Origin of the sequence: Streptomyces olivaceus (assembly GCF_000721235.1) — a bacterium.
GTDB classification, from domain to species: Bacteria; Actinomycetota; Actinomycetes; order Streptomycetales; family Streptomycetaceae; genus Streptomyces; species Streptomyces olivaceus.
Window position 1 is genome coordinate 170,926 of sequence record NZ_JOFH01000014.1, and the last position, 219,568, is coordinate 390,493.

Genomic DNA, 219,568 nt, shown 5'->3' on the forward strand with positions numbered 1-219,568 from the left:
GCACCGAGACCGTCAACACCCTCGCCACCCTGCTGATGCTGCTGTGCTGCGGTGCCGTCGCCGCCCTGGTGCTGACCGCCCCCAGGCGGCCGCGCTTCGCTCAGCTGGCCTTCCTGATCGTGGCCGCGTTCATCCTCACCAACAAGGTCTACTCGCCGCAGTACGTGCTGTGGCTGGTGCCGCTGGCCGCGCTGGCCCGGCCGAAGTGGCGGGACTTCCTGATCTGGCAGGCCTGCGAGGTGGCCTACTTCCTCGGAATCTGGATGTATCTCGCCTACACGACCAGCGGGGACGCCCACAAGGGACTGCCCACGGACGGCTACCACTGGGCCATCGCCCTGCATCTGCTGGGAACGCTGTATCTGTGCGTCATGGTCGTGCGGGACATCCTGATGCCGGACCGGGACCCGGTTCGGCGCACCGGCGACGACGACCCGTCGGGTGGCGTGCTCGACGGTGCGGATGACGTTTTCGTCCTCGGACCCGCGGGCCGGACCGAGCAGCCGGCCGCCCACTTCGAGGAGGGGGCCCAGGTGAAGTGGGGCACACGGAGCCAGGCGGACGGTTCACTCTGAGCGAACCCCCGCGCGGCGCCATGTGGTGCCGTCGATGCAATCGGTGTGATCACGACGAGGAGGCCGTGCACGATGCTTCGTGCACGGCCTCCTCACCGGTGTGCGTCTTCGGCGCGGCCCGCCGCTAGCGATCGAGGATGCGGTCGAACTGCGTCGTGGTGTGCCGCAGATGGGCCACCAGCTCGTCACCCACCGAGGGCTCCGCCGCGTCGGAGGGCACGAACAGGATCGACACCTGCATGTGAGGCGGCTCTGCGAACCAGCGCTGCTTGCCGCTCCACACGAAAGGCGAGAGGTTGCGGTTGACCGTGGCCAGGCCGGCCCGGGCGACGCCCTTGGCACGCGGCATGACGCCGTGCAGCGCCTTGGGAGCCTCCAGGCCCACGCCGTGCGACGTACCGCCCGCCACGACCACCAGGAAGCCGTCGGAGGCCGCCTTCTGCTGCCGGTAGCCGAAGCGCTCGCCCTTGGCCACCCGGGTGACGTCCAGGACGGCGCCGCGGTACTCGGTCGCGTCGTGGTCCCCCAGCCACAGCCGGGTCCCGATGCGGGCGCGGAAGCGGGTCTGCGGGAACTGCTGCTGGAGCCGGGCCAGTTCGTCGGCCTTCAAGTGGCTGACGAACATGGTGTGCAGCGGCAGCCGGGCCGCGCGCAGCCGGTCCATCCACCCGATGACCTCCTCGACGGCGTCCGAGCCGTCCGTGCGGTCCAGCGGCAGGTGGATGGCGAAGCCTTCCAGCCGCACGTTCTCTATGGCGGCGTGCAGCTGGGGCAGGTCCTGCTCGGCGATTCCGTGCCGCTTCATCGAGGACATCACCTCGATGACCACGCGCGCCCCGACCAGGCCGTACACACCGTCGATGGACGACACCGACCGCACGACCCGGTCGGGCAGCGGAACGGGTTCCTCGCCGCGCCGGTACGGCGTCAGGACCAGCAGGTCACCGCCGAAGAAGTCCTTGATCCGGGCGGCCTCGTAGGTGGTGCCGACGGCCAGCACGTCCGAGCCCAGCCGCGTCGCCTCCTCCGCCAGCCGCTCGTGCCCGAAGCCGTAGCCGTTGCCCTTGCAGACCGGGACCAGCCCGGGAAACTGCTCCTGCACGTGCTTGTGGTGCGCCCGCCAGCGCGCGGTGTCGACGTAGAGCGTGAGCGCCATGGCCGGACCTGGAACCTTTCTGGTGGCTGTCAGAGGTACTGATCGGTCGGAGGTACTGATCGAAGGGGGGTGGATCGGGGCGGGGAGAGGAGCGGGGTCAGCGGCGCGACATGTAGATGTCGAGGGCCTTGTGGAGCAGCTTGTTCAGCGGGAAGTCCCACTCGCCGAGATACTCGGCCGCCTGACCGCCCGTACCCACCTTGAACTGGATCAGGCCGAAGAGGTGGTCGCTCTCGTCCAGGGAGTCGGAGATGCCGCGCAGGTCGTAGACGGTGGCGCCCAGGGCGTAGGAGTCGCGGAGCATGGCCCACTGCATGGCGTTCGAGGGCCGGACCTCGCGGCCGATGTTGTCGGAGGCCCCGTAGGAGTACCAGACGTGTCCGCCGACGACCAGCATCGTCGCCGCGGACAGGTTCACCCCGTTGTGCCGCGCGAAGTAGAGCCGCATGCGGTTGGGGTCCTCGCTGTTGAGCGCGGCCCACATGCGCTGGAAGTACGACAGCGGGCGCGGCCTGAAGTGGTCGCGCACGGCCGTGATCTCGTACAGGCGCTGCCACTCCTCAAGGTCCTGGTAACCGCCCTGGACGACCTCGACGCCGGCCTTCTCGGCCTTCTTGATGTTGCGGCGCCACAGCTGGTTGAAGTTCTTGTGGACCTCTTCCAGGGACCGGTTGGCCAGCGGCACCTGGAAGACGTAGCGCGGCTGCACGTCGCCGAAGCCGGCGCCGCCGTCCTCGCCCTGCTGCCAGCCCATGCGGCGGAGCTTGTCGGCCACCTCGAAGGCGCGCGGCTCGATGTGGTCCGCCTCTATGTCCCGCAGGCGCTTGACGTCCGGGTCCTGGATGCCCTTCTTGATGGACGCGGCGTCCCAGCGCCGGATGATGACCGGCGGCCCCATCTTGACCGAGAAGGCACCCTGCTGCTTGAGGTGGGCCAGCATCGGCTCCATCCAGTCCTGCAGGTTCGGCGAGTACCAGTTGATGACCGGGCCCTCGGGGAGGTACGCGAGGTAGCGCTTGATCTTGGGCAGCTGCCGGTACAGGACGAGACCCGCGCCCACCAGCTCGCCGGTCCGGTCGTCGAACCAGCCCAGGTTCTCCGAGCGCCATTCCGCCTTGACGTCAGCCCATGCCGGGACCTGCATGTGGCTCGCCGCCGGCAGACTCTGGATGTACGCCAGATGCTGTTCGCGGCTGATGGTCCTCAGGGTCAGGCTCATTCGGGGCGCTCCTCGGGCTGGGGTGTCCCCATGGGTACAGGGGCTCCGGCTCTCGCGCGAAGCCTACTGCGCCCTGTGAGCGCCCCGTCCGGCGTACGGCCGGAAGGGCTTGCCTCCCGGTGGTTCCCGGTGGCTACCGGTCTCTCCCGGCGGGGGGACGGCCGGGCTCAGCCGAAGAGCCCGCCGTGGTAGATGCCGAAGAACAGACCGAGAGCGGAAGCGCCGAGCCCCAGCACGAGGCCGAAGCGCTTACGCGTCGTCGCGGAGACGTACTGCCCGTATCCGCCGGTCAGGACGCCCAGCAGCCCGGCCCACGAGGTAAGGATGTGCAGCCCTCGGAAACTCGCGGTGGCCAGGGCGAGGGCTCCGAGCACCAGGGCCACGGCCAGCAGCGCGTCCTGGAGGGGGTGCGGTCTGCCGTCGGTGGCCAGCAAGCCGGTCCGGGGCTTGGCGGGTCGCATGATCTGTGCCATGGAGAACCTCCTGCCGAAGGCAGTGTGTCTTCGCCCTCACATCCCTGACTATCGATTGTGTCCCCCGGGAGCCGGATTTCAACCGCAGGCCGACAGCCGGGTACGCTGTACCTTCCGCACCGGTGTCTGTTGCCGGCCACGTCCGGGTCCCCTCTCCGCAGGAGGCCCGATTGTCAGTGGGCCCTGGTTAACTCATTGATGCCGGTGCGAACGCATCGCAACCCTCCTGCCACGGAACGACCGTGGCCGCTGAGTCCAAAGGAGGTGGGTTCCACATGCGTCACTACGAGGTGATGGTCATCCTCGACCCCGATCTCGAGGAGCGCTCTGTCTCCCCGCTGATCGAGAACTTCCTCTCCGTCGTCCGTGACGGCGGCGGAAAGGTCGAGAAGGTCGACACCTGGGGCCGTCGTCGGCTCTCGTACGAGATCAAGAAGAAGCCCGAGGGCATCTACTCGGTCATCGACCTGCAGGCCGAGCCTGCGGTCGTCAAGGAGCTCGACCGCCAGATGAACCTGAACGAGTCGGTCCTCCGGACCAAGGTCCTCCGTCCCGAGACCCACTGAGCTTTCCGCTCAGCTGATCCCGGGATCCGAGTAGCAGCAACCAAGCAGCCAGAGCAGCAAACCCGCCGAGAGGTTCCCCATGGCAGGCGAGACCGTCATCACGGTCGTCGGCAATCTTGTCGACGACCCCGAGCTGCGCTTCACCCCGTCCGGTGCGGCCGTCGCGAAGTTCCGTGTCGCGTCGACTCCCCGCACCTTCGACCGCCAGACGAACGAGTGGAAGGACGGCGAGAGCCTCTTCCTGACCTGCTCGGTCTGGCGCCAGGCGGCGGAGAACGTCGCCGAGTCGCTCCAGCGAGGCATGCGCGTCATCGTGCAGGGCCGGCTGAAGCAGCGGTCCTACGAGGACCGTGAGGGCGTCAAGCGCACGGTCTACGAGCTGGACGTCGACGAGGTCGGCGCGAGCCTTCGCAGCGCCACGGCCAAGGTCACCAAGACCTCGGGCCGCGGTGGCCAGGGCGGTTACGGCGGCGGTGGCGGCGGCCAGGGTGGCGGCGGCTGGGGCGGCGGCCCCGGCGGCGGTCAGCAGGGCGGCGGCGCTCCGGCCGACGACCCCTGGGCGACCGGCGGTGCTCCCGCCGGCGGTCAGCAGGGTGGCGGCGGCCAGGGCGGCGGCGGCTGGGGCGGTGGCTCCGGCGGCGGTGGCGGCTACTCGGACGAGCCCCCCTTCTAAGCGGGCGGGCTCTACCCACACTTCTTGATCACACAGGAGAAACATCATGGCTAAGCCGCCTGTGCGCAAGCCGAAGAAGAAGGTCTGCGCGTTCTGCAAGGACAAGGTCACGTACGTGGACTACAAGGACACGAACATGCTGCGGAAGTTCATTTCCGACCGCGGCAAGATCCGTGCCCGTCGCGTGACCGGCAACTGCACCCAGCACCAGCGCGATGTCGCCACGGCCGTGAAGAACAGCCGTGAGATGGCGCTGCTGCCCTACACCTCCACCGCGCGATAAGGGAAGGGTGACCGAATCATGAAGATCATCCTCACCCACGAGGTCTCCGGCCTCGGTGCCGCGGGCGACGTCGTCGACGTCAAGGACGGTTACGCTCGCAACTACCTGATCCCGCGGAAGTTCGCTATCCGCTGGACCAAGGGTGGCGAGAAGGACGTCGAGCAGATTCGTCGTGCTCGCAAGATCCACGAGATCCAGACCATCGAGCAGGCCAACCAGGTGAAGGCCCAGCTCGAGGGTGTGAAGGTCCGTCTGGCCGTCCGCTCCGGCGACGCCGGTCGTCTCTTCGGCTCCGTCACCCCGGCCGATGTCGCTTCGGCGATCAAGGCTGCCGGTGGCCCCGAGGTCGACAAGCGCCGCATCGAGCTGGGCTCGCCGATCAAGACCCTGGGCGCTCACGAGACGTCCGTGCGTCTGCACCCCGAGGTTGACGCCAAGGTCAGCGTCGAGGTCGTCGCCGGCTGAGCCCTGTGCTCACTCAAGCGATGAGAGGGGCCGCATCACCCAGCCAGGGTGATGCGGCCCCTCTGTCGTGTTTCACGTGAAACACAACGTTCCTCGGGGAGTGCGTCGTTTCACGTGGAACCGTCAGCGCGTGGCGCCGGTGACGATCCAACGCCCCGACCGTGTACGCCACCACAGAGTCACCAGCCGCATCGCCATCATCAGCGTCATGGCGGCCCACAGCGCGGTGAGCCCACCGCCGAGGGCCGGGACGGCAAGTGCCGCAGGCGTGAAGACAGCCAGCGTCAACAGCATGGCCCAGGCCAGGTAAGGACCGTCCCCGGCGCCCATGAGGACGCCGTCCAAGACGTAGACCACGCCGCAGACCGGCTGTGCCAGAGCCACGATCACCAGCGCGGGCAGTGCGGCGTCCCTGACCGCGGAGTCGCCGGTGAACAAAGGCAGGAACGCCGGCCGCGACAGCACCACGAGCAGCCCGAGCACCACCCCGACCGCGACGCCCCACTCCACCATCCTGCGGCAGGCGGCACGTGCCCCTTGTTCGTCGCCGGCTCCCAGATAGCGTCCGATGATGGCCTGCCCGGCGATGGCGATGGCGTCCAGGGCGAAGGCGAGCAGGCTCCACAGGGACAGGACGATCTGATGGGCCGCGATGTCCGCGTCGCCGAGGCGGGCTGCCATGGCAGTGGTGATCATGAGAATGGCCCGCAGGGACAAGGTGCGTACCAGCAGCGGCGCCCCGGCCTGTGCGGAAGCCCGGATACCGGCGGCGTCGGGGCGCAGGGAGGCACCGTGTCGTCGTGCTCCGCGGATCACCACCCAGAGGTACACCGCGGCCATGCCGCACTGAGCGATGACGGTGCCCCAGGCAGAGCCGGCGATTCCGAGACCGGCGCCGTAGACGAGTACGACGTTGAGGACGGCATTGGCGACGAAGCCCGCGATCGCCACATAGAGCGGCGTCCGGGTGTTCTGGAGCCCCCGCAGGACACCGGTCGCCGCCAGTACGACGAGCATGGCGGGTATTCCGAGGGCCGAGACGCGGAGATACGTGATGGCGTGCGGGGCCGCCGTGTCGGATGCGCCGAAGAGTTCGACGAGGAAGGGAGCGGTGGGCAGTACTACGGCTATGACGGCGGCGCCGAGCAGCAGCGCCAGCCAGATGCCGTCCATGCCCTGTCGGATGGCGGCCTGCAGGTCGCCTGCGCCCACGCGCCGCGACACGGCCGCGGTGGTGGCGTACGCGAGGAAGACGAAGATGCTGACGGCCGTGGTGAGCAGGGCCGAGGCGATACCGAGACCGGCGAGCTGGGCAGTGCCGAGATGGCCGACGATGGCACTGTCGGCGATGACGAACAGGGGCTCGGCGACGAGCGCGCCGAAGGCCGGGACGGCCAGTGCGACGATCTCTCGGTCGTGCCGGCGGCGGACAGTCCGGGAACGCTCGGGGGCCTGTGTCATGAGCACCAATCTAATCGTCCACAGGTAAGAGATGCAAAGCTACTGCAACCCTTACTGTCCGTCTCGCCATGTGTACTTCCGAGCACGGTTCGAAGCGATCTTGATCCGCGTGGGAAAGTTTTTCTTCTGCACAGGCCGTGGATGACGAAGAAGCAGCTCAGAGCCCCTTTGCCGCGCACGTCCCAAGCTTGTTCACAGGCCTGTCCACCGGGTCGTGCACAGGTTTGACGGAGTTCTCCACAGGTTCTGGCCCGTGGTCCACATGGCCTGTGGATAACCAGATTGGCTGACGGTGCCGACCGGCCTACCGTGGTCCGGCGCCCGCTCCGTCCGTCGGCCGGTGAATCGTCACAAAACCGACGCGCCAGAACCGGAGTTGGGCGTCCTATTTGTCAGTGCCGTGCCGTAGAAATGAGGGGCACGGCGAGGTCCGCTCGGCGGACGGGAGGAGGTGGCTCGGTGAGTATTTCCGAGCCCTTGGACGACCCGTGGGCCGACAGTGGCCCCAGCGATCGTCTGCCCGCTTCCCGCCGTCGCGGCGAAGGCGGCCGGAGCCGCGACGAGCAGCACGAGCGCGGCTCGGACAACGGTGCCTGGGACGGTGGCGGTCCCTCGTTCGAGCGGGTGCCGCCGCAGGATCTGGACGCCGAGCAGTCCGTCCTCGGCGGCATGCTCCTGTCCAAGGACGCCATCGCCGACGTCGTCGAGATCCTCAAGGGCCACGATTTCTACAAGCCGGCGCACGAGATGGTCTACCAGGCCGTCCTCGACGTCTACGCCAAGGGAGAGCCGGCCGACCCCATCACCATCGCTGCCGAGCTCACCAAGCGTGGGGAGATCAACAAGGTCGGCGGCGCCTCGTATCTGCACGCTCTTGTCCAGACGGTGCCGACCGCCGCCAACGCCGCGTACTACGCGGAGATCGTGCACGAGCGGGCTGTCCTGCGACGTCTGGTGGAGGCCGGTACCCGCATCACTCAGATGGGTTACGCGGCCGATGACGACGTCGACGAGATCGTCAACCGCGCCCAGGCCGAGATCTACGCCGTCACCGAGCAGCGCACCAGCGAGGACTACCTGCCGCTCGGCGACATCATGGAGGGTGCGCTCGACGAGATCGAGGCGATCGGGTCGCGCAGCGGCGAGATGACCGGCGTGCCCACGGGCTTCACGGACTTCGACTCGCTGACCAACGGCCTTCACCCCGGCCAGATGGTCGTCATCGCAGCCCGTCCCGCCATGGGCAAGTCGACGCTCGCGCTGGACTTCGCGCGCGCCGCCTCGATCAAGAACAATCTGCCGAGCGTCGTCTTCTCGCTGGAGATGGGACGCAACGAGATCGCGATGCGTCTGCTCTCCGCCGAAGCCCGGGTCGCCCTGCACCACATGCGGTCCGGCACGATGACCGACGACGACTGGACCCGTCTGGCCCGCCGGATGCCCGACGTGTCGGCCGCGCCGCTCTACATCGACGACTCGCCGAACCTGTCGATGATGGAGATCCGCGCCAAGTGCCGTCGCCTCAAGCAGCGCAACGACCTCAAACTGGTCGTCATCGACTACCTGCAGCTGATGCAGTCCGGTGGATCCAAGCGTGCCGAGAGCCGCCAGCAGGAGGTCTCGGACATGTCCCGCAACCTCAAGCTCCTGGCGAAGGAGCTGGAGCTCCCCGTCATCGCGCTCTCCCAGCTGAACCGTGGTCCCGAACAGCGCACGGACAAGAAGCCGATGGTCTCCGACCTGCGTGAGTCCGGTTCGATCGAGCAGGACGCCGACATGGTCATCCTGCTGCACCGTGAGGACGCCTACGAGAAGGAGTCGCCGCGTGCGGGCGAGGCCGACCTGATCGTGGCCAAGCACCGCAACGGCCCGACGGCGACGATCACGGTCGCCTTCCAGGGCCACTACTCACGCTTCGTGGACATGGCACAGACCTGAGTCCCGGCGATCTTCGGCCCGCTCCGTGCCGCCCGGATCCGGTCCATGTCCGGCCGGGCGTCAGCCCCCGGGGAGGAAGGCCGACCGGACGCCCGCCGCTCCCCGCTTGCGCCGCCTGCGCAGCAGTACGACGACGAGCACGAAGACCTGGAGCGCAGGCTCCAGGCCCGGCAGGTCGGCGGTCGCCTCGGAGCGGATGTGCCCGGTGCGGCGGATGGTGCCGACGGGCTCACCGTCGCCGCCGAGCATGGTGTACTCCCGGTCTGCCGCCGCGGTCCGCCGGAACGTGACGACCCGCCCGGAGCACGTCATGCTCCAGCTTCGGCGCACCCGGTCCGTGGTCGCGACGGCGGTCCCGCCGGCGTCGAGCAGTTCGTAGACGCCACTGAAGCGGTGCGAGCGGACGAGGTGGTCCACCCCGTGCAGAGTGAACCGCGTGCCGGTGCCGCCCCTGCCCAACGAGAACGTCGTCAGCGCCCGGCCGTCCTCGGTGAGTTCGTACTTCTGGCTCGGCGGATTGCTCCTCTTCGCGTGCAGCATGACCTCACCCCACCACCGGCCGGCCCGCCGGACCCATGCCATCTGTCATGCGTGACCGGGGGACAATCCGCACCCGGACGCCGGTCACGGGCGGGCGACGCTTGTCCGCATGATCCGCGACACCGTTCCCCGGGCCCTCGCTCGCACTTCCCGCGTGGGCGGGTCGTAGCATGACCGACGTGGGCCCCGCACGCGATCCGGACGAGTTCTCCGCCGACCAGTGGCCGGACTGGAGTTTCTGGAAGGACCGGTCGCACAGTCCCAGGAGCCGGAGCCGCGTGGCCGTCACCACGGCCATGGCAACGGCCTCCCTCGCCCTGATCGCACGGGCCGAGGACATCACGCACGGTACTGGACCGGTCCTGCTCACCTCGTTCGCGATCGGGCTGGTCGCCTGCTACGGCATCGGCTGCGTACTGGCCCCCTGGTACGGGCCGACGGCGCTGCGCCGGGGGCGCATCGCCATCGTGGCCGTGATGTTCCTGCTCGGGGCGGCACCGGCCGTGCTTCTCGCGTCGCCGTCCTACCTGACCGATCTGACCTATGCGCTCGCGATCGGGCTCATGCTGCTGCCGCTGCGCCATGCTCTGCTGCTCGGCCTCGGCACGGTGCTGGGGCAGACCGTCTGGATGAGTCTCGCCCAGGGCGAGGTGGCCTGGGTGCAGGTGGCCGTGCTCGTCGGCGTGACCGCGGCACTGGGCACCGTCTTCGCGCTCAGTTTCACGGTCGGTCATCTGCGGGCCGCGCGCGAGGAGGTCAAGAGGCTGGCCGTGAACCAGGAACGGGAGCGGGTCGCCCGGGACATGCACGACGTCCTCGGCCACACCCTCTCCACGATGACCGTCAAACTGGGTCTGACGCGGCGCATCCTGGAGTCGTCCGGGGACGTGACCCTCGCCGTCGGCCAGGTGACCGAGCTGGAGAACATGGCGCGCACAGCGCTGACCGACGTGCGGGCCACCATCTCGGACTACCGCACCCTGTCGCTGGACAGCGAACTCGCCGGCGCCCGCATGGCCCTGCGTGCCGCCGGAGTGCGGGCCGACCTGCCCGCCGCGACCGACGTCGTACGCCCCGAGCTGCGCGAGGTGTTCGGCTACGTCGTGCGGGAGGCGATCACCAACGTGCTGCGCCACTCCGACGCCGAACTGTGCACCGTCCGCGTCGGACCCGACCGGATCGAGGTCACCGACAACAGCAGCTTCAGCGGCGGGGCGTGCGCCGGGAACGGCCTCACCGGTCTCACCGAACGGCTGGCCGCCGTCTCGGGCACCCTCGAACACGGGCCTGCCCCCGGCAACGGGTTCCGGGTCCTCGCCCGCGGACCGTCCCCGGCCATCCGCCCCGCACCCTCGCGCGAAGTCGACGCGACATGATCCGGCTCCTGCTGGCCGACGACCAGGCACTCGTACTCGGCGCTCTCGCGGCCGTGCTCCGGCTCGAACCCGACATGGACGTGGTCGCCGAGGTCGGCACCGGCAGCGAGGTGCTGGCGGCCGCGCAGCGGACTTCGCCCGACATCGCGCTGCTCGACGTACAGATGCCCGGTCGGGACGGGCTGACCGTCGCCGCCGATCTCCAGCGGGCGCTGCCCGGCTGCCGCACCATCATCTGTACGACCTTCAGCCGGCCGGGCTACCTCTCGCGGGCGATGTCCGCGGGTGCGGCCGGGTACGTCGTGAAGGACTCCCCGCCGGAACAGCTGGTCGACGCGATCCGCCGCGTCCATGCCGGCCTGCGCTTCGTGGACCCGGCCCTCGCTGCGGAAGCCCTGGCGGGCGGTGCCAGCCCGTTGACCGGGCGCGAGGCCGACGCGCTGCGTGCCGCCGCCGAGGGCGGCACCGTGGCCGACATCGCCAGGGCGCTCCGGCTGTCCCAGGGCACGGTGCGCAACCACCTGTCGTCGGCGATCGGCAAGACACAGGCCCGCACCCGCGCCGAGGCGGCCCGGATCGCGGAAGCCAACGGCTGGCTGTGACCGCGACGCCGTCCGTCAGGCCCTGGCCGGCGGGACGTGCTTCCGTCGCATCGCGGACCTGCGCCGGCACGGGGAAATCGCCTCGACGTGAGGTCTCCGGCCCGATGGACTGGGTCCATGACGACATCTCAGGAAGAGCTGCTCCCTGGCACCCGGCGGGCGCTGCTGCACCGGATCGCCGTGGCCCAGGCGGAAGGGCGCGCACCGTCGCTCGTCGCAGCGGTCGTCCGGGACGGGCGGACCGTGTGGCACGGCGCACGGACCTCGGTCGACGGACACGGTCCGGACGGGCAGGTGCAGTACCGGATCGGCTCGATCACGAAGACCTTCACCGCTGTCCTCGTCCTGCGACTGCGTGACGAGGGTGTGCTGGATCTCGGGGACCCGCTGGAGCGGCATCTGCCCGGCACCGGAGGGGGGGACGGCCACGATCGCCGAGCTGCTGGCGCACTCGGGCGGACTGGCCGCCGAGTCGCCCGCTCCGTGGTGGGAGCGGACGCCTGGGTCGCTGCGGCCCGAGCTGGCGGATGTTCTGGGCCGGCAGCCGCTCCTGCACCCCGTAGGCCGCCGGCACCACTACTCCAACCCCGGCTACACCCTGCTCGGAGCGCTGGTCGAGAAGGTGCGCGGCGCCCCGTGGGAGGACGTGCTGCGGCGGGAGGTGCTGGAACCGCTGGAGCTGGAGCGTACGAGCAGCCGGCCGAGTGCCCCGCACGCCGGTGGCTGGGCGGTGCATCCGTGGGCCGACGTGATGCTGGCCGAGCCCGCCGAGGACCTCGGGTTGATGGCCCCGGCAGGTCAGCTCTGGTCCAGCACCGGGGACCTGGCCCGGTTCGCCGTCTTCCTGGCGGAGGGGGACGACAGGGTCCTCGGCGCCGAGAGCGTGCGGGAGATGAGGGCGCCCGCCGCGCCCTCCGAGGCCGCGGACGTCGCGGACGGTGCCGCGTACGGCCTGGGGCTGCAGATCCAGCACCGGGACGGGCGGCTGCTGGTCGGGCACTCGGGCTCGCTGCCGGGCTTTCTGGCCAACCTCACCCTCTCCGTGGAGGACGACGTCGCCGCGGTGGTACTGGCCAACTGCACCTCCGGGCCGTTGCTCGCCGGGGTCGGCGCCGATCTCGTGCGCATCGTCGCGGAGACGGAGCCCCGGATCCCCGAACCATGGCGTCCGATGCCGGAGGCCGATGCCTCCGTCCTGGAGCTGGCGGGGCAGTGGTACTGGGGGACGCATGCCTTCGCGCTGCGGCTGACAGCTGACGGGGGCGTCTCGCTGGGGCCGCTGTCGGGGCAGGGGCGCCGCTCGCGCTTCCGGGCGAACGGCGACGGGAGCTGGACGGGGCTGGAGGGTTACTACGCCGGGGAACTGCTGAAGGCGGTGCGGCGCCCGGACGGAACGGTGAGTCACCTGGACCTCGGGTCGTTCGTCTTCACTCGCAGTCCGTACGACGAAGAGGCCGACGTGCCGGGTGGCGTGGACCCGGAGGGGTGGCGGGGGATCGGATAACCGCCGCCCGGCCCGGTGAGGGGCGGTCCTGTTTCACGTGAAACAGGACCGCCCCTCACCGCGGGGGAAGGCACCTGATGGAGGTGCTTTGTCAGAGCTGGAGCTTGAACCCCGTGTGCGAGGCGGAGAATCCGAGACGTTCGTAGAAGCGGTGGGCGTCGGTACGGGTGTTGTCGGAGGTGAGCTGCACCAGATGGCACCCTTGCCGCCGGGACTCGTCGACCGCCCACTCGATGAGTTGCGTGCCCAGGCCGCTGCCGCGTTCCCCGGCGTGGATGCGCACGCCCTCGATGATCGACCGGGTGGCGCCGCGCCGGGACAGGCCCGGGACGACCGTCAACTGAAGGGTGCCGACGACCCGTTCGTCGCGGACAGCGACGACCACATGCTGGTTCGGATCGCTGCTGAGGCGTTCGAGCGCGGCCAGGTAGGGGGCCAGGTCGTCCGGCGACTCGCGCTGAGCACCCAGAGGGTCGTCGGCGAGCATCGCGACGACCGCGGGGATGTCGGCGGCGGTGGCGGGGCGTATTTCAAGATCTCCCATAGCCGCACTCTAAGACCGAGGTGCCGACGGGTGCGTCCTAGGCGGGCACGGGTGTCTTGAGGGTCTCCACGGCCTTGACGAGAGGAGCCAGGTCGGGGTCGGCTGCCGCCTCGTCGAGGGCTTCACGCAGGGCTGCGTCATTCGTGGGCCGCGCGTCGCTCAGCAGCTTCAGACCGGCCGCCGTGACATTGGTGTAGATGCCGCGCCGGTCGGTGGGACACAGATAGCGCTCGAGCAGGCCGCGGTCCTCCAGCCGGGTGACCAGGCGGGTGGTCGCGCTCTGGCTGAGGACGACGGCGTCCGCGACCTGCTTCATCTGCAGATGCCCGCCGTCGCCGTCGTGCTGCCGGCTGAGCACGTCGAGCAGGGAGTACTCGCGGACGCTCAGGTCGTGCCCGGACTGCAGGGCACGTTCGATACGCGCCTCGATCCTTCCGTGCAGCAGAGAGAGCGCGCACCAGCCCTGGGAGAGGGCGGTGAGGGCGGGATCCGTCGCTGTCATGTGTTCCTCCGTCCCGGAGCGGCTGAGACCAGGGTAGACCAGCGTCGCGGTAGTCGGCGTTTGCATATAGCCCGCGTATGCAATTATTGTGAGCACACGCTAAGCGCCCTTGCAATCTTCTGGAAGGTGTACTCCCGCCATGCCTCTCGCGCTTCTGGCCCTCGCGATCGGGGCCTTCGGGATCGGGACGACCGAGTTCGTGATCATGGGTTTGCTGCCCGAGGTCGCGAGCGACTACGGCGTCTCCATCCCCACCGCCGGCTACCTGGTGACCGGATACGCGCTCGGCGTGATGTTCGGCGCCCCGCTGATGACCGTGCTCGGCACCAGGGTCCCGCGCAAGCGGATGCTGATGCTGCTGATGGGCCTGTTCATCGTCGGCAACCTGCTCTCCGCACTCGCTCCGGCCTTCGCCGTCATGCTGATCGGCCGTGTCGTCGCCTCCCTCGCCCACGGCGCCTTCTTCGGCATCGGTTCGGTCGTCGCGGCCGACCTGGTCGCCCCGCACAAGAAGGCCGGCGCGATCGCGATGATGTTCACCGGACTGACCGTCGCCAACGTCGTCGGTGTACCGCTGGGCACGCTCGTCGGGCAGGCCGCAGGCTGGCGGGTCACCTTCGCCGCCGTCGCCGCGCTCGGCGTCGTCGGCCTGCTGGGGGTCGCCAGGCTGGTCCCCGACGTGCCCCGGGCGGAGGGAGTGCGGCTGCGGCACGAACTGGCCGCGTTCAAGAACGTCCAGGTCCTGCTCGCGATGGCCATGACCGTTCTCGGCTTCGGCGGTGTCTTCGCGGCCATCACGTACATCGCGCCGATGATGACCCGTGTCGCGGGATTCGCGGACGGCTCGGTGACCTGGCTGCTGGTCCTCTTCGGCCTCGGCATGGTCGGAGGCAATCTCGTCGGCGGCAGGTTCGCCGACCGCGCTCTGATGCCCATGCTGTACATCTCGTTGGGCGCCCTGTCCGTCGTGCTCGCCCTCTTCACCCTCACCGCGCACGACAAGGTCGCCTCGGCCGTGACCCTCTTCCTGATCGGCGCACTCGGCTTCGCCACGGTCCCGCCCCTGCAGAAGCGCGTCCTCGACCACGCGCACGGCGCCCCGACACTGGCCTCGGCCGTGAACATCGGCGCCTTCAACCTCGGCAACGCGCTCTCCGCCTGGCTCGGGGGCGTCGTCATCGCGGCCGGCCTCGGCTACACGGCCCCGAACTGGGTCGGCGCCGTTCTCGCCGCCGCGGCCCTCGTCCTCGCCGTTGTCTCGGCCACTCTCGAACGGCGCGGCAGCGCGTCCCGCGGAGTGGTCGCCGGATCGGTGCCCGCGGAGCAGCGGTCAGCCGCCGTCCACCACTGACCCGTCGCGGCAGCGGACCGCGGAGCCGGGTACGTCCCCCCTGCGGCCCTCGCGCCTCGACGACCACCACAGCACACCCACCATTCGACACCACGCCAGGAGAAGTTCCATGACCACCACCGCCGTCGCCCCGCTGACCGTCCAGGACGCCGAAACCCTCGTCACCGCCGCCCATCGCGCCGCCGAGGACGCCGGGGTCACCGTCAGCGTCACGGTCCTCGACGCGGGAGGCCATCTGCTCGCCTTCCGGCGCGACGACCGCGCCGTGCTGATCTCCGGTGAGACCAGCACCCGCAAGGCCTACACGGCCCTCCAGTTGAACGCCCCCACCGCCGATCTCGTCGACGCCGTCCAGCCCGGAGGCCTCTTCCACACCCTGCCCACGGCGCTCGACCGGCCCCTGCTGTTCATCGCGGGCGGTGTGCCCGTGCACCGTGGGGGCCGGCTGATCGGCGCGATCGGGGTGGGCGGCGGCGCACCCGGGCAGGACCACGGTTTCGCCTCGTCGGCCGTGCGGGCCCTCGCCTGACGGCGTGAACCCCGTACGGCGTCAGCCCGCCGCCACCGTCAGCGGGGCGAACCTCCGGTTCCAGTCACCGGGCAGCTCGGTGATGCCGTACGTCATGACGGCGTTCGGGGCCACCGGGGTCAGGCCACGTTCCTTCAGCCAGGCCAGCAACCCCTCGTGCCGCGCGTCGACGTCCGTGCGCAGCGGTCGGTCGGTGCGTGCGGCCAGGGAGCCGAACAGTGCCTTCGCCGTTTCGGTGTCGCGCGCGATGAGCGGTCCCACGACGTGGGTGTCCATGTTCGGCCAGGCCGCCGCGTACCCGGTGATCCGGCCGTTCTCCTCGGCCACGCGCAGCTGGTCCGCGAAGGCGGGCAGCCGCGCGAGGACGTGCGTGCGGTCGGCGCCGAACACGTCCTCGTCGAGCCGGACGATCGTGCTGAGGTCCTCGGCCGTGGCCGCCCGAGTGGCGACGCCGGGCACGGAAGCGGCCGGGGTGAAACGTCCGCGCATCATCTCCGCGCGGCCGGTGACCTTGAAGCCGAGCTCCTCGTAGAGCGGGCGGCCGTAGGGCGTCGCATGCAGGGTCAGGGGGGTGGTGCCCAGCAGGGAGACGACGTGGCGCATCAACCGGCGCCCGATGCCCCGACGGGCGTGCCGCTCGGCGACCAGCACCATCCCGATGCCGGCGAGCGACGGGCGCCCGTGCGGTCCGTACTCGGTGACGGTGCAGGCGGCGACGAGGCCGCCGCCCGGGTCGTCGATGCCGTACCCCTGCCCGGCCGTGAGGAGGAACCCCCACTTGTGCTCCTCGCGCGGCCACCCCCGGTCCTCGGACAGGTCTGCGCAGGCAGGGAGATCGCGGAGCGTCAGACGGCGGATCGGCGCGGAAGCGGCGGAAGGTGTCGGCACGCAGGTCAGGCTGGCCGACAGCGGCCGTCCGCGTCCACCTCTTTCCGGTGGGACACGTGAGCTTTTGGCCATGTCGTGGCCGGCCGCACAGCGGGCCGACACCTGCCGGACGCCCGGTCGGCCGGACAGCCGCCGCCCCTGTCAGCCGAGGTCGGAGGCGTGCAGGGCCAGTACGCCCTCGATGTTGCCGTCCAGATAGTGCCGCAGCGACAGTGGTACCAGGTGGACGGAGGCGATCCCGACCCTGGTGAACGGGACGCGGACGATCTCGTACTCACCCGCGGGCTCATCGACCTCGGGGCCGTGCCGGAGCGCCGGATCCATGGACTCCAGGTGGCAGACGAAGAAGTGCTGCACCTTCACCCCGGTCGCGCCGCCGTCGTCGCCGATGTGCTCCACCGTGTCCACGAAGCAGGGCACCACATCGCTGATCTTGGCACCCAGTTCCTCGTGCACCTCGCGATGCAGGGCGTCCACGACGGTGGTGTCGTCCGGCTCGACCCCGCCCCCGGGAGTGACCCAGTACGGGTCGACGCCGGGCTTGGTGCGCTTGATCAGGATCAGGTGGCCGCCGTCCAGGAGAACGGCGCGGGCGGTGCGCTTGACCACGGGTCGGACGGTCATGGGAGAAATGTGGCCCGGCTGGTTCCACGTGAAACATCGCGGCGGCCCCGCAGTGGGCGGGGACACAGGCTCAGTTCCAGTCGGCGGCCGCGTGCAGCAACCACTCGTGGGCCCGGGCGATGTGCGGCATCGCCAGTGTGCCGGTGCGCACCACCAGGAAGTACGTCCGCAGCGGCGGGACTGCCGGTTCGTGCAGGGCGACGACGTCGCCGCGCTCCAGCGCCGGCGCGCACAGGTAGCGGGGCAGGACGGCGAGCCCGGCGCCGGCGGTCGCGCAGGCGAGGACCGCACGCAGGTCGGGGGCGACGACCGTGCCCGGGGCGGTCGGGGAGGCGTCGAAGACGGATGCCCAGTAGCGGGCGACGAAGGGCAGCGATTCGTGCACCTCGACCACGGGGACGCCTTCCAGCGCGTGGGCGTCGGCACTGCCGGGTTTTTCGGTGTCTGCCCGGTCCGCCCAGTGGGGTGCGGCGACCAGGACGTGCTCTTCGTCGCAGAGCGGTGTCGCCGTGAGCAGCGCGCCGCGGGGGCGGGCGGTGGCGATGGCCAGATCATGGTGGCCGGCGGCCAGACCCTCCAGCGTCTCCTCGGCGTTGCCGAACGAGGCACGCAGGGCGAACGCCTGCCCGTCCTCGCCGTTGATCCCGGTGAGCGCGGGCAGGGCACGCTCGGCGGTGAACTCCGGTGGCCCGGCGAGGTGCAGCGTCCGCAGGGAGGAGTCGTCCCCGAGCCCGGTCTCGGTGATCTCCACCAGAGCGTCGAGATGCGGGGCGGCCTTGTGCGCCAACTCGTCCCCGATGGTCGTCGGGGCCACGCCCCGCGCCTGCCGCAGGAACAGCGGGCGGCCGATCTGGCGCTCCAGGGTGCGGATCTGTGAGGTGACCGCGGGCTGGGAGAGGCCGAGCAGGGCTGCCGCGCGGGTGAAAGAACCGGCCCGGTGCACGGTGACGAAGGTACGCAGCAAGGCCAGGTCCACGGAAGCCGGTCCCCTCTCCTGTTCTTCGCCCCCGCCGGGCCCAACTATAAATATGTCGATAGGTCGCTGTCGCTACTGTGATTGGACATTGACACACAGTCAACTAGCCTTGTGCGCACGGTTCTTCGCGCGCGGAACCGGAGGACGGTCCGAACCACGAGGGGGGAGGTTCGGACCGTCCGCCGCCCCGGGCTCAGTGCCCCGGCTCGTCGGCCGACTCGTCCAGTGCGCGCAGTAGATCGGCCACCAGGTCCTCGGGATCCTCCGCACCGACCGACAGCCGGACGAAGCCCTCCGGCACCGCGTCGCCGCCCCAGCGTCCGCGCCGCTCGGCGGTGGAGCGGAGCCCGCCGAAGCTCGTCGCACCCTCGACCAGCCGCAGCGCGTCGAGAAAACGGTCGGCACGCGCGCGCGTGGGCAGCGTGAAGGAGACGACGCACCCATAGCGCAGCATCTGCCGCGCGGCGACCTCGTGCGAAGGGTCGTCGGGCAGTCCCGGGTAGCGCAGCCCGGTGACCTCGCGCCGGCCTCGCAGTGCCTCGGCGACCTGGAGTGCGGTGGCGTCCTGCCGGTCGACACGCAGCTGGAGGGTGGCGATCGAGCGGTGCGCGAGCCAGGCCTCCATGGGGCCGGGGATCGCACCGACGATCTTCCGCCAGCGCCGCACGGCGGCCATCGCACCGGCGTCGCGACCGGCCACGTAGCCCAGCAGGACGTCGCCGTGGCCGGTGAGCTGCTTGGTGCCGCTGGCCACCGAGAAGTCGGCGCCGAGCTCCAGCGGCCGCTGGCCGAGCGGTGTGGCGAGCGTGTTGTCGACCGCGACCAGGGCACCGCGCGTGTGCGCCGCCTCGACGAGCCGTCGCACGTCGCACACGTCGAGCCCCGGGTTCGACGGGGTCTCGATCCACAGCAGCCGCGCCCCGTCGAGCACGTCGAGCTGGGCGTCGCCGCCGGTCGGCGCGGTGCGCACCTCGATGCCGTACGCCTCCAGCTGCGCGCGGACCAGCGGCAGCGCCTGGTAGCCGTCGTCGGGCAGTACGGCCACGTCCCCGGCCCCCAGCTGCGAGAAGAGCACCGAGGAGATGGCGGCCATGCCCGAGGCGAACACGAGCGTCTCGACGTCGGTTTCCCCCGGCGCCTCCAACTCGCCGATGGCGCGTTCGAGGTGCGTCCAGGTCGGGTTCTCGTCACGGCCGTAGGTGTACGGTCCGGTCGGCTCGCCCGGCAGATGGAAGTGGGCGGCGAAGACGGGGCCGGGCAGGGTCGGCTCGTGCTTGACCGGCTCGGGCAGCCCGGCCCGCACCGCTCGGGTGCCGTCACCGCCGCCGGGGGAGACCGTCCGTGCCCGTGCACCGGCCCCGTTGCTGGTGGCGGAATCGCTCATGCCGCCCGTCCTTCCACTTGTTCGCGCACCGCGGAGAGCAGTCCGCCGCTCGCCGCCTCCACCATCTCAAGGCACTCCTCGAAGCCGTCGGCACCCCCGTAGTAGGGATCCGGTACGTCGAGGTCACCGGTGTCGGCTGCGGGGTCGTACGACCGCAGCAGCCGCACCTTGGCCGCGTCCCGCTCGGTGGGCGCGAGGCGGCGCAGGGCCCGCAGATGACCGGCGTCGAGGGCGATCACGAGGTCGAGGCGGGCGAACCAGGACTGCTGGAACCGGCGGGCCGTGTGATCGAGGGCGTAGCCGTTCTCCGCGAGGACGGCCACGGTGCGCGGGTCGGCGCCCTCGCCCTCGTGCCAGCCGTCGGTACCGGCGCTGTCGGCCGCGACCAGTCCGCCGAGCCCGGCGTCTTCCACGCGCGCGTGGAAGACGGCCTCGGCCATCGGGGAGCGGCAGATGTTGCCCGTGCACACGAAGCAGACGCGGTAGGTCATCGGGTCAGTCCCCGTCGGGCAGGAACGCGTTCAGGGCCCAGGAGACGATCGAGACGATCAGTCCGCCCAGGACGGCGGTCCAGAAGCCGTCGACGTGGAAACTCAGGTCGAGCTTGTCGGCCAGCCACGAGGTGAGCAGCAGCATGAGGGCGTTGACCACCAGCGTGAACAGCCCGAGTGTCAGGATGAAGAGCGGGAAGGTCAGCACCTGCACGACGGGCTTCACCAGCATGTTCACCAGGCCGAACACGAGGGCGACCACGATCAGGGTGAGGGTCTTCTCGCCGGTGCTGCCCCCACTCAGAGTGATCTTGTCGAGCAGCCACACGGCGACTGCGAGGGCACCCGCGTTGGCGATCGTCTTGACTAGGAAATTCTTCATGTGTCTGATCGTGGCAGACGCGGTCGGCAACGAACGGTGAGGCAGGGGCGGACGAGGCGATGAAGGCATTCCGGCTGGACGAACTGGAGGCGGAACGCGCCGCCAACGACGGTGCCTACCTGCAGTTCCTGCGTGAGCGGAACATGTCGGTCGGTCTGTACGCCCTGGACGCGGGGACGGCCGATCCGCAGCAACCGCACACACAGGACGAGGTGTACTTCGTGGTGAGCGGACGGGCGGCGATCACCGTGGGCATGGAGACCACCCAGGTCGCCCGGGGCAGCGTGGTCTACGTGCCGGCCGGGGTCGCCCACAAGTTCCATCACATCAGCGAGGACCTGCGGGTCCTGGTGGTGTTCTCTCCGCCCGAGAGCTGAGCCGGGCCCCGGGGTTCCCTAGGGGATCGGTCAGGGGGAGACAAGGGATGCGGGAGCCCCGCCGGGGCCCCCACGCCTCTAGCATCGAGTGCAGGACATCAGAGGATTCCCGGACGGTGCCGGGCCGTCGAAGGACCAGGCACCCGAGGGACGGAAGGGTAAGGACAAGGGCGATGCGAGAGATCTTCACGGGACTGCCGTGGTGGGTGAAGTGGATCGCGGTGCCGATCATCGCCCTGGTCGTGTTCGGCGGACTGATCGCCAGCGTGGTCGGCTTCGTGATCGGACTGCTGTTCAAGGTGCTGGTCTTCGTCGCGCTCGTCGGCGGGCTGATCTACGTCGTACGCAAGTTCATGTCGAGTTCCTCCTCACGCAGCGACTGGTGAGAGCCGTGGGGCACCGGTGGCGGTAACAGGAAGCGCCGGTTCCCTCGGGCGGGGGAAGTTTCCCGGACGGGACGTCGGTGAGCGGTGACCGGCGGTTAGAGTCCGAACCTCCACGCGGGGGCGACCTCGCGAACGGCGTACACCCCCACCCGTGTCCCCCGCACGGGCTGCCACCTCCGCGTTCCGGGAGTGACCCTTGGCCACGGCTGACACCGCATGCGCTCCGCCGCACACCCTCCCCGTGCAGCCCTGCCCGGCACCGCGGACGCCTCCGGCGCCTCCCTCCACCGAGCAGCCGCCCTCGGCGACGCTCATCGGATCCGTACAGCGGGCGATGCGTCTCCTGGAGTGCGTCGCCGGTCATGAGTGCGGGGCCCCGGCCAAGCAGTTGGCCCGCGAGACCCGGCTGGCGCTGCCCACGGCCTACCATCTGCTGCGCACGCTGGTGCACGAGGGATATCTGCGCCGGGAGAGGGGGCTCTTCTTCCTCGGCGACGCGGCCGAGCGGCTGAGCAGCAACGGGGCCGAGCAGAAACGTCGCAGCACGGTGATCGACGCGCTGGCACGCTGCCGGGACGCGATCGGAGCGCCCGTGTACTACGCCATGTACCGCGACGGCGAGATCGAGATCATGTGCGTCTCCGACACTCCGGGCGCCCCCGCCATCGAGGAGTGGGCGGACTTCCGCGAGACGGGGCACGCGCACGCCGTCGGCCAGTGTCTGCTGTCGCAGCTCGACGAGGAGGCCCGCCGGGACCACCTCGCCCGCTACCCGGTGCGGCCGGTCACGCCGTACACGGTGCGTGACGGCCACAGTCTGCTGAGACGACTGGAACGCGCGCGCCGGATGGCACCGGTGTTCGAGCGCCAGGAGTACGCCCTGGGCGCGGTCTGCGCGGCCGTCCCGATCACCGTCGGCACCACGGCCGCGACCGTGGCCATCTCCCTCCCCCTCCAGCAGGCCGACCGGCTGCTGTCCGCGGCGCGGCAGTTGCAGCACGAGGTGGGCCGGCATCTGGGATCGGTTGCGCTTTCTATCAGTATCTGAAAACTCACTCCTTGTGATCTGGTGTGTACGTTGAGCAAGATGCCACCAGTGTTAGAGGTTTGATTCCCGGCCAGTCGACGGCGAATGACGGGGTATGGCGATGGGCGAGTCCGTGCAGGCAGAGGTCATGATGAGCTTTCTCGTGTCCGAGGAGCTCTCGTTCCGCATCCCGGTGGAGCTGCGCTACGAGACCTCTGATCCCTATGCCGTGCGCCTGACCTTCCATCTGCCCGGAGACGCGCCGGTGACCTGGGCCTTCGGCCGGGAGCTGCTGGTCGACGGCGTGGTCCGGCCCTGTGGTGACGGAGACGTGCGGATCGCACCGGTCGATCCGGAGCCGCTGGCCGAGGTGATGATCCGCCTTCAGGTCGGTTCCGACCAGGCACTGTTCCGTTCCTCGGCGGCCCCGCTGGTGGCGTTCCTCGACCGCACCGACAAGCTGGTGCCGCTGGGGCAGGAGGGCGCGCTCGCCGGCTTCGGCACCCATCTCGACGAGGCTCTGGACCGGATCCTGGCGGAGGAGCAGAGCGCGGGCTGAACCGTTACGTCAGCCCGCCGGCACGGGCACAGGCGTCACGCCTCCCCGGCTGCACCTAGCCTCCCCGGCCGCACCGGGCCTCCCCTGCTACCGGGCGCGTCAGCGCTTGCGGCGGCGGCCCCGCCCGCCCCGTGCGGGCGCTGTCGCACCCGTACCGGCGGCCGGCGCTCCGGCAGTCTCCGCCGCCGGCCGCTCGGCGGGCCGGTCCGCCGACACCACCAGAGCGGCGAGGGCCGTGGTGACCGGCACGGACGCCACCAGGCCGATCGAGCCGACCAGCGTGCGCACGATCTCCTCCGCGACCAGCTCGCTGTTGGCCACGGTGCCCACCCCGCTCTGCGCGATCGAGAACAGGAGCAGCAGCGGCAGCGCCGCGCCCGCGTAGGCGAGGACGAGTGTGTTGACGACCGAGGCGATGTGGTCGCGCCCGATGCGGATGCCCGCGCGGTACAGCCCGCGCCAGCCCATCGTCGGGTTGGCCTCGTGCAGTTCCCACACCGCCGAGGTCTGGGTGACCGTCACGTCGTCGAGGACGCCGAGCGAACCGATGATGACTCCGGCGAGCAGCAGACCGCTCATGTCGATCGACGGATACAGGCCGTGGATGAGGCCGGTGTTGTCGTCGGTGTTGCCGGTGAGCGCGGCCCAGCCGATGAACAGCGACCCGAGCACTCCGATCAGCAACAACGAGATCAGCGTGCCGAGTACGGCCACGGAGGTACGGGCCGACAGCCCGTGGCACAGATACAACGCGATCAGCATGATGGCGCTGGACCCGATGACCGCCACGAGCAGCGGGTTCGAACCCTGCAGGATGGCCGGCAGGATGAAGAAGTTCAGCAGCAGGAAGCTGATGGCCAGGGAGACCAGGGCCATCAGCCCCCGCAGCCGCCCGACGACGACCACGGCGAGCGCGAAGATGCCCGCGAGCAGGGCGAGGGGGAGCCGACGGTTGATGTCGGTCACCGAGTACTGCAGGTCTTTCGGCGCCGAGGGCTCGTAGGCGACCACGACCTTCTGGCCCTCGTGCAACTGCCGTGACTGGTCCGGCTGCACGATCTCCTCGAACGTCCGGCCCTTGTCGTCGCCGGTGTCGACGCGGATCGTCGCGCGCTTGCAGTCGCCGTTCGCCTGTTGCACCGCGGAGGAGCCCTCGGCGGTGGAGGTGTCGCCGGTCGGGGGGACGCCCGAGGCGTTGACGGACTGACAGCTCAGCTCGACCACCTTGGTGACGGTGGCTTGCTGCGTCTGGCGGTCGAAGCCGACGCCGGTGCGCTCGTGCGGCGGTGCGCCCCCCGGCCACAGCACCGCGAGCCCGACCACCACCGCCGCGGCGAACGGGACCAGGACGGCGGCGATGACCTTGCGCAGATGCCGGGACACCGGTGCTGCCGGCCCGTGGCTGTGCGAATGCCCGTGCCCGGGTCCGTCGCCGTGACCGTTGTGGCCGCCGGAGCCGGAGCCGGAGCCGGAGCCGGAGCCCGCACCGTGCCCGTGGCCTGCGTCGTGTCTGCCGTCGTGCGCGCCGTGCGCGTCGACGGGACCGGGGCCGGCTGCACGGCTTTCGCCCGCTTCGGCGTTCGGTCCGTGGCGGGGATCGTGCGGCGGAAAGGGGGGATGCTGCGGTGTGGTCACCGACCGATCATCGCAAGAACGACGGGGGCCCTCTGTTCACCGCGCCCGAAGGGGCGCTAGCGTGGAGGCACGTTTGTACACGCGGGAGCTCGGAGCACCGGGCTGAGAGGGCGCTGACCTCCGTCCCAGCGATGTTTCACGTGGAACATCACCGAAGCCGAGTGATGTATCCCACGGAGCGTCGTCCGACGGAATCCGCTGCGTCGACCGCCGAACCTGTTACCGGGTAATGCCGGCGTAGGGAGTAGGTCTCATGACCAACAAGGACGCACGCACGCCTGCCTCCGCCCAGGAGGGGCCCGCGGAGGCCGGGACGTCCGTCGGCTGGCACAAGGCGTACGTCGAGGGCTCGCGCCCCGATCTGCGGGTGCCGGTCCGTCAGGTGCACCTGACCAACGGGCAGTCGGTCGGGCTGTACGACACTTCGGGCCCGTACACCGATCCGCTCGTCGACACCGACGTCCGCAGGGGGCTGGCCCCGTTGCGGGAGAACTGGATCGTCGCCCGCGGCGACACCGAGGAGTACGCGGGCCGTCCCGTCCGCCCCGAGGACGACGGCATCAAGCACACCGCGCCGCGCGGCGGTCTGCGCAACCTCGACGCCGTCTTCCCCGGCCGGCCGCGTCAGCCGCGCCGGGGCCGGGACGGCCGGGCCGTGACGCAGCTCGCCTACGCCCGCCGGGGCGAGGTCACGCCGGAGATGGAGTACGTGGCCGTACGGGAGAACGTCTCGCCGGAGGTGGTCCGCGAGGAGATCGCGGCCGGCCGTGCGGTCCTGCCCGCCAACGTCAACCATCCCGAGATCGAGCCGATGATCATCGGCAAGCGGTTCCTCGTGAAGGTGAACGCCAACATCGGCAACTCGGCGGTGACGTCGTCCATCGAGGAGGAGGTCGAGAAGATGACCTGGGCGACCCGGTGGGGCGCCGACACGGTCATGGACCTCTCCACCGGCCGCAACATCCACACCACCCGCGAGTGGGTCCTGCGCAACTCCCCCGTTCCCATCGGCACCGTGCCGCTCTACCAGGCACTGGAGAAGGTCGACGGCCGGGCCGAGGAGCTGACCTGGGAGATCTACAAGGACACGGTCGTCGAGCAGGCCGAGCAGGGGGTGGACTACATGACGGTCCACGCGGGCGTGCGGCTGGCCTATGTACCGCTGACCGCGAACCGCAAGACCGGCATCGTCTCCCGCGGCGGCTCGATCATGGCGGCCTGGTGCCTGGCCCACCACCGGGAGTCGTTCCTCTACGAGAACTTCGAGGAACTCTGCGAAATCCTCGCCGCGTACGACGTCACGTACTCCCTCGGCGACGGCCTGCGGCCCGGCTCGATCGCGGACGCCAACGACGAGGCGCAGTTCGCCGAGTTGCGCACTCTTGGGGAACTCAACCGGATCGCGAAGCACCGCAACGTACAGACCATGATCGAGGGCCCGGGACACGTCCCCATGCACAAGATCAAGGAGAACATCGACCTCCAGCAGGAGATCTGCGACGAAGCCCCGTTCTATACGCTCGGCCCGCTGACGACGGACGTGGCGCCGGCGTACGACCACATCACCTCCGGCATCGGTGCCGCGATGATCGCCTGGTGGGGTACGGCCATGCTCTGCTACGTCACGCCCAAGGAGCATCTGGGCCTGCCCAACCGGGACGACGTCAAGACCGGCGTCATCACCTACAAGATCGCCGCTCATGCCGCCGACCTCGCCAAGGGGCACCCAGGTGCGCAGGAGTGGGACGACGCGCTGTCGGACGCCCGCTTCGAGTTCCGGTGGGAGGACCAGTTCAACCTGGCCCTCGACCCGGACACGGCGCGCGAGTTCCACGACGAGACCCTGCCGGCCGAGCCCGCCAAGACGGCCCACTTCTGCTCCATGTGCGGGCCGAAGTTCTGCTCCATGAAGATTTCGCAGGACATCCGCCGGGAGCACGGGGGGAGCAAGGCCGAAATCGAGGAGGGCATGGCCCAGAAGTCGGCCGAGTTCGCCGCCGCCGGCAACCGGGTGTACCTGCCCCTCGCGGACTGAGGTCCCGTCGGGGCACCGCGGTGCGGAGGGAGCGGGTCTCGGGTCCGCTCCCTCCCCGCCCCGGGCTCGTGTCGGCAGACTGGGCGCATGACTGCCACCTCACTGAGCAAGGGCGCCAACCTCGTCGTCGGCGCCGCCGCGGTGCGTGCCGAACTCGTCTGGTCCGCCGGGCCGGGCGTCCCCGGGGTCGACGTGTCCGCGCTGCTGCTCGCCTCGGACGGACGGGTACGGGACGACGGCGACTTCGTCTTCTACAACCAGCCCCGTCACGCGTCCGGCGCCGTGGGGCACCTGGGCAAGCGGGTTGCTCCCGGCGCGGTCCCGGCACACACGACCGACGCCGTCGAGGTGGACCTGCGTTCGGTGGAGCCGGCCGTCGAGCGCATCGTGCTGTGCGCCTCGGCGGACGGCGGGACGTTCGGCCGGGTCCCGGGGCTCTCGTTGCGGTTGCTGGATGCCGGATCCGGCGCCGAGCTGGCGCGGTTCGACATGACGGCCGGGACCGAGGCCGCGCTCGTCGGCGGTGAGCTGTACCGGCGGCAGGGGGCGTGGAAGTTCCGCGCGGTCGGGCAGGGGTACGCGTCCGGGCTCGCGGGGCTCGCCACCGACTTCGGCATCACCGTGGACGACGCTCCCCCGACGCCGACGCCGACGCCGACGCCGACGCCGACGCCGACGCCGACGCCGACGCCGACGCACGCGCCGCCGGCCCCTCCCGTGCCGCCGGCGGCGCCGAGGGTGGCTGCGCCCGAAGGCACTGCCGGGCCGCGGCTGACCAAGGGCGAGGAACGTCTGCCCGTGGACATGCGCAAGCGGCTGTCCCTGCGCAAGGAGCAGGTCGCGGTCAGTCTGAGCAAGCACGGCGCGGCCGGCGTCACCGCGCGCGTCGTCCTCGTACTGGACGCTTCCGGGTCCATGTCCGCCCTCTACGCCAAGGGCGTGGTCGCGGACGTGGTCGAGCGGACGGCGGCCGTGGCGGCGCAGTTGGACGACGACGGCGAGATGCAGGCGTGGGCCTTCGCCTCCAACCCGGCCCGCCTGCCCGACCTGCGCCTGGGCGATCTGCCCGAGTGGCTGCGGCTGCACGTACGCGTGGGGGAGATCAGCCTCTTCCGACGCGGCCGGAAGAAGGGGCTGCACCCCGAGCAGGTGGACATGCGGGCGGTCGGCGTCCAGAACGAGGAGCAGAAGGTGATCGCCGAGGTACGGGCCTACGTCCGGGGCAACCCGGCGCCGGTGCCGACTCTGGTGCTGTTCTTCTCCGACGGCGGCGTGTACCGCAACGCGGAGATCGAGCGGGAGCTGCGGGAGGCGGTCGAGGAGCCGGTCTTCTGGCAGTTCGTCGGGCTCGGGCGCGCGAGCTACGGCGTGCTGGAGCGCTTCGACACCCTGCCCGGCCGCCGCGTGGACAACGTCGGCTTCTTCTCGGTGGACGACATCGGCGCCCTCCCCGACACCGAGTTGTACGACCGCCTGCTGTCCGAGTTCCCGTCCTGGATCACCGCCGCCGGCCGGGCGGGCATCCTGTGATGCGCCGCCCGCCCCGGCCGGTGGCTACTCGGACCGGTGCTCCGGCCCGCCGAAGTCCGGGCTGCTGTAGTCCGGGCTCGAGTAGCGCGGGCGATGGCCCGTCTCGGCGCCCCCGTCGGGGCTGCTGAAGCCCGGACGGCCGTAGCCGAGGTGCGGCATGCGGCTTGCCCGGCCCACGGGCCCCGTCGGGTGCATCGCCGCCGTGTCCGGGTCGCTGAGCGCTTCCCGGAGGAAGGGCAGTATGCCGCGCTCCAGCAGGGCATCCTGCCAGGCCTGCCTCGCCCTGGTCACTTCTTCGTCGAGTGCGCCGTAGAAGCCGGACTCGGCGGAGGGGCGGTTGCGCAGCGCGGTCAGGAGCAGCCCCGTCGCGGCGACGAGGATCGCCACCGCGGTCACGGCGCCGAACACCCATCCCGTGGTGAGCATGGTCTGGGCGAAGGCCTGTCCCGGGTCGAGCATCTTCAGGAGGTACCCGACGAGCAGGAAGATCGCCGCGGCGGTGCCGGCCAGGACGGGGGCCAGGACGGCGACGACGGCGGTGGCGCCCGCGCCGGTCGCCTCGGCCACCTCGCCCACGGTGGCGGCGAGTCCGGCCGCGCCCGTCCCCTGCTCCTCGGAGGCGGATTCGCGGGTGGTGGGCGGGGAGGAGGCGGACGGCGCCGGGTGGCGCAGCTCCTCGCGGACCTTCACGTAGTGCTGGTACTCGGTCGTGGCCGCCGCCGTGATCAGGGCGGTGGCGTTGAGCGCCATGGCGCGTAGTTGTGCGGAGTTGAGCCGCTGACCGACCGCGGCCAGTTCCGGGCGGTGTGGTGCGGAGCGCAGCGCCTCGTCGAGGATCCGCTCGTACTCCTGGCGGTCCTCGTTGGACAGGTGCTGCGGAACGCTGTTCATGTGCATCCCCCGATGCTCCGTAGGGCTTGGGGCTCGCATGCCAACGAGCCGTCGGGCAGAAACGGAGGGGAGCCTGCTACGGATAAGCCGATGGTAGAGCGGTGACGGTGGGTGGTGACAGGGGGTTTCCAGAAATTGGGTGCCCTTCCGTACGGACGCCGCCGCCGAAACACTCATCCGCGAACGGTCAAACCTCCAGCGGAAGTTGCTGAACCAGTAGCTTTCCGGCCATGGTCACGCCGCCGTCCATCGCGATGGCCAGGCCGTCCGCGTAGACGTGGGGTCCTTCGACGGCGGTGCGGGTGTCGTCCTCGCCGTCCTCGGAACCGACTTCGCCCAGCAGGTAGGGGATGGGGCTGTGCCCGTGGACGATCCGGGTGCCGCCGTACGTGTCCAGCAGCGAGCGCACGGCGTCGGCGCCGCCCTCGTCGCGGAAGGAGAACCTCTTGGTGAACTTGCGGAACAGGTCCCACACCTCTTCCGCGTCGTTGCGCGTGATCGTCTCGCGGACGGTGTCGTTGACCTCTTCGATGGACCGGCCGTAGTCGAGGTAGGTGGTGGCGTCCGAGTGGACCAGGAGGTGGTCGTCGACCTCCTCCATGGCGTCGAGGCGGGCCATCCACTGCAGGTGGTGGTCCTGCAGCCGGTCCATGTCGGTCTTCTGGCCGCCGTTCAGCAGCCAGGCCGCCTGGAAGGTGGCCGTGCCCGCACCGGAGTTGACGGGCGTGTCGCCGAACCGCTTGGCGCCGAGCAGCAGCAGTTCGTGGTTGCCCATCAGCGCCTTGCAGTAGCCGCCCGCCGCGGCGGCCTCGGCGGACAGCCGCATCACCAGGTCGATGACGCCGATGCCGTCCGGGCCCCGGTCGGTGAAGTCGCCGAGGAACCACAGGCGGGAGGTGCCCGCGCACCACGCGCCGGCCTCGTCGACGAGGTCCTTCTCCCGCAGAGCGGCGAGCAGTTCGTCGAGGTAGCCGTGCACGTCGCCGACGACGAACAGGGGCCCCTGGCCGGTGGCGGCCTGCTGTGTCCGGGCCGGCTCGGGGTCGACGGGGACCTGGACCGTGTCACCCCGACGGATGATGGGCAGATCCCGCTGGGTGGGCGTGTAGCCCTCGGGAAGGGCCTCCTCGGCCCCCTCCTCGGCGGGAGGCGCGGTCTCGCCCTCCTGCGTGCCGGAGCCGGCGTACGGAGCGGCCTCGTGGACGTACGCGGGCACCCGGAAGTCGCGCACTGTCGCCGTCCGTTCCACCTCGGGTCCCTGACCGGCCCCCTGAGTCATCGACCCCTCCACCATCCGCCGCATCTGCACCGCTTCGGACTGCCTGGTCGCAGCGGCCCGCGGTGTGTGGGCCCATCATAGGAATGCGGATCGCGCCGTGTGACGACCCAGGGGTGGTGAATCGGAACAGGACCCCCGTTCACCGCGGCTTTCGCCCCGATTGGGCCCGGCTTCGCCGGTCCGCGATTCTTCCCCGGCCGTACTCCGCGACCTCTTCCCGACCGTACTCCGCGCGCTCGGGCCGGCCGTGCTCGGCACGTCCCGGGTCTCCACCGCGCCGCGTTTCGGCCGTGCCGGTGCCGCTTTCGCGGCCCCGGTGGTCCCCGTCGCTCCGGCCGGCCGGTGTCCGCAGCGGCGGGCCGGGGCGTGTCCGGCGGATCACGCCGCGGCCGTTCACTGCGGAGCCCCGGGTCCCGGCTGCCGGTGCGCCGTCCCTCCGGATCGCCCTCCGCGCGGTGACTCCCCCGGCCGGGCCGGGGGCTCCCTAGTCGCTCTCCGGTGACCGCGGCGGACTGACCGTGGTCCGGGGCGAACGCCGTTGCGACGACGTGCGCACGATCAGTTCGGTCGGTATCACCTGCTCGACCGGCCGGTCCGAGTGCAACCCCTCGATCGCGTCGATGAGGACGTGGACCACCGCCGTGCCGATGCGGCGGGGTTTCAGCGAGAGGGTGGTGACGGGCGGCTCGGTGCTGGCGTACACCGTGGACTCGCTGCAGCAGACCAGCAGGAGATCCTCGGGGACGCGCAGACCGTAGCGGCGGGCGGCGGCGAGCAGGTCCGTGCCGTTCGGGTCGAACAGTCCGTACACGGCGTCAGGCCGGTCGGGGCGGGCGAGCAGCCGGTCGGCGGCGACCGCGCCCGCGCACGGGTCGTGGGCCGGGTAGGCCTCGTAGACGGGGTCCTGGCCGACGCGCTCGCACCAGCGCAGGTAGGCGGTGGTCGACAGATGGGTGTACGTGTCGGTCGTGGTGCCGGTGAGCAGGCCGATCCTGCGTGCGCCCGCGTCGGCGAGGTGGTCGAGGATGCCCAGTACGGCGGCCTCGTGGTCGTTGTCGACCCAGGCGGTGACGGGCAGCGAGCCGGCCGGGCGGCCATCGGAGACGACCGGTAATCCCTGGCGGACCAGTTCGCTGACCACCGGGTCGTGGTCCGAGGGGTCGATGACGACCGTCCCGTCGAGCGCGACGTTGGACCACACGTCGTGGCGGGAGGTCGCCGGGAGGATGACGAGCGCGTAGCCGCGGGCGAGCGCGGCGGACGTGGCGGCGCGCGCCATCTCGGCGAAGTACGCGAACTCGGTGAAGGTGAAAGGTTCATCCCCGTACGTCGTCACGGTCAGGCCGATGAGTCCGGACTTGCCGGTGCGGAGTGTGCGGGCGGCGGCCGAGGGCCGGTAGCCCAGGCGGTCGGCGACCTCGCGCACATGGCGCCGGGTTGCGTCCGGGAGTCTGCCCTTGCCGTTGAGGGCGTCGGAGACGGTAGTGATGGATACTCCGGCGGCGGCGGCCACGTCCCTGATGCCCGCCCGACCCGGCCGGCTGCCTCGACGTGAGGTTTCCGCGCGGCTCACCTGGTGCTTCCCTGCTGCTGTCATGGCGAGCCGATAGTAGGGCTCATGGGGTGGGGTAGGGCGGACGCATATGCACGCGTTGACAGTCACGTTTCTGCATGATCATTAACGTCTAACGTACTTGAAAAACAAGGAGGTTGGGGCCACAGACCCCGATACCTGACGTGTCGACCGGGGAAGGCCTGCCGCGTGGCGGATGTTGCGAAGAGGTCTCAACTCACCTGCACGAGGGATGCGCGCCACGGCGCAAGCCACCGGCGCGTAGATATATGTGCGGCGCGCCCCCCGAATCGTGCGCCTTCGTACCTTGATGCACCTGATGCCAGTGTGGCAAAGCAGGGTCCGGCTTCGGTCGGGCCGGTGGCCGGGACTCGGCCGGACTGGTGACCGGGACTCGGTCCGACCGGTGGCCGGACTCCGCGGGACCGGTGGCAAGCGGCACGGCAGGGCCCCGGCCGGAAGGAGGCCGGCCTCACCTGTACGCAGCAGCGGTGAATCCTCATAAGGTGAGAAGTATTCGATGCCGGTGGTGGTCACGAGGAGGACTGCGGTGAGTGAGACGAGCCCCAAGCTGCGCGCCGAGCTGGAGGGGATCCCCACCTACAAGCCGGGCAAGCCCGCCGCGGCCGACGGTCCGGTGGCCTACAAGCTGTCCTCCAACGAGAATCCCTATCCGCCCCTGCCCGGTGTCATGGAGACGGTGACGGCCGCCGCGGCCTCCTTCAACCGGTACCCGGACCTGGCCTGTACGTCCTTGACGAGCGAGCTGTCGGACCGCTTCGGCGTCCCCCTCTCCCACCTGGCCACCGGCACCGGGTCGGTCGGTGTGGCCCAGCAGCTGGTCCAGGCGACCTCCGGGCCCGGCGACGAGGTGATCTACGCCTGGCGGTCCTTCGAGGCGTACCCGATCGTCACCCGGATCAGCGGCGCGACCCCGGTGCAGGTGCCGCTGACGCCGGGTGACGTGCACGACCTGGACGCGATGGCGGACGCGATCACCGACCGGACCCGGTTGATCTTCGTCTGCAATCCCAACAACCCGACCGGCACGGTGGTCCGGCGGGCCGAGCTGGAACGTTTCCTTGACCGGGTGCCGAGCGACGTTCTGGTGGTCCTGGACGAGGCCTACCGCGAGTTCATCCGCGACCCCGAGGTGCCGGACGGCTGCGAGCTGTACCGAGAGCGACCCAACGTCTGCGTCCTGCGCACCTTCTCCAAGGCCTACGGCCTGGCCGGCCTGCGGGTCGGGTTCGCGATCGCCCACGAGCCCGTGGCGGCCGCGCTGCGCAAGACGGCGGTGCCCTTCGGGGTCAGCCAGATCGCGCAGGAGGCGGCCGTCGCGTCGTTGCGGGCCGAGGACGAGCTGATCGGCCGGGTCGGCTCGCTGGTGTGCGAGCGCACGCGCGTGGTCGACGCGCTCCGCTCCCAGGGCTGGACGGTTCCGGAGACCCAGGCCAACTTCGTCTGGCTGCGGCTGGGGGAGAGCACGGTCGCCTTCGCGGACGCCTGCGAGCGGGCCGGTGCGGTCGTCCGGCCGTTCCCGGGCGAGGGGGTGCGGGTCACGGTCGGGGAGAGCGAGGCGAACGACATCTTCCTGAGGGCGGCGAAGGAGTTCCGCAAGGAGCTGTAGCGGAGCCGAAGGCAGCCCCGGGACCGGGTTCACACGCCCTGCGGCGCGGGGTTCTCACGCCCGGGGACCGGGTTCACAGCGCGGGACGGCACGTGCCGTCCCGCGCTGTCGCATGTCTGTGGGGCGGGACCGCCGCGAAGGGGGTTGACATCACAGGGGACCCCCCTTCCGGTGTCGAAAAGCAGTAGGTCATAATTGCTTGTGAATGTGAACGCGTTCACAAGCGTGTCCCGATTGCGCCTGTGTTGGGTGTGACGAACACGCGCAAACTGCCGCCGGGTGCGGCGGTGTGGTGAAGTGAGGAGAGTGACGACGTGGACATGGCTCTGGCGCCGGAGACGCTGGCGCGCTGGCAGTTCGGCATCACGACCGTCTACCACTTCCTGTTCGTCCCGCTGACGATCTCGCTGGCCGCCCTCACGGCCGGACTGCAGACCGCCTGGGTCCGCACGGAGAAGGAGAAGTACCTCAGGGCGACCAAGTTCTGGGGCAAGCTCTTCCTGATCAACATCGCGATGGGCGTCGTCACCGGCATCGTGCAGGAGTTCCAGTTCGGCATGAACTGGTCCGACTACTCCCGCTTCGTCGGCGACGTCTTCGGTGCTCCGCTCGCCTTCGAGGCGCTGATCGCCTTCTTCTTCGAGTCCACCTTCATCGGCCTGTGGATCTTCGGCTGGGACAAGCTGCCCAAGAAGATCCACCTGGCCTGCATCTGGATGGTCTCGCTCGGCACTCTGCTGTCGGCCTACTTCATCCTGGCGGCCAACTCCTGGATGCAGCATCCCGTCGGCTACCGGATCAACGAGGAGAAGGGCCGCGCCGAACTCACCGACTTCTGGCAGGTCCTCACCCAGAACACCACCCTCAACCAGGTCTTCCACAGCTTCTCGGCGGCCTTCCTCACGGGTGGCGCCTTCATGGTCGGCATCGCCGCCTTCCACCTGATGCGCAAGAAGCACATCCCGGTGATGCGGACCTCGCTGAGGCTCGGCCTCGTCACCCTGGCGGTCGGCGGCCTGCTCACGGCGGTCAGCGGCGACACCCTCGGCAAGGTCATGTACGAACAGCAGCCGATGAAGATGGCCGCCGCCGAGGCCCTCTGGGACGGCGAGGAGCCGGCGCCCTTCTCCGTCTTCGCCTACGGCGACGTCGACAAGGGGCACAACGATGTCGCCCTGGAGATCCCCGGCCTGCTGTCCTTCCTGGCGCACAGCGACTTCGAGTCCTACGTCCCGGGCATCCACGACACCAACAAGGCACTCCAGGAGCAGTTCGGGCCCGGTGACTACAAGCCCATCGTCCCCGTCGCCTACTGGGGCTTCCGCTGGATGATCGGCTTCGGCATGGCGTCCTTCTCCCTCGGACTCCTCGGCCTGTGGCTGACGCGGAAGCGGTTCCTGCTGCCGCCCGCCCAGCGCACCGGGGAGGACGAGGTCCCGCACCTGGTGCTGCTGAAGAGGCCGCTCGGGGCGAGGCTCTCCCGGATGTACTGGCTGCTGGCGCTGTGGACCATGGCGTTCCCGCTGATCGCCAACGCCTGGGGCTGGATCTTCACCGAGATGGGCCGGCAGCCCTGGGTGGTCTACGGCGTGATGCAGACACGGGACGCGGTCTCCCCCGGCGTCTCCACGGCCGAGGTCATCACCTCGATGTCCGTGTTCACCCTGCTGTACGCCGTGCTGGCCGTCATCGAGGTCAGGCTGCTCGCCAAGTACGTCAAGGCGGGCCCGCCCGAGCTGACGGAGGACGACCTCAACCCGCCCACGAAGATCGGCGGCGACCTCCGTGACGCCGACAAGCCGATGGCCTTCTCGTACTAGGCCGAGGGGAGCTGCACAGTCATGGAACTGCACGACGTCTGGTTCGTTCTGATCGCCGTCCTGTGGACCGGCTACTTCTTCCTGGAGGGCTTCGACTTCGGAGTCGGTGTGCTCACCAAGCTGCTCGCCCGGGACCGGGCCGAGAAGCGGGTGCTGATCAACACCATCGGCCCCGTGTGGGACGGCAACGAGGTCTGGCTGCTCACGGCGGGCGGCGCGACCTTCGCCGCCTTCCCCGAGTGGTACGCCACGCTCTTCTCCGGGTTCTACCTGCCGCTGCTGGTCATCCTCGTCTGCCTGATCGTCCGGGGGGTCGCCTTCGAGTACCGGGTGAAGCGGCCCGAGGACCGGTGGCAGCGCAACTGGGAGACCGCGATCTTCTGGACCTCGCTGATCCCCGCGTTCCTCTGGGGCGTGGCGTTCGGCAACATCGTCCACGGCGTGAAGATCGACCGGGACCTGGAGTACGTCGGGTCCGTCCTGGACCTGCTCAACCCGTACGCGCTGCTCGGCGGCCTGGTCACGCTGACGCTGTTCACGTTCCACGGGACGGTGTTCACCGCGCTCAAGACCGTCGGTGAGATCCGTGAACGGGCGCGGACCCTGGCACTGCGGGTCGGTCTGGTCACGGCCGTGCTGGCCCTCGTCTTCCTGCTCTGGACGCAGGTCGACAACGGGGACGCCAAGAGCCTGGTCGCCCTGGTGGTGGCCGTCGCCGCGCTGGGCGCCGCGCTGACGGCGAACCGGGCCGGGCGTGAGGGCTGGTCGTTCGCCCTGTCCGGCGTCACCATCGTGGCCGCCGTGGCGATGCTCTTCCTGACGCTCTTCCCGAACGTCATGCCGTCCACGCTGGACCCGGGCTGGAGCCTCACCGTCACCAACGCCTCGTCCAGTCCCTACACGCTGAAGATCATGACCTGGCTGGCCGTGATCGCCACGCCGGTCGTCCTGCTCTACCAGGGCTGGACGTACTGGGTGTTCCGCAAGCGCATCGGCACCCAGCACCTCGCCGAAGCCGCGCACTGAGTCCTGGGCGGCGTTCCGGCGTTTCACGTGAAACGCCGGAACGCGCCTCATCGGACAGGGAGGCATGTTTCACGTGAAACCCATCGATCCACGTCTTCTGCGGTACGCCCGTGCCACCCGGCTCTTCCTGGCGGCCGTCGTCGCTCTGGGCGCCGCCGGGGCCGGACTGCTCGTAGCCCAGGCGATGCTCGTCGCCGAGGTGGTGGTGGGCGCCTTCCAGCAGGACATGACGGCGGCCGGACTGCGCACTCCCCTGCTGCTGTTGGTGGCCGTGGCCTGCGGCCGGGCACTGGTCGGCTGGCTCACCGAGCTGGCCGCGCACCGGGCGAGCGCGGCGGTGAAGTCGGAGCTGCGGGGCCGGCTGCTGGAGCGGGCCACCGCGCTCGGTCCCGGCGGGCGGGCGGGCCTGCCGACCGGCTCGCTGGTCGCCCTGGCCACCCGGGGCGTCGACGCCCTCGACGACTACTTCTCGCGCTACCTGCCTCAGCTGGGCCTCGCGGTGGTCGTTCCGGTGGCGGTGCTCGCCCGCGTCGTCACCGAGGACTGGGTGTCGGCGGCGATCATCGTCGGGACGCTGCCGCTCATCCCGGTCTTCATGGTGCTGATCGGCTGGGCCACCCAGTCCCGGATGGACCGGCAGTGGCGGCTGCTCTCCCGGCTGTCCGGGCACTTCCTGGACGTGGTCGCGGGACTGCCGACGCTGAAGGTGTTCGGCCGGGCCAAGGCGCAGGCGGAGTCGATCAAGCGCATCACGGGCGCATACCGGCAGGCGACCATGCGGACCCTGCGGATCGCCTTCCTGTCCTCGTTCGCCCTCGAACTGCTCGCCACGCTGTCCGTGGCGCTCGTCGCCGTCACCATAGGCATGCGGCTCGTGCACGGGGACATGGCCCTGTACGACGGCCTGGTCGTGCTGATCCTCGCCCCCGAGGCCTATCTGCCCCTGCGCCAGGTGGGTGCCCAGTACCACGCGGCGGCCGAGGGGCTCGCCGCCGCCGAGGAGATCTTCTCGGTACTGGAGCGGCCCGTCCCGGCGTCGGGCACCGGCCCGGTTCCGGCGGACGGCTCCCTGTCCTTCGAGGGTGTCACCGTCCGATATCCCGGGCGTACGGCGGACGCCGTCACCGGGGCGAGCTTCACCGTCGAGCCCGGAGAGACGGTGGCGCTCGTCGGACCGAGCGGGGCGGGCAAGTCCACGCTGCTCGGCGCCCTCCTGGGCTTCGTGGCCCCGTCCGGGGGACGCGTCCGGGTCGGCGGCGCCGATCTCTCCTCGCTCGACTTGGCCCAGTGGCACGCCCGGGTCGCCTGGGTGCCGCAGCACCCTCACCTCTACGCCGGCACCATCGACGAGAACGTGCGGCTGGCCCGGCCCGACGCCGACGGCCCCGCCGTACGCCGGGCGCTGCGGGACGCGGGCGCGCTGGAGTTCGTGGACGCGCTGCCCGAGGGCGCGGCGACCGTGCTCGGGGAGGACGGCGCCGGGCTCTCCGCCGGGCAGCGGCAACGGCTCGCGCTGGCCCGGGCCTTCCTCGCGGACCGTCCGGTGCTGTTGCTCGACGAGCCGACGGCGGCCCTGGACGGTGCCACCGAGGCCGAGGTGGTGGCCGCGGTGCGCAGGCTGGCGGAGGGGCGGACGGTGCTGCTCGTGGTGCACCGCCCGGCGCTGCTCGAGGTGGCCGACCGGGTGGTGCGGCTGCCGGAGCAGGCCGCGGCGACGCCCTCCGGCGGCGCCGGGCCGGCCACCGCCGGGCAGGCCCCCGCGGTCTCCGCGCCGGTTCCCCTCGCCGATGCGGACCCCTCGGCGGGGCCGGCGGACTCGACGGGGGCGGTGCGGGCCCGGGGTGGCGTCCTCACCAGGGTGCGTGCCATGTCCGCGGTCCGGCGCGGGCGGCTCGGTCTGGGGCTGCTGCTCAGCAGTCTGGCTCTGGGCAGCGCCGTGGGCCTGATGGCCACTTCCGGGTACCTCATCTCGCGGGCCTCCGAGCAGCCGCCGGTGCTGTACCTGATGGTTGCCGTGACCGCGACGCGCGCCTTCGGCATCGGGCGGGCGGTGTTCCGTTACGCCGAGCGGCTCGTGTCGCACGACGCCGTGCTGCGGATGCTGGCCGACACCCGGGTCGCCGTGTACCGGCGGCTGGAGCGGGTGGCACCCGCGGGGCTGCACCGCAGCCGCCGGGGCGACCTGTTGTCCCGCCTCGTCGCGGACGTGGACGCGTTGCAGGACTACTGGCTTCGCTGGCTGCTGCCCGCGGGCGCCGCGGTGCTCGTCTCGGCCGCGTCGGTCGGATTCACTGCCTGGCTGCTGCCGGCGGCCGGTGCGGTGCTCGCCGCCGGCCTGCTGGCCGCCGGGGCGGGAGTCCCGCTGGTCACGGGGGCCGTGGCGCGACGGGCCGAGCGCAGGCTGGCGCCCGCTCGGGGCGTGCTCGCCACCCGGGTGACCGACCTGCTCACCGGAACCGCCGAGCTGACCGTGGCCGGTGCCCTGCCCGAGCGGACCGCCGGGGCACGCCGGGCCGACGGCGTCCTCACCCGGATCGCCGCACGAGCCGCCGCGGCCACCGCGCTCGGCGACGGACTCACCGCGCTGGTCTCGGGTTTGACGGTGGCGGGCGCCTCCCTGGTCGGCGTCCAGGCGGTCGCGGACGGCCGGCTCGCCGGCGTCGCCCTGGCCGTCGTCGTACTGACCCCACTGGCCGCCTTCGAGGCCGTACTCGGGCTGCCGCTCGCCGTGCAGTACCGGCAGCGCGTGCGCAGGAGCGCCGAGCGCGTGTACGAGGTGCTCGACGCGAGTGCGGAGGTCCGGGAGCCGGAAACGCCCCGGCAGGCGCCCGCCTCGCCGTTCCCCGTGGTCCTCCGGGGACTCGCCGCACGGCATCCGGGGCAGGCCCGGGACGCCCTGGCAGGAGTGGACCTGACGCTGACGCGAGGACGCCGCGTCGCCGTCGTCGGACCCTCCGGCTCCGGCAAGACGACGCTGGCCCAGGTGCTGCTGCGTTTCCTCGATCCGGATGCGGGCTCCTGCACCCTGGCCGGTGTGGACGCCCGCGCCCTGGCCGGTGACGACGTGCGGCGGCTCGTCGGGCTGTGCGCCCAGGACGCCCACCTCTTCGACAGCTCGGTGCGTGAGAATCTGCTGCTGGCCAGGAAGGACGCCACGGAGGGCGAGGTGCGCGACGTGCTCGCGCGGGCCCGGCTCCTCGACTGGGCCGACAGCCTGCCCGACGGCCTGGACACCCTGGTCGGCGAGCACGGGGCCCGGCTGTCCGGCGGTCAGCGCCAACGCCTTGCCCTGGCCAGGGCCCTGCTCGCCGACTTCCCCGTGCTCGTGCTCGACGAGCCCGCCGAGCATCTCGACCTGCCGACCGCCGACGCGCTCACGGCCGATCTGCTGGCCGCCACCGAGGGCCGCACGACCCTGCTGATCACGCACCGGCTGGCGGGTCTGCGGGCCGTGGACGAGGTGGTCGTGCTGGACCGGGGCCGAGTCGTACAGCGAGGTCCGTACGCGGAGCTGGCGGCCGTACCGGGGCCGCTGAGGGACATGGCCGAGCGGGAGGCGGCGGCGGAGACGCCGGCGGGCGTCGGCTGACCGGCCGCAGCCCGCCCTGCTTCACGAGATGCTCCTGAATCCGACTTTCCCTATCAAAAGGTGCTCATTAGGCTCTGGGTATGGCCCCGGTCCCGCCTCCCGGTCCGCCGTCGCTCCCCGAGGGGGCCTCGGCCGAGTTCCTGGCGCGGGTGCCGAAACTGCTGGACGCGATGCGCTCCGTCGGTGGCGGACGGGAGCTGCGCTCCACGCTGAGCCGGATCTGCGAGACGGCCGCCGACCTCACCGGAGCCCGCTGCGCGGCGCTCGGCGTACTCGACGAGGACGGCGACGGGCTGGCCGACTTCGTCCACCACGGGCTCGACGAGGCGACCGCTCGGCGCGCCGGCCACCTGCCCGGCGGACGCAAGGGCCTGCTCGGGGCCCTCGTCACCGACCCGGAGCCGGTCCGGTCCACCGGCCCGCCGGGGAACCCGGGCGCGGGCGGCTCCCCCGAGCACCGGCCTCCGACGCGGAGCTTCCTCGGCGTGCCCGTCAAGGCGCGGGGGCAGACGTTTGGCCATCTCTACCTGACCGGCAAGCACGCGGCAGAGCCGTTCAACGACTACGACCTCGCCATGGTCCGGGTCCTGGCCACGGAGGCGGGCCTCGCCATCGGCAACGTGCGCCTGCACGAGGCCGCCCAGCAGCGGGAACGCTGGATCGACGGGTCGGTCGCCGTCACCACCGCGCTGCTGGCCGGCGGCGACACCGACGACGCCCTCCAGGAGGTCGCCGAGCAGGCACGCCGGCTCTCCGGAGCGGCCGCCGGGATCGTGCTGCTGCCGGCGGACGGGGGCGGCCTGGAGATCGCGGCCGTCGCCGCACCCCACCGTACGAACTCCCTCGGCGTGGTCATTCCGCCGGAGAACGGCATCGTGGCCGAACTCCTCTCCGGGCGCCCGCTGTTCGTGGACGACGCGGCCACCGACCCGCGGCTGGAGGCCGGTCCGGTGCGCGCCTACGGGCCGATCATGCTGCTGCCGCTGTGCCGGGACGGGCGGGTCCTCGGCGGCCTCGTCATGCCCCGGGCGCGGGGAGAACGGCCGTTCACGCGCACGGAGCGCGCGCTCGGTCACCAGTTCGCCTCGCAGGCCGCGCTGGCGCTGACCATGGCCGACGCCCAGCGCGACCGCGAACGGCTGGCCGTGTTCGAGGACCGGGACCGGATCGCCAGGGACCTGCACGACCTCGTCATCCAGCGGCTGTTCGCCACGGGGATGATGCTGGGGAGCGCTCAGCGCAGGGCGGCCGTGCCCGAGGTGCGCGACGGAGTCGGCGACGCCGTGGACGAGCTCGACGTCACCATCCAGGAGATCCGCTCGGCGATCTTCGCGCTCCAGCAGCCCGCCGAGGCGCCGGCCGGTCTGCGCACCCGCGTGCTGCGGGAGATCAGCATGGCCGCCGTGCCGCTGGGCTTCACACCCTCGCACCGTTTCACCGGCCCGGTCGACACCGCGGTCGGGGACCTGACCGGCAAGAACCTGATCGCCGCGCTGCGCGAGACCCTGTCCAACGCCTTCCGGCACGCCCACGCCACCAGGATCGAGGTGGCCGTGGACGCGACGGCGGTGCTGCCGGACGGTCGGCGGGGTGTCCGGCTGACCGTCTCGGACGACGGTGTCGGCGTTCCCGAGGGTGGCCGGCGCAGCGGTCTGCACAATCTGCGGCGCCGTGCCGAGAGCGTGGGAGGGGCCAGCCGTCTCGGTCCCGGCATCGCGGCGGACGGCGGCGGCACGACGGTGCAGTGGGAGGCACCCTACTGAGCGGTGGCAGCGTCCGTTGCCCCGTGTGCAGCAGCCGGGCTGCCCCGTGTGCAGCAACAGGTCACCCATACGCACGACGTGGACGAGACCGTGTGCCCTCTCTGGGTCCACGATCACTGACATGCGCTCAACCCGCCGCCACCCGCTGCTCGTTCCGGCACTGCTGTGCGCACTCGCCGTCCTGGCGGCCCGTCCCGCCGACGGGGACGGCGGGCCAGGTGCGACTCCCGGACCGCAGGTGGCGCGGCTGTACGAGGAAGCGGCCGACACGACCCGGCAGTACGAACAGGGCCGGCGCGAGGCCGAGGCGCAGCGGTCGAAGGCGTTGGAGTACGAGAAGCGGCTGGACCGGGAGCGACGGAAGATCGACGCCATGCACGAGGACCTGGGCCGGATCGCCCGTGCCCAGTACCGCGGTACCGAAGGGCTGCCCCTCACCGCGCGGGTGCTCCTCTCCGACAGCCCGGAAGAACTGCTGCGCGGCCAGCGGGTCGTCTCCCGGGCCAACCTGGCCGTGAACCGGGCCATCGGCAGGAGCCTGCGGGCGCAGGACCGGCTCGCCGCCGACGAGGCCCGGGCACAGGCGGCCTGGCAGGGGCTGGAGAAGCGCAACGCCGAGCTGGCGAAGCTCAAGAAGAAGATCGAGGGCAAGCTGGCGGCGGCGCGTGCGCGCCTGCAGGGAGCGGCGGACGCCTCCGTCACGGCCGGCTCGTGCCCCGGCGCGGTCCGCCTCGACCAGCCGGACGGGCCCGCCGGCGGGCCCTGGGTGGCACCGGTGGAGACGTACGAGTTGTCGGCGTCCTTCGGCAGCGGTGGTTCGCGGTGGGCGCACCGGCACACCGGCCAGGACTTCGCGGTGCCGGTGGGTACACCCGTGCGGTCGGTCGGCACGGGCCGGGTGGCGCGGGTGTCCTGCGGTGGTGCCTTCGGCATCCAGGTGGTCGTCCAGCACGCGGGCGGCTACTACACGCAGTACGCCCATCTCTCGGCGGTCGCCGTCGACCAGGGCGACCGGGTGGAAGCCGGTCGGTGGATCGGCCAGTCGGGCAGCACCGGCAACTCCACCGGACCCCACCTGCACTTCGAGGTCCGGGTCACGCCCGACACGGGTTCGGCGCTGGATCCGGTGCCGTGGCTGTCGCAGCGCGGGGTGCCGCTCTGACGTTCCTCGCCGACGGCTGCGGAGGGCGGGCTCAGGGCAGCTGCGCCAGCATCTGCTCGATCACGACGGCGACGCCGTCGTCGTTGTTGGCGACCGTCTGCCCCGAAGCGGCGGCGACCACGTCCGGGTGCGCGTTGCCCATCGCGTACGACCGGCCCGCCCAGGTGAGCATCTCCACGTCGTTCGGCATGTCGCCGAACGCGACGACCTCGTCGTGGGAGATGCCGCGCTCGGCGCAGCAGAGGGCGAGCGTACTGGCCTTGGAGACGTCCGGGCCGCTGATCTCCAGCAGGGCGCCGGGGCTGGAGCGGGTGACGTTGGCGCGGTCGCCGACGGCGAGGCGGGCCAGCGTCAGGAAGCCGTCCGGGTCCAGCTCGGGGTGGAAGGCGAGGATCTTCAGGACCGGCTCGGTGGTCCCTCGGCCGTCCGGCGCCAGGAGCTCCTCGGCGGGCAGGAGGTCGTCGGGGACCTCCAGGTGCATCTTCGGGTAGGCGGGCTCCTGGTGGAAGCCGTAGGTCTGCTCGACCGCGTAGACCGTGCCGGGTGCCGCCTCGCGCAGCAGCCGTACGGCGTCCAGCGCGTTCTCCCTCGGCAGTTCGCGGACCTTCACGAACCGGTGCGCGTCCGGGCCGCCGTGCAGGTCGACGACGGCTGCGCCGTTGCCGCAGATGGCGAGGCCGTGCCCGTGGACATGGGCGCTGACGACGTCCATCCAGCGGGCGGGACGGCCCGTGACGAAGAAGACCTCGATGCCCGCCTGCTCCGCGGCGGCCAGCGCGGCGACCGTACGCGGGGAGACCGACTTGTCGTCGCGCAGCAGCGTGCCGTCGAGGTCGGTGGCGATCAGCCGCGGGCGAGTGGCGGCGGCCGGGGGCTCGGGCTGTCGGGTCGCTGAGGTCACCCGGTCATTGTCACGCATATGCGTGCACGACCGTGCACCGGTCCGCACATATGTGAGCTACGGCTCTCACATCCCCAACTGGGCGGGAGCCTCCATGGCGATCCGCTCGAAGATCTTCTCGTCCGCCGTGAAGTCCGAGTCGGCGATCGGCCAGTGCACCGCCAACTCGGTGAACCCCAGTTCCCGGTGCCGGCCGGCGAAGTCCACGAACGCGTCCACGGACTCCAGCGGACGACCGCGGTCCGGGGTGAAGCCGGTGAGCAGAACCCGGTCCAGTTCGCCCACGTCGCGGCCGATGGCGGCGCAGGCGTCGGCCAGCCGGTCGCCCTGGTCCCGCAGCGCCCGGTCCGACTGCTCGGGGGTGCCGCTCTCGTACAGCTTCGGGTCACCGGTGGTCACCCATGCCTGTCCGTACCGTGCGGCGAGCCGCAGCCCGCGCGGGCCGGTCGCGGCCACCGCGAACGGCAGCCGGGGCCGCTGCACGCACCCCGGGATGTTGCGTGCCTCGTGCGCCGAGTAGAAGTCGCCCTCGTACGAGACGGCGTCCTCCGTCAGCAGACGGTCGAGCAGGGGCAGGAACTCGGCGAACCGGTCGGCACGCTCCCGCGGAGTCCAGGGCTCCTGGCCGAGCGCGGTGGCGTCGAAGCCCGTGCCGCCCGCGCCTATGCCGAGGGTGACGCGGCCGCCGGAGATGTCGTCGAGGGAGATGAGCTCCTTGGCGAGCGTCACCGGGTGGCGGAAATTGGGGGAGGTCACCAGAGTGCCGAGCCGCAGCCGCTCGGTGACGGCCGCCGCGGCGGTGAGCGTCGGCACGGCGCCGAACCACGGGCCGTCGCGGAAACTCCGCCAGGACAGGTGGTCGTAGGTGTACGCGGTGTGGAAACCGAGCTGCTCGGCTCGCGCCCAGGGCGTACGGCCGCCCTCGTGCCAGCGGCGGTACGGGAGGATCACGGTGCTCAGACGCAGACTCATGCTCTTGACCCTAAGCGGCGCCGGCCACGGTTTCACGTGAAACAGCCGGTGGTGTCACCGCGGGCGGCGCCTCGCGCCGGCTCTCGTGACGGCGTTCGTTCTCGACGTCGACTCCGTGGCACCGGTCGTGTGACGTCAGTGCCCGGAGGGGAAGCGGAGGTAGCGCGGTGGCACGGCCGCCGTCAGCCAGACCCCGTTCGCGCTGACGCGGAAGACGAGGCCGTCGCGGTGCATGGTGGCGGCGTCCACCGGCAGCACGACCGGTCGGCCGCGGCGCGCGCCGACCCGGGTCGCAGTCTCGCGGTCCGGGGAGAGGTGCACGTCGTGCCGGTTCATCGGCCGCAGCCCCTCGGCCCGGATCGCGTCCAGGTGCCGGGACACGGTCCCGTGGTAGAGGTACGGCGGCGGCGCGGCCGCGGGCAGCGCGAGGTCCACCTCGATGCTGTGGCCCTGGTTGGCACGGATGCGGCTGCCCCGGATCGCGAAGCGCCGTTTGTCGTTGGTGGCGACCACGTGGTCGAGTTCGGCCCGGGTGAAACGGAAGCCGTGTGCGGCCGCCGCGGCGATGAGCGTGTCGATCTCGACCCAGCCGGCCGCGTCCGGCGTCAGGCCGATGAGGTCCGGTCGATGGCGCAGGTGCTTCGACAGGTACTTGGACACCTTCACAGCGCGTCTGTCGCCCGTGCCATGGCCCGTGTCGCCCGTGCGATCCGTGTCGTCCACTTGGTGCTGGTGCATGGGCATCAGCCTGCCGAAAGAGACACGCGTCACGCGAACGATTTCACCGGCCAGGTTTGATCCACAGTCAAGTCGGGTTATCCACAGGCTGGTTGGGTGTTCCTGTGGAAACTAGAGCGGCGGCTTCACCCGGGCGAGCCGCCTCAACACCCCCGGAGCGAGCCGGGACATGAGACGTGCCCCGCGTGCCTCGGGCGTCACCGGGACCACCGCCCTGTTGCGCACGACGGCCTCCAGGACGGCGTCGGCCACCTTCTCCGGCGGGTAGTTGCGCATCCCGTACAGGCGCGCGGTGCGCCGCCGCAGCCGCTTCTCCTCGTCGGGGTCGACGCCCGTGAAGTGCGCGGTCGTGGTGATGCGGGTGTTGACGAGGCCGGGGCAGATCGCGGTGACCCCGATGCCCTGTCCGGCCAGCTCGGCGCGCAGGCACTCGCTCAGCATCAGCACGGCCGCCTTGGAGGTGCCGTAGGCGGGCAGCGCCCGGGAGGGCTGGAAGGCCGCCGCGGAGGCCGTGTTGACGATGTGGCCGCCCTGCCCGCGCTCCGCCATCTGCCTGCCGAAGAGGCGGCAGCCGTGGATCACGCCCCACAGATTGACGTCGAGGACCTTTCTCCAGTCCTCGGGGGTGGTGTCGAAGAAGGAGCCCGACAGGCCGATCCCGGCGTTGTTCACCAGCACGTCGACCACGCCGTACTCGGCGGCCACCCTGGCCGCCAGCGCCTCCATGGCCGTCTCGTCGGAGACGTCGACGGTCTCCGCCCAGGCCGCCGACGCGCCGATCAGCCGGGACAGCTCCGCGGTGCGAGCGGCGGCCTCGGCGTCCCGGTCGACGGCCACCACGCGCGCGCCCGCCTCGGCGAACGCGAGCGCCGTGGACCGGCCGATGCCGTTGCCGGCGCCGGTGACCAGCACCAGCTGCCCGCCGAAGCGGTCGGCGTACTTCCCGCTCGCCGCGGCTGCGGGGCTTCCGTTCTCGACGGCGGTGACGAACTCCGTGATCCAGCCGGCCAGCCGGTCCGGCCGGGTGCGGGGCACCCAGTGCCCGGCGGGCAGCGTGCGCCGGGTCAGCCGCGGCGCCCACGCCTCGAGTCCGTCGTAGAGCCGCTCGGAGAGATAGGGGTCGCCGAGGGGCGTGATGAGCTGCACGGGGGCGTGCGCGTACGCGTCCGCGCGCGGGTGGCGCAGCCGGGCCCGCACGTTGTCCCGGTACAGCCACGCCCCGTGCGCCGCGTCCGTCGGCAGGGACGCGGTCGGGTAGTCGCCGCGGGGCACCCGCTCGACGCGTTCCAGGATGCGCGGCCAGTGCCTGCCGAGCGGGCCGCGCCAGGCCAGCTCGGGGAGTACGGGCGTGTGCAGCAGGTAGACGTACCAGGACTTGGCGCCCTGGCCGAGGAACTGTCCGACCCGGCGCGGGGTGGGACGCCGCAGACGTTCGTTGATCCAGTGCCCGAAGTGGTCGAGGGAAGGGCCGGACATCGAGGTGAAGGAGGCGATGCGGCCCTCGGTACGCCCGACCGTGACGAACTCCCACGACTGCACCGAGCCCCAGTCGTGGCCGACCAGGTGCACCGGGCGGCCGGGACTGACCGCGTCCGCCACGGCGAGGAAGTCGTCCGTCAGCTTCCGCAGCGTGAACCCGCCGCGCAGCGGGCTCGGCGCGGTGGACCGGCCGTGGCCCCGCACGTCGTAGAGGACGACATGGAAGCGCTCCGCGAGACGGACGGCCACCTCGGACCAGACCTCCTTGCTGTCCGGATAGCCGTGCACGAGCACGACGGTGGGCTGTCGCGGGTCGCCCAGCTCGGCCACGCACAGTTCGACCCCGCCCGTGCGCACCCGGCGCTCGCGCGCCCCGTCCAGCGCCGTCATGCCGCCCCCGTTCCACCGTCCCGGCCGGTCCGCGCCGTCCGGGCCACTCGCTCGTCACATGTCGCCGCCGAATCTCCCAGCTGTTAGACCCGACGTCAACAGTGCCGGGAGGGCGGTACCGCGGCCCCTTCCGTGGCTCTCAGGTACGGCATCCCCTACGGGCCCGTACTACTCCAGACTGACCCGAAGACGGCTCTGCGGTCTGACGACCACAGTGGCGCCCGTCACTACTGTCGTGAAGGTGACTGTGATCGCGACCGAAAGCCTGAGCAAGCGGTTCCCCCGGGTGACCGCGCTCGACCGGCTCTCCGTGGACATCGGACCCGGTGTGACCGGACTCGTCGGTGCCAATGGCGCCGGCAAGTCCACTCTGATCAAGATCCTGCTGGGTCTGTCTCCCGCCACCGAGGGGCGAGCCGAAGTGCTCGGTCTCGATGTCGCCTCCAAGGGCGCCGACATCCGCGAGCGGGTCGGCTACATGCCGGAGCACGACTGCCTGCCACCCGACGTCTCGGCCACCGAGTTCGTCGTCCACATGGCACGCATGTCCGGCCTGCCGCCCACCGCGGCCCGCGAGCGCACGGCCGACACCCTGCGCCACGTCGGCCTGTACGAGGAGCGCTACCGGCCGATCGGGGGCTACTCGACCGGCATGAAGCAGCGCGTGAAGCTCGCGCAGGCCCTGGTCCACGACCCCCAGCTGGTCTTCCTCGACGAGCCGACCAACGGCCTCGACCCCGTCGGCCGCGACGAGATGCTCGGCCTCATCCGCCGCATCCACACCGACTTCGGGATCTCCGTCCTGGTCACCTCCCACCTGCTGGGCGAGTTGGAACGCACCTGCGACCACGTCGTGGTCGTCGACGGCGGCAAGCTGCTGCGCTCCAGCTCCACCACGGACTTCACCCAGTCCACGACCACCCTCGCGATCGAGGTCACCGACACCGACGAGCACCCCGACGGCACCCGCGCGGTGCGCGACGCGCTCGACGCGCGCGGGGTGGCCGTCCAGGACGGCAGCGGCCTGCCCGGCGCCGGGCACGTCCTGCTGCTCACCTCGGCGGGCGAGGAGACCTACGACCTGGTCCGCGACGTCATAGCCGACCTCGGCCTCGGCCTGGTCCGCATGGAGCAGCGCCGGCACCACATCTCGGAGGTCTTCACGGACAGCGACGCACAACGGAAGGAGGCGGTCGGCCATGGCAGCTGAACAGCCCACAGCCACGGTCCCGGGTGACCAGACCCGCATCCACAACATCGGCTACCGCAATTACGACGGCCCCCGCCTCGGCCGCGCCTATGCCCGCCGCTCGCTGTACTCGCAGTCGTTGCGCGGCTCCTACGGCCTGGGCCGCTCGGCCAAGTCCAAGGTGCTGCCGATGCTGCTGTTCGTGGTGATGTGCCTGCCGGCGGCCATCATGGTCGCCGTCGCCGTCGCCACGAAGGCCAACGACCTGCCTCTGGACTACACGCGCTACGCGATCGTCATGCAGGCCGTCATCAGCCTCTACGTCGCTTCCCAGGCCCCCCAGTCCGTCTCGCGCGACCTGCGTTTCAAGACCGTGCCGCTGTACTTCTCACGGCCGATCGAGACCGGCGACTACGTCCGCGCCAAGTACGCGTCGCTGGCCTCGGCCCTCTTCATCCTCACCGCCGCCCCCCTGCTGGTGCTCTACGTGGGCGCGCTGCTAGCCAAGCTCGACTTCGCGGACCAGACCAAGGGGTTCGCTCAGGGACTGGTCTCCGTGGCACTGCTCTCGCTGCTCTTCGCCGGTCTCGGCCTCGTCATCGCCTCGGTCACCCCGCGCCGCGGCTTCGGCATCGCGGCCGTCATCGCCGTCCTGACCATCAGCTACGGCGCTGTCTCCACGCTCCAGGCCATCGCGGAGGTCCAGTCCGGCTCCGGAGCCGTCTCCTGGATCGGCCTGTTCTCGCCGATCACCCTCATCGACGGAGTGGCGGCGGCCTTCCTGGGCGCCACCTCCGCCTTCCCCGGCGGGGTGGGCCCGGGCAACGGGGAGGGCGCGGTCTACGTCCTCGTCACCCTCGGCCTGATCGCCGGCGCCTACGGCCTGCTGATGCGCCGCTACCAGAAGGTGGGACTGTGACCACGCTGAACATCGACCACGTCTCCCGCTGGTTCGGCAACGTGGTCGCAGTCAACGACATCACCATGACGATCGGTCCCGGCGTCACCGGCCTGCTCGGCCCGAACGGCGCGGGAAAGTCCACCCTCATCAACATGATGGGCGGCTTCCTCGCCCCCTCCACCGGCAGTGTCACCCTCGACGGACAAGCGGTCTGGCGCAACGAGTCCATCTACCGGCACATCGGCATCGTCCCCGAGCGCGAGGCGATGTACGACTTCCTCACCGGCCGCGAGTTCGTCCTCGCCAACGCGGAACTGCACGGCCTGGGCGCCAGGGCGGCCGACGAGGCGCTCGCCACGGTCGAGATGGCCCACGCCCAGGACCGCAAGATCGCCACGTACTCCAAGGGCATGCGCCAGCGCGTGAAGATGGCCTCCGCCCTGGTCCACCAGCCCTCGCTGCTGCTGCTCGACGAACCGTTCAACGGCATGGACCCGCGCCAGCGCATGCAGCTGATGGATCTGCTGCGGCGCATGGGCGACGAGGGGCGCACGGTGCTGTTCTCCTCGCACATCCTCGAAGAGGTCGAACAGCTGGCCTGGCACATCGAGGTCATCGTCGCCGGACGCCACGCGGCCAGCGGCGACTTCCGCAAGATCCGCCGCCTGATGACCGACCGGCCGCACCGCTACCTGGTGCGTTCCAGCGACGACCGGGCCCTCGCCGCGGCGCTGATCGCCGACCCGTCGACGTCCGGCATCGAGGTCGATCTCGCCGAGGGAGCCCTGCGCATCCAGGCCGTCGACTTCGGCCGTTTCACGGCCCTGCTGCCGAAGGTCGCCCGCGACCACGGCATCCGGCTGCTCACGGTCTCGCCGTCCGACGAGTCCCTCGAGTCCGTCTTCTCGTATCTCGTCGCGGCGTAGGAGGCCGAAGAATGTACGACCCCACAGTCGCCCGGCTCACCTACCGGGCCCTGCTCGGCCGCCGCCGGGCCCTCATCCTGGGCGCGCTCCCCCTGCTGCTGCTCGTCATCGCCGTGGCGGTGCGCGTCCTCGCCGGAGCCGACGACCAGACCACCGCCGACGTGCTGGGCGGGTTCGCCCTCGCCACCATGGTGCCGATCATCGGCGTCATCGCCGGCACCGGCGCCATCGGCCCCGAGATCGACGACGGCTCGGTGGTGTATCTGCTGTCCAAGCCGATCAAGCGTCCGACGATCATCTTCACCAAGCTGATCGTCGCCATAGCCGTGACGATGGTCTTCTCCGCCGTGCCGACGCTGCTCGCCGGCCTGATCCTCAACGGCAACGGCCAGCAGGTCGCCGTCGCCTACACGATCGCCGCGCTGGTCGCCTCCATCGCCTACGCCGCGCTGTTCCTGCTCCTCGGCACGGTCTCCCGGCACGCGGTGGTCTTCGGGCTCGTCTACGCGCTGGTCTGGGAGGCGCTGTTCGGCTCCCTGGTGCCGGGCGCCCGCACGCTCAGCGTCCAGCAGTGGTCGCTCGCGGTGGCCCAGAAGGTCGCCGACGGCAACCTGGTGACCTCCGACGTCGGCCTGCCGACCGCGACGGTGCTGCTCGCCGGGGTGACCGTGTTGGCGACCTGGTACGCCGGCCAGAAGCTGCGGTCGCTGACGCTCGCCGGGGAGGAGTGAGGCGGACCCCGGTCGACGTCCGCCGCGTGGGGAGCGGGTCCCGGCACTGACGGGGCCTTCACCCGCGCTCCGGCACACTGGGAACGACGACCCACGCGTACGCACACACCACCGACAAGCACGTACGGAGACCACGAGGACGCGAGGCTGGGAGGAACCTGATGACGGGCCACACACCCCGGCAGGACCGGCAGGGACAGCCGGAGGACCGCACCACGGAACCCACGGACGCCGCCCGGGACGCCTCCTGGGACGACCTCGTCCTGGACGAGGAGTTCGTGCGCGAGGCGGGGACCTCCGAGCCGTCGGCCCGCGCCCGGATGCTCGCCGCCCGGTGGCGCCGCGAGCGGCCCGAGCCGCAGCCTTGGCGCTCGGACGAGCCGCCCGCGGGCTGGTTCTTCAGCAAGGGCCGCCGACGGCGCAGGTGGCGTCGGGGCTGACGCGGCGTACGTCCGCTTTTATTCAGTGGCGCCCGACCTGTGACGGCGGCACTGTGGTGGATGCACGAGGCCGGACGGCGCCGGCGCGACGGGCGGCCGCTTCGAGCACGCGGGACGCCTCGCGTGGGCCGACCGACGGGGACGTCGGCGCCGTCCGGACCGTGCACCCGACCGGGACGGGGCCCGGAGCACCGGAAGCACCGGCCCGCGTCGCGGAGCCGGCCGGCGTCAGGCCGCCAGCCGCTCCAGCACCACCGCGATGCCGTCCTCGTCGTTGGAGGACGTCACCTCGTCGGCCACCGCCTTCAGCTCCTCGTGGGCATTGGCCATCGCCACGCCCCTGGCGGCCCAGCCGAACATCGGGACGTCGTTGGGCATGTCGCCGAAGGCGATCGTGTCCGCGGACTTCAGACCGAGCCGGCGTGCCGCCAGTGAGAGGCCGGTCGCCTTGGACAGACCGAGGGGGAGCAGCTCGACCACACCCGCGCCGGCCATGGTCACCGTGACGAAGCCGCCCGCGGTGCGCCGGGCCGCTTCGGCCAGGGCGTCGTCCGACAGGGTCGGATGCTGGATGTAGATCTTGTTCAGCGGAGCCGACCACAGGTCCGAGGCATCGGTGAAGGGTACGGCGGGGAGATCGCCCCCGACCTCGTAGCCCGGGCCGACGAGCACGTCGCCGTCCAGACCGTCGCGGCTCGCGGCCAGGTACAGCGGGCCGGTCTCCGCCTCGATCTTGGCCAGCGCCACCCCGGCCAGCTGCCGGTCCAGCGTGACCGAGGTCAGCAGCCGGTGTTCGCCGGCGTGGTAGACCTGCGCGCCCTGACCGCAGACGGCCAGCCCGTCGTAACCGAGGTCGTCGAGGATGTACCGGGTCCACGGCACCGCGCGGCCGGTGACCACGATGTGGGCCGCGCCCGCCGCGGTGGCGGCGGCGAGCGCGTCCCGGGTGCGCTGCGAGACCGTGTCGTCGCCGCGCAGCAGCGTGCCGTCGAGGTCCGTCGCGATCAGCCGGTACGGGAAGGAGCCGGCCCGGGCGGCGTCGGAGGCGGAGCCGGTCACTTGGCCACCGGCTCCAGGACCTCCCGGCCCCCCAGGAACGGGCGCAGCGCCTCCGGCACGCGGACCGACCCGTCGGCCTGCTGGTGGTTCTCCAGGATCGCCACGATCGTGCGCGGAACGGCGCACAGCGTGCCGTTGAGCGTGGCCAGCGGACGCACCTTCTTGTCCTCGCGGACCCGGATCGACAGCCTCCGGGACTGGAACTCGGTGCAGTCCGAGGTGGAGGTCAGCTCGCGGTACTTGCCCTGGGTCGGGATCCACGCCTCGCAGTCGAACTTGCGCGCGGCCGAGGAGCCCAGGTCGGCGGAGGCCACGTCGATCACCCGGAACGGCAGCTCCAGCGAGGTCAGCCACTGCTTCTCCCACTCCAGCAGGCGCTGGTGCTCGGCCTGCGCGTCCTCGGGCAGGACGTAGGAGAACATCTCGACCTTGTCGAACTGGTGCACACGGAAGATGCCCCGGGTGTCCTTGCCGTGCGAGCCCGCCTCGCGGCGGAAGCACGGCGAGAAACCGGCGTAGCGCAGCGGCAGCCGGTCGGCGTCGAGGATCTCGTCCATGTGGTACGCGGCCAGCGGCACCTCGGACGTTCCGACCAGGTAGAGGTCGTCCTTGTCGAGGTGGTAGACGTCCTGGGCGGCCTGGCCGAGGAAGCCGGTGCCCGCCATCGACTGCGGACGCACCAGCGCCGGCGTCAGTATCGGGGTGAAGCCGGCCGCCGTGGCCTGTGCGATCGCCGCGTTGACGAGGGCCAGTTCCAGGAGCGCGCCGACGCCGGTGAGGAAGTAGAAGCGCGAGCCGGAGACCTTGGCGCCGCGCTCCACGTCGATGGCGCCGAGCAGCTGGCCCAGCTCCAGGTGGTCGCGGGGCTCGAAGCCCTCGGCCGCGAAGTCGCGGTGCGTGCCGTGCGTCTCCAGCGTGACGAAGTCCTCCTCGCCGCCGACGGGGACCTCGGGGTGGACGAGGTTCCCGAGCCGCTGGAGCAGCTCCTGGGTCTCGGTGTCGGCGGCGTCGCGCTCGGCGTCGGCGGCCTTGACGTCGGTCTTCAGCTGTTCGGCCCGCTTGAGCAGCTCGGCCTTCTCGTCGCCGGCGGCCCTGCCGATCAGCTTGCCGAGGCCCTTCTGCTCGGCGCGCAGCTCGTCGAAGCGGACGCCGGACGACCTGCGCCGTTCGTCGGCTGACAGGAGGGAGTCGACGAGCGCGACATCCTCTCCACGGGCACGCTGCGAGGCGCGCACACGGTCGGGGTCCTCACGGAGCAGGCGAAGGTCAATCACACGGCCAAGGCTACCGGGGCGCGGTGACGTGTCTCGACCCACTATTGCCGCACGGGGAATGGTGTTCCGTTATGTGTGCATTGCCCCATGCGTTCCTCATGGCCCTGTGCGTCAAGGAAAGCGGGTCGAATCCCTGGAACGAGGCAGAATGCGGACGAGGAGTTGACCGTATCGCCTTGCGGAGAACGGGACTTGACGGTGCGTTGTCCACAGGAATCCACAGCTCGGGAAAGTTATCCACAGGCTGTGTGAAAGATCTGTGGATCGATGGAAGTGATCATTCCTGATTCCGGGAGTCCGCTCGACCAAACCCTTCACGACCCCACTTTCGAGTGGAAACGGGGCGTCCGGTGTCACTCCGGAGTATGGAGGGCGAGAAACAGGTGGACGAAGGGTGACCTGCGGGTCTGTGGAGGACGTAGGGGCTTGTAGGGGGATTTATCGACTGAATGCCCCTTGGCTGTCGACTTGTCCCCAGGTCGAGAAGCAGACCTGTGGATAACTTCTGTGGACAAAGAAAATCAGCAGGTACGACCAGCGTGACGTGCCGAAGGGAGCCGCCCCTCAGAGCGGCTCCGCCGGGGCGACCCGTCAGAAGCGTCCGTCCTGGCAGCGTGCCACCCAGTCCGCGGCCGCCACGAAGTCCGCGTCGGAGGTGCCCGGCCGCTGGGGACCCGGAACCGCAGGCCCGGCCTCGGCCCGCGGGTACGACCCGAGGTAGCGCACCTGGAGGCAGGACCGCTTCAGCCCCATCAGCGTGTCGGCCACCCGGCGGTCGGTGATGTGTCCCTCGGCGTCGATGCAGAAGCAGTAGTTGCCGATCCCGGCGCCGGTGGGACGGGACTGCAGCAGCGTCAGGTTGACGCCCCGGGTGGCGAACTCGCCCAGCAGGTCGCGCAGGCCGCCGGGGTGGTCGTCGCGCTGCCAGAGCACGACGGACGTCTTGTCCGCCCCGGTCGGTGCCGCGGGCCGGGCCGGGCGGCCCACCAGCACGAACCGCGTCTGGGCGTTCTCCGCGTCGTGGATGTCGGCCTCCAGCACCTCCAGGCCGTAGCGTTCCGCGGCGAACTCGCCGGCGAAGGCCGCGTCGTACCGGCCCTCCTGCACCAGGCGGGCGCCGTCCGCGTTCGACGCGGCCGACTCCCAGGCCGCGTCCGGTAGGTGTGCCTTGAGCCAGTTCCGGACCTGGGGCTGGGCGGCCGGGTGGGCGGTGACCGTCTTGATGTCCGACAGCTTGGTGCCCGGCCGGACGAGCAGCGCGAAGGTGATGGACAGCAGCACCTCGCGGTAGATCATGAGCGGCTGGCCGGCGACCAGCTCGTCGAGGGTGGTGGTGATGCCGCCCTCGACGGAGTTCTCGATCGGCACGAAGGCGGCCTCGGCCTCTCCGGTGCGCACCGCGTCGAGTGCGGACTGGACGGAGACGTAGGGGACCAGCTCCCGGGTCGCCGTCTCCGGAAGCGTGCGCAGGGCGACTTCGGTGAAGGTGCCTTCAGGGCCGAGATACGCGTAGCTGGCTGGCATGTCCTCACCCTAATGGGCCCGGAGGGACGCGGCCGACGTGTCTCGTACGCGGCCCTCCCCGGGGTGGTCTCCCGCCGGTTTCACCCCTCCAGGAGGCGCTGCCCCACGTACTCTCCCTCGGCCGCCCCGCCCGGCACCGCGTACAGGCCGCTCGCCTCGTGCCGGATGAACTGCGACAGCGCGTCGCCCCGGTCCAGTTTGCGCTGCACGGGCACGAAGCCCCGCAGCGGATCTGCCTGCCAGCAGATGAAGAGCAGGCCCGCGTCCGGGACGCCGTCGGCGTCGAAGCCGTCGTGGTACGAGAAGGGGCGGCGGACCATGGCCGCGCCCCCGTTCTGGTCGGGGCGGGTGATGCGGGCGTGGGCGTTGATGGGGACGACGAGGCTCCCGGACCCGTCCGTCTTCTCCAGGTCCATCTCGCTGGTCTCGGTGCCTCCGGACAGCGGCGCCCCGTCGGACTTGCGGCGGCCGATGACAGCCTCCTGCGCCTTGAGGGAGAGCTGCTCCCAGTCGTCGAGGAGCATGCGGATGCGGCGTACGACGACGTAGGAGCCGTTCGCCATCCAGGCCGGGGTGTTCGGCCCCGGCTGCCCGGGGACGAAGATCCGGCGGTCGAAGTCGTCCTCGGCGGGCTTGGGGTTGCGCGTGCCGTCGACCTGGCCCATGAGGTTGCGGGCGGTCATGGGGTGGGCGGTGGCTCCCGGCGAGCGGTTGAAGCCGTTCATCTGCCAGCGGACGCGGGCGGCCGACCCGGCGTCCTGCTGGATGGCGCGCAGGGCGTGGAAGGCCACCAGGGCGTCGTCGGCGCCGATCTGCACCCACAGGTCGCCGTCGCTGCGGCTCTTGTCGAGGTGGTCGGAGGAGAAGTCCGGGAGCGGGTCGAGGGCGGCCGGGCGCTGTGCCTCCAGTCCGGTCCGGCCGAAGAAGCTGTGCCCGAATCCGAAGGTCACGGTGAGCGAGGAGGGTCCGGCGTCCCGCGCCACGTCCGTGTCACGGCTTCCGGCCGGCTCGCCCGCCATCAGCCGCCGGGCCGTCTCGGACCACCGGCGCAGCAGCGCGGCGGCCTCCTTGCGCCCGGCTCCCGCGGCGAGGTCGAAGGCGACGAGATGGCCGCGGGCCTGCAGGGACGTGGTGATGCCGGGCTGGTGTTTCACGTGAAACAGTGCCCGCTCGCTGCCGAGCGAGGTGAGGGGCGTGGCCGCCGAGGAGGGCGCGGCGGCATAGCCCGCGGCGGCGCCCGCCGCCCCGAACACGAGTCCGGTGGCACCGGCGGTGCCGAGCAGCCGCCGGCGTGAGAGGCCCCGGCGGTCGTCGTTGTCTCCGGAGTCGTGCGGCCCGGGCCCGCCGGAGGGCGTACGGGAGGCCTCGGAGGGCCGGGCCTGCGGGACGGACTGGTCTGTCATGGTGCGGTTCAGCCGATCTGCGTGTTCTTGGAGACGGTCACCTGGTCGATGTCGGAGGTCCGCACGGTCACGGCGACCTCCCAGTCGCCGGCCACCGGGATCTGCACCCCGCTCGCCGACCAGTGACCGGTGGTGATGTGGTCGGGGGCGACCGGCAGGGGGCCGATGTCCTTCGCCTCCTGGGTCAGTGCGACCTTGACCTCGGGGACGTCTACGGCGGTTCCGTCCGGGCCCTCGACGTAGAGGTGCAGGTCGTTGGCGCCGACCCGGGCGGGGTCCAGCTCGACCCGTACGAGGCCCTTGCCGTCCTGGCCACCGGTGTCGAAGGGCATGTCCAGTGTCACCGCTCCGGTGGAGGGCGTGGACGGGGCGGTGGAGGACGCGCCGGCGGCCGTGGCCTCCTCCTGCGTCCGGCCGGGTTCGGTCTGGGTCAGGACGGTGGTGACGGCGAGCAGGACGACGGCGACTCCCGCCTCGGCGAGCACGGAGCGGCGCAGTGCGAAGCGGTGGGGGTCGGCGTCCCGTTGCCGCTTCTGCCGTGCGGCGTCCACGGCCGCGCGCTGCCTGGCGAGCTGGGCGGCGCGCTGGGACCCCCCGGAGCCCTTCGCGTTCCCGGCCCCCTTCGAGCCCCCGGACGCCTTCGCCCCGGCCTTTTCCCGCTCACCCCCGGCTTTCCCCCGTTGACGTACGACGACGGCCGCCGTGTCCGCGAGCCGGGCCGTCCAGCGCCGCGAGAAGTAGGCGATGCCGACGAGCACCGCCACGAGCGCGATCTTGGCCAGGAGCAGCTGTCCGTACCGGGTGTCGGTGAAGGCGGTCCAGGAACCTAGCTGGCGCCAGGACTGGTAGGTGCCGGTCACCACCAGCGCGACCACGCTGCCGAAGGCGACGGCCGAGAACCGGCGTACGGCGTCGGTGGGGACCGGCGTGTCCGCGGGGCCCCGGTACAGGGCGACCAGCAGTGCGGCGAGTCCGCCGAACCAGGTGGCCACGGCTATCAGGTGCACGACGTCGACCGGCATGGCGAGGCCCGCCTGGAGGCCGACGGAGGCGTGCTCGGACATGGCCCAGGTCGCCGCGAGACCCGCCGCGACGACGGTGCCGCCGACGGCGAGGCCGAAGGTGAGGTCTCGTCTCTCCTCGTCCTCGCGCTTGTCGTAGGCGCCGAAGAGTACGGCCACGAACAGGGCCGCCGCCGCGAGCAGCAGCAGCCGGGAGACCAGCGCGGCGCCCGTCTTGGTCTGCAGCACCTCGCCGAGCAGGCCCAGGTCGAAGACGTCGGCGACCTTCCCGGACCCGGTGTAGGAGCCGCGCAGCAGGAGGAGCAGGAGCGTGGCGGCGGTCAGCGCGAGCCAGCCGGAGACGACGAACCGCTGCACGACCCGGACACCGGAACCGCGGGGCCAGCAGGCGAGGACGAAGGCGGCGCCGCCCACCAGGACGGCGAACCCGGTGTACGACACGTACCGTCCGACGCCGTACAGCCCGCCGATGAACCCGCCGCCCGCCGCCTGCGCGGTGGCGGAGACCGAGGTCTCGGACGGGGCGCCGACGGAGAAGGTGTAGGCGCCGGCCACGGGATGGCTGTCGGCGGAGACGACCTGGTAGGTCACCGTGTACGTGCCGTCGGGCAGTCCGGCGTGCAGCTTCACGGCGTACGTCGTGCCGCCGGTGCCGGTCGGCCCGCCGTCGTCGACCCGCTTGCCCTTGGGGTCAAGGACGCGCACCGAGTCGTCGTCCATGGAGACCGACTCGGAGAAGGTGAGCGACACCTGGGCCGGAGCCCGGTCGACCACCGCCCCCTGCCGGGGGTCGCTGCCGGTGAGCGCGGCGTGCGCGGAGGCGGGTCCGGCACCGGCCAGCAGCGCGCAGGCCGCGGCCAGGAGCAGCAGCACCAGGGTCCGGACGCGCGGGGCGGTGGTCTGCGTCAAGGTGGTCCTCCTTCAGTGTCCGGTGTGTTCGGAGTGCGCGGAGTGCCCGTCGGCGGGCCGGTAGGTGGCCGCCTTCACGGGCAGTTCGACCGTGACGGGGTCGGAGTGGGCGAAGTGCAGCTCGACGGCGACCGACTGCCCCTGCTCCGGCTGCTGCCGCAGCTTCTCGAACATGAGGTGGTTGCCGCCGCTCCTGAACACGAGCTGCCCGTGGGCGGGGACCTCCAGGCGGTCGGCCTCCTTCATGGTCCCGTCCACGGTTTCGTGCAGGGTGACCTCGCCGGCCTCGCTCGTGACGGAGGTCAGTTCGTCCGCCTTGCCGCCCTCGTTGGAGATGGTGAGGAACCCCGCCGCCATCGAGTCGGAGACCGGCTGCGGCATGTAGGCGGCCTCGACCGAGAGTTCGGCGGCGGAGGAAGAGGCGGAGCCGGCTCCGGAGTCCGAGCCCGCGCAGCCCGCGGCGGCCAGCGCGCCGATCGCCGCGAGGACGGCGAGGGCGGGCCGGCGCGTCACGGGTTCTGCCCCTTGATGAGCTTCGGCAGGTCCTTGGTGTAGTCGTCGACGGTGGCGTCCTCGCCGTAGAGGACGTAGCCCGCGTCGGACTTCGGGGAGAAGGCGACGACCTGGGTGCCGTGGGTGGAGACGATCTTGCCGTTCTTGTCCTTGGACGGCGGGTCGATCGAGATGCCGAGGGTGCGGGCGCCGGCCTGGATGGTGTCGAAGTCTCCGGTCAGGCCGACGATCTGCGAGTCGATGCCCTTGAGCCACTTGCCGAGCGCGGCCGGGGTGTCCCGCTCCGGGTCGGTGCTGACGAACACGACCTGCAGCTTGTCCTGCTCGGCCTGGGGCAGCTGCTTCTTGGCCACGGCGATGTTGTTCATGGTCAGCGGGCAGACGTCGGGGCAGTGGGTGTAGCCGAAGTAGACGAGGGTGGGCTTGCCGGCGGTCCGCTCGCGGAGGTCGTACTCCTTGCCCGTGGCGTCGGTGAGCACCAGGTCGGGCTTCTCGAAGGGCTTGTCGAGGACGGTGGCGGCCTGCTGGCTGCTGTCCTCGGAGACCACGGTGACGGGCTTGTCGCTGTCGCCCTCGCCGCCGCAGGCGGACAGGGTGAGGGTGGCGGCGGCGAGCAGGGCGGCCGCGGCGAAGGTCTTGTTGCGCATAGAGGAATGTCCCAGATGTGAAGTGCTCCGGTGCGCGCCGGGCCCGTCGGTACGACGGGGCAGCCCGGCGCGCACCGGACGTGAGGATGCGTCGGCGGGGCCGCGCCGACGCACCGGTGCGGGCGTGGTTACGCCGTCGCACCGGAGTCGCGCCGACGGCCGGCCAGCACGCCGTAGGCGACGCCCGCCGCACCGACGACGATGCCGACGATGCCGAGGACCCGGGCGGTGGTGTCGCTGCCGTCGCCCGAACCGGAGTCGGCGGCGGTGTTCTGGGCGGCGGCCTCGGTGTCGTCCCCGGACTCCGCGCCCGACGCGCCGTGGGCGTCGCCCTCGGCGGCCGCCAGCTCCAGCACGGGTGCCGGGGTCTCGGGCTCCTCCTGACCCTCCTGCTGCACCTCGATCCAGCGCACGACCTCCTTGTTGGAGTACGTCTGGACGGCCTTGAAGACCAGCTGGTCGGCGTCTTCGGGCAGCGCGCCGAGGGAGACCGGGAACTTCTGGAAGTAGCCGGGCTCGATGCCCTTGCCGTCGGCGGTCCAGGTCACTTTGGAGACGGCCTCGGTGATCTTCTGGCCGTGCGACTCCAGCGGCTTGTCCAGCTTGGACTTGGTGACCTCGGCCTTCCAGCCCGGGACCGGCTCGGGCATCACGGACGACAGCGGGTGGTCGGTGGGGAAGTTGACCTCCAGCTTGGTGGTGGAGGCGTTGTCGCGTTCGTTGGGGACCTTGAAGTCGACGACCGCGTAGCCGCCCTTGGCGGCCGTTCCCTCCGGCTGCACGCTGACGTGCGCGAACGCGGGGGCGGACAGGGCGAGGACGGCGATGCCGGAGACGGCGCCGGCGGCGGCGATACGGGAAGCCTTCATGGATGGGCACTCCGCTTCGGGTGGGCGTCGCACCGGTACGGGCCCGGTGACGACGACGGTGGAGGTGACAGGAGGGGCAGCGCGCGCACGCGCGCGTGCCGCACGACGGCGGGTCCCGCAGCCTCCGCATCCGGTCGGGGCCGGCCGGCACTCTGGAACGAGGTCGGGCCGGCGGTCCGGAACGGGGTGGTGGTCGCGTCGTGTCAGGCGGCGAGGGCGAACGCGTCGCTCGGCGGGCCGCGCCTGATCACCGTGTGCTGGAGTGCCGCGGTGCACGGTACGCGCGGCGCCGGGCGGGCGGCCCGCGGCGGGCGCGGACCCGTGCCGGGGGCGCCGGCGAGCCCGGCGTGCAGGGCGCGCACCAGGGAGAGCGCCGCGCGCAGAGCCCGTACGAAGGCCGCCTCGGCCATCGTGTGGGCCGAGTGCGCCGACAGTTCCACGAGCCGGGCCAGGGCCAGGTCCCCGCGCCGCAGCAGCCATCCGGCGGCGAGGGCCGCGAGGACGTGGCCGAGCAGCATCGGCAGGGACGGCAGCAGCGGAACCGAGGCGCCGAGGGCGTCGGCGGGATGGTGCGCGGCACCGGAGGAGGCGTCCGGCGCGATCCGCGCGTCGTCGAGGATCCGCTGGGCCTGGGCCGGGCTGATCGCCGCCGCGGTGGTCCCGCAGACCAGCCGGGCGGCCTGCTGGACGAGCGAGGCGTCGGACAGGGTGCCCGCACCGCCGGTGGACGCCGCGGCCGAACCGGACGCCGCGGCCGCGGTGGTGCCGTGCTGGCCGAGACCGAACAGGGCGTGCAGCGCGGTCTGCCCGGCGGTGAGCAGCAGCGCGATGCCGGGCAGGGAGCGCCGGCGCCCGGCGAGGGGTGCGGCGACCACGACTGCCGCGACGAAGCCCGCGCCCAGCGACCACAGCGGAACGGTGGCGCAGGAGGCGAGTGTGTGCCCCGCCGCGGCCAGCACGACGCAGACCGCGGCGAACACCGCGGCCCGCAGGATCCGGAGGTCGTTCCCGGAGCGCGCCGTTGGCGGGTGGGGGGCAGTCATGGCGGCCTCATCATCGCACTGACGTCCCCCACGCCGTACGGCAGGTCCGCAAGATGCCGTACGTCCGCAAGCAGGCGCCTGCGACCGCAAGAGACCCCGTACATCCGAGAAGCAGGCGGAAGATCACGCTCTGATACGAAGCATCCCCCGCAGCCGCGAGGCGTCGGTACACCCGTGAGGCGTCCGCACACGCGTGGGACGGCTCCGCATACACCGGTCGGCGGCAGGGGGACATCCGCCAGATGAGCGGCGTCACCGGCCGAGTGGGCTTACGCCCCGGTGTGAGGGGCAATACGTATCGGTATGTCGAGCCGCGGCCGGGAGGCTGGAGCATGAGCATCTGGTGGTCACTCCATTTGCGGCGCGAGGCTGCGAGCGTGCCCCTGGCCCGCCGCCTGCTGATCGGCACCATGGAGACCGCGGGCGTCGACCCAGACGTCTCCTTCGACCTCTCCGTCGCCCTCAGCGAGGCCTGCGCCAACGCCGTCGAGCACGGCGGGGACGATGCTCCGGGCGGCTCCGCGCAGGCCTACCGCGTCACGGCCTACCTCGACGGCGAACGGTGCCGTATCGAGGTCGCCGACTCGGGGCCCGGCTTCTCCTCCGGACCGGCGGGCGCGGGCGTACGGATTCCCGCGGCACCGGCCGACGCGGAGAGCGGACGCGGCCTGTGCATCATCCGCGAACTCGCCGACCACGTCCACATCGGGAGCGCCCCGGGCCGCTCCGGGTCCGTGGTCAGCTTCGACAAGCTCCTCAAGTGGCGTGAGGGCACACCGCTGATGGCGGTGTAGCGGTCCGGCGGCACGACGACGGCCGGGCACCTGTGAAGGTGCCCGGCCGCCGTGTTCCCGTCGGTGTTCGGTCCGTCAGCCCTTCAGCGCGGCCATCCACTCCTCGACCTCGTCCGACCGGCGCGGCAGCCCGGCGGACAGGTTCCGGTTGCCGTCGGCGGTGACGAGGATGTCGTCCTCGATGCGCACGCCGACGCCCCGGTACTCCTCGGGCACCGTCAGGTCGTCGGCCTGGAAGTACAGGCCCGGCTCGACGGTCAGCACCATGCCGGGCTCCAGCGTGCCGTCCACGTACGACTCCACGCGGGCGGAGGCGCAGTCGTGGACGTCCAGGCCGAGCATGTGACCGGTGCCGTGCAGCGTCCAGCGGCGCTGCAGGCCCAGCTCGAGGACCCGCTCGACCGGGCCCTCGACCAGGCCCCACTCGACGAGTCGCTCGGCCAGCACCCGCTGCGCCGCGTCGTGGAAGTCGCGGTACTTGCCGCCCGGCTTGACCGCCGCGATGCCGGCCTCCTGGGCGTCGTACACCGCGTCGTAGATCTTCTTCTGCAGTGCGGTGTACGTGCCGTTGACCGGCAGCGTGCGCGTGACGTCCGCCGTGTAGTACGTGTGCGTCTCCACGCCCGCGTCGAGGAGCAGCAGGTCGCCGGAGCGGACGGGGCCGTCGTTGCGGACCCAGTGCAGGGTGCAGGCGTGCGGTCCGGCGGCGCAGATGGAGCCGTAGCCGACGTCGTTGCCCTCCACGCGCGCGCGGAGGAAGAAGGTGCCCTCGATGTAGCGCTCGCTGGTCGCCTCCGCCTTGTCGAGGACCTTCACGACGTCCTCGAAGCCGCGCACGGTGGAGTCGACGGCCTTTTGCAGCTCGCCGATCTCGAACTCGTCCTTGACCAGGCGGGCCTCGGACAGGAAGACGCGCAGCTCGTCGTCGCGCTCGGCGGTGACCTTGTCGGTCAGGGCCGCCTCGATGCCGGCGTCGTAGCTGCGCACGACGCGCACCGGGCCGGTGGCCTCGCGCAGGGAGCCGGCCAGCTCGCGGACGTCGGAGGCGGGGATGCCGTAGAGCTTTCCTGCCTCGGTGAGGGAGTGGCGGCGGCCGACCCACAGCTCGCCCTGGCCGTTCAGCCAGAACTCGCCGTTCTCGCGGTCCGAGCGCGGCAGGAGGTAGATCGTCGCGGTGTGGCCGTCGCCCTTGGGCTCCAGGACCAGGACGCCGTCCTCGGTCTGGTTGCCGGTCAGGTACGTGTACTCCACCGAGGCGCGGAAGGGGTACTCCGTGTCGTTGGAGCGGGTCTTGAGGTTGCCCGCGGGGATCACCAGGCGCTCGCCCGGGAAGCGGGCGGACAGCGCGGCGCGGCGCGCGGCGGTCTCGGCGGCCTGGGCGATCGGCTCCAGGTCGTACAGCTCCGTGTCGGCCCAGCCGGACTTCATGCTCTCGGCCAGCTCGTCGGACACGCCCGGGTACAGGCCGTTCTTGCGCTGCTTGCCCGGCTCCTCGGCCTCGGTCTCCGGGTTCTCCGGGTTCTCCGGGGTGAGCTCCTCCGCCACGGTCATCCTCCTCGATACGGCACTGGACCACCCCCCATCGTACGGACGTGCGGAAGGGGGCCCAGGGGCGAAGGGCCTGTTACACAGGGGTGCCACCGTCCGCTGTCCGGGGTGTACGGCGTGTCAGTGTCCGCTATGCGAACCTGACCGCCAGCAGCGCCACGTCCTCCGCGGAGTCCGCGTCGGCCTTCCCGCCCGGCAGCACCGTGCGCAGGACGTGCTCGGCGACGGCGTCCGGATCATGGCGGGCGGCCCGGGGGACACCGGCCGCCGCCGCGTGCAGCCGCGCGAAGGCGCGGTCGGCCGGATCGCCGGTGCGGTGCAGCAGCCCGTCGGTGTAGAGCAGAACCGTCTCTCCGGGCTCGGCCTGCAGCTCCACGCTGGGCGCCTCCCAGCAGGCCAGCATGCCGAGCGGTGCGGAGACGGAGGTCTCGACGAACTCCGTGCGCCGCTCTCCGACCAGCAGCGGCGGGCTGTGCCCGGCACCGGCCAGGGTGATCCGGCGCAGCGCGGGCTCGCAGTAGCCGAACAGGGCGGTGGCCGAACGGGCGGGCTCGGTGAGGCGCAGCAGCAGTTCGAGGTCGGACAGGACGGCGACCGGGTCCTCGCCCTCCATCACGGCGTACGCCCGCAGTGAGGCGCGCAGCCGGCCCATCGCGGCGACGGCACTGGGGCCCGACCCGGTGACGGACCCGACGGCGAGACCGAGCGCGGCGTCCGGGAGCGGCAGCGCGTCGTACCAGTCGCCGCCGCCGAGCGGCCCGGTGCGGTGCCGGGCGGCGAGCTGGACGCCGGGCACCCGGGGCAGACGGAGGGGCAGCAGTTCCCCGGCCATCGTCGCCATGGCGGTGCGGGTGCGCTCCACTTCCAGGAGGCGGGCCAGGTGCTGCGCAGCATACCGGGTGTAGAGGCCGGCGAGGTGGCGCGGCCGGGCGCCCGGTTCGGCGGGTTCGTCGTAGAACCAGACGGCGGCGCCGAGCCGTCGGGGGCCTGCCGCGGACACTCCCGCGCCCCCGGCGGACGCTGCGGTGCCCGTGATGGACGGCCCGGTGCCCGCGGTGGAGGCCGCGGTGCCTTCGACGGAAAGGGGGAGCGCGTAGCTGGCGGCGTAGCCGAGGCGGGCGGCGACCTCGCGGTGGCGGGGGTCGAGGCTCTTGTCGGCGAGCAGGTCGGGCTCGGCGACGCCGTCCTCGCCGACCGGCAGCCCGTCCAGGATCCGGCCGTGGGACAGGCAGCCGCGGGGCACGGTCTCCAGGTGGCCGAGATCGGCGCGGCCCAGTCCGAGGCCGACGGTGGTGTCGGGACCCATTCCGTCGGCCGGTTCCAGGACGACGAGACCGCGCCGGGCGCCCACCAGGGCGGCTCCGGCGCGCAGTACTTCGTCGAGGCCTTCGGACAGGGTGTCCGTACGGACCAGGCGCTCGGTCAGTTCGTGCAGGGTCGTGAGGTCCGAGACCCATCCGGCCAGCCGGTCCTGGAGCAGGGCGCCGGGGGCGTCCGGGCCGACTGCGGCGGACGGGGCGGCCGCGCCGGTGACCGGGGAGGCGTCCGGGGCGGCGGACGCGACAGTGTGTGCGGGAGACGGAACCGTTGAATCGATTCCAGCCACTTTCGCGGGGTGCGGGGCGTTCATGGCATCCGGCTTTCCGACCGGCGCTTACTGCTCAAAAGCATCGCAAACCCCCATGTCATTCTGCGCCGCTGGCAGTGTCTCCACATGTACACGCACTCGTAAGGAGATGTCCAGCATTGTCCTGCCGGGTTTCCTGGTGTCTGCGGGGAGTGAGTGGACTCCTTCCCGCCCTCTTGCCGAAAAGCGAAATTGGCTTGAAACTTCCCCAGAGGACGCCCTGTTGCGGTCGACTGGGGGTGCTTCACGGAGCGTCACAGCGGTCGTGATGGGTACGTACCCGGAGAAGGCCAGGGGTGGTTGGGGGCCACCTGGAACCTGGCGAAGGACCCGGGCGTCCTATCCACCGACGACCGTGCCCCATCCTCCCGTGGCGGAGGCCGACAGAAATACGCGGGACGGCAAACGCCAGACTTCGCCACCCCCGCGCCACGCCCATGCTTTTGACAGACGCAGCGTGGACGGAACCGTCACGGACGCAGTCAGTGCTCGACCCACAGGGGCCCATGGGCTCATGGGGGCCCACAGTGGTTCCCCGCCCTCGGCGGAGGCGTTCCTCGCAGGAACGTGTTCCGGCGGACCCCCGTGGCAGGGATGTGATGCGCCACCAGCTACGCACAGCGAATGCTCGACACATGGTGTGAGTGACCACGGTGTTGCCAGGCGTGCAACGGAAAGGAACGAGCGCTCATGCGCGAGATCCTCGGAAGGCGACGCAGGCTCTTGTCCCAGCACGACGACGGGCGGCCTGAGCTGATCGGCGCGGCCCTGACCTACGCGACGCAATGGCAGTGGCCCCTTCTCCCGGGTGCGGCGCCGGACCCGGAGGCACGGTCGGGCTGCGGCTGCCCCGACCCCGAGTGCACGGTGGCGGGGGCGCACCCCTTCGACCCCGGTCTCCTCGCGGCCACCACCGACGCCCGCATGGTGCGCTGGTGGTGGACCAACCGGCCCGCCGCGCCGATCGTCCTGGCCACCGGCGGCAGCGCCCCGTGCGCCGTCTCGCTGCCCGCCCTCCCGGCCGCCCATGCCCTGGCCGCGCTCGACCGGGCCGGCCTCCGCCTCGGTCCGGTGGTCGCCTCGCCAACCCGCTGGTCGCTGCTCGTGCGGCCGTACTCCATGGAGCAGCTCGGCGAACTGCTCTACGCCAAGGACTTCGTCCCCGGCTCCCTGCGCTTCCACGGCGAGGGCGGCTACCTGGCACTGCCCCCCTCCGAGACCGGTGCCGGCGCCGTCCGCTGGGAACGGGCGCCGCTGCCCGGCTCCGCCTCGCCCTGGGTGCCCGATGTGGAGGCCGTCGTGGACGCGGTGGTCGACGCGCTCACTCGTACGGGTGTGAGCGCGCCCGAGTTCTAGGGGCGTCCGGCGCGCGGGGGAGTCCGTGCCCGTTCGTCGTCGTTATCGTCCGCCCCATGCCGCTTCATGCAGGGGAGCACCGTGCCGTCGGGCTGCACCGCGCCGGGCCGGACCGTCGGCGGATGCGCCTGTGCGGGCTCGTCGGCGTGGTGGTGTGCGCAGTCGTACTGCCGTTCGCGGTGGCATCGGCGGGGCCTCCGGGTGACGGCGGGCAGGACGTCCCCGCCGATGCCGCCCCGCTCCTCGCGCAGGACGGCGACGGCAAGGCGCCCGGAGAAGCAGCCCGCACCCCGGCCGGGGTGCTGCCGCCCGCCCGCTCCCCGCTGCCGCCCGGACCGGCCACGGCTGTGCGCTGCGGTCCCGAACTGACCTCGCCCGGGGGCGTCGAGGCGCAGACCTGCGTCCTGGTCCAGGGCACGCAGACCTGGGCGCGGACCTATTACCGCAACGCCACCGGAGCCCCGCTCGCATCCGTGCTGAGCCTCATCGGCTCCGACGGGCACAGTCTGCGGACGCGCTGTGCGGTGAGCGCCGAGGACGCGCCGGGCACCTGCGAGACACCGCGGGAGCGCGCCCGGGGTGGGTTCGCCGGGTACACGGCGGTCGCGGAGTTCGCGAGGCGGGCCGGGTACGGACCGCTGCTCCTGCGAGCCGGCAGCAACGGGACCACGGGGTCGGCCGGTGCCGCCGGGGACACCGAAGACGCCGGAGGCAGCGGTGACGCCGGCAGGAACGGCGGAGGCGGCAGTGACACCGACGGCAACTCATCCGCGCAAGGGGCGAGTTGACCGGCGACTACGGTGCGTGTGCGGCCGTACGCATGGAAAGACCCGGTTGCTGGCGACGGGGGATGCACCAGCAACCGGGCTACTCGAACGGTAACAAGAGATCGGCGGTTAGCAAATTCGATCTCTTCGTTTCCGGTCACCGACTGGCTTGTCCGCGCCGGGAGTTGTGACCGGTGTCACCGGTCCCTATCCGGACCCCCGGGCGGCGGACGAACCGCCCGGGGAATCGGCCGGGGCGGCGCGTCAGCTGAGGGTGACCTGCCGGTTGGTCAGGCCACCGCGTGCACGGCGCTCGTCGTGGGTGAGCGGTGCGTCCGTGGACAGGGCCTCGGCGAGGCGCTCGGCGAACTCGGCGGCCGGCTTCTCGACGTCCTGCGCGGTCGTCTCGCTCGGCAGGTCCCACACCGGCACCGTGAGCCCGTGAGCGCGGAAGGAACCGACCAGGCGGGTGCCCTCGCCGAGGGAGGAACCGCCCGCGGCGTGCAGCCGGGCAAGGGCGTCCAGAAGCCGCTCCTCCTCGTGCGGCATGACCCAGCGCAGGTGGTTCTTCTCCGGCGTCTCGCACCAGTACGCGGCGTCCACGCTGCTCAGCCGGACGGTCGGGATGGCCGCGGCGTTGGCCCGCTCCAGGGAGGCGGTCACGTCCGGCGTGGCGTTCTCCGGGTCCGGCACCCAGAACTCGAAGCCCGGGTGCACCTCTGGCTCGAAAGCTGCGCCGGGAGCGAGCAGGTCCTGCAGCCGCGGCCCCCCGGCCGGGGCACGGCGCCCCTGGACTGGCGTGCCCGGCTCGGCGGTCAGCGCCCGCTGAAGGGTGTCGGCGAGGTCGCGGCTGATGTCGCCCGACGCCGTGTCGTTCTGCAGGCCGAGGAGGACCGAGCCGTCGTCGCGGCGCAGCGCCGGCCACGCCATCGGCAGCACCGTGGCCAGCGTGACGGAGGGGACGCCCTCGGGCAGCCCGTCGCGCAGCGTCAGCTCGGCCGTGGCCGCCGGCACGAGCTCCCGCAGCGCCACCCAGTCGCACTCGCCGGCCAGCTCCTCGAAGGGGCGGTGCACCAGCTCGGTCGTGGCCTGCGCGGCGGCCCGGCCGTGGCAGGCCTTGTACCGGCGGCCGCTGCCGCAGGGGCAGGGCTCGCGGGCACCGACGACCGGGACCTCGGCATCGTCGAGCTGAGGCCGCTTGGCCTTGGTCTGGGGTCGCTTCTTGGCCATCGTGGGTGTCTCCCGGTTACGGCTCTACTCGTACGGCGCGAGCCTAGTCGTTCCGGCACCTGCCGACGGGGCCCTGTGGACAACGGGCTTCGGGAGCGGGGCCGCCTGTGGAGAACGGGCCGGGACGCTCGGGCAGACCGGCGGGCCCCGCAGACCGGCGGGCCCCGCAGACCGGCGGGCCCCGCAGACCGGCGGGCCCCTCCCCCTCCGGAGACTCAGCCCAACTCGTCGAAGGCGTCCGCGAAGTCCAGGCCGGGAATCTCCGACACCGCCGGTGCCGAGATCCTGGTGGCGAAGTCGTCGCGCCGGTGCCCGGCGTCCGGATCGTGCACGTCGTCGTGGACGACGACCCAGACCGTGACCTCGCCGCGTGCGTCGTCCCGTACGCCCCAGTCGTCGGCGAGCGCCGTGATGATGTTCAGCCCGCGGCCGCCGTGCGCGGTGACCGAGGGCTTCGCCGGAGCCGGGCGGGTCGGGCCGCCACCGTCCGTGACCTCCACCACCAGCCGGCCGCCCGCCTCCACCTGCCACGCGGCGCGCACGTCGCCGTCGCCGGCGAGCGCGTCACCGAGTGGTCGGCCGTGCTTGCAGGCATTGCTCAAAAGTTCGGAAAGGACCAGAACAGCGTCGTCGATGACCGATTCCGCTACACCGCCTCTGCGCAACTGATCACGCATGCGGTGTCTTGCTTTCCCCACGCCCGCAGGGCCATGGGGAACGGCCATGCTTGACGACGCGGGCGCTTCCTGTGCCACCACCAACGCCACCCCCGAGACCTCCTTCGCCCCACGCCACGGTGTGGATGCCCTCCCGGCCTGAGCCGGAAACCGGCCCGTCCCCGCCCAGTGACGCATTCGACACGACCGATCACGCAACGAACGCGCCGGAGCACTCCCCGTAATCACATGGCTGGATCACGTCGGTGTGACCGGTGCCGGAGAAGGTGGTGAACGGCCGCCGGGCCGAGGTCGGGAACGCGTCAGCGGCCCAGGTGGTCCAAGTGATCCAGGACCGAGCGCGGCCGGTTGGTGATGATGGCGTCGACGCCCAGGCCGGCGCAGAGCTCCACGTCGGCGGTCTCGTTCACCGTCCATACGTGCACCTGGCGGCCGGACCGCTTCAGGCGTTCCACGTAGGCGGGGTGGTTGCGCACGATCCGGATGGAGGGGCCCGCGATCCCGACACCGGCGGGCAGCCGGCCGTCGCGCAGCCTGGGGGAGGCGAACTGCATCAGATAGACGGTCGGCAGCGTCGGTGACGCGGCGCGCACCCGGTGCAGGGACCGGGCCGAGAAGCTCATCACCCGGACCGGGGAATCCTCGGCCGAGGCCGGGGCGTCCAGCCCGAACCGCTTCAGGAGCAGCAGCAACCGCTCCTCGACCTGCCCGGCCCAGCGCGTCGGATGCTTGGTCTCGATGGCCAGCTCGACCCGTCGTCCCGCGTCGGACACGAGCTGGAGCAGTCGCTCCAGGGTCAGGACGGAGGTCTCCTCCCGGTCCTCGGGCCGGTGCTCCCAGTCGGGTTGCTCGTCGCGCGTGCGCCAGAACTCGCGGGTCCGGCGGGTGCCGAAGTCGAGTGCGGCCAGGTCGGCGAGCTCCAGGGCGGACACCGCGCCCCGGCCGTTCGACGTACGGTTGACGCGCCAGTCGTGCACGCAGACCAGGTGCCCGTCGGCGGTCAGGCGCACGTCGCACTCGAGGGCGTCCGCTCCGTCCTCGATCGCTTTCCGGTACGCGGCCAGTGTGTGCTCGGGTGCCTCCTCGGAGGCTCCGCGGTGGGCGACGACCTGAATACGGGGCTGTCGTGCGTGGGTCACCGCGTCATGGTGCCACCGCCGGTGGGTAGACGTGCCATCGGCGGAATCGGCAGTGCGTCCGTTTAGTCTGGGATAACCCATATAAAGGACGGTCGGAGACCCACAGCAACCGCTTATGGTGCTCTGACGGCTCGTGGGAAAAGCTGAAGGCATACAAGAACACCGGCACGTCCGCATCGCGCCGGACCGTGGAGCGGCGCGCGAGTGCCGCTGAGCGCGACCGGAGTGACCGAAAACAGCCGTGGAACGAGGAGAGAAGCTGTGAGCACCGAGAACGAGGGCACCGCGGTACCCCCGGCCCCGTCCGCACCCCCCGTGCCGGTGGATGCTCCCGCTTCCTCCGCCCCGCACCAGGCACCCGCGGCCCCGACGGCTCCGCCCGCCGAGGCCCCGACCGCGCAACTGCCCCCCACGCCGCACCAGGCGAGCACCTCCTCACAGGGCCACCAGCCGCCTGACCCCTCCTGGCCCCCGCCCCCGCCGCCGGCCGGCACCCCTTCCTACGGCGGCGGCGACGGCATGGGCGGCGGCTTCGGCGAGGGCCCGGGAGGCGGCTCCGGGGACGGCTGGGGAGCCGCCTACCAGCCGCCCGCTCCGAAGTCGGGCCGCGGCCGGGGCGGTCTGGTCGCCGGAATCCTGATCGCCGCGCTCGTCGCGGGCGGTCTGGGCGGCGGGCTCGGTTACACCCTGGCCAAGAACAACGACGACTCCGGTTCCACGACGGTCTCGGCCTCCGACAGCGGCGGCTCCCTCAAGCGCGACGCGGGCACCGTGGCCGGGGTGGCCCAGAAGGCACTGCCCAGCACGGTCACCATCCAGGCGGAGGGGAGCAACGGCGAGGGCGGCACGGGCACCGGCTTCGTCTTCGACAAGCAGGGCCACATCGTCACCAACAACCACGTGGTGGCCGAGGCGGTCGACGGCGGCAAGCTCAGCGCTACCTTCCCCGACGGCAAGAAGTACGACGCGAAGGTGGTCGGCCACGCCCAGGGGTACGACGTGGCGGTCATCAAGCTGGAGAACGCCCCCTCGGACCTGAACCCCCTCCCGCTCGGCGACTCCGACAAGGTCGCCGTGGGCGACTCGACGATCGCCATCGGCGCTCCCTTCGGCCTGTCCGACACGGTGACCACCGGCATCATCAGCGCCAAGAACCGCCCCGTGGCCTCCAGCGACGGCAGCGCGGACAGCAAGGCGTCGTACATGAGCGCCCTGCAGACCGACGCGTCGATCAACCCGGGCAACTCCGGCGGCCCGCTCCTCGACGCGCAGGGCAACGTCATCGGGATCAACTCCGCGATCCAGTCCTCGAGCAACGGCAGCTTCGGCACCGGCCAGGCCGGCTCCATCGGCCTGGGCTTCGCCATCCCGGTCAACCAGGCCGAGTTCGTCGCCAAGCAGCTGATCAAGACGGGCAAGCCGGTCTACGCGAAGATCGGCGCCTCCGTCTCCCTGGAGGAGACGACGAACGGCGCCAAGCTCACCGAACAGGGCGTGGGCGGCTCCGAGCCCGTCGAACCGGGCGGCCCCGCCGCCGACGCGGGCCTCAAGCCCGGCGACGTCATCACCAAGCTGGACGACCGGGTCATCGACAGCGGCCCGACCCTGATCGGCGAGATCTGGACGCACGCGCCCGGTGACAAGGTCACGATCACCTACGAGCGCAGCGGCAAGCAGCACACCGCCGAACTCACCCTCGGCTCCAAGCTCGGCGACGACTGACCCCGCACTCGCATCACCCCTCCGCCGTGGCTTATGCGCAATGGCCGGGGTTAAGCTGCTTCGGCAAGCGTTCCCCCTTCGGCCGATGCACCGAACTGAGGTTACGGCGTTGCGTATTGGCCCGGCGCCCGTACGTGTGCGTGACGACTCTTGAACGTGGTCGGGCCGTCACGGTGAGGCCAGGAAGTGTCATATGCATGCATTATCCGGACGTGGTGAGAACTGGGGCGACATTCGGGGGACGGCGTCCAGCCGCTCCCGAGGCGGGCCCCGATCCGGTCGGAATCCGGTGCCGTCGGACATGGCTGCGGTCCTGTCGATGCAGAATCTCGCCGGAAACGTCGCGACGACAGAAGCCGTCACGGTACAGCGCGCGTCTGGAAGCGACCGCAGAAGTCGTCGACACGACGACTCGCACCTCGCCTACGGTTCCTCATCGAGTAGTGCCGCGTCTTCCTCGAGGCGAGGGGAACGCAGGAGAGACAGCTCGGACTCGGACCTGGCGTACGGCTCCGACCACGGAACTCCCCCACCCGCCAATGCCCCGTTCCGCGGCTCGGTGGGCGGAGTGAGTTTCGCGAGTGAGAGCAATGGTGCCGCGATGCGCGAGGTATTCGATTTCGTAGCCGCTGCGGCTCCTCATTTCGGGCAGGAACTCGCCGCTGCCGGATCGATTACGGTGCAGTTCGGGCGTACGCAGGGTGGAACTCCGGGCGAGTGGCGGGCCAACAGCCGTTCCATCACTTTGGATCCTCGCAGGGCGAGTATGGCTCATCTTGCCGGGACCGCCGTGTTCGAGATTCTCAATGCCGCGTCGGCACGTCGCGTGGCCGCCCTGGAGGGCGAGGCACGCAGCGGCAGGCTGGCCGTCCAGGCCGAGCAGGCGCAATGGCCGGCCGATCAGTACTTCGCGATGGAGGTGGAACGCATCGAGTGGGAGAACGGTGTGAGGCACCGAGAGATCGTGACCAGTGCGGGAGGAGCGGGGTCGGGTGCCGACCTCTTCTCCGCCGAGGGAGATTTCAACGCCTACTACGAGCGACAGGTGCGTTCCGGCCACACCCACAGTTACGAGTTCCGCTACAACTTGCTGCGGGAAGAGGCGGCCTCCGAGGAACGCCGCCGGCAGGCGGAAGAAGGCGGTTCGTCACGGGGCAACCGCGGGCACGGTTCCTCATCGGACAGCTCCCGTCGGCGTCATCGGTCCCGCCGGTAGCAGACTGACCGAGCCTGCGTGTCGGCGCGGTGGTTCTGGCGCTCGGCGACGAGCCGGTGGACCCCGCGCGGACCACGAACCCCGCGCAACGCCCCGGGCCGGTACGCTGTACCCGCTCCGTCCCTGGGGGACGGTACCCAGGTGGGTTGCCCGAGCGGCCTAAGGGAACGGTCTTGAAAACCGTCGTGGCGCAAGTCACCGTGGGTTCAAATCCCACACCCACCGCACTGATTGACGGCCCCTGACCAGGAGTTATGGTCGGGGGCCGTTGGTGTGGGGCGGGTGGGGTTCGTGGTCGTGGGGCAGGGGCGGCAGTCGAGGGTGTGTAGGGGGTGTCAGGGGTGGTGGCCTGTCAGGCGGGCTGCTGAGGCGATGGTGGTGCGGGCCTCCTGGGGGGTCAGGCCGGTGGTTTGGGCGGCCTCCAGGAGGGGGTTCAGGAGGGCCGGGCCGAGGCCGTTCTCGTAGGCGCGGCAGGCGGCCCAGAAGAGGCGGGTGTTGCGCTGGCCCTCGTGGGCGGCGAGGACGAACCGGACCAGGCCGCGGCCGTGCGCGTCCGGTGTGTCGGGGACGGGGCGGTGGTGGGTGCGGAGCGGGGGGAGAAGGAGGCGAAGGAGGGTGGGTGGGCAGGGGGCGGGTGCGAGGTGGGCGGTGCCGGGGGCCGTGGTGTAGATGCCGTGGCGGGTGCGGGAACCGGGGCCCACCAGGTAGCCGCCGGCGCCCCGGATGTCGATCCCGGGGGCGAGGCGGCCGGCGGAGTTGGGGACGACGGCGTCGGGCGGGCCGGTGAGCCAGAGGTGGCGGCCTCCGCCGGGAGTGAGGACGACGACCGTGGGCGGGATCGTGAAGAGGTGGCGCAGGGCCAGTTCGCGCAGGGCGGCCGGGGAGTCCGTGTCCGACTTGGTGTCCAGGTCGACGCCGATGAGGTGGTGCGGGGGCAGCCCGCAGGCGATGCCGTAACCCGTGGCCCAGGGAGCGGCGGCGAACAGGGCGCGGATGCGGGAGGGGTCGGTGGAGGCGTCGTGGACGCCGTGGCCGAAGAGGCCGCACTCGCCGTGGCAGAAGGGCGGGGTGGGGTCGTCGCGGTGCGGGGAGCGCAGGGCCGGGAGCTTCGTACGGGACAGCGGGATGACGGCCAGTCCGCGTTCCGCGGCTGACAGGGCGTGTGCGAGGGCCAGCGTCGTGGCCTGCCGGTCGGGGGTGGCCATGCGGTTAGTTTCGTACGCGTGTTCGAAAAAGGGAAGGGGGAGTGGGGCGACGCGCCGTGTGAGTCGGGGAGTTGCGGAAAGTGACGGAACGCTTCGCCTCTTGTGGGGCTTGGGGTGTAGGTGTCTGTGCTGTGCCGGGATGCGCGTGAAGGGGAGCAAAGGGGTTTATCGACTTGTCCTCACGCTTGAGGGCGAATCAGGGCTTCCGGGGTGGTTCGACGGGGATGCGGTGGGCAACTCTGATCTCGCGACGTCGTGCAAAGCGTCGAGGCGGTCGGCCAACTGCCTTGGCGGGAGTCCTGGTTCACGAATTTCTCGCGTTGTCGGCTCTAGCCGGTGCGCGCATGTTCTGGAGGAGAAACATGGCAAGCATCCGTACCGCCCGTGTCGTCGCCGCTCTCGTCGCCCTGCCCCTCGCCGCCGCCCTCATGGGCGGGGTGGCGACGGCGGACAACGGTGCCGCCGCGGACGACGGATCGAGCGCGACCGCCGCCAGTGCGAACGCCGGCATCCTCGGCAGCGGTGTCGGCGACGACAACAACGGCAACTCGTCCACCACGCAGCAGCAGGCGGTCGGCTCGGGGGCCACGAACCAGAGCAACACCGCGCAGGTCGACGGCTCCGCGTTCACGTCGATCAACCAGGGCAACGAAAACGTGTCCGTCAACTTCACCCCGCTCTGGTGGTGAGCTGAGGGGGTGGCGCGGTCGCGCTGCCGGGCCGCCCCCTCTGTTGCTTTGCGGGTGTGCTTCTTGGGGTCGTAGTGCGTCCGGGCGGCGGTGCTTCGGTATCGCCGCCCCGGCGTTTTCCATGCGGGCGGGGGCGGGGGTCGGGAGCTGGTGGCCGGGCCCAGGGAGGTTCGGGTGCGGGGTCTGGGGAGTCCGGGGGTAGTTCCCGTGGTGTGGGTGCGGGTGCGGAGGGGGTAGCCGGACCCGGGGTGGGGCTCAGGGGGTGACCCGTAGTACCCCTCCTCTCCTCGTCCACCCAGAGGAGGTGGGGGTGGCGTCACCCCTACAACCTGAGGCGGACTCTCCTTCGGGACCTGCGGCCGATCCGCCGGGCACGCTCCCGCTCATAGCGTTGAGCCATGACCACACCCGTCTGCACCAGCGCTTCGAACGCCGCCACCGCCCTGGCATCGGCCTCGGCCGCGGCGGGGACGCAGACCTTCCCGTACCCGTCGTTCTCGTCGTACGTGAAGGCCCGCCAGCCGGTGCTGCTGCGCACCGCCCGGTCGCTCACCGCGAACCCGAGCGACGCGGAGGACCTGCTGCAGACCGCACTCACCAAGACCTACGTGGCCTGGGAACGGATCGAGGACCACCGCGCCCTGGACGGCTATGTGCGCCGCGCGCTGCTGAACACCCGGACGTCGCAGTGGCGCAAGCGCAAGGTCGACGAGTTCGCCTGCGACGAGCTGCCCGAGCCGGAGCCCGTGGCCGCCGGTGACGACCCCGCCGAGCGGCAGGCCCTGCACGATGCCATGTGGCGGGCGATCACGAAGCTGCCCGCCCGGCAGCGCGCGATGGTCGTTCTCAGGTACTACGAGGACCTCAGTGAGGCCCAGACGGCCGAAGTGCTCGGAGTTTCCGTGGGCACGGTGAAGTCGGCGGTCTCGCGGGCGCTCGGCAAGCTCCGCGAGGACCCTGAGCTGGGAATTGTCCGGTGATGCGGGGATCTGTGTACCTGGGGTGGGCTTGCCTGGTCGGCCCCGCCCGCTGATCGATCACCCGGGAGTAGTGACATACCGCGTGGTATGTGCGCAGAATCGGCGCAACCCTTACCGCCGCGTAGGCAATGTCGCCCCGGGAGGACACCGTGCTGAGCACGATGCAGGACGTACCGCTGCTGATATCCAGGATCCTGACCCACGGGTCGACCGTCCACGGCAGCTCGCAGGTGACCACCTGGACCGGTGAGGACGAACCGCACCGCCGCTCCTTCGCCGAGATCGGCACCCGCGCCGCCCAGCTGGCGCACGCCCTGCGCGAGGACCTCGGGGTCCGGGGCGACGAACGGGTGGCGACGCTCGCCTGGAACAACGCCGAGCACGTCGAGGCCTACTTCGCGATCCCCTCCATGGGCGCGATCCTGCACACCCTCAACCTCCGTCTCCCGCCCGAGCAGCTGGCCTGGATCGTCAACCACGCCGCCGACCGGGTCGTGATCGCGAACGGTTCGCTGCTGCCGCTGCTCGCTCCGCTGCTGCCGCACCTCAAGACGGTCGAGCACGTCGTCGTCACCGGGCCCGGCGACCGCTCCGTGCTGGACGGGACCGACGCCCGGGTGCACGAGTACGAGGATCTGATCGCCGGGAAGCCGACCACGTATGACTGGCCCGAGCTGGACGAGCGGGCCGCCGCCGCCATGTGCTACACCTCCGGCACCACCGGCGACCCCAAGGGCGTCGTCTACAGCCACCGCTCCATCTACCTGCACTCCATGCAGGTCAACATGGCCCAGTCGATGGGGCTGACCGACGAGGACACCTCGCTGGTCGTGGTCCCGCAGTTCCACGTCAACGCGTGGGGGCTGCCGCACGCCACCTTCATGACCGGCGTCAACATGCTGATGCCGGACCGCTTCCTGCAGCCCGCGCCCCTCGCCGCGATGATCGAGGGCGAGCGGCCGACGCACGCCGCCGCGGTCCCCACCATCTGGCAGGGCCTGCTCGCGGAGCTGACGGCCACGCCCCGCGACGTCTCCTCCCTCACCCAGGTCACGATCGGCGGCTCCGCCTGTCCCCCGTCGCTGATGGAGGCGTTCGACGCGCTCGGCATGCGGGTCTGCCACGCCTGGGGCATGACGGAGACCTCCCCGCTCGGCACGGTCGCCCGGCCGCCGGCCCACGCGATCGGCACGGAGCAGGAGTTCGGGTACCGCCTCACGCAGGGCCGTTTCCCGGCCGGTGTCGAGGCCCGCCTCACCGGTCCCGGCGGCGAGCGCCTGCCCTGGGACGGCGAGTCCGCCGGTGAGCTGGAGGTGCGCGGCAACTGGATCGCCGGCGCCTACTACAACGGCCCGGGCGCCGAGCCGCTGCGCCCCGCCGACAAGTTCAGCGAGGACGGCTGGCTGAAGACCGGCGACGTCGGCACCATCTCCGCCGACGGCTTCCTCACCCTCACGGACCGCGCCAAGGACGTCATCAAGTCCGGCGGCGAGTGGATCTCCTCGGTGGACCTGGAGAACGCGCTGATGGCGCACCCGGACGTCGCCGAGGCGGCCGTGGTCGCCGTTCCCGACGACAAGTGGGGCGAGCGGCCGCTGGCCACCGTCGTCCTCAGGGAGGGCGCGAGCGTCGGCTTCGAGGAGCTGCGCACCTTCCTCGCCGAGGGCGGCCGGATCGCCAAGTGGCAGCTCCCGGAGCGCTGGACGGTGATCGCGTCGGTGCCGAAGACCAGCGTCGGCAAGTTCGACAAGAAGGTGCTGCGCAGGCAGTACGCCGACGGCGGGCTGGACGTCACCCGGCTCTGACCGGCGCCGGCGCCCTCCGGCGGAGACGGACGACCGCCGGAGGGCGCGGGCGCACGACCGCAGCCCTGCCGCGCCCGGTTTGCGACCGCAGCCTCGCCGCGCCCGGCGCGCGACCGCAGCCTCAGCCCGCCCCGCGCGCGACCGCAGCCTCAGCCCGTCCGGCGTACGGCTGTCGCCGTCCAGCCCAGGAGCAGCCACGCCCCCGCCACCGCGCACACGCCGCCCCAGCCCCAGTGGGCGTACGCGGGCCCCGCGAGGGCCGAGGCCAGCGCGCCGCCCGCGAAGCCGGAGACGACGTAGGCGGTGTTGGCGGTGGCCGGCGCCGGTGTGGTGGTCAGGGCGAGGGTCTGGTTGGCGATGTGCGAGGCGACCAGGGCGGCGTGCACCAGCACCGCCGCCGCGCACAGCGCCGCCATCGCCTGCCCGCCCCACCAGAACAGGGGCACCGACACCGCGGCGAGCAGGTACGCGGACCGTACGACCCGGGCGGCGCCGAACCGGTCCACCAGCCCGCCCGCGACGGGCGCGACCACGGTCGCCGCCAGCCCGAACAGGCCGAACAGCCCGGCCGCGGCGGTGGTCATGCCGTATCCGTCGGCGTCGGCGAGGAGCAGCGCGAGCGACGTCCACAGGGCGCTCCAGGCGCCGTACATCCCCGCCTGGCGCACGCAGGCGCGCCACAGGTCGGGCGAGCGGCGCATCACGCCCGGTATCGCGAGGAGCCCCGCGAACAGCGGTCCCTGCCGCTGCCGCCGTTCCACCGGCAGGATGTACGCGGTCGCCAGCCCCAGTACGGCTGTCAGGACGGCGGCGCCCACGAACACCGCGCGCCAGCCGAAGGCCTGCCCGGCGAGCCCGCCGAGCACCCGGGCCGCGACGACGCCGGTGAACAGGCCCGCGATGACGGCCGCGACATGCCGGGCCCGGCGGTCGGCGGGAGCGCGTGCGGCGACCAGCGGGACGAGGAGCTGCGGTACGACGGTGGCGGCCGAGGCGACCAGGACGGCGACCGCGAGCGCGCCGGTCCCGGCGGACGCGGCGGCGGCGAGCAGGGCCGCCGTGGCGACCAGCGCGAGGACGGCGACCAGGCGGCGCCGGTTCACGCTGTCCCCGAGCGGGGCGAAGAAGAGCAGGCCGGACGCGTATCCCAGCTGCGCGACCGAGGCGAGCCAGGCGACCGCCGACGGGGTGGAGCCCATGTCGCGGGCGATGAGGGGGAGCAGGGGCGCCGCGAGGTAGATGTTGGCGGCCGTCACGGCGGTGCAGAGGGCGATCAGGGGGAGAAAGAGCCGGGCGGCGGCGCCGGGCGGCCCGTCGCCGGACCCGGCGTGCCGGGTCGACGGTCGTACGGGGCCGGGGCGGGGGCCGGTGCCGGTCCGCGCGGAGGCGGACGCCGACGCGGACGCGGAGGCGGGCGGGGACGATGGCATGGGCGGAGCGACTCCTTCGAGCGTGCGCCAACTAACAACTAACTGGTTGGTTGGAAGTAACCGCAGGAGTCTGGCCCGCATTCCCGACCCTGTCAACCAAATGGTTGGTTGCCTGTCCGGCCCCGCTACCCTTGCCCCATGGCAGCAAGGGACCCCGAGGCCACCAAGGCCCGGATCTTCGAGGCGGCGGTGGTGGAGTTCGCCCGCCACGGCATCGCGGGCGCGCGCATCGACCGCATCGCGGCCGAGGCCAAGGCCAACAAGCAGCTCATCTACGCCTACTACGGCAACAAGAACGAGCTGTTCGCGTCCGTCCTCGAGAAGAAGATGCTCGACCTCGCGATCTCGGTGCCCGTCGACCCGGACGACATCGAGGGCTGGATCGACGGCCTGCTCGACTACCACGCGGCCCATCCCGAGCTGCTGCGCCTCCTCTTCTGGGAGGGCATGGAGTACGGCACCGCCGAACTCCCCCACGAGGCCGAGCGCCAGGCCCACTACGCCCGCAAGGTCGCCGCCGTACGGGACGGCCAGGAGCGCGGCGTGGTCAGCGCCGCCATCCCCGCGCCCGACCTGCTCTTCCTGCTGGTCGCGATGGCCAACTGGGCGGTCGTCGTACCGCAGATGAAGCGCATCCTGGTCGGCGGCGGGGACACGGACGCCGACCGGCTGCGCGACTCGATCAAACGGGCCGCGCGCAGGATCGTCGAGGAGTAGGGCCGCGGCGGTCGGCCCGCACCGATCCGGTCAGTCCGTTCGCTCCGCGTTCCGATCCGGTCAGTTCGTTCCGATCCGCGAGAGCAGTTCGACGATCCGGGCCTGCACCTCACCGCTGGTCGAACGCTCCGCCAGGAACAGCACCGTCTCGCCCGAGGCCAGCCGCGGCAGGTCGGCCTGGTCGACGGCGGCGGTGTAGACGACGAGCGGGGTGCGGTTGAGCTGCCCGTTCGCGCGCAGCCAGCCGACGATCCCGGCGGAACCGTCCTGGCGCCGCTGCACCTGCATCAGGTCCATCACGACCAGGTTGGGCCGGAACTGCCCCGCCAGCGTCACCGCGTCGGCGTCGCTCGCCGCCCGCGCGACCTGCATCCCGCGCCGCTCCAGGGTCGCGGTCAGCGCCAGGGCGATCTCCGCGTGCTCCTCGATCAGCAGCACGCGGGGCGGGTGCTGCTCGGTGTCCCGGGGCGCGAGCGCCTTCAGCAGTACGGCGGGGTCGGCACCGTAGGCGGCGTCCCGCGAGGCCTGTCCGAGTCCCGCCGTGACCAGGACCGGTACCTCGGCCGCGACCGCCGCCTGCCGCAGCGACTGGAGCGCCGTGCGCGTGATCGGACCGGTCAGCGGATCGACGAACAGCGCGGCGGGGAACGCGGCGATCTGCGCGTCGACCTCCTCGCGCGAGTGCACGATCACCGGGCGGTAGCCGCGGTCGCTGAGCGCCTGCTGCGTGGACACGTCCGGCGCGGGCCAGACCAGCAGCCGCCGCGGGTTGTCCAACGGCTCGGGCGGCAGCTCGTCGTCCATCGGCTGCGGACGCGGCGGGTCCGCCACCTCCACGGCACCGCCGGGGCCGTCCAGCGGTTCGGGACCCTCGGCGGCGTTCTTGTCCGGCGCGCCTATGGCGTACGACCGTCCGGCGCCCTCGGTGACCGGCGCGAGCCGCGGCTGGCCCCCGCCCAGGGACGGCTGGTCCTGCCCTTGCGCTTGCCCTTGCCCCTGCGGCTGGGACTGCGGCTGTGCCTGTCCGGGCCCCTGCCTCTTCGGCGGCGCGGCGGTGGGCGGCTGCTCGGCCGGCGGATGCGGGCGGGCCGACTGGTCCGGGCGGGCGGCGGCGGGGTCGGGCGGCGTGCCCAGCTTGCGGCGCCGGCCCGAGGCACCCGGCTGGTGCGGGGCCGGTGTGGCCGACGGCTGCTGCACCTGGACCGCCTGCCGGTTGAACGGCACACCCTGGCCCAGGGTCCGCACGCTGATCGCGCGCCCCTGGGTGGAGTTCGGGTCGACGGGCGCGGCCGCCTCGGCGGGCAGGGGCTGCGCCGCGCGCGGGGCGGGCGCGGGGGCGTTCTCGGGCGGCAGCGGAGTGCCCCGGCTCGGCGTGGTGGCGGGGATGCCCTGCCGGGGCGCCGGGGTGCCGGGTGCGGCGGGCGGCGCCGCGGAGGTCCCGGTGGCCGTCCCGGGGACATCGGCTGCGGCGGGCCAGGGCTGCGGGGCGGGTCCACCGGCGGCCGGGGCAGCCGGGGCAGCCGGGGCGGAGGGCGCGGCCTCGGGGTGCTGCGCGGTCGCGGAGGGGCCCTCGGCGTGGGCGGCGGGCGCGTCCGCGAGGGGCACGCCCTGACCGGCGGTGTGCTGCGCGGGCACGGGGGCGCCTTGTGCGGGCGGGGCCACTGCCGCAGGCGGCGCGCCCGGCACCGGGCCGCTCTCCGACGGGCCGGCCTGCGCGGGTGCCGTCTCCTCACCGGCGCGGGCGGCACCGGCGCGGCGGCGGCGTCCCGTGGGGGCCTCGGCCGGGTGCGGCTGCGGCGGCGTGTGGTCCTCGTCCTGGGCGTGCGGTACGGCGTCGTGCCGGCCCTCGTCGAGGAGGGCGTCACCGGAAGCGGCCGGGCCGGGCACCTGGACCCGGGCCTCCTGGCCCGGCGCCGTTCCCGGGGGCGCGGCGACCGGCGCCCCGTAGGTACCGCCCTCCGACCGGTCCGCGTCGGCGGGCGGCAGGGCGAAGACCTGACGCGGAGCCGCCTCCTGCGCGGCGGCGCGCTCGTTCGCGGAGGCCAGAGCACGGCGTCGGCGCCCGGTCGGCCGTTCCGCGTCGGCCGGGTCCGCCTCGCCGGCCTGCGCGGGCAGCGCCGGCGGGAGCGCCTGCTGCTCACCGCCGTCCCGCCCGGCCCGCTGCCCGGCGGGCGCGGGTACACCCTGAGGCGGTACGGTCCCGCCCAGTCCGGTGTTGGAGGCCGCGGCCCCGCCGCCGTGTTCGCCGGCCATGACGACGGCACCCTCGGAGACGTCGCCCTGCGCTCCGTGCGGGAGGTGGGGCGCCTGGGGGGCCTGGAGAGGCTGGGGCGCCTGCGGAACCTGGGGCGCCTGAGCGCCACCCGCGGCCGCACCTTCCGCCGACCGCCCGCGCCGACGCCCGGTGCCGCCGGCCCCGGCCCCTTCACCCGGCCCCGCCTGCGCGGGCACCGGCAACGGGGCGGACACGGGCCCGGGCTGTCCCGGCCCGGGCTGCCCCGGCGCGGGTAGCTCCTGCCGTACCGCCCCTGCCGCCTGCGCCTGCGCCTGTACCTGCCCTTCTGCTGTTCCTTCTGCCTGATCCTGCTCGTGGCCCTGGCCCTGGCCCTGGCCCTGGCCCTGTTCCTGGGCCGCGCGTCGCCTGCGGCGCCCCGTCGGCGCGGCGGGGTTCCCGCCCTCGGGTACGGCGGCGCCCGGTCCCTCCGTGCCCGCGACCTCGCTCTCCAGGAACGCGTCGACCGACGCCCGCCGCGCCCGCCGCCGCCCTCCCCCGGGGGCCGGCTCACGGACGGCCACGGCGTTGTCCGCGCCGGGAACGCCGGGCGCACCCGAGGGGGCGGCCGCCGGGGACTGGTCCTGCACCGCGGGGACGGCCGGGACGCCCGGGACGGCAGCCGGGTTCGGAGCCTGGGCCGCGACGGCCCCCGCCCCGCCCCCGATGGGCACCTCCAGCACGTACGCGCTGCCGCTCATGCCCGGCACTTCGTGGGTCTGCAGCACGCCGCCGTGCGCCCGCACGATCCCGCGCACGATCGGCTCGTGCACCGGGTCTCCCCCGGTGTACGGCCCGCGCACCTCGATGCGGACGACCTCGCCGCGCTGCGCCGCCGCGACCACGACGGTGTTGTCCAGGTAGCCGCCCGTCGCCGACACGGGCGAGTTGCCGGTGGCGTCGACCCCCGCGACGTCCGCGACGAGATGCGCGAGCGCGGTGGCCAGCAGCCGGGCGTCCACCTCGGCCTCGATGGGCGGCGCGTGCACGGCGAACTGCACCCGGCCGGGCCCGATCAGCTCCACGGCGCCGTCGACACCGGCCGCGACGACGGCGTCGAGCATGACCTTCGTACGGGCGACGTGCTCGTTGCCGACGTCGAGGCGCTGGTAGCCGAGGACGTTGTCGATGAGGGTGGTGATGCGGGCGTAGCCGGCCGAGAGGTGGTGCAGCACCTGGTTGGCCTCGGGCCACAGCTGACCGGCGTCGTCCGACGCCAGGGCGGCCAGTTCCTGGCGCAGCTCGTCCAGGGGCCCCCGCAGGGAGCCGCCGAGGAGGGTGAGCAGCTGTTCGTGCCGGGCGGCGATGGCCTCGTAGCGGTCGTTCTCCCGCTCGCCGAGGGCGGCGTAGCGGTCGGCGCCCGCGGCCAGTTCCTCCGCGTGCTGTTCCCGCAGCTCCTCCAGCTCACGCACGTGCTGCTGGCGCAGGGCGGTCAGTTCGGAGGCGTGTTCCTCGGTGAGCCGCTCCAGCTCCCCGGCGTGCCGCTCCTCGGCCTCCTCGTGCTCCTTGACCAGCGCGTCGTAGGGGCGCCGGTCGGTGAAGGTCATCACGGCGCCGACGAGTTGGTCGCCGTCGCGCACCGGCGCGGTCGTCAGGTCGACGGGCAGTTGGTCGCCGCTCTTGGCGAACACCACCTGGCCGCGCACCCGGTGCTTGCGTCCGGAACGCAGGGTGTCGGCGAGCGGGGACTCGTCGTACGGGAAGGGGGAGCCGTCGCCGCGCGAGTGCAGGACGAGGGTGTGCAGCTCCCGGCCGCCCAGTTCACCGGCCCGGTAGCCCAGGATCTGGGCGGCGGCCGGGTTGACGAGGACGATCCGCCCGTCGGTGTCGGTGCCCACGACGCCCTCGGACGCGGCCCGCAGGATCATCTCGGTCTGCCGCTGCGAACGGGCCAGCTCGGCCTCGGTGTCCACGGTGCCGGAGAGGTCGCGGACGACGAGCATCAGCAGTTCGTCGCCGGTGTAGCCGTAGTTGTCGTAGGCCTGCTGGCCGGTCTCCAGGTTGGCGCTGGTGACCTCGACGGGGAACTCGGAGCCGTCGGTGCGCCGGGCGACCATGCGTGTGGGCTTGGTCCGGGCCCGCGGGTCGACGTGTTCGGGTCGCCGCATGGAGCCGGGGATGAGCCGCGAGTCGAACTGCGGCAGCAGATCCAGCAGTCCGCGCCCGACGAGCGCGGTGCCCGGGGTCTCGAAGGCCTCCAGGGCGATGGTGTTCGCGTTGACGACGGTGCCGTTCGCGTTGACCAGCACCAACGCGTCGGGCAGGGCGTCCAGTATGGCTGCGAGGCGAGCAGTGCCTCGGGATGGCCTGCTGCTCACGAGACGCTTCCCTCCTGTTACCGCACTTGCCGACCGCCTGGGCCATCTTGCCAACCGGGCCCCCAGGGTGTCACGCGAGGGAGTCTAAGGGTTGGGGCCCGGCGGACGGCGTGGGATGCGACGGAGGTCGCACGAGGAAGTGACGTAGAACGTGTGACCGGTAGCCGTCGGCCGCGCCCCCTCCCGCGGCCGTGCGCACCCCTGCGGCTACGACCGCCCCGGCGCCGCCCCCAGGTCGGGCAGCAGCGGCACCATGCGGTCCCAGCGGGAGATCTCGCAGCCGTTCCGGCGGTCGTACGTCACGTCGACGGGCCGGCCGGCCCAGGTCCCGGTGACGTGTGCGGTGGCCGGGCCGCCGTACTGCATGGTGCAGGCGCTGCCTTCTGGTACGGGCGCGAAGGTGTCGCCGCCCCACCGGGTGCCGCGGTCGAGGAGGCCGCAGGCGCCCTCCGGATCGGGGTGGTCGCCGCCGCCGGGGTGGCAGTACAGCTCGTAGGTCCCGTCCGCCTCCGTGCCGGCGTCCTGGACGGTGACCGTGAGGCGGTCGGCGGCGACGCGGCCGGGTCGGTGGTCGGAACCCGGACCGGAAGGGCCTGGCCCCGCGGTCGCGGCCGCCGCGGCGTTCGCGGCGCAGAGGGAGACGAGCGTGGCGACGGACAGGGCGGCGGCGCCGAGGAGGCGGGCGGCGGGAGCGCGGGAGACCTGGAACATGAACTGACCAACGCGCCGGCGCACCGGAGGTTGCGCGGCCTGGCGTAGGAACCAGGCGTGGGAACCAGGTGCGGAGACCGGGCGCGGGCGGGCCACAAGGGCTTTGCCCTGCGGCCCGCCCGCCTAGTACCGTGGGAGCCGATTGGTGACAGCGCGCTCAACTGTGTCATCATCGGCACGCGCCACTCGCGCTCGCACGCGAGAGTTCACGAGAGTGGTGATGTTGTCTGGAGGCGTCGCCTAGTCCGGTCTATGGCGCCGCACTGCTAATGCGGTTTGGGTCTTAAAGCCCATCGAGGGTTCAAATCCCTCCGCCTCCGCACCGATCACCGAAGCCCCGGCCACACGGCCGGGGCTTCGGTGTTGTGGGGGCGTTTGCGCAGGTCGCAAGGGGTGCGGCCAATGGATTTCACATGGCGGCGGCAGTCATGTAATGTTCTTCCTGTCGCCGCGAGCGGGCCGAAAGCCCCGGGAGCGGCGGGAAAAATGAAGAAGTAACACGCACTCGTAGCTTAACGGATAGAGCATCTGACTACGGATCAGAAGGTTGCAGGTTCGAATCCTGCCGAGTGCACATTGTCTCGAAGGCCCCGCCGGTTCTCCCGGCGGGGCCTTCGGCGTGCGTGGGGTCCTCTCGCAGGTTGAGGCGTTGCCGTTGTGGCATTTGGTGACGAAATGACGCCGTCCAACACGAAGTGGCACGGGTCGCCCTTGCGCGAGCGTGTCACTTAGTGACACTGTCATTAAGTGACAGTGGTGCTCGGCGGTCGCTCCCCGGACGGCCGTGCGGCACCGGACCGCCCATCGAAAGGCCCGACATGGCACTGCCCGACCTCATCCCCGTCGAGGACTTCTTCGCCCCGCCCGCCCGGGCGGCCGTCAGCCTCTCCCCGGACGGGACGCAGATCGCGTACCTGGCGCCCTGGGAGGGCCGGCAGAACGTCTGGGTCGAGAGCGTCGACACTCCCGAGGACGTCCGGTGCGTCACCCGCGACCCCCAGGGAGTGCACCGCTACCACTGGACGAGCGATCCGCGGTGGCTGCTCTACACCCGCGACCAGGACGGCGACGAGCACTGGCACCTCTACCGCGTCGACCAGCACGCCCCGCACGCCGGCGCCGTCGACCTCACGCCGGGCGCCCGGACCCGGGTGATGGGCGTCGACCTGCCGCACGGGCGGCCGGGCAAGGCGATCGTCCAGGTCAACCTGCGGGACCCGGACGTGTACGACCTGATGGAGCTGGACGTCGCCACCGGCGAACTCGTCACCGTCGTGACCGGGTCCGGCGGCCCCGGGTGGCTGTACGGACCGGACGGCGAGGTCTTCCGGATCGCCACGACCGCCGGCGGAGACCTGGAGCTGTCGCGCCGGGACACGGCGGCGGGCGGGGAGCGGTCCGTCGCCGTGTTCGACGGTGCGGACTACCCCCTGGGCGTCTACCCGATGGACATGACGCCGGACGGCACGGGCGTGTGGGTGGGCTCGAACCGGGACACGGACCGGACCCGCCTGGTGCGGATCGACCTGCACACCGGCGAGGAGACCGAGGTCGACTCCCACCCCGTCCACGACCTCGACACCCGGGCGCTGGTCTTCCCCCGGCTGCCCTCACCGCTCATCCGCCGCCGGCGCACCGGCGAACTGATCGGCGCCCGCTACCTGGGCGAACGACAGGTGATCCACGCCCTGGACCCGCACTTCGCCGAGGTGCTCGCGAACCTGGAGAAGCTCCACGACGGCGACATCGGCGCACTCGACTCCGACCTCGGTGAGCGGTACTGGGTCGTCACCTTCACCCACGACCGGGAACCGGTCACGTACCTCTACGACCACGACACCGGCGAGAGCCGCCCGCTCTTCCGGGGCAGGCCCAGCCTCGACCGCGCGGAGCTGGCCGAGATGCGCCCGGTGACCGTCACCGCCCGCGACGGGCTGCCGCTGCCGTCGTACCTGACCCTGCCGAACGGCGTCGCGCCCGAGCGGCTGCCCCTGCTGCTGTTCGTGCACGGCGGGCCCTGGAGCCGGGACAGCTGGAGCTTCAACCCCGTCGCCCAGCTGTTCGCCAACCGCGGCTACGCGGTGCTCCAGGTCAACTTCCGGGGGTCCGCCGGCTACGGCAAGGCCTTCACCAAGGCCGCCATCGGGCAGTTCGCAGGCAAGATGCACGACGACCTCGTCGACGGGGTGCGGTGGGCCGTCGGGCAGGGGTACGCGGACCCGGACCGGGTGGCGATCCTGGGTGGCTCCTACGGTGGATACGCGGCCCTCGTCGGGGTCACCTTCACCCCGGACGTGTTCGCCGCGGCGGTCGACATCGTCGGGGTCTCCTCCCTCGCCGCCTTCATGGAGAGCCAGCCCGAGTTCCTGAAACCCGACCTGGCGTACAACTGGCACCTCTACGTGGGCGACCCGGCGGATCCGGAGCAGCGGGCCGACATGCTCGCCCGCTCCCCGATCAGCCGGGTGGACCGGGTGCGCACGCCGCTGATGGTGGTCCAGGGGGCCCAGGACGCCCGCGTGCCGCAGGCCGAGTCCGACCGGTTCGTCGAGGCGCTGCGCGAACGGGGGACGCCCGTCGAGTACCTCCTCGTCGAGGACGAGGGGCACGCCTTCGACAACCCGGCCAACGCGACCGACCTCTACCGCGCCGCTGAACGCTTCCTCGCCGAGCACCTGGGCGTGCCGGCACGGGGTTGAGCGCCGCGGGTTCCGCCGGCAGCCTGCGGACCGGCTGCCGGGGCGGGCCCGCCCAACGCCCGGGACCGCCCAACGCCCGGTCCCGCAACGCTCAGTTCCGCAGCGCTCAGGCCCGCGACGCTCAGTCCCGGTCCGGTGTGCCGCCGTCCGGCCGGGCCGGGTCCGGGGCCACCGGGTCGCCCACGGCGCCACCGGTGGCCCGGCGGACGGCGTCCGCGATGAAGAGCAAGTTCGGGTCGCCGAGCGTCTGCGGGTCGGCGCCGTCCAGGAGGCCGGAGCCGACGTACTCGTTGACGACCCGCAGGGCCGCCGAGGTCGCCGCCGCGTGCAGCCGGACATCGAGGTCGTCGGGCTTGAGCCCGAGGCGGTTCGCGAGGATACCGGTCAGTTCCTGCTCGACCTGGTCGCACGCCATCAGCCAGGCCGTACGCAGGGCCGGCTCCGTCTCGCCCAGCCTGATCATCTTGATGCCCAGCCCCACGTCGGCCTGTTCCTGCGGACCGATCTCGCGGTTGAACCGGTGCGCCTCCTCGGCCAGGTGGTCCTCCAGGGACCGGTGCGGCTGCCAACTGCGCAGGCTGGCGAGCTCCCACTCCACGCTCTCCATCACGATCGGCTCCGCGCAGCTCTCCTTGCTGCGGAAGTGCCGCCAGATGGTGCGCGTCGACAGCCCCACCGCCGCCGCGATCTGGTCACCGCTGGTGGCGTCCAGACCCTGCGCCCAGAACAGCCGGGCCGCCTCGCGCGAGATCTCCAGGCGCACACGGTGGCGCCGCTGCTCGCTCATCCCGCCACGGCTGCGCTCGGTCGATGCCACGTCGGCCACCTTCTGCCCCTTTGCTCGCCTTGATCGCGTTTGCTCACGTGCTGCCCGCGTTCGCCCACGGGTGGGTCATGCATGCGCTCTGACCCTCACTCTGTGCCATATTGGCATTAAGTGACGCGGTGTGCCAGCGTGAGCGGCAGACCCCCTCCACTCCGCCCCGGGAACGGAGCGGGGCGGGCCCGGATCCCCGGCAATTCCGCGCCGACGTGATCGCCCTGCGCGACTGTGTCTAGGGTGTGGCCATGTTGCGAGGACCCGTCTACATATCCGACCGGTACATATCCGACCGGCCGAGCCTCGACGGAGGCCGCCGGTGAACAAGCCGCTGAGGGCCGTGGCGATCTTCTGCGGGCTGCTGGTGCTCGGCCTGCTGATCCGGGCGAACTACCTGCAGTACGTGCGGGCCCCGGAGCTGGCCTCCGACACCGACAACAGGCGGGTGCAGATCGAGCAGTTCGCCACCCCGCGCGGTGACATCGTCGTCGGCGGCCGTGCCGTCACCGGCTCCGCCGAGACCGAGAGCACCGACCTCAAGTACAAGCGCACCTACGCCGACGGGCCCATGTACGCGCCGGTGACGGGCTACGCGTCGCAGGCCCAGGGCATGACGCTGCTGGAGAAGACCTACGACTCGATCCTGACCGGGAAGGACGACCGGCTGGCCTTCCAGCGGTTCGCCGACGTCGTCAGCGGTGAGGGCCGGCGGGCCGGTTCGGTGGTCACCACCATCGACCCCAAGGCGCAGAAGGCCGCCTGGAAGGGGCTGACCGACCTGAAGGGCGCCCGGGGAGCCGTGGTTGCGCTCGACCCGGCCACCGGCAAGGTGCTCTCCCTGGTCTCGGCGCCGTCCTACGATCCGTCCCAGTTCGCGGGCGGCACCTTCAAGGAGTCCGACCGCTTCGTCGCACTGGGCAAGGAGAAGAGCAAGCCGCTGGCCAACCGCGCGCTGCGCGAGACCTACCCGCCGGGCTCCACCTTCAAGATCCTCACCGCGGCCGCCGCCCTGGAGCACGAGGTCGTCACCGACGTCGACGCCCGCACGGACGCCGTCTCCCCCTATCCGCTGCCGCAGTCCACCAACAAGATCGGCAGTGAGGCGGGCGACGGGGTGTGCAGCAAGGCCTCGATGAAGACCGCCATGCAGTACTCCTGCAACAACGTCTTCCTCGACGCCGCCTCCAAGCTGGGCCAGGACAAGATGCGCGAGACGGCCGAGAAGTTCGGCTTCAACGAGGACGTCTACTCCGAGGACTTCGGCGACCTGCTCGCCAGCAAGAGCCTCTACCCCGAAGACCTCGACAAGCCGGGCACCGCGCTCACCGGCATGGGCCAGGGCAGCCTCACCAGTACGCCGATGCAGATGGCCATGGTCACCGCCGCGCTGGCCAACGACGGCAAGCTGATGCAGCCGTACATCGTCGACGAGGTCAAGGGACCGGACCTCGGCACGCTGGAGAAGACGGAGCCCGCGGTGATGAGCGAGGCCGTCTCCGCCGAGACCGCGCAGAAGGTCCAGGAGATGATGGAGTTCACCGCCAAGGAGGGCAGCGCCCGCAAGGCCCAGATCGACGGCATCACGGTCGGCGGCAAGACCGGTACCGCGCAGCGCGGCGTCGACGTGAACGACGAGGTGCCGTACGGCTGGTTCGTCTCCTACGGCAAGAAGCAGGACGGGGGATCCGTCGCCGTGGCCGTCTTCATCGACCCGACCGACATGGACATCTCCCGTTCGGACATCTCCGGTGGCGGACTCGGCGCGCCCATCGCCAAGAGCGTGATGGAGGCCGTGCTGAAGCAGTGACGCGGCAGGCCGCGGGCGCCGGGCCGCGGGCGGTTTCGCATCCCGGGCGGTATCGGATCCCGGGCGGCACCGGGTCCCGGGCGGCGGCACCGCTTCTCCGGTGCCGCCGCCCGCGCACCGGGCCGCCGCGAGTCAGGGGCGCGTCGCGTCGTACGCCTCGCGGGCCCGCTCGACGGCAGCCATCCGCCGCTCCGTCCAGCGGGCGAGGCCCCGGACCTGTTCGGCGGCCTCGTGGCCGAGGACGGTGAGGGAGTAGTCCACGCGGGGCGGGATCACGGGCTTGGCGTCCCGGTGCACCAGCCCGTCCCGCTCCAGGGTCCGCAGGGTCTGGGCGAGCATCTTCTCGCTGACCACGCCGATCTCCCGGCGCAGCTCGCTGAAGCGGTGGGCGCGGTCCAGCAAGGCGATCAGGACCAGGGTGCCCCAGCGGCTGGTGACGTGCTCCATGAGCAGCCGCTCGGGGCACATCGCGTCTATTCCTGCCATGTTCACACGGTACTTCCCTGCGGTACGCACGGGCGGGCGCCGGCCATCCGTCGGTGCCCGCCCGGCCGTTGTCCCGGCGGCGATGTCAGTGGCGCCGTCTACGCTCGGCGGAGATGGGACAGGCGTGGAAGTGCTCGGGGCTGCGGTGGGCGGCGGACGGTCCCGTGCTGACGTGGGTCGGGGGACGGCGCAGTGCGCTGGTCCGGGGGAAGCGGGTGGCCTTCGGGGTCGCGGAGGGGGGCGTGCGGACATGCGTGGGAGCACGGGGGCACCCGTGTCCGGTGCGGGCAGGGGTGTCGGGGCGGAGCACGGGGGCGCGGTGCGAGGAGTGCGCGCGGCTGGACCGGGCGCACTCCGTGGCCGCCGACACGATCGCCGACGACCCGCAGCCGTACCGGGTGTACCTGGCGTGGTTCGGCCCAGGTCTCGTCAAGGTCGGGATCACGGCGTACGCGCGAGGCTCCGCCCGCCTCCTCGAACAGGGCGCCGTCTGCTTCAGCTGGCTGGGCCACGGGCCCCTGATGGCCGCGCGGCGCACCGAGGAGCTGCTGCGGGCCGCGCTGCGGGTGCCGGACCGGATCCCGTACGCCCACAAGCGGGCGGTGCGGGCCGGGTTGCCGGGGTCGCCCGGGGAGCGGGCGGCGGAGATCACGGAGCTGCACGCGCGGGCGGTGGCGCTCGGCGGCTGGCCGGAGTCGCTGACGCCGGAGCCGTTCCGGGGCGTCGACCACGCGGCCGTCTTCGGTATCGAGGGGGCGGAGCGCGGGCCGGCCGCCGTGGGGGAGGTGGCCGAGCTGGTGGCGGGCGGGTCGATCGGGGGCGAGCTGGTGGCGGCCGCCGGGCCGGACCTGCACCTGGCGACGGAGCGCGGGGTCGCGGTGCTCGACACCCGGCTGATGACGGGGTGGGAGCTGCTGTCCGCCGAGGGCGAGCCGTGCGCCGTTCCGGTGCGGGAGTTCAAGCGGGTGGCGGGGGTCCAGGACGGGCTGTTCTGACCCGGTCGGGGCCCCTCGTCATCCCGGCCTCTGCCCTTCCCGTAGTCATCCCGGTCCTTCTCCTTCTCGTCCCCCTGCCCTTGTCCGTCCGGCGGGCGGGAGCGATCGTGACCCCATGAGTGATCACGAGGACGAGGCCGGGCAGGTCCGGCGGTTCTGGCAGGAGCTCGGGCTGCCCGGGCTGGTCGACGTGCACACGCACTTCATGCCCGAGCGCGTGCTGCGCAAGGTGTGGGCCTACTTCGACGCCCTGGGCCCGCTGACCGGCGGGGTCGAGTGGCCGATCACCTACCGGCAGCAGGAGGACGAGCGGGCGGCGCTGCTGCGGGAGTTCGGGGTGGGGGCCTTCACGGCCATGCTGTACCCGCACAAGGCCGGTATGGCCGAGTGGCTGAACGACTGGGCGGTGGACTTCGCCCGCCGGACGCCCGACTGCCTGCACACCTCCACCCTCTTCCCGGAGCCGGGCGTCGAGACGTACGTCCGCCGGGCCGTCGAGTCGGGGGCACGGGTCTTCAAGGCGCACGTACAGGTGGGGGCGTACGACCCGGCCGACCCACTTCTCGACCCGGCGTGGGGCGTGCTCGCCGAGGCGGGGGTCCCGGTCGTCGTCCACTGCGGATCGGGCCCGGCGCCCGGCAAGCACACCGGGCCGGAGCCGGTGGCCCGGGTGCTGGCCAGGCATCCCCGGCTGCGCCTTGTGGTGGCCCACCTCGGGATGCCCGAGTACGAGGACTTCCTGGACCTCGCCGAGCGGTACGACGAGGTGCGGCTGGATACGACGATGGCGTTCACCGACTTCAGTGAGCGGCTCGCGCCGTTCCCGCGCCGGGCGCTGCCGCGCCTCGCGGATCTCGGCGACCGCGTCCTGCTCGGCTCCGACTACCCCAACATCCCCTACCCGTACCTGGAGCAGCTGCGCGCGCTGGAGCGGCTGGAGCTGGGCGACGCCTGGCTGCGCGCGGTCTGCCACGACAACGCGGCCCGGCTGTTCGGACTGCCGGTTCGCTGACGCGCGGGCCTGCCCCTCCCGGGCTCGCCCCGAGAGGGCTTGGCGGCGGGCCGCGCCTGAAGGTCCCGTGGGACAGTGCCGCCGGTCGGCCCGGACCCCGGAGTGCTCGGGGCCGGTCGGGCAGGAGGCATGAGGCCCGCCGGGGACCGGCCAGGCAGCCGACGGCCCCGTTCAGAGCGGCGCGACGAAGACGTGCGCTGCGGTGCGCGTGGGCAGTTCGGCGGTGCGGCCGCCGCGGCCGACCGTCACACCACCGGCCGACGACATGACGCTCACGACCGCGCCGGGCCGTACTCCCACCCGCCGCAGGGCGGACAGCAGCCGGTGATCGCTCTGCACCGGCTCCCCGATGCGCCGCAGGACGGCGCTCGTGCCGGCCGGCCCGGGCACCATGGCACCGAGGCTGACCGTGGTCCCGGCGGGGGACGGGCGCGGGGCCGCGTCACCGGCTCCGCCCAGTTCCTCCAGGCCCGGGATCGGGTTCCCGTACGGCGACTCGGTCGGGTGGCGCAGCAGCTCAAGGAGGCGGCGCTCGACGTCCTCGCTCATCACGTGCTCCCAGCGGCACGCCTCGGCGTGCACCCGTTCCCACTCCAGGCCGATCACATCCACGAGCAGGCACTCCGCGAGCCGGTGCTTGCGCATCACGCGCGTCGCCAGCCGCCTGCCCCCGCCGGTCAGTTCCAGCCGCCGGTCGGCGGCGACCCGCAGCAGCCCGTCGCGTTCCATGCGGGCGACGGTCTGGCTGACGGTGGGACCGCTCTGGTCCAGGCTCTCGGCGATCCGGGCGCGCATCGGGACCACGCCCTCCTCCTCCAGCTCCAGGACGGTGCGGAGGTACATCTCCGTCGTGTCGATGAGCCTCGCCACGGGACGGTCAGGCGGGGGTCTCGGCGGTGGCCGTCAGGACCGCGCGGCCGAGGATGTGTCCGGCCATGGTGAAGCCGAGCACGGCCGGGGTGGCGTCGGCCGGGACGCCGATGGACTCGACGTCGAGGGCGTGCACCACGACGAAGTAGCGGTGCGGGCCGTGTCCGGCCGGCGGCGCGGCACCGATGTAGCGGGCGGTGCGGGCGTCGTTGGGGAGCTGGTAGGCGCCCTCGGGCAGGCCCGGGCCGGTGTCGTCGCCCGCACCCTCGGGGAGTTCGGTGACGGCGGCGGGGATGTCGGCGACCGCCCAGTGCCAGAACCCGGACCCGGTGGGGGCGTCGGGGTCGTACACGGTGACGGCGTAGCTCCTGGTGCCCTCCGGTGCGCCGCTCCACGCCAGCTGCGGGGAGACGTCCGCGCCGCCGGGGACGCCGGACGCCCACTGGGCGGGCGACCAGGGGCTGCCGTCGTGGACGGAGGTGCTGGTGACGGTGAAGGAGGCCGCCTCCGGGAGGCGGGCGAAGGGGTCGTTGGCGCTCATCGCGTTGTTCCTTTCGGGTGGGGCGGCAGCCCTTGCGGGGCCGCTTAGTAATCGACGATAACACCAATAATCGATTATTCAAGGGATCGTCTATCCGTCCGGGCTATGCTGAGGCCATGACTGAGACCGGCTCCCCCTCGTCCCCGCCCGGGAAGCGGATGCTCTCCGACCAGGTCCACGCACATCTGCGGGACGCGATCCTGCGCGGCGACCATGCCCCCGGTGCCCCCCTCAAGCCGCAGGACCTCGCCAAGGAGCAGGGCGTGAGCCTGGCCGTGGTGCGCGAGGCCCTCGTGCGGGTGGTCGGAGACGGTCTCGCCGACCGGCTGCCCAACCGCGGCTTCGCCGTACCGGCCTTCTCCGACCGCCGCTGGCAGGAGATCGCCGAGGCCCGCCGGACCGTCGAGCCGGTCATGCTGCGGATGTCCGTCGAGCGCGGCGACGTCGACTGGGAGGCCCGGGTGCGGGCGGCCCACCACCGCCTGGCCCGCACGCCCGCGTACGCGCCGGGGGAGGGCGCGTACTACAGCGGCGAGTGGTCCGAGGCGCACCGGGTCTTCCACCGCACCCTGATGGAGGGCTGCGGCAACCCCGTGCTGCTGGAGACCTTCGACCGGCTGTGGACGGCCGGTGAACTCGCCCGCCGCTGGTCCGCGCACCGCTCCCCCGACCGCGACGGCGCCGAGGAGCACCGCAGCCTGGAGGCGGCCGTGCTGGCCCGCGACGGCGACACCGCGGCAGCGATCCTCACCCGGCACCTCACCCTGACGGCGGCGGCGCTGACGGACGCCGGGGCGGACGGCACGCCGGGCGGCGTGGCGGACGACACGCCGGACGGTGGCTGAGAACTCCCTGCGGGTTCCTCCCTGAGAACTCCCTGTGGGTTTCTCAGGGAAATCACAGCTTGGGGAAAGGGCCCTCTCAGAGCGCTCCGACATCGTGTCCGGCATGACCACGACCTCGCCCCAGGGGCGCACCGAACTGCTGAGGCCGGACGGGAGCCCCGTCCGGGTGCTTGTAGTGGACGACGAGTTGTCCATCACCGAACTGCTCTCCATGGCCCTGCGCTACGAGGGCTGGCAGATCCGCAGCGCGGGCGACGGCCACGGGGCGGTGCAGGCGGCCCGCGAGTTCCGGCCGGACGCCGTCGTGCTGGACATGATGCTGCCCGACATGGACGGCCTGAGCGTCCTGGGGCGGCTGCGCCGGGACCTGCCGGACGTGCCGGTGCTGTTCCTCACCGCGAAGGACGCCGTGGAGGACCGTATCGCCGGGCTGACCGCGGGCGGGGACGACTACGTCACCAAGCCGTTCAGCCTGGAGGAGGTCGTCGCCCGGCTGCGCGGACTGATCCGGCGCTCCGGCGCCGCCGACCGGCGCTCCGACTCCGTCCTGGTCGTCGGCGACCTCACCCTCGACGAGGACAGCCACGAGGTCACCCGCGGCGGTGACGGCATCCACCTCACCGCCACCGAGTTCGAGCTGCTGCGCTTCCTGATGCGCAACCCGCGCCGGGTGCTGAGCAAGGCGCAGATCCTGGACCGGGTGTGGTCCTACGACTTCGGCGGGCAGGCCAACGTCGTCGAGCTGTACATCTCCTACCTGCGGCGGAAGATCGACGCCGGGCGCGAGCCGATGATCCACACCCGGCGCGGCGCCGGTTACCTGATCAAGCCCGCGGTCTCGTGAGCAGGCGGCGACGACCGCGGCCGCGGACCCTGCGGACGCGCCTCGTCGTCGCGTCCGTGGCACTGATCGCGGTGGTGTGCGCGGTGATCGGGACGGTGACGACCCTCGCCCTGCGCTCGCACCTGTACGACCAGCTGGACGGGCAGGTGCAGGAGGTCGCGGCGCGGGTGTCCGGCTTCGGACCGCCCGGCGACCCCAAGGCCGGCGGCGGTGGCGGCGGCCCGCAGCGGATGGACCTCGACGAGTTCGTCACGCACGGGGGCCCGCAGCCGCGCGACACCATCGTCGCGGAGATCGACGACGGGGTCGTCGTGGATGCCAAGTACGGCCAGAAGGACGAGGCGAGCACGGACGTCAGCAGGACGACGCCGGTCTCCCTCGACGAGACCCAGCGTGCCGCGCTGGCCACCGTCCCCCAGGACGGCAACGCGCACACCGTAGAGGTCCCCGGCCTCGGCGACTACCGCGTCGAGTACCACAACGGCTACTACGCCGCCCTCCCCACCACCGGCGTCGACAGCACCGTCAACACGCTGATCATCGTCGAGGCCAGCGTCACCGCCGCAGGACTCATCGCCGCCTCCCTCGCCGGGACCGTCATCGTCGGCGTCGCCACCCGCCCCCTGCGCAAGGTCGCCGCCACCGCCGGCCGCGTCTCCGAACTCCCTCTGCACGCGGGCGAGGTCAACCTCGACGAGCGCGTCCCCGACTCCGAGTGCGACCCGCACACCGAGGTCGGCCGGGTCGGCTCCGCGCTCAACCGGATGCTGGACCACGTGCACGGCGCCCTGCACGCCCGCCAGGAGAGCGAGACGCGGGTACGGCAGTTCGTCGCCGACGCCAGCCACGAACTGCGCACCCCCCTCTCCTCCATCCGCGGGTACGCCGAACTCACCCGCCGGGGGCGCGAGGAGGTCGGCCCCGACACCCGGCACGCGCTGGGCCGCATCGAGTCCGAGGCGGGCCGCATGACGCTGCTGGTCGAGGACCTGCTGCTGCTCGCGCGCCTGGACGCCGGGCGGCCGCTGGAGTTCGAGCGGACCGACCTCGTACCGCTGGTCGTGGACACCGTCAGCGACGCCCGCGCGGCCGGGCTCGACCACAACTGGCGGCTCGACCTGCCCGACGCACCGGCGCCGGTGTCGGCGGACGCCGCCCGCCTCCAGCAGGTGCTGGTCAACCTCCTCGGCAACGCCCGCAACCACACGCCGCCGGGCACGACCGTCACCGCGCGCGTGCGCACGAGCGGCGCGTGGCTGTGCGTGGACGTCGAGGACAACGGCCCGGGCGTGCCGGCGGAGTTGCTGCCGCACGTCTTCGAGCGGTTCGCGCGCGGCGACTCCGCGCGGTCCCGGGCGACCGGTTCGACGGGGCTCGGGCTCGCCATCGTGCAGGCCGTGACGACCGCGCACGGCGGCGGCGTGACGGTCGCCAGCGTGCCCGGGCGGACGGTCTTCACCGTGCATCTGCCCGCAGTTCAGGAACGACGGGACGCGTGGGCGCACTCACAGGCACAGCACAGCCTCACCACACGGGTGCGACAGGGGACTTGAGAAGAGTCGGTCCCATGCGAACCGACTCTTCTCCCGGCTCCCTGCCGGCGCGGGAGCACCTCCCGGCCGCGGCAGCCGGCCCGCCCGTCCTCGACGTGGTGATCCCCGTCTACAACGAGGAGAAGGACCTGAGGCGGTGCGTCCTGAGGCTGCACGAGCACCTCACCCGGACGTTCCCCTACGCCTTCCGCGTCACCGTCGCCGACAACGCCTCCGCCGACGCCACCCCCCACGTCGCGGCCCGGCTGGCGGCGGAACTCCCCGAGGTCAGGTCCGTCCGCCTGGAGCAGAAGGGCCGCGGCAGGGCCCTCAGGACCGTCTGGTCCGCCTCCGACGCCCCGGTCCTCGCCTACATGGACGTGGACCTGTCCACCGACCTGAACGCGCTGCTCCCGCTGGTGGCGCCGCTCATCTCCGGCCACTCGGACCTCGCGATCGGCTCCCGGCTCGCCCGCAGCTCGCGGGTGGTGCGCGGCGCCAAGCGGGAGTTCATCTCCCGCACCTACAACCTCATCCTGCGCGGCTCCCTCCAGGCCCGCTTCTCCGACGCCCAGTGCGGCTTCAAGGCGATCCGCCGGGACGTGGCCCAGGTGCTGCTGCCGCTGGTGGAGGACACCGGCTGGTTCTTCGACACCGAGATGCTGGTGCTCGCCGAGCGGGCCGGCTGCCGCATCCACGAGGTGCCGGTCGACTGGGTCGACGACCCCGACTCGACCGTGCACATCGTGAAGACGGCGACCGAGGACCTCAAGGGCGTGTGGCGGGTCGGCAAGGCCCTGGCCACCGGCTCGCTGCCGCTGGACCGGCTGGCCCGCCCCTTCGGCGACGACCCCCGCGACCGCGACCTGACGGACGTGCCGCAGGGGCTGGCCCGGCAGCTCGTCGGCTTCTGCGTCGTGGGCGCCCTCTCCACGCTCTTCTACCTCCTCCTCTACAGCGGCTTCCGCCTCTTCACCGGCTCCCAGGTCGCCAACGCGCTCGCCCTGCTGGTCTCCGCCGTCGCCAACACCGCCGCCAACCGGCGGCTGACCTTCGGGGTGCGCGGCCGGGGCGGTGCCGTGCGGCACCAGGCGCAGGGGCTGGTCGTCTTCGGTATCGGCCTCGCGCTGACCAGCGGTTCGCTCGCCGCCCTGAACGCGGCGAGCGCCGACCCGGACCACTCCACCGAGCTGGCCGTGCTGATCGCCGCCAACCTCGCGGCGACGGTGCTGCGCTTCCTGCTCTTCCGCGCCTGGGTCTTCCCGGACGCGCCGCCCGCGGCCCCCGCGCCGGGCCCCGGGCCCACCGGTGCCGGTTCGGCGGGCGCCGGGTTCCCGGACCCGTACCGCGCCTGGAGCGACGCCACCGTGCGGCTCCAGCCGGTGCGCTCCGCCGGCCCCGACGCGACCGGCCCGGCGACCGAGCCCGCGACCGACCCGAGGAGCGCCCGATGACGACGCACTACGACCCGGCCGCGCCCGCCGAGGAGACACGCGCACCCGGCGGCGGGAACGGGGGACCGCCCCCGGCGGCACCGCCCGCCGACCACCACCACCATCACCACCACGGGCAGCACGGGCAGTCCGGCGGATCGCGGCTCGGCCGGCTGTGGCGCGGCCGTCCCGAGGACCCGGGCTGGGTACGCCCCGCCTTCCTCGGCCTCCTGCTGGCCACCGCCGTCCTCTACCTCTACAACCTGAGCGCCTCCGGCTACGCCAACTCCTTCTACTCCGCGGCCGTACAGGCGGGCAGCCAGTCCTGGAAGGCCCTGTTCTTCGGCTCCCTCGACGCCGGCAACGCGATCACCGTGGACAAGCCCCCGGCCGCCCTGTGGCCGATGGCCCTGGCGGTGCGGATCTTCGGGCTCTCGTCCTGGTCGGTCCTCGTCCCCGAGGTGCTGATGGGGGTGGGCACGGTCGCCGTCGTGTACGCGGCGGTGCGCCGCCGGTTCAGCCCCGCGGCCGGACTGATCGCGGGTGCCGTGCTGGCGCTGACGCCCGTGGCCGCGCTGATGTTCCGGTTCAACAACCCGGACGCGCTGCTCGCGCTGCTGATGTCCGTCACCTGCTACTTCGTCGTACGGGCGCTGGAGGACGGCCGGACCAAGTGGCTGGTGTGGGCCGGCGTCGCGGTCGGCTTCGCCTTCCTGGCCAAGACCCTCCAGGCCTTCCTGATCCTGCCCCCGCTCGCCCTCGTGTACGGCGTCTGCGCACCGGTGCGGCTGCGCAGGCGCCTCGGCCAACTCGCGCTCGCCACCCTCGCGATCGTCGTCTCCGGCGGCTGGTGGGTCGCGGTCGTGGAGCTGTGGCCCGCGTCGTCCCGCCCGTACATCGGCGGCTCGCAGAACAACAGCTTCCTGGAACTGACCTTCGGCTACAACGGTCTCGGCCGGCTCAACGGCGAGGAGACCGGCAGCGTCGGTGGCGGTGGCGGTGGCGGCATGGGCGGGGGCAGCCAGTGGGGCGAGACCGGCTGGGACCGGATGTTCAACTCCGAGATCGGCGGCCAGATCTCCTGGCTGCTCCCGGCCGCCCTGATCCTGCTCGTCGCGGGCCTGGTCGCCACGCGCCGGGCCGGACGTACGGACGCCGCGCGCGCGTCCTTCCTGGTCTGGGGCGGCTCGCTGGTGACGACCGCGGCCGTCTTCAGCTACATGGCGGGCATCTTCCACCAGTACTACACGGTGGCCCTCGCCCCCTACCTGGCGGCTGTCGTCGGCATGGGCGCCGCGGCCCTGTGGGAACGGCGCGAGCGGCTCTGGGCGTCCCTCGCCCTGGCCGCCGCCGTGACGGCGACCGCGGCCTGGGGGTACGTCCTGCTGAACCGCACGCCCGCGTACCTGCCCTGGCTGAAGTGGCTGGTGCTGGTCGGCGGCCTGGCCGCCGCGCTGGGCCTGGTCTTCGCCGGACGGCTGGACCGGCGGGCCCTCCTCGCGGCGGCGGGCCTCGGCCTCGTGGCGTCGCTGGCCGCGCCGACGGCGTACACGCTGAGCACGGTCTCCGAGGGGCACAGCGGCTCCATCGTCACGGCAGGTCCGTCCGGCGCGAGCATGATGGGCGGTCCGGGCGGTGGCGGAGGCCGGGGCGGCTTCCCGGGCGGCGGCTTCCCCGGCGGCGGGAACGCGGCACCCGGGCAGGGCCAAGGGCAGGGACAGACGCAGGGCCAGGGCCAGAGCGGTCCGGGCGGCGGCGGTGGCGGGGGCTTCCCCGGCGGCGGCACCGCCCCGGGCCAGAACGGCCAGAACGGCCAGGCCCCCAACAGCCAGGCCCCCAACAGCCAGGCCCCCAACGGCCGGAGCAACCAGAACGGCGCGGCAGGCGAAGGCGGGGGCATGGCCGGCGGCATGGGCGGGGGCGGCGGCATGGGCGGTCTGCTCAACGGCGCCGAGGTCGGCTCCGAGGCGAAGAAGCTGCTGGAGACCGACGCCGGTTCCTACACCTGGGCGGCCGCCGCGATCGGTTCGCAGAACGCCGCGAGCTACCAGCTCAGCACCGGCGACCCGGTGATGGCGATCGGCGGCTTCAACGGCACCGACCCGTCACCGACCCTGGCGCAGTTCAAGGAGTACGTGGCGGAGGGCGAGATCCACTACTTCATCGGCGGCGGTACGGGCGGCGGCATGGGCGGTGACGACTCCGGCACCGCGTCGCAGATCACCTCGTGGGTCGAGGCCCACTTCAAGGAGGTCACGGCCGGTTCGGCCACCTTCTACGACCTCACGCAGCCGACGGACTGACCGGCCGGCCATCGCCGGTAGCGAACGACCGGCGATGCGGTGTCCCGCGCTCATACAGTCCGTCCGCATGAGTGTTCTCACGAGACCCCGCATCGCCGTGGTCGGGAGCGGCCCCGCCGGTCTCACCTTCGCCCGGGTCCTGCACCGCCACGGCCACCCCGTCACCGTCCTCGAACGCGACCCCGCCCCCGACGCCCGCCCTCCGGGCGGCACGCTGGACCTGCACGAGGGGCTGGGCCAACTCGCCCTGGACAAGGCGGGGCTGCTGGACCGGTTCCGGGCGCTGGCCCGTCCCGAGGGGCAGGCCATGCGCATCCTGGACGTCGACGGCACCGTCCTGCGCGACTGGCGGCCCGGCCCGGACGAGCGGGCCAACCCCGAGATCGACCGCGGGCAACTCCGCGACCTGCTGCTCGGCCCGCTCGACGTCCGGTGGGCACGGCACGTGACGCGGGTGGAGCCGGGGGCCGGGGACGGCGTGCGGGTCCACTTCGCGGACGGGCGGCAGGAGACGTACGACCTCGTGGTCGGCGCGGACGGCGCCTGGTCCCGGACCCGCCCGGCACTCTCGCCGGTGACGCCGCGCTACACCGGCGTGACCCTGGTCGAGACCTCACTGGACGACGTCGACACCCGCCACCCCGACCTCGCCCGGCTGGTGGGCGACGGCTCCGTGGCCGTGTACGGCGTGAACCGGGCGATCGTCGCCCAGCGCGGCAGCGGCGGCCACGTCAAGGTGTACGCCCAGTTCCGCGCACCGCTGGACCGGCACCCGGAGCCGGACCCCGACCCGTTCCCGACGGACACCGGCACAGACGTCGGCCCGGACATCGACACCGTACGGACGGCCCTGCTGTCGATGTTCGACGGCTGGGCCGTGCCCGTCCTCGAACTCCTCCGCCGCGGCGCCGTCTTCGTCCGCCGCCCCCTGTACGTCCTGCCCGTCGGCCACACCTGGACCCACGTCCGCGGGGTGACGCTCCTGGGCGACGCCGCCCATCTGATGCCGCCGCTGGGGGCGGGCGCGAACCTCGCGATGCTGGAGGGCGCCGAGCTGGCCGAGGCCCTCGCCACCGGCTCCGGGGAACCGGACGACACCGTCCGCGCCTTCGAGGAGCGGATGTGGGCCCGGGCCGCCCGGTGGGCCGGGATCACGGCCGCCGGTCTGGAACGCCTCGTGAGCCCCGACCCCGCCGCGGCCCTCGCCGTCTTCGACGAGGTGCAGCCCTCCTGACCGCTCGACCCGGCCGTACGAGACGCGGCAGCCGAAGCCGTTGTACAGTGTATAAGTCAGCTATACGCTGTACAGCGTGACGACATCCTCGCAGGACCCCCGGGATCCCGCCAAGGAGCGGAAGACCGCGTCCCCGGTTGCCCGGGGCCACCCGCGGCGCTGGCTGATCCTCGGTGTCATCAGCCTCGCCCAGCTGACGGTGGTCCTGGACAACACCGTGCTGAACGTGGCCGTCCCCTCGCTCACCCACGAACTCGGCGCCTCCACGTCGGACATCCAGTGGATGATCAACGCCTACTCGCTCGTCCAGTCCGGCCTGCTGCTCACCGCGGGCAGCGCGGCCGACCGGTACGGCCGCAAGAAGATGCTGGCCGCCGGTCTCGCCCTGTTCGGGCTCGGCTCGCTGAGTGCCGGACTCGCCTCCACGACCGGTCAGTTGATCGCGGCCCGGGCCGGTATGGGCATCGGCGGCGCCCTGCTGCTGACCACCACGCTGGCCGTGGTGATGCAGATCTTCGCGCCCGACGAGCACGCGAAGGCGATCGGCATCTGGAGCGCGGTCAGCGCGCTCGGGTTCGCCGGCGGGCCGCTGCTCGGCGGCTTCGTCCTCGACCACTTCCGGTGGGGCGCGATCTTCCTGATCAACCTGCCGGTCGTGGCCCTCGGCCTGGTCGCGGTCGTCGCCCTGGTCCCCGAGTCGAAGGATCGGCGGGGCGACCGCCCCGACCTGCTCGGCGCCGTCCTCTCCACGATCGGCATGGCCGCGCTGGTCTACGCGATCATCTCCGGCCCCGGATACGGCTGGACGTCGGGACGGGTGTCGGCCACGGCCGCCGTCGCCGCGGTGGTCCTCGCGCTCTTCGCCCGCTGGGAGAGCAGGGTCGCCCACCCCATGCTCGACCTCAGCTTCTTCCGCGACCAGCGGTTCACCGGCGCGGTCGCGGGTCTGGTGCTGATCAGCTTCGGCATGGGCGGCGCGCTGTTCCTGCTCACCCAGCACCTCCAGTTCGTCCTCGGGTACGGCCCGCTGGAGGCCGGCCTGCGGACCGCGCCGCTCGCCCTGACGGTGGTGGTGCTCAACTTCTCCGGGGTGGCGGCGAAGTGGCTGGCCCGCCTCGGCACCCCGGCGGCGGTGCTGCTGAGCATGGCGCTGATGTCGGCGGGCCTGGTGGCCGTCGCCACGCTGACCGGGCAGGGCTACGCCGGGACGCTGCTGGGTCTGCTGCTGATCGGCACGGGGTGCGCGCTCGGCAACCCGGCGATGGCGCACGCGCTGATGAGCGCGATCCCACCGGCCAGGGCCGGGGTCGGCGCCGGGGTCAACGGCACGCTGGCGGAGTTCGGCAACGGGCTGGGCGTGGCCGTGCTGGGGGCGGTGCTGAACTCCCGGTTCGCGGCGCTGGTGCCGGCCACGGCGACGTCGTTGCCCGCCGCGCTCGCCTCGGCGCGGGACGAGAGCGAGCGGGGACGGGTGCTCGACGCGTTCGCCTCCGGAGTGGAGAGCAGCCAGCTGGTGGGGGCGGTGGCCGTACTGCTGGGCGGGGTGGCGGCGGCGGCGCTGCTGCGCAGGGCGCGACGGGAGGGTGCCTGACGCTCGAAGCGCGGGGCGGCCCGCGACCGCCGGCCCGTTGCGGCCGGTCGTGCCCGCGCCGCTGAGCCCGCCCGGCCCTCGCCCCGGCGCTCGCCCCGGCCCTCCGTCAGCGGCCTAGCATGACCGGTGACGGCGAGAGCGAGGTAGTACGCATGGCGAAGGCAGGGCGCCAGGGGCCCCGGACCAGTGTGTGGCTGACCGGGGAAGGCCGGCGGAGCGGGCGCCGCGGGGGGCAGCCGTCCGGGCTCGACCGGGACCGGATCACCGAGGCCACCGTCCGGCTGCTGGACGCCGAGGGCCTGACCGGGTTCTCCATGCGCCGCCTGGCCGCCGAGCTGAACGTCACCGCGATGTCCGTGTACTGGTACGTCGACACCAAGGACGAGCTGCTCGAACTCGCCCTGGACACCGTCTTCGGCGAGCTGCGCCGTCCGGACCACGGCCCGGACTCCGGCGAGGACTGGCGCGAGCAGTTGCGCACGCTGGCCCGGGAGAACCGCGCGCTGCTGGTGCGCCACCCCTGGCTGGCCCGGCTGCTGGGCACGTACCTCAACATCGGGCCCCACTCGCTGGCCTTCTCCCGGTCGGTGCAGGCCGTCGTGGGCCGCAGCGGACTGCCCGCGCACCGCGTGACCGGCGCCATCGCCGCCGTCTTCCAGTTCGTCAACGGCTACGGCACGATCGAGGGCCGCTTCCTCGCACGGGTGGCGGACACCGGGCTGAGCGCCGACGAGTACTTCCAGGACTCGATGAACGCGGCGACCGGCTTGCCGGACACCGCGGGCGTCATCGAGGACGCGCAGGAGATCATGGCGGCCCGCGGTGGCGACACCGTCGCGGAGATGCTGGACCGGGACTTCGAGTTCGCCCTCGACGTGCTGGTCGCGGGCATCGAGGCGATGGTCGCCCGCGGCTGACCCGACGCCCCCGGGCCCGGCAGTTCTCCTCGCCCCCTCGCTCCCTCGCCCGCCCGGGCGTCAGTCGTCCGTCGTCAGCCGTGCCGGGAAGCCGCCCGTCGCGACCGGCCCCCACTTCCGGGGCGTCACCCGGACGATGGACTTGCCCTGCTTGACCATGGCCTGCCGGTACTCGTCCCAGTCGGGGTGCTCGCCGGAGATGTTGCGGAAGTACTCCACGAGCGGCTCCACGGAGTCGGGCGCGTCGAGGACCTCCGCGTCGCCGTCGATCTGGACCCAGGGCCCGTTCCACTCGTCGCTGAGCACGATCAGGCTGACCCGCGGGTCGCGGCGCGCGTTGCGGGTCTTGGCCCGTTCGGGGTACGTGGAGACGACGATGCGCCCCGCGTCGTCGACCCCGCAGGTCAGCGGCGACCCCTGCGGGCTGCCGTCGGCCCGCCGGGTCAGCAGGATCGCCCGGTGCCGGGGCCGCACGAAGTCCAGCAGCTCGTCCAGGGAGACACGGGTGTTCGTCGCGATGTTCGGTGCCATGCCGCCAGCCTAGGGGGGCCGGCCCCACCGGCACGCACTCAGGCCGCGGTCTCCGTCCCCGCCCGCAGGGCCTCCGTCAGGTTGTCGTACACCGGCACGTCGCGGCGCAGGCCGGAGAGTTCCAGGACGCGGCTCGCCACGCCCTTCGGGGCGGCCACCACGTGCAGCCGGACGCGGGCGGGCAGGCGGCGGCGTACGGCGTCGAGGAGACGGACGCCCTGGGAGTCCATGAAACGGGTCGGGCCCAGGTCCAGGACGAGCAGGCGCAGTCCGTCGGAACGCTGTTGAACGGCGGCCATGACCAGGGGCAGCAGCCCCGAGGCGTTGCAGAAGTCGATCTCACTGGGCATCGCGAGCACCGCGCAGCCGGGTGGCTCACACGGCTCGCGCGGTTCACAGGGCTGGATGGGGAGGGTCACAGCACTCACCTGACAGACGCCGGGCACCGGCCGGGCCGCTTCCTGACCCGTACCCATTCCACCACGCGGCGCGGAGGTACGGAAGGCGCTCGCCCGGTCCGTCGGCCGGGCGTCACCGGCACGCAACCAAGCAGCTAAAGTGCTGTTCGTCCTGTGCTCGCAGTCGGGAATGTGCTGCGGAGCTCTCCTGCGCACGGCCGTGAGGCCGCGCATGCCGAAGAGGTTCGTGGTGGCTGCGTCCGAATTTACTGATTTGCCGCGTTTTCCGGTGGGTTTCGAGCTGGCCGAAGCCCTGACGGCGGCGGCTCGCGACCTCCACGGGACCGGCACTCCCGACGAGACCATGAACACCGCCGTGGAACTGGCGGTGCGCCTGCTCCCCGACGCCGAGTACGCGGGCATCGCGGAGGTCCAGCGCGGCGGCCGGCTGCGCACCCTCTCCTGGACCGACGAGACCGTGCGCTTCGCCGCCGAACCCCGGCAGGGCGGCCACACCCCGCACCCGGACTGGGAGCAGCTGTGGACCACGCCCGTGGTGCGGACGGCCGACAGCGAGGCCGACGGCGGCGACAACGTGCTGTCCGGCCTCGGCCTGCGCTCGGCGCTCTCCCTGCGGCTGCGCGCCGACCGGCGCCGGCTGACCGTGCTGACCGCCTACGCCCGCAAGCCCCAGGCCTTCGACGAGGACGCCACCCGCATCGGCCGGCTCTTCACCGCGCACGTCTCCCTCGCCCTGGAGTCGGCCACGGTGCGCGAGCAGCTCACGGAGGCCATGCGCACCCGTGACCTGATCGGCCAGGCCACCGGCATCCTGATGGAGCGGCTGGACATCGACGCGGCCGGCGCCTTCGACTCCCTGGTCAGGGCGTCCCAGCGGGAGAACGTGAAACTCCGCGACCTCGCCCGCCGCATCGTCGACGCGAACACGGGTAAGGGCAACCGAGGCGTGGGCGAGCGGTGACGGGATATCCGTACGGTCATGACCTCGCAGACCCCTGACACGCTCGACCGTGCCATAGCGCGCAGCCAGGGCCTCGACACCCTGCTGCGGGACCTCACCGACCGGGCGGTCGGACAGGTGCCCGGCGCCGTCGCCTGTTCGGTGACGGTGCGCCGGGCGGACCGGCTGATGACCCTGGCGGGCAGCACGGGCCTGCCCGGCGGCCTGGACCTGCGCCAGTACGAGAACGGCTCGGGCCCCTGCGTGGACGCCGCGGAGACGGGCAGCGCCCAGTACTCCGCCGACCTGGCCACCGAGACCCGCTGGCCCGCGTACACCCGGTACGCGCTCGCCACCGGCGTGCGCTGCGTGCTGGCACTGCCGCTGGCCGTCGAGGGCGAGACGGGCGCCGCCCTCAACCTCTACGCCACGGAACCGGACGCGCTGGCCGGGGGGATCGAGGCGGCCACCGCCTTCGCGGAGGGCGCCGCGCACGCGGTGAACGAGGCCCTGCGCCTGGAGCGGCAGCAGGCGTCGGCGGCCGACGTGCGCACCGCCCTGCTCTCCCGCAGCGTCATCGACCAGGCGGTCGGCATGCTCATGGCCCGGGAGCGGATCGACGCCCACCGGGCCCTGGAACGGCTGCGCCGGGCCTCGCAGGACCGGAACGTCAAGCTCCGGGACCTGTGCGGGGAGTTGGTGGCCCGGGCGTCCGGCGGTGCCTCAGGCGGCCGGCAGTGACTCCCCCTGGACCGCCTGGATGTCCAGCTCGACCCTGAGCGTCGTACCGATGGCGGCGATGCCGGCCTGGACGACCTGGTTGTAGTTCATGGCGAAGTCCTCGCGGTGCAGCTCCGCCGTGGCCCGGAAGGCCGCCCGGGTGCCGCCCCAGGGGTCGGCGCCGGTGCCGAGGTAGGCCAGGTCGAGGTCGACCGGGCGGACGACGCCGTGCAGACCCAGCTCGCCCCGGACGGTCCACCGGTCCGGGCCCGCCTCCGAGACGCCGGTGGACCGGTAGGTGATCTCCGGGTAGCGCTCGACGTCCAGGAAGTCCGGCGAGCGCAGGTGGGTGTCGCGCATGCCGTTGCCGGTGTCGATGGAGGCCGCCCGGATCACCGCCTCCACGCGGGACTTGGTGACGTCGTCCGGCGCGATCTCGACCGTGGCGGCGAAGTCGGTGAAGCGGCCGCGCACGCTGGAGATGCCCAGGTGCTGCGCGGCGGCGGCCACGCTGGAGTGGGCCGGGTCGACGGTCCACGGACCCGGCGGCGGCAGTTCGGTGCCGCCCTGGCGGGCCAGGGTCACGGTGCCGACCTCGGCCCGGCCGCTCGCGGTGACGATCGCGCTGGACGCGGCCGGCGCGTAGCCCACCGCGGTGACGATCACGGTGTACGCCCCCGGCGCCAGCGCGGTGGTGTCCCGCACGGCGCCCTCGGTGTCCGCCTCGACGCGCAGCACCTGCGCGCCGGTCATGTCGGTCACCGTGACGACCGCGTGCGACACGGCCCATCCGTCCCGCGTTCGAATCCTCGCGGTCAGTCCCATCCCGTCTTCTCCCTGCAAACGATCGATACGAAGCGTCGTCGGCGAACGATGCGAACCATTGCGAACGACGCGAACGATCGATAAATGATCAGATAGTGGCCGTAAAGAGACCGGCCCGTGGTGGGCGGGCGCACCTCCGCTCAGAGCGCGCACGCCACCACGGGCCGGGGCGGTGCTACTCGCCGGGGTGGGCGAGCTGGATGTCGTGGCCGTCGGCACCGGGGCCGGCGACCGTCAGGGACGTCGCCACCGGCGGGTAGCCGGTCGCGATGACGGTGTACTCACCGGTGTCCAGGTCGGTGAAGGCGTACGCGCCGTCCGTGCCGGTGGTGGCCGTGCCGACCACGTTGCCGGCCGCGTCGACCAGGGTGACGCGGGCGTCGGCCAGCGGACCGTGCGGTGCCCGCACGACGCCCTGGACCTGGGCCCCGGACTGGAGGTCGACCTCGACCCGGGTGACGCCGGCGCCGCCGACCTCCACGGGCAGGGCGCGCGGCCGGTGGCCGACGGCGTTGACCGCGACGGTCACCGTGCCGGGCACCAGCTCGGCGAAGGAGAACTCGCCCTGCTCGCCGGTGACGGCGGTGGCCAGCAGGTCACCGCGCACATCGGTCACGATCACCATGGCGTCCTTGACCGGCAGCCCGCTCTCCAGGGCCCGGACCAGGCCGGTGAGCCCGCTGGTGCCGCTGAGCAGGATGTCGTAGGCGAGCGGCTCGTCGTTCACGACGATCGTCGAGGCCTGCGGCTGGAAGCCGTCGGCCGAGGCGATCAGGACGTACGAGCCCGCGCTCGGCGCGTCCAGCGTGTAGGAGCCGTCGGCCTGGGCGACCGAGCGGCCCAGCTGCCGGCCCGCCAGCGAGATCAGCGTGACGGCGGCCTGCGGGACCGGGGCGGACTCGGCGCCGCGGACGAAGCCGCGGACCGCGATGCCGCCGGACACGGGGGCCTGCGGCTCACCGGAGCCGGTCGCCGTGGCGACGGCGGCGAGCCGCTGCGTGGCGGCGGGTTCGGCCGCCGGGGCCTCGGAGACGGCCGACGTGCCCGAGGGCGCCGGGGCGGCGGCTATCGCCGCGGCCGGAACCGGCTCGTCGGCGGGCCGGAAGGCCTCCGCCGGGGTCCCCGCGACGGGCGGGCCGGACTCGGCCGAGGCCTCGGCGGCGGCCTGGGCGAGGGCGCCCGTGGTGCGCAGCGGGACCTCCTTGATGAACAGGGTCACCAGGAAGCCGAGCAGGGCGACCGGCGCGACGTAGAGGAAGATGTCGGCGATGCCGTGCCCGTAGGCGCTCTCCAGCCACTCGCGGATGCCCGGGGGCAGCAGGTCCATGTCGGGGATGCCGCCGCCACCGGTGGTCTTGGCGGCCGCCGCCTGCTCCTGCGGGCTGAGCTGCCCGATGGTGTCCGCGGCGTAGTGGCTGATCCGGGTCGACATGACGGAGCCGAGGACGGAGACGCCGACCGCACCGCCGAGGGACCGGAAGAAGGTGACCACGGAGGACGCGGCGCCCAGGTCGCCCGGGGCCACCTGGTTCTGCGTGCAGAGCACCAGGTTCTGCATCATCATGCCGACACCGAGACCCATCAGCGCCATGAAGATCGCGATGTGCCAGTACGGGGTGTCGTAGCGCATGGTGCTCAGCAGGCCCAGGCCCGCCGTCAGCAGCACGCCGCCGGCCAGCAGCCAGCGCTTCCACTTGCCGGTCTTGGTGATGATGATGCCGGAGGCCGTGGAGGATATGAACAGGCCGCCGATCATCGGGATCGTCATGAGTCCCGACATCGTCGGGGACTTGTCCCGGGCCAGCTGGAAGTACTGGCTGAAGTAGACGGTGCCCGCGAACATCGCGATACCGACGAACAGCGAGGCCAGCGAGGCCAGGGTGATGGTGCGGTTCTTGAACAGGCGCAGCGGGATGATCGGCTCGCTGGCCTTCGACTCGACGAAGAGGAAGAGCAGCGTCAGCAGGATCGAGCCGCCGACCATGGCGCCCGTCTGCCAGGACATCCAGGAGTACTTGTCGTCGGCGAAGGTGACCCAGACGAGCAGCAGGCAGACGGCCGCGGTGATGAAGAAGGCGCCGGTCCAGTCGACCTTGACCTTCCGCTTGTTCACCGGCAGGTGCAGCGTCTTCTGCAGCACGACCAGCGCGATGATCGCGAAGGGCACGCCGACGTAGAGGCACCAGCGCCAGCCGAGCCAGCTGGTGTCGGTGATGACGCCGCCGAGCAGCGGGCCGCCGACGGTGGCGACGGCGAAGGTGGCGCCGAGGTAGCCGGAGTAGCGCCCGCGCTCACGCGGGGCGATCATCGCGGCCATGATGATCTGTGCCAGGGCGGAGAGACCGCCGCCGCCGAGGCCCTGGATGGCGCGGGCGGTGATCAGCATCGCCGGGTTCTGCGCCAGGCCGGCTATGACGGAGCCTATGACGAAGACGACGAGGGCCGTCTGGACCAGGGCCTTCTTGCTGATCTGGTCGGCGAGCTTGCCCCACAGGGGGGTGGAGGCGGTCATCGTCAGCAGCGAGGCGGTGACGACCCAGGTGTAGGCGCTCTGACCGCCGCCGAGGTCTCCGATGATCTCGGGGAGCGCGTTGGTGACGATGGTGGAGGACAGGATGGCGCAGAACATGCCGAGCAGCAGCCCGGACAGCGCTTCCATGATCTGCCGGTGCGTCATCGGAGCGTCTCCGGTGGAGCCTCCCCCGTGCTTGGCATGAGCCCGCACACCGGCTGGTGTGGTCGTTGCCATGGACTTCCTTTACTTGATGGTGATCGCGGGTGTACGGGTGGACTGTTCGTCCCCGGACAGTGCGGGAGGCCGGGCCGCGGGGACCCGGCAGTCGTCGAAGCTGGCCCTGAGGCGGGCCATGAGGCGGGAGAGCTGACCGACCTCGTCGTCGGACCAGTCGCTCAACCGCTGGGCGAGCAGCTGGGTGGACCACTCGGCGATGTCGTCGAGCTGGGTCTGCCCCTCGGGCGTCAGACTCAGGATGCGCGAACGTTTGTCGGCCGGGTCGGGGAGGCGTTCGATCCAGCCCCGGTCCGCGACGTGGGCGACGTGGCGGCTGGTCACCGACATGTCCACCGCGAGCAGCTCCGCGAGCTTGCTCATGCGCATGTCCCCGTGCCGGCCGAGCAGTGTCATGACCCCGAAGGCCCCGCCGGGACAGTCGGACGGCAGCAGCCGGGCCATCTCCCGCTTCACGGCGCCGAAGGCGCTGAACTGGCGGATCAGCTCCTCGTACTGCGCCCTCTCGGCCATGCACACCTCCCGATTCGTTGCTTAGGGCAACGATACGTACGGTTGGTTGCTACAGGCAAATAAAGACGGTAAGAGCAGCCCAAAAAGTTGGCAAAGGCAAGTATTGCGATAGTAAATGCGCAGGTGACGGGAGGTGATCGCGTCCAAGAACCGGAGAGGGCCCCGCACTTGGGCCGTACGCGCGGATTCGCTAGTGTCTCGGCCCATGGCTAACAACCAGGGCCCCCAGGGCACCAACGACCCCGCCGGCAGCACCCAGATGTTCCGCGCGTTCGTCGACGACGCCCCGCAGACCCGGCAGCCGGCCGCCGCGCCCTCCTCCGGCCCCCGCGTCGGCCTGATCGTCGGCATCGTGGCCGCCGTGGTCGTCGTCGCGGCCGTGGCCTGGCTGGCGCTCGGCTAGGACCTCTCGGCGGAAGCGTCAACGACCGCCGCGGCACCCCGGAGGTGCCGCGGCGGTCGCCGGGCTGCCGTGGCGACGGCCGCGAAGGGCTGCGCGCCCGGTGCTCGGTCCGGGGCACACCTGGCGTACGAGTGCGGGGCGCGCCCGGTGTACCGACACGGGGGCGCGCCCGGTGCCTCAGTCCGAGATGAGGCCCTCGCGCAGCTGCGACAGCGTCCGGGTCAGCAGCCGGGAGACGTGCATCTGCGAGATGCCGACCTCCTCGCCGATCTGCGACTGGGTCATGTTGGCGAAGAAGCGCAGCATGATGATCCGGCGCTCCCGGGGCGGCAGCTTGGCCAGCAGCGGCTTGAGGGACTCGCGGTACTCCACGCCCTCCAGCGCCGTGTCCTCGTACCCCAGGCGGTCCGCCAGCGAGCCCTCGCCGCCGTCGTCCTCCGGGGCCGGTGAGTCCAGCGAGGAGGCGGTGTAGGCGTTGCCCACCGCGAGGCCGTCGACGACGTCCTCCTCGGACACGCCCAGCACGGCGGCCAGCTCGCCGACCGTCGGTGAACGGTCCAGCTTCTGGGACAGCTCGTCGCTGGCCTTCGTCAGCGCCAGGCGCAGCTCCTGGAGGCGGCGCGGGACGCGCACCGACCACGAGGTGTCGCGGAAGAACCGCTTGATCTCCCCGACTACCGTCGGCATCGCGAACGTCGGGAACTCCACGCCCCGTTCGCAGTCGAAGCGGTCGATCGCCTTGATCAGGCCGATGGTGCCGACCTGGACGATGTCCTCCATCGGCTCGTTGCGCGAGCGGAACCGGGCCGCCGCGTACCGCACCAGCGGGAGGTTGAGTTCGATCAGGGTGTCCCGGACGTAGGCGCGCTCCGGGCTGTCCTCGTCGAGGGCGGCGAGCCGCAGGAACAGGGAGCGGGACAGGGTGCGGGTGTCGATGGCCCCCGTGGCCGCCTGGGTCTGGGCCGGCACGGCGTCGAGGTTCGGTACGGCGTCGACGGCCTGCGCTTCGTCGATGGCCGGCACGCCATCGACGGGGCCGAGAGCTTCGAGCGTGCCGGGTGCGGTCTCGCTCTCCGCGAGCGCGAGCACCTTCGAGCTGCCCTGTTCTGCGGACATGCCACCCCCTTTGGGTCGCGGGACGGTCACGGCACACGCTCCCACGCCGGGAACGCAGCCTTCACCTGAATACCGGAGCCGGAGCTCCGGCAAACGCGTCTCCGGCAGAATGTCACATGTCGGCAACACGCTGTAGTGACATGTCGACATGCGAGACACGAAAACCCCCTGGAAACAGGGGGTCTGACGGCCTTTCGGACCGATTCCGCCCGCAAAGACGCTGGTAGGTGATTCGCTCGCCCCGGTGATGCCTCGCTCGCGCTTTCGACTCCGTCCGGAACCTGTTCCGAGGTTACGCGTCGATCCGGTTCGCGGACCTCAACCGCTGGAAACTGCGCGCCAGTAGCCGCGACACGTGCATCTGCGAGACGCCGAGTTCGGCGCTGATCTGCGACTGCGTCAGGTTGCTGTAGTAGCGCAGCAGCAGGATCCGCTGCTCGCGCTCCGGGAGCTGGACGAGCAGGTGCCGTACCAGGTCGCGGTGTTCGACCCCGTCGAGGGCGGGGTCCTCGTAGCCGAGCCGGTCCAGCAGTCCGGGCAGCCCGTCGCCCTCCTGTGCGGCCTCCAGCGAGGTGGCGTGGTACGACCGGCCCGCCTCGATGCAGGAGAGCACCTCCTCCTCGGTGATGCGCAGCCGCTCGGCGATCTCGGCGGTCGTCGGGGAGCGCCCGAAGGCGGTCGTCAGGTCCTCGGTGGCGCTGTTGACCTGCACCCACAGCTCGTGCAGCCGGCGCGGTACGTGCACCGTGCGGACGTTGTCGCGGAAGTACCGCTTGATCTCGCCGACGACGGTCGGCATCGCGAACGTCGGGAACTGCACGCCCCGCTCCGGGTCGAAGCGGTCGATGGCGTTGATGAGGCCGATCGTGCCGACCTGGACGACGTCCTCCATCGGCTCGTTGCGGGAGCGGAAGCGGGCGGCGGCGTAGCGCACGAGGGGGAGGTTGGCCTCGATGAGCGCGGCCCGTACCCGGTTGTGCTCCGCCGTGCCCGGGGTGAGGCCCTTCAGCTCGCCGAAGAGCACCTGGGTCAGGGCCCGGGTGTCGGCGCCCCGGCTGCGCTGCGGCGCGGGTGCCTCCTGGGCCTGGGCGGGCGGTGCGGGCGGTGCTTGAGGCGCAGTACTGGCCGGCACGGTCAACTCCACCTCGTGATCCGTTGCTTTTCCGTCAACTCAGTCCGTTAACTCATCCGTCAAAAGCGGTCATAGCATCACAAGACATGCCCACTGTGTGCAAGCACCGCATAGCGCCGTGTTGAGTGAACGCGGAAGCGAACAGGGAAGCGAACACGGAAGTGGACACGGAAGCGGACGAGCCGCGAAGCCGGTAGGGAAGCCGGTCGTGAACCCGGTGGTGAACCCGGCAAGGAACCCCGGCGTGGACGCGCAGCGGCCCCGCACCGGTCGGGTGCGGGGCCGCCGGGTGCGGAGGCGTCAGAACTCGTAGTCGGCGATCACCCAGGTGGCGAACTCGCGCCAGAGTGCGACGCCGGCCTGGTGTGCCGGGTGTTCGAGGTAGCGCTTGAGGGCGTCGGCGTCGTCCACCGCGGAGTTGATGGCGAAGTCGTAGGCGATGGGCCGGTCGCTGATGTTCCAGGCGCACTCCCAGAAGCGCAGCTCCTCGATCCGGCCGCCCAGCGCGCGGAAGGCCTCGACGCCCTCCACCACGCGCGGGTCGTCGCGTTCGACGCCCTCGTTGAGCCTGAACAGCACGAGGTGGCGGATCATCCTTCTCCTCCGTTGGCGGCCCAGGTCATGAAGTCGCCGACGGCGCTGGCCGCGTCGGAGATGCCCTGGAAACCTATCTGGACGTAGTCGGCCGCCTTCTCCGGATCCGTGATGATCACGTACAGCACGAAGACCACGACGACGTAGACGGCGATCTTCTTCGAGTTCACCGCCACCGCGGCCTCCCCCTGGGACTCTCCTCGGACTCCTGCGTTACCAGCGGCGAGTTTAACCGCCGGTCCCCGCAGTCGATCAATGCCTGAACTGCCGCAATCGAGCCCGGGCGGGCGCCGCGGTGCCCATGGCACCGGGCCGCCGTGCTCCGGCCCCCCGCCGGAACACGGCCCGTGGTGCGGCCCTCAGTAGCGGTCGGACGTGTGCGCTCCGGTCCCGGTGCCGCCCGCGCGCGGGGGCGTCGTGTGGTCCCGGTTCTTGTTCTTGCGCGGTATCAGGCCGGTGAGCCCGAGCAGTCCGAGCAGGCCCCACAGCCCCCAGCCGCCACTGCTGCCGTCGTCGTCGTTGTCGTCGGCCGCCTGCGGGGCCGTGGCTGCGGCCGGCTGCTGTTGCTGCACGGCCACGGTTTCGGACCGCGGCGCCGACTCCGCCGCCACGGCCGCGGGGGCCAGGGGCGCGAGGAGCAGGGTGGCGGTGATGCCGAGAGTCGCTGCTGTGTGACGCATGGCTCGGTCCTTTCGGGACGGGTCGGCCACGCTGTCGCGCGACCATGCATCCCGGTACCCCTTAAGGCCCCGATAAAGAGCTTTTCATCATATTTCAGAAGAAACGGGCGTTTCCCGTGAAACCTGGCCGTCGCGTGGAACCGTGGGGCCCGCCGTGCGACACCGCGTGCGACATCGCGAGAAGATCCGCAGCACGAAGGGCCCGGTCCAGTGGACCGGGCCCTTCGGCATCTGCGGTAGCGGAGGGATTTGAACCCTCGGTGACTTGCGCCACACTCGCTTTCGAGGCGAGCTCCTTCGGCCGCTCGGACACGCTACCGAGAGAGACCTTACAGCACAGTGCGGCGTGGTTTGAAATCCGTATCGGCGGCCCGTCAGCGGTCGTCAGCCGCGGTCGATCGCGGTCGATTGCGGAAGAAATCCGTGAGCAACGCGGCGCAGTCGTCGGCGAGCACGCCCTCGATCACCTCGGGACGGTGGTTGAGGCGGCGGTCGCGCAGGACGTCCCACAGTGATCCCGCCGCGCCCGCCTTCTCGTCGCGGGCGCCGTAGACGACCCGGTCGACACGGGACTGCACCAGGGCGCCCGCGCACATCGTGCACGGCTCCAGGGTGACGACCAGCGTGCAGCCGGTCAGCCGCCATTCGCCGAGCTCCGCGGCGGCCCGGCGGACGGCGAGGACTTCGGCGTGGGCGGTGGGATCGCCGCCGGCCTCGCGTTCGTTGTGCCCGGCGGCGAGCACCGTGCGGCCGTCCGGCGCCAGGACCACGGCGCCCACGGGTACGTCCCCGCCCGACGCGGCCCGCCCGGCCTCGGCCAGGGCGAGCCGCATCGAGGCCCGCCACGGGTCGCGCACCGGGTCGGGCACCGCCTGGTCGAGCCCACTTCCGGGCCCGTCCCCGGAGCTCTCTTCGGGCTTCTCTCGGGGCTTCTTCCCGGGTTCCTCGTCGGCCGGCGCGGTCAGCGGACGGTCTCCAGGACCTCGGAGGCGCCCAGGGCCTCGGCGATCTCGCCGACCGCGTCCCCGGACATGGAGCGCAGTTCCTTCTCGCTCACGCCGAGGTCGTCGAGGACCTCCGGGTCACCGACCGGCCCGTGCGGCACGGCATCGCCCGAACCGGCGGACGCGGCACCGCCGTCGGCGCCGTCCTCGTCCTCGTCGTCGGACTCCCCGTCCTCGGTGCCGTCGAGGTCGAGGGCGTCGAGGTCGTCGCCGTCGTCACCGGGGTCCCGGCCGAGCAGTTCGTCGGTGAGCAGGATCTCGCCGTAGCTGCTGCGGGCGGCCGCGGCGGCGTCCGAGACGTAGATGCGGGGGTCCTCCTCGCCGTCCACCCGGACGACTCCGAACCACGCGTCCTCCTGCTCGATCAGTACGAGCACCGTGTCCTCGTCGGGAGAGGCCTCCCGGGCCAGGTCGGCCAAGTCCGACAGGGTCTCCACATCGTCGAGCTCTGTGTCGCTCGCTTCCCACCCGTCTTCGGTGCGCGCGAGCAGTGCGGCGAAGTACACCGTGACTCTCCCACTGATAGGCGTGCCGGTTGGGAATCCCCCCGGCGGAGGCTACGGGCGGGGGAGCGGTGCTCCGAGCCCCACCCACTCGGAATCGTGGCAGAAACAAGGCGCTCAGGGGACGTCTTCGACGCCCTGTGTCCGGCAGTTTCCAGCGGCGTCCCGGAACCGCACACCCGGACAGCCGCCCAGCAGCGCTCTCGTCGCCGCCACGAGCGGATCGTACGTGGATTCTCGCGGTGCCCGCGTACGTCCGTCACGACCAACGTCGGCGCGGCGCGCGATCTTCCCCGGCCGGGTCAGAAAGCCGCCGGACGTCCCCGAGCGCCTCCCGGTGCCTGCGATGCCTCTGATGCCTCCGACGTCATCGACGCCTCCGACGTCACCAGCGGAAGGTGCGCATGCGCATCGCGTGCCGCAGCCGGGCGACCTTGACGCGGCGCGGCTGGACACGGTCCCGCAGCTCCCGCGCCTCCGCCAGGTCCCGCAGGAACTGGGCCCGCCGCCGACGCCGCTCGCCCTCCGGGTCGGTACTGCGCACCGGGTTCGCCTCCGGGGCCTGGTCGGCGCTGTGCGCTGGGTCCGTGCTGCGCCTCGGGGCGGCGTTCCGTTCCGAGGCGGCCGGTCCCGGGGCTGTGCCGCGGCCCGGGGCTGTGCCGTCTCCCGGGCCGGTGGCCCGGCCGGGGGCGGTGGCCGGCTCGGGTGCGGTGGGCCGCCCCGGCTGCACGGTGGGCCCCGGGGCCGTTCGCCCGGTGGGCCGCTGGTCCGTGCGGCGTTCGGGATCGGGGGGCCGTTGCCGCCGAGGGGCCGGTCCCGGCTCCGTGGCGCGGGTCGGCTCGGCCGGGCCGCGGCCCGGCCGGGTGCCGCGTCCCGCCCCTCGTCGTGCCGCCGTCCCCTTCGCAGGGGACGGCGTTTTGTGGAAGTTCCGGTCAGGCACAGTCTCACCACCCAGGGTTCCGTCCCTCCCGCCTTCCCCCGGTCGGGCGGTTTGACGCCCGCGGACGAGTGGTGGCCCCGCGTGGAGCTTGCCCGCCGCGGCGACGCCGCTCCCAAGAGGCCCGGTTACTGTGGGGGACATGCGTCTCCACGTCGTCGACCACCCCCTGGTCGCCCACAAGCTCACCACGCTGCGCGACCAGCGCACCGACTCCGCGACCTTCCGCCGTCTCGCCGACGAGCTGGTCACCCTGCTCGCCTACGAGGCCACGCGCGACGTGCGCACCGAGCAGGTCGACATCCGGACCCCGGTCTCGCAGACCACCGGTGTCAAGCTCTCCCACCCGCGCCCGCTGGTGGTGCCGATCCTGCGGGCCGGTCTCGGCATGCTCGACGGCATGGTCCGGCTGCTGCCGACCGCCGAGGTGGGGTTCCTCGGCATGATCCGCAACGAGGAGACGCTCCAGGCGTCCACGTACGCGACCCGCATGCCGGAGGACCTCTCCGGCCGCCAGGTGTACGTGCTGGACCCGATGCTGGCCACGGGCGGCACCCTGGTCGCCTCGATCCGGGAGCTGATCAAGCGCGGCGCCGACGACGTGACCGCCGTGGTGCTGCTCGCCGCGCCCGAGGGCGTCGAACTCATGGAGCGCGAGCTGGCCGGCACGCCGGTGACGGTCGTGACGGCCTCGGTCGACGAGCGGCTGAACGAGCAGGGCTACATCGTCCCCGGCCTCGGCGACGCGGGCGACCGGATGTACGGAGCGGCCGAGTAGGACGCCGTAGCGCCGCTCAGCAGCTCTTCTTCTCGGCGGAGGGCGTCGGCCGCGGCGCCGCCGTCAGCTTCGCCAGCGCCGTGTCGACGGCCGCCGGGTCGGCCAGCGCCTTGTAGCCGTTGCCGATGATCAGGTCGACGTCGGCGCCCTTGCGCTCCGTGTCGGCTCGGTGCTCGGCGCCGGGGAGCTGGGTGCCGAGCAGGGTGAGCGACGTCTTCTGGGAGGCGGCCGGGCCGAGCAGCAGGCCCGCGCCGTCGACCTTCTTGTCGTACTCCTTGGGCGCGTTGCCCACGTCGCCGACGCGGAAGCCGCGCTTCTTCAGCTCGTCGGCGGTCTTCTGCGCCAGGCCGCTGCGGGTCGTGGCGTTGAGCACGTTGACGGTGACCTGACCCGGCTTGGGCAGCTTCGCGGCGGCGGGCGGGGCGCTCGCCTTCGGGGAGGCGGTGGCGCAGCCCGCGGCACCGGCCGCGGAGGCCTTGTCACCGCCGGTGAAGACGTCGACGAGCTGCAGCGTGCCCCAGCCGAGCACTCCGAGGACCGTGACGCAGGCGACGGCGACGAACGCGAGCCGTCCGCGGCGCCGGGCCGGGCGCATCCGCGGGTACTTGTCCCCCGTGATCTTGTACTGGCCACCCATGCCGGGAGGAGTCAGCATGCTCATGGCCGCAGCGTAGTGCGCCGGAGCGACGATGCCTATTAGATGATCAGTCGACGTTCCGCGGTTCGGGGCAAGGCAACCCGAAAGGGTCAGTGGAAGCGCCGGAGGAGGCTCCCGGAGGAGGTCCGCGGAGAGGGCCCCGGAGGAGAACCGGAGGGGTGGACCCGCGGTCCGCTCAGTAGTCGAGTTCGAGGACCCGCGCGTGCAGCACCTGGCGCTGCTGGAGCGCCGCCCGCACCGCGCGGTGCAGTCCGTCCTCCAGGTACAGGTCGCCCTGCCACTTCACGACGTGAGCGAAGAGGTCGCCGTAGAAGGTGGAGTCCTCGGCCAGGAGGGTTTCCAGGTCGAGCTGGCCCTTGGTCGTCACGAGCTGATCGAGGCGGACCGGGCGCGGAGCGACGTCCGCCCACTGCCGGGTGCTTTCCCGGCCGTGGTCGGGGTACGGCCGGCCGTTTCCGATGCGCTTGAAGATCACACGGAAAGCCTACCGGCCCCGGCGATGCGGGCGCAGCCATGGCGGCCGAGTACGGCGCGGGAAATGACGCCGTAAAGGGGACCAAACGGGAAGGTGGACAGGGCACCGGTCGGGGCGCGTCGACGACGGCGGGGCGCGTCGACGACGGCGGAGGCGGCCGGTGCCGTCTCCGCCGTCCATCCGTGGGGTCAGCCGCGCCTTCCGTCCCGCGAGGGCGGCCGGCCCTCGGCGGAGACCTGCGGCTGGGCCTGGGCCTGGGCCTGGGCCTGAGCCCCGGTCTGGGTCTGGGGCTGCGGTCGCGGCTGGGGTTGGGGTTCGGGCCGGGGGTGGCGGCGGGCCGCCTCGGCGCGCAGCAGGGCGCGCAGGACGGCGTAGGGGTCGTGGGGGCCGTGGGGCATGGCGGTGCCTCGTTCCTGATCTCCGGGGTGTTCCTGGGCGAGGGGGACGGGACCGTCCCTCAGCAGCGCAGGACCACGGAGCGCAGAGCGCGCGGACAGCCCGGGGGCCGGGTCGGAACAAGGGGGGCCAGGACAGGATCGGAGCCCGGGCGGCGCCCGGCCCGCGGCCCCGGGGCCGGGCGCGCCGCGGCGGCCCGCCGGGCGCCGCGTACGAGTGCGGGCCGGATGGTGTCGAGGTGGTCGTACTCGGCGGCCGACACCGCGGCGGCGGGCGCCGCCTGGGCCGTCGCGGGCGTGCAGGGCACGAGCAGGGCGAGCAGCAGCACCAGGACCCGCAGCCACCCGGCGCGCGCGGCGCGGACGGTGGTGGTGGCGTGCGGTGCGGGGCTCACGCCTGTCGTTTTCCCGCCGGGCGTACGCCGCCCACCGCGCGGGGTGCCAGAACCGCTCGCTCGGCGTAGCGCCCGCCGCGCTACTCGCCGGAGGCCTTCTTCGCCTTGGCCGCCGCCTTCATCTCCTGCTTGTGGGCCCGCACCTTCGTCAGGGACTCCGGCCCGGTGATGTCCGCGACGGAGCGGAAGGAGTCGGGCTCGCCGTAGGCACCCGCCGCCTCGCGCCAGCCCTCGGGGCGGACGCCGAGCTGCTTGCCGAGCAGGGCGAGGAAGATCTGCGCCTTCTGCTTGCCGAAGCCCGGCAGCTCCTGGAGCCGCCTCAGCAGCTCCGTGCCGCGCTCGACGCCCCGCCAGACGCCCTCGGCGTCACCGTCGTACGTGTCGACGAGGTACCGGCACAGCTGCTGGACGCGGCCCGCCATCGAACCGGGGTAGCGGTGCACGGCCGGCTTCTCGGAGAGCAGTGCCGCGAAGCCCTCGGGGTCGTACGCCGCGATGTCGTGCGCGTCCAGGTCCTCCGCGCCCATGCGCCGCGCGATGGTGGACGGCCCCTTGAACGCCCACTCCATGGGCACTTGCTGGTCGAGCAGCATGCCGACCAGCGCGGCGAGCGGACTGCGGCCGAGGAGTTCGTCGGCCTCGGGGTCCTGGGCGAGGTGCAGTGTGACGTCCATGCCCCCGATGATCGCGCGTGCGCGCTCAGGACGCGCGCCAGTACCCCAGTGCGTTCACCCGCTGCTTCGGAACGCCCAGCTCCTTGCGGGCGTACGAGGCCAGCGCCCGGGTGGTGGCCGTGTCGCAGGCGATCCAGACGTACGGCTCGGTGGTGGCCCGCAGCAGGTCAGGCAGCGCTTCCTTCACCTGTGCGACGAGGTGCCGGCCCCCGTCGCGCCGCGGTACCGCCCGCACCTCGTGCCGCTCGGGATCGGTGCGGAAGGGCAGCCCGTCGTCGGTGCCGCCCTCGAACCAGATCGTCGCGGGCACCGGCCCCAGCGCGTCGAGGAGGGAGTTGAGGGCGGGCAGGGACGCCGGGTCCGCGACCGCGAAGAGGCGCGAGGGCGCGGGCTCGGGGATGTCGAAGCGGGTGCCCTGGACCGTCGCCTCGATCGTGTCCCCCGGCCCCGCCGCCCGCGCCCAGTCGCTCGCGCACCCCTCGTGCAGTGCGAACTCCATGCTGAAGGTGCCCGCCGCGGGGTCCGGGTCGACGAGTGTGTACCCCCGCTGGTGCGGCTTCCCGGCGTTCTCGAACCACAGCCGCACCCACATCGTCGGGTGGACCCCGGTCGCCGCCAGCATGCCGCCGTCGGTCAGGCGCAGCCGCCGGAACCCCGGGGCCACGTCCTGCGCGTCCGTCACCGTGAACTCGTAGTCCTTGGCCCGCATCAGCTTGAGGACCGCGCCCTCCCAACCCCGCCCCTGAGCCATCGTTTCCTCACCCTTCGCGTACTGTTCGGGCATCACGTGCAGTAACTTAGGTGAGCCTAACCTAAAGGAAAGTGGAGGCACAGGGGTGAGCGCCGAGACCTACCGCGACGCCTGGGGGATCCCGCACCTGCGCGCCGACAGCCTGGACGAACTGGCCGGCGCACAGGGCCGGGTGACCGCCCGTGACCGCGCCTGGCAGCTGGAGACCGAGCGGCACCGCGCCCAGGGCACGTCCGCCGCCTTCCTCGGCCCCGAGGCCCTCTCCTGGGACCGCCTCGCCCGCCGGGCCCGCCTCGCGGACACCGCCCGCCGCTGCTTCATTGCGCTGGAGGAGAAGGACCCGGAGACGGCCGCCTGGGTACGGGCGTACGTGCACGGCGTGAACGAGGGCCTGGCCCTCCACCGTGGCGACTCGCGCCGTGGGGACGGTTCTGGGCGTGGGAACGATCCCGGTGGTGGGGACGGCCCCGGTCGTGGTGGCCACCCCGGTGATCGGGACGGCTCTCACCCCCGGGACGGCTCCCCCCGCCGGGACGACCCCCGCCGCCCGCCCGCCCCCGAGTTCGCCCGGGCCGCGCTCGCCCCCGGCCGCTGGGAGCCCTGGACGCCGCTCGCCGTCTGGCTGGCGACGCACATCCTGTTCGCCGGGTTTCCCGCCAAGCTGTGGCGCGAGCACATCACCGCCCGCCTCGGCCCCGACGCCGTCGCCCTCTTCGCCGCCGACGGCCCCGGCACCACCGGCAGCAACGGCTGGCTGCTGAGCGGCGAGCGCACCACGACCGGGCACGCGCTCATCGCGGGCGACCCGCACCGCTGGATCGAGGACCCCGGCGTCTATCAGCAGGTCCACCTGTCCTGCCCGGAGTTCGACGTGGTCGGCCTGGCCGTGCCCGGCGTCCCCGGCGTCGCCCACTTCGGCCACACCGGCACGGTCGCCTGGGCCATCACCAACGCCATGTCCGACTACCAGGACCTCTACCACGAGCGCCTGCGCCGCACCGGCGCCGGCGTCGAGGCGCTCGGCCCCGACGGCACCTGGCGGCGCGCCGCCCGCCACACGGAGACGATCCGCGTCGCCGGGGAGGGCACGGTCGAGGTGGAGGTCATCGAGACCGACCGGGGCCCGGTGGTCGCCGGCGGCCCCGAGGGGCTGGACGACGGCACTCCGGCCGCACTCAGCCTGCGCTACCCGCCCCGCGTCACCTCCGACCTCGGCTTCGGCGCCCTGCTGCCGCTGCTCCGCGCCCGCACGGTCGCCGACGTGGACCGCGCCCTGGACGCGTGGGCCGAGCCGGTCAACGTCGTGCAGGCCGCCGACACCGGGGGCGGTCTGCTGCACCGGGTCGCGGGGCGCGTGCCCGTCCGGGCCGAGGCCAACGGCCTGCGTCCGGTGCCCGCCTGGGAACCCGGCCACGAGTGGACCGGCTGGCACACTCCGCCCCGCGCCGGTCTCGCCGACGGCGCCGCCGTCATGGCCAACCAGCGCGGCCTCGCCACCCCGCTCGGCGTCGAGTTCGCCGCCCCGCACCGCGCCGACCGCATCGCCGCCCTGCTCGCCGGCAGGCGCCGCTGGTCGGCGGCCGACCTGTCCGCGATCCACACCGACACCCACCTCGGTTCGGCCGGCCCGCTCCTGGACCGCCTGACCGCCCTCACCGGCCTGGGCCCCGAGGCCACCGACCTGCGCGACCGCGTCCTCGCCTGGGACCGGCGCATGGACGCCCGCAGCACCGGCGCCGCGGCGTACGCGGCCGTGCGCGCGGCGGTCGTACGGCGGCTGGCGGCGCACCCGGTGCTCGCGCCCGCCTCCGTCGCGCCGGCGTACCCCGAGGTGCTGCAGCCGTGGCTCGCGCTGGTGCCGCGCGTCGCGTACGCCCTCGAACACCTCCTGCGCGCGGACGACCTCTACGGCATCGACCGCGCCGCCGTCGTCCGCGCGGCGCTGGAAGAGGTCGCCGCACGTCCGCCCGCCGGCCCGTGGGGCGACACCCACCGCCTGACCCCCTGGCGCGCCCTGCCCGATCCCGCCGCCCCCGCGGACGCGCCCGCCCTCTCCGGCGACCACGACTGCGTGCTGTGCACGTCCTCCGTGCCCGGCCTCACCGACCGTGCCGCGCGCGGCCCCGCCGCCCGCTACGTCTGGGACCTGGCCGACCGCGGCAACAGCCGCTGGGTCGTGCCCCACGGAGCCTCCGGCACGCCCGGCTCGCCCCACCACCGCGACCAGCAGCCGCTGTGGCTCGCGGGGGAACTCGTCCCGGTGATCACCGACTTCGACCGGCTCACCCACACCTGCACCCACACGCACACCCACACGTCCACGGAAGAGACCGATGCCTGACCCGCACCCGTCCCCCTACGCCTCCCGCACCCCCGTCCACGTGCAGGAACTCGACGGCTTCGGCACCGTCCGGATCCTCCCCCTCGACGCCGCCGCGGACGCCGCCGTGCTGCACGGCTGGGTCAGCGGGGAACGCGCCGCCTTCTGGGGCATGAACGGCCTGACGCGCGACCAGGTCGCGCAGGTCTACGCCCACATGGCCGGCCTCGACACCCACCACGCCCACCTGGTGGTCGAGGACGGCGAACCGGTCGCCCTGCTCCAGACGTACGACCCCGGGGCCGACCGGGTGAGCGAGTGCTACGACGCCGAACCGGGCGACATCGGCGTCCACCTGCTCCTCGCCCCCGCCGGGCCGCGGGGCCCGCGTCCCGGCTGGACCGCCGCGCTGACGGGCGCCCTCCTGGCGTACGTCCTGCTGGGCCTGGGCCGGACGCGGATCGTGGTCGACCCCGACGTCGCCAACGAGAAGGCGATCGCCCGCTTCCTCCGACAGGGCTTCACCCCCGGGCCCGCGGTCGTGCTGCCCGAGGTCGACCTGCCGGACGTGCACCTGCCGGAGAAGAAGGCGCAACTCGCCTTCCTCCGCCGCGAGGTAGCGTTCCCCGGGTGACGCACCCGCCGACCGCCGAGGACCTGATCGCGCACTACGCCCTGGAGCCGATCCCGCGCGAGGGCGGCCTCTTCCGGCGTACCTGGGCCGGACCCGACGGCCCGGACGGACGCCCGGCCGGCTCCGCCATGGTGGCCCTGCTCACCGCCCGTCCGGACGACTTCTCCGCCCTGCACCGCCTGCCCACCGACGAGGTCTGGCACTTCTACCTCGGCGATCCGCTGGAACTGCTGCTCCTGGGGCCCGACGGCGACGCCCGTACGGCCGTCCTGGGACCGGACGTCCTGGGCGGACAGCACGTGCAGTTCACGGTCCCCGCCCGGACCTGGATGGGCGGCAGGGTCGCGGCGGGCGGCGCGTGGTCGCTCTTCGGCTGCACGATGGCGCCCGGATTCACCTTCGGGGACTACGAGCACGGCGACGCGAACGACCTGACGGCGCGCTACCCGGCCGAGGCGGGCCGGATCGTGCCACTGTGCCGCCCATGAGCGCGCCCGCACCCCTCCTCGACGGCCAGACCGCCCTGGTGACGGGCGCGGGCGGCGGCATCGGCCGGGGGATCGCGCTGCGGTTCGCCCAGGAGGGCGCGGCGGTCGCGGTGCACTGCCGTACGTCGGTGGAGTCGGCGCGCGCCGTGGCGGAACGCATCCGCGACCACGGTGGACGCGCCACGGTCCTGCGCGCCGACCTCGCCGCCGAGGACGGCTGCCGGCGGGTGGTCGAGGAAGCCGCCGACTGGGGCGGCGGACGGCTCACGGCGCTCGTCAACAACGCGGGTGTGCAGCCGTTGCGGGAACTGCCCGGCATGACGGCCGCCGAGTGGCGGGCGGTGGTGGACACCAACCTCACCGCCGTCTTCGCCTGCACGCAGGCCGCCGCCGAGGTCATGCGGTCCCAGGACGGCGGCGGCACGGTCACCCACATCGCCTCCATCGAGGCGGGCGCGCCCGCTCCGGCCCACGCGCACTACAGCGCCTCGAAGGCGGCGGTGGTGATGCACGCCCGCTCGGCGGCCCTGGAGTACGGCCCGTGGGGGATCAGGGTCAACTCCGTCTCGCCCGGCCTCGTCGACCGGGAAGGACTCGACGCGGCCTGGCCGGAGGGCGTACGGCGGTGGCGAGGGGCGGCGCCCCTGGGACGGCTCGGCCGCCCGGAGGACGTGGGCGACGCGTGCGTGTTCCTCGCGTCCCGGCTGGCGTCCTGGATCACCGGTCACGACCTGGTGGTGGACGGCGGGGTGACGGCACGCCCGTCGTGGTGAGGAACCGCCGGGCACCTCGGTGAGCGGGGCGGGCTCCGCGTCCGTACGTACCTGCGAGGCAGTGGGTCCCGACGACGGAGATGCGACGTGAGACGTGCCGGTGTGCGCTCTGCAGCCCGACGGGGAGTGCGGCGGCTGGTGCCGCTGGGCGCCCTGCTGGTCCTGCTCCTGCTCGGCGGCGCCGGACCGGCCTCCGCGCACGCCGCCCTCGACTCCACCGACCCCGAGGACGGCGCCGTCCTGCGGCGGGCCCCCGGCCACGTCACCCTGGCCTTCAGTGAGTCCGTCGGCCTGCGCGACGACTCCTTCCGCGTCCTGGACCCGGGCGGCCACCGCGTCCACACCGGTGACACCGGGCACGCGGACGGCCGCTCCGAGACCGCACGCGTCGCGCTGCCGGGCGGGCTCGGCGAGGGCACGTACACCGTGGCCTGGCGGGTGGTCTCGGCCGACAGCCACCCCGTCTCCGGCGCCTTCACCTTCTCGGTCGGCAAGCCCTCGTCGACGGTCGCGTCCGTCGACACCGGCCCCACCGAGGACCCGCTCACCACCAACCTGCACAGGATCGCGCGCTACCTCTCCTACCTCGCCGCCGCCCTGCTCATCGGCACGGCCGCGTTCGTCGCCCTGTGCCGCCCGCCGGACGCCGCTCCGCTGCGCCGCCCGCTGGTGGCGGGCTGGTGGACGCTGCTGGGCGCCACGGTCGCCCTGCTGGTGCTGCGCGCCCCGTACGAGGCGGGCACGGGGCCGTCCGGGGCCCTGGACCCCGACGCGCTCGGCGACACCCTCACCGCGCGCCCGGGCGTGCTGCTGCTGATCCGGCTGGCCCTGCTGGGCCCGGCCGCGCTGTTCCTGGCCCACATGTTCCGTACGCCTGTTGGGGACCGGCACCCGCGGCCCGGCCCCCTCGCCGCCACGGCGGGCGGCGCGCTGGCCGTCGCCCTCGCCCTGACCTGGGCCGCCTCCGAGCACGCCTCCGCCGGTATCCAGGTGCCGGCCGCGATGACGTCGTCCACCCTGCACCTGCTCGCCACCGCGCTCTGGCTCGGCGGACTCACCGCCCTGCTCCTCACCCTGCGCTCCGCCGGGGACACCGCCACGGTCGCCCGCTTCTCCCGCGTCGCCCTCGCCTCCGTGACCGTCCTGGCGGTCACCGGCGTCTACCAGTCCTGGCGCGGCCTCGGCTCCTGGCAGGCGCTCACGGGGACGACGTACGGCAGGCTGCTGCTGGCCAAGGTGGTCCTGGTGGCCGTACTGCTGGCCGCGGCGGCGGTGTCCCGCAGGTGGACGGCGGCGCTGGCGGCGACGGCCGCCGCGCAGGAGCCCGCGCGCGAGCGCGTCCCGCAACCGGCGGGCGGCCCTCCCGCGCCGGAGCCCCCGACCGCGCCCGCGGACACGGGCGGTGCCGCGCCGGCGACAGCCGCCCTCCGCCGCGGCCTGCGCCGTTCCGTCCTCGCCGAGGCGGTCGTCGCCGCGGTCGTCCTGGCCGTCACGACCGTGCTGACCGGCACGCAGCCCGGCCGGGCGGTCGACGAGGCCGCGCGCACCGTGCCCGCGGGCGGCGTGCTGCCCGCGTCGGTCACCACGATCCCCTTCGAGATCGGCACCGCCGGCCGCGGCACGGTCCAGATCACCCTGGACCCCGGCCGCACCGGCGACAACGCGGTCCAGGCCGTCGTCTTCGGCCCCGACGGCAGCCTGGCCGCCGTACCCGAGCTGCGCCTCTCCTTCACCCTCCCCGACCAGCACGTCGGCCCCATCGACGCGGAGCTGGTCGACCGGGGCGGCTACTGGAGCGCCAACACCGTCACGCTGCCCCTGCCGGGCACCTGGACCATGAAGACGACGGTCCGGGTGTCGGAGATCGACCAGGTGAGCGAGGTCCGGCGGATACGGGTGGAGCGCTAGGGTCTGTCACGAGGAGCATGCCCTGCTTGGCGTGCTCGTCCGGGCCGCCGGGGTCGGACGGGACGTAGAGCCCGGGCACGCCCAGCGCCCCGGTGGGCCTGACGGTGTTGACGAGCGAGTTCAGGACGGTCGCCGGCTCCTCCTCGCCGGTCCCGCCCGCGGTCGCCTGGTAGCCGACGGCGTCCACGCCCTTGTCCGTGCCGGCGCCGTCGGTCTGCTCCTTGATCTGCTCGACCGGATCGCCCGCCGAGAAGTCGACGGGCACCGCCCCGATCTCCTCGGCCTTCTGCAGCCGCTCCGGGACACGGTCGACGACGAACACCTTCTTCGCACCGCGCAGCAGCGCCGAGTAGGCGGCCATGAGCCCGACCGGCCCCGCCCCGTACACCGCGACGCTCTCGCCGGGGCCGACCTGGGCGAGTTCGCAACCGTGGTAGCCGGTGGGGAAGATGTCGGCGAGCAGGATGAAGTCGGTCTCGTGCCCGTCGCCCTGAGGCAGTTTCAGGCAGTTGAAGTCGGCGTAGGGAACGCGCAGGTACTCGGCCTGGCCGCCCTGCCAGGGGCCCATGGAGACGTAGCCGTACGCGCCGCCCGCGAAACCGGGGTTCACGGTCGTGCAGTACCCGGTGTACCCCGCGGCGCAGTTGGTGCAGAAGCCGCAGGCGACGTTGAAGGGCATGACGACGCGGTCGCCCTTCTTCAGCCCGGTGACGCCCTGCCCGACTTCGTCGACGATCCCCATGTTCTCGTGGCCGAACACGATGCCGGCCTCGGCGGCGGTGCGCCCCTCGTACATGTGCAGGTCCGAACCGCAGATCGCGGTGGAGGTGACGCGCACGACCACGTCGTTCGGATGCTGGACGCGCGGCTTCTCCACCTCTTCGACCGCGACGGAGAACGGCTCTTTGTAGACGACTGCCTTCATGATCGCGACCTCCGTTTTGTCGCTTCCCCCCTGCTCCTTCTCCTGCTCCTTCTGGGCCACTGTGACCCACCTCTCATGGTTGTCCCGTCCGGCGAACGGAGCAAGTCCCTCCTCCAGCTTCCCCACCCCCTCCCTCAGCCCGGGCCGCAAGCTCCGGCAGCGCCGAGCGCGGGGGACTCCCCAGCCCGGGTGGTCGCCGAGCCCCGCGCACTGCTGAAGACGTGCCCGCCTGAGCGCAGCGGCAAGAAACGAGGCCGGCTCCGGCGCCACGGTGCTGCCCCGCGCGGAACGGCCCGGGCGGTCTGTGAGCAGATCAGCGGCCGAATTCGCACCATTGGCCAAGAGGCGGCCTACCTGCGCCCCCGCACCGCTGTCCACACTGCTCGGCAGACAGCCGACGGAGGGGGATGCCATGGCCAGGAAGCGCGGGCGAGGACCAGCCGCACGCAGGCGGCGGGAAGCCATCCTCTGGGGTGGCGCCCTGCTGCTGGTCACGCTGGTGGTGTCCTGGTCGGCGATCTGGCCGTACCTCGTCGGAGCTGCCGTGCTCGGCGGCCTTGCCACCGGAGCCTGGTGGCTCGTGCGTACGGACCGGCTCCTTCGCGGCGGGGACCGGCACTGGCGCCGACAGGACGCGATCCAGGTGGGCCGGCGGACCCTGGCCGACATCGACAAGATGTCCGGCACCGAGTTCGAGGACCTGGTCGCGGCCCTCTGCCGGCGCGACGGCTGCACGGACGTCCGCCGCGTCGGCGGCTCCGGAGACAACGGCGCTGACGTCACCGGCCGCCTCCCGGACGGCCGCACGATGATCGTTCAGTGCAAGCGCTACGCCACCACCAGCACCATCGCCAGCCGGGAGGTGCGTGACCTCCTCGGCGCGAAGGCCCACTTCGGCGCCGGTCTGGCCGTCTTCGTCACCACCACCCGCTTCAGCCGCCCCTCCGAGTCCTTCGCCCTGCAGAACGGCATCCTCGCCATCCACCGCGACCACCTCGGACTGTGGAACAACGGAGCCACCTTGCAATCCCTGATCACCGTCAACGGATCCGGCCAGGGCGGCCAACGGCACCGAGCCCGCTGGAAGACGACGTACGGCACGCCGCCCGGATCAGCACCCCGTCGTCGAGGCGCGTAGCCGCACGGGGAGAAGGCCGTGCATCGTCACGAGGCCCCCCTCCCCGCCGGAGAACCGCACCACGCCTTGCGGCTAGCGCTTCTTGGTCCTCTTCTTCTGCGGCGGGTTCCACTCGCCCCGGTGCAGCTGACAGCGGGGATACCCGATCATCGCCGGGTTCTGGCACCGCTTGCCGGTCTTGGTGTTGGTCGACCCGCACTTGGCCTGTTTACCCATTCGTCCTCCTCTGTCCGGTCGGAGGCGTGCCATGCCGGGCCCATCGTCACGGGTCCGCGCTGCGAACCGCTCTACCTGCGCGCGTATCCGACTGATTCCCGACCCTTCGGGTCCGGATCATGACATTTCGCCAAAGTCGATCGGTACCAAGGCGGCAACCAGACATGTCGAAGGGCCCCACCGCGAACGGTGGGGCCCTTCGACATCGTGCCCGGTGAGGCACTGGCGGAGGATACGAGATTCGAACTCGTGAGGGGTTGCCCCCAACACGCTTTCCAAGCGTGCGCCCTAGGCCACTAGGCGAATCCTCCGCGACGAACATTACATGACGTGGAGGAGTGCTTGCGAACTCGTTCTGAGGGCCCCGCATCGGGTAACGTGTGGTCCAGCCCCTCACGCGGCGCTATCTGACTGAACTCCCCCAGGGCCGGAAGGCAGCAAGGGTAGGTCGGCTCTGGCGGGTGCGTGGGGGGCGTCTCTTTTGGGGGCGGCCCGGTTGTCGGTGGGCGCCTATAACCTCGTATGCGTGTCGTCTCTCGCGCTCTACCGCCGTTACCGCCCGGAGTCCTTCGCCGAGGTCATCGGGCAGGGGCATGTCACCGACCCGCTGCAGCAGGCGCTGCGGAACAACCGGGTCAATCACGCGTACCTGTTCAGCGGTCCGCGCGGCTGCGGCAAGACGACCAGCGCCCGGATCCTGGCGCGGTGTCTGAACTGCGAGCAGGGCCCCACGCCCACGCCGTGCGGCGAGTGCCAGTCGTGCCGCGACCTCGCGCGGAACGGGCCGGGGTCGATCGACGTCATCGAGATCGACGCCGCCTCCCACGGCGGTGTGGACGACGCCCGTGACCTGCGCGAGAAGGCCTTCTTCGGGCCCGCCTCCAGCCGGTACAAGATCTACATCATCGACGAGGCCCACATGGTCTCCCCGCAGGGCTTCAACGCCCTGCTGAAGGTCGTCGAGGAGCCGCCGGAGCACCTCAAGTTCATCTTCGCGACCACCGAGCCCGAGAAGGTCATCGGGACCATCCGGTCGCGGACCCACCACTACCCGTTCCGGCTCGTGCCGCCCGGCACCCTGCGCGACTACCTCGCCGAGGTGTGCGGCAGGGAGGGGATCGCGGTCGACGAGGGCGTGCTGCCGCTGGTCGTGAGGGCCGGTGCGGGGTCCGTGCGTGACTCCATGTCCGTCATGGACCAGCTGCTCGCGGGTGCCGGTGCCGACGGTGTGACGTACGACATGACCACCGCCCTGCTCGGCTACACGGACGCTTCGCTGCTCGACTCCGTCGTCGAGTCGTTCGTCTCCGGGGACGGCTCCGCCGCCTTCGGGGTCGTGGACCGGGTGATCGAGGGGGGCAACGATCCGCGGCGCTTCGTCACCGACCTGCTGGAGCGCCTGCGTGACCTGGTGATCCTCGCCGCCGTGCCCGACGCTGCCGAGAAGGGCCTGATCGACGCTCCCGCGGACGTCGTCGAGCGGATGCAGGAGCAGGCCAGGTCGTTCGGCGCCGCCGAGCTGAGCCGGGCCGCCGACATCGTCAACGAAGGACTCACCGAGATGCGCGGCGCCCACTCGCCGCGCCTCCAGATGGAGCTGATCTGCGCCCGCGTGCTGCTGCCCGCCGCGTACGGCGACGAGCGGTCCGTCATGGCCCGGCTGGACCGGATCGAGCGAGGGGTGCAGTTCTCCGCGGGCACGGGCGCGCCCGCCGTGGGGTACGTGCCGGGGCCCGAGGCGCATGCCGGGGGCGGCGGGGTCCCGGGGAGCGGTGGGGGCGGTGCGGCTCCCGAGGCCGCGGTTCCGCCCGGGGGCGGGCCTGCGGCGGCCCGGGCGGCGGTGCGGAATCCCGGTTCCGGTGCCGGTGCCGGTGGGGCCTCTTCCGAGGCGGGGGGCGTGCCTGCTCCGGCGGCCCCTGCCCCCGCTCCGGCCCCTGCCGCTGCGCCCGCTCCTGCCCCTGCTCCTGACGTCCCTCCCGCCGCGGCGCCTTCCTCGGCGCCCGCGCCCGGTGCCTGGCCGGCCGCTGCGCCCGCGGGGGGTGGACGCCGGCCCGGCGGATGGCCGACCGCGGCTCCGGCGGGCGGCGGACAGCCACGTACGCCGGCCGCTCCCGGGCCCGCCCCGGCCCAGGCACCGGCTGCCCAGGCGCCCGCGCCGGCCGCTGCCGCCCCGGCGCCCGCCTCTCCGCCGCCGGGGGCCGGGGTCGACCCCCGCCAGATCTGGCCCAACATCCTGGAGGCGGTCAAGAACCGCCGCCGCTTCACCTGGATCCTGCTCAGCCAGAACGCCCAGGTGACCGGCTTCGACGGCTCCTCCCTCCAGATCGGCTTCGTCAACGCCGGCGCCCGCGACAACTTCGTGAGCAGCGGCAGCGAGGACGTGCTGCGGGCGGCCCTGGCCGAGCAGTTCAACGTGCAGTGGAAGATCGAGGCGGTCGTCGACCCCTCCGGCGGCTCGGCCCCTCCGCCTCCCTCGGGCCCCCCCGGCGGCGGTGGCTTCGGGGGTGCCGGTGGCTACGGCGGTGGCGGTTACGGCGGTGGAGGCGGCGGCGCTCCCGCCCAGCGGCCGTCCGCGCCGGCGTCCCCGGCACCGCCCCAGGCTGCCGCGCCCTCCGCGCCGGAATCCCGGTCGGCTCCGGCGGCCGCCCCCGCCCCCCAGCGGCAGGCTCCCGAGCGGCGCTCGGTCTCCATCGAGGAGGACATTCCCGAGGACGACGATCCGGACCTCGACGAGTCGGCCCTCTCCGGCAGGGAACTGCTGGTCCGCGAACTGGGTGCGACGGTGGTCGAGGAGATCGCCCACGAGTAGGGCGAGCGGGCTGGCTGTGTTGGAGGAACGTACGGGTGCGGTCGGGCCCGGCCTTCGGAAGCCCGCACAAAACGGCCCGGCCCGTTCCCATTAGGCTGAACCCCGTGAAGGTCCTTGTCATCGGCGGCGGCGCCCGCGAACACGCCCTGTGCCGTTCCCTGTCCCTCGACCCCGACGTCACCGCGCTGCACTGCGCCCCCGGCAACGCCGGTATCGCCGAGGTCGCCGAACTGCACCAGGTCGACGCCCTCGACGGCGCGGCCGTCACCGCGCTGGCCACCCGGCTCGGTGCCGAACTGGTCGTGGTCGGGCCGGAGGCGCCCCTCGTCGCCGGGGTCGCCGACGCCGTACGCGAGGCGGGCATCCCGGCCTTCGGCCCCTCGGGGCAGGCCGCGCGGCTGGAGGGGTCCAAGGCCTTCGCCAAGGACGTCATGGCCGGTGCCGGTGTTCCCACGGCGCGTTCCTACGTCTGTACGACGTCCGACGAGGTCGACGCGGCCCTCGACGCCTTCGGCGCCCCCTACGTCGTCAAGGACGACGGACTGGCCGCCGGCAAGGGCGTCGTGGTCACCGACGACGTCGAGGCGGCCCGCGCGCACGCGGCGGCCTGCGACCGCGTCGTCATCGAGGAGTACCTGGACGGCCCCGAGGTCTCCCTCTTCGCCGTCACCGACGGCGAGAACGTCCGCCCGCTCCAGCCCGCCCAGGACTTCAAGCGCGCCCTCGACGGCGACGAGGGCCCCAACACCGGCGGCATGGGCGCGTACTCGCCGCTGCCGTGGGCGGACCCCAAGCTGGTCGACGAGGTCGTGCAGCACGTGCTCCAGCCGACCGTGGACGAGATGCGCCGCCGCGGCACCCCGTTCTCCGGCCTGCTGTACGCCGGTCTGGCGATCACCTCGCGCGGCGTCCGGGTGATCGAGTTCAACGCCCGCTTCGGCGACCCCGAGACCCAGGTCGTGCTGGCCCGCCTCAAGACGCCGCTCGCCGGGCTGCTGATGGCCGCCGCCACCGGCAACCTCGCCGACCTGGAGCCCCTGCGCTGGAGCGAGGACGCCGCCGTCACCGTGGTCGTCGCCTCCCACAACTACCCCGGCACCCCGCGCACCGGCGACCCCGTCACCGGCCTCGACGCGGTGGCCGCCGAGGACGCGCCGCACGCCTACGTGCTGCACGCCGGCACCCGCACCGAGGGCGGCGCCGTCGTCAGCGCCGGGGGCCGCGTCCTGTCCGTCACGGCCACCGGGGCCGACCTCACCGAGGCCCGCGACCGCGCCTACCGGGCCGTCTCCCGCATCGGGCTCGACGGTTCGCAGCACCGTACGGACATCGCGGCGAAGGCCGCCGCCGACGCCTGAGCCCGCCCCGCGGGACGCGTCCGCGCACCTCACCGCGCAGGCCCCGGTTCCTGGAGCACACGCTCCTCGGGAACCGGGGCCTGACCCTTGCTGTCTGTCATCCACCTTTCCCCAAAGCCATTCCATCGAGTGACCGATGGGCCATACGGCTGACGAGCGTGGGGGCCCCAACTATGGTGCCGCGCAAGCATTCCGGCACTTGGCCCACCGGCATTGCGATGTCAGTGCCGGGTGCCACAGTGGGGGAGTGAGCAGGAGCAGCAGCGCAGCAGGACAGCCCGTGCGGACAGGACAGCGATGAAGGGGTGAGGTCCGGCCGTGACCGGTACCGGTGGTGAGGAGATGGGCGTGCAGGCCGCACGCTCCCGGGCGCTGGCGGTACTGCGCGTGCGCAGTCGCGCGCTGGCCGTCGCCCTGCTGCCGGCTGCCGCCGCCGTGATCCTGCTCGCGGGCGGTGCCACCGGGCATCTCACGGGCGGGGTGTGGGACGCCCTGCGCTGGGTCGTGTCCGGCCTCGCGCTCCTCGTGCTGGCGGCCGCCGCGGCCGTCGCCCTGGTCGTGGCCCGCGCCCGGCCCGCAGTGACCCCCACGGTCACGGTCGACGAGGAGTCGGCGCCGGACCTCTACGGGATGGTGCGCGACCTGGCCGACCGGCTCGACGTTCCCGCCCCCTCCGCCATAGCGCTCACCCCGGACTGCGACAGCTGGCTGGAGGACCGCACCCACCCGGCCCACGGCCGCCCGCCACCCGCGTCCGAATCGGCAGGAGCGACCCTTCCGGGCGGACCCGCCCCACGCCGTGGCGACGCCGCGCCCGTCCTGGTCATCGGTTCACCCTTCCTCTGGTGGATGCGCGTCGGCGAGCTGCGCGCCGTCCTCGCCCCGGTCGTCGCCGGTACGGGGCCCTCGGCACACCCGGACATAGCCGCGGCCCGGCGCTTCATACGGGGCCTGGACGCCGCGGCGGCGGTGGTCTCGGCGGGCGGCCGGCGCGGCCCGCTCTCCCGTGCGGTGCACGGAGGCCTCGGCCGGGTCGTACGGCTCCTGCTGCGCGGCTGCCGCGTGCATGCGGCGGAGATGGAGCGCGGGGTCGCCTGGGCCGCCGCCGAGCGTGCACAGGCTGTGGACTACGGAGTGCGGATCGTCGCGCAGGAGCAGGTCGGACTGGCCTACGCGGGCTGGGACCGGCTGCTGACCCGGGTGGCGCTGCCCGCCTGGCGGATGGGCCGGTGGCCCGCACGGCTGGACGTGGGCGTCGTCGCCGCCCTCACGGAGCTGTCCCGGCGGGACCGGCTGGCCGAGGGCTTCGCCTCGCGGCTGGGCGAGCGTCCGGCCTGCGACCTGCTGGAGGAGCCCGGGGCGATGGACGAGGCGGTCTCGCTCCTGGCCGCGCGCCTCTTCCACGGCGGGCCCTCCGGCGCGAGCCCCGACTGGTCGCCGGTGGGCTGGGACGACTACCCGGAAGAGGTCGTCGACCGGACCTGGCGCACGGACGCCGCCCGTCTCCACCGCGTACTGGACGCCCTGGGCGTCCGCCGCGCCGCCGGGCACACGGCCCCGGGCACGGGCGGCCCGACCCTGGCCCGCGTCCTGGACCACCTCACGACCCCGGCCGACGAGGCTTCCCCGGGCGCCCTGCCGACCCCGGACCCCGCGGCAGCCCCGGACCCCGCGACAGCTCCGGGCGCCGCGCCGACCCGGGCCCACGCGGCGGAGCCCGCGGAGCCTGTCTGGCGCGCCGAGCCCCCGGGGTCCGCCGAGCCCGCCGGGGGAGACGGCACCGTCACCCGGACGGGCAGCCCGGCCGACGCCGCTCCCCACCGGCCGCCCGCCCCGGCCTACGGCGATCACGACACCCACGGCGGCCACCTCGCCACGCACCCGCATGTCGCGCAGCCGGACGCCGCGCACCTGGAAGCCGACCTCCCCGGCGGCGACAGCGACGATCCCCCCGGCCACCGAAGGGCTACCCCCGCCGCCCCCGCCGCAGCTGCCGCCGTCGACGAGGCCGTCGACGAGGCCGATGACGACGACCTCGCCGGTACCACGGCCCGCGGTGCCGCCCTGGCCGCCGGGCTCAGTGCGCAGCTGGCCCGCGAGGAGGCGGAGGCGTCGGTCACCGGAGCCGGAGCGCCGGACGCGCCCCCGGCGGCTGCCGCACCGACCGCCGGACCGGCCCCCGACCCCGCGCTCTGGGACGACCGGGCGCTCCCTCTCCTCCCCCTCCAACCTCCGCGCACCGGCCGTGAGATCCTCACCGCCCACGTCACCGCGATGGTGTGCTGCGCGGCGATGGACACCGCGGGCGCGGTCCCGGGCCTCGACTGGCTCGACGGGCCGTCGCTCCTGTTCGACGGTGTCCGCGCCGCCGACCTGGCCCCCAGCGTGCTGACCCTCGTCGAGACCGGTGACCCGGGGCCGCTGCGCACCTGGATGACCGAGCTGGGCATACGCCCGGAGAAACCGGTACGCCTGGTCTGAACCCCCTGGGGAAGCCCCCGAGTCCTCGCCGAACCGGACCCCTTGATTCCTCTTTCGGCCACTTCGCAACGAACAGTGACCGCACGCGTGCGAGATGTGATGTGCTGGGACCGAATCGCGCACCTGGCGAAGGCGTTCGTCATACGTACGACCACGGGGGCACAAGGGAGGGGACTGTCCCATGGGGTCCGAGCAGATCCGCCGTTGGGAGTCGGGAGCACTCGCGCACGCCGTGACGGACCCCTTCGGACAGGGACCCGTCCCGTGGCTGCGCGGCGGAGAGACGTACTTCGGGGACACCGGTCAGGTCGTCGCCTGGTACGCGGAGCAGGACGCCGCCCTCCCGGACCCCGACGGCACCCCCGGCACGGGCCACCGCGACCGGCGCACCCGCACGGACACCGGCACCGGCGGCGGTCCCCGTGCCGCCGACGACGTACGCCGCCAGATCAAGGGCTTCACCGCGACCGGGGCCGCCGCTCCCGGCGAGGCCATCGACTTCCACATCACCGTCGATCCGCCGCAGCAGTTCAGCGTCGACGTCTACCGGATAGGCCACTACGGGGGCGACGGCGCCGCCAAGATCACCACCAGCCCCCGCCTGGCCGGCATCGTCCAGCCCACGCCGCTCACCGCCGACCGCACCGTCTCCTGCCACCACTGGTGGCTGTCCTGGCGGCTCCAGATCCCCTCGTACTGGAACATCGGCGCCTACGTGGCCGTCCTCACCACCGCCGACGGCTACCGCTCCCACGTGCCGTTCACCGTCCGCGACAGCCACCCCGCCGACCTGCTCCTGCTGCTGCCGGACATCACCTGGCAGGCGTACAACCTCTACCCCGAGGACGGCCGTACCGGCGCCAGCCTCTACCACGCCTGGGACGACGAGGGCCGGCTGCTCGGCGAGGCGGACGCCGCGACGACCGTGTCCTTCGACCGCCCCTACGCCGGTGCCGGCCTGCCGCTCCACGTCGGCCACGCCTACGACTTCATCCGCTTCGCCGAGCGCTACGGCTACGACGTCGCCTACGCCGACGCCCGCGACCTGCACTCCGGCCGCATCGACCCGACCCGCTACCGGGGCCTGGTCTTCCCCGGCCACGACGAGTACTGGTCCGCCGCCATGCGCCGCACCACCGAGCTGGCCCGCGAACAGGGCACGTCCCTGGTCTTCCTCTCCGCCAACACCATGTACTGGCAGGTGGAGCTGGCCCCGTCCCCGTCCGGCGCCCCCGACCGCCTGCTGACCTGCCGCAAGCGCAAGGGTCCCGGCCGTCCCGCGCTGTGGCGGGAGATCGACCGCCCCGAGCAGCTGCTGCTCGGCATCCAGTACGCCGGCCGCGTTCCCGAACCGCAGCCGATGGTCGTCCGCAACGCCGACCACTGGCTCTGGGAGGCGACCGGGGCCCGCGAGGGTGACGAGATCGAGAACCTGGTGGCGGGCGAGGCCGACCGCTACTTCCCGCGCACCGCGCTCCCCGACCACGACGAACGGGTCCTGCTCGCCCACTCCCCGTACACCGACGTCGACGGCGCCCGGCGCCACCAGGAGACCTCGCTGTACCGGGCGCCGTCGGGCGCCTGGGTCTTCGCGTCCGGCACCTTCGCCTGGTCCCCGGCCCTGGACCGTCCCGGCCACGTCGACCCGCGCGTCCAGCGCGCCACCGCCAACCTCCTGGACCGCATCTGCAAACGGGACTGACCGCGCGAGCGCCCTCCGCCCTCCCCCGGACCGCCCCGCGCGCAGCCCCGCCCCCGACATACGGGAGAATCGACGTACTTGGACAGAACCACGGGGAGGAACCGTGTCCGGATTCGTTGAAAAGCCCGAGCCGCTCCAGGTTCCGGGCCTGGTGCACCTGCACACCGGCAAGGTGCGCGACCTGTACCAGAACGAGGCGGGCGACCTCGTGATGGTCGCCAGCGACCGCATCTCCGCCTACGACTGGGTGCTGCCGACCGAGATCCCGGACAAGGGCCGGGTCCTGACCCGGCTCTCCCTTTGGTGGTTCGAGCAGCTCGCCGACCTGGCCCCGAACCACGTCCTGAGCACCGAGCTGCCCCCCGGCGCCCCCGCCGACTGGGCGGGCCGCGCCCTGGTCTGCACGTCCCTGCGCATGGTCCCCGTCGAATGCGTCGCCCGCGGCTACCTCACCGGCTCGGGCCTGGCGGAGTACGAGGAGACCCGCACGGTCTGCGGCCTCGCCCTCCCCGAGGGCCTCGTCGACGGCTCCGAGCTGCCCGCCCCGATCTTCACCCCGGCCACCAAGGCCGAGGTCGGCGAGCACGACGAGAACGTCTCCTACGAGGAGGTCGCCCGCCAGGTCGGCACCGAGACCGCGGCCGCCCTGCGCCAGGCCACCCTGGCCGTCTACTCCCGCGCCCGGGACATCGCCCGGGAGCGCGGCATCGTCCTCGCGGACACCAAGTTCGAGTTCGGCTTCGACGAGGACGGCCTGGTCCTCGCCGACGAGGTGCTCACCCCGGACTCCTCCCGTTTCTGGCCGGCCGACCAGTGGCAGCCGGGCCGCGCGCAGCCGTCGTACGACAAGCAGTTCGTGCGGGACTGGCTGACCTCGGCGGAGTCGGGCTGGGACCGCCGGAGCGAGCAGCCCCCGCCGCCGCTGCCGCAGCAGGTCGTGGACGCCACCCGCGCCAAGTACGTGGAGGCCTACGAGCTGCTGACCGGCCAGAGCTGGTCGTAAAGGCAGACGGGCGCCCACGAGCGCACACGAAGAAGCCCCCGGCCGGAGCCGGGGGCTTCTCGCACGGAGCGAACGACGAGGTTCGAACTCGCGACCTCAACCTTGGCAAGGTTGCGCTCTACCAACTGAGCTACGTTCGCACTGCGCGGTGGGTGCGGGTCCCGGGGGGACCTCACCGTGGCGCGTCAGCCACTATACCCAACCCCGCTCCCGTGCGAGCCGCACCGCCGCGTGGCGGTTGTCCGCCCCGAGCTTGCTCGCGGCCGACGACAGGTAGTTCCGCACGGTCCCCTCGGCGAGCGCGGCGCGCTCCGCGATCTCCGCGACGGGCGCTCCGTCGGCCGCGTGCTCCAGCACCTCGGCCTCCCGCACGGTCAGCGGCGAGTCCCCGGCCGAGATCGCGTCGGCCGCCAACTCGGGGTCGACGTACCGGTTTCCGGCGTGCACGGTGCGGATCAGCTCGGCGAGGCGCTGGGCGCTGGTCGTCTTGGGCACGAATCCGCGCACCCCGGCCGCCAGCGCCCGCTTCAGATGCCCGGGGCGTCCGTGGCTGGTCACGATCAGCACCCTGCAGGCGGGCAGCTCGGTCCGCAGCGATGTGGCGACCTTCACACCGTCGGCGCCGGGCATCTGGAGGTCGAGGACGGCGACGTCGGGTGCGTGCGCCCGGGCCATCGCCAGGGCCTCGGGCCCGGTGGCGGCCTCGGCGACCACGACGAGGTCCTCCTCCAGGGACAGCAGGGCCGCCAGCGCCCCGCGGATGAGGTGCTCGTCGTCGGCGAGCAGTACCCGCACGGTCTCCGTCACGACGCCACCCCCAGCGCGGCTCCCGCCCCGTCGCCGGCGGGCAGCGGCACCTCGGCCCGCAGCCGGAACAGGCCCTTGCCCGCGGCGCCCGCCTCCAGCGTGCCGCCCACCGCGGACAGCCGCTCCCGCAGCCCCGCCAGCCCGGAGCCACCCGTCCCCGCGGGCGCGTCCGCGTCCGCGTCGGCCGAGGGGTCCGGCCCCTGTGCGACCCCGTCGTTCTCCACCGTCAGCACGACCCGCCCCTTCACCATCTGCACCGTCACGACGACCTTCTTGGCGTCCCCGTGCCGCAGCACGTTCGTGGTCGCCTCCCGCACCACCCAGCCGAGGGCCGACTGCACCTCGGCGGGCAGCCCCTCCGTCTCCCCGGTGACCTCCGCGACGATCCCGGCCGCCGAGAGCACCCCGCGGGCACCGGACAGCTCGACCTCCAGGGCGGCCTCCCGGTAGCCGCGCACGACGTCCCGGACCTCGCGCTGCGACTCCTGCGCGAGGCGCTGCGCCTCGATCATCTGCTCCACCGCCTCGGGCCGTCCGCGCCGGGCCAGCTGGACGGCCAGTTCGCTCTTGAGGGCGATCACCGCCAGGTTCCGTCCCATCACGTCGTGCAGGTCCCGGCCGAACCGCAGCCGCTCCTCGGCGACGGCGAGCCGGGCCTCCGTCTCCTTGGCCTCGTGCAGCGCGTAGACCACGTTCAGCAGCCAGACCGAGAGCATCGCGGTGGAGGCGAAGAACCCTCCGACCAGGGCCACGAAACCGGCGAGGATCACCCCGCCCAGCCACGGCATGCCCGCGGCGAACGTCACGACGCCCGTGCCCGCAGAGAAGCCGAGGACCAGCGCGCCGGCCCGCCTGCGGGGCACGCCGAGGGCCAGGATGCCGAGGCCGAAGCCCTGGATGCCCACGAAGACCCCGAGGGCCGCGGCCTCGGCGCCGCCGCCCGACGGTCCGTGCTCCGCGAGGCCGGCCGCGAGGACCGCGAGGGCCGCGGTGACGGCGCCGAGCACCCACAGCTGCCGTACCGGCTGCGGGCGCCGCCCGACAAGCCAGTTCAGCGACCGCGAGACGGTCGCCATGCCCACCACGGCGTGCGCGACGACCATCAGGGAGAGCACGGTGGCGAGCTGCGGGCCGGTCCGTCCGTAGGACGCCAGCCCGATGCCGGCGATCTCGCTCAGGCCGAGGAAGTGGAAGGACCACCGGGTGTAGGTCTCCACCTTCTCCGGGGTGCTCTTCTGCCGCCACCATCCACTTGGCCTGCGCATCCGCCCGTCGCTTCCGCTCGCCCCGTACGTCAGTGCCGCGGTTCCCAACGGAACCGCCGCCGTACAGCAAACACCGCCAGGACGGTCCAGGCCACCGCCGTCGCCACGGCGCCCAGCGTCTCGGCCCCGGACAGGTCGCCGGTCCAGCCGCCGCGGACCAGGGTGATGACCGGCGTCAGCGGCAGCAGCTCGCAGACGGAGGCCAGCCGGTCGGGCAGCAGCTCAAGCGGGAGCACCGTGCCGGAGCCGAACATCGAGACGAACATGAAGGGCAGCGGGGTGACCTGCGCGCTCTCACCGGTCCGGGTGAAGCTCGCGGTGACGGCCGCGAGCGCGGCGCACAGCACCAGGCCGAGCAGCAGCCCGAGGACGGACAGGTACACCGCGGACGGCGCGCCCAGGTCGAGGAGGAGCGCGCAGCCCACCGCGAGCAGCACGGACTGCACGAGCCCGCTGAGGACGGCCGGCATCGCGGCCCCGGCGAGGATCTCCCCGTCGCGCAGCTCGCCGGTGCGCAGGCGCTTGAGGACGAGTTCCTCGCGCCGGACGACGAAGACGCCGACGAGCGCCGAGTAGACGGCGAACAGCAGGGAGAAGCCGATCGCGGCGGGCAGGATCAGGGTGCCGACGGTCAGCCCGGCCCCGGCGAGGTCCATCTGCCCGGACGCGGACTTCAGGCTGAACGGCAGCACCAGCGGCACGAACAGCGCGGCGAAGAGGGTGCCCTTGTTCCGTCCGAGCAGGGTCAGCTCGGTGCGGGCCAGGGCGGTCATGCGCGACCTCGGCGTGCTCGCCCGGCCGCGTGCGGCGGGCGGGGCGGAGGCCCGGGTGGTCGTGGTGCTCATGCCGCGTACTCCTTCTTCGTCTTCGGTGCCGTCGCGCCGGCGGGTCCGCCGTCCGGACGCGCGGAGACTTCCTTGGCGATGCTCAGGAAGGCCTCTTCCAGGGAGGCCGAGCGGACGTCCAGGCGGCGCAGTTCCACGCCCGCCTGCCCGGCCCACACCAGCAGCCCGGTGGCCGCGCGCTGCAGTTCGCGGGTGCGCAGCTTCACCATCCGGTCGTGGACCTCGTGGTCGTCCACGCCCAGGGAGGCGAGCGGCGGCAGGTCGCCCACGAAGTAGCCCGTGGGCAGTTCGAAGGAGATGTGGGACGGCTGCGCGGCGGTCACGTCGGCCGGGGTGCCGGTGGCGGCGATCCGGCCCTCGTGCATGATCGCGAGCCGGTCGGCGAGGTTCTCGGCCTCCTCCAGGTAGTGCGTGGTCAGCAGCACCGTCGTACCGGCGTCCCGCAGCCCGCTCACCAACTCCCAGGTGTCCCGGCGGCCTTCGGCGTCCAGGCCGGTGCTGGGCTCGTCGAGGAAGAGCACCTCCGGGTCGCCGAGCAGCGCGAGCGCCAGGTCCAGGCGGCGCCGCTGGCCCCCGGACAGCTGCTTCACGCGGGTGTCGAGCTTCGACTCGAGGCCGACCAGGGCCAGTACCTCGGCCGGCGGCCGGGCGCCGCTCACGCATCCCGCCCACATCCGGGCCGTCTCGGCGACGGTCAGTTCGGAGGGGAAGCCGCCCTCCTGGAGCATGACCCCGGTACGGGGGCGCACGGCGGCCCGCTCGGTGTACGGGTCGTGGCCGAGGACGCGCACCCGGCCGTCGGCCGGAGCCGCGAGGCCCTCCAGCACTTCGACCGTCGACGTCTTGCCGGCGCCGTTGGTGCCGAGCAGCGCGAAGACCTCGCCGCGGCGTACGGAGAAGTCGATTCCGCGTACGGCCTCGAACCCGCCCCCGTACACACGCCGCAGGCCGGTGACCTCAATCACGTGTTCGTGTCCGTTGGTTCCCATGCCTTCAGCATTCCGGCGCACGGGGCGGTCCGGCAGTGCCACCCGTCATCGCCGGACATGACAAATGTCAGTGCGGGAGGCGGCGCGGGCCTCCGGGGCACGGCACACGAAAAGACCCCGGTCCTGGAGGACCGGGGTCTGATTCCCGAGCGGACGACGAGGCTCGAACTCGCGACCTCAACCTTGGCAAGGTTGCGCTCTACCAACTGAGCTACGTCCGCATTGCTCCCGACCAGCGTTCACCGATCGGTGCGAGCACCAGCCTACCTGATCCAAAAGGAGGTCCGGTACGGCGATGCAGAGCGGGTGACAGGAATTGCACACTGCGCCTTCCCCCTGGAAGGGGGATGTTCTACTACTGAACTACACCCGCATGTTCCGTGAGCTGGGCCTTTCGGCCTCGCCCCTCGGCGTGCTCCAGACTTTAGCTGATCACCCGGGGTGCTGCGCAAGTCGGTTGCGGCGAGGGGCGGCTGAGCGGCCGTCGGCCGCTCGGTGAGGCCGGTCCGGGTGTCCGGTCCGGGTGGCCGGTCGGCCGGTCGGTCGTGGACGGCTCACGGGAGGCGCTTCGGCGGACCGCGGTTCAGCGGGCCTCGGCGAACGCCTCGTACACCCGCTTCGGGATCCGGCCGCGCGCCGGTACGTCCATCTTGTTCGCCTGTGCCCAGGCACGGACCGCCGCGGGGTCGGGGGCGACCTCCGTCTGCCGGTACGCCTTGCCGGACCGCGAGCGCTTGCGGCCGGCCGACACGTACGGCTCCAGGGCCGCGCGCAGTTTGTGCGCATTGGCTTCGTTCAGGTCGATCTCGTACGTCCGGCCGTCGACTCCGAAGGCGACCGTCTCCGCCGCTTCCGAGCCGTCGATGTCGTCAAAGAGAGTGACCACGACACGCTGCGCCACGAATATCGGTCCCTTCGTGCGGCATCTCCGCGATGACGTGCCACGACGCCGCGATGATGCCGACTGTTCGCCTGTAATTGGGCAAAGTATCGGCTAATGACATTTCATTTGTACAGTGCTTGGCATTGCAATGGGAAGCTCGACTTAATCTCCCCGCGTGTCCGCTGCGCAATAGGACTCGGGTGTCGATCCGGGATCTTTCCCGAAGCTTTTCGCGACCGCCCCGCTCCGATGCCGAATCGTGACTGCGCTCACGTAGCTTCCTCCAAGGCTACGCGCGTAGAAATTTTGTACGGGTAGTCTGAAGGAACCTGCTCAGCACCACACACCGGGAGTGCCAGTGGCACGCGTCGTAGTCGACGTCATGCTCAAGCCGGAGATCCTCGACCCCCAGGGCCAGGCGGTGCAGCGCGCACTGCCGCGACTGGGTTTCGAAGGGATCTCGGACGTCCGCCAGGGAAAGCGATTCGAACTGGAAGTGGACGGGCCGGTCGACGAGGCCGCCCTCGCCCGCATCCATGATCTTGCGGAATCCTTCCTCGCCAACACCGTGATCGAGGACTTCACCGTCAAGGTCGAGTCCGAAGACGTAGTCGCGGGAGCGGCGAAGTGACCGCTCGTATTGGCGTCGTCACTTTCCCCGGCAGTCTCGACGACCGGGACTCGCAGCGCGCGATCCGCGTCGCCGGCGCCGAACCCGTCGCCCTCTGGCACAAGGACAAGGACCTCAAGCAGGTCGACGCCGTCGTACTGTGCGGCGGATTCTCGTACGGCGATTATCTGCGGGCCGGCGCCATCGCGCGCTTCTCGCCGGTGATGGACACCGTCATCGACCAGGCGAAGGCCGGTCTCCCGGTGCTCGGCATCTGCAACGGCTTCCAGATCCTCACGGAGGCCCACCTGCTGCCCGGCGGCATGCTGGGCAACGACCACCTGCACTTCATCTGCCGCGACCAGAAGCTGCGGGTGGAGAACGCGGACACCGCCTGGACCGGCGACTACACCGCCGGCCAGGAGATCCACATCCCGCTGAAGAACATGGACGGGCGCTACGTCGCCGACCGGCGGACGCTGGACGAGCTGGAGGCGGAGGGCCGGGTCGCGTTCCGCTACCTGGACACGAACCCCAACGGCTCGCTCAACGACATCGCCGGCATCACCAACGCCGCCGGGAACGTCGTCGGCCTCATGCCGCACCCCGAGCACGCCGTCGAGTCGCTGATCGGCACGGGCCGCACCGACGGCCTCCCGTTCTTCACCTCGATCCTCAAGAAGCTGGTCAACGCATGAGCCGGACCCCTCTGGACACGGTCGAGCACGCGGCCGAGACCCCCGACACCGAGCTGCCCTGGGCCGAGCTGGGTCTGAAGAAGGACGAGTACGAGCGGGTCGTGGAGATCCTCGGCCGCCGCCCCACCGGGGCGGAGCTGGCCATGTACTCCGTCATGTGGTCCGAGCACTGCTCGTACAAGAGCAGCAAGGTCCACCTGCGCCAGTTCGGCGAGAAGGCCCCGCAGTCCGGCGCCATGCTGGTCGGCATCGGCGAGAACGCCGGCGTCGTCGACGTCGGCCAGGGCTACGCGGTCACCTTCAAGGTCGAGTCGCACAACCACCCGTCCTACGTCGAGCCCTACCAGGGCGCGGCCACCGGCGTCGGCGGCATCGTGCGCGACATCATCGCGATGGGCGCCCGCCCGGTCGCCGTCGTGGACCCCCTGCGCTTCGGCGCCGCGGACCACCCCGACACCAAGCGCGTCCTCCCCGGCGTCGTCGCCGGCATCGGCGGCTACGGCAACTGCCTGGGCCTGCCCAACATCGGCGGCGAGGTCGTCTTCGACGCCTGCTACCAGGGCAACCCGCTGGTCAACGCCGGAGCCATCGGCGTCATGCGGCACGAGGACATCCACCTCGCGAAGGCGTCCGGCGCGGGCAACAAGGTCGTCCTGTACGGCGCCCGCACCGGCGGCGACGGCATCGGCGGCGCGTCGATCCTGGCGAGCGAGACCTTCGACGACGCCAAGCCGTCGAAGCGCCCCGCCGTCCAGGTCGGCGACCCGTTCCAGGAGAAGCTCCTCATCGAGTGCACCCTGGAGGCGTTCGCCGAGAAGCTGGTCGTCGGCATCCAGGACCTGGGAGCGGCGGGCCTGTCCTGCGCGACCAGCGAACTGGCGTCGAACGGCTCCGGCGGCATGCGCGTCACCCTGGACGACGTCCCGCTGCGCGACTCGACGCTCTCGCCCGAGGAAATCCTCATGAGCGAGTCGCAGGAACGCATGTGCGCGGTCGTCGAGCCGGAGAAGGTCGACCGCTTCCTCGAGATCTGCGACAAGTGGGACGTCATCGCCACCGTCATCGGCGAGGTGACCGACGGCGACCGCCTGGAGATCTACTGGCACGGCGGCAAGATCGTGGACGTCGACCCGCGCACGGTCGCCCACGAGGGCCCGGTCTACGAGCGCCCCTACGCCCGCCCCGACTGGCAGGACGCCCTCCAGGCCGACGACGCGAACAAGCTGCCCCGGCCGCAGACGTCCGACGAGCTGAAGGACCAGGTCCGCAGGCTGGTCGGCTCGCCGAACCAGGCGTCCAAGAAGTGGATCACCCAGCAGTACGACCACTTCGTGCAGGGCAACACCGTCCTCGCCCAGCCCGAGGACTCCGGCATGATCCGCGTGGACGAGGAGTCCGGCCTCGGCGTCGCCCTCGCCACCGACGGCAACGGCCGCTACGCCAAGCTCGACCCGTACACGGGCGCGCAGCTGGCGCTGGCGGAGGCGTACCGCAACGTCGCCACGACCGGCGCGAAGCCCCTCGCGGTCTCCGACTGCCTGAACTTCGGTTCGCCGGAGGACCCGGCGGTCATGTGGCAGTTCTCGGAGGCCGTGCGCGGCCTGGCCGACGGCTGCCTCCAGCTCGGCACCCCGGTGACCGGCGGCAACGTCTCGCTCTACAACCAGACGGGCGAGGCGGCCATCCACCCCACGCCGGTCGTCGCGGTCCTCGGCGTCATCGACGACGTGGCCCGGCGCACGCCGGTCGCCTTCCAGGAGGAGGGGCAGCTGCTCTACCTCCTCGGCGACACGCGTGAGGAGTTCGGCGGCTCGGCCTGGTCCCAGGTGGTCCACGACCACCTCGGCGGCCTGCCCCCGAAGGTCGACCTGGAGCGCGAGCGGCTGCTCGGCGAGATCCTGATCTCCGCCTCCCGCGACGGCATGATCGACTCCGCGCACGACCTGTCCGACGGCGGCCTGGTCCAGGCGGTCGTCGAGTCGGCGCTGCTCGGCGGCAAGGGCGCCCGGCTGGTCGTACCGGACGGTCTCGACGCCTTCACCTTCCTCTTCTCGGAGTCGGCGGGCCGCGCGGTCGTCGCCGTCCCGCGCTCGGAGGAGGTCCGCTTCAACGACATGTGCGGCGCCCGCGGCCTGCCCGTCACCCGCATCGGCGTGGTGGACGGCGACGCGGTCGAGGTGCAGGGCGAGTTCACGCTGTCCCTGGCCGAGCTGCGCGAGATCCACGAGGGCACGATCCCGGGGCTGCTCGCGTAGCCGCACGATCGCTGCGAGTCCGAGGTCCCGTCCGGTCGGTCGCCGGCGGGACCTCGGCGTTTCAGCGGACGTAGTTCTTGAGGATCTCCGTGTCGAGCTCGATGCCGACCGGGTCGGGAAGGACCAGCGTCTCGCCGAACTTCGTGACGTGGGCGTCGCGATAGCCGCCGACCTGCCGGTCGGGAGAGCTGTACACCGTGACGGTGCAGGAATCTCGGTCGACCAGGAGGTACAGCGGGATCCCTGCCTGCCCGTAGGCGGTCGGCTTCTCGTGCCGGTCTCGTCGGTCCGTGTCCGAGTCGTACGAGGTGATCTCAACGACCATGAGTGCTCCGGCCGGGTCGGCCCATTCGCCGTACCCCGCGAAGTGGGCCTCGGGCACGAGCACGGCGTCCGGCCGCGCCCTGCTCCCCCGGTACGCGTCGACGCGCAGGCCTCGCCCGTAGTAGAGATCCAGGTCCGGCCGGGCCTGAATACAGCGCTTGGCCAGCCAGGACACGATGGTGTCGTGGTCCCCGTCGGTCACTGCTTTGACCCCGATCCGTCCGTCAATGAACTCCAACGTGACGGACTCGGGAGCGGTGGAAGCGATCGTTTCGAAGTCGTCCACCGACATCTGAGACGTGTGCTCGGCCATAACCGTCATGTTGCCCCTCCTTCCAGGCGTCGACCAGTGTTTCCGTGCTTCGGGGTCCCGGAGTGCTTCTTCGCTGCCGGACACCCGTACGAGTGAGTGGCGCCCGCATAGGCTCCCCCCATGCCGCCCGCCAGGAAGCGCCCTCGCGCCTACGACCCCGTCCGCACCCGTGCCGCCGTGCTCGCCCAGTTCGGCAACGTCCGGGCGGCCGTCCGCACCCTCACGCCCGAGCAGCTCGCGCTGCCCACCCGGCTGGGGGACCGGACCGTACGGGAGCTGGTCGTGCACGTCGGGACGGTGCTGGACGCCGTCGACCTGCTGCTCGGGCAGCCCGAGCCGGCGCGACAGGACGGCCGGCTGCCCGACTGGCCGCTCACCGTCGGGCCCGACGCGGACCCCGTCGCCACCGCCCGCCCGCCGGCCGTCGCACCCCCCGACCTCGACGCCCACCTCGAAGAGGTCGAGCGGCGCTTCACCGCTCACCTCGACGCCCGGCCTGCTGGCCGGTTGCTGCCCACCGGCGCCGGGGCCCTGCCGCTGGCCGACTACGTCGTCACCCGGACCGTCGGGCTTGTCGTGCACACCGACGACCTCGCCGCCGCCGTGCCCGGCCTCGCCATCCCCTACGACCGGCAGGCGCTGGCCGCCGCGACCCGGCTGCTCGCCGACGCGCTCGCCGTGAAGGCGCCCGGCGGTTCGACGGAGGTGCGGATCCCGCCGTACGCCGTCGTGCAGTGCGTCGAGGGCCCCCGGCACACCCGCGGCACCCCGCCGAACGTCGTCGAGACCGATCCGCTGACCTGGATCCGGCTGGCCACCGGGCGGCTGACCTGGGCGGACGCGCTGGCCGGTGCGCAGGTCAGCGCGAGCGGGGAGCGGGCCGACCTCGGGAATCTGCTGCCGTTGCCGGGCTGAGGGGAACCGGATCTTCTCCGGCTCCGTCGAATGGGCATGTACAGGCAGAAGCGACAGCGCAGCAAGACACTGACCGTGGCGGCCGTCGCCGCGCTCGTCCCGCTCGCCGCGGCCTGCGGCAGCGAGAAGGCGAACGACTCCGGCGGGGGCTCCGTGGGCGCGGACGGGCAGCGCATCACGGGCGTCCAGTGGAGCATCGACAGCGTCACCGTCGACGGCACCACCCACCGGGCACCGGACGCGGCACAGGTCCGCATCGACGACGCGGGCGAGGCGGCGGGCAGCACCGGCTGCAACAGCTTCAGCGCCCGCGCCGACGTCGACGGGGAACGCGTCCGGCTCAGTGACGCCATGTTCACCGAGAAGGCCTGCGACAAGACGCCCGTCGACTTCGAGAAGTCCCTCGGCCGCACCCTCACCACCGGCTCGCTCACCACCGAGAACGACGGCGACCGCCTGACCCTGACCACCGACGCCGGCGACACCGTCCGGCTCAGCAAGGCGCAGGACGCGTCGCTGTACGGGACGAAGTGGGCCGTGGACGTCCCCGGCCCCGAGGGGCAGGAGAGCCACCCGATCGGCAAGGACGAGAAGGGCGGTGCCCACCTCACCTTCGACCGGGACGCGAAGACCGTGTCCGGCCGCCTCCCCTGCAACCGCGTCAACGCCAGTGCCACCGTCAGCGACGGCAGTATCACCCTCGGCGCCCCGTCCACGACCCGAATGATGTGCGAAGGCTCACTCATGGACGCCGAGAAACGCCTGCTCGGCCTCTTCGACGGCAAGGTCGACTACCGGATTGATCAAGGAACCCTCACGCTGACCAGCGAAGACGGCACCACAGTGCGGGCCGTCGCCGAGAAGTGACCCGCGCGTGAGCAGCGGTCCGGTCACTCGTCCCCACATTCGGAACCGCGGTGGACCTCGCCTACACTCGGTGTCGTGCCACGTGGTGACGGTCGACTCAATCACGATCTGCTTCCCGGCGAGAAGGGCCCCCAGGACGCATGCGGCGTCTTCGGTGTCTGGGCTCCGGGCGAAGAGGTCGCAAAGCTCTCCTACTTCGGGCTCTACGCCCTCCAGCATCGGGGCCAGGAATCCGCGGGAATCGCGGTCAGCAACGGCTCCCAGATCCTCGTCTTCAAGGACATGGGACTGGTGTCCCAGGTCTTCGACGAAACCTCGCTCGGTTCGCTCCAGGGTCACATCGCGGTCGGTCACGCCCGCTACTCGACCACCGGTGCCTCCGTGTGGGAGAACGCCCAGCCGACGTTCCGTGCCACCGCGCAGGGTTCCATCGCGCTCGGGCACAACGGCAACCTCGTCAACACCGCCGAGCTCGCCGAGCTGGTGGCCGACCTGCCCAAGCAGGACGGCCGCTCCACGCGGGTCGCGGCGACCAACGACACCGACCTGGTCACCGCGCTGCTCGCGGGCCAGGTGGACGACGACGGCAAGCCGCTGACCGTCGAGGAGGCCGCCCCCAAGGTGCTGCCGCAGGTGCGCGGCGCCTTCTCGCTCGTCTTCATGGACGAGCACACCCTCTACGCCGCCCGCGACCCGCAGGGCATCCGCCCGCTGGTCCTGGGCCGGCTGGAGCGTGGCTGGGTGGTCGCCTCCGAGTCCGCCGCCCTCGACATCTGCGGTGCCAGCTTCGTCCGGGAGATCGAGCCGGGCGAGTTCGTGGCGATCGACGAGAACGGCCTGCGCACTTCACGATTCGCAGAAGCGAAGCCCAAGGGCTGTGTCTTCGAATACGTGTACCTGGCCCGCCCGGACACCGACATCGCCGGCCGCAACGTCTACCTCTCGCGCGTCGAGATGGGCCGCAGGCTGGCGAAGGAGGCCCCCGCGGAGGCCGACCTCGTCATAGCGACCCCGGAGTCCGGCACGCCCGCCGCGGTCGGGTACGCCGAGGCCTCCGGCATCCCCTTCGGCAACGGCCTGGTGAAGAACGCCTACGTCGGCCGCACCTTCATCCAGCCCTCGCAGACCATCCGCCAGCTCGGCATCCGCCTGAAGCTGAACCCGCTGAAGGAAGTCATCAAGGGCAAGCGGCTGGTGGTCGTCGACGACTCCATCGTCCGCGGCAACACCCAGCGGGCCCTGGTCCGCATGCTCCGCGAGGCCGGCGCCGCCGAGGTCCACGTCCGGATCTCGTCCCCGCCCGTGAAGTGGCCCTGCTTCTTCGGCATCGACTTCGCCACCCGTGCCGAGCTCATCGCCAACGGCATGAGCGTCGAGGAGATCGGCACCTCGATGGGCGCCGACTCCCTGGCGTACATCTCCATCGACGGCATGATCGAGGCGACCACCATCGCCAAGCCGAACCTGTGCCGCGCCTGCTTCGACGGCGAGTACCCGATGGAACTCCCCGACCCCGAGCTGCTCGGCAAGCAGCTCCTGGAGACCGAGCTGGCCGCCGGGCCCGCCGGTACGGCCGCCGCCGACGCCATCCGTCGCCCGTAGCCGTCCGTATCCCGGGCTTCCCGGCCCCCCTGCCGTACGACACGAAGGTTCTCACCGTCATGCCTGACACAACTGGTGCCAGCTACGCAGCCGCGGGCGTCGACATCGAGGCGGGCGACCGCGCCGTCGAACTGATGAAGGAGTGGGTGAAGAAGACGCGCCGCCCCGAGGTCCTCGGCGGCCTCGGCGGCTTCGCCGGCCTCTTCGACGCCTCCGCCCTCAAGAACTACGAGCGCCCGCTGCTCGCCTCCGCCACCGACGGCGTCGGCACCAAGGTCGACATCGCCCGGCAGCTCGGCGTCTACGACACCATCGGCCACGACCTGGTCGCCATGGTCATGGACGACATCGTGGTGTGCGGCGCCGAGCCGCTCTTCATGACCGACTACATCTGCGTCGGCAAGGTCCACCCCGAGCGGGTCGCCGCCATCGTCAAGGGCATCGCCGAGGGCTGTGTGCTGGCCGGCTGCGCCCTGGTGGGCGGTGAGACGGCCGAGCACCCCGGCCTGCTGGGCGCGGACGACTTCGACGTCGCGGGCGCCGGTACGGGCGTCGTGGAGGCCGACCGGCTGCTCGGCCCGGACCGCATCCGTTCGGGTGACACGGTGATCGCGATGGCGTCCTCGGGTCTTCACTCGAACGGCTACTCACTCGTCCGCCACGTCCTGCTGAACGAGGGCGGGCTGGCACTCGACTCCCACCTGGACGCCTTCGGCCGGACCCTCGGCGAGGAGCTGCTGGAGCCGACCAAGATCTACTCCCTGGACTGCCTGGCCCTCATGAGCACCACCGAGGTCCACGCCTTCAGCCACGTCACCGGCGGCGGACTCGCGGCCAACCTGGCCCGCGTGATCCCCGAAGGACTGCACGCCGTGGTCGACCGCTCCACTTGGACCCCGGGCGCGGTCTTCGACCTCGTCGGCCGGACCGGCCGGGTCGAGCGCCTGGAGCTGGAGAAGACCCTGAACATGGGCGTGGGCATGCTCGCGATCCTGCCCGAGGAGTCGACGGACGTGGCCCTGGCGACCCTGGCCGACCGCGGCGTGGACGCCTGGGTGGCCGGCGAGATCACCGACCGCGGCGACCACGGGACGGGCGCGGCGCTGGTGGGCGACTACGCGGTCTGAGGCGCTGAGGATGTCGTGGACAGCACAGAACCCGGCCGGTGACATCCGTCACCGACCGGGAAGGTGCCCAGTGCTAGGTCAAGCGCCGCGTCGCTGGTGGGACGGGGACTGGCCGTCCTCGTCCTCGTCGTCGTCCTCATAGAGGTCGGCGTACTTCGCGTACACGTCGTCGTCCTGCTCATCGTCCTCGAATTTCTCGCCGCTCGGCGGCGGTTGTGAATTCGATGGCGATGCGCCCAGCTCCTCGGCCAGGCGGGAGAGATCAGTCCCACCGCTGTTGTACTTCAGCTGGCGGGCGACCTTCGTCTGCTTGGCCTTGGCCCGGCCGCGCCCCATGGCTCGACCCCCTCAACGACGGGGCTCGACGGCCCCAGAGTCTTGACACGCGTTCATGGTCCGGAACGGGCTCTCCGTGGAGAGACCGGTCCGTAGGGCTTCCACGGTACCTGAGCCCACGCCCATACGGTACGTCGCCCGCAGCACGTGGCCCTGCCCAGGACCCTCGAGGCGCCCCGTCCTCGCTGGTCAACGGCGATTTTAACCACCTTTCGACGGTCGACCCGCCGGGATAAGTGAGAGTTCTCTCCCACCGCCCCCGACGGGTACCGGTCAAACCGGAACGACCGCCCGGTCAGTGCCGGACGCGCGCCTCCGCCATCCGCTGCTCGGCGATCCGGTCGGCCGCGGCGGCCGGCGGAATGCCGTCCTCCTTCGCACGTGCGAATATGGCCAGCGTGGTGTCGTAGATCTTCGCGGCCTTCACCCGGCACCGCTCGAAGTCGAACCCGTGCAGTTCGTCGGCGACCTGGATGACCCCGCCCGCGTTCACCACGTAGTCCGGCGCGTAGAGGATCCCGCGGTCGGCGAGGTCCTTCTCGACGCCCGGGTGCGCGAGCTGGTTGTTGGCCGCGCCGCACACCACCTTGGCGGTCAGCACCGGCACGGTCTCGTCGTTCAGCGCGCCGCCGAGTGCGCAGGGCGCGTAGACGTCCAGGCCCGCCACCCGGATCAGCGCGTCCGTGTCGGCGACGGCGGCCACCGACGGATGCCGCTCGGTGATGCCGCGGACGACGTCCTCCCGCACGTCGGTGACGACGACGCGGGCGCCCTCGGCGAGCAGGTGCTCGACCAGGTGGTGGCCGACCTTGCCGACGCCCGCGATGCCGACGGTGCGGTCGCGCAGCGTCGGGTCGCCCCACAGGTGCTGGGCGGAGGCCCGCATGCCCTGGTAGACGCCGAAGGCGGTGAGCACGGAGGAGTCGCCCGCGCCGCCGTTCTCGGGGGAGCGGCCGGTCGTCCAGCGGCACTCGCGGGCCACGGTGTCCATGTCGGCGACATAGGTGCCGACGTCGCAGGCGGTGACGTACCGGCCGCCGAGCGAGGCGACGAACCGGCCGTAGGCGAGGAGCAGTTCCTCGCTCTTGAGCTGCGTCGGGTCGCCGATGATCACGGCCTTGCCGCCGCCGTGGTCCAGACCGGCCATGGCGTTCTTGTACGACATCCCGCGCGCGAGGTTCAGCGCGTCGGTGACGGCCTCCGCCTCGCTCGCGTACGGATAGAAGCGGGTGCCGCCGAGCGCGGGGCCCAGCGCGGTGGAGTGGATGGCGATGACGGCCTTCAGGCCGCTGGCGCGGTCCTGGCAGAGCACGACTTGCTCATGACCCCCCTGGTCCGAGTGGAACAGGGTGTGCAGTACATCAGCAGGTGCGCCGGTTACGTCGGTCACGGTGGTGACTCCTGTGTAGGTGCGGCGGGTCGAGACGGTCCCCGTGCGGGTGGCGGGGACTCTGGCACGAGATTAGGGCCTGGGGGCGCGGGTCCGCCGCACAGTGCTCAGGATCACCTCCGCAAGGAGTACGGGCGTGCGAGGATTCGAGGGGTTCCCGTGCGTTCGTGATCCGTTCCCGCAGGTTTTCGCAGCGGTGCGCGGGGGAGGGAGCAGGCGTGCCCAAGGTGTCCTCGGTGATCGTCCCCTACGCGGCGTACCTGCGTGTGTACGAGCCGCTGGCCGCCTTCCCCGACGCGGAACGCGCCCACTGGACCCGTTACGCCCGCCGCTCCGACCTGCCCTCCTACCAGGACGAGCTGCGCCGCTCCCTGGCCGATCTGCTGCCCACCCCGCCGGTGGCCGTGCGGGTGCACGAGAGCGCCGACGCCTTCGTGACCGAGGTCGACGGTGTGGTCTGCGTCTGCCCCTGGCGGACCCGGCTGCGCGGCTGGCAGGCCCTGGGCGAGCTGACCGGCGACTTCCCGGAGCCCGTCCTCGACGCGCTGATCCCGCCGGTCGTGCGCAGGCAGAGCACGCAGGACTACGAACGCTGGCTGGAGCGCAATCCGGACGCCCGCCCCTGGATCCGCACGGCCACCTGGCAGGTGCCGATCAACTGGTTCGTGCTGGTCTCCGACGCGGAGCGGGAGTACGACGGGGGCGGCGCCGGCGAGGCCGCGGCCCCGCCCGTGCTGCGCTACCGGACCCCCATGGTGCAGGCCCGCCGCCGGGTGGCCCGGGGCCTGCGGGCCCTGCGCGAGGCCATGGACGAGGGGCCGCTCATCGACGGCCTGGTGGATGTGGGGCGCTGGCTGGAGGAGTTCCACCCGCGCTCCCTGGTGGAACTGGACTACGGCGGCCTCGTGCACGCCGTGCCCTCCGGGGACTTGGCCGACGACCACTCCGCGGCGGACGTGGCCGAGGGGATCGAGGCGCTGCGCCACGGTGATCCGGCCACGGCGGGGGCGGCTTACGGGCGCCTCGTGGAGCGCTGGCGGGGGGTCCGGGACCGGCGGTCCGCGAACTGACGTTTGACGTACCGCTCGATGTGGGGTTTCGTCTTTCGATCCGACATGTGTTCGGTGTGGGCTGATGTTCCCTCAACAAGGGACGTAGGTCCCGATCCGGGCGTATGCGTCAAGCGTGACGGACTGCACGTACATCACTCTTGCGCCGCTTCCCCCTCCTCATGCCAAAATAGGACAAGGAGCCCGGGGAGGGCTCCTTCCGTCCTCTTGTGATGCACTGTGGGCGGAATCTCAGCATTGCGCGCTTTGGGGGGTCTGATGACAGGTCGGGCGACCCCTGATCATTCTGTGACTGATCGTCACAGAGGAGTGACTGTCCGCTATGGCATGGTCCATCGGCTTCCGTCGGTGATGAACACCTGGGAGGGCAATTCCATCGGTTTGGCCGACGCGGCTGGACAGATGGTGTAGTTGTAGTGCCGAGGACAAGCCGTTCGTCCTATAACCGACTCGACTCGCGTCCGCTCATTTCGGGCAACGTGGGTCAAGGTGCAGAATTTAGAGGAAAGAACCGAGAAGGTTCGGTTCTCCCGAGGAGGCCGCTCATGACCGCTCGCACCCCTGATGCCGAGCCGCTGCTGACCCCGGCTGAGGTCGCCACCATGTTCCGCGTCGACCCGAAGACGGTCACGCGCTGGGCGAAGGCCGGCAAGCTCACGTCGATCCGCACGCTCGGCGGGCATCGCCGCTACCGCGAAGCCGAGGTCCGCGCCCTGCTCGCGGGCATTCCGCAGCAGCGCAGCGAAGCCTGAACAACTGAATAACCGGGCAAAACGGCAGGTCCCCCATCTGTCGAGGCGCCTGGAACACAGCTTCAAGCGACGCCGTTCCTGCCCCAACAGGGGTGCGTCGTTGATCGCGCTGGACTCCGCCGGGTCCAGCGCGATCTTTTTGTGTCCGGCCCCGTGTCCGCCGGTGGAGTGCCTGGTCGACTGTGGTGGACTGCCGGGTCGCCCTGTGAGCGGCCTTGTCGGAGTCTGGGGAGGGGTGTCGGATCGGCTGTGCGAGTACTGCGAGTGTTGGTGCAATTGCACATATTAAATTGACCGGTTGTAGGAGCTTGGTAAGTGCCACGGTTCCGGAAACTCATGGGGTGACACCCATCACACGGCAGGGTGGTTGTTGATCCCGGCGTCCGTGCGCTATTGGAGGCCTGACCTCCAGGAGGTCTGCGGGGCAAGGGTGTTGGGGCCGGCAGGCATCAGGCCGTGGGGGCGCTCCCGTCCTCGACGCCTTCTTGACGTCCCGTCGGTAACTGTGCGACGGGAAGCCGCGGCGCCGGAGCGTCCAGTGCGAGCCGCAGCAGCCGGTGGCAGATCGGGCAGTGCCGCGTCGCATGGCCGTACGACGACGCGGCCGACAGATGCGCGCGGAGCAGGGCCCGCGTCTCGTGCCTGACCGATGCCGCCATACGCCGCCTCCAGGGGGCCGCACGGGGAGCTTGCCCTGTCTTTGGAGTACCGAGCGAATGTGACGCCGTCAAGGCCGCGAGAGGGGCACTGAGGGCCTCTGGGGGCGCGAGGGGCTGGGGAGTTGGGAGAGGGTGCGCCGAGCGCTGAATGCTGGGCATCGGGTGCGGGGGTGCGGGGGTGCGGGGGTGCACGAAAAAGCCCCGTGTCGATGATCGACACGGGGCTTGACTGCGGTCCTGACGGGATTTGCCGTGTCGGACTGCGGCTGCGCCGCGGGCGCGGCCTGCGGTCTGGGGGTGGTTCGGGCACGGGAAAGCCCCGCACCGTTTGAACGGTACGGGGCCTCGCTGCGGTCCTGACGGGATTTGAACCCGCGGCCTCCACCTTGACAGGGTGGCGAGCACTCCAAACTGCTCCACAGGACCAGGTTTCGCGGCGCGTCTTCTGCGTTGCGCTGCGAAAAGAGACTGTACAGGAGGGCGGGCCACCGGTCGAACTCACCCTCCGTGCAGGCCCCGTCACGGCGCGAGGGCGTCGATGGCCTTCACGATCCGCTTGTCGGAAACGGGGTACGCCGTGCCCAGCGCGTGCGCGAAATAGCTGACCCGGAGCTCCTCGATCATCCAGCGCACGTCCAGTACCTGCTGCGGAACCGGCCGGCCCCGCGGCATCTGCTCAAGGAGCCACGCGTACTCGTCGCGCATCTCGTGCACCTTCTCCATGCGCGAGGTGTCCCGCGGGACCCCGGTCGGCATCTGCTGCAGCCGCCGGTCCGCCGCGACCAGGTAGCGCAGCAGGTCCGGCAGCCGCCGGATGCCCGCCTCCGTCACGAAGCCCGGCTTCACCAGCGCGTCCAACTGCGCGCGCACGTCCTGGAGGTTCGCCAGCAGCGCCGGGCTGCGCACGGACTTCAGCCGGCGCTCACAGGCCTGCCAGGCGGCCAGCACCTGCTGCACCTGGCCCACCGTACGTACGGTCGTGTCGACGATCTCCGCGCGGACCTTGTCGTAGAGCTTCCGGTACGACTCCTCGTCCCACGCCGGGCCGCCGAAGTCCGCGACGAGCTTGTCCGCCGCGGCCGTCGCGCAGTCGTCGAACAGCGCCTGGATCGAGCCGTGCGGATTCGCGGACAGCCCCAGCTTCTGCTGGTTGGTGAGCTTCTCGGACGCGAACTTCGCCGGGTTGACCGGGATGTTGCGCAGGATCAGCCGGCGCGTGCCCTTCCACATGGCCTGCGCCTGCTCGGCCTCGGTGTCGAAGAGCCGTACCGAGACGGTGTTCGCCTTCGGCCCGTCGTCCACCAGCGCCGGGTACGCCCTCACGGGCTGACCGGCCCGGCGCGTCTCGAAGACCCGGGAGAGCGTGCCGATGGTCCAGTCCGTCAGACCCGTACGCTCCAGCGACTCGCCGCCACTGCGCACGGCGGTGGCCGCGGCCGCCTGCGACAGCGCCTTGCGGGCCTTCGGCCGCAGCTGCAGCTTCAGTGCCTCCAGGTCCTTGTCCTCCGCCAGCTTGCGCCGCCGCTCGTCGACGATCCGGAACGTGATCTTCAGATGGTCGGGCACCTTGGCCCAGTCGAAGTCCTCCGCCTCCAGCGGCACCCCCACCCTGCGCTTCAGCTCCCGCGCCATGGTCACCGCCAGCGGCTCCTGAAGGGGTACGGCCCGGTCCAGGAACGCCTGCGCGTAGTTCGGCGCCGGGACGTAGTGCCGGCGGATCGGCTTCGGCAGGGACCGGATCAGCTCCGTGACGACCTGCTCCCGCAGCCCCGGGATCTGCCAGTCGAAGCCCTCGTCCGCGACCTGGTTGAGCACCTGCAGCGGCACGTGCACGGTCACGCCGTCCGCGTCCGCACCCGGCTCGAACTGGTACGTCACCCGGAACTTCAGCGGACCCTGGCGCCAGGTATCCGGATAGTCGTCCTTGGTGACCGCCCCCGCCTTCTCGTTGATGAGCATCTCGCGCTCGAAGTCGAGGAAGTCCGGCTGGTCGTGCCGCTTGTGCTTCCACCAGGAGTCGAAGTGCGCACCGGAGACGACGTGTTCGGGCACCCGCTGGTCGTAGAAGTCGTACAGCGTCTCGTCGTCGACCAGGATGTCCCGGCGCCGCGCCCGGTGCTCCAGCTCCTCGACCTCCGTCAGGAGCCTGCGGTTGTCCGCGAAGAACTTGTGGTGCGTGCGCCAGTCGCCCTCCACCAGGGCGTTGCGGATGAACAGCTCACGGCTGACCTCCGGGTCGATCCGCCCGTAGTTCACCTTGCGCTGGGCCACGATCGGCACGCCGTACAGCGTCACCTTCTCGTACGCCATCACGGCCGCCTGGTCCTTCTCCCAGTGCGGCTCGCTGTAGGTGTGCTTGAGGAGGTGCCCGGCGAGCGGCTCCACCCACTCCGGCTCGATCTTCGCGTTGACGCGGGCCCACAGGCGGGACGTCTCCACCAGCTCCGCCGACATCACGAACCGCGGCGGCTTCTTGAACAGCGCCGACCCCGGGAAGATCGCGAACTTGGCGCTGCGCGCGCCCAGGTACTCGTTCTTCGCGCCCTCCTTCACGTCCTTCATGCCGACGTGGGAGAGGAGTCCCGCCAGCAGCGAGACGTGCACGCGGTCGCCGGGGGCGTCGTCGTCGTTGAGGCGGATGCCCATCTGCTTGGCGACCGTGCGCAGCTGCGTGTAGATGTCCTGCCACTCGCGGATCCGCAGGAAGTTCAGGTACTCCTGCTTGCACATCCGGCGGAAGGACGACGAGCCCCGCTCCTTCTGCTGCTCGCGCAGATACCGCCAGAGGTTGAGGAAGGCCAGGAAGTCGCTGGTCTCGTCCTTGAAGCGGGCGTGCTGCTGGTCGGCCTGCGCCTGCTTCTCCGCCGGCCGCTCCCGCGGGTCCTGGATGGACAGCGCCGCCGCTATGACCATGACCTCGCGGGCGCAGCCGTTGCGGTCGGCCTCCAGGACCATCCGCGCCAGCCGCGGGTCGACGGGCAGCTGGGCCAGCTTGCGGCCGGTGTCGGTCAGCCGCTTGCGCACGTCCTTCTGCGCCGGGTCGAGCGCGCCCAGCTCCTGGAGGAGCTGTACGCCGTCGCGGATGTTGCGGTGGTCCGGCGGGTCGATGAAGGGGAACTTCTCGATGTCGCCCAGGCCCGCCGCGGTCATCTGCAGGATGACGGAGGCGAGGTTGGTCCGCAGGATCTCCGCGTCCGTGAACTCCGGGCGCGCGTCGAAGTCGTCCTCGGAGTACAGCCGGACGCAGATGCCGTCGCTGGTCCGCCCGCAGCGGCCCTTGCGCTGGTTGGCGCTGGCCTGCGAGACCGGCTCGATCGGCAGCCGCTGCACCTTGGTGCGGTGGCTGTACCGGGAGATCCGGGCGAACCCGGGGTCGATGACGTACTTGATGCCCGGCACGGTCAGCGACGTCTCGGCGACGTTGGTCGCGAGCACGATCCGCCGCCCCGAGTGCCGCTGGAACACCCGGTGCTGCTCCGCGTGCGACAACCGCGCATACAGGGGAAGCACCTCGGTGCCTCTGTACTTCTTCTTCTCCAGCGCGTCCGCCGTGTCCCGGATCTCCCGCTCGCCGGAGAGGAAGACGAGGATGTCTCCGTTCCCCTCGCCCATCAGCTCCTCGACGGCGTCGGTGATCGCGGTGATCTGGTCCCGGTCGGCGTCGTCGCCGTCCTCTTCGAGGAGCGGCCGGTACCGCACCTCCACCGGGTACGTGCGCCCGCTCACCTCGACGATCGGCGCGTCGCCGAAGTGGCGCGAGAAGCGCTCGGGGTCAATGGTCGCCGACGTGATGACGACCTTCAGGTCCGGCCGCTTGGGCAGCAGCTGGGCGAGGTAACCCAGCAGGAAGTCGATGTTGAGGGACCGCTCGTGGGCCTCGTCGATGATGATCGTGTCGTAGGCGCGCAGCTCGCGGTCGGTCTGGATCTCGGCGAGCAGGATGCCGTCCGTCATCAGCTTGATGAAGGTGGACTCGGGATTCACCTGGTCGGTGAAGCGCACCTTCCAGCCGACGGTCTCCCCGAGCGGGGTGTCCAGCTCGTCCGCCACCCGCTCGGCGACGGTGCGCGCGGCGATCCGGCGGGGCTGGGTGTGCCCGATCATCCCGCGCACGCCGCGGCCCAGCTCCACGCAGATCTTCGGGATCTGCGTGGTCTTGCCGGACCCGGTCTCACCGGCGACGATCACGACCTGGTGATCGCGGATGGCGGCCGCGATCTCGTCCTTCTTCTGGCTGACGGGCAACTGCGCGGGGTAGCTCACGTCGGGCACCCGCGCCCGGCGCTCACCGATGCGCTGCTCGGCCTTGGCCACCTCCGCCTCGATCTCGGCGAGGACGGTGGCGCGGGCCTCCGGCTTACGGATCTTGCGTGCACCCTCCAGCCTGCGGCCGAGCCGGTGCGCGTCGCGCAGCGACAGCTCGGTCAGCCGGGGGGCGAGGGTGCCGAGGGCGGGGGCAGGGTGCGTAGACATACGGGTCCCAGGATCTCATCCCCGGGAAATTACTGGCGAACGCTTTTGCCACGGCGCCCGCGCGGGCGCCGTGGCGGCGCCGGTTGACAACTGTCCCCCCTTTCATGACGTGCGTCACCGGCTCCCCCGCTCCGCCCTCCCCGGGCCGTGTCGTCGCCCTACGGTCGGACATCGCCCGCGGTCCACGCGTCGGCGACCGGAGCAGGTTACGGAGGAGCGACATGGACGAACGGGGGCGGCCGCGGTGACGGCGGTGGTGGTGGAAGGGCTGCGAAAGGCCTACGGGAGCCGCGACGTGCTGCTCGGGATCGACTTCGCCGTGACGGAGGGCGAGATCTTCGCGCTGCTGGGCCCCAACGGCGCGGGCAAGACGACGACCCTGGAGATCCTGGAGGGCTTCCGCGGCCGGGACGAGGGCCGCGTGGAGGTGCTCGGTATGGACCCGCGGTCGTCCGCGGTCGCCCACGAGCTGCGGGAGCGGGTCGGGATCGTTCTGCAGGACACAGCCGTCGAACCATATCTCTCCGTGCGCGAGACGATCGCACGCGACGCCGGGTACTACCGGGCGCCCCGGGACGTCGACGGGGTCATCGAGCTGGTCGGGCTGCGGGAGAAGCGGAGAGCCAAGGTCAAGGACCTGTCCGGCGGGCAGAAGCGGCGTCTGGACCTGGCGCTCGGCGTGGTCGGCAATCCCAGTCTGCTGTTCCTCGACGAGCCCACCACCGGCTTCGACCCCAGCGCCCGGCGCAGTGCCTGGGAGCTGGTGCGGGACCTGCGGGACTCCGGCACCACCATCGTGCTGACGACGCACTACATGGACGAGGTGCAGGCGCTCGCCGACTCCGTCACCGTGATCGCGGACGGCCGGATCGTCGACTCGGGCACGCCGGCCACGCTCGGGGGGAGGGACAAGGCGTTCGCCCGCATCCGTTTCGAGCTGCCGCCGGGTACGGGGGTCCTGGACCTGCCGTTGCCGACGGCCCCGCCGGTCGTCGACGGCATGGTCCACCTCGAAGTGCGGGAACCGACGGCCGTGCTGCACTCCCTCACCGGCTGGGCCCTGGAGCGCGGCACGACGCTCGGGCGGCTGACCGTCGAGCGGCCGTCCCTGGAGGACGTCTACCTGGAGATCACCCGCTCCTTCGAGACGGGCGAAGCAGCGCAGTCCCAGCAGTCCCAGCAGTCCGCCGCCGTGCGCGGACGCCGACGGAAGCGGAGCCGTACATGACCGTCTCCTCGCCGGCCCCGGCCGCCGCCACAGCCCCGGACGCCGCCCGGGGCACCGCCGTCGGCCGTGGTCGCCTGCGTCTGGTGGCCCACCAGATCCGCTACGAGCAGCTTTCCTTCTGGCGCAACCCGCAGGCCGTGATCTTCACGTTTCTGCTGCCGGTGCTGGTCGTCACCGTCTTCGGAGCGGTGTTCGGCGGTGACCAGAAGTCGGACTTCTACTTCGGGCTGTCCGGCATGCAGTACTACACGCCGACGATCGCTGCGGTCTCCGTACTGGGCGCCTGCTACGGCCAGCTGGCCATCGTGCTGTCGACCCGGCGGCAGACGGGCATGCTCAAGCGGTTGCGGGCGACTCCGCTGCCGGCCTGGATCTACTTCACCGGTCTGCTGGCGCACTGCCTGCTGGTCGGCGCCATCGACATCGGGCTGGTCATCGGGGTGGGCACGCTGTACGGCGTACCGCTGCCCGCCCACTGGGCGGGGCTCGCCCTGGCCCTGGTGCTGGGTGCCGCGAGCTTCTGCGCCCTCGGCGCCGGTGTCGCCTCACTGGTCAGGAGTGCCGAATCGGCTCCGGCGCTGGTGCAGTTCATCCAGTTCCCGCTGGTGTTCATCTCGGGCAGCTACTTCCCCGTACACGCCGACGCGCTGAACACGATCGCAGGTCTGCTCCCGGTCAAGCCTTTCAACGAGGCACTGCTGGCCGCCTTCACCGGTGCGTCCGGTCATGGCTGGCGGGGGCTGGGGGTGCTGGCCGCGTGGGGCGTCCTGGGCGCGGTCGTGGCCGTACGGCGGTTCCGCTGGGACCCTCGGCCCGAGTGAGCCACGGACACGCGTGCGGGCGGTGCCACTCCGGTGGCGCCGCCCGTCGCTTCGGTCAGCTCCTGGTGAGGGCCGGTGCCGGACGGACCGTGGCGCCGTAGAGCCAGTCCAGGTGGCACAGGTCCTGGGTACGCGCCCACTGAGTGTCACGGGCGGTTTGCTCCGGCCCGTCCGGGAGGTGGAAGGTGCCGGCCCGCAGCCGTGACTGGCGGTGCACCTCGGCGGTGCGGGGCATCCGGGCGGCCTCGTACGCGCGCAGCGCACCCGGCACGTCGTCACCGTGTGCGGTGAGGACGTCCGCCAGGACGACAGCGTCCTCCAGCGCCTGGCCCGCGCCCTGGGAGAGGAACGGCAGGAGCGGATGCGCCGCGTCACCGGCCAGGGCCACCCGGCCGGTGACGTACCGGCCGGGGAGGTCCCGGTCGAAGAGGCCCCAGCGCGTCACCGAGTCCGCAGCACGCAGCACCCGCCGGACATCCTCGTGCCAGCCGCCGAACTCGGCCATGAGTTCGCCGGCACCGGCGACCGCACTGCGCGGGCCGGTGCCGGCGTACGGGTCGGCGCAGACCGCGCTGAAGTGGACCGTGCGGCCGGACGAGACGGGATAGCAGGTCACATGACGGCCCGGTCCGAACCAGAACATCACGCGCGGGTCCCCGGTGAAGGAGGGCACCGCGCCGGCCGGTACGAGACCCCGGTACACCGAGTAGCCGCAGTACACCGGCCGGTCGTCCAGCACCGCGCCGCGCACGGCGGAGTGCACGCCGTCGGCGCCGATCACCACGTCGGCGGTCACCGTCGTGCCGTCGGTGAACCGCAGGTCCGCGCGGTCGCCGTGGTCCGTGACGCCGTCCACCGTCCGTCCCAGGTACAGACCGCCGGGCGGCAGCAGATCCATGAGGCAGGCCTGCAGGTCGGCGCGGTGGACGAGGTGGTAGGGGGCCCCGAACCGGTCGACGCAGGCGTCGCCGAACGGGACACGGGACAGCATCGCGCCGTCGCTCCAGCGGCGCGACTCGATGGCGTTCGCCGTGATGCCCCTGCGGCGCAGCGGCTCCTCGGCGCCGAGTTCGCCAAGGACGCGGGCGCCGTTCGGGGTCAGCTGGATTCCCGCGCCCACCGCGCCGAGCGCCGCGGACTTCTCGTAGACGTCGCAGTGCACGCCGCGGCGCCGCAGCAGGATGGCGAGCGCGAGTCCGGAGACTCCCGCCCCGACCACGGCGACCCGCAGGCCGGTGTCCTTCATGAGGCGGGGCCCCTTCCCTCTTCTTCCTTCGCCGTTCCCGCACTGTTGGCCGCCGTCGGCGGCGTGCGGCGGGTCCCGGCCTCGTGGCCGTAGAGCCAGGCGCGTTCGCGCAGTCCGGTGAGTCCCCCGGTGCGCCGCAGGGCCTGGTCCCGTTCGCGCTGACGCGGCCCGTCGGGCAGGTGCATCGTCTCCGAGTGGCCGCGTGAGCCCTGCTGGACGGCCGCCGCGCGCGGGGCACGGACGAGCTCGTAGGCGCGCAGCCGCTCAGGGATCTCGTCGGCGGAGGCCCCCGCGAGCAGCGAGGCCAGTTCCACGGCGTCCTCGACCGCCTGGTTCGCGCCCTGCGCCATGAACGGGAGCATGGGGTGCGCGGCATCGCCGAGCACGGCGAGCCGGTCCGTGGCCCAGGTGTGCAGGACCGGCCTGTCGTGCAGCGCCCACCGGCGGACGGTGCCGACGGCGCGGGTGACGGCGGGCACGAGTCCGCTCCACCCGTCGAAGTCCTCGGTCAGCGCGGTGGCGTCGCCCTCGGCGGACCAGGACTCCGCCCCCGCCGTGGCGAGCGGAGAGATCGCGGCGAAGCTCAGCAGGCGGCCGCCGGACACCGGGTAGCAGACGAAGTGCCGGCCGGGGCCGAGCCACATCCTGATCAGCGGTTGCCGTGCCGCGGTGGGCAACCGGTCGACCGGGACCAGGCCGCGGAAGACACCGAGCCCGGAGAAGACGGGAGCGTCCCGGACGAGGCGTTCGCGCACCACGGAATGGATGCCGTCCGCGCCCACCACGAGGTCGGCGCGGTGCGTGCGGCCGTTGTCGAAGGTGAGGACCATCTCGTCGCCGTCGGGGGAGAGGTCCCGCAGCCGGTGTCCGAGCCGCAGCGGCCCGGGACCGACCAGGGTCAGCAGTGCCCCTTGCAGATCGGCGCGGTGCACGGCGCAGTAGGGCGCTCCGTACAGCGTCTCGCAGGCGGCGCCGAACGGGGTGGCGGTGATCGGCCCGCCCCGCCAGCCGTACATGCGCATGGCCTCGACGGGGACGGCGTGCCGGGCGAGTGCGGCTTCGAGGCCCAGGCTCCTGAGGCTGCGGACGGTGTTGGGGGCGAGCTGCACCCCGGCACCGATCTCGGTCATCGCGCGGGCCTGCTCGAACACCTCGCAGGGCGTACCGGACTCGGCGAGCGCCCTCGCCAGGGTCAGACCGCCGATGCCGGCGCCGACCACGGCGATACGCGGCCGGCGGGTCACGTCCGGACCCCCCGGGCCGGGAAGGCGCGCTCCAGCCAGGCGTAGGTGCGCAGTTCGTCGAAGAGCGTGCGGCCGAGGCGGTTGTGGAACATGTGCACGTGCGAGACCACGATCTGCCCCGGCACGCTGTCCGTCGTCGCACGGACCTCCCGGACCAGCTCCGTCAGGGCCGCGTGCCAGGGCTCGAAGGGGCCGTGCCGGTCCGGGTCCACGGGACGGGCGGACCCTTCGGGGATGTGGCACAGCCGGTCGAGTTCCCCGGGCGTGCTGCCCAGGCCGGCCGCCCAGGCACGCCAGGCCGCCAGGCTGTGGGCGTAGTACAGGGCTTGTTCGGCGTCGTCACCGAGGGCGGCGGCCGCGGAGACGGTGGCGCGCAGCGCGAGGGCGGAACGGGTCTGCGGGGTCGACACGTGGGGCAGCAGGGCGAGCACCAGTTCGCTGGATCGCTGGAAAAGACGCTCGGTCCGCGGCATCAGGGCGGCGCCGCCGTACCGTGCGGTCTCCGGTTCGTACAGGGCGCGGTGCACGCCTGGGGGGCGCAGCTCCGCGACGGGGTGGTCGCCGCCGTACTCGGCGCGGGCCAGCTGCCCGGCCGCGGCGCGGTACGCCTCCTCGCCGAACGGCTGCTCGTCGCCGGCCGGCCGCCCCTCGGCCGCGAGCAGGTCCCGCAGCAGCGCTTCCACCCGTGCGTGCTCCGCATGTCCCAGGTCCCCCACGCGCAGCCGCAGGTGGGGGCCGCCCTCCCAGTAGCGGATGAAGAACCAGGGCGCGCCGTCCAGGGTCCGCGTCACCGGGGCGACGACCCGGTTCACCACACGGTCGAGCAGTGACGGGGCGTTCGAGGCGACATGCAGGTGCCACGCGCTCCACGTGGTGCCGGTGTCCGTCGTGGGCGTGCCGGGTGCCGTCTGCTGTTCCAAGGTGTTCTCCTCCGTCAGACTCTGATGTCCAGCAGCCCGTGGGCCGGGTACCGGGGCGTGCCGACCACCGCGGCGAGGGCGAGCATCTCGTCGGGGCCCAGCCGGAGGATCCGCTGCACCGGTATCTCGTTGAAGGCGCGGACCGGGCGGGTGAACATCCCGTAGGCCGTGGTGGACAGGCACAGTCCGTGCAGGGCCCAGCCGCACCAGTACTGGGCGGCGCTCCACCCGTTGGCACCGAGGCGGGCGAAGAGTTCCCGCGGTTTCACGGACATGAACCAGATCGCCGAGGCGTTGCGGATGTCGCAGCCCGCGTCCGTGCTCAGCCCGTATCCGTACTCCGCCTCCAGGCGGGCCGCCGCGGTGCGGTCGGCGGACAGCTGGACACACTCGCCCGCGCGCACCCGGTGGATGCCGTCCGGGAGGCCCGCCACGTCCTGGGTGACGACGGTGAGGGTGACCAGGTCCGCCACGGCCGCGAGGGTCGGTCCCGGAGGCGGGGCGTCGAGCCAGCGCAGGGCGTCCTCGACGGAGCCGGCCGGTACGCGGGTGCGCCGGCCGCTCATGCCGAGCAGGCCGCGGGGCATCCGGCCGGAGTTGCGGCGCCACATCAGGTCCGCCCACGACGCCGTGCCGGGGCCGGGCACCGGGCGGGCCGGCACGGCGGATGGCAGGGGGGCCGGGGCGTCGGTGAAGTCCTGGGTGCGGTTGACGCGCACCAGGTCCCGCAGCGCGGGCTCCTCGGGCTGGTCCTCGGGCTGCTTCCCGGGCTGGTCCTCGGGCTTCGGGGCGTCCGCTGCCGGGGCCGGCTCCCGGGACTCGGGGCCGATCTCGACGACGGTGGGCAGGGACCACTCCCAGCCGGGCGTCAGGCCGAGTTCGTCCAGCAGGGCGGCGGAGCCCCCGTGCGGCAGGACCACCCGGCCCGACAGCCCGAACAGCTCGAGAGCCAGCGCCAGCTGCCGGAGCACGATGCCGAGTTCGAGGTTCACCAGGGAGCCGCGGAACCACTTGTAGCCGCTCGGGATCCGGGTGTACCTGCCGGTCAGCGCGATCCGCCGCTGCCGCCCCCGGTGGGTGCCCGCGGTGAGCACGGTCAGGGTGTGCCGCTCGGGATCGAGCAGATGCCAGTGCTGCCCGTCGTCGACGAAGACCTGGACGGGGTAGAGGCAGCGGGGCGAGGCGTAGCCGCGGTGCGGGTCGTAGACGGCGTCCGGGTCGGACCACTGCACACCGAAGCCCGCGACGAGCGCCCGGAGCAGCGCCTCGTCCGGATCCCGCACGGCCGCCCGGCCGTGCGGGTAGGGCGTACGGTCGAGCAACTCGTGGGTTTCACGGGGCAGTTCGACGCACGAGCCGCCCCTTGCGCACGAGGGCGGCGGCGGGTGCGTGTGTGCCGTCATGGGAGGCTGGTCCACCCGGGTCCAGGGGGGCACGGCCGGTTCGTCGGAGCCGGCGCCGAACGCGTACCACAGCGGCTCGCGTTCGATGTTGTTGTCGCCGTAGGGGGCCGGCAGGTCGACGGGGGCACGGCGGACCTGTGCGGGTTCATGGGAACGGGTGTGGGTCATAAGGAATTTCCCGGTTCTCCTGCGGGGTGCCGGCAAGCGCTGCCACCAGGCGTGGAAGGTTCTTCAGGCGCTGCTGCGCGTGGCCGAAGCACATCGGCAGGATGCCCGGGACGACGGCCTTGGCGACCGATATCCCGGCGTCGGCGTGCTCGCGGGTGGTCTGGTTCACCAGGACGATCCGGTCCAGGCCCGCGGCGGCGTACAGGGCGCGTACGTGGTCGAGTGCGCCACGCACCGTCCCGCCGGAGGCCCGGCGCAGGACCTGGGGCCAGCCGGGGAACGCGTCCTGGACCGTGGTCTGCGGTCCGCCGAGTACTTCGGTGACGCGTGCCAGCTTCTCCGGGAGGGTGTAGAGCTGCGGATGCTGTTCGAGTTCCACGAGCTTCCAGGGGTCGTCGAGCATCTGCTCGGCCTCTTCCCGGTTCCACTGCATCTTGTTGGTGACGAGCTGGGCGACCTCGCGCAGGGCCCCGCGGATCGCGGTGTCCGGGTCCGCTCCCGAGCCGCCGGAGGAGTACGAGGCGGGGAAGGGGTTCTGGCGGTTCACGACGAGCACCCACACGATCGGCAGGTCGATGTCCTGCCGGGCCACCAGGACATGGACGTCGAAGCCGCGCGTGCGGATCAGGTCGATCAGGCTCCGGCTCTCCGGGTCTGTGATCGACGCGTCCGCGATCCGGGGCAGTGGCTCGCGGCGGTGCCAGGAGAGCAGGAACGCGTCGCGTTCGGCGAGTTCGAGCAGGGAGTGCAGCGCGGCCTCCGTGAGGCTCGAGCCGGCCGCGCATCCGCTCGACGAGTCGTGGAAGTACTTGCGCAGCGTCCCGGGTGCGGGCCGGTGGCCGGCGGCGCGGGCCCGCCGTGCCTCGACACGGGCCGCGCGGGCCGCGTGCCGGGAGAGCTTGAAACGCTGCTCGTACTGGTAGAAGCCGGCCTCGGCCGGAACGAGCAGGGGCTCGCCGGTGGCCAGGTCGTGGCCCCACACCCAGTCCATGGGGGTGTCCGGCGTGTACGGGAGCACCTGGCAGTCGGGGTGCTCCAGTTGCTTCTCGGTGTGCTCCCCGAGCGTGACCGGATCGAGTGCGTGGGCGGCCACCTCGCGGTGGGAGCGCTCAAGGAGCAGCGGGGTGTCGAAGGGGAAGCTGCCGAGCCGTTCGTAGGTCTCGATGATGCCGACGGGGTCGGCCTCGGCGAACGTACCGGCCCGGCCGTGGCCCGGGGCGGCGGCGTCCGGCGCCAGGCACATGCTCATGGCGAAGGGGACGTCCGACTCGCGCATGATGACCTGGATCGGCCCGTACCTGGCGTCCAGGAGGCGCTCGCGCAGCGCACCGGGCTCGACCAGGTGCGCACCGCCGGCGCCGCGCGTGGGGTCCTTGGACGAGAGGGGTTCGGCGGGCAGTTCCAGGGGCTCCGGACGCCAGTCGTCGGCCGCCACCGATCCGTGGTCGGCGCAGGCCGGGCAGAAGAAGCTGCGCGGGACGCGGTGGCGGCGCACGTACTGGGCACCGACCGCGTACAGCTCTCCCGGACCCAGCGGATGGTCGGCGAGGTTCGCCGCGGCCGCGGCGAGGAGGAGGGGCAGCAGGGGCCGGGCCGCGCGCGGGACCGCGCGGGGTGTGTCCAGCGCGGTCGCCAGGGGGTGCTCCGCGGTGGTGCGTTCGCGTACCTCGGCACAGCTCGCGCAGCCGGAGTCGGTGCCCGGCACCCATCGGGGGCCGACGACGACCTCGTCGTCGTACACCCGGACCGACACGAGGTCCTCGCCGTCGGCGGAAGCCTTCTCCCACTGGAGCCGCTCCCAGCTCAGGTCCCAGCCGCGGTTGGCGACGACCTTCGCGTCCAGCGCGTCGCCGAGCCCCCGCAGGGCCTCGTCCCAGAGGCCGTCGGATCCTCCGAGTCCGGGTCCGTGGTGCTGCTCATCGTGCATGGCGGGGCTCCTGCGTGAGCTGACGGGCGTGGACGGGACCGAACCAGAAGGGAATCTCGCCGAGCACCGGATCGCTCCGCAGCGAAGTGCCCTCGTAGGAGACGCCCCGCGCGGCGCCGAGCCGGAGGACCTGCTCCCGCAGGGAGCCGATCCGCTCCTCGTCGGCGGCGCCGGCGGAGTCCGTGACGAGCGGGGGCACGTCGGCACCGCCGGCGTGCGCGGCCTCCACCTGTGCACGGGCCAGTGCCGTACTCAGGGCCTGACGGACCGCGCTGTCCGCGTCGAAGGCCCAGGAGGCGCCCAACGGAGTCCCGCCGGCCGTGGGTCCGACGCGTGCGAGGCGCCAGTCGAGGCCGGGGACGCGGAACACCCGGGTGGTGAGGCGGTCCCGCTGCCACTCCTGGAGGATGCGGCGGATACGGGCCGTCTCCTCGTTCTCGTCGACGACCGTGTGGTCGGCCTCCGCCTCGTCGGCGAGCAGCCGCAGCACTCCGTCGAGGAGCCAGCGCTCCTCGGTCACACCGGCGGCGCCCACCGCCCCCTCGGCCTGGGGGACGGAGCCGCGCAGCACCTGCAGGGCGGCGCCGACCGTCGCGGAGCGCTGGTCCGGCCCCCAGACGGCGGTCCGGCCGGTGGTCCCGGTGCGCGGCTCCGTCGCCCTGACGGCCAGTGGCATCTGCGGGAGGTCCTGTTCCGCGCGGGCCGCGGTGAACAGGCCCTTCCAGCGGGCGGTGAGCGTGTTGACCTGCTCGATCGCCTCGTCGGGGTCGGGCAGGGGTGCGGCGGGCGCGGCGGCGAGCGTCCGCGGCCCGCCCACCGGTGCGGCGGCCGGCAGCAGGACGCGCTCCGCCACGAGGTCGGCACCGTGCACCACATGGGCCGTACGGCCCTCGTCGAGCCCCGCGAGGACGTCGAGCACCAGCTGCCCCGCGATCGCACCGGTCATCGCATCCGCCACCGGCCGTGCGGCGGGGCCGAGTTCCTCCCCCTGGGCCCAGCCGAGCACCCGGCGGCGGAAGGCGGCGAGCCGGGCGTACTGGGCGGCGTCGTGGACGACGGGGCCCGCCTGCAGCACGCGGTCGCCGAGCAGCACCGGCACGACCGGTACGCCGCCGGGAACCCGCCCGGCGTACTCGCCGGGACCGTCCTCGTCCCGGCCGCACCACAGCACGGCGTCCGCCCCTTCGCAGGCCTCGGGACCGGCGGTGTCCTGGACCAGTACCCGGCCGACACCGGCGCGGCTCAGCCCGCGGGCCGCGGGGCGTACCGCGTCGGCGGGGCCGGACAGGACGACACGGGCGGCGCGGACCGCGGCGAACGCGGCGTACGGGTCGGCGCTCACCGACTCCAGGTAGGCGAGCGTGCCCGCGTAGCGCTCCCGGTCCGCCACGCTCGTGCGGTCGCCGCGCAGGACGTCCTCGTCGAGCAGCATCCCGTGCTCGCGCAGGCCGCCGGTCAGACGGCGCACGACGGGCCTGGCCCGCTCCGTGCCGAGGGCGGCCACCAGGTCGTCCTCGGTCGTGCCCCGTTCCAGGAGGGGCACGCACACGTCCGCGACCTTGAACAGCTGGTCCCAGCCCTTGAGGACGAACTGGGTCCGTGCTCCGCTGAAGTACACACCGCCCGGCACCGGTGCGCAGTGCAGGTACGGTCTCGCTCTCATCCTCATCCGTTCTCCCCCTCGTACTGGAACGCGCCGCCCGGCCGGCGTCCGATCTCCACGACCCACTCCTGCGCGTGGGTTCCCTCCACGACCGACGGAAGTGCCTCCTCGAGGTAGTCGACCGACTCGTGCGCGGTGGCCCGGCGTTCCAGCATCTTCGGCAGGACCCGGGTGCTCAGGGCGCTCACCAGGTCCACGTACTGCGGCTTGTGTCGGAGTCGGCGCGGCAGCACGTCGGCCGGGTCGAGCGTGCGCGGCGCGTCCGCCCCGAACGCCGTCTTGAGTACGACTTCCTCGGGAACGCCGTGCCGGGCACGCCAGGCGGTCAGCGCCAGCAACCGGTCCTGTTCGGCGGGGCCTGCGCCCAGGGCCGCGGTCAGCTCCGCGCCGCCGTACCAGCGGCGCCGGGACAGCAGCACGTCGCCGACGGAGAACCGCGGGCACACCAGCGTGCGCTGCCCGTCGTCCCGGGGCCGGGCGCCGAACCAGCCGTCGAGGAGGTCGTTGTTGAGTCGTCCTCCGGTGGTCAGGGACGTCGCGAGGGACAGGGGCGGCGGAAAGAGCCCCGGATGGCCCGTGCCGAGCGGCAGTACGCGGGTCCTTCGGCCCTCGCCGTCCTCGAGGCAGAGGGTGTCCTGCTCCGTGTCGTGGACCAGGCGCAGGGCGAACCAGTCGTCGGGCTCCATGCCCGCGGGCAGGACGTGCGGGTGCGCGTTCACGTTGAGGCGGTGCAGTCCTCGCTCCTCCACCACCCGTGCGCCGTCCCACGCGTACCGTTCGGTCAGCCGCTCGGCCAGGTAGGGGATCGCCTCGCCGGACAGGCTCCGGTCGGCGTCGAGGAACCGGGAGTAGAGCATGCCGTGTCCGGGCAGGCCGTCGTTGAACACCAGGTGCCGGCCCGCGGCCTGCACCATCACCCCGTAGCTCATCGGGTCACGGCGCACCCGCTCGGGCATGCCGCCGGCCAGCTCCGACGCCTCTTCGGCGGTCAGGCGGACGTCCGCCGCTCCGGTGTCGACCGCCCGTGTGATGCGGGACCGGGTCTCCTCGGTGATCCGGTGCCGCAGTGCGAACAGCCGTTCGAGACTGCCATCGGGGGTGCCGAGACCGTCGAGCGCGCCGGTGTCGCCGCTCTCGTACGACTGCCCCATCAGGGCCGCGCGTCGTGAGACCTCCTTGACCAGTGACTCGGCGTGCCTGGCGAGCGGAACGTTCGCCCCGGCCCCGAAGCGCTGCACGAAGGCGGCCGTCGTCAGGATGCGGACGTCGTGCAGCCAGTCGAAGACCGACAGCAGCTCCACCGTCGGGCCGAGGTCGGCTAGCGGCCGCCGCCAGCGACCGGAGTCGACGGTCGTGGGCGCAAGTACGTAGTCCTCTTCGACGGTGACCCGCGCCGGGCGCCCCGCCAGCCGGCCGAGCTGGGCGAAGTCCGCCTCGATCGCGCCGAGTTCGTGCCGCCGCTCGTCGACGGGGCCGGTCGCCAGCCGCGACAGCCGGCACCGTACGCCGTCCAGCAGCTCGCTCCCCGGGGCCCCGGGCCGGGACAACAGCTGCGCCAGGTCGGCGGCGCCGTCCTCCGGCTCGTTGTAGGTGCACAGGATGCCCTGGTGGACGCCCTGGAGTACGGCCTTGGCGGCGTCCTGGGCCGTGCACCCGGTCTGCTCGGCGAGGTGCGACACCACCGACCGCACGGGCCGCGGACCCATGACCGTCGCGTCGACGAGGGCTCGGACGACGCCCTTGACCGGGGCGGACAGGCGCTGGAAGCCCGACTCGGAGGGGCGCAGGAAGTACAGCGTCTCCCGGCTCTCGTCGAGGGCCGAGGTCGGCGACAGCGAGACCCAGGCGTCGAGCAGCGCGGAGCCCGTGGCCGCGGGCAGGCCCCCGAGCACGTAGCCGACCATGACCCGGTCCAGGCCGGGGAAGGCCGCAGCCGTCCCGAAGCCCACCGTCCCCGGGTCGATGCCGCCGGGTGCCGGGACGGCGAGACCCACGGCGGTGAAGCGGGCCAGGGGGCTCGTGCGCACCATGGCCCGCGTGACGTACTGGAGCAGGCCGCGCTCCGACTTGCGGCTGCGGGCGGACAGCCGCCCGGGGCCCGCGACGGCGGCCCGGTAGCGCTCGGACTCCTGGTACACCTCGGGCGAGACGAGCGCCAGTGAGCTGCGCAGGTGTTCGTCCGCCAGCACCCCGGCGAGCCGGTGGCGCTCCCGGTCGGCCGCCTGCTCGTAGTGGCGGGCGGTCTCCTCCCGGAGCCGTCGCCGCTCGTCCGTCGCCCGGAGCCACTCGCTCACGGACGGCACGCCGAGCACGGACGGCGGGGCGTTCCTGAGGGGGCGGTCGTTGTGAACGGCCCGGCGCGCGGCGATGAGCCGCCCGCGCGCGGTGTCGTCGGTGGTCTCCCCGATGAGGCCGTAGAGCTCGTCGGAGCACCGGTCGGCGGCGGACCGCACGTCGCGTTCCGCCTGCTCGAGGCGGGCCAGAAGGCCGCGCAGTCCCTCATCGGCCAGCCGGACACGGCTCAGGGGATTGATGCGCAGCAGCCACAGGGGTTCCTTCTGCGGGCTGCCGGACACGGACTGCGGTGCCCCGGCGGTCCACGTCTCCAGTGCCGTCATCGGGTGGCCCTCCGGGTCCGTTCCCACCGCGCCCGCCCCTTGGCCAGGCGCTCCTGCCAGGTCTCGCCGAGGACCTCGTCGATGGTCTCGGCGAGCGCATAGCACATGTAGTAGCGCTGGATCGGAGAGACGGTGAGCAGCGGCAGCTGCTGGTAGAAGAGGTTGATCAGCAGGCGGTACGCGGCGAACCACGGCGTCGGGTCGTCGATCACCCCGGACTCCGCCGTGGCGCGGTGGAACTCGGTGTCGGGGTGCTCACCCCGCGGCACCGCGTCCGGCGCCGCCGGCGGCCCCATGGCGGTGGTGTCCACGGCCGAGTGGACCGCGTCCAGCACCGCGGGGGTCAGCCGGCCGTCCACCACCGCGCTGTCCAGCGCCCCCGTGGAGTACGCGAAGGCCGTACGCCACTCGGCCGCCGCCGGACCCACCCGTCCGGCGAGGCGCTGCTCCACCAGCTCGCGCAGCACGGGCGCCTCCTTGGCCCGCCGCGCGGCGAACAAGGGGCGCATGTCCTTGCTGGGAGCCGCCCAGGCGAGGAACGCCTCGGAGTGCGAGCGGAAGGAGAAGGCGCCGTGGGCCAGGCCCAGGAAGTAGGAGTCCCCCAGCGCGAGGAACGCCTCCGCGAGCCGGGCGGTGGCCAGGGACGGGTCCCCCGCCAGTTCCTCGATGGTGTTCATCAGCGGCGGGCACAGGACGCCGTGCACGATCTCTGCCTCGCGCAGATCCCGCAGCAGGGGGTCGCGCACCTCCCCGTCGTCGGGCCCGAGGAACTCGACCTCGCCGTGCTCGCGCATCGGGAGATACGGCGGTGCGACTGCCTCCAGGCGGCCGAACTCCCGTGCCTGCGCGAGATACTTCTCCTCGTCCAGCGCCCGGTCGGCGGGCAGCGGACCGGCGTCCAGCCGCCGCGCGAGGGACCGCCAGGGGAGTTCCTGCCCGAGCGCGCCGCGTCCGACGACGTCGACGTGGGGTCCGTGCAGCCATCCCCGCCGCAGTCGTACGACGGCGCCGCCGTTCTCCCGTACCGACCGGGCGACGGGCACCGCCGACGCGGCGAGCCACGCCAGTGTCACCGGCGCCCTGGTGAAGAGCCGGACCCCGGTGAGGCGGCCCGACGCCGGGGCGTCGATACGGTCTTCTGGCGCATTGGCTCTCATGGGAACTCATCTTTCAAGAAATCGAAGGCAGCCATAAAGAGGGGGCCACTCAATTACTGACATCCGTCATGCGCTTCGTGACACCTGTGCCGCGTTTCGCGCCGGAACAGCGGGATAGGATGACCGGGTGATCGATGAATCCGGCAGGCGGAAACTGAGCGGCAATCGGCCCTTGCAGGGGGCGGTCGCCATGTCCGTTTTCGCGTCGATGTGGGAAGGCCTGGGGGTCGCGGGCATCGGGCCGCGGGTGCCGTCACCGGTCCTGTCGGGGATAGCCGCCCTGGCGGTCGTCGTGGCCGTCACCGCGGTGGTGCTCACCGTCCGCCTCGGCCGGCTGCCGGGGCCGCGGCGCGTGCGCCGGGTGGCGGTCAACAGCTTCCAGGTCTTCGGCCGGGTCAACATCGGCCAGACCGTGGCGATCGTCGCAGCCGTGCTGCTCCTGGGACGCTTCGAGCAGTGGGAGTACGTCCCCGCCGTCGTGTGCCTGGTCGTCGGGGCGCACTTCCTGCCGCTCGCGCGGACCTTCGCCCAGCCGCAGTACTGGTGGACGGGCGGGCTGCTGATGGCGCTCGCGCTGGTCGGAGCGGTGGCGCTCGGCGGCGGCGACGGTTCGAACGGCCGTGTCCTGCTGGGCTTCGGTGCGGCCCTCGTGCTGTGGACCACCGCGTTGCACGTTGCCCGCAAGGGCTGAGGCCCGGCCCGCGGTGTCCCGATGACGGCGGTGCCCGCCCCCTCTCCGAGGGGAGCGGACACCGCCGTCCGTCTCACCGGGCCGGCCGTCCGGCCTTCGTCAGCAGGTGGACGAGGAGCAGGTCGACGAGGAGGACGAGGTGCCGACGGTGCCGCCGGACGCGCCCATCTCGGGAAGGGCGACGCCCTGCGAGACCTCGAGGACCTCCAGTTCGGTCACGTCGAACGAGTCGAAGACCTGCTCGATGTCGGCCGAGTCGATCGCGACGGTGCTCATGGAAACTCCTTACTGTTTTACAGCTGCGGCCGGTCGGCCACACAGGGCAACTATTTCTAAATTTCCGCCGCAGGGCCACAGTAAAAGCACTGCGATTGACACTTGTCACATCCGCGGTTACCGATATCACGCAGCTCAAAAGGAATTCGTTATTCCATCGTGAACTGTTTCCGTGCGGACCGCGAAAACGCCCCCACCGTTTCGGTGGAGGCGTCGTTCACGCGCGCGCCGTGGCGGTCAGGTGCGTCCCAGTTCCGTTCCGGCCCAGGCCGCCCACTGCGGGTCGTTGACCCACTCCCACCCCTGCGCCGGATCCCAGATTCCCGGGTCGCCCGGGGGCCGGCTGCCCAGGATGAAGTCGCCCACGGACGACTCCCGCAGGTAGTCGAGGCCCAGCACGCGCGCCGACATGTCCGCGTTCCCGATGCCGAGCCCGCACGGGGCCAGGCCCATGGCCGTCGCCACGAGGTACATGGTCTGGTACAGCACCCCGGTGTGCCGCAGGGTCGTCGCGTAGGCCATGCCGCTGTACTTCCAGGACAGCCGCTGGAACCGGGACGTCATGGTGATGAGGAGGTCGGGGTCGGCCTCCCGGGCGGTCGCGACGGACGCCGCCTCCAGCATCGCGCGACGGTCCCGGTACGCGTCGTTCACCAGCACGAGGCGGTGTGCGACGGGGTCGTAGTAGTAGATGCCCGGCTCGACGCCGGCACAGCGCTGGACGGTCAGGTACAGCTCCAGCTCGTAGGACGAGCCGCCGGTGGGGTAGGGCCGCGAGACGATCTCACCGCCCGGCTCGTCGCCGGCCGCGGGCACGAAGAGCGTCCTGACCCGGCCGACCCGGTAGAGGAACTCGCCGATCTGCTCGGCGGTGAGCGGCCGATCGCCGTAGCTCCGGAACGACCTGCGGCCTTCGAGCGCCGCCGTCAGACCGGGATCGCGTTCCGTGATCGCTTCCAGTGAGGGGCGGTACAGCTCGATGGCCGGTCCGTCGGGCACCGGCTTGACCGCGGGTTGCGGTGCGAGCCTGCCGCGGTGCGGGAACGTGCCGCCCAGCGGGGCGTCGTGGCGTCCGCTGCGGATGCGCGAGTGGAACAGCAGGTCGTGGAACTCCCACTGCCGCAGCGCCGGGCCCTCCTCGTCGAACGCCCCGTCCGCGCGACGGACGTCGACGAGTCCGGCGCCGGCCAGGACACCCAGGAGTGCGCAGGTGTCCGGCAGCGCGGCATCGCCGGCGACCTGCTCGGCGAGGTCGCCGACGTGCTGCTCGGCGGCCAGCGAGGAGACGAGGACCCGGGCGGCCCGGTGGTCCAGCAGCGCTCGCGCCGTCGCCAGCGGCGACTCCAGCGCCAGCACCCCGGACCTGCTGCGGCACAGGGCGAACCGCGACAGGCGCACGACGTCGTCCGGCCGCACGGCCCCGGCCACCGGATCGGCCTCCAGTCCCGTCTGCTGGAGGCGGATCAAGTCCCGCCCGCCGACGGCCACGCCGTACTCGACCAGCCGGCCCAGACGTCCCAGCAGGCCCTGGAAGCGGGAGCGTTCGGCGGGCTCGAATCCGTCGAGCAGCTCCCCGAGCGGGACGTGACCGCCGGCGAGCGAGGCGAGGGCGTCACGGGTGGGCCCCTCGGGCATCCGCACGGCGAAGGTGCTCGCCGGCGTGGTGAGGCTCACCGACGCGGCGTCGAAACCGACCCGGACGTCGTCCCGGAAACCCACCGAGTACTCGGCGCACTCGACTTCGGGCCATGCTTCGGGCCATGGGGTACCAGGCCGCATACCAACCTCCGCATCACTGGGACCGACGCACCATGGTCCTGTCTCACCCGGCAGCGCCCGCAAGGACGCGATGACGTCGATCAGGAAATCGGTGACATTGGTCATGGGGATTGCACGCGGTGCTGCCGGGATTTCCTCCACTGGTCCCAGTGAATTACCTCTGTTTCACAGGCAATGATGTTTGTCATCAGTGGCCTCCGTATGCTTGCGCACTCCTTCCCGGCCTCTCAGTATTGTCACTGATTACCTCACAGGAGGAAGTCGGACAAAAGGCGGGACGGATGGGGCGGAAATGTCTGCGGGACAGGCGCTGAGCGAGAACACGGAGCAAAAGCTGAACTACGTGCTGCGCATTCTGGAGCACCTCGGCGCCGATCCGGCGAGGACCGTCGTGCATTCCTGGAACGGCGACCTCACCGCTGCGGAGTTCCGCCGGTGCGTCGCGGACGCCGCAGCCCGCCTCACCCGGGCCGGAGCCGGCCCCGCCGACACCGTGGCCGTCCTCACCGAGCCCAACTCCCCCGCCATGCTCGCCGCGCGGTACGCGGCGCATCTGCTCGGCGCAGCCGTCGTCCACATCCGGTCGATGAACGCGCGCAGCGACGTGGACGAACTGCCGGCCGCCGAACAGGCCCGGCTGCTGGACGCCACCGGTGCGCGCGTGGTGCTGGCGGACGAGCCCAACTCCCCGCGCGGTCAGGAACTGTGCGACGGCCGGCCGGGCACCGTCCTGCTGGCCCTGAGCCGGGCCGCCGCCACGAGCGGCCGTGACCCGCTGCCCGCGGCGGCCCCCTTCGTCGCCGAGAACCCGGCCGTCATCGACCTGACCAGCGGCACCACCGGCAGTCCCAAGCTCGTACGCCGGTCGTTCGGGGTGCGCGGACAGCTCGTCGACCTGTCGTTCGGGACGCGCCCGCCCGAACACCGCCCCACGCTCCTGTCGGTGACGCCGATCAGCCACGCCACGGCGACGATGGTCGACGCGGCGCTCGCCGCGGGCGGATCGGTCGTGCTGCACAACGGCTTCGACGTGGACGACGTGCTGCGCGCGCTCGCCGAGCGGCAGGTGACCGACGTCTACCTCGCGGTGCCGCACCTCTACCGGCTCATCGACCAGCCGGGTCTCGACCGGGCCGCCTTCCCGTTCCTGCGCCAGGTCCTCTACAGCGGTACGGCGGCGGCCCCCGCCCGGACGGCCGAGGCCGCGCGGATCTTCGGCGAGACGCTGGTCCAGCTCTACGGAAGCACCGAGGCCGGCGGCATGTGCACGCTCACCCCGCTCGACCACTGCGAGCCGGAGCTGCTGCCCAGCGTCGGCCGCCCCTTCCCCTGGGTGGAGATGGAGATCCGGCACCCCGGCTCCGGGAAACCGGTCGAGCGGGGTGCGACGGGCGAGATCTGCGTCCGCTCGCCCACACTCATGGACGGCTACCTCGGCGAGACGGACCGCGGCTGCCTCACGAAAGAGGGCGACCTGCTTCGCACCGGAGACCTCGGCCACTGGGACAAGTACGGATATCTGCACCTGGTCGGCCGCATCGGCAGTGTCGTCAAAGTGAACGGCATAAAGGTTCATCCGACGACCGTCCAGGACGTTCTGCTGAACCATCCGGCCGTCAGGAATTCCGTCGTGTACGGAACGCGTGGCGAGGAGTTCATCGAACGCCTGGAGGCGGCGGTCCAACTGCGCCCGGGAGCCCGCTGCACCGGTGACGAGTTGCGCTCCCACATCGCCGTCGAACTCTCGGCGGCACATGTCCCGGACGCATTTGACTGGTGGGAGGAAATCCCGCTCAACCCCTCCGGAAAACCCGATTACGCACGCCTCAGAGGCCAAAAGGAAGTGCAATGATCCCTCAAGGACATTTCGCGCGGTCGTTGCGCCTGCGACGGCTGCATCACCACACCCCGTCCGGACTGATGGTCACGCCCCTGGACCACTCCATCAGCGACGGTCCCGTGGTGCCGAGGAACAGCTCGATCGACACGCTCGCCGAGCAGCTCGCCGCGGCCGGGGTGGACGCGATCGTGGTGCACAAGGGCAGCCTGCGGCACATCCGTCCGGAGCGCTTCGCCGGCATGTCGCTGATCGTCCATCTCAACGCGAGTACGGGGCAGGCGCCGGACCCGGACGCCAAGTACCTGGTCACGGAGGTGGAGGAGGCGCTGCGGCTGGGGGCGGACGCGGTGAGCGTGCACGTCAATCTGGGTTCCGACGACGAGCGCCGCCAGATCGCCGACCTCGGCCGGGTCTCCGACGCCTGCGACCGCTGGAACCTGCCGCTCATGGCCATGGTGTATCCGCGCGGCCCCCGGATCCACGAGCCGCACCACCCGGAACTCGTGGCGCACGCGGTCACGATCGCGGCAGACCTGGGAGCCGACCTGGTCAAGACGGTCTTCCCGGGTTCCCTGCCCGATCTGATGGCGCTGACCGCCGCCTGCCCCGTTCCGGTCCTCCTCGCCGGCGGTCCGCCGCGGGCCACGGAGGAGGGGCTGCTCGGCTTCGTCTCGGAGGCCGTCGCGGGCGGCGCGCTCGGCGTCGCCATGGGGCGCAGCATCTTCCAGTCCGCGGACCCGCAGCGGACGGCGGCGCGGGTGGCGCGGCTCGTGCACCGGCTGCCGGACGCACCGGGCGGCGCATCAGCGGAAACCGTGGAAGGCGCCGACACGGTCGGCCACGTGACGAGGGGACATCAGCATGACGGACAGCAGACTGTGCTGGCTTGACGTACGCAAGACCGGCGATCTCACGCCGGCCGTTCTCGAGGAGGCCGTGCACCAACGCATCGACGCCGTCGTCGCCGCCGACACGGCGGTGCTCGCCGGCCTGCCGCCCACGGTCCGGCGCGTCCTCGTCCACGACGCGGGCGAGCCGGCCGACGGCTTCGACGGCGCCGATCTCGTCCTGGTGGCGGGCGGCGCCGACGACCGCGCGAAGCTGGCGCGGGCGTATCCGGGGGTGGACTTCGGCCGCTACGTGGAGATCGTCGACGCGGAGACCCTGGAGCAGGCCTGTGAGTCGGCCCGGACCGAACAGTGGAGCCTGCTCGACTTCCGGGATCCCACGAAGATTCCGCTGGAGATCGTGATCGCGGCGGCAGCCGGCTGCGACGGCACCATCGTGACCATGGCCGCCGACGTGACGGAGGCCGAGATCGTCTACGGCGTGCTCGAACTCGGCTCGGACGGCGTACTGATGCCGGCGCGGACCGTCGGCGACGCGACCGCGCTGCGCCGGGCCGCCGGTACGACGGCCGGGGAGATCCCGCTCGTCGAACTGGAGGTCACGGCGACCGCCCACATCGGCATGGGCGAGCGTGCCTGCGTCGACACCTGCAGCTACCTGGGGAAGGACGAGGGCATCCTCGTCGGCTCGCACTCGAAGGGCATGGTCCTCTGCGTCAGTGAGACCCATCCGCTGCCCTACATGCCGACGAGACCCTTCCGGGTCAACGCGGGCGCGATCCACTCCTACACCGTCTCGCAGCACGGCCGAACCAACTACCTCAGCGAACTCGTCGCGGGCAGCAAGGTGCTGGCCGTCGACACGAAGGGGCGTACCCGCGTGGTCAGCGTGGGACGGGTCAAGATCGAGACGCGGCCGCTGATCTCCGTGGACGCGGTGGCGCCCAACGGGCAGACGGTGAACCTCATCCTCCAGGACGACTGGCACGTCAGGGTCCTCGGTCCCGGGGGTGCCGTGCTCAACAGCACGGAGCTCCGCCCGGGGGACAGGATCCTCGGGCATCTGCCGACGGCCGACCGTCACGTCGGCTATCCGATAGACGAGTTCTGCCGCGAGCAGTGAACGTGCGAGCCGGTTCCCGGCGGGGGTGCCGCCGCCGGGAACCGGCTCATTCGGCTGCCTGGTCCCGCCGGGAACCGGCTCACCCGGCTGCCTGGTCCCGCCGGGTCAGATCCAACACTGTTCGCTGGCTATGCGCACCGCGTCGTAGCGGTTGCGGGCGCCCAGCTTCTTGATCGCCCCCGAGGCCAGATTGCGGATCGTTCCCGACGACAGATAGAGCTCCCCCGACATCTCCTTCACCGAGGCGCCCGATGCGGTGAGCCGCAGCACGTCCGCCTCGCGGTCGGACAACGGACCGTCCTGGCGGCCCGCTGCGGACAGCAGCTGCGGGTCCATGACCACCTGTCCCGACGCGACACCGCGCACGGAGTCGATCAGTCTCCGCAGCCCGGCCGACCTGGGGATGATGCTCAGCACGCCGGCTCCCAGAGCCTGGTCCACGAAGGTCCGCGTCGGAGCGTCCACGATCAGTGCCACTCCGCACAGCGGCCGCACCCTGCGTATCTCGCAGGCCGCAGCCATGCAGTCGCCGTGGAGCCTTTCCGGGTCGATGAGGGCGGCGTCCGCATCTTTGCGCTCGACGACTTCGACCAGCTTCTGGAAGTTGCTGACGACGGTGACGACAGCAAGGTCCTCCGCCCGGCTGAGCGACTCAGCCATCATCTCCGCCGTTAGGAGGGACTTGCCTGCAACGACAATGCGACTCGCCATACTTTCTCCCCGTTTGTTCGATATGGCCTGTTCTCGGCATGCGGCATGCGACATGCGGTGAACGGCCAACCTGTGGATCACTCTAGAAACGTTTGTGCGATGCATGTAGACGACTGAGGCGGTTTTGCGCCATCACCCTCCACATTTTTCACACCCTTTACCGGCTGCTGGCCTGGCGTAGATCCGTGGCCGACTGCGTGACCATGTGATCGTTTCGGTCGGCTCGCTCTGGGGGCGCATGAATCCGCCATGGCGGGGAGGCGGCGAAGCGGCGGTTCGTACCGTACGGGCCAGCCGGTGAGGGGAGGGGTGATGGGCGCCTGGGAAGTGCCGCCGCCAGGGGTGTGCCTTGCCGGGACCTCTGACCGGGGCATGCAACGCGAACGTCCCGGACGGCATGCCGTCCGGGACGTCTTTCTGCTGGTGGCTGGGGCCGGGGTCGAACCGGCGACCTATCGCTTTTCAGGCGATCGCTCGTACCAACTGAGCTACCCAGCCGTGAGGTTTCACGTGAAACCTCAGCGGTCCTGACGGGATTTGAACCCGCGGCCTCCACCTTGACAGGGTGGCGAGCACTCCAAACTGCTCCACAGGACCAAGCTGCGTACGACAGTGTCGCACACGTACTGCGTGCCCCCAACGGGATTCGAACCCGTGCTACCGCCTTGAAAGGGCGGCGTCCTAGGCCGCTAGACGATGAGGGCTATCGGCCCGCCTGGGCGCTTCGCAGCGCGTCGGGGACGTGAGAAGCATATGGGATGGCGGGAGGTATCGCCAAAACGGTTTACGGAGTGCTCGGGGCGGGGGTCCCAGGGGTGGAGGGCGAAAGGGCGGGGGAGGGGGACGTGGCCGAGGGGGACGGGGTCGCGCCCGGCTGGTTCTCCTTCGGGAGGTGGCGGCTGACCTCGGCCGTCGTCAGACCCAGGCCGCCCAGCTTGATCTGGTCCCAGGCCTGCAGGCGCCGGGTGTCCCGGTCGAAGTAGAGGACGGAGGCCTGGATCGGGTCGGGGTGCTCGCCCTCGACCGCCCGCAGTCCGCTGCCGCCGGTGGAGCCCTCGATCCGCAGCCGGGTGCCGTACTTCATGACCTCCATGTCCTCGTGGTGGAGGTGGCCCGAGAGGACGAGGGGCACCGCGCCGTCGACCTCCCGGGCGGCCGACGGCTCGTGGGCGACGGCGACGTCCACGGGGGTGCCCGCGGCAGTCTGGTCGCGCAGGGCCGAGGCCAGGCGGGCGCCGGCGAGTTCCTGGGACGCCTCGGCGCCGTCGGCCTTGGAGCGGTCGGGGGTGTACTGGGGGTCGCCGATGCCGGCGAAGCGCAGGCCCGCGACGGTCCTGGCCCGGCCGTCGTCCAGGACGTGCGCGTTCTTCAGGTGCCGCAGGTACTCCTGGGTGCCGCGGGAGTCGTGGTTGCCGCGGACCCAGACGTAGGGGGCGCCGAGGTCCTCGACCGGGTCAAGGAAACCGTTCTCCGCGGCCGTGCCGTGGTCCATGGTGTCGCCGGAGTCGACGATCACGTTCACCTTGTACTGCTCCACCAGCGAGGCGATGATCTTCCAGCTCGCCGGGTTGAGGTGGATGTCCGAGACGTGCAGGACGCGGATCGTGGTCGGGTCGGGCTGGTAGGCGGGGAGCGTGGAGGTGACGTCGTACAGCTTGGTCACGTTGGTGACCAGGCGGGCCAGTTCCTGCTGGTAGACGTCGAACTCCGTGACGATGCTGCGCGCGTTGCCGACGAGGGAGGGCGCGGAGGAGAGCAGGCCGGAGAACTTCGGCTCCAGGACCGAGTCGGGGTTCCAGGTGGCGTACGCCGTGCCGCCGGAGGCGAGCAGCAGGGTGAGCGCCAGCCCGCCGGCCCCCAGCGCGCGGCGGGGGCGCCGGTAGACGACGAGGCCGAGCGCGGTGGCGCCGGTGACGACGGCCGCGCAGGAGCGGACGGCGAGGTCGAGCGTCCCGTGTCCGACGTCGTGGGCGACCTCGTCCTGGAGGCCGGAGAGGCGTTCGGGATGGTCGACGAGGGCCTCGGCGCGGGCGGGGTCGAGCTGGTCGACGTTGACGTCGAGGCGGACCGGGGCGACGTGGCTGTCGAGCCGGAGGGCGCCGAGCGGAGAGACGTTGATCTTCGTGCCGCCGTTGAGGGAGGGGCGCAGGGTCATCGTGGTGTTCATGGGCCCGACCGGGACCCGGACGTTGCCGACGACCAGCAGGCCCAGCCAGGCGCCGAGCAGGACGACGGCGACGAGGCCCACGGCGCGGGTCCAGGGGTGCGACCGGGCGGCGAGTTCGGGTGCGGCGGCGGGGGCGTGGGAGCGGCGGTGGCGGCGGGCAAGGGCGCGCGGGGCGCTGCGGATGGGGTTCATCACCTCGGCCAGGGCGTGCAGGACAGCGACGGGGACGCGGGCCATTGGTCCCGTATGCCCATGGCCCGGGGCGGATATGCGGGTCGTACCGCACGGTCGTACCCGACAATGGAGCTGTGCTGGAGATGACGCGCGAGGAGTTCGAGGAACTGGTCGCCGAGGCCCTGGACCGGATCCCGCCGGAGCTGACGCGGCTGATGGACAACGTCGCGGTGTTCGTCGAGGACGAACCGCCGGCGGAGGATCCCGAGTTGCTCGGCCTCTACGAGGGGACGCCGCTGACGGAGCGCGGGGAGTGGTACGCGGGCGTGCTGCCGGACCGGATCACCGTCTACCGGGGGCCGACGCTGCGGTTCTGCGAGACGCGTGAGGACGTGGTGGCGGAGACCGAGGTGACGGTGGTCCACGAGATCGCCCACCACTTCGGCATCGACGACGCGCGGCTGCACGCCCTCGGGTACGGGTGACGGGGCTTCCGGGCGCGGGGCTTCCCGACGCGGGCTTCCGGCCACGGGCCGCGGAGGCAGGGCTCCCGGCAACGGGCTCCCGGCTGTGGGCTCCCAGCTGTGGGCTCCCGGTTACGGGCTTGCGGCTGCGGGTGACGCCGGCTCGCGCGCGCCCCGACGCGCGGACTCGGTGACGCGCTCGGGTCAAGTCTGCCCCGCCGGGCGCGTGTCCTCTTGTGGGTGACGGGAGTTGGGCACGGCGACATCCTGACCCCCGGAGGTGGCCGCCCGTGCGCCCCTTGTACGTACCCGTCCGTCTGGCCGCCACGGCCGTGGCCGTCGTCGCCGCGGCCGGCTGCATGAGTGTCGGCGACGAGTCCGGAGGGGCCGTCAGGCCGTCGCACTCCGCCGGTGAGCGGGGCGGTGCGGTGCCCGAGGGCGGTGCCACCGCGTCGGGCGGCAAAGCCGGGTACGGTCCGGCGGCGGCCGACGGGGAGCACGGCGCCGGGGAGCGCGGCAAGGGGGAGGGCGAGAAGGCGGGCAAGGGCAAGGGCGAGGAGAAGGGCGGGGGCGGCAAAGGGAAGGACGCGTCCTCCTCGTCTCCGCCGCGCTCCGGTGCGACCCCGGACCCGCCGAGGCAGGGCGGCGGGGGCCGTGGCGACGAGCCCGGGCCCACCCGGACGCCCCCCGACCAGCCGACCCGGACGCCGGAACCGGAGCCGGAACCGACCGAGGAACCGCCCGCGCCCCCGGACCCGGATCCGACGGTCGCGGAGCCGTCGTCGTCGGCGCACGAGCCGCCCCAGACCCAGCTGGCGCAGCGCGAGCCGGCCCCGGAGGCGGGGGCTCCCGTGTAGGGAGACGCGCCTTCCGGACCCGTCGCGAGCCGCTCGGTTTGCCTTCGGGGGTGGGAGGTGCGTATGGTGGTAGATCGTTTGATCCCATTTGCCCGGCGCCACCGCAGAGCGCGCCGTGTGGCGCGTACTCTCCCCTTGCCGTGGTGGACCGCATTGAGGCGGTCGTATTGCGAATCGCGATTCACGGAGTTGACGGGCGCGTGCCGACGAGAGACTCCGGAAGGTTTCGCATTCGCATGTCCATGACCAGTACCGATCACGTCGTCGTGCCCGAGAACGCCGAAGGCGTGGAGGGCGCACCGGAGGCCGTCGAGGCCCCCGTGACCGCTGAGACCACCGAGGCCCCCGCGGCCGCCGAGGCTCCCGAGCCGACGTTCGCCGACCTCGGTCTCCCCGAGGGCGTCGTGCGCAAGCTCGCGCAGAACGGCGTGACCACCCCCTTCCCCATCCAGGCCGCGACCATTCCGGACGCGCTGGCGGGCAAGGACATCCTCGGCCGGGGCCGCACCGGCTCCGGCAAGACCCTCTCCTTCGGTCTGCCGACCCTGGCCACGCTGGCCGGCGGCCGCACCGAGAAGCACAAGCCGCGTGCCGTCATCCTCACCCCGACCCGCGAGCTGGCCATGCAGGTCGCCGACGCGCTCCAGCCGTACGGCGACGTCATGGGCCTGCGGATGAAGGTCGTCTGCGGCGGCACCTCCATGGGCAACCAGATCTACGCCCTGGAGAAGGGCGTCGACATCCTGGTCGCCACCCCGGGCCGCCTGCGCGACATCATCAACCGCGGCGCCTGCTCCCTGGCGAACGTGGAGATCGCGGTCCTCGACGAGGCCGACCAGATGTCCGACCTGGGCTTCATGCCCGAGGTCACCGAGCTGCTCGACCAGGTCCCCGCGGGCGGCCAGCGGATGCTGTTCTCCGCCACGATGGAGAACGAGATCAAGACCCTCGTCGACCGGTACCTGAAGGACCCGGTCAGCCACGAGGTCGACGCGGCCCAGGGCGCGGTGACGACCATGTCGCACCACATCCTGGTCGTGAAGCCCAAGGACAAGGCGCCGGTCACCGCGGCCATCGCCTCCCGCAAGGGCCGCACCATCATCTTCGTCCGCACCCAGCTGGGCGCCGACCGCGTCGCCGAGCAGCTGCGCGACGCCGGCGCGAAGGCGGACGCGCTGCACGGCGGCATGACCCAGGGCGCGCGCACCCGCACGCTGGCCGACTTCAAGGACGGTTACGTCAACGTCCTGGTCGCCACCGACGTCGCCGCGCGCGGCATCCACGTCGACGGCATCGACCTGGTCCTGAACGTGGACCCGGCCGGCGACCACAAGGACTACCTGCACCGCGCGGGCCGCACGGCGCGCGCCGGCCGCACCGGCACCGTCGTCTCCCTCTCCCTGCCGCACCAGCGCCGCCAGATCTTCCGGCTGATGGAGGACGCGGGCGTCGACGCCACGCGCCACATCATCCAGGGCGGTGCGGCCTTCGAACCGGAGGTCGCCGAGATCACCGGCGCCCGGTCGATGACCGAGGTCCAGGCCGAGTCCGCGGGCAACGCGGCGCAGCAGGCCGAGCGGGACGTCACCCAGCTCACCAAGGAGCTGGAGCGGGCCCAGCGGCGCGCCACCGAGCTGCGCGAGGAGGCGGACCGGCTGGTCGCCAGGGCGGCGCGCGAGCGGGGCGACGACCCCGAGACGGCGGTGGCCGAGGCGGCCGCGGCCGTGGCGGCGGCCGAGGTCTCGCTGCCGGAGCAGTCCGGCGTCCGGGACGCGGAGAAGGCGGAGAAGGCGGACCGGACGGACCGGACGGAGCGCGGCGGCAACGGCCGCGACCGCTTCGCCGACCGGGGCGAGCGCTCTCACGACCGCCGTGACGACCGTCGGGACGACCGTGGTGACCGCGGTGGCCGTTCGTTCGAGCGCCGTGACGACCGTGGCGGGTTCCGGCGCGACGACCGCGGCGACCGCGGTGGCTTCCGCCGTGACGACCGGCGTGACGACCGCGGCGGGTTCCGCCGTGACGACCGTCGGGACGACCGTGGCGGGCGTTCGTTCGAGCGCCGTGACGACCGTGGTGGCTTCCGTCGTGACGACCGGCGTGACGACCGCGGCGGGTTCCGCCGTGACGACCGTCGGGACGACCGTGGTGGCCGTTCGTTCGAGCGCCGTGACGACCGTGGCGGGTTCCGGCGCGACGACCGGCGCGACGACCGCGGCGACCGCGGTGGCTTCCGCCGTGACGACCGCGGCGAGCGCGGCGGTCACCGCGGCAGCGACCGTCCGTTCAACCGCGACCGCCAGGGCGACCGCCCCGGCTACCGCTCCGGCGGCCACGACCGCCCGTCCGGCCGCCGCGACGACCACCGCGGTTCGTCCTTCGGCCGCCGTGACGACAAGCCGCGCTGGAAGCGCAACGGCTGACGCCTGAGCAGACCGACGAACGCCGTGGCCTCCGCCCCCTCGGGTGGAGGCCACGGCGCTTCGCGTTACGGACCGGTCTCGGCCACCCGGTGACGCATGTCACGTCTGCCGCGAGGGAATTGCTGGGGTCATGACAGATGACGCCAAGGCGAGTGGGCTGTCGGACGAGGAACGGCTGGCCCAGCTCGGCTACACCCAGGTTCTGGCCCGCCGCATGTCGGCGTTCTCCAACTACGCGGTCTCCTTCACGATCATCTCGGTCCTCTCGGGCTGCCTGACCCTCTACCTCTTCGGCATGAACACGGGCGGCCCCGCCGTCATCACCTGGGGCTGGGTGGCCGTCGGCCTGATGACCCTCTTCGTCGGCCTGGCGATGGCCGAGATCTGCTCGGCGTACCCGACCTCGGCGGGCCTGTACTTCTGGGCGCACCGCCTGGCGCCCCCGCGCACGGCGGCGGCCTGGGCCTGGTTCACGGGCTGGTTCAACGTGCTGGGCCAGGTCGCGGTCACCGCCGGCATCGACTTCGGCGCCGCGTCCTTCCTGGGCGCCTACCTGAACCTGCAGTTCGACTTCGAGGTGACGCCGGGCCGCACCATCCTCCTCTTCGCCGCGATCCTCGTCCTCCACGGCCTGCTGAACACCTTCGGCGTCCGCATCGTCGGCCTGTTGAACAGCGTGAGCGTGTGGTGGCACGTCCTCGGCGTCGCGGTCATCGTCGGCGCGCTGACCTTCGCGCCCGACCACCACCAGTCGGCGTCCTTCGTCTTCGGCGAGTTCGTCAACAACACCGGCTGGGGCAGCGGCGTCTACGTGGTCCTGCTCGGCCTCCTGATGGCCCAGTACACCTTCACCGGCTACGACGCCTCCGCCCACATGACCGAGGAGACCCACGACGCGTCCACGGCCGGCCCGAAGGGCATCGTCCGCTCCATCTGGACGTCCTGGATCGCCGGCTTCGTCCTCCTGCTGGGCTTCACCTTCGCCATCCAGTCCTACGAGGGCGCCCTGACGTCCCCGACCGGCGCGCCGCCCGCCCAGATCCTGCTCGACGCCCTCGGCGCGACGGCGGGCAAGCTGCTGCTCCTCGTCGTCATCGGCGCCCAGCTCTTCTGCGGCATGGCGTCGGTGACGGCCAACAGCCGCATGATCTACGCGTTCTCGCGGGACGGCGCGCTGCCCTACTCGCACATCTGGCACTCGGTGAACCCGCGCACCCGCACGCCGGTCGCGGCGGTCTGGCTGGCGGCCCTGGGCGCCCTCGTCCTCGGCCTGCCGTACCTCATCAACGACACGGCGTACGCGGCCGTGACGTCCATCGCGGTCATCGGCCTCTACATCGCGTACGTCATCCCGACCCTCCTGCGCGTCCGCAAGGGCGCGGCCTTCGAACGGGGCCCGTGGCACCTGGGCCGCTGGTCGCAGGCGGTCGGCGTGGTGGCGGTGACCTGGGTCTGCGTCATCACCGTGCTGTTCATGCTCCCCCAGGTCTCCCCGGTCACCTGGGAGACCTTCAACTACGCGCCCGTCGCCGTCCTGGTCGTCCTGGGCTTCGCCGCGACCTGGTGGCTGGCCTCCGCCCGGCACTGGTTCCTCAACCCCGCCCACGAACGCACCCGCGCCCGCGCCGCCGCCCACGCGAACGTTCCCGAGCCCGTGGACCCGTGACCGCCCGCCCCCGCCGGGGCCCACGACGCGGCCGGGACCGGGATACCCGATCGGCCTCCCGGCCGTGTCCGGCTATGCTCGGTATGGCAACATCACGCAGCACCGCGTGGCACGGGCGCGACACGGCGCCCTGGGCCCTTAGCTCAATTGGCAGAGCAGTGGACTTTTAATCCATTGGTTGTGGGTTCGAGTCCCACAGGGCCTACCGGTCGGACCCCGGCTCGCAGCAGGACGAGCCGGGGTCCGGTGCGTCCGGGCCGTCACAGGGGCCAGAGGTGGGCCTTGAGTTCGGCGCGCTTCAGGGTGAGCGGGCCGTTGCCGTAGTGGGCGATCTGGAACTTGACGCGGCGGTCCTTGCCGACGACGCCGACGGCCGGGACGTAGCTGTAGGTGCCGCCGCTGGAGCCGATGACCTCGGTCGGCGGGAACGCCTTCACCGTCCGGCCGGCGTCGACGTCGTCCTCGACGAGGCGGATCTGGAGCTCGTCGCCCCGGTCCAGGTCGTCCGTGTAGACGTACAGGACGCCGTTGTAGTGGGCGCCCTTGGCGAAGGTCTGCCCGTCCTCGTAGTGCTGCTTGAGGTCGTCCCTCCACTCGGTGTCGAACGCGATGGTCTTCCATGTATCGGGCTGGACCGTCATCGGCTTCGTCATGCCGAGACTCGTGTAACGGGGCATGGGGTCGTCCTCCTCGGGGGCTTCGCCCTTGGCACGGGCGAGGATCGCGGTCATGGGGAAGGCACCGGGGTCGCCGTGCGTGTTGTGGCACAGGAGACCGTCAGCGATGTAGGTGCTCGTGTCTGTAGTGAGGGAGGCGATGGGCTGCACGCCGAGGTGCTCCACCCGGACCACAGCCGTGTCGGGGGTCGTCTTGCCGACGGCCGCGCCTTCCCACATGCGCGCTGCCACGGGGAGGAGCCGCTCGGGGCGCAGGGTCCCCAGGACCCGACAGGACGCCCACATCCCTCCGTTGATGCGGACGTCAGTGAAGTCCTTCGGGTTCTTCGCGAGGGAACTCCTCTTGCTGTGGTCACGACGGATGACCTTGGTGGCCCATCCTCGCCGGTCGCACTCCGCCAGGAAGAGATCGAGCACGGCGCCGTCCACCTGGCCGAAGCCGACCCAGGATCCGTGACGACCACCGGCGAACGCATGTCCGTCCGCGTCGAGGACTCCGGCCATCCAGCCGGCGATGCGCGAATCCTCGGGTTCCCAGGAGGGCCCCAGGCTGATGATGCGGTGCTTGGCCGGGTCCAGCTCCTTGCTCGGCACCCAGGCGATCCGCGATCCACGGTTCACGTAAGGGAGACGAACGAGCCAGGGGTGGTCGGCCGAAGCAGTGACCGATCCCTCGGTGGTGGTGATGCGGTACGAGTCCTTGAGCGCGGGTTCGTTGCGGGTGACGACGCCGCGCCTGTACCGGCGACCGCCGTTGGCGTTTCCGATCCTGACGGTCTCCTCGTCGAACGAGACCAGCTCGTCGCCGACCTTCAGGTCGCCGGCACGACGCCACGTGAGGTCGGCGCACAGGATCGGCGTATCCGGGTGGACGCAGTTCTCCGGGACATGCTGATGCCCGCAGTGACCGTGGAAGTTGTTCCAGGCGGAGTTGCTCATGCGGACGCCGGAGTTGCCGTAGGAGCCGGGGTAGGCCTTGAAGGTGAGGCCGCTGGTCAGCGGGACGCCGTGGTTCTGGTGGGCCCACTTGGCGAACGCCGCCAGGTCCCGGATCACCCAGTCGGGCAGCTCGGGCGAGTACAGGTGCGGGGTGCTGCCCCACTTCTTGTGGGTGCTCGGGTCGCAGGTGCCGACCAGTTCCACCTGGACGACGTTCAGGGTGTTCGTCTCCACGCCGCCGGACTTGTTGACCAGGGCGCGGGAGGACTCGTCGAAGTCGAAGTGCTGGTACCAGACGAGGCGCTGGGCCGAGAAGTCCGGCTTGGCGGTGAAGTTCGGCGCCGAGCCGCCGCCGCCGTAGGTCGGGAGCGAGGTGCCCTCGGTGGTGTGCCACACCACGACGTTGGACTCCATCGCCGAACCGGGGTACTTGCTGCCGTACCAGTAGGCGGTGGACGCGCCGGGATAGCGCTGGGGACCGGTTCTGGTCACGTCGACTCCTTCGGTTTCCACCGTGGCGCGGGCCACGGTGGGCGTGCTCGCGGCAGCCCCAGAATTCTCCATTCCGCGGCCCGGTCGCGCTCGGTTCGGGCCAACTGAGACCAGGGACACGGGCGTTGTGTGCCCGTACTTCTTTCTTGCCCATCGAATCCCCGCAGGAGCGTCACACGGGCTGCGCACAGCCTTGCGAAAGTCTCGTTAGCGTGGCTGGCTCTCGATCCCCCGTGTGAATGCAGCCAGGCCGTGGCCCGGGTGAGCCGACGGTGCAGTGGAACCAGGAAGACCGGTAGACCCGAGATGGATTACTGCTCCTCATGTCGTCGGCACCTCAACGGGGCTCTGGTGTGTCCCGGGTGCGGTGCCTACGCCCCGGACATCGACCCGCACGTCGCCGGGGACGACGGGGACGACGGAGACGCGGTCCCGCCCGCTCCCGTCTCCGTTCCCGTTCCCGCCCTCGCAGTCGCTCCCGTCGCCGACATCGATGTCGGCGACGTGCCGCCCGCGCGGCAGCAGGGGCGGGCGGCACGCCGTCGCCAGCTGGCCCGCTGGAAGAAGAACAAGCGCCGCGCGGTGGTCGCCAGTGCCGTCGCCCTCGTCGGCGGCGGCCTGACCCTCGCCTCGATGGACCGGCACTCCGACGACCGGGCGCAGGCCGCCACGGCGTCGGACAACCGGGACCCGTCCGTCGGGGCCGTCCCCCAGGGCCAGAGGCCCCCGGCGACCACCGCACCGGCCGTCCCGGAGCGCACGCACAGGTCGTCGTCGCCCGCACCCGGCCCGTCGCAGCCCCAGGCGGGGCCGACGGCGGACGGTGCCGCACCGCAGCAGCCCGTCGCCTCCCGGCACCGCTCGGCGGCGACGGCCCCGGCCGAGGACGACGGCGGCACCGCGGCCTCCGGGGCAGGCGGGGGTCCGACGACCGCGCAACCCCAGCCGCAGACCACCGCCCCCGCCACCGGCGGCACGGACCCGGGCGGCTCCGACCCGGCGACGCAGCAGCCGTCGCCCGACCCCGCCCCCGGCGACAGCACGGACCCGGCCACGCCCCAGACGCCGCCCGCGGCGGAACCGTCGTCGCCGCAGCTCTGCCTGCTGGTGGTGTGCCTCGGCTGACCCGGTTCAGCCGCCGAGCCAGGCCAGCGCGGCGACGGTCAGGGCGCTGACGCCGGTGTCCAGGGTCGGCTGCACGACGGGTGCGAAGCCGGCGCTGTGGTTGACCGGGACGTCCTGGGCGACGGTCCCCTTCCGGGCGGCCTCGGCGTAGCGCTCCGGGTCGGTGCCGCCGATCGCCCAGTAGGTGAACGGCACGCCGAACGCCTGCGGGATCTCGCTCATGTCCTCGCTGGCGGTCTGCAGTTCCACGGTGTGGGCGTCGTCGCCGAAGTACGCGGCGAACGCCTCCGCCACGCGCCGGGTCGGTTCCTCGTCGTTGACGGTGGGCGGGAAGGACGCGATCCGCTCGAAGTCGGGGGGCCGCGGCGCTCGGGACGCCTCGCACTCCGCCCGGACGATGCGCTCGATCGCCTCCAGGACCTGGGCGCGCGTGGTGTCGTCGTACGTGCGGACGTTGAGTTCCAGGACGGCCCGGTCGGGGATGACGTTGGGGCCGCTGCCCGCGTGGATGCTGCCGACCGTGACGACGGCGGGCGTGGTGGCGGCCAGTTCGCGCGAGACGATGGTCTGCAGCCGTACGACGACGGTGGCGGCGATGACCACGGGGTCGACGGAGGCCTGGGGCGCGGAACCGTGGGCGCCCCGGCCGTGCACGGTGACGCGCAGGCTGTCCGCGGCGGACAGGAAGGAGCCCGGCCGGGTGCCGACGTAGCCGGCGGGGTGGGGCAGGACGTGCTGGGCGAGGACGACGTCGGGGCGGGGCGACTTCTCGGTGAGGCCGTCCTCGACCATGGCGTCGGCGCCGTCGCCGTTCTCCTCGGAGGGCTGGAAGAGCGCGACGAACGTGCCCTTCCAGGCGTCCCGGCGCCGGGCCATGAGCCGCGCGCAGCCGATCAGGCTGGTGACGTGCACGTCGTGGCCGCAGGCGTGCATGACCGGCTGTTCGTTGCCCCGGTCGTCCCGTACGGTCTCGGTGGAGGCGTACGGGAGGCCGGTCCGCTCCTCGACGGGCAGGGCGTCCATGTCCGCGCGGGCCATGACGACGGGGCCGTCCCCGTTCGCGAGGACCCCGATCACGCCGGTGCCGCCGACGCCCTCGGTGACGTCGTAGCCGCTCTCGCGCAGGGCGTCCGCCGCCTTCTTCGCCGTACGGTGCTCGCGCAGGCCAAGCTCGGGGTGGCGGTGCAGGTCCCGGTAGAGGTCCTCCAGGCCGGACCGTACGTCGTCGAGGCCGGCGAGGACGGTCCGGGCGGCGGAGGAGGAAGCGGAGTCGGGGTCGGAGTCGGGGTCGGGGGCGCTCGTCGGGGCCATGTTTCGAGCCTACGCACGGTTCTGTTTCCGGCCACCGGGCGAGCGCGTCTCGGGCGGTTCGGGTGCGTTGAGGCCGAGGCGGAGGCCGAGCACGCGGATCAGGAAGCAGGCCGCGGCGGCGCCCAGCGCGGCCGGGAGGCCGTAGAGGCCCGTCTCGACGGTGGCGACCGTGATCGCCGCGCCGGCGAGGGCGGGAACGGCGTACAGGCCGGTGCGCAGCACGGTGGGGATCCGGCGGACGAGTGTGTCGCGGATGGTGCCCCCGCCGACCGCCGTGACCACGCCCAGCAGGATCGCGGGCGCGACGCCCAGCCCGGCGTCCAGGGCCTTGCTCGCGCCGATGACCGCGAAGGTGCTCAGCCCGACGGCGTCGAGCACGTCGATCGCCGGTTCCAGCCGCCGCAGGTGCCGGCTCAGCGCGAAGGCGATCAGCCCGCCGCCGGCGGCGAGCGTGTAGTACCGCCAGTCCAGCAGGGTCGCGGGCGGCAGCGAGTCGATGAGGACGTCCCGGATGAAGCCGCCGCCCAGCGCGGTGATCATGCCGAGTACGACCACGCCCACGACGTCCAGCCGGGCCGCCCGCACCGCCGTCAGCGCCCCGTTCAGACCGAACGCGAACGTGCCGGTGAGATCCAGGGCGAGCAGCGGTGCGGGTTGGGCGCTCATGCGGGGCCGGGTACCCCGGCCCGCGGACGTGCCCCAGGCGGCGGTGCGGCGTCCGCCCCGGCGGCTACGCGGCGTCCGTCCCGCGGGCGGCGGTCGCGGCGTAGTCGGTCGGGGTCCGGCCGTAGCGCCTGCGGAAGGCACGGGCGAAATGGCCGCCGTCGGCGAACTGCCAGCGGGCGGCTATCTCCGTGACGGTCATGCGCCGGTGCGGTGCGACGAGAGCGCGGCGGGCCTCTTCGAGGCGGCGGTCCCGGATGTAGGCGCTCAGGGACTGCCCCTCCCTGGCGAAGGCCCGTTGCAGGGTACGGGCGGAGACGTTCAGTTTCCGCGCGAGAGCCCCGGGGGAGAGGGCGGGATCGGTGAGCCGGCGGTCGGCCAGGTCCCGGGCGGCCTGGGCCAGCGCCGGCGACAGCAGGGGTTCCACGTCGTCGAGTCCGCCTCCCACGGCGGCCCGGGCCAGCTCGGCCACGGTGGCGCGGGCGGCGTCGGCCCCGGCCGGCCCGAGGCCGTCCAGCATGCGGCCCACCAGGGTGGCGTGGGCGGTCAGCAGCCGCACCTCGGCGGTGTCGGCCGGACCGGAGGCCGGCCTGCCCCGGCTGTGCCGCAGCTCGGCGGCGGGCAGGACGAGCACCCGGGTACCGGAGTGCGGCGCCGCGAAGAAGTGGGACAGCCTCCCGGCCTGTACCAGGAGGCGGCCGGCCGGTGCCGTGTGCTCGGTCCCTCCCGGTTCCCCGATCCGCCAGGTGCCCCGGTGGACGATCCACAGGCGTACGTGATCTTCGGCCCCGACCCGTCGGCCCGCCGTCCGGAGGGCGGCCGTGTTCTCGAAGCGGTTGAACATCACGTCCCCCACCCGGTACCCGCGGGACCGGGCCGAGAAGCCGGAGACGGTCGTACGGCGGAAGGGCGCCAGCGCGAAGGTCTCGCCCATCCGGCTCCGCCACTCGCGTGCGAAGTCGCCGAAGGCGTTCGCTCCGCTCACGCTCACCGAGAAAGTGCCGCTCGTGCTCACCGAGAAAGTGCCGCTCATGGTGTCGCGAATCTTCCGTTCGGGATGTCGCGCCGGTCCGAGCCGCCGCGGCCACGCGCTGCCTACCGTTGTCCCGGCATGGATCGGAGAGCCGGGATCCACGAGTCCGGGCCTCTGGAGTTCCGGAACAAGGGTAACGAGGTGGCGCATTGAGCACGATCGCGATCGTCGGCGCGGGCCCGCAGCTGGGGCGCGCGATCGGCCGGCGGTTCGCCGTCGAGGGGTTCGACGTGGCGCTGATCGCCCGCAACCGTACGACGCTCCAGGCGGTGGCCGACGATCTGTCCGACACGGGCGTCCGGGTCGAGGTGTTCCCCGCGGACGTCACCGACCGTCCCGCTCTGCACGCGGCGCTGACCGCCGCCGAGGAGCGGCTGGGGCCGATCGACGTACTCGAGTACTCGCCCGCGCCGTCCCCGGCCGATCTGCGCCGGGCGCCGCTCGTCGAGGCCACGAAGGTCACCGTCGACTCGGTCCTGGCGCAGCTGGACCTCTACCTGCTCGGCGGGGTCGCGGCGGTGCAGCACGTCCTGCCCGGCATGCTGGCGCGCGGCACGGGGACGGTCCTGGTCAGCAGCGGCGCGGGGTCCGGCCCGATGATCGCCCCGCACGTGGCGAACGTCCAGGTCGCCACGGGCGGTATGCGCAACTGGATCCTCAACCTGCACGCCGCCCTGTCCGGCACCGGCGTCTACGCCGCGCACGTGGCGATCGCCGCCTTCATCGGCCAAGGGGGCCACGCCTCGCAGCCCCGGACGATCGCCGACGCCTACTGGCGGCTGCACACCGGGCGCACCGAAGCCGAGCTGGTGATCCAGGATTTGCCGGACGACTACCTGGAACGGGGCCTGGCGGACAAGTTCGTCGAGTCCTGAGCCGCCGGCGGCTGCGCGGCGCTGTCAGGCGGTGGGCGGGGTGTCGCTCCAGGCGGTGACGGTGAGGGCGCTGTTGTCGACCTCCTTGGCGAAGGGCACCGTGCTGTGGGAGTTGCTGCCGGTGGGCGAGATCTGGAGGTAGTGCGCGTCGGCGCTGTCGGCGCCGGTGTGGGTCCACTCGAGATCGGCGTACGCCGAGTCGCCGGCCTCCAGGGTGACCTGGTGCTCACCGGGGTCCTGGGCGAAGTAGGTGTCGCCGTGCTCCGCGTCGGTCGCTATCGCCGTGTGTCCGGCGCCCTCCAGGGCGAGTCCGGCGTATCCGGAGATCGCGCAGGTGACGTCACCGGTGTTGGTCACCTTCAGATAGGTGCCCTCGTGGTTCATCCCCTGCTGGCCGTCGCCGAGGTCGGCGGTGGTCGCCTTCAGGGTGCCGGGCTGGCACTCCTGCGCGGCCTGCTGGGGGTCGGCGGCGACGGCGGCGGTGGTGCCGAGCCCGGCGATCGCGAGGGCGGCGGTGACGGCGACGGCGGTGCGCGTGACCTTCATGGTGTTTCTTCCTCTCCTGTGCACTCTCCTGTGCCGACGGGGCTCCCGGTGCCCGTCGGCACCAATCGATGGCTGCTACATCAGTTCGTCTGACCGGTCACCGGCACATCAATGTCACCGGTTCGTCACAGGCGCCGCGACCCTCGTGCCCGGCGGGCGCCGGTCCGCCCCCCGCTCGGGGCCGCGGTCACCGCCCCACGGCCCGGGAGACCGCCAGGCTCGCCCTCCGCAGCGCCGTTCGAGCGGCGGCCCGGACTCCGCCCTCGCCGGGTGCGACCAGTGAGAGCGCGCCCAGCGCGGCACCGCGGCGGTCGAGGATCGGGGCGGCGGCGGTCGACATGACGGCGGGCCCCGAGCGCAGCGGGTTGGGCACCGTCGTGGCGCAGACGCCCTCGGCGCGGACGGTGGCCATGAGCCGGCGGAGGCGGGCCGCGTCGTCCGCGCCGGCCAGCGCGTCGTTCCGCACCCGCTCGGGGGCGTACGCCAGCAGCGCGATGCCGATGCCGGTCCCGGCGAGCGGGAGGCGGCCGCCCACCCGGTACCTGACCGCTGCCGCGTCCCGTGCCGACAGGCGCTCCACGAGGACGGCCTCGTCGCCGTCGCGTACGGCGAGGAGGATGTGCTGGCCGGTGGACCGGTGCAGTTCCTCCATGAACGGCAGCGCGGCGGCGCGCAGTCCGTGGCCGCGGGGCGCCAACGAGGCGATCTCGAGCAGTTGCAGGCCGACGACGAAAGCGCCGTCGTCGAGGCGTTCGAGGGCGCCCACGGCCGTCAGCTGGGCCGCGATCCGGGACGTGGTGCTCTTCGGAAGGCCCGCCCGGGCGGCGAGCGTGTGGAGCGTCAGACCCTCTCCGGCTTCTGCGAAGGCGCCCAGGACCCGGAAGGCCCGCTCCAGGATCGGCTCCCCGTGCAACGGCCGCCCCGAGCGAGGGGGTTGTACCGGCGTTCCACTCATCGGAATCGTCGGTGCGCGTCGCCGGCCACGGTTTCGATACTAGCTCTGACTCGCCCGCCCGGTGACGTGCGGGCGGCCGGGCGCCGTCCACGCCCAACCACTCTCATCTGCGCGGCGCCGACCGACCAAGGAGACAGCAATGGTGAGCGACCCCGCGCTGCGCGACGTCTACGTCCCGCACGCCTATCCCGAACAGCAGGCGGATCTCGGTGAGATCACCATGAACTACGCCGAGGCCGGTGACCCGGACAAGCCCGCCCTGCTGCTGATCCCCGAGCAGACGGGCTCGTGGTGGAGCTATGAGGAGACGATGGGCCTGCTCGCCGAGGACTTCCACGTCTACGCCGTCGACCTGCGGGGCCAGGGGCGCAGCAGTTGGACCCCGAAGCGGTACAGCCTCGACAACTTCGGCAACGACCTGGTCCGGTTCATCGCCCTAGTGGTGAAGCGCCCCGTCGTCGTCGCGGGCAACTCCTCCGGTGGCGTCCTCGCCGCGTGGCTGTCGGCGCACTCCATGCCCGGACAGATCCGCGGGGCCCTGTGCGAGGACGCACCGTTCTTCGCGTCCGAGCTCGTCCCGGCGTACGGCCACTCGGTCCGGCAGGGGGCGGGGCCCGTGTTCGAACTCTTCCGCACGTTTCTCGGCGACCAGTGGAGCGTGGGTGACTGGGAGGGCTTCCGCCGTGCGGCCGCCGCCGCGTCGTCGCCGATGGCGCGGTACTTCGTGACGGACGGGCTCCCGCAGCACTCGGCCGACGAGATCCCGCAGCACCTGAAGGAGTACGACCCGGAATGGGCCCGGGCCTTCTGGGAGGGGACCGTCGGACTGAACTGCCCCCATGAGCGCATGCTGACCCAGGTCAGGACGCCGGTACTCCTCACGCACCACATGCGCGCCACCGACCCGGAGACCGGTGTCCCGCTCGGCGCGCTCTCCGACGAACAGGCCGCGCAGGCGAGGCTGTTGATGGAGTCGGCAGGCGTGGAGGTCGGCTACGAGTCCGTGCCGGACGCGTCGCACACGATGCACCAGTCCGACCCGGCGCGGTACGTCGGGATCCTCACGCGGTGGGCGGCCACCCTGCCGGAGTGACCGCCGAGCACGGCGGACCGCTGACCTGCCGAAGCCTCACACCCGCAGCCAGGAAGGCACGGGCCGGGTCACGAAGCCGCAGGTGAACTCCGCCGTCTCCAGGAGCCGGCGGGTCAGCCGGACTCCGGTGACGTGGTGGGCCAGGGCGAAGTTGGCCAAGGCGCAGGTCGGCTGCCTGTCGTCCTCGTCCGGGTCCGCCAGCGGCCCGAACCCCACCCGGCGCATGACGTCGAGCAGCTCGTCCGGACGCTCGCCCCCGCGGAGGTAGGGGTCCTCGTCGTAGGACATCCGGACGGACCCGTCCTCGTACCAGTAGAAGGGCTCTCCGGGAGCGATGTTGGCCATGTGGGAGACGGCCGTCCGCCCCCGCGTCGCCGGGAGCACGACCTCCGGGTCGGTGCCCAGGAGACCGTTGTACTCGACCATGACAGCCCAGTCGCCGACCGGGGTCACTCCCACCAGCCGGGTCCCTGCCGAGTCCGCCTGCGCGTACGTCTCCTGCGTCAGCTCGCGCAACGCGCTCACTCCGGTCACCGGCGTCCCGGGCGCCGTCCGCCGAGCCCGCAGCTCGTGCAGCAGGCCGGCCGGGCTCGTCCCCTGCACGTAAGTGATGCAGTGCGACTCGAGGAGGTCGTCGTCGGCGCCGAATATGTCGGCGTAGTCCGCTGCGGTGATCGGTTCCGGCACGAACGAATCCTGGTGCGCCTTGGCCGGGAGAGGCAAGTGACCCGCGGCATCTAGACGTGGAACGTGGTGGTCTCCTCCAGCGCGGCCCGGCCGGTCGCGAGCCGGTTCACCGGCGCGTTCTCGTCGGCGTAGCCGAAGGAGACGCCCACGAGCAGCTTCCCCTCGTCCACTTCGAGTTGGTCGCGGACGGTGTCGGCGTAGAAGCTGAGCAGGCCCTGCGGGCAGCTGGCCACGCCGTAGGCGGTCATGGCCAGCAGCAGTGACTGCAGGTAGGCGCCGGCGTCGGCGGCCAGCCGGGGTCCGCCGTCGCCGGTGACGAACAGGAACGCGGCGTGGGGCGCCCCGTAGAACCCCAGGCTCTCCGCGTCGTAGGCCGCACGGGCCGGGTGGTCCTCGGGGCCGATGCCCAGCGCTCCGTACAGACCGGCGCCGAAGGCGGCCCGCCGTTCCCGGTGGACGGGGGCGTACATGTCCTCGGAGTACGGGTAGTCGGCCGTGCGGCGTCGCTCGGCGTGGGCCGTTCGCAGGGCGTCGGCCAGCCGGTCCCGCCGTGCGCCGCCGACCACCTCGACCCGCCACGGCTGCGCGTTGGAGTTGGACGGCGCGGCGCCCGCCAGGGAGAAGACCGCGCGCAGCGTGTCCTCGGGCACCGGGTCGGGTCGGAAGGCGCGGGTCGCGTGGCGCCCGCGGATCAGCTGCTCGGCGTACTCCCGCGCTCGTGGCCCGCCCGTCCGTGTCCCGCCGGTGGGCGCCTCGCTCGTGCGTGTCCGGGTGCCGGCCGGTCCGCTCATGGAACTCTCCTCGAAATCGCTTATGTAGACGGAAGCGTTTACCTGGGTCACTGTAGCGAACGGACGCCCGCGAAGTAAACGGGAACGTATACTTGCGTCATGGCAACGGCGACCACGGCGACTCGACGGCAGGGGCGCGGAGGCCGGGAGCGCATCCTGGCCGCCGCGGCCGGGCTGTTCGCGGTCCAGGGAATCAACGCGACCGGCATGGAACAGATCGCGGAGCGGGCGCCGGTGTCCAAGCGCACCCTCTACGCGCACTTCCGCACCAAGGACGAGCTCGTCCTCGCCCACCTCAGGGACCTCACCTCGACGGGGCACACCCTGGAGGCGACGCTGACGCGCGAGGACGTCCCCGCCATGGAGCGCGTCCTCGCGCTGTTCGACCCGCTTCCGGCCGGCACGGACCCCGTGCGCGGATGCCCGTTCATCGACGCGGCCGTGGAGTTCCCCGACCCGCAGAACGCGGTCCACTCCTACGCCCGCGAACGGAAACTGCTGATGGTGCGGCTGGTGGCCGAGCTCGTGGCGGAACTGGGCTGCCGCGAGCCCGCTGCCCTCGCCGAGCAGCTCGTGACTCTCGCGGACGGCGCCGCCAGCCGCGCTATGGTGCTCGGCGAGGCGGACTACGGCCGGCACGCGCGAACGGCGGCGGAGGTCCTCCTGGCCCACGCACTGCCGACCGGGGCCTGACCGGCCCCGCCGGGTCGCCGGTGCGCCCGTCGCCCGAGGCGGGTCGCCCGACGCGGGGATTTCCCGAGCGGGCCGTGCGCGGTCCGACGTCCGCGGGGGCGTTGCCGCCCCGGCCCGTGCCAGCCGCCTGTCCACGCGACCACCGGAGCCCCACCCATGCCCCTTCCTCACGTCCTCCTCTCCGCCGCCGTCTCCCTCGACGGCTACCTGGACGACACCGGCCCCGAGCGGCTGCTGCTGTCCGGGCCCGCCGACTTCGAGCGGGTCGACGAGGTGCGGGCCTCCGTGGACGCGATCCTCGTCGGCGCCGGGACCGTCCGGGCCGACAATCCGCGGCTGCTGGTGAACTCGGCGGAGCGGCGGGCCGCGCGGGTGGCGGCGGGGCAGGCGGAGTATCCGCTGAAGGTCACCGTGAGCGCCACCGGCGAGCTGGACCCGGCCGCGCGGTTCTGGCACACGGGCGGGGACAAGGTGCTCGTCACCACGGAGGACGGCGCCCGGCGGGCTCGCGCGTTGGGGATCGCCGCCGGCATCGTGCCGCTCGGGAACGTCCTCGACTGGCGGGCCGCGCTGGAGTACCTCCACGACCGGCGGGGGGTGCGGCGGCTCATGGTGGAGGGGGGCGGGAGCGTGCACACGCAGTTGCTGCAGCAGGAACTGGCGGACGAGCTGCAGCTCGTGCTCGCGCCGCTGTTCGTGGGGGACCCGGCCGCGCCCCGGCTGTTCGGGCCGGGGGCCTACCAGGGCGGGCGGCTGAGGCTGGTGGAGTCGCGGCGGATCGAGGACGTCGTGCTGATGCGGTACCGGCCGACGGCCCCGGGCGTAGGGGAGCGCGTGGCCGCTGCCGACCGGCACTGGCTGGCGCTCGCCTGCGAGCTGGCCGAGCTGTGTCCGCCGTCGGAGACGGCGTTCAGCGTGGGGGCCGTCGTCGTCGCCGGGGACGGCAGCGAGCTGGCCCGGGGGTATTCGCGGGAGGGGAACGACCCCCGCGTGCACGCCGAGGAGGCCGCGCTCGCGAAGGTCGGACCGGATGACGTCCGGCTCGCGGGCGCCACCGTGTACAGCAGCCTGGAGCCCTGCGCCCGGCGTGCCTCCCGGCCCGCCCCCTGCGCCCGCCTGATCCTCGACGCCGGGGTGCGTCGCGTGGTCACGGCCTGGCGGGAGCCGGACACCTTCGTGCCGGGGGCCGACGGGAGCGGGGTGCTGGCGGGCGGGGGCGCCGCGGTCGTCGTGCTGGACGAGTACGAGGACCGTGCGAAGGCGCCGAACCGGCATCTGGAGGGGTAGGGCCCGCCGCTCCGCCGGCCGTGGGTTCAGGGCGAAGAGCAGCGGGTCGCGGTGACCACGACGGAGGTGTAGGGCATGGTGGCGTGGCCGCCGAGCCTGCCGATCGCGGACCCGGCGCTGTCCAGGACCTTCGCCAGCTTGTCCGCGGGGAGTTGGGTGAGGCCGCCGAACGTGGGGAGCTGGTCGAGCCACTCCTCTCGGGAGTAGGTGCGCTCCCAGGCGAAGCGCCACTGCTCCGGCTCGCTGAAGCTGCCCGTCTGCCGGATCCCGTCGGCGATCCTCACGAACAGGGGCTGGTAGGCGTCCACGGCCGATCCTCGCAGCAGGCCGGGGTTGAACGGGGAATCGGGGGCGACCTGTTCGAGTACCTCAGCGAGGGCGTCGATCAACTCGGCCGGCAGCTGGGGGACGTGGTGGAAGGGGGCGAGCCGGCCGCCGGGCCGGAGCACGCGGGCCGCCTTGGCGGCGCCGGCGACGGGGTCCACCCAGTGCCAGGCGGTGCCGGCGACGACCGCGTCGAACTGCCGCCCGGCCGGCTGCCAGTCCTCGAAGCTGGCGACCTCGACCTCGACACGGCCGCGTCGTGCGAAGGCGGCCATCCGCTCGTCGGGCTCGACGCCGAGCACCGTGCAGCCGGCCGCCTGGAACTGCCGGGCCTCGATGCCGGTCCCGGCTCCGACGTCGAGGACGTGCCGGCCGGGGCTCGCCGCGAGGATCCTGTCCACCAGGGCCTGGGGATACGGCGGTCGGGCACGGTCGTAGCGTTCGGCATCGACGCCGAACGACTCGGCCGTCTGCCGGTGGCGGTGCGGTTCGGGGCCGGACTCGTCCGGCTGCCTCCGCGATAAAATGGGCATGCGCCCACACTAATGGGCGGTTGCCCACTTGTTAAGGCGCAGCGGCGCGGAAAGGGAGACGATGCCGTCAGGAGTGCACATCCACAACGTGCGCGGCCAGTTGTTCGAAGCGGCCGAGCGCATCCTGCTGTGGAACGGGCCCGACGCGTTGACCAGCCGGGCGGTCACGGAGGAGGCGAACTGCGCCAAGGGCGTGCTGCACCGGCACTTCGCCGACTTCGACGCCTTCCTGGCGGAACTGGTCCTCGAACGCGTTCGCGGCATCGAGGACCGGACCGCGGCTCTGCGCGCGGCCGCGGGCACCGGGAGCGTGGTGGACAACCTGACGGGCGCGCTGCAGGACCTGTTCGGACCGGTCACGGTGGCCGCCGTCGCGCTCATCACTTTCCGCGACGGCCTCCGCTCCCGGCTGCGCGAGGCCGGTCTGACCGGCATCCCCCTGGCCGTACAGGGCACCGCCATGATCGCCGCATACCTGACCGCCGAACGGGAGTCGGGGCGTCTGGCCGGTGACGCCGACATCGACACGCTCGCCCCCACCCTCGTCGGGGCCGGGCACCTGCTGTTCGCCGACCGGACGAGCGCTCCGCCGCAGACCGCCGCCGTCCGCACGATGGTGACCACCGTCGTCGCCGGCGCCCTGCGGCCGCCCCCGCCGTGACCTGACCCCCCAGCAGTCCGGCCCCCGCCAGGTCCTGCCTCCGCAACGCCCCCGGCTCACCGGTGACGGCGGTCCGGCCGACCGGGTCGGAAGATACCGATGTGCATTGCGGGCCCCGGATGACGTACAGTGGTGAACACAACGACGCGGGGTGGAGCAGCTCGGTAGCTCGCTGGGCTCATAACCCAGAGGTCGCAGGTTCAAATCCTGTCCCCGCTACTGAAGGCCGAGGGCCGGAATCCGAAAGGGTTCCGGCCCTCGGTGCGTTCCGTCGGTCACGCGCGTACGCACGGTGTGCGTTCTGTTCTGTCATCCGGTCGGCCCCGCAGCGGTCGCCGCCCGTTCCCCTGTCCGGAAGCCTGGAGATTCCGGTACGGCGAGCGGCGCGGACGTGAGGGGGTGGCGGGAGGGCAGTGGTGGGGCCAGGTGACGTGGAGGACGAGGGAGCCTACGCCCGAGCCGGCGGCCGGCTCCCCGGCGACCCCGTGCCCGATCCCGGTCTCGGCGACGAGGGGCAGCCGACTCCTTCCGGGCCGCCGCGCCGGCGTCGGACCCCGTGGCAGATGTTCGTCCACGCGCTGCCCGTGCTGCTGATCGCCGTCGCCATCCTGTACGACGTCCTCACTCCCCGGTACTTCACCGCGGGCCCCCTCTACACGGCCGCGCCCCTGATCGCCGCCCCGATCTACTCGCGGCGCGGCACCGCGCTCACCGGCGCCGCCGTCGTCGCCGCGGTCGTCGCCCTGCAGATCGGCAAGGGCGTCATCCACTACGTCGACTCCCTGACCGAGCTGATCACCATCGCGACGGTCGCCGTCCTCGCCGTGCTCGTGAACGGGCTCGTCCGCCGTACCGGCGAGCGGCTGGTGTCCGTGCGGGAGATCGCCGAGGCCGCCCAGCGTGCCGTGCTGCCCGAACCCGCCGAGCGGATCGCCGGGTTCGAGATCGCCGCCTGCTACGAGGCCGCGCAGGCCGACGCCTTCATCGGCGGCGACCTGTACGCCGTGCAGGACAGCGCGCGCGGCGTCCGGGTCATCGTCGGGGACGTGCGCGGCAAGGGCATGGGGGCGGTGGCCGCCGTCGCCGTGGTGATCGGCGCCTTCCGGGAGGCCGCCGAGCAGGAGGCGACGCTGGAGGCGGTGGCGCAGCGGCTGGAGCGGGCGCTGGCCCGCGAGGGCACCCGGCGGGAGGGGCTCGACGCCTTCGAGGGGTTCACCACCGCCGTACTGGCCGAACTCCCGCACGGCACCGGGACCGTCCGCATCGTAAACCGCGGGCATCCGCCGCCCCTGCTCCTGTACCCCGACGGCACCCTGAGCGCGCTGCCCGCCCGGGAATCGGCCCTGCCGCTGGGCATGGGCGAACTGGGCGTGTGGCCCGACCGGGCCGAGGAGGCCCCGTTCCCGGGCGGCGCCACACTGCTGCTCTACACCGACGGGCTGTCGGAGGCCCGCGACGCCCGGGGCGAGTTCTACGATCCGCACGCGCGGCTGGCCGGCTGCGCGTTCCGGCATCCTGCGACGCTCCTCGACCTCCTCGCCGAGGACGTGCGCAGGCACTCCGGGGGCGGGATGGCGGACGACATGGCGCTGCTCGCCGTACGGCGGCCGCGGCGCGGGGAGCAAGATCAATGTCACGAGCCGTGAGGGAACGACCTCCCTCCGCATAACAACTGATGCACCGTCAGAAAAACGCGGCGTGAACGGGAATACCGGGAGCCGGTCAACTCGCCCGGTTTTCGCCGGTCGTGAGGTGTACGTCCGGGGTGTTTCCGTTAATGATCAAGAGGGACGGCTTGGAATCCGAGCCCCGGGTCTATTAACGTTCGATAACGCAGCGCGGTCGTCCCAGCCGTCACAGAAGGCGGCTCCGTGCGCACGCGCCGAATCCCGCAAGGGAACCGGGGAACCACCACATTGGGGTGAATCGGGCGTACTACGCCGTGGCGACACGGTCGGCAGGCGCCCGTAGGAGACCTTCCTGCTCCGAACCCGTCAGCTAACCCGGTAGGCGAAAGGAAGGAAAGGAGTACGCCCACGTGGCGTCCAACCGGCCTGCCCCCGAGGCCCCGTTCGTGCCCAGCGGGCACGGCACCGACACCTTCGGTTACGACAACCACCCGACCGAAGAGGGCCCTTGGGAGGAGTGGAATCCCACCGCGGAGTCCCTCCGTCCCGTACGCGGCCGGCACCGCGTCGCCAAGCAGCGCGGCGGACTCGCCCGCAGCTCCACCGTCCTCGGCGTCGGTGTCATAGCCGCGGTCGGCGCGGGCGGCATGGCCAGCGCCCAGCCCGGCAAGGCCCCGGTCTCCATCTCCATGCCGGACCTGCCGAACGTCGGCTCCCTCATCTCCGGCGACGAGGAGTCCGAGCCGGAGGGCTCCACCACCCCGCTCAGCGGCATCGCCGTGGCCGCCGCCGCGGACACCGGCGAGGGCACCGGCACCGACGGCGCCGGCGAGTCCCTGCGGGCCCGGATCATGGCGCAGGCCGAGCAGCAGCAGGCCCAGGTCGAGTCGAAGGCCGCCGCCGAAGCCGTGGCCGCCGCCGAGAAGCAGGCCGCGGAGGCCGCCGCCAAGGCGGAGAAGGAGGCCGAGGAGAAGGCCGCCGCCGCCAAGAAGAAGGCGGAGGAGGAGGCCGCGAAGAAGGCCGAGGCCGAGCGGCTCGCGAAGCTGGCCAAGCAGTACACGCTGCCGACCTCCTCGTACACGATCTCCTCGACCTTCGGCCAGTCCGGCGCCTACTGGTCCTCCGGCCACCACACCGGCCTCGACTTCGCCGCCCCCACGGGCACCCTGCTCAAGGCGGTGCACGGCGGCACGATCACGTCGGCCGGCTGGGACGGCTCGTACGGCTACAAGACCGTCCTCACCCTCGACGACGGCACGGAGCTCTGGTACGCGCACCAGTCCTCCATCAGCGTCAGCGTCGGCCAGAAGGTCACCACCGGCGAGGTCATCGGCCGCGTCGGCGCCACCGGCAACGTCACCGGCGCCCACCTCCACCTGGAGGTGCACCCGGGCGGCGCGTCCGGCATCGACCCGATGGCCTGGCTGCAGGGCAAGGGGCTCACGCCCTGACTCGTCTCTCAGGGGCTCCGGACGCGTCCCCTGAGAGTCAGTTCTGAGCAAAGCGGAGGACTCCGTTCGGGTGCCGGACGGCCGGGCCGGAATGGTGCCCTCCCCTGTGGTTGTTGACGCTTTGTATGACTTCACTGCGCACGCTCGGCTCCTCCGACCTCCAGGTCTTCCCCCTCGCCCTCGGCGGCAACGTCTTCGGCTGGACCGCCGACCTCGACCAGTCCTTCGCCGTCCTCGACGCCTACACGGCGGCCGGCGGCAACTTCGTCGACACCGCCGACGTCTACTCCGCCTGGGGCGAAGGCCTCAGCGGCGGCGAGTCCGAGACCGTCCTCGGCAAGTGGCTCGCGGCCCGCGGCAACCGTGACGGCGTCGTCCTCGCCACCAAGGTCGGCCAGCACCCCGAGTACCCCGGCCTGTCCGCCGCGAACATCAAGGCCGCCGCCGACGCCTCGCTGCGCCGCCTGGGCACCGACCACATCGACCTCTACTACACCCACTACGACAAGCCCGAGGTGCCGGTCGAGGAGATCATCGGCGCGCTCGACGAGCTGGTGCGGGCGGGCAAGGTGCGGCACATCGCCGCCTCCAACATCTCCGCCGAGCGGCTCGAGGCCTCCCTCGACTTCTCCGAGCGCGAGGGCCTCGCCCGGTACGTCGCCCTCCAGCCCCACTACAACCTGGTCTCCCGCGACACCTACGAGGGTGAACTGCAGGACCTCGCCGCGCGGACGGGCCTGGCCGCCGTGCCGTACTACGCCCTCGCGGCCGGCTTCCTCACCGGCAAGTACCGGCCGGGTGCGGCCGTCGACAGCGTGCGCGCGGGCGGTGCGGCGAAGCATCTGGAGAGCGAGCGGGGCCGCCGGGTGCTCGCCGCCCTGGACGAGGTCGCCGGGGCCCACGACGCTCCCGTGGCCACGGTCGCCCTCGCCTGGCTGGCCGCACAGCCGACGGTGGCCGCGCCGATCGCGTCCGCGCGCACGGTGGAGCAGCTGCCGGCGCTGCTGGGAGTGGCGGAGCTGAGCCTGACGGAGGACGAGGTCGCGCGGCTGACGCGGGCGTCCGCCTGAGCGGAGGCTGCGCGGGCTGCGGGGACCACGGGGGCTGCGGGCTCTGGGGGTGCCGTGGGTACCGCGGGTGTTGCGGGCGCCGCAGGGATCGTGCGGGTCACGGCCGGTAGGACGGGCCGGGCGCGGGCGGGCCGGGCGGGTACGGCGTCGGGTGGAGTGCCGGGTGGGGCGTGCCGTAGGGGCCGCGGGCGTCGCCGGGCGGGCCGTACGCGCCCTGCTGCGCCGCGTGGAACCCGTAGGGCGCCTGGTGCGGGACGTGCGCCGCGGGCGGCCCGTAGACACCGGGCGGGGCGAACGCGCCGTGCGGGGCCGGTGATCCGTACGGGTACACCCAGGGCGGCGCCGTGACGCGGGCCGCGTGGTCCAGGGCCGGGCGGGCCGCCTCCCGCCGGTCCCACAGGGCGTCGAGCAGCTGCCGCTCCCGTACGGCGAAGTCGGCGCCCGCCCTGCCCCGGCGCCCGCGCTGCCGCAGGAACGCCAGTGACGTCGCGCAGGCCTCGTACTGCGTCACCGCCCGCGCCGCCTCCTTCCCGGCGTGCCGCCGGGCCTGCTGCCGGGCGATGCGCCGGGCCCGCATCGAGCCCAGGGCGAAGGGCTCCGCCGGGGCCAGCCATCCGGCGACGACGTAGGCGGGCAGCTCGGCGCGCACGGTGCGCAGTTCGCGCTGCCTGGTCCAGATCACCAGCCAGGTCAGCAGGCCGAACGACGGCACCATGAACGCCGCGTACACCGCGAAGAAGCCGTACTCGCCGAAGGAGGCCGAGCCGTTCCACAGCGCGTGCATGCCCATCGCGAGCAGCAGGCCGGCGAGCGGGAGCAGGGCGCGGACCGGGCCGCGGTGGCCCGTCCGGAGCGCGGCGACGCCGAAGCCGATGCCGGTGAGCACGGTGAAGAGCGGGTGCGCGAACGGCGACATCACCACGCGGACGAAGAAGGTCGCCGCGGTGACGGACGCGATGCCGCTGCCGCCGGTGAGCTGGTCGGTGCCGAAGGCGGTGCCCAGGTAGAGGATGTTCTCGGTGAAGGCGAAGCCGGTGGCGGTGACCCCGGCGAACACCACGCCGTCGACGACGCCGGTGAAGTCCCGTCTGCGGAAGAGGAAGACCAGCAGGACGGCGGCGGCCTTGGCGGACTCCTCGACGACGGGCGCTATGACCGTCGTGCCCAGGGTGTCCGCGCTCGCCGGGTCGGCGGTCGCGGTCGCTATCCACCGGGTCGCGAAGCTGTTGGCGACGATCGCTATCAGCGCCGCCGCACAGGCTCCCCAGGCGAAGCAGAACACCAGGTTCCGCCAGGGGCCCGGGTCCACCCGGTCCAGCCAGCGGAACGCGGCCACCAGCAGCGGCACGGGCAGCACCGCGAGCCCGAGGCCCACCAGGAACCCCTGCGTACCGGTCTGCTCGCGGACCAGGGCCAGGATCACCAGGCCGGAGATCGCGAGCAGCGTGATCAGCGCCCCGTACCGCACCCAGGCGCGCTGCCACCAGTGCGGACGCGGCAGCGGCGCCGCGGGTCCCGGACGTGCCGGGTACGTGGGATACGGGGGGCAGGTGGCCACGGCTCGGACCCTAACCGGTGGGGTGCTGCTCTTGACGCGGGTCGCGGTGCTGTACGCGGCGGAAGAGCAAGTCGTTCACCACATGCCCCTTGTCCAGTCCCTGGCCCTCGAAACGGGTGCGCGGCCGGTGCCCGGGGCGTGGTGCGAAGCCGCCGCCCGGCACGGTGTTCTCGAAGTCGGGATGAGCGGTGAGCACGTCGAGCATCTGCTCCGCGTACGGCTCCCAGTCGGTGGCGCAGTGCACGAGGGCCCCCGGTGCGAGCCTGGTCGCGGCCAGGGTCAGGAACTCGGGCTGGATCAGTCGGCGCTTGTGGTGGCGCTTCTTGGGCCAGGGGTCGGGGAAGTAGACGCGCAGTCCGGAGAGGGAGCCGGGGACGAGCATCTCGCGCAGGAGGATGATCGCGTCGCCGTTGCCCACCCGGATGTTGGACAGCTCGTTCCGTTCCGCGAGACCGAGCAGATTGCCCTGGCCCGGGGTGTGGACGTCGACGGCGAGGATGTTGGTGCCGGGGTCGGCCGCGGCCATCTCGGCGGTGGCCTCGCCCATGCCGAAGCCGATCTCCAGGACGACCGGCCGGGCGTTGCCGAACAGCTCGCCCAGGTCGACGGTCCGCTGCCCGTCGATGTCCAGTCCCTTGAGGGGCCACAGCCGCTGCAGCGCGTCCGCCTGCCCGGCCGTGACGCGGCTCCGCCGCGGCTGGAAGCTGCGGATCCGCCGCTCGAAGTGCGAACCGGCGGGATCGGCCTTCGGTCCGTCCGGGAAGCGCGGCTCGCCCTTGGCCCGGGTGTGCCGCAGGGAGGCGTCCGCGGACGGGCGGCCGGACTCCCCGGGGTGCGGGCCGGTGGTGTGCGGGCCTGCGGCGTGTCCGTCGGCGGTGTGTCCGCCTGCGGTGCGTCCGCCGGGGGCGTGGGGGCCGACGGCGCGTGAGTCGGGGGTGTGGGAATCAGTCACAATGACTCGATTTTACGAGGGGCGCCGTGCCGGTGCGGCCGGTGCGGCGAGCGCGGTCAGCGCCCGGCGGGCCACCTCGCGGCCGATGGGCAGGGACGCGGTCGCCGCGGGCGAGGGCGCGTTGAGCACGTGCACCGCGTGGGCGCCCTCCTTGAACAGGAAGTCGTCCACCAGCGTCCCGTCTGCCAGCACCGCCTGCGCCCGCACCCCGGCCGGCGCCGGCACGAGGTCCTCCTCCGTCACCGCGGGCAGCAGCCGGCGTACGGCGGCCGTGAACGCGCTGCGGGACAGCGACCGGTGCAGCTCGCCCGCCCCGTACCTCCAGTGCCGCCGTGCTATCCGCCACGAGCCCGGCCAGGCCAGCGTCGCGCCCAGCTCACGGGGGCGCAGCACGCCCCAGCCGTAGCCCTCGCGGGCGAGCGCCGGCACCGCGTTCGGACCGAGGTGCACGCCGCCGTCGATGCCGCGGGTCAGGTGCACCCCGAGGAACGGGAACGCCGGGTCCGGCACCGGATACACCAGGCCCCGCACCAGCTCGGGGCGGGCCAGCTCGTAGTACTCGCCGCGGAAGGGGACGATGCGCATGCCGGGGTCGTCGCCGGTCAGCCGGGCGATCTCGTCGCAGTGCAGCCCGGCGCAGTTGACCAGGACCCGGGCGCGCAGCACCTCGCCGGAGCGGGTGCGCACGGCCACTCCCAGGCCGGGGCGCCGGTCGACGCGGTCCACCTCGGCGCCGTAGCGGATCCGCGCGCCGGACAGGTGGGCCAGCCGGCGGGCCACGGCGACGTAGTCGCAGATCCCGGTCGTGCCGACGTGTATGGCGGCCAGGCCCCGGACCTGCGGTTCGTACTCCCGGATCTGGGCGGCGCCCAGCTCGCGCACCGGTATGCCGTTCTCCCGGCCGCGCTGCACGAGGGCGTGCAGGCGGGGCAGCTCGGCCCGGTCGGTGGCGACGATCAGCTTGCCGGTGACGGAGTGCTCGATGCCGTGCTCGGCGCAGAACTCGACCATCTCGGCGGCGCCCCGGACCGCGTACCGTGCCTTGAGCGAGCCGGGGCGGTAGTACACACCGCTGTGGATGACGCCGCTGTTGCGGCCCGTCTGGTGGCGGGCGGGGCCCGGTTCCTTCTCCAGGACCGTGACCCGGGTGCCGGGGGCGGCGCGCGTGATCGCGTACGCCGTCGACAGGCCGACGATGCCGCCGCCGATCACCAGGACGTCGCAGTCGTACGCGACGTCCCGCGCGGTGCCGTGCGCGGTGGCGGTCGCCGCTCCGTGCGTCGTCCCGTGCGTCGTGCGGTGCGCTGCGCCGTGCGCTGTTCCGTGCGCCGTGCGTCTTGTTCTCAGGTTCACGTCCACATCCACGTCCACGTCCCGGCTCCACCTCCCGGCTCCGATAGTGCACTGCGCCACTGACAATGCCCGTAAACCCGGGAACGGGGGCCGGTCGGTGCCGGGCGGGGGCGGGGCGAGGCGGGGGCCTCGTCAGGACGGGTTCGGCGCGGGTCCGGAACGGTGTCCGGGGCGTGGTCAGGCCGTGGTCATCAGCAGGGGGCGGGCGCGTTCGCGCAGCTCGACGACGCGTGGCTCGTCGCCGTACGGCTCCAGGCGGTGCAGGAGATCCTTCACGTACTCGGTGGTGCGGGCCGAGGAGATGCGGTTGGCCACCTCGACGGCGCGCACCCCCTGCTCGCAGGCCGCGTCCAGGTTGCCGGACTCCAGCTCGGCCACCGCCGAGACCACCAGTCTGAGACCGTGCGAGCGTACGAACTCCTCCGTCGGCTGCGACAGGGCCTGCTCGGTGAAGCGGCGGACCTGTCCCGGTGCCTTCAGGTCGCGGTAGCACTCGGCCGCGTCGGCGGCGAACCGGTCGTAGGAGTAGAAACCCAGCCACGACGGGTCGCCGTCGCCGGGGCGGGCCCGCTCCAGCCAGCTCTCGGCGGCCTTCAGCGCGGCGCCGGCCGCCACCGCGTCGTTCGCGCGGGCGTGGGCGCGGGCCTCGACCAGGCGGAAGAAGCTCATGGTGCGGGCGGTGGCCAGGCCGCGGTTGCGTTCGAGGGCGGCCTGGGCGAGGTCCACGCCCTCGTCGCCGAAGCCGCGGTAGGTGGCCTGCAGGGACATCGAGGCGAGCACGTAGCCGCCGAGCGGGACGTCGGCCGCGGCGCGGGCGAGGCGCAGGGCCTGGATGTAGTACCGCTGGGCGGCCTCCTGTTGACCGGTGTCGAAGGCCATCCAGCCGGCCAGGCGGGTCAGTTCGGCCGAGGCGCCGAACAGGGCGCGGCCGACCTCGTCGGAGTAGGAACCGAGGAGCAGGGGCGCCGCCTCGACGCGTAAGCACTCGGGCACCATCGACGAACGCCAGTCGCCGCCGCCGTACTTGGAGTCCCAGCGCCGGGCGTCCTCGGCGGCCTCCCGGAGCTTGCCCACATCACTGTGGCCGACTTTGAGCGGTGCGCCGGAGCCCTCGGCCGGGCTCACGTCGCGCGCCACCGAACTGTCGGCCGGGGTTATCAGCCACCGTGAGGCGGGCGTTGCGTATGCGCTCACCGCGAACGAGCCGGCGAGCGACTGCCATATGCCCCCGCCACCCGCCCGGCGGCCGGCGAGGTCGAGCCGGTACAGCTCGGTCGCGGACCTGACCGCCTGGCCGACGTCCCGCGGGAAGGCGAGGCCCACCTCGGGGGCGGGGTCCGCGTCCGCCAGGCCGATCTCGTGCAGCGGGACCGGGCGGCCGAGCTTCTGGCCGATGGCGGCGGCGATGAGGTGCGGCGCCGCGCCCTGCGGCACCATCCCCTTCGACACCCAGCGCGCCACCGACGTCTTGTCGTAGCGAAGCGTCAACCCGCGCTGGGCGCCCAGGTCGTTGACGCGCCGGGCGAGACCCGCGTTGCTGATTCCCGCGAGGGCGAGAACGGCGCCGAGTTTTTCGTTCGGCCCGCGTTGCTCCCTGGACATGCGCCACCCCTCGACACAGACGGCTGCCGCGCTGGCATAACCACGCGGCATTCGTACACCCAGCGTAGTTCGCCGCATCCCAGGCGTTAAGAGGCATTGTTCCGGATGGCGGGATTGTGGTCCGTCCCCAAGTACGGTGCGTGCACGGTCTGTTGCGGCGCGCTCCCGCTGTGTGGCCGTGCGCCCGCCCGTGCGCTCTTCTCCGGCCACATGGGGAGCGGTTCCATGGTCGGTGCGTGGGTCGGCCCGCTGTACTGGATCCAGTGGGCTGGGGGACACCGCCGCCTACATCCCCGCGGGCGGCGGACCGGTCCGGGGGGCGAGTCCCGCCTCCCGGACCGTGCGCCGCGGGGGCCCCACGGGGCGCTGCGCAGAACCTGTACGCAGCGTGTTCGAGCGTGTGTGCGTGATATTGATTTGGCTGAAAATCGCTCCCTTTGTTTTCGCTGGACTATCGCCCTCACCACGGGAGTTGAACGGCGCGTAAAGGAGCCAAAGGGCGCGTTTGGGGGGCGCATTCGCGCCGTCTTTGCCTTCTCCGAGGTCTTCTCCCAGGTCTTCTCCAAGGTGAAGTGGACGGTCACCGAGGGGGAGTTGACGTTCTCGTCCGAGCGGCGGCGAGGACGGTTCGCGCGAGCCCGTACGGCTCCGCCGGCGCTCTGTGGCGCGCCCTTCATGGCAGCATGGGGACCAGTTCGTAACGGTGCACTGGTTGTCCCCAGCCTGTGGAGGCGTCGATGCGGTGGTTGGTGGGGTGGAGCAGCGCCGCCGTGGGAGCCGCGGGCATCTCGGGAATCGCGGGAATCAACGGGTTCGACGGGTTCGACGGAGCGGGTGGCTCCGCCGGGGCCACCGGCTATGACGGCGAGACCGTGCAGCCCGTCGGCGCCCAGCCGCTGTGGGGCGACCCCGATCCCCTGTGGGCGGTCGGCGACTGGCGGCCCGACGAGGTGCGGGTCGTCTCGGCGGACGCGCAGACCCGGATCGCCGTGCTCGGCATCTGCGGCGCCACCGACGAGCAGTTGCGCGTCGCGCTGTTCGCCGCGCGCGGCGGCGCCCTCAGACATCTGACGGCGTGGCCCGGCAGCTACACGGCCGTCGTCCAGGTGGGGCGGCGGATCACCGTCTGCGGCGATCTCGCGGGCGCGCGGCCCGTGTTCCACACCCCGTGGGACGGCGGCACCGCCTTCGCCACCGCCGCGCTGCCGCTCGCCGACCTCGTCGAGGCCAACCTCGATTTCGGCCACCTCGCGGCGCTGCTCGCCGCCCCCGACGTGCCGGCCGCGCTGGACGACTCCACTCCGTACGACGGCGTGAAGCGCGTTCCGCCGGGGCATGCGCTGATCCTGCGAGCCGGGGCGCGCGAGGTCGCCGGGTACGAGCCGGTGGCCTCCCTCGCCGTCGCGACGCCCTCCGCGGACCCCGGCCGCGCGGTGGACGGCGTGCGGGACGCCCTTGTGGAGGCGGTGCGCACGCGGCTCGCCGCGCCGCGGCACGTGCCCGGGGACGGCATCGACCCCGGGCCGGTCCCCGGCATGGGGCCCGCCGAACGCCGGGCGGCCCGCGGCATGCCGGTCCCGGGGATCGGGGCCGACCTGTCCGGCGGACCCGCCTCGGGCACGCTGGCGCTGCTCGCCGCCGGGCTGCCGGGGATGCCGGGAACCGTGCTCGGGCACGGCACCGGTGCGGGGGAGCGGCTGCTGGCCGTCACCTTCAACGACCTCGCCGTCGGCGGGCAGGAGCCCGAGCTGGCGCGGGCGGGGGCGCTGGCCGCCAATCCGCGGCTGCACCACGTGGTGGTCCCGGGCGGCGAGGAGATGCTGCCGTACGGCGTCCTCGACGGGCCCCTGACCGACGAACCCGGCCCCTCCCTGGTCGCCGCCGCCCGGCACCGGGTGCGGCTGGCCGCGGGCAGCGCCGACCACTTCACGGGGTACGGGGCGCGGCAGGTGCTGGACGCGCATCCGGCGCGCCTGGCCGATCTGCTGATGGACCGCAAGCGGCGTCACCTGGTCCGGCCGGTCGCCGCGATGGCCAAGGCCGACGGGTCAGTGCTGGTCCCGGCGCGCGTGTACGGGGCGGCCCGGCGGCTGGCGCGGACGCCGTACCGGACGGGGCTCGAGGTGCTCGCGGAGCGGCTGCTGCGTCGGCGGTTCGACCCGCCGGGCGACGGGGCGACGGACGCGTCGCTGGCCGCGCTGACCTGGGCCGCGCCGGGGCCGGCGGCGCGGTGGCTGACCGGAGAGGCGCTGGCTGAAGTATCGGTTCGTCTTCAGACGTCCTCGCAGCGGTCGGGGGTCGGGCCGGGGCAGCGGCCCGGTGACTTCCGCGCGCGGGCCGCGCTGGCACGGCAGGCGGCGGATGTGCGGGTCCTCGAACAGGCGGCGGAGGTCCGCTTCCAGCGGCTGCACGCGCCGTTCCTCGACAACCAGGTTGTCCGCGCCTGCCGTGCGCTGCCGGAGGCGCTGCGGGTGCAGCCGGGGGCGCGGGCGGAGATTCTGCGGACGGTGCTGGAGGGGGCGGGGGTGAGCGAGCTGCCGAGCGGGTGGGGGGCGCCCACGCAGGCGCTGGCCGCCTCCGCGGCGCGGACGGGGCTGCGGGCGTCGGCGGACTCCCTGCTGGGGCTCTTCGACACGCCGCTGCTCGCCGAGGCGGGGCTCGTGGAGGCGCGGGTGGTGCGCAAGGCGGTGCGCGCGACGGCCGCGGGGGAGCGGCTGCCGCTGGACGGGCTGGCCGACCTGGTCTCCCTGGAGCTGTGGCTCCGCCGCCTCCTCGCCCGCCGCGGCACCTGCTGGACGGGAACCCCGGCCCGCCAGCGCGCGGTACCGGGGGGCATCGCACCGCAGCGGGGGGCGCTGGGCGGGGCGGGGGCGGTTGTGCGA

General features: G+C 72.3%; 191 protein-coding genes, 14 tRNA genes, 1 other RNA gene, 2 pseudogenes and 1 riboswitch (1 of these 209 cut by a window edge). Of the genes and pseudogenes, 100 read left to right on the forward strand and 108 right to left on the reverse strand.

Annotated elements, in window-relative coordinates:
- A protein-coding gene (locus tag IG94_RS0116705; protein WP_031036605.1) for a glycosyltransferase family 87 protein crosses the window boundary here: on the forward strand, nt 1-575 show its 3' end. It extends 937 nt beyond the left edge of the window; the window shows 575 of its 1,512 coding nt (coding positions 938-1,512); the start codon falls outside the window, past its left edge; it ends in the stop codon at nt 573-575.
- A 124-nt stretch (nt 576-699) separates the two neighbouring features.
- Here IG94_RS0116705 and IG94_RS0116710 read toward each other — a convergent pair whose 3' ends face one another.
- The 3 genes from IG94_RS0116710 to IG94_RS0116720 all read right to left on the reverse strand — a co-directional run bounded on the left by IG94_RS0116710 (nt 700) and on the right by IG94_RS0116720 (nt 3,423).
- Nucleotides 700-1,731, reverse strand: a complete 1,032-nt coding sequence (locus IG94_RS0116710) for an alanine racemase (RefSeq protein ID WP_031036607.1) — start codon at nt 1,729-1,731, stop codon at nt 700-702.
- A 97-nt stretch (nt 1,732-1,828) separates the two neighbouring features.
- A complete protein-coding gene (gene femX, locus IG94_RS0116715; RefSeq protein WP_031036611.1) occupies nt 1,829-2,950 on the reverse strand; it encodes a peptidoglycan bridge formation glycyltransferase FemX in 1,122 nt (373 codons plus the stop codon).
- Between the two features lie 167 nt (nt 2,951-3,117).
- Nucleotides 3,118-3,423, reverse strand: coding sequence for a hypothetical protein (locus tag IG94_RS0116720; protein WP_031036613.1), 306 nt, complete (start codon nt 3,421-3,423; stop codon nt 3,118-3,120).
- Between the two features lie 275 nt (nt 3,424-3,698).
- Here IG94_RS0116720 and rpsF point away from each other — a divergent pair, with 275 nt between their 5' ends.
- The 4 genes from rpsF (at nt 3,699) to rplI (ending at nt 5,410) form a co-directional block, all read left to right on the forward strand.
- Complete coding sequence (gene rpsF / locus IG94_RS0116725; protein ID WP_019324683.1) at nt 3,699-3,989, forward strand: 30S ribosomal protein S6; 291 nt, start codon at nt 3,699-3,701, stop codon at nt 3,987-3,989.
- Between the two features lie 79 nt (nt 3,990-4,068).
- Entirely contained in the window at nt 4,069-4,662 is a 594-nt protein-coding gene (locus tag IG94_RS0116730; protein ID WP_031036615.1) for a single-stranded DNA-binding protein, read from the forward strand.
- Between the two features lie 46 nt (nt 4,663-4,708).
- Complete coding sequence (gene rpsR / locus IG94_RS0116735) at nt 4,709-4,945, forward strand: 30S ribosomal protein S18 (protein ID WP_003949403.1); 237 nt, start codon at nt 4,709-4,711, stop codon at nt 4,943-4,945.
- Between the two features lie 18 nt (nt 4,946-4,963).
- On the forward strand, nt 4,964-5,410 hold the full coding sequence (gene rplI, locus IG94_RS0116740) for a 50S ribosomal protein L9 (protein ID WP_031036618.1): 447 nt from the start codon (nt 4,964-4,966) through the stop codon (nt 5,408-5,410).
- Between the two features lie 123 nt (nt 5,411-5,533).
- Here rplI and IG94_RS0116745 read toward each other — a convergent pair whose 3' ends face one another.
- Nucleotides 5,534-6,871, reverse strand: coding sequence for an MATE family efflux transporter (locus IG94_RS0116745; RefSeq protein WP_031036621.1), 1,338 nt, complete (start codon nt 6,869-6,871; stop codon nt 5,534-5,536).
- A gap of 459 nt (nt 6,872-7,330) precedes the next feature.
- Here IG94_RS0116745 and dnaB point away from each other — a divergent pair, with 459 nt between their 5' ends.
- Nucleotides 7,331-8,809, forward strand: coding sequence for a replicative DNA helicase (gene dnaB, locus IG94_RS0116750; protein ID WP_031036624.1), 1,479 nt, complete (start codon nt 7,331-7,333; stop codon nt 8,807-8,809).
- 60 nt (nt 8,810-8,869) lie between these two features.
- On the opposite strand, the gene IG94_RS0116755 is transcribed toward dnaB, so the two are convergent.
- Nucleotides 8,870-9,349 (reverse strand): hypothetical protein, encoded by a 480-nt coding sequence (locus IG94_RS0116755; RefSeq protein WP_031036626.1) that lies wholly within the window; start codon nt 9,347-9,349, stop codon nt 8,870-8,872.
- A 170-nt stretch (nt 9,350-9,519) separates the two neighbouring features.
- Here IG94_RS0116755 and IG94_RS0116760 point away from each other — a divergent pair, with 170 nt between their 5' ends.
- From IG94_RS0116760 to IG94_RS44350, 4 genes and pseudogenes are all read left to right on the forward strand, one after another.
- Nucleotides 9,520-10,725 (forward strand): sensor histidine kinase, encoded by a 1,206-nt coding sequence (locus IG94_RS0116760; protein WP_031036629.1) that lies wholly within the window; start codon nt 9,520-9,522, stop codon nt 10,723-10,725.
- Complete coding sequence (locus tag IG94_RS0116765; RefSeq protein ID WP_031036632.1) at nt 10,722-11,327, forward strand: response regulator transcription factor; 606 nt, start codon at nt 10,722-10,724, stop codon at nt 11,325-11,327. The genes IG94_RS0116760 and IG94_RS0116765 overlap by 4 nt, the downstream gene beginning before the upstream one ends.
- A 117-nt stretch (nt 11,328-11,444) precedes the next feature.
- Nucleotides 11,445-12,399, forward strand: a pseudogene (locus IG94_RS38655) (serine hydrolase domain-containing protein); the annotation flags it as partial.
- 99 nt (nt 12,400-12,498) lie between these two features.
- Complete coding sequence (locus IG94_RS44350; RefSeq protein ID WP_428837409.1) at nt 12,499-12,831, forward strand: DUF7586 domain-containing protein; 333 nt, start codon at nt 12,499-12,501, stop codon at nt 12,829-12,831.
- 91 nt (nt 12,832-12,922) lie between these two features.
- Here the strand turns inward: IG94_RS44350 and IG94_RS0116775 are convergent, their stop codons facing one another.
- Complete coding sequence (locus tag IG94_RS0116775) at nt 12,923-13,375, reverse strand: GNAT family N-acetyltransferase (RefSeq protein WP_031036634.1); 453 nt, start codon at nt 13,373-13,375, stop codon at nt 12,923-12,925.
- A gap of 37 nt (nt 13,376-13,412) precedes the next feature.
- On the reverse strand, nt 13,413-13,877 hold the full coding sequence (locus IG94_RS0116780) for a MarR family winged helix-turn-helix transcriptional regulator (RefSeq protein ID WP_031036641.1): 465 nt from the start codon (nt 13,875-13,877) through the stop codon (nt 13,413-13,415).
- 139 nt (nt 13,878-14,016) lie between these two features.
- Between IG94_RS0116780 and IG94_RS0116785 the strand changes: the two genes are divergently transcribed.
- Both IG94_RS0116785 and IG94_RS0116790 read left to right on the forward strand, forming a co-directional pair.
- A complete protein-coding gene (locus IG94_RS0116785; protein ID WP_031036644.1) occupies nt 14,017-15,228 on the forward strand; it encodes an MFS transporter in 1,212 nt (403 codons plus the stop codon).
- A 109-nt stretch (nt 15,229-15,337) separates the two neighbouring features.
- Nucleotides 15,338-15,757 (forward strand): GlcG/HbpS family heme-binding protein, encoded by a 420-nt coding sequence (locus IG94_RS0116790; protein ID WP_031036647.1) that lies wholly within the window; start codon nt 15,338-15,340, stop codon nt 15,755-15,757.
- 21 nt (nt 15,758-15,778) lie between these two features.
- Here the strand turns inward: IG94_RS0116790 and IG94_RS0116795 are convergent, their stop codons facing one another.
- The 6 genes from IG94_RS0116795 to IG94_RS0116820 all read right to left on the reverse strand — a co-directional run bounded on the left by IG94_RS0116795 (nt 15,779) and on the right by IG94_RS0116820 (nt 20,502).
- Nucleotides 15,779-16,645: a GNAT family N-acetyltransferase gene (locus tag IG94_RS0116795; protein ID WP_031036649.1), complete on the reverse strand. Its 867-nt coding sequence runs from the start codon at nt 16,643-16,645 to the stop codon at nt 15,779-15,781.
- Between the two features lie 141 nt (nt 16,646-16,786).
- Nucleotides 16,787-17,269 (reverse strand): NUDIX domain-containing protein, encoded by a 483-nt coding sequence (locus IG94_RS0116800; RefSeq protein ID WP_031036651.1) that lies wholly within the window; start codon nt 17,267-17,269, stop codon nt 16,787-16,789.
- A gap of 70 nt (nt 17,270-17,339) precedes the next feature.
- Nucleotides 17,340-18,245 carry a LysR family transcriptional regulator gene (locus tag IG94_RS0116805; protein ID WP_031036653.1) on the reverse strand — a complete coding sequence of 302 codons (906 nt, stop codon included), beginning with the start codon at nt 18,243-18,245 and terminating at the stop codon, nt 17,340-17,342.
- Between the two features lie 193 nt (nt 18,246-18,438).
- Entirely contained in the window at nt 18,439-19,629 is a 1,191-nt protein-coding gene (locus IG94_RS0116810; protein ID WP_031036655.1) for a cystathionine gamma-lyase, read from the reverse strand.
- On the reverse strand, nt 19,626-20,120 hold the full coding sequence (locus IG94_RS0116815) for a low molecular weight protein-tyrosine-phosphatase (RefSeq protein ID WP_031036660.1): 495 nt from the start codon (nt 20,118-20,120) through the stop codon (nt 19,626-19,628). Before IG94_RS0116815 ends, IG94_RS0116810 begins: the two co-directional genes overlap by 4 nt.
- 4 nt (nt 20,121-20,124) lie before the next feature.
- A complete protein-coding gene (locus tag IG94_RS0116820; protein WP_031036664.1) occupies nt 20,125-20,502 on the reverse strand; it encodes a phage holin family protein in 378 nt (125 codons plus the stop codon).
- Nucleotides 20,503-20,561: 59 nt separating this feature from the next.
- Here IG94_RS0116820 and IG94_RS0116825 point away from each other — a divergent pair, with 59 nt between their 5' ends.
- From IG94_RS0116825 to IG94_RS0116840, 4 genes are all read left to right on the forward strand, one after another.
- Complete coding sequence (locus IG94_RS0116825) at nt 20,562-20,879, forward strand: cupin domain-containing protein (RefSeq protein ID WP_031036666.1); 318 nt, start codon at nt 20,562-20,564, stop codon at nt 20,877-20,879.
- A 173-nt stretch (nt 20,880-21,052) separates the two neighbouring features.
- The gene (locus IG94_RS0116830; RefSeq protein WP_031036668.1) at nt 21,053-21,265 is read left to right on the forward strand and encodes a DUF5326 family protein; all 213 of its coding nucleotides are present in this window, start codon (nt 21,053-21,055) and stop codon (nt 21,263-21,265) included.
- 313 nt (nt 21,266-21,578) lie between these two features.
- A complete protein-coding gene (locus tag IG94_RS0116835; RefSeq protein ID WP_282916619.1) occupies nt 21,579-22,313 on the forward strand; it encodes an IclR family transcriptional regulator in 735 nt (244 codons plus the stop codon).
- A gap of 100 nt (nt 22,314-22,413) precedes the next feature.
- On the forward strand, nt 22,414-22,851 hold the full coding sequence (locus tag IG94_RS0116840) for an SsgA family sporulation/cell division regulator (protein ID WP_031036673.1): 438 nt from the start codon (nt 22,414-22,416) through the stop codon (nt 22,849-22,851).
- Nucleotides 22,852-22,950: 99 nt separating this feature from the next.
- On the opposite strand, the gene IG94_RS0116845 is transcribed toward IG94_RS0116840, so the two are convergent.
- Nucleotides 22,951-24,486 (reverse strand): YibE/F family protein, encoded by a 1,536-nt coding sequence (locus IG94_RS0116845; protein WP_031036675.1) that lies wholly within the window; start codon nt 24,484-24,486, stop codon nt 22,951-22,953.
- Nucleotides 24,487-24,739: 253 nt separating this feature from the next.
- Between IG94_RS0116845 and thiC the strand changes: the two genes are divergently transcribed.
- Entirely contained in the window at nt 24,740-26,521 is a 1,782-nt protein-coding gene (gene thiC, locus IG94_RS0116850; RefSeq protein ID WP_031036677.1) for a phosphomethylpyrimidine synthase ThiC, read from the forward strand.
- 87 nt (nt 26,522-26,608) lie between these two features.
- Entirely contained in the window at nt 26,609-28,051 is a 1,443-nt protein-coding gene (locus IG94_RS0116855) for a VWA domain-containing protein (protein WP_031036681.1), read from the forward strand.
- Between the two features lie 24 nt (nt 28,052-28,075).
- Here IG94_RS0116855 and IG94_RS0116860 read toward each other — a convergent pair whose 3' ends face one another.
- The 3 genes from IG94_RS0116860 to IG94_RS0116870 all read right to left on the reverse strand — a co-directional run bounded on the left by IG94_RS0116860 (nt 28,076) and on the right by IG94_RS0116870 (nt 31,818).
- Nucleotides 28,076-28,948: a membrane protein gene (locus tag IG94_RS0116860; protein ID WP_031036685.1), complete on the reverse strand. Its 873-nt coding sequence runs from the start codon at nt 28,946-28,948 to the stop codon at nt 28,076-28,078.
- A gap of 181 nt (nt 28,949-29,129) precedes the next feature.
- Nucleotides 29,130-30,236: a Ser/Thr/Tyr protein phosphatase SppA gene (gene sppA / locus IG94_RS0116865; protein WP_107060593.1), complete on the reverse strand. Its 1,107-nt coding sequence runs from the start codon at nt 30,234-30,236 to the stop codon at nt 29,130-29,132.
- 469 nt (nt 30,237-30,705) lie between these two features.
- Nucleotides 30,706-31,818 (reverse strand): LacI family DNA-binding transcriptional regulator, encoded by a 1,113-nt coding sequence (locus IG94_RS0116870; RefSeq protein WP_078535773.1) that lies wholly within the window; start codon nt 31,816-31,818, stop codon nt 30,706-30,708.
- Between the two features lie 526 nt (nt 31,819-32,344).
- On the opposite strand from IG94_RS0116870, the gene hisC reads away from it, so the two are divergent.
- From hisC to IG94_RS0116900, 6 genes are all read left to right on the forward strand, one after another.
- Nucleotides 32,345-33,424 carry a histidinol-phosphate transaminase gene (gene hisC / locus IG94_RS0116875; RefSeq protein WP_031036696.1) on the forward strand — a complete coding sequence of 360 codons (1,080 nt, stop codon included), beginning with the start codon at nt 32,345-32,347 and terminating at the stop codon, nt 33,422-33,424.
- A 314-nt stretch (nt 33,425-33,738) separates the two neighbouring features.
- Entirely contained in the window at nt 33,739-35,244 is a 1,506-nt protein-coding gene (locus tag IG94_RS0116880; RefSeq protein WP_031036701.1) for a cytochrome ubiquinol oxidase subunit I, read from the forward strand.
- 21 nt (nt 35,245-35,265) lie between these two features.
- The gene (gene cydB, locus IG94_RS0116885; RefSeq protein ID WP_031036704.1) at nt 35,266-36,270 is read left to right on the forward strand and encodes a cytochrome d ubiquinol oxidase subunit II; all 1,005 of its coding nucleotides are present in this window, start codon (nt 35,266-35,268) and stop codon (nt 36,268-36,270) included.
- A 73-nt stretch (nt 36,271-36,343) separates the two neighbouring features.
- On the forward strand, nt 36,344-39,859 hold the full coding sequence (gene cydD, locus IG94_RS0116890) for a thiol reductant ABC exporter subunit CydD (protein ID WP_031036707.1): 3,516 nt from the start codon (nt 36,344-36,346) through the stop codon (nt 39,857-39,859).
- Between the two features lie 80 nt (nt 39,860-39,939).
- Complete coding sequence (locus IG94_RS0116895) at nt 39,940-41,622, forward strand: sensor histidine kinase (RefSeq protein WP_031036711.1); 1,683 nt, start codon at nt 39,940-39,942, stop codon at nt 41,620-41,622.
- A gap of 121 nt (nt 41,623-41,743) precedes the next feature.
- Nucleotides 41,744-42,784 carry a M23 family metallopeptidase gene (locus tag IG94_RS0116900; protein ID WP_031036714.1) on the forward strand — a complete coding sequence of 347 codons (1,041 nt, stop codon included), beginning with the start codon at nt 41,744-41,746 and terminating at the stop codon, nt 42,782-42,784.
- A 31-nt stretch (nt 42,785-42,815) separates the two neighbouring features.
- On the opposite strand, the gene IG94_RS0116905 is transcribed toward IG94_RS0116900, so the two are convergent.
- The 4 genes from IG94_RS0116905 to IG94_RS0116920 all read right to left on the reverse strand — a co-directional run bounded on the left by IG94_RS0116905 (nt 42,816) and on the right by IG94_RS0116920 (nt 47,264).
- On the reverse strand, nt 42,816-43,703 hold the full coding sequence (locus tag IG94_RS0116905; RefSeq protein WP_031036717.1) for an HAD family hydrolase: 888 nt from the start codon (nt 43,701-43,703) through the stop codon (nt 42,816-42,818).
- A 48-nt stretch (nt 43,704-43,751) separates the two neighbouring features.
- Nucleotides 43,752-44,657, reverse strand: a complete 906-nt coding sequence (locus IG94_RS0116910) for an LLM class flavin-dependent oxidoreductase (protein WP_031036720.1) — start codon at nt 44,655-44,657, stop codon at nt 43,752-43,754.
- Nucleotides 44,658-44,792: 135 nt separating this feature from the next.
- Nucleotides 44,793-45,395: an RNA 2'-phosphotransferase gene (locus tag IG94_RS0116915; protein WP_043483799.1), complete on the reverse strand. Its 603-nt coding sequence runs from the start codon at nt 45,393-45,395 to the stop codon at nt 44,793-44,795.
- Between the two features lie 111 nt (nt 45,396-45,506).
- Nucleotides 45,507-47,264 (reverse strand): SDR family oxidoreductase, encoded by a 1,758-nt coding sequence (locus tag IG94_RS0116920; protein ID WP_031036727.1) that lies wholly within the window; start codon nt 47,262-47,264, stop codon nt 45,507-45,509.
- Between the two features lie 247 nt (nt 47,265-47,511).
- On the opposite strand from IG94_RS0116920, the gene IG94_RS0116925 reads away from it, so the two are divergent.
- The 5 genes from IG94_RS0116925 (at nt 47,512) to IG94_RS0116945 (ending at nt 51,451) form a co-directional block, all read left to right on the forward strand.
- Entirely contained in the window at nt 47,512-48,474 is a 963-nt protein-coding gene (locus IG94_RS0116925; protein WP_031036732.1) for an ABC transporter ATP-binding protein, read from the forward strand.
- The gene (locus IG94_RS0116930; protein ID WP_031036736.1) at nt 48,464-49,372 is read left to right on the forward strand and encodes an ABC transporter permease; all 909 of its coding nucleotides are present in this window, start codon (nt 48,464-48,466) and stop codon (nt 49,370-49,372) included. Before IG94_RS0116925 ends, IG94_RS0116930 begins: the two co-directional genes overlap by 11 nt.
- Nucleotides 49,369-50,280, forward strand: coding sequence for an ABC transporter ATP-binding protein (locus tag IG94_RS0116935; protein WP_031036738.1), 912 nt, complete (start codon nt 49,369-49,371; stop codon nt 50,278-50,280). The genes IG94_RS0116930 and IG94_RS0116935 overlap by 4 nt, the downstream gene beginning before the upstream one ends.
- Before the next feature lie 11 nt (nt 50,281-50,291).
- Nucleotides 50,292-51,011, forward strand: a complete 720-nt coding sequence (locus IG94_RS0116940; RefSeq protein ID WP_031036743.1) for an ABC transporter permease — start codon at nt 50,292-50,294, stop codon at nt 51,009-51,011.
- A 161-nt stretch (nt 51,012-51,172) separates the two neighbouring features.
- On the forward strand, nt 51,173-51,451 hold the full coding sequence (locus IG94_RS0116945) for an SGM_3592 family protein (protein ID WP_031036746.1): 279 nt from the start codon (nt 51,173-51,175) through the stop codon (nt 51,449-51,451).
- A 228-nt stretch (nt 51,452-51,679) separates the two neighbouring features.
- Here the strand turns inward: IG94_RS0116945 and IG94_RS0116950 are convergent, their stop codons facing one another.
- From IG94_RS0116950 to IG94_RS0116990, 9 genes are all read right to left on the reverse strand, one after another.
- Nucleotides 51,680-52,510 (reverse strand): HAD family hydrolase, encoded by an 831-nt coding sequence (locus tag IG94_RS0116950; RefSeq protein WP_031036749.1) that lies wholly within the window; start codon nt 52,508-52,510, stop codon nt 51,680-51,682.
- Nucleotides 52,507-53,784 (reverse strand): serine--tRNA ligase, encoded by a 1,278-nt coding sequence (gene serS / locus IG94_RS0116955; RefSeq protein WP_043483802.1) that lies wholly within the window; start codon nt 53,782-53,784, stop codon nt 52,507-52,509. The genes IG94_RS0116950 and serS overlap by 4 nt, the downstream gene beginning before the upstream one ends.
- Before the next feature lie 591 nt (nt 53,785-54,375).
- Complete coding sequence (gene pheA / locus IG94_RS0116960; protein WP_031036754.1) at nt 54,376-55,308, reverse strand: prephenate dehydratase; 933 nt, start codon at nt 55,306-55,308, stop codon at nt 54,376-54,378.
- 80 nt (nt 55,309-55,388) lie between these two features.
- A complete protein-coding gene (efeB, locus tag IG94_RS0116965; RefSeq protein WP_031036757.1) occupies nt 55,389-56,711 on the reverse strand; it encodes an iron uptake transporter deferrochelatase/peroxidase subunit in 1,323 nt (440 codons plus the stop codon).
- A gap of 8 nt (nt 56,712-56,719) precedes the next feature.
- Complete coding sequence (locus IG94_RS0116970) at nt 56,720-58,642, reverse strand: copper resistance CopC/CopD family protein (RefSeq protein ID WP_031036760.1); 1,923 nt, start codon at nt 58,640-58,642, stop codon at nt 56,720-56,722.
- 12 nt (nt 58,643-58,654) lie between these two features.
- Nucleotides 58,655-59,155, reverse strand: a complete 501-nt coding sequence (locus IG94_RS0116975; RefSeq protein ID WP_031036763.1) for a copper chaperone PCu(A)C — start codon at nt 59,153-59,155, stop codon at nt 58,655-58,657.
- A complete protein-coding gene (locus IG94_RS0116980; RefSeq protein WP_031036768.1) occupies nt 59,152-59,802 on the reverse strand; it encodes an SCO family protein in 651 nt (216 codons plus the stop codon). The genes IG94_RS0116975 and IG94_RS0116980 overlap by 4 nt, the downstream gene beginning before the upstream one ends.
- 128 nt (nt 59,803-59,930) lie before the next feature.
- Entirely contained in the window at nt 59,931-60,671 is a 741-nt protein-coding gene (locus tag IG94_RS0116985) for a YcnI family copper-binding membrane protein (RefSeq protein WP_031036770.1), read from the reverse strand.
- 203 nt (nt 60,672-60,874) lie between these two features.
- Entirely contained in the window at nt 60,875-61,714 is an 840-nt protein-coding gene (locus IG94_RS0116990) for a hypothetical protein (protein WP_031036772.1), read from the reverse strand.
- A gap of 332 nt (nt 61,715-62,046) precedes the next feature.
- Here IG94_RS0116990 and IG94_RS0116995 point away from each other — a divergent pair, with 332 nt between their 5' ends.
- Complete coding sequence (locus IG94_RS0116995) at nt 62,047-62,508, forward strand: ATP-binding protein (RefSeq protein WP_031036774.1); 462 nt, start codon at nt 62,047-62,049, stop codon at nt 62,506-62,508.
- 75 nt (nt 62,509-62,583) lie between these two features.
- Here the strand turns inward: IG94_RS0116995 and IG94_RS0117000 are convergent, their stop codons facing one another.
- A complete protein-coding gene (locus IG94_RS0117000; protein WP_043483858.1) occupies nt 62,584-64,053 on the reverse strand; it encodes an aminopeptidase P family protein in 1,470 nt (489 codons plus the stop codon).
- Nucleotides 64,054-64,186: 133 nt separating this feature from the next.
- Nucleotides 64,187-65,686, reverse strand: coding sequence for a PP2C family protein-serine/threonine phosphatase (locus tag IG94_RS0117005; protein WP_031036780.1), 1,500 nt, complete (start codon nt 65,684-65,686; stop codon nt 64,187-64,189).
- 687 nt (nt 65,687-66,373) lie between these two features.
- On the opposite strand from IG94_RS0117005, the gene IG94_RS0117010 reads away from it, so the two are divergent.
- On the forward strand, nt 66,374-67,039 hold the full coding sequence (locus IG94_RS0117010; RefSeq protein WP_031036783.1) for a bifunctional DNA primase/polymerase: 666 nt from the start codon (nt 66,374-66,376) through the stop codon (nt 67,037-67,039).
- Between the two features lie 56 nt (nt 67,040-67,095).
- Nucleotides 67,096-67,827, forward strand: coding sequence for a hypothetical protein (locus IG94_RS38660; RefSeq protein WP_308043525.1), 732 nt, complete (start codon nt 67,096-67,098; stop codon nt 67,825-67,827).
- Nucleotides 67,828-68,070: 243 nt separating this feature from the next.
- Here IG94_RS38660 and IG94_RS0117020 read toward each other — a convergent pair whose 3' ends face one another.
- From IG94_RS0117020 to IG94_RS0117030, 3 genes are all read right to left on the reverse strand, one after another.
- Entirely contained in the window at nt 68,071-69,036 is a 966-nt protein-coding gene (locus IG94_RS0117020) for a DUF5926 family protein (protein WP_031036791.1), read from the reverse strand.
- Nucleotides 69,037-69,251: 215 nt separating this feature from the next.
- Nucleotides 69,252-69,890, reverse strand: coding sequence for an ATP-binding protein (locus IG94_RS38665; protein WP_037763604.1), 639 nt, complete (start codon nt 69,888-69,890; stop codon nt 69,252-69,254).
- Nucleotides 69,891-70,015: 125 nt separating this feature from the next.
- A complete protein-coding gene (locus IG94_RS0117030; protein WP_031036799.1) occupies nt 70,016-70,852 on the reverse strand; it encodes a glycerophosphodiester phosphodiesterase in 837 nt (278 codons plus the stop codon).
- A gap of 261 nt (nt 70,853-71,113) precedes the next feature.
- On the opposite strand from IG94_RS0117030, the gene IG94_RS0117035 reads away from it, so the two are divergent.
- The 3 genes from IG94_RS0117035 to IG94_RS0117045 all read left to right on the forward strand — a co-directional run bounded on the left by IG94_RS0117035 (nt 71,114) and on the right by IG94_RS0117045 (nt 74,015).
- Nucleotides 71,114-72,574 carry a S1C family serine protease gene (locus IG94_RS0117035; RefSeq protein ID WP_031036801.1) on the forward strand — a complete coding sequence of 487 codons (1,461 nt, stop codon included), beginning with the start codon at nt 71,114-71,116 and terminating at the stop codon, nt 72,572-72,574.
- A 601-nt stretch (nt 72,575-73,175) separates the two neighbouring features.
- On the forward strand, nt 73,176-73,790 hold the full coding sequence (locus IG94_RS0117040; protein ID WP_123937903.1) for a hypothetical protein: 615 nt from the start codon (nt 73,176-73,178) through the stop codon (nt 73,788-73,790).
- A gap of 140 nt (nt 73,791-73,930) precedes the next feature.
- Nucleotides 73,931-74,015, forward strand: a tRNA-Ser gene (locus tag IG94_RS0117045).
- Between the two features lie 110 nt (nt 74,016-74,125).
- Here the strand turns inward: IG94_RS0117045 and IG94_RS0117050 are convergent.
- Nucleotides 74,126-74,995, reverse strand: coding sequence for a bifunctional DNA primase/polymerase (locus IG94_RS0117050; protein WP_031036807.1), 870 nt, complete (start codon nt 74,993-74,995; stop codon nt 74,126-74,128).
- A 362-nt stretch (nt 74,996-75,357) separates the two neighbouring features.
- Here IG94_RS0117050 and IG94_RS0117055 point away from each other — a divergent pair, with 362 nt between their 5' ends.
- The 3 genes from IG94_RS0117055 to IG94_RS0117065 all read left to right on the forward strand — a co-directional run bounded on the left by IG94_RS0117055 (nt 75,358) and on the right by IG94_RS0117065 (nt 78,469).
- On the forward strand, nt 75,358-75,684 hold the full coding sequence (locus IG94_RS0117055; RefSeq protein WP_031036810.1) for a hypothetical protein: 327 nt from the start codon (nt 75,358-75,360) through the stop codon (nt 75,682-75,684).
- 398 nt (nt 75,685-76,082) lie between these two features.
- A complete protein-coding gene (locus IG94_RS0117060; protein WP_031036814.1) occupies nt 76,083-76,664 on the forward strand; it encodes a SigE family RNA polymerase sigma factor in 582 nt (193 codons plus the stop codon).
- Between the two features lie 128 nt (nt 76,665-76,792).
- Entirely contained in the window at nt 76,793-78,469 is a 1,677-nt protein-coding gene (locus IG94_RS0117065; RefSeq protein WP_031036819.1) for a long-chain fatty acid--CoA ligase, read from the forward strand.
- Between the two features lie 149 nt (nt 78,470-78,618).
- Here the strand turns inward: IG94_RS0117065 and IG94_RS0117070 are convergent, their stop codons facing one another.
- A complete protein-coding gene (locus IG94_RS0117070; RefSeq protein WP_031036821.1) occupies nt 78,619-79,899 on the reverse strand; it encodes an MFS transporter in 1,281 nt (426 codons plus the stop codon).
- Between the two features lie 138 nt (nt 79,900-80,037).
- Between IG94_RS0117070 and IG94_RS0117075 the strand changes: the two genes are divergently transcribed.
- The gene (locus IG94_RS0117075) at nt 80,038-80,616 is read left to right on the forward strand and encodes a TetR/AcrR family transcriptional regulator (protein ID WP_031036824.1); all 579 of its coding nucleotides are present in this window, start codon (nt 80,038-80,040) and stop codon (nt 80,614-80,616) included.
- A 60-nt stretch (nt 80,617-80,676) separates the two neighbouring features.
- Here IG94_RS0117075 and IG94_RS0117080 read toward each other — a convergent pair whose 3' ends face one another.
- Together IG94_RS0117080 and IG94_RS0117085 are read right to left on the reverse strand one after the other, a co-directional pair.
- Entirely contained in the window at nt 80,677-85,206 is a 4,530-nt protein-coding gene (locus IG94_RS0117080) for a hybrid sensor histidine kinase/response regulator (RefSeq protein WP_078892325.1), read from the reverse strand.
- Between the two features lie 207 nt (nt 85,207-85,413).
- Nucleotides 85,414-85,917 (reverse strand): SSI family serine proteinase inhibitor, encoded by a 504-nt coding sequence (locus IG94_RS0117085; RefSeq protein WP_031036830.1) that lies wholly within the window; start codon nt 85,915-85,917, stop codon nt 85,414-85,416.
- A 229-nt stretch (nt 85,918-86,146) separates the two neighbouring features.
- Between IG94_RS0117085 and IG94_RS0117090 the strand changes: the two genes are divergently transcribed.
- The 3 genes from IG94_RS0117090 to IG94_RS0117100 all read left to right on the forward strand — a co-directional run bounded on the left by IG94_RS0117090 (nt 86,147) and on the right by IG94_RS0117100 (nt 88,616).
- A tRNA-Ser gene (locus IG94_RS0117090) sits at nt 86,147-86,237 on the forward strand.
- A gap of 181 nt (nt 86,238-86,418) precedes the next feature.
- A tRNA-Arg gene (locus IG94_RS0117095) sits at nt 86,419-86,491 on the forward strand.
- Nucleotides 86,492-86,735: 244 nt separating this feature from the next.
- On the forward strand, nt 86,736-88,616 hold the full coding sequence (locus IG94_RS0117100; protein WP_031036833.1) for a S9 family peptidase: 1,881 nt from the start codon (nt 86,736-86,738) through the stop codon (nt 88,614-88,616).
- Between the two features lie 121 nt (nt 88,617-88,737).
- Here IG94_RS0117100 and IG94_RS0117105 read toward each other — a convergent pair whose 3' ends face one another.
- On the reverse strand, nt 88,738-89,433 hold the full coding sequence (locus IG94_RS0117105; RefSeq protein ID WP_224220118.1) for a TetR/AcrR family transcriptional regulator: 696 nt from the start codon (nt 89,431-89,433) through the stop codon (nt 88,738-88,740).
- Nucleotides 89,434-89,755: 322 nt separating this feature from the next.
- Here IG94_RS0117105 and IG94_RS0117110 point away from each other — a divergent pair, with 322 nt between their 5' ends.
- Nucleotides 89,756-91,243: a peptidoglycan D,D-transpeptidase FtsI family protein gene (locus tag IG94_RS0117110; RefSeq protein WP_031036839.1), complete on the forward strand. Its 1,488-nt coding sequence runs from the start codon at nt 89,756-89,758 to the stop codon at nt 91,241-91,243.
- Between the two features lie 132 nt (nt 91,244-91,375).
- Here IG94_RS0117110 and IG94_RS0117115 read toward each other — a convergent pair whose 3' ends face one another.
- Complete coding sequence (locus IG94_RS0117115; RefSeq protein WP_224220119.1) at nt 91,376-91,729, reverse strand: winged helix-turn-helix transcriptional regulator; 354 nt, start codon at nt 91,727-91,729, stop codon at nt 91,376-91,378.
- Nucleotides 91,730-91,842: 113 nt separating this feature from the next.
- Between IG94_RS0117115 and IG94_RS0117120 the strand changes: the two genes are divergently transcribed.
- Both IG94_RS0117120 and IG94_RS39680 read left to right on the forward strand, forming a co-directional pair.
- Nucleotides 91,843-92,724, forward strand: coding sequence for a DUF2797 domain-containing protein (locus tag IG94_RS0117120; protein ID WP_078892326.1), 882 nt, complete (start codon nt 91,843-91,845; stop codon nt 92,722-92,724).
- A gap of 115 nt (nt 92,725-92,839) precedes the next feature.
- Nucleotides 92,840-93,736, forward strand: a complete 897-nt coding sequence (locus IG94_RS39680; RefSeq protein WP_031036848.1) for an amidohydrolase family protein — start codon at nt 92,840-92,842, stop codon at nt 93,734-93,736.
- Between the two features lie 171 nt (nt 93,737-93,907).
- Here IG94_RS39680 and IG94_RS0117130 read toward each other — a convergent pair whose 3' ends face one another.
- Entirely contained in the window at nt 93,908-94,606 is a 699-nt protein-coding gene (locus IG94_RS0117130) for an iron-dependent transcriptional repressor DtxR (protein WP_031036851.1), read from the reverse strand.
- 7 nt (nt 94,607-94,613) lie between these two features.
- Nucleotides 94,614-95,147: a YbhB/YbcL family Raf kinase inhibitor-like protein gene (locus IG94_RS0117135; protein ID WP_031036856.1), complete on the reverse strand. Its 534-nt coding sequence runs from the start codon at nt 95,145-95,147 to the stop codon at nt 94,614-94,616.
- A gap of 116 nt (nt 95,148-95,263) precedes the next feature.
- On the opposite strand from IG94_RS0117135, the gene IG94_RS0117140 reads away from it, so the two are divergent.
- From IG94_RS0117140 to IG94_RS0117175, 8 genes are all read left to right on the forward strand, one after another.
- Nucleotides 95,264-95,992, forward strand: coding sequence for a GntR family transcriptional regulator (locus IG94_RS0117140; RefSeq protein WP_052410717.1), 729 nt, complete (start codon nt 95,264-95,266; stop codon nt 95,990-95,992).
- Nucleotides 95,993-96,095: 103 nt separating this feature from the next.
- Nucleotides 96,096-96,836, forward strand: a complete 741-nt coding sequence (locus tag IG94_RS0117145) for a response regulator transcription factor (protein ID WP_030188895.1) — start codon at nt 96,096-96,098, stop codon at nt 96,834-96,836.
- Nucleotides 96,833-98,389 (forward strand): sensor histidine kinase, encoded by a 1,557-nt coding sequence (locus IG94_RS0117150; protein WP_031036861.1) that lies wholly within the window; start codon nt 96,833-96,835, stop codon nt 98,387-98,389. Before IG94_RS0117145 ends, IG94_RS0117150 begins: the two co-directional genes overlap by 4 nt.
- A 14-nt stretch (nt 98,390-98,403) precedes the next feature.
- Nucleotides 98,404-99,822 carry a bifunctional glycosyltransferase family 2/GtrA family protein gene (locus IG94_RS0117155; protein ID WP_052410718.1) on the forward strand — a complete coding sequence of 473 codons (1,419 nt, stop codon included), beginning with the start codon at nt 98,404-98,406 and terminating at the stop codon, nt 99,820-99,822.
- Nucleotides 99,819-102,104: an ArnT family glycosyltransferase gene (locus IG94_RS0117160; RefSeq protein ID WP_031036867.1), complete on the forward strand. Its 2,286-nt coding sequence runs from the start codon at nt 99,819-99,821 to the stop codon at nt 102,102-102,104. Before IG94_RS0117155 ends, IG94_RS0117160 begins: the two co-directional genes overlap by 4 nt.
- A 67-nt stretch (nt 102,105-102,171) precedes the next feature.
- Nucleotides 102,172-103,338, forward strand: a complete 1,167-nt coding sequence (locus IG94_RS0117165; protein WP_043483872.1) for an FAD-dependent oxidoreductase — start codon at nt 102,172-102,174, stop codon at nt 103,336-103,338.
- Between the two features lie 76 nt (nt 103,339-103,414).
- A complete protein-coding gene (locus tag IG94_RS0117170; protein ID WP_031036873.1) occupies nt 103,415-104,929 on the forward strand; it encodes an MFS transporter in 1,515 nt (504 codons plus the stop codon).
- Between the two features lie 152 nt (nt 104,930-105,081).
- Nucleotides 105,082-105,846 carry a TetR/AcrR family transcriptional regulator gene (locus IG94_RS0117175; RefSeq protein ID WP_031036878.1) on the forward strand — a complete coding sequence of 255 codons (765 nt, stop codon included), beginning with the start codon at nt 105,082-105,084 and terminating at the stop codon, nt 105,844-105,846.
- A gap of 60 nt (nt 105,847-105,906) precedes the next feature.
- Here the strand turns inward: IG94_RS0117175 and IG94_RS0117180 are convergent, their stop codons facing one another.
- Entirely contained in the window at nt 105,907-106,377 is a 471-nt protein-coding gene (locus tag IG94_RS0117180) for a PPOX class F420-dependent oxidoreductase (protein ID WP_031036880.1), read from the reverse strand.
- A gap of 38 nt (nt 106,378-106,415) precedes the next feature.
- Entirely contained in the window at nt 106,416-106,853 is a 438-nt protein-coding gene (locus tag IG94_RS0117185) for an STAS domain-containing protein (protein ID WP_263446481.1), read from the reverse strand.
- Nucleotides 106,854-107,007: 154 nt separating this feature from the next.
- Between IG94_RS0117185 and IG94_RS0117190 the strand changes: the two genes are divergently transcribed.
- Both IG94_RS0117190 and IG94_RS0117195 read left to right on the forward strand, forming a co-directional pair.
- Nucleotides 107,008-107,757, forward strand: coding sequence for an ANTAR domain-containing protein (locus IG94_RS0117190; protein ID WP_043483811.1), 750 nt, complete (start codon nt 107,008-107,010; stop codon nt 107,755-107,757).
- An 18-nt stretch (nt 107,758-107,775) separates the two neighbouring features.
- Nucleotides 107,776-108,477: a GAF and ANTAR domain-containing protein gene (locus IG94_RS0117195; RefSeq protein ID WP_031036890.1), complete on the forward strand. Its 702-nt coding sequence runs from the start codon at nt 107,776-107,778 to the stop codon at nt 108,475-108,477.
- On the opposite strand, the gene IG94_RS0117200 is transcribed toward IG94_RS0117195, so the two are convergent.
- The 3 genes from IG94_RS0117200 to IG94_RS0117210 all read right to left on the reverse strand — a co-directional run bounded on the left by IG94_RS0117200 (nt 108,460) and on the right by IG94_RS0117210 (nt 112,543).
- Nucleotides 108,460-109,281 carry a YceI family protein gene (locus IG94_RS0117200; protein WP_031036894.1) on the reverse strand — a complete coding sequence of 274 codons (822 nt, stop codon included), beginning with the start codon at nt 109,279-109,281 and terminating at the stop codon, nt 108,460-108,462. The genes IG94_RS0117195 and IG94_RS0117200 overlap by 18 nt on opposite strands.
- Nucleotides 109,282-109,456: 175 nt before the next feature.
- The gene (locus IG94_RS0117205; protein WP_031036898.1) at nt 109,457-111,958 is read right to left on the reverse strand and encodes an MFS transporter; all 2,502 of its coding nucleotides are present in this window, start codon (nt 111,956-111,958) and stop codon (nt 109,457-109,459) included.
- 81 nt (nt 111,959-112,039) lie between these two features.
- Entirely contained in the window at nt 112,040-112,543 is a 504-nt protein-coding gene (locus IG94_RS0117210) for a MarR family winged helix-turn-helix transcriptional regulator (RefSeq protein WP_031036901.1), read from the reverse strand.
- Nucleotides 112,544-112,748: 205 nt separating this feature from the next.
- Here IG94_RS0117210 and IG94_RS0117215 point away from each other — a divergent pair, with 205 nt between their 5' ends.
- Nucleotides 112,749-112,946, forward strand: coding sequence for a hypothetical protein (locus IG94_RS0117215; protein ID WP_031036903.1), 198 nt, complete (start codon nt 112,749-112,751; stop codon nt 112,944-112,946).
- Between the two features lie 177 nt (nt 112,947-113,123).
- Here IG94_RS0117215 and IG94_RS0117220 read toward each other — a convergent pair whose 3' ends face one another.
- From IG94_RS0117220 to IG94_RS42885, 9 genes are all read right to left on the reverse strand, one after another.
- Nucleotides 113,124-114,062 carry an RNA polymerase sigma factor SigF gene (locus IG94_RS0117220; RefSeq protein ID WP_031036905.1) on the reverse strand — a complete coding sequence of 313 codons (939 nt, stop codon included), beginning with the start codon at nt 114,060-114,062 and terminating at the stop codon, nt 113,124-113,126.
- A gap of 292 nt (nt 114,063-114,354) precedes the next feature.
- Nucleotides 114,355-115,194 (reverse strand): RNA polymerase sigma factor SigF, encoded by an 840-nt coding sequence (locus IG94_RS0117225; RefSeq protein WP_031036908.1) that lies wholly within the window; start codon nt 115,192-115,194, stop codon nt 114,355-114,357.
- A 300-nt stretch (nt 115,195-115,494) separates the two neighbouring features.
- Nucleotides 115,495-115,788, reverse strand: a complete 294-nt coding sequence (locus IG94_RS0117230) for a Dabb family protein (protein ID WP_031036910.1) — start codon at nt 115,786-115,788, stop codon at nt 115,495-115,497.
- Entirely contained in the window at nt 115,785-115,964 is a 180-nt protein-coding gene (locus IG94_RS0117235; RefSeq protein WP_031036914.1) for a hypothetical protein, read from the reverse strand. The genes IG94_RS0117230 and IG94_RS0117235 overlap by 4 nt, the downstream gene beginning before the upstream one ends.
- A gap of 183 nt (nt 115,965-116,147) precedes the next feature.
- Nucleotides 116,148-116,468, reverse strand: coding sequence for a WGxxGxxG family protein (locus IG94_RS0117240; protein ID WP_031036916.1), 321 nt, complete (start codon nt 116,466-116,468; stop codon nt 116,148-116,150).
- 234 nt (nt 116,469-116,702) lie between these two features.
- Nucleotides 116,703-116,787, reverse strand: a tRNA-Ser gene (locus tag IG94_RS0117245).
- A 55-nt stretch (nt 116,788-116,842) separates the two neighbouring features.
- On the reverse strand, nt 116,843-117,301 hold the full coding sequence (tadA, locus tag IG94_RS0117250) for a tRNA adenosine(34) deaminase TadA (RefSeq protein WP_031036919.1): 459 nt from the start codon (nt 117,299-117,301) through the stop codon (nt 116,843-116,845).
- A gap of 128 nt (nt 117,302-117,429) precedes the next feature.
- Entirely contained in the window at nt 117,430-117,978 is a 549-nt protein-coding gene (locus IG94_RS0117255) for a tRNA adenosine deaminase-associated protein (protein ID WP_031036923.1), read from the reverse strand.
- A gap of 382 nt (nt 117,979-118,360) precedes the next feature.
- A complete protein-coding gene (locus tag IG94_RS42885) occupies nt 118,361-118,519 on the reverse strand; it encodes a DUF4461 domain-containing protein (RefSeq protein ID WP_164711399.1) in 159 nt (52 codons plus the stop codon).
- A 535-nt stretch (nt 118,520-119,054) separates the two neighbouring features.
- On the opposite strand from IG94_RS42885, the gene upp reads away from it, so the two are divergent.
- Nucleotides 119,055-119,690, forward strand: coding sequence for a uracil phosphoribosyltransferase (gene upp / locus IG94_RS0117265; protein WP_031036926.1), 636 nt, complete (start codon nt 119,055-119,057; stop codon nt 119,688-119,690).
- A gap of 16 nt (nt 119,691-119,706) precedes the next feature.
- On the opposite strand, the gene IG94_RS0117270 is transcribed toward upp, so the two are convergent.
- The 6 genes from IG94_RS0117270 to IG94_RS0117295 all read right to left on the reverse strand — a co-directional run bounded on the left by IG94_RS0117270 (nt 119,707) and on the right by IG94_RS0117295 (nt 123,038).
- Nucleotides 119,707-120,327 carry a LytR C-terminal domain-containing protein gene (locus IG94_RS0117270; RefSeq protein ID WP_031036929.1) on the reverse strand — a complete coding sequence of 207 codons (621 nt, stop codon included), beginning with the start codon at nt 120,325-120,327 and terminating at the stop codon, nt 119,707-119,709.
- Nucleotides 120,328-120,523: 196 nt separating this feature from the next.
- The gene (locus tag IG94_RS0117275; RefSeq protein WP_031036932.1) at nt 120,524-120,823 is read right to left on the reverse strand and encodes a type II toxin-antitoxin system VapB family antitoxin; all 300 of its coding nucleotides are present in this window, start codon (nt 120,821-120,823) and stop codon (nt 120,524-120,526) included.
- A 188-nt stretch (nt 120,824-121,011) separates the two neighbouring features.
- Nucleotides 121,012-121,221, reverse strand: coding sequence for a hypothetical protein (locus IG94_RS0117280; RefSeq protein ID WP_031036936.1), 210 nt, complete (start codon nt 121,219-121,221; stop codon nt 121,012-121,014).
- A gap of 59 nt (nt 121,222-121,280) precedes the next feature.
- Nucleotides 121,281-121,613, reverse strand: a complete 333-nt coding sequence (locus IG94_RS0117285) for a hypothetical protein (RefSeq protein ID WP_052410719.1) — start codon at nt 121,611-121,613, stop codon at nt 121,281-121,283.
- Nucleotides 121,614-121,693: 80 nt separating this feature from the next.
- Complete coding sequence (locus IG94_RS0117290) at nt 121,694-122,287, reverse strand: HhH-GPD-type base excision DNA repair protein (protein WP_031036944.1); 594 nt, start codon at nt 122,285-122,287, stop codon at nt 121,694-121,696.
- A 25-nt stretch (nt 122,288-122,312) separates the two neighbouring features.
- Nucleotides 122,313-123,038 carry a siderophore-interacting protein gene (locus tag IG94_RS0117295; protein WP_031036948.1) on the reverse strand — a complete coding sequence of 242 codons (726 nt, stop codon included), beginning with the start codon at nt 123,036-123,038 and terminating at the stop codon, nt 122,313-122,315.
- Nucleotides 123,039-123,123: 85 nt separating this feature from the next.
- On the opposite strand from IG94_RS0117295, the gene IG94_RS0117300 reads away from it, so the two are divergent.
- The 5 genes from IG94_RS0117300 to IG94_RS0117320 all read left to right on the forward strand — a co-directional run bounded on the left by IG94_RS0117300 (nt 123,124) and on the right by IG94_RS0117320 (nt 129,161).
- The gene (locus IG94_RS0117300; RefSeq protein ID WP_043483818.1) at nt 123,124-125,379 is read left to right on the forward strand and encodes a penicillin acylase family protein; all 2,256 of its coding nucleotides are present in this window, start codon (nt 123,124-123,126) and stop codon (nt 125,377-125,379) included.
- Nucleotides 125,372-125,992 (forward strand): GNAT family N-acetyltransferase, encoded by a 621-nt coding sequence (locus IG94_RS0117305; protein WP_031036954.1) that lies wholly within the window; start codon nt 125,372-125,374, stop codon nt 125,990-125,992. The genes IG94_RS0117300 and IG94_RS0117305 overlap by 8 nt, the downstream gene beginning before the upstream one ends.
- Nucleotides 125,989-126,480, forward strand: a complete 492-nt coding sequence (locus IG94_RS0117310) for a cupin domain-containing protein (RefSeq protein WP_031036958.1) — start codon at nt 125,989-125,991, stop codon at nt 126,478-126,480. The genes IG94_RS0117305 and IG94_RS0117310 overlap by 4 nt, the downstream gene beginning before the upstream one ends.
- The gene (locus tag IG94_RS0117315) at nt 126,477-127,253 is read left to right on the forward strand and encodes an SDR family NAD(P)-dependent oxidoreductase (protein WP_031036961.1); all 777 of its coding nucleotides are present in this window, start codon (nt 126,477-126,479) and stop codon (nt 127,251-127,253) included. The genes IG94_RS0117310 and IG94_RS0117315 overlap by 4 nt, the downstream gene beginning before the upstream one ends.
- Before the next feature lie 138 nt (nt 127,254-127,391).
- The gene (locus IG94_RS0117320) at nt 127,392-129,161 is read left to right on the forward strand and encodes a copper resistance CopC/CopD family protein (RefSeq protein ID WP_031036964.1); all 1,770 of its coding nucleotides are present in this window, start codon (nt 127,392-127,394) and stop codon (nt 129,159-129,161) included.
- A 7-nt stretch (nt 129,162-129,168) separates the two neighbouring features.
- Here the strand turns inward: IG94_RS0117320 and IG94_RS0117325 are convergent.
- Nucleotides 129,169-130,086: pseudogene (locus IG94_RS0117325) on the reverse strand (glutathione-independent formaldehyde dehydrogenase); the annotation flags it as partial.
- A 412-nt stretch (nt 130,087-130,498) separates the two neighbouring features.
- On the opposite strand from IG94_RS0117325, the gene IG94_RS0117330 reads away from it, so the two are divergent.
- Nucleotides 130,499-131,224, forward strand: coding sequence for a restriction endonuclease (locus IG94_RS0117330; RefSeq protein WP_052410720.1), 726 nt, complete (start codon nt 130,499-130,501; stop codon nt 131,222-131,224).
- Between the two features lie 72 nt (nt 131,225-131,296).
- On the opposite strand, the gene IG94_RS42890 is transcribed toward IG94_RS0117330, so the two are convergent.
- Nucleotides 131,297-131,440 carry a hypothetical protein gene (locus IG94_RS42890; RefSeq protein WP_164711398.1) on the reverse strand — a complete coding sequence of 48 codons (144 nt, stop codon included), beginning with the start codon at nt 131,438-131,440 and terminating at the stop codon, nt 131,297-131,299.
- A 223-nt stretch (nt 131,441-131,663) separates the two neighbouring features.
- Nucleotides 131,664-131,751: transfer RNA gene (locus IG94_RS0117340), tRNA-Ser, on the reverse strand.
- 73 nt (nt 131,752-131,824) lie between these two features.
- Here IG94_RS0117340 and ffs point away from each other — a divergent pair.
- From ffs to IG94_RS0117365, 6 genes are all read left to right on the forward strand, one after another.
- Nucleotides 131,825-131,921: signal recognition particle sRNA small type (gene ffs / locus IG94_RS39955), an RNA gene on the forward strand.
- 45 nt (nt 131,922-131,966) lie between these two features.
- Nucleotides 131,967-134,249, forward strand: a complete 2,283-nt coding sequence (locus tag IG94_RS0117345) for a DNA polymerase III subunit gamma and tau (RefSeq protein ID WP_031036973.1) — start codon at nt 131,967-131,969, stop codon at nt 134,247-134,249.
- A gap of 104 nt (nt 134,250-134,353) precedes the next feature.
- Complete coding sequence (gene purD, locus IG94_RS0117350) at nt 134,354-135,607, forward strand: phosphoribosylamine--glycine ligase (RefSeq protein WP_031036976.1); 1,254 nt, start codon at nt 134,354-134,356, stop codon at nt 135,605-135,607.
- Nucleotides 135,608-135,925: 318 nt separating this feature from the next.
- Complete coding sequence (locus IG94_RS0117355; RefSeq protein ID WP_031036979.1) at nt 135,926-138,088, forward strand: M48 family metalloprotease; 2,163 nt, start codon at nt 135,926-135,928, stop codon at nt 138,086-138,088.
- 181 nt (nt 138,089-138,269) lie between these two features.
- Nucleotides 138,270-139,790, forward strand: coding sequence for a N,N-dimethylformamidase beta subunit family domain-containing protein (locus IG94_RS0117360; protein ID WP_031036982.1), 1,521 nt, complete (start codon nt 138,270-138,272; stop codon nt 139,788-139,790).
- Between the two features lie 103 nt (nt 139,791-139,893).
- A complete protein-coding gene (locus tag IG94_RS0117365; RefSeq protein ID WP_031036985.1) occupies nt 139,894-140,793 on the forward strand; it encodes a phosphoribosylaminoimidazolesuccinocarboxamide synthase in 900 nt (299 codons plus the stop codon).
- A 67-nt stretch (nt 140,794-140,860) separates the two neighbouring features.
- On the opposite strand, the gene IG94_RS0117370 is transcribed toward IG94_RS0117365, so the two are convergent.
- The 8 genes from IG94_RS0117370 to IG94_RS0117405 form a co-directional block, all read right to left on the reverse strand.
- A tRNA-Gly gene (locus tag IG94_RS0117370) sits at nt 140,861-140,933 on the reverse strand.
- Nucleotides 140,934-140,985: 52 nt separating this feature from the next.
- Nucleotides 140,986-141,600 carry a response regulator transcription factor gene (locus IG94_RS0117375; RefSeq protein WP_031036987.1) on the reverse strand — a complete coding sequence of 205 codons (615 nt, stop codon included), beginning with the start codon at nt 141,598-141,600 and terminating at the stop codon, nt 140,986-140,988.
- Nucleotides 141,597-142,865 (reverse strand): sensor histidine kinase, encoded by a 1,269-nt coding sequence (locus tag IG94_RS0117380; RefSeq protein WP_031037001.1) that lies wholly within the window; start codon nt 142,863-142,865, stop codon nt 141,597-141,599. The genes IG94_RS0117375 and IG94_RS0117380 overlap by 4 nt, the downstream gene beginning before the upstream one ends.
- Before the next feature lie 29 nt (nt 142,866-142,894).
- Nucleotides 142,895-143,710 (reverse strand): ABC transporter permease, encoded by an 816-nt coding sequence (locus tag IG94_RS0117385; RefSeq protein ID WP_031037002.1) that lies wholly within the window; start codon nt 143,708-143,710, stop codon nt 142,895-142,897.
- Nucleotides 143,707-144,699, reverse strand: a complete 993-nt coding sequence (locus IG94_RS0117390) for an ABC transporter ATP-binding protein (protein ID WP_031037005.1) — start codon at nt 144,697-144,699, stop codon at nt 143,707-143,709. Before IG94_RS0117390 ends, IG94_RS0117385 begins: the two co-directional genes overlap by 4 nt.
- Before the next feature lie 148 nt (nt 144,700-144,847).
- Nucleotides 144,848-144,920, reverse strand: a tRNA-Gly gene (locus IG94_RS0117395).
- 80 nt (nt 144,921-145,000) lie between these two features.
- Nucleotides 145,001-145,072, reverse strand: a tRNA-Gly gene (locus tag IG94_RS0117400).
- Nucleotides 145,073-145,282: 210 nt separating this feature from the next.
- The gene (locus IG94_RS0117405) at nt 145,283-145,600 is read right to left on the reverse strand and encodes a histone-like nucleoid-structuring protein Lsr2 (RefSeq protein WP_031037007.1); all 318 of its coding nucleotides are present in this window, start codon (nt 145,598-145,600) and stop codon (nt 145,283-145,285) included.
- Nucleotides 145,601-145,940: 340 nt separating this feature from the next.
- Between IG94_RS0117405 and purS the strand changes: the two genes are divergently transcribed.
- The 3 genes from purS to purL are packed head-to-tail and all read left to right on the forward strand — an operon-like array spanning nt 145,941 to nt 149,145.
- Nucleotides 145,941-146,213, forward strand: a complete 273-nt coding sequence (gene purS, locus IG94_RS0117410; RefSeq protein WP_031037010.1) for a phosphoribosylformylglycinamidine synthase subunit PurS — start codon at nt 145,941-145,943, stop codon at nt 146,211-146,213.
- On the forward strand, nt 146,210-146,890 hold the full coding sequence (purQ, locus tag IG94_RS0117415) for a phosphoribosylformylglycinamidine synthase subunit PurQ (protein WP_031037012.1): 681 nt from the start codon (nt 146,210-146,212) through the stop codon (nt 146,888-146,890). Before purS ends, purQ begins: the two co-directional genes overlap by 4 nt.
- A complete protein-coding gene (purL, locus tag IG94_RS0117420; RefSeq protein ID WP_031037014.1) occupies nt 146,887-149,145 on the forward strand; it encodes a phosphoribosylformylglycinamidine synthase subunit PurL in 2,259 nt (752 codons plus the stop codon). Before purQ ends, purL begins: the two co-directional genes overlap by 4 nt.
- A 61-nt stretch (nt 149,146-149,206) precedes the next feature.
- Here purL and IG94_RS0117425 read toward each other — a convergent pair whose 3' ends face one another.
- Nucleotides 149,207-149,791 (reverse strand): Uma2 family endonuclease, encoded by a 585-nt coding sequence (locus IG94_RS0117425; protein ID WP_031037016.1) that lies wholly within the window; start codon nt 149,789-149,791, stop codon nt 149,207-149,209.
- A gap of 111 nt (nt 149,792-149,902) precedes the next feature.
- On the opposite strand from IG94_RS0117425, the gene IG94_RS0117430 reads away from it, so the two are divergent.
- From IG94_RS0117430 to purM, 4 genes are all read left to right on the forward strand, one after another.
- Nucleotides 149,903-150,697, forward strand: a complete 795-nt coding sequence (locus IG94_RS0117430) for a maleylpyruvate isomerase family mycothiol-dependent enzyme (RefSeq protein WP_031037019.1) — start codon at nt 149,903-149,905, stop codon at nt 150,695-150,697.
- Nucleotides 150,698-150,733: 36 nt separating this feature from the next.
- Entirely contained in the window at nt 150,734-151,564 is an 831-nt protein-coding gene (locus tag IG94_RS0117435) for an META domain-containing protein (protein ID WP_031037023.1), read from the forward strand.
- A gap of 75 nt (nt 151,565-151,639) precedes the next feature.
- Nucleotides 151,640-153,166 (forward strand): amidophosphoribosyltransferase, encoded by a 1,527-nt coding sequence (purF, locus tag IG94_RS0117440; protein WP_031037025.1) that lies wholly within the window; start codon nt 151,640-151,642, stop codon nt 153,164-153,166.
- 59 nt (nt 153,167-153,225) lie between these two features.
- Nucleotides 153,226-154,293 carry a phosphoribosylformylglycinamidine cyclo-ligase gene (gene purM, locus IG94_RS0117445; RefSeq protein ID WP_031037027.1) on the forward strand — a complete coding sequence of 356 codons (1,068 nt, stop codon included), beginning with the start codon at nt 153,226-153,228 and terminating at the stop codon, nt 154,291-154,293.
- 78 nt (nt 154,294-154,371) lie between these two features.
- Here the strand turns inward: purM and IG94_RS0117450 are convergent, their stop codons facing one another.
- Both IG94_RS0117450 and IG94_RS0117455 read right to left on the reverse strand, forming a co-directional pair.
- Nucleotides 154,372-154,629 carry a DUF3073 domain-containing protein gene (locus tag IG94_RS0117450; RefSeq protein ID WP_031037029.1) on the reverse strand — a complete coding sequence of 86 codons (258 nt, stop codon included), beginning with the start codon at nt 154,627-154,629 and terminating at the stop codon, nt 154,372-154,374.
- Between the two features lie 295 nt (nt 154,630-154,924).
- On the reverse strand, nt 154,925-156,019 hold the full coding sequence (locus IG94_RS0117455) for a Leu/Phe/Val dehydrogenase (protein WP_031037031.1): 1,095 nt from the start codon (nt 156,017-156,019) through the stop codon (nt 154,925-154,927).
- Between the two features lie 218 nt (nt 156,020-156,237).
- Between IG94_RS0117455 and IG94_RS0117460 the strand changes: the two genes are divergently transcribed.
- Complete coding sequence (locus IG94_RS0117460; RefSeq protein WP_031037035.1) at nt 156,238-157,089, forward strand: DUF8083 family protein; 852 nt, start codon at nt 156,238-156,240, stop codon at nt 157,087-157,089.
- Between the two features lie 545 nt (nt 157,090-157,634).
- Nucleotides 157,635-157,841: a developmental transcriptional regulator BldC gene (gene bldC / locus IG94_RS0117465; protein ID WP_003949541.1), complete on the forward strand. Its 207-nt coding sequence runs from the start codon at nt 157,635-157,637 to the stop codon at nt 157,839-157,841.
- A gap of 449 nt (nt 157,842-158,290) precedes the next feature.
- On the opposite strand, the gene IG94_RS43525 is transcribed toward bldC, so the two are convergent.
- The 3 genes from IG94_RS43525 to hrpA all read right to left on the reverse strand — a co-directional run bounded on the left by IG94_RS43525 (nt 158,291) and on the right by hrpA (nt 162,973).
- The gene (locus IG94_RS43525; RefSeq protein ID WP_078892327.1) at nt 158,291-158,500 is read right to left on the reverse strand and encodes a DUF6274 family protein; all 210 of its coding nucleotides are present in this window, start codon (nt 158,498-158,500) and stop codon (nt 158,291-158,293) included.
- A 351-nt stretch (nt 158,501-158,851) separates the two neighbouring features.
- A tRNA-Asp gene (locus tag IG94_RS0117470) sits at nt 158,852-158,926 on the reverse strand.
- A 93-nt stretch (nt 158,927-159,019) separates the two neighbouring features.
- Nucleotides 159,020-162,973, reverse strand: coding sequence for an ATP-dependent RNA helicase HrpA (hrpA, locus tag IG94_RS0117475; protein WP_031037038.1), 3,954 nt, complete (start codon nt 162,971-162,973; stop codon nt 159,020-159,022).
- Nucleotides 162,974-163,217: 244 nt separating this feature from the next.
- Between hrpA and IG94_RS0117480 the strand changes: the two genes are divergently transcribed.
- Nucleotides 163,218-164,201, forward strand: coding sequence for an ABC transporter ATP-binding protein (locus tag IG94_RS0117480; protein WP_031037041.1), 984 nt, complete (start codon nt 163,218-163,220; stop codon nt 164,199-164,201).
- A complete protein-coding gene (locus tag IG94_RS0117485; protein ID WP_031037045.1) occupies nt 164,198-165,022 on the forward strand; it encodes an ABC transporter permease in 825 nt (274 codons plus the stop codon). Before IG94_RS0117480 ends, IG94_RS0117485 begins: the two co-directional genes overlap by 4 nt.
- Nucleotides 165,023-165,077: 55 nt before the next feature.
- On the opposite strand, the gene IG94_RS0117490 is transcribed toward IG94_RS0117485, so the two are convergent.
- Genes IG94_RS0117490 through IG94_RS0117525 form a run of 8 tightly spaced genes read right to left on the reverse strand, consistent with a single transcriptional unit; the run spans nt 165,078 to nt 177,368 of the window.
- Nucleotides 165,078-166,268 carry an FAD-dependent monooxygenase gene (locus IG94_RS0117490; protein ID WP_043483825.1) on the reverse strand — a complete coding sequence of 397 codons (1,191 nt, stop codon included), beginning with the start codon at nt 166,266-166,268 and terminating at the stop codon, nt 165,078-165,080.
- Nucleotides 166,265-167,512, reverse strand: a complete 1,248-nt coding sequence (locus tag IG94_RS0117495) for an FAD-dependent monooxygenase (protein WP_052410721.1) — start codon at nt 167,510-167,512, stop codon at nt 166,265-166,267. Before IG94_RS0117495 ends, IG94_RS0117490 begins: the two co-directional genes overlap by 4 nt.
- Nucleotides 167,509-168,432, reverse strand: a complete 924-nt coding sequence (locus tag IG94_RS0117500) for a thiopeptide-type bacteriocin biosynthesis protein (protein WP_031037052.1) — start codon at nt 168,430-168,432, stop codon at nt 167,509-167,511. Before IG94_RS0117500 ends, IG94_RS0117495 begins: the two co-directional genes overlap by 4 nt.
- Nucleotides 168,433-168,446: 14 nt before the next feature.
- Nucleotides 168,447-170,003 carry a hypothetical protein gene (locus tag IG94_RS0117505; RefSeq protein ID WP_052410722.1) on the reverse strand — a complete coding sequence of 519 codons (1,557 nt, stop codon included), beginning with the start codon at nt 170,001-170,003 and terminating at the stop codon, nt 168,447-168,449.
- The gene (locus IG94_RS0117510; protein WP_031037058.1) at nt 169,981-171,930 is read right to left on the reverse strand and encodes a TOMM precursor leader peptide-binding protein; all 1,950 of its coding nucleotides are present in this window, start codon (nt 171,928-171,930) and stop codon (nt 169,981-169,983) included. The genes IG94_RS0117505 and IG94_RS0117510 overlap by 23 nt, the downstream gene beginning before the upstream one ends.
- The gene (locus IG94_RS0117515; RefSeq protein ID WP_224326360.1) at nt 171,920-173,593 is read right to left on the reverse strand and encodes a hypothetical protein; all 1,674 of its coding nucleotides are present in this window, start codon (nt 173,591-173,593) and stop codon (nt 171,920-171,922) included. Before IG94_RS0117515 ends, IG94_RS0117510 begins: the two co-directional genes overlap by 11 nt.
- 2 nt (nt 173,594-173,595) lie before the next feature.
- Nucleotides 173,596-176,238: a lantibiotic dehydratase family protein gene (locus IG94_RS0117520; RefSeq protein WP_224326362.1), complete on the reverse strand. Its 2,643-nt coding sequence runs from the start codon at nt 176,236-176,238 to the stop codon at nt 173,596-173,598.
- Nucleotides 176,208-177,368, reverse strand: coding sequence for a hypothetical protein (locus IG94_RS0117525; RefSeq protein ID WP_224326364.1), 1,161 nt, complete (start codon nt 177,366-177,368; stop codon nt 176,208-176,210). The genes IG94_RS0117520 and IG94_RS0117525 overlap by 31 nt, the downstream gene beginning before the upstream one ends.
- A gap of 190 nt (nt 177,369-177,558) precedes the next feature.
- Between IG94_RS0117525 and IG94_RS0117530 the strand changes: the two genes are divergently transcribed.
- Nucleotides 177,559-178,059: a DUF7010 family protein gene (locus IG94_RS0117530; RefSeq protein WP_224220162.1), complete on the forward strand. Its 501-nt coding sequence runs from the start codon at nt 177,559-177,561 to the stop codon at nt 178,057-178,059.
- A 99-nt stretch (nt 178,060-178,158) separates the two neighbouring features.
- Here the strand turns inward: IG94_RS0117530 and IG94_RS40505 are convergent, their stop codons facing one another.
- Together IG94_RS40505 and IG94_RS0117540 are read right to left on the reverse strand one after the other, a co-directional pair.
- On the reverse strand, nt 178,159-178,335 hold the full coding sequence (locus IG94_RS40505; protein ID WP_078535764.1) for a thiazolylpeptide-type bacteriocin: 177 nt from the start codon (nt 178,333-178,335) through the stop codon (nt 178,159-178,161).
- Between the two features lie 237 nt (nt 178,336-178,572).
- On the reverse strand, nt 178,573-180,114 hold the full coding sequence (locus IG94_RS0117540) for a SagB/ThcOx family dehydrogenase (protein WP_031037073.1): 1,542 nt from the start codon (nt 180,112-180,114) through the stop codon (nt 178,573-178,575).
- 292 nt (nt 180,115-180,406) lie between these two features.
- Between IG94_RS0117540 and IG94_RS0117545 the strand changes: the two genes are divergently transcribed.
- From IG94_RS0117545 to IG94_RS0117555, 3 genes are read left to right on the forward strand one after another with little or no spacing between them, the layout of a single operon-like run.
- Complete coding sequence (locus IG94_RS0117545) at nt 180,407-181,966, forward strand: class I adenylate-forming enzyme family protein (RefSeq protein WP_031037077.1); 1,560 nt, start codon at nt 180,407-180,409, stop codon at nt 181,964-181,966.
- Nucleotides 181,963-182,844, forward strand: coding sequence for a 2-amino-3,7-dideoxy-D-threo-hept-6-ulosonate synthase (locus IG94_RS0117550; protein ID WP_031037081.1), 882 nt, complete (start codon nt 181,963-181,965; stop codon nt 182,842-182,844). Before IG94_RS0117545 ends, IG94_RS0117550 begins: the two co-directional genes overlap by 4 nt.
- The gene (locus tag IG94_RS0117555; RefSeq protein ID WP_031037083.1) at nt 182,816-183,925 is read left to right on the forward strand and encodes a 3-dehydroquinate synthase II; all 1,110 of its coding nucleotides are present in this window, start codon (nt 182,816-182,818) and stop codon (nt 183,923-183,925) included. The genes IG94_RS0117550 and IG94_RS0117555 overlap by 29 nt, the downstream gene beginning before the upstream one ends.
- 105 nt (nt 183,926-184,030) lie before the next feature.
- On the opposite strand, the gene IG94_RS0117560 is transcribed toward IG94_RS0117555, so the two are convergent.
- From IG94_RS0117560 to IG94_RS0117580, 5 genes are all read right to left on the reverse strand, one after another.
- Nucleotides 184,031-184,636 carry a response regulator transcription factor gene (locus tag IG94_RS0117560; RefSeq protein WP_031037088.1) on the reverse strand — a complete coding sequence of 202 codons (606 nt, stop codon included), beginning with the start codon at nt 184,634-184,636 and terminating at the stop codon, nt 184,031-184,033.
- 421 nt (nt 184,637-185,057) lie between these two features.
- A tRNA-Phe gene (locus tag IG94_RS0117565) sits at nt 185,058-185,134 on the reverse strand.
- Nucleotides 185,135-185,158: 24 nt separating this feature from the next.
- Nucleotides 185,159-185,233 (reverse strand) — tRNA-Asp (locus IG94_RS0117570).
- A 34-nt stretch (nt 185,234-185,267) separates the two neighbouring features.
- A tRNA-Glu gene (locus IG94_RS0117575) sits at nt 185,268-185,340 on the reverse strand.
- An 80-nt stretch (nt 185,341-185,420) separates the two neighbouring features.
- Entirely contained in the window at nt 185,421-187,040 is a 1,620-nt protein-coding gene (locus IG94_RS0117580) for a metallophosphoesterase family protein (protein WP_031037092.1), read from the reverse strand.
- Between the two features lie 71 nt (nt 187,041-187,111).
- On the opposite strand from IG94_RS0117580, the gene IG94_RS0117585 reads away from it, so the two are divergent.
- From IG94_RS0117585 to IG94_RS0117605, 5 genes are all read left to right on the forward strand, one after another.
- The gene (locus IG94_RS0117585; RefSeq protein WP_031037095.1) at nt 187,112-187,462 is read left to right on the forward strand and encodes a metallopeptidase family protein; all 351 of its coding nucleotides are present in this window, start codon (nt 187,112-187,114) and stop codon (nt 187,460-187,462) included.
- Nucleotides 187,463-187,731: 269 nt separating this feature from the next.
- Complete coding sequence (locus IG94_RS0117590; protein WP_031037099.1) at nt 187,732-188,298, forward strand: hypothetical protein; 567 nt, start codon at nt 187,732-187,734, stop codon at nt 188,296-188,298.
- Nucleotides 188,299-188,534: 236 nt separating this feature from the next.
- Nucleotides 188,535-190,721, forward strand: coding sequence for a DEAD/DEAH box helicase (locus IG94_RS0117595; RefSeq protein ID WP_031037102.1), 2,187 nt, complete (start codon nt 188,535-188,537; stop codon nt 190,719-190,721).
- 130 nt (nt 190,722-190,851) lie between these two features.
- The gene (locus tag IG94_RS0117600) at nt 190,852-192,387 is read left to right on the forward strand and encodes an amino acid permease (RefSeq protein WP_031037106.1); all 1,536 of its coding nucleotides are present in this window, start codon (nt 190,852-190,854) and stop codon (nt 192,385-192,387) included.
- A gap of 132 nt (nt 192,388-192,519) precedes the next feature.
- Nucleotides 192,520-192,592, forward strand: a tRNA-Lys gene (locus tag IG94_RS0117605).
- 55 nt (nt 192,593-192,647) lie between these two features.
- Here the strand turns inward: IG94_RS0117605 and IG94_RS43145 are convergent.
- Nucleotides 192,648-194,495, reverse strand: a complete 1,848-nt coding sequence (locus IG94_RS43145; RefSeq protein ID WP_211269672.1) for a Hint domain-containing protein — start codon at nt 194,493-194,495, stop codon at nt 192,648-192,650.
- A gap of 306 nt (nt 194,496-194,801) precedes the next feature.
- Here IG94_RS43145 and IG94_RS0117615 point away from each other — a divergent pair, with 306 nt between their 5' ends.
- The gene (locus tag IG94_RS0117615) at nt 194,802-195,620 is read left to right on the forward strand and encodes an SCO2400 family protein (protein ID WP_031037113.1); all 819 of its coding nucleotides are present in this window, start codon (nt 194,802-194,804) and stop codon (nt 195,618-195,620) included.
- Between the two features lie 6 nt (nt 195,621-195,626).
- Here IG94_RS0117615 and IG94_RS0117620 read toward each other — a convergent pair whose 3' ends face one another.
- The 3 genes from IG94_RS0117620 to IG94_RS0117630 all read right to left on the reverse strand — a co-directional run bounded on the left by IG94_RS0117620 (nt 195,627) and on the right by IG94_RS0117630 (nt 198,627).
- Nucleotides 195,627-196,931, reverse strand: coding sequence for a M20 family metallopeptidase (locus IG94_RS0117620; RefSeq protein ID WP_052410724.1), 1,305 nt, complete (start codon nt 196,929-196,931; stop codon nt 195,627-195,629).
- 9 nt (nt 196,932-196,940) lie between these two features.
- Entirely contained in the window at nt 196,941-197,597 is a 657-nt protein-coding gene (locus tag IG94_RS0117625; RefSeq protein ID WP_031037119.1) for a trimeric intracellular cation channel family protein, read from the reverse strand.
- Between the two features lie 64 nt (nt 197,598-197,661).
- Nucleotides 197,662-198,627, reverse strand: a complete 966-nt coding sequence (locus IG94_RS0117630) for a helix-turn-helix domain-containing protein (protein ID WP_031037121.1) — start codon at nt 198,625-198,627, stop codon at nt 197,662-197,664.
- A gap of 149 nt (nt 198,628-198,776) precedes the next feature.
- Here IG94_RS0117630 and IG94_RS0117635 point away from each other — a divergent pair, with 149 nt between their 5' ends.
- The gene (locus IG94_RS0117635) at nt 198,777-199,502 is read left to right on the forward strand and encodes an SDR family NAD(P)-dependent oxidoreductase (RefSeq protein ID WP_031037123.1); all 726 of its coding nucleotides are present in this window, start codon (nt 198,777-198,779) and stop codon (nt 199,500-199,502) included.
- A 24-nt stretch (nt 199,503-199,526) separates the two neighbouring features.
- Here the strand turns inward: IG94_RS0117635 and IG94_RS0117640 are convergent, their stop codons facing one another.
- Together IG94_RS0117640 and IG94_RS0117645 are read right to left on the reverse strand one after the other, a co-directional pair.
- Entirely contained in the window at nt 199,527-200,048 is a 522-nt protein-coding gene (locus tag IG94_RS0117640) for a DUF4232 domain-containing protein (RefSeq protein WP_031037125.1), read from the reverse strand.
- Nucleotides 200,049-200,235: 187 nt separating this feature from the next.
- Nucleotides 200,236-200,961: an IclR family transcriptional regulator gene (locus IG94_RS0117645; RefSeq protein WP_224287142.1), complete on the reverse strand. Its 726-nt coding sequence runs from the start codon at nt 200,959-200,961 to the stop codon at nt 200,236-200,238.
- Nucleotides 200,962-201,142: 181 nt separating this feature from the next.
- Here IG94_RS0117645 and IG94_RS0117650 point away from each other — a divergent pair, with 181 nt between their 5' ends.
- Complete coding sequence (locus IG94_RS0117650) at nt 201,143-202,096, forward strand: alpha/beta fold hydrolase (protein WP_031037130.1); 954 nt, start codon at nt 201,143-201,145, stop codon at nt 202,094-202,096.
- 36 nt (nt 202,097-202,132) lie between these two features.
- On the opposite strand, the gene IG94_RS43530 is transcribed toward IG94_RS0117650, so the two are convergent.
- Together IG94_RS43530 and IG94_RS0117660 are read right to left on the reverse strand one after the other, a co-directional pair.
- Complete coding sequence (locus IG94_RS43530) at nt 202,133-202,783, reverse strand: DUF6461 domain-containing protein (protein ID WP_107060589.1); 651 nt, start codon at nt 202,781-202,783, stop codon at nt 202,133-202,135.
- Nucleotides 202,784-202,833: 50 nt separating this feature from the next.
- Nucleotides 202,834-203,574 carry a nitroreductase gene (locus tag IG94_RS0117660; RefSeq protein WP_078892328.1) on the reverse strand — a complete coding sequence of 247 codons (741 nt, stop codon included), beginning with the start codon at nt 203,572-203,574 and terminating at the stop codon, nt 202,834-202,836.
- Between the two features lie 99 nt (nt 203,575-203,673).
- Here IG94_RS0117660 and IG94_RS0117665 point away from each other — a divergent pair, with 99 nt between their 5' ends.
- Nucleotides 203,674-204,267 (forward strand): TetR/AcrR family transcriptional regulator, encoded by a 594-nt coding sequence (locus tag IG94_RS0117665; protein WP_031037136.1) that lies wholly within the window; start codon nt 203,674-203,676, stop codon nt 204,265-204,267.
- A 156-nt stretch (nt 204,268-204,423) separates the two neighbouring features.
- Complete coding sequence (locus tag IG94_RS0117670; RefSeq protein ID WP_031037139.1) at nt 204,424-205,554, forward strand: dihydrofolate reductase family protein; 1,131 nt, start codon at nt 204,424-204,426, stop codon at nt 205,552-205,554.
- Between the two features lie 26 nt (nt 205,555-205,580).
- On the opposite strand, the gene IG94_RS0117675 is transcribed toward IG94_RS0117670, so the two are convergent.
- On the reverse strand, nt 205,581-206,411 hold the full coding sequence (locus tag IG94_RS0117675; RefSeq protein WP_031037143.1) for a class I SAM-dependent methyltransferase: 831 nt from the start codon (nt 206,409-206,411) through the stop codon (nt 205,581-205,583).
- A 61-nt stretch (nt 206,412-206,472) separates the two neighbouring features.
- On the opposite strand from IG94_RS0117675, the gene IG94_RS0117680 reads away from it, so the two are divergent.
- The 5 genes from IG94_RS0117680 to IG94_RS0117700 all read left to right on the forward strand — a co-directional run bounded on the left by IG94_RS0117680 (nt 206,473) and on the right by IG94_RS0117700 (nt 211,221).
- A complete protein-coding gene (locus IG94_RS0117680) occupies nt 206,473-207,072 on the forward strand; it encodes a TetR/AcrR family transcriptional regulator (protein WP_031037146.1) in 600 nt (199 codons plus the stop codon).
- 145 nt (nt 207,073-207,217) lie between these two features.
- Nucleotides 207,218-207,291: transfer RNA gene (locus IG94_RS0117685), tRNA-Met, on the forward strand.
- A gap of 197 nt (nt 207,292-207,488) precedes the next feature.
- Nucleotides 207,489-208,718 (forward strand): PP2C family protein-serine/threonine phosphatase, encoded by a 1,230-nt coding sequence (locus IG94_RS0117690; protein ID WP_043483830.1) that lies wholly within the window; start codon nt 207,489-207,491, stop codon nt 208,716-208,718.
- Between the two features lie 224 nt (nt 208,719-208,942).
- A riboswitch (cyclic di-AMP (ydaO/yuaA leader) is annotated at nt 208,943-209,100 on the forward strand.
- A gap of 10 nt (nt 209,101-209,110) precedes the next feature.
- Nucleotides 209,111-210,151, forward strand: a complete 1,041-nt coding sequence (locus IG94_RS0117695; RefSeq protein WP_031037152.1) for a M23 family metallopeptidase — start codon at nt 209,111-209,113, stop codon at nt 210,149-210,151.
- Nucleotides 210,152-210,276: 125 nt separating this feature from the next.
- Complete coding sequence (locus IG94_RS0117700; RefSeq protein WP_031037155.1) at nt 210,277-211,221, forward strand: aldo/keto reductase; 945 nt, start codon at nt 210,277-210,279, stop codon at nt 211,219-211,221.
- A 97-nt stretch (nt 211,222-211,318) separates the two neighbouring features.
- Here IG94_RS0117700 and IG94_RS0117705 read toward each other — a convergent pair whose 3' ends face one another.
- The 4 genes from IG94_RS0117705 to IG94_RS0117720 all read right to left on the reverse strand — a co-directional run bounded on the left by IG94_RS0117705 (nt 211,319) and on the right by IG94_RS0117720 (nt 216,686).
- Nucleotides 211,319-212,779 (reverse strand): PrsW family intramembrane metalloprotease, encoded by a 1,461-nt coding sequence (locus IG94_RS0117705; protein WP_078892329.1) that lies wholly within the window; start codon nt 212,777-212,779, stop codon nt 211,319-211,321.
- A gap of 10 nt (nt 212,780-212,789) precedes the next feature.
- A complete protein-coding gene (gene trmB / locus IG94_RS0117710; RefSeq protein ID WP_052410731.1) occupies nt 212,790-213,575 on the reverse strand; it encodes a tRNA (guanosine(46)-N7)-methyltransferase TrmB in 786 nt (261 codons plus the stop codon).
- A 168-nt stretch (nt 213,576-213,743) separates the two neighbouring features.
- Nucleotides 213,744-214,946 (reverse strand): L-2-hydroxyglutarate oxidase, encoded by a 1,203-nt coding sequence (lhgO, locus tag IG94_RS0117715; protein WP_043483893.1) that lies wholly within the window; start codon nt 214,944-214,946, stop codon nt 213,744-213,746.
- 315 nt (nt 214,947-215,261) lie between these two features.
- Complete coding sequence (locus IG94_RS0117720) at nt 215,262-216,686, reverse strand: NsdA family TPR-like regulatory protein (protein WP_031037166.1); 1,425 nt, start codon at nt 216,684-216,686, stop codon at nt 215,262-215,264.
- A 737-nt stretch (nt 216,687-217,423) separates the two neighbouring features.
- On the opposite strand from IG94_RS0117720, the gene IG94_RS0117725 reads away from it, so the two are divergent.
- A partial coding sequence (locus IG94_RS0117725) for an asparagine synthase-related protein (RefSeq protein WP_078892331.1) occupies nt 217,424-219,568 on the forward strand: 2,145 nt, incomplete at its 3' end.

Coding starts and splice junctions, on each gene's coding strand:
- IG94_RS0116710 (WP_031036607.1), bottom strand. CDS start 1,731: ATGGCGCTCACGCTCTACGTCGACACCGCGCGCTGGCGGGCGCACCAC.
- femX (WP_031036611.1), bottom strand. CDS start 2,950: ATGAGCCTGACCCTGAGGACCATCAGCCGCGAACAGCATCTGGCGTAC.
- IG94_RS0116720 (WP_031036613.1), bottom strand. CDS start 3,423: ATGGCACAGATCATGCGACCCGCCAAGCCCCGGACCGGCTTGCTGGCC.
- rpsF (WP_019324683.1), top strand. CDS start 3,699: ATGCGTCACTACGAGGTGATGGTCATCCTCGACCCCGATCTCGAGGAG.
- IG94_RS0116730 (WP_031036615.1), top strand. CDS start 4,069: ATGGCAGGCGAGACCGTCATCACGGTCGTCGGCAATCTTGTCGACGAC.
- rpsR (WP_003949403.1), top strand. CDS start 4,709: ATGGCTAAGCCGCCTGTGCGCAAGCCGAAGAAGAAGGTCTGCGCGTTC.
- rplI (WP_031036618.1), top strand. CDS start 4,964: ATGAAGATCATCCTCACCCACGAGGTCTCCGGCCTCGGTGCCGCGGGC.
- IG94_RS0116745 (WP_031036621.1), bottom strand. CDS start 6,871: ATGACACAGGCCCCCGAGCGTTCCCGGACTGTCCGCCGCCGGCACGAC.
- IG94_RS0116755 (WP_031036626.1), bottom strand. CDS start 9,349: ATGCTGCACGCGAAGAGGAGCAATCCGCCGAGCCAGAAGTACGAACTC.
- IG94_RS0116760 (WP_031036629.1), top strand. CDS start 9,520: ATGACCGACGTGGGCCCCGCACGCGATCCGGACGAGTTCTCCGCCGAC.
- IG94_RS0116765 (WP_031036632.1), top strand. CDS start 10,722: ATGATCCGGCTCCTGCTGGCCGACGACCAGGCACTCGTACTCGGCGCT.
- IG94_RS44350 (WP_428837409.1), top strand. CDS start 12,499: ATGCCGGAGGCCGATGCCTCCGTCCTGGAGCTGGCGGGGCAGTGGTAC.
- IG94_RS0116775 (WP_031036634.1), bottom strand. CDS start 13,375: ATGGGAGATCTTGAAATACGCCCCGCCACCGCCGCCGACATCCCCGCG.
- IG94_RS0116780 (WP_031036641.1), bottom strand. CDS start 13,877: ATGACAGCGACGGATCCCGCCCTCACCGCCCTCTCCCAGGGCTGGTGC.
- IG94_RS0116785 (WP_031036644.1), top strand. CDS start 14,017: ATGCCTCTCGCGCTTCTGGCCCTCGCGATCGGGGCCTTCGGGATCGGG.
- IG94_RS0116790 (WP_031036647.1), top strand. CDS start 15,338: ATGACCACCACCGCCGTCGCCCCGCTGACCGTCCAGGACGCCGAAACC.
- IG94_RS0116800 (WP_031036651.1), bottom strand. CDS start 17,269: ATGACCGTCCGACCCGTGGTCAAGCGCACCGCCCGCGCCGTTCTCCTG.
- IG94_RS0116810 (WP_031036655.1), bottom strand. CDS start 19,629: ATGAGCGATTCCGCCACCAGCAACGGGGCCGGTGCACGGGCACGGACG.
- IG94_RS0116815 (WP_031036660.1), bottom strand. CDS start 20,120: ATGACCTACCGCGTCTGCTTCGTGTGCACGGGCAACATCTGCCGCTCC.
- IG94_RS0116820 (WP_031036664.1), bottom strand. CDS start 20,502: ATGAAGAATTTCCTAGTCAAGACGATCGCCAACGCGGGTGCCCTCGCA.
- IG94_RS0116825 (WP_031036666.1), top strand. CDS start 20,562: ATGAAGGCATTCCGGCTGGACGAACTGGAGGCGGAACGCGCCGCCAAC.
- IG94_RS0116830 (WP_031036668.1), top strand. CDS start 21,053: ATGCGAGAGATCTTCACGGGACTGCCGTGGTGGGTGAAGTGGATCGCG.
- IG94_RS0116840 (WP_031036673.1), top strand. CDS start 22,414: ATGGGCGAGTCCGTGCAGGCAGAGGTCATGATGAGCTTTCTCGTGTCC.
- thiC (WP_031036677.1), top strand. CDS start 24,740: ATGACCAACAAGGACGCACGCACGCCTGCCTCCGCCCAGGAGGGGCCC.
- IG94_RS0116855 (WP_031036681.1), top strand. CDS start 26,609: ATGACTGCCACCTCACTGAGCAAGGGCGCCAACCTCGTCGTCGGCGCC.
- IG94_RS0116860 (WP_031036685.1), bottom strand. CDS start 28,948: ATGCACATGAACAGCGTTCCGCAGCACCTGTCCAACGAGGACCGCCAG.
- sppA (WP_107060593.1), bottom strand. CDS start 30,236: ATGGTGGAGGGGTCGATGACTCAGGGGGCCGGTCAGGGACCCGAGGTG.
- IG94_RS0116870 (WP_078535773.1), bottom strand. CDS start 31,818: ATGACAGCAGCAGGGAAGCACCAGGTGAGCCGCGCGGAAACCTCACGT.
- cydB (WP_031036704.1), top strand. CDS start 35,266: ATGGAACTGCACGACGTCTGGTTCGTTCTGATCGCCGTCCTGTGGACC.
- IG94_RS0116895 (WP_031036711.1), top strand. CDS start 39,940: ATGGCCCCGGTCCCGCCTCCCGGTCCGCCGTCGCTCCCCGAGGGGGCC.
- IG94_RS0116900 (WP_031036714.1), top strand. CDS start 41,744: ATGCGCTCAACCCGCCGCCACCCGCTGCTCGTTCCGGCACTGCTGTGC.
- IG94_RS0116905 (WP_031036717.1), bottom strand. CDS start 43,703: ATGCGTGACAATGACCGGGTGACCTCAGCGACCCGACAGCCCGAGCCC.
- IG94_RS0116910 (WP_031036720.1), bottom strand. CDS start 44,657: ATGAGTCTGCGTCTGAGCACCGTGATCCTCCCGTACCGCCGCTGGCAC.
- IG94_RS0116915 (WP_043483799.1), bottom strand. CDS start 45,395: ATGCACCAGCACCAAGTGGACGACACGGATCGCACGGGCGACACGGGC.
- IG94_RS0116920 (WP_031036727.1), bottom strand. CDS start 47,264: ATGACGGCGCTGGACGGGGCGCGCGAGCGCCGGGTGCGCACGGGCGGG.
- IG94_RS0116930 (WP_031036736.1), top strand. CDS start 48,464: ATGGCAGCTGAACAGCCCACAGCCACGGTCCCGGGTGACCAGACCCGC.
- IG94_RS0116940 (WP_031036743.1), top strand. CDS start 50,292: ATGTACGACCCCACAGTCGCCCGGCTCACCTACCGGGCCCTGCTCGGC.
- IG94_RS0116945 (WP_031036746.1), top strand. CDS start 51,173: ATGACGGGCCACACACCCCGGCAGGACCGGCAGGGACAGCCGGAGGAC.
- pheA (WP_031036754.1), bottom strand. CDS start 55,308: ATGCCAGCCAGCTACGCGTATCTCGGCCCTGAAGGCACCTTCACCGAA.
- efeB (WP_031036757.1), bottom strand. CDS start 56,711: ATGACAGACCAGTCCGTCCCGCAGGCCCGGCCCTCCGAGGCCTCCCGT.
- IG94_RS0116980 (WP_031036768.1), bottom strand. CDS start 59,802: ATGCGCAACAAGACCTTCGCCGCGGCCGCCCTGCTCGCCGCCGCCACC.
- IG94_RS0116985 (WP_031036770.1), bottom strand. CDS start 60,671: ATGAAGGCTTCCCGTATCGCCGCCGCCGGCGCCGTCTCCGGCATCGCC.
- IG94_RS0116990 (WP_031036772.1), bottom strand. CDS start 61,714: ATGACTGCCCCCCACCCGCCAACGGCGCGCTCCGGGAACGACCTCCGG.
- IG94_RS0116995 (WP_031036774.1), top strand. CDS start 62,047: ATGAGCATCTGGTGGTCACTCCATTTGCGGCGCGAGGCTGCGAGCGTG.
- IG94_RS0117005 (WP_031036780.1), bottom strand. CDS start 65,686: ATGAACGCCCCGCACCCCGCGAAAGTGGCTGGAATCGATTCAACGGTT.
- IG94_RS0117010 (WP_031036783.1), top strand. CDS start 66,374: ATGCGCGAGATCCTCGGAAGGCGACGCAGGCTCTTGTCCCAGCACGAC.
- IG94_RS38660 (WP_308043525.1), top strand. CDS start 67,096: ATGCCGCTTCATGCAGGGGAGCACCGTGCCGTCGGGCTGCACCGCGCC.
- IG94_RS0117020 (WP_031036791.1), bottom strand. CDS start 69,036: ATGGCCAAGAAGCGACCCCAGACCAAGGCCAAGCGGCCTCAGCTCGAC.
- IG94_RS38665 (WP_037763604.1), bottom strand. CDS start 69,890: ATGCGTCACTGGGCGGGGACGGGCCGGTTTCCGGCTCAGGCCGGGAGG.
- IG94_RS0117040 (WP_123937903.1), top strand. CDS start 73,176: ATGCGCGAGGTATTCGATTTCGTAGCCGCTGCGGCTCCTCATTTCGGG.
- IG94_RS0117050 (WP_031036807.1), bottom strand. CDS start 74,995: ATGGCCACCCCCGACCGGCAGGCCACGACGCTGGCCCTCGCACACGCC.
- IG94_RS0117055 (WP_031036810.1), top strand. CDS start 75,358: ATGGCAAGCATCCGTACCGCCCGTGTCGTCGCCGCTCTCGTCGCCCTG.
- IG94_RS0117060 (WP_031036814.1), top strand. CDS start 76,083: ATGACCACACCCGTCTGCACCAGCGCTTCGAACGCCGCCACCGCCCTG.
- IG94_RS0117065 (WP_031036819.1), top strand. CDS start 76,793: ATGTCGCCCCGGGAGGACACCGTGCTGAGCACGATGCAGGACGTACCG.
- IG94_RS0117070 (WP_031036821.1), bottom strand. CDS start 79,899: ATGCCATCGTCCCCGCCCGCCTCCGCGTCCGCGTCGGCGTCCGCCTCC.
- IG94_RS0117075 (WP_031036824.1), top strand. CDS start 80,038: ATGGCAGCAAGGGACCCCGAGGCCACCAAGGCCCGGATCTTCGAGGCG.
- IG94_RS0117085 (WP_031036830.1), bottom strand. CDS start 85,917: ATGTTCCAGGTCTCCCGCGCTCCCGCCGCCCGCCTCCTCGGCGCCGCC.
- IG94_RS0117100 (WP_031036833.1), top strand. CDS start 86,736: ATGGCACTGCCCGACCTCATCCCCGTCGAGGACTTCTTCGCCCCGCCC.
- IG94_RS0117115 (WP_224220119.1), bottom strand. CDS start 91,729: ATGGCAGGAATAGACGCGATGTGCCCCGAGCGGCTGCTCATGGAGCAC.
- IG94_RS0117120 (WP_078892326.1), top strand. CDS start 91,843: ATGGGACAGGCGTGGAAGTGCTCGGGGCTGCGGTGGGCGGCGGACGGT.
- IG94_RS39680 (WP_031036848.1), top strand. CDS start 92,840: ATGAGTGATCACGAGGACGAGGCCGGGCAGGTCCGGCGGTTCTGGCAG.
- IG94_RS0117135 (WP_031036856.1), bottom strand. CDS start 95,147: ATGAGCGCCAACGACCCCTTCGCCCGCCTCCCGGAGGCGGCCTCCTTC.
- IG94_RS0117140 (WP_052410717.1), top strand. CDS start 95,264: ATGACTGAGACCGGCTCCCCCTCGTCCCCGCCCGGGAAGCGGATGCTC.
- IG94_RS0117145 (WP_030188895.1), top strand. CDS start 96,096: ATGACCACGACCTCGCCCCAGGGGCGCACCGAACTGCTGAGGCCGGAC.
- IG94_RS0117155 (WP_052410718.1), top strand. CDS start 98,404: ATGCGAACCGACTCTTCTCCCGGCTCCCTGCCGGCGCGGGAGCACCTC.
- IG94_RS0117160 (WP_031036867.1), top strand. CDS start 99,819: ATGACGACGCACTACGACCCGGCCGCGCCCGCCGAGGAGACACGCGCA.
- IG94_RS0117165 (WP_043483872.1), top strand. CDS start 102,172: ATGAGTGTTCTCACGAGACCCCGCATCGCCGTGGTCGGGAGCGGCCCC.
- IG94_RS0117175 (WP_031036878.1), top strand. CDS start 105,082: ATGGCGAAGGCAGGGCGCCAGGGGCCCCGGACCAGTGTGTGGCTGACC.
- IG94_RS0117180 (WP_031036880.1), bottom strand. CDS start 106,377: ATGGCACCGAACATCGCGACGAACACCCGTGTCTCCCTGGACGAGCTG.
- IG94_RS0117185 (WP_263446481.1), bottom strand. CDS start 106,853: ATGGGTACGGGTCAGGAAGCGGCCCGGCCGGTGCCCGGCGTCTGTCAG.
- IG94_RS0117190 (WP_043483811.1), top strand. CDS start 107,008: ATGCCGAAGAGGTTCGTGGTGGCTGCGTCCGAATTTACTGATTTGCCG.
- IG94_RS0117195 (WP_031036890.1), top strand. CDS start 107,776: ATGACCTCGCAGACCCCTGACACGCTCGACCGTGCCATAGCGCGCAGC.
- IG94_RS0117200 (WP_031036894.1), bottom strand. CDS start 109,281: ATGGGACTGACCGCGAGGATTCGAACGCGGGACGGATGGGCCGTGTCG.
- IG94_RS0117205 (WP_031036898.1), bottom strand. CDS start 111,958: ATGACGCACCGGCAGATCATGGAAGCGCTGTCCGGGCTGCTGCTCGGC.
- IG94_RS0117210 (WP_031036901.1), bottom strand. CDS start 112,543: ATGGCCGAGAGGGCGCAGTACGAGGAGCTGATCCGCCAGTTCAGCGCC.
- IG94_RS0117215 (WP_031036903.1), top strand. CDS start 112,749: ATGGCTAACAACCAGGGCCCCCAGGGCACCAACGACCCCGCCGGCAGC.
- IG94_RS0117220 (WP_031036905.1), bottom strand. CDS start 114,062: ATGTCCGCAGAACAGGGCAGCTCGAAGGTGCTCGCGCTCGCGGAGAGC.
- IG94_RS0117230 (WP_031036910.1), bottom strand. CDS start 115,788: ATGATCCGCCACCTCGTGCTGTTCAGGCTCAACGAGGGCGTCGAACGC.
- IG94_RS0117240 (WP_031036916.1), bottom strand. CDS start 116,468: ATGCGTCACACAGCAGCGACTCTCGGCATCACCGCCACCCTGCTCCTC.
- tadA (WP_031036919.1), bottom strand. CDS start 117,301: ATGCGGCTCGCCCTGGCCGAGGCCGGGCGGGCCGCGTCGGGCGGGGAC.
- upp (WP_031036926.1), top strand. CDS start 119,055: ATGCGTCTCCACGTCGTCGACCACCCCCTGGTCGCCCACAAGCTCACC.
- IG94_RS0117270 (WP_031036929.1), bottom strand. CDS start 120,327: ATGGGTGGCCAGTACAAGATCACGGGGGACAAGTACCCGCGGATGCGC.
- IG94_RS0117280 (WP_031036936.1), bottom strand. CDS start 121,221: ATGCCCCACGGCCCCCACGACCCCTACGCCGTCCTGCGCGCCCTGCTG.
- IG94_RS0117290 (WP_031036944.1), bottom strand. CDS start 122,287: ATGGACGTCACACTGCACCTCGCCCAGGACCCCGAGGCCGACGAACTC.
- IG94_RS0117295 (WP_031036948.1), bottom strand. CDS start 123,038: ATGGCTCAGGGGCGGGGTTGGGAGGGCGCGGTCCTCAAGCTGATGCGG.
- IG94_RS0117305 (WP_031036954.1), top strand. CDS start 125,372: ATGCCTGACCCGCACCCGTCCCCCTACGCCTCCCGCACCCCCGTCCAC.
- IG94_RS0117315 (WP_031036961.1), top strand. CDS start 126,477: ATGAGCGCGCCCGCACCCCTCCTCGACGGCCAGACCGCCCTGGTGACG.
- IG94_RS0117330 (WP_052410720.1), top strand. CDS start 130,499: ATGGCCAGGAAGCGCGGGCGAGGACCAGCCGCACGCAGGCGGCGGGAA.
- IG94_RS42890 (WP_164711398.1), bottom strand. CDS start 131,440: ATGGGTAAACAGGCCAAGTGCGGGTCGACCAACACCAAGACCGGCAAG.
- IG94_RS0117360 (WP_031036982.1), top strand. CDS start 138,270: ATGGGGTCCGAGCAGATCCGCCGTTGGGAGTCGGGAGCACTCGCGCAC.
- IG94_RS0117380 (WP_031037001.1), bottom strand. CDS start 142,865: ATGCGCAGGCCAAGTGGATGGTGGCGGCAGAAGAGCACCCCGGAGAAG.
- IG94_RS0117385 (WP_031037002.1), bottom strand. CDS start 143,710: ATGAGCACCACGACCACCCGGGCCTCCGCCCCGCCCGCCGCACGCGGC.
- IG94_RS0117390 (WP_031037005.1), bottom strand. CDS start 144,699: ATGGGAACCAACGGACACGAACACGTGATTGAGGTCACCGGCCTGCGG.
- purL (WP_031037014.1), top strand. CDS start 146,887: ATGAGCCGGACCCCTCTGGACACGGTCGAGCACGCGGCCGAGACCCCC.
- IG94_RS0117425 (WP_031037016.1), bottom strand. CDS start 149,791: ATGACGGTTATGGCCGAGCACACGTCTCAGATGTCGGTGGACGACTTC.
- IG94_RS0117430 (WP_031037019.1), top strand. CDS start 149,903: ATGCCGCCCGCCAGGAAGCGCCCTCGCGCCTACGACCCCGTCCGCACC.
- IG94_RS0117435 (WP_031037023.1), top strand. CDS start 150,734: ATGTACAGGCAGAAGCGACAGCGCAGCAAGACACTGACCGTGGCGGCC.
- purM (WP_031037027.1), top strand. CDS start 153,226: ATGCCTGACACAACTGGTGCCAGCTACGCAGCCGCGGGCGTCGACATC.
- IG94_RS0117450 (WP_031037029.1), bottom strand. CDS start 154,629: ATGGGGCGCGGCCGGGCCAAGGCCAAGCAGACGAAGGTCGCCCGCCAG.
- bldC (WP_003949541.1), top strand. CDS start 157,635: ATGACCGCTCGCACCCCTGATGCCGAGCCGCTGCTGACCCCGGCTGAG.
- IG94_RS43525 (WP_078892327.1), bottom strand. CDS start 158,500: ATGGCGGCATCGGTCAGGCACGAGACGCGGGCCCTGCTCCGCGCGCAT.
- hrpA (WP_031037038.1), bottom strand. CDS start 162,973: ATGTCTACGCACCCTGCCCCCGCCCTCGGCACCCTCGCCCCCCGGCTG.
- IG94_RS0117485 (WP_031037045.1), top strand. CDS start 164,198: ATGACCGTCTCCTCGCCGGCCCCGGCCGCCGCCACAGCCCCGGACGCC.
- IG94_RS0117490 (WP_043483825.1), bottom strand. CDS start 166,268: ATGAAGGACACCGGCCTGCGGGTCGCCGTGGTCGGGGCGGGAGTCTCC.
- IG94_RS0117505 (WP_052410722.1), bottom strand. CDS start 170,003: ATGACCCACACCCGTTCCCATGAACCCGCACAGGTCCGCCGTGCCCCC.
- IG94_RS0117510 (WP_031037058.1), bottom strand. CDS start 171,930: ATGCACGATGAGCAGCACCACGGACCCGGACTCGGAGGATCCGACGGC.
- IG94_RS0117515 (WP_224326360.1), bottom strand. CDS start 173,593: ATGAGAGCGAGACCGTACCTGCACTGCGCACCGGTGCCGGGCGGTGTG.
- IG94_RS0117525 (WP_224326364.1), bottom strand. CDS start 177,368: ATGAGAGCCAATGCGCCAGAAGACCGTATCGACGCCCCGGCGTCGGGC.
- IG94_RS0117530 (WP_224220162.1), top strand. CDS start 177,559: ATGTCCGTTTTCGCGTCGATGTGGGAAGGCCTGGGGGTCGCGGGCATC.
- IG94_RS40505 (WP_078535764.1), bottom strand. CDS start 178,335: ATGAGCACCGTCGCGATCGACTCGGCCGACATCGAGCAGGTCTTCGAC.
- IG94_RS0117540 (WP_031037073.1), bottom strand. CDS start 180,114: ATGCGGCCTGGTACCCCATGGCCCGAAGCATGGCCCGAAGTCGAGTGC.
- IG94_RS0117545 (WP_031037077.1), top strand. CDS start 180,407: ATGTCTGCGGGACAGGCGCTGAGCGAGAACACGGAGCAAAAGCTGAAC.
- IG94_RS0117550 (WP_031037081.1), top strand. CDS start 181,963: ATGATCCCTCAAGGACATTTCGCGCGGTCGTTGCGCCTGCGACGGCTG.
- IG94_RS0117555 (WP_031037083.1), top strand. CDS start 182,816: ATGACGGACAGCAGACTGTGCTGGCTTGACGTACGCAAGACCGGCGAT.
- IG94_RS0117560 (WP_031037088.1), bottom strand. CDS start 184,636: ATGGCGAGTCGCATTGTCGTTGCAGGCAAGTCCCTCCTAACGGCGGAG.
- IG94_RS0117580 (WP_031037092.1), bottom strand. CDS start 187,040: ATGGCCCGCGTCCCCGTCGCTGTCCTGCACGCCCTGGCCGAGGTGATG.
- IG94_RS0117595 (WP_031037102.1), top strand. CDS start 188,535: ATGTCCATGACCAGTACCGATCACGTCGTCGTGCCCGAGAACGCCGAA.
- IG94_RS0117600 (WP_031037106.1), top strand. CDS start 190,852: ATGACAGATGACGCCAAGGCGAGTGGGCTGTCGGACGAGGAACGGCTG.
- IG94_RS0117615 (WP_031037113.1), top strand. CDS start 194,802: ATGGATTACTGCTCCTCATGTCGTCGGCACCTCAACGGGGCTCTGGTG.
- IG94_RS0117620 (WP_052410724.1), bottom strand. CDS start 196,931: ATGGCCCCGACGAGCGCCCCCGACCCCGACTCCGACCCCGACTCCGCT.
- IG94_RS0117625 (WP_031037119.1), bottom strand. CDS start 197,597: ATGAGCGCCCAACCCGCACCGCTGCTCGCCCTGGATCTCACCGGCACG.
- IG94_RS0117630 (WP_031037121.1), bottom strand. CDS start 198,627: ATGAGCGGCACTTTCTCGGTGAGCACGAGCGGCACTTTCTCGGTGAGC.
- IG94_RS0117640 (WP_031037125.1), bottom strand. CDS start 200,048: ATGAAGGTCACGCGCACCGCCGTCGCCGTCACCGCCGCCCTCGCGATC.
- IG94_RS0117650 (WP_031037130.1), top strand. CDS start 201,143: ATGGTGAGCGACCCCGCGCTGCGCGACGTCTACGTCCCGCACGCCTAT.
- IG94_RS0117660 (WP_078892328.1), bottom strand. CDS start 203,574: ATGAGCGGACCGGCCGGCACCCGGACACGCACGAGCGAGGCGCCCACC.
- IG94_RS0117665 (WP_031037136.1), top strand. CDS start 203,674: ATGGCAACGGCGACCACGGCGACTCGACGGCAGGGGCGCGGAGGCCGG.
- IG94_RS0117670 (WP_031037139.1), top strand. CDS start 204,424: ATGCCCCTTCCTCACGTCCTCCTCTCCGCCGCCGTCTCCCTCGACGGC.
- IG94_RS0117675 (WP_031037143.1), bottom strand. CDS start 206,411: ATGCCCATTTTATCGCGGAGGCAGCCGGACGAGTCCGGCCCCGAACCG.
- IG94_RS0117680 (WP_031037146.1), top strand. CDS start 206,473: ATGCCGTCAGGAGTGCACATCCACAACGTGCGCGGCCAGTTGTTCGAA.
- IG94_RS0117700 (WP_031037155.1), top strand. CDS start 210,277: ATGACTTCACTGCGCACGCTCGGCTCCTCCGACCTCCAGGTCTTCCCC.
- IG94_RS0117720 (WP_031037166.1), bottom strand. CDS start 216,686: ATGTCCAGGGAGCAACGCGGGCCGAACGAAAAACTCGGCGCCGTTCTC.